The organism is Agrobacterium sp. GW821-FHT02D03 (assembly GCF_059421725.1).
Map to the genome: position 1 here is coordinate 1,819,477 of NZ_JBWKVN010000001.1, position 226,246 is coordinate 2,045,722.

General features: G+C 57.9%; 229 protein-coding genes, 9 tRNA genes, 1 pseudogene and 1 riboswitch (2 of these 240 running past the window's edge). Of the genes and pseudogenes, 92 read left to right on the top strand and 147 right to left on the bottom strand.

All coding sequences use genetic code 11. From position 1 onward, the window contains the following. The 3 genes from AC07U5_RS08520 to sthA form a co-directional block, all read left to right on the top strand. Positions 1-320: the end of an LTA synthase family protein gene (locus AC07U5_RS08520; RefSeq protein WP_494723274.1), read on the top strand. Its footprint begins 1,576 nt before the window's first position; the window shows 320 of its 1,896 coding nt (coding positions 1,577-1,896); its start codon lies beyond the left edge, outside the window; the stop codon is at positions 318-320. An 82-nt stretch (positions 321-402) separates the two neighbouring features. Continuing rightward, a complete protein-coding gene (locus AC07U5_RS08525; protein ID WP_112952464.1) occupies positions 403-948 on the top strand; it encodes a DUF1003 domain-containing protein in 546 nt (181 codons plus the stop codon). 237 nt (positions 949-1,185) lie between these two features. After that, a complete protein-coding gene (sthA, locus tag AC07U5_RS08530) occupies positions 1,186-2,604 on the top strand; it encodes a Si-specific NAD(P)(+) transhydrogenase (RefSeq protein WP_062598105.1) in 1,419 nt (472 codons plus the stop codon). A gap of 6 nt (positions 2,605-2,610) precedes the next feature. On the opposite strand, the gene AC07U5_RS08535 is transcribed toward sthA, so the two are convergent. The 4 genes from AC07U5_RS08535 to AC07U5_RS08550 form a co-directional block, all read right to left on the bottom strand. Further along, complete coding sequence (locus AC07U5_RS08535; protein WP_112519048.1) at positions 2,611-3,264, bottom strand: hypothetical protein; 654 nt, start codon at positions 3,262-3,264, stop codon at positions 2,611-2,613. A gap of 398 nt (positions 3,265-3,662) precedes the next feature. Then, positions 3,663-4,187, bottom strand: coding sequence for a nucleoside/nucleotide kinase family protein (locus AC07U5_RS08540; RefSeq protein ID WP_494722768.1), 525 nt, complete (start codon positions 4,185-4,187; stop codon positions 3,663-3,665). Between the two features lie 162 nt (positions 4,188-4,349). Further along, entirely contained in the window at positions 4,350-5,825 is a 1,476-nt protein-coding gene (gene tig / locus AC07U5_RS08545) for a trigger factor (protein ID WP_062425445.1), read from the bottom strand. A gap of 188 nt (positions 5,826-6,013) precedes the next feature. Beyond that, positions 6,014-6,098, bottom strand: a tRNA-Leu gene (locus AC07U5_RS08550). Positions 6,099-6,649: 551 nt separating this feature from the next. On the opposite strand from AC07U5_RS08550, the gene AC07U5_RS08555 reads away from it, so the two are divergent. From AC07U5_RS08555 to trmFO, 3 genes are all read left to right on the top strand, one after another. Next, the gene (locus AC07U5_RS08555) at positions 6,650-6,796 is read left to right on the top strand and encodes a DUF1127 domain-containing protein (protein ID WP_082447210.1); all 147 of its coding nucleotides are present in this window, start codon (positions 6,650-6,652) and stop codon (positions 6,794-6,796) included. 428 nt (positions 6,797-7,224) lie between these two features. Further along, on the top strand, positions 7,225-7,368 hold the full coding sequence (locus tag AC07U5_RS08560; protein ID WP_082447266.1) for a DUF1127 domain-containing protein: 144 nt from the start codon (positions 7,225-7,227) through the stop codon (positions 7,366-7,368). A 295-nt stretch (positions 7,369-7,663) separates the two neighbouring features. Then, on the top strand, positions 7,664-9,133 hold the full coding sequence (gene trmFO, locus AC07U5_RS08565; RefSeq protein ID WP_494722769.1) for a methylenetetrahydrofolate--tRNA-(uracil(54)-C(5))-methyltransferase (FADH(2)-oxidizing) TrmFO: 1,470 nt from the start codon (positions 7,664-7,666) through the stop codon (positions 9,131-9,133). On the opposite strand, the gene AC07U5_RS08570 is transcribed toward trmFO, so the two are convergent. The 5 genes from AC07U5_RS08570 to yajC all read right to left on the bottom strand — a co-directional run bounded on the left by AC07U5_RS08570 (position 9,085) and on the right by yajC (position 14,057). Continuing rightward, entirely contained in the window at positions 9,085-9,567 is a 483-nt protein-coding gene (locus tag AC07U5_RS08570; RefSeq protein WP_494722770.1) for a hypothetical protein, read from the bottom strand. The two genes, trmFO and AC07U5_RS08570, sit on opposite strands and share 49 nt — an antisense overlap. A gap of 254 nt (positions 9,568-9,821) precedes the next feature. Continuing rightward, positions 9,822-10,670 carry a phytoene/squalene synthase family protein gene (locus AC07U5_RS08575; protein ID WP_494722771.1) on the bottom strand — a complete coding sequence of 283 codons (849 nt, stop codon included), beginning with the start codon at positions 10,668-10,670 and terminating at the stop codon, positions 9,822-9,824. Positions 10,671-10,683: 13 nt separating this feature from the next. Next, on the bottom strand, positions 10,684-11,076 hold the full coding sequence (locus tag AC07U5_RS08580) for an Mth938-like domain-containing protein (protein WP_494722772.1): 393 nt from the start codon (positions 11,074-11,076) through the stop codon (positions 10,684-10,686). Further along, positions 11,076-13,637, bottom strand: a complete 2,562-nt coding sequence (gene secDF, locus AC07U5_RS08585) for a protein translocase subunit SecDF (RefSeq protein ID WP_494722773.1) — start codon at positions 13,635-13,637, stop codon at positions 11,076-11,078. Before secDF ends, AC07U5_RS08580 begins: the two co-directional genes overlap by 1 nt. Before the next feature lie 63 nt (positions 13,638-13,700). Next, positions 13,701-14,057 (bottom strand): preprotein translocase subunit YajC, encoded by a 357-nt coding sequence (yajC, locus tag AC07U5_RS08590; protein WP_113260685.1) that lies wholly within the window; start codon positions 14,055-14,057, stop codon positions 13,701-13,703. Between the two features lie 234 nt (positions 14,058-14,291). Between yajC and AC07U5_RS08595 the strand changes: the two genes are divergently transcribed. Continuing rightward, positions 14,292-15,167 (top strand): ATP-binding protein, encoded by an 876-nt coding sequence (locus AC07U5_RS08595; RefSeq protein WP_494722774.1) that lies wholly within the window; start codon positions 14,292-14,294, stop codon positions 15,165-15,167. 152 nt (positions 15,168-15,319) lie between these two features. Then, positions 15,320-16,219 carry a hypothetical protein gene (locus tag AC07U5_RS08600; RefSeq protein WP_062437668.1) on the top strand — a complete coding sequence of 300 codons (900 nt, stop codon included), beginning with the start codon at positions 15,320-15,322 and terminating at the stop codon, positions 16,217-16,219. Positions 16,220-16,337: 118 nt separating this feature from the next. Here the strand turns inward: AC07U5_RS08600 and dksA are convergent, their stop codons facing one another. Then, entirely contained in the window at positions 16,338-16,757 is a 420-nt protein-coding gene (gene dksA / locus AC07U5_RS08605) for an RNA polymerase-binding protein DksA (protein ID WP_062425454.1), read from the bottom strand. A 268-nt stretch (positions 16,758-17,025) separates the two neighbouring features. Between dksA and AC07U5_RS08610 the strand changes: the two genes are divergently transcribed. The 4 genes from AC07U5_RS08610 to AC07U5_RS08625 all read left to right on the top strand — a co-directional run bounded on the left by AC07U5_RS08610 (position 17,026) and on the right by AC07U5_RS08625 (position 20,871). Next, positions 17,026-17,535 (top strand): SixA phosphatase family protein, encoded by a 510-nt coding sequence (locus AC07U5_RS08610; RefSeq protein WP_494722775.1) that lies wholly within the window; start codon positions 17,026-17,028, stop codon positions 17,533-17,535. 101 nt (positions 17,536-17,636) lie between these two features. Continuing rightward, positions 17,637-19,112: a YcjX family GTP-binding protein gene (locus AC07U5_RS08615; protein ID WP_494722776.1), complete on the top strand. Its 1,476-nt coding sequence runs from the start codon at positions 17,637-17,639 to the stop codon at positions 19,110-19,112. After that, entirely contained in the window at positions 19,109-20,185 is a 1,077-nt protein-coding gene (locus AC07U5_RS08620; RefSeq protein WP_494722777.1) for a TIGR01620 family protein, read from the top strand. Before AC07U5_RS08615 ends, AC07U5_RS08620 begins: the two co-directional genes overlap by 4 nt. A 128-nt stretch (positions 20,186-20,313) precedes the next feature. Continuing rightward, positions 20,314-20,871, top strand: coding sequence for a hypothetical protein (locus AC07U5_RS08625; protein ID WP_494722778.1), 558 nt, complete (start codon positions 20,314-20,316; stop codon positions 20,869-20,871). Between the two features lie 126 nt (positions 20,872-20,997). On the opposite strand, the gene folK is transcribed toward AC07U5_RS08625, so the two are convergent. From folK to folP, 3 genes are read right to left on the bottom strand one after another with little or no spacing between them, the layout of a single operon-like run. Next, the gene (gene folK / locus AC07U5_RS08630) at positions 20,998-21,516 is read right to left on the bottom strand and encodes a 2-amino-4-hydroxy-6-hydroxymethyldihydropteridine diphosphokinase (protein ID WP_494722779.1); all 519 of its coding nucleotides are present in this window, start codon (positions 21,514-21,516) and stop codon (positions 20,998-21,000) included. After that, on the bottom strand, positions 21,509-21,874 hold the full coding sequence (gene folB / locus AC07U5_RS08635; protein WP_062425460.1) for a dihydroneopterin aldolase: 366 nt from the start codon (positions 21,872-21,874) through the stop codon (positions 21,509-21,511). The genes folK and folB overlap by 8 nt, the downstream gene beginning before the upstream one ends. Then, the gene (gene folP / locus AC07U5_RS08640; RefSeq protein WP_494722780.1) at positions 21,871-22,734 is read right to left on the bottom strand and encodes a dihydropteroate synthase; all 864 of its coding nucleotides are present in this window, start codon (positions 22,732-22,734) and stop codon (positions 21,871-21,873) included. The genes folB and folP overlap by 4 nt, the downstream gene beginning before the upstream one ends. A 208-nt stretch (positions 22,735-22,942) precedes the next feature. Between folP and AC07U5_RS08645 the strand changes: the two genes are divergently transcribed. Further along, positions 22,943-23,572 carry a DUF922 domain-containing Zn-dependent protease gene (locus tag AC07U5_RS08645; RefSeq protein ID WP_494722781.1) on the top strand — a complete coding sequence of 210 codons (630 nt, stop codon included), beginning with the start codon at positions 22,943-22,945 and terminating at the stop codon, positions 23,570-23,572. A 299-nt stretch (positions 23,573-23,871) separates the two neighbouring features. Here AC07U5_RS08645 and AC07U5_RS08650 read toward each other — a convergent pair whose 3' ends face one another. Continuing rightward, the gene (locus tag AC07U5_RS08650; RefSeq protein WP_062437684.1) at positions 23,872-24,192 is read right to left on the bottom strand and encodes a 2Fe-2S iron-sulfur cluster-binding protein; all 321 of its coding nucleotides are present in this window, start codon (positions 24,190-24,192) and stop codon (positions 23,872-23,874) included. Positions 24,193-24,352: 160 nt separating this feature from the next. Beyond that, the gene (locus AC07U5_RS08655; protein WP_494722782.1) at positions 24,353-24,721 is read right to left on the bottom strand and encodes an Hpt domain-containing protein; all 369 of its coding nucleotides are present in this window, start codon (positions 24,719-24,721) and stop codon (positions 24,353-24,355) included. A gap of 616 nt (positions 24,722-25,337) precedes the next feature. On the opposite strand from AC07U5_RS08655, the gene AC07U5_RS08660 reads away from it, so the two are divergent. After that, positions 25,338-32,051 carry an apolipoprotein A-IV repeat region-like domain-containing protein gene (locus AC07U5_RS08660; protein WP_494722783.1) on the top strand — a complete coding sequence of 2,238 codons (6,714 nt, stop codon included), beginning with the start codon at positions 25,338-25,340 and terminating at the stop codon, positions 32,049-32,051. 645 nt (positions 32,052-32,696) lie between these two features. On the opposite strand, the gene AC07U5_RS08665 is transcribed toward AC07U5_RS08660, so the two are convergent. Both AC07U5_RS08665 and AC07U5_RS08670 read right to left on the bottom strand, forming a co-directional pair. Continuing rightward, the gene (locus AC07U5_RS08665; protein WP_494722784.1) at positions 32,697-33,632 is read right to left on the bottom strand and encodes a PopZ family protein; all 936 of its coding nucleotides are present in this window, start codon (positions 33,630-33,632) and stop codon (positions 32,697-32,699) included. Between the two features lie 197 nt (positions 33,633-33,829). Next, a complete protein-coding gene (locus AC07U5_RS08670; protein ID WP_082447213.1) occupies positions 33,830-34,501 on the bottom strand; it encodes a protein-L-isoaspartate O-methyltransferase family protein in 672 nt (223 codons plus the stop codon). Positions 34,502-34,744: 243 nt separating this feature from the next. On the opposite strand from AC07U5_RS08670, the gene AC07U5_RS08675 reads away from it, so the two are divergent. The 5 genes from AC07U5_RS08675 (at position 34,745) to AC07U5_RS08695 (ending at position 36,555) form a co-directional block, all read left to right on the top strand. Then, complete coding sequence (locus AC07U5_RS08675) at positions 34,745-34,897, top strand: DUF3309 family protein (RefSeq protein WP_082447214.1); 153 nt, start codon at positions 34,745-34,747, stop codon at positions 34,895-34,897. A 168-nt stretch (positions 34,898-35,065) separates the two neighbouring features. Continuing rightward, positions 35,066-35,139, top strand: a tRNA-Cys gene (locus AC07U5_RS08680). A 184-nt stretch (positions 35,140-35,323) separates the two neighbouring features. Then, positions 35,324-35,881 carry an RNA ligase family protein gene (locus tag AC07U5_RS08685; protein WP_494722785.1) on the top strand — a complete coding sequence of 186 codons (558 nt, stop codon included), beginning with the start codon at positions 35,324-35,326 and terminating at the stop codon, positions 35,879-35,881. Between the two features lie 65 nt (positions 35,882-35,946). Next, positions 35,947-36,237: a hypothetical protein gene (locus AC07U5_RS08690; RefSeq protein ID WP_062426121.1), complete on the top strand. Its 291-nt coding sequence runs from the start codon at positions 35,947-35,949 to the stop codon at positions 36,235-36,237. Positions 36,238-36,309: 72 nt separating this feature from the next. Further along, positions 36,310-36,555 (top strand): DUF982 domain-containing protein, encoded by a 246-nt coding sequence (locus tag AC07U5_RS08695; RefSeq protein WP_494722786.1) that lies wholly within the window; start codon positions 36,310-36,312, stop codon positions 36,553-36,555. A gap of 474 nt (positions 36,556-37,029) precedes the next feature. On the opposite strand, the gene wrbA is transcribed toward AC07U5_RS08695, so the two are convergent. Continuing rightward, complete coding sequence (wrbA, locus tag AC07U5_RS08700; protein ID WP_112519040.1) at positions 37,030-37,629, bottom strand: NAD(P)H:quinone oxidoreductase type IV; 600 nt, start codon at positions 37,627-37,629, stop codon at positions 37,030-37,032. Between the two features lie 244 nt (positions 37,630-37,873). Here wrbA and AC07U5_RS08705 point away from each other — a divergent pair, with 244 nt between their 5' ends. Next, positions 37,874-38,647, top strand: a complete 774-nt coding sequence (locus tag AC07U5_RS08705; protein WP_113274217.1) for a competence/damage-inducible protein A — start codon at positions 37,874-37,876, stop codon at positions 38,645-38,647. A gap of 119 nt (positions 38,648-38,766) precedes the next feature. Continuing rightward, a complete protein-coding gene (locus tag AC07U5_RS08710; protein ID WP_113274216.1) occupies positions 38,767-39,612 on the top strand; it encodes a universal stress protein in 846 nt (281 codons plus the stop codon). Between the two features lie 72 nt (positions 39,613-39,684). Here AC07U5_RS08710 and AC07U5_RS08715 read toward each other — a convergent pair whose 3' ends face one another. From AC07U5_RS08715 to AC07U5_RS08730, 4 genes are all read right to left on the bottom strand, one after another. Further along, positions 39,685-40,458 carry an amino acid ABC transporter ATP-binding protein gene (locus AC07U5_RS08715; protein ID WP_062425471.1) on the bottom strand — a complete coding sequence of 258 codons (774 nt, stop codon included), beginning with the start codon at positions 40,456-40,458 and terminating at the stop codon, positions 39,685-39,687. A gap of 11 nt (positions 40,459-40,469) precedes the next feature. Beyond that, a complete protein-coding gene (locus tag AC07U5_RS08720; protein ID WP_494722787.1) occupies positions 40,470-41,627 on the bottom strand; it encodes an amino acid ABC transporter permease in 1,158 nt (385 codons plus the stop codon). Positions 41,628-41,632: 5 nt separating this feature from the next. Continuing rightward, positions 41,633-42,829: an amino acid ABC transporter permease gene (locus AC07U5_RS08725; protein ID WP_113265900.1), complete on the bottom strand. Its 1,197-nt coding sequence runs from the start codon at positions 42,827-42,829 to the stop codon at positions 41,633-41,635. A 106-nt stretch (positions 42,830-42,935) separates the two neighbouring features. Then, positions 42,936-43,958 carry an amino acid ABC transporter substrate-binding protein gene (locus AC07U5_RS08730; RefSeq protein WP_062425474.1) on the bottom strand — a complete coding sequence of 341 codons (1,023 nt, stop codon included), beginning with the start codon at positions 43,956-43,958 and terminating at the stop codon, positions 42,936-42,938. A 341-nt stretch (positions 43,959-44,299) separates the two neighbouring features. Here AC07U5_RS08730 and AC07U5_RS08735 point away from each other — a divergent pair, with 341 nt between their 5' ends. Continuing rightward, the gene (locus tag AC07U5_RS08735; protein WP_494722788.1) at positions 44,300-45,487 is read left to right on the top strand and encodes a cystathionine beta-lyase; all 1,188 of its coding nucleotides are present in this window, start codon (positions 44,300-44,302) and stop codon (positions 45,485-45,487) included. Here the strand turns inward: AC07U5_RS08735 and AC07U5_RS08740 are convergent. Continuing rightward, positions 45,484-46,653 carry an FAD-dependent monooxygenase gene (locus tag AC07U5_RS08740; protein WP_494722789.1) on the bottom strand — a complete coding sequence of 390 codons (1,170 nt, stop codon included), beginning with the start codon at positions 46,651-46,653 and terminating at the stop codon, positions 45,484-45,486. The two genes, AC07U5_RS08735 and AC07U5_RS08740, sit on opposite strands and share 4 nt — an antisense overlap. A gap of 23 nt (positions 46,654-46,676) precedes the next feature. Continuing rightward, positions 46,677-46,922, bottom strand: a complete 246-nt coding sequence (locus AC07U5_RS08745) for a zinc-finger domain-containing protein (RefSeq protein WP_062425477.1) — start codon at positions 46,920-46,922, stop codon at positions 46,677-46,679. Positions 46,923-47,074: 152 nt separating this feature from the next. Between AC07U5_RS08745 and AC07U5_RS08750 the strand changes: the two genes are divergently transcribed. The 4 genes from AC07U5_RS08750 (at position 47,075) to AC07U5_RS08765 (ending at position 49,668) form a co-directional block, all read left to right on the top strand. Further along, complete coding sequence (locus AC07U5_RS08750) at positions 47,075-47,854, top strand: alpha/beta fold hydrolase (protein WP_494722790.1); 780 nt, start codon at positions 47,075-47,077, stop codon at positions 47,852-47,854. A gap of 142 nt (positions 47,855-47,996) precedes the next feature. Next, positions 47,997-48,821, top strand: coding sequence for a serine O-acetyltransferase (cysE, locus tag AC07U5_RS08755; RefSeq protein ID WP_062598132.1), 825 nt, complete (start codon positions 47,997-47,999; stop codon positions 48,819-48,821). 184 nt (positions 48,822-49,005) lie between these two features. Next, positions 49,006-49,209, top strand: a complete 204-nt coding sequence (locus AC07U5_RS08760; RefSeq protein ID WP_062425480.1) for a DUF3126 family protein — start codon at positions 49,006-49,008, stop codon at positions 49,207-49,209. Between the two features lie 384 nt (positions 49,210-49,593). Then, positions 49,594-49,668: transfer RNA gene (locus AC07U5_RS08765), tRNA-Glu, on the top strand. Positions 49,669-49,803: 135 nt separating this feature from the next. On the opposite strand, the gene recJ is transcribed toward AC07U5_RS08765, so the two are convergent. The 3 genes from recJ to AC07U5_RS08780 form a co-directional block, all read right to left on the bottom strand. Next, a complete protein-coding gene (recJ, locus tag AC07U5_RS08770; RefSeq protein ID WP_494723275.1) occupies positions 49,804-51,606 on the bottom strand; it encodes a single-stranded-DNA-specific exonuclease RecJ in 1,803 nt (600 codons plus the stop codon). Positions 51,607-52,014: 408 nt separating this feature from the next. Next, positions 52,015-52,455: a YqaA family protein gene (locus AC07U5_RS08775; protein ID WP_494722791.1), complete on the bottom strand. Its 441-nt coding sequence runs from the start codon at positions 52,453-52,455 to the stop codon at positions 52,015-52,017. Positions 52,456-52,494: 39 nt separating this feature from the next. Then, positions 52,495-53,754: a glycerate kinase type-2 family protein gene (locus tag AC07U5_RS08780; protein ID WP_494722792.1), complete on the bottom strand. Its 1,260-nt coding sequence runs from the start codon at positions 53,752-53,754 to the stop codon at positions 52,495-52,497. Positions 53,755-53,938: 184 nt separating this feature from the next. Between AC07U5_RS08780 and AC07U5_RS08785 the strand changes: the two genes are divergently transcribed. Together AC07U5_RS08785 and AC07U5_RS08790 are read left to right on the top strand one after the other, a co-directional pair. Further along, positions 53,939-54,172, top strand: coding sequence for a hypothetical protein (locus tag AC07U5_RS08785; RefSeq protein WP_062425485.1), 234 nt, complete (start codon positions 53,939-53,941; stop codon positions 54,170-54,172). A gap of 40 nt (positions 54,173-54,212) precedes the next feature. Then, entirely contained in the window at positions 54,213-55,787 is a 1,575-nt protein-coding gene (locus tag AC07U5_RS08790; protein ID WP_494722793.1) for a phospholipase D family protein, read from the top strand. 58 nt (positions 55,788-55,845) lie between these two features. Here AC07U5_RS08790 and AC07U5_RS08795 read toward each other — a convergent pair whose 3' ends face one another. The 5 genes from AC07U5_RS08795 to AC07U5_RS08815 all read right to left on the bottom strand — a co-directional run bounded on the left by AC07U5_RS08795 (position 55,846) and on the right by AC07U5_RS08815 (position 61,282). Beyond that, on the bottom strand, positions 55,846-56,685 hold the full coding sequence (locus AC07U5_RS08795; protein ID WP_062425487.1) for a response regulator: 840 nt from the start codon (positions 56,683-56,685) through the stop codon (positions 55,846-55,848). A 152-nt stretch (positions 56,686-56,837) separates the two neighbouring features. Beyond that, positions 56,838-57,215: a response regulator gene (locus AC07U5_RS08800; RefSeq protein WP_062425488.1), complete on the bottom strand. Its 378-nt coding sequence runs from the start codon at positions 57,213-57,215 to the stop codon at positions 56,838-56,840. Between the two features lie 3 nt (positions 57,216-57,218). After that, a complete protein-coding gene (locus AC07U5_RS08805; protein WP_494722794.1) occupies positions 57,219-59,237 on the bottom strand; it encodes a GAF domain-containing protein in 2,019 nt (672 codons plus the stop codon). Between the two features lie 147 nt (positions 59,238-59,384). Next, positions 59,385-60,089, bottom strand: coding sequence for an SDR family oxidoreductase (locus AC07U5_RS08810; RefSeq protein ID WP_494722795.1), 705 nt, complete (start codon positions 60,087-60,089; stop codon positions 59,385-59,387). Positions 60,090-60,112: 23 nt separating this feature from the next. Continuing rightward, a complete protein-coding gene (locus AC07U5_RS08815) occupies positions 60,113-61,282 on the bottom strand; it encodes a pyridoxal phosphate-dependent aminotransferase (RefSeq protein WP_494722796.1) in 1,170 nt (389 codons plus the stop codon). Between the two features lie 157 nt (positions 61,283-61,439). Here AC07U5_RS08815 and AC07U5_RS08820 point away from each other — a divergent pair, with 157 nt between their 5' ends. From AC07U5_RS08820 to aat, 5 genes are all read left to right on the top strand, one after another. Next, a complete protein-coding gene (locus AC07U5_RS08820) occupies positions 61,440-62,207 on the top strand; it encodes a DsbA family protein (protein WP_494722797.1) in 768 nt (255 codons plus the stop codon). A 146-nt stretch (positions 62,208-62,353) separates the two neighbouring features. Further along, on the top strand, positions 62,354-62,791 hold the full coding sequence (gene aroQ, locus AC07U5_RS08825) for a type II 3-dehydroquinate dehydratase (RefSeq protein WP_113260710.1): 438 nt from the start codon (positions 62,354-62,356) through the stop codon (positions 62,789-62,791). A 27-nt stretch (positions 62,792-62,818) separates the two neighbouring features. Next, positions 62,819-63,301, top strand: coding sequence for an acetyl-CoA carboxylase biotin carboxyl carrier protein (gene accB / locus AC07U5_RS08830; RefSeq protein WP_448745192.1), 483 nt, complete (start codon positions 62,819-62,821; stop codon positions 63,299-63,301). Between the two features lie 11 nt (positions 63,302-63,312). Beyond that, positions 63,313-64,656, top strand: a complete 1,344-nt coding sequence (gene accC, locus AC07U5_RS08835; RefSeq protein ID WP_062425493.1) for an acetyl-CoA carboxylase biotin carboxylase subunit — start codon at positions 63,313-63,315, stop codon at positions 64,654-64,656. Between the two features lie 3 nt (positions 64,657-64,659). Beyond that, positions 64,660-65,271 carry a leucyl/phenylalanyl-tRNA--protein transferase gene (gene aat, locus AC07U5_RS08840; protein ID WP_448745193.1) on the top strand — a complete coding sequence of 204 codons (612 nt, stop codon included), beginning with the start codon at positions 64,660-64,662 and terminating at the stop codon, positions 65,269-65,271. A 143-nt stretch (positions 65,272-65,414) separates the two neighbouring features. Here aat and AC07U5_RS08845 read toward each other — a convergent pair whose 3' ends face one another. The 5 genes from AC07U5_RS08845 to gatB all read right to left on the bottom strand — a co-directional run bounded on the left by AC07U5_RS08845 (position 65,415) and on the right by gatB (position 69,104). Continuing rightward, positions 65,415-65,852, bottom strand: a complete 438-nt coding sequence (locus tag AC07U5_RS08845; RefSeq protein ID WP_062425495.1) for a DUF2155 domain-containing protein — start codon at positions 65,850-65,852, stop codon at positions 65,415-65,417. 143 nt (positions 65,853-65,995) lie between these two features. Then, positions 65,996-66,394, bottom strand: coding sequence for an NADH:ubiquinone oxidoreductase subunit NDUFA12 (locus tag AC07U5_RS08850; RefSeq protein WP_062425496.1), 399 nt, complete (start codon positions 66,392-66,394; stop codon positions 65,996-65,998). Positions 66,395-66,499: 105 nt separating this feature from the next. Next, on the bottom strand, positions 66,500-66,961 hold the full coding sequence (locus AC07U5_RS08855; RefSeq protein ID WP_111847896.1) for a GNAT family N-acetyltransferase: 462 nt from the start codon (positions 66,959-66,961) through the stop codon (positions 66,500-66,502). 4 nt (positions 66,962-66,965) lie between these two features. Then, complete coding sequence (locus AC07U5_RS08860; protein ID WP_111848056.1) at positions 66,966-67,463, bottom strand: GNAT family N-acetyltransferase; 498 nt, start codon at positions 67,461-67,463, stop codon at positions 66,966-66,968. A 138-nt stretch (positions 67,464-67,601) separates the two neighbouring features. Continuing rightward, positions 67,602-69,104, bottom strand: a complete 1,503-nt coding sequence (gene gatB / locus AC07U5_RS08865; protein ID WP_062437727.1) for an Asp-tRNA(Asn)/Glu-tRNA(Gln) amidotransferase subunit GatB — start codon at positions 69,102-69,104, stop codon at positions 67,602-67,604. Between the two features lie 151 nt (positions 69,105-69,255). On the opposite strand from gatB, the gene AC07U5_RS08870 reads away from it, so the two are divergent. Further along, positions 69,256-69,540, top strand: coding sequence for a DUF1294 domain-containing protein (locus AC07U5_RS08870; protein ID WP_313593811.1), 285 nt, complete (start codon positions 69,256-69,258; stop codon positions 69,538-69,540). 575 nt (positions 69,541-70,115) lie between these two features. On the opposite strand, the gene AC07U5_RS08875 is transcribed toward AC07U5_RS08870, so the two are convergent. Next, positions 70,116-70,625 (bottom strand): GNAT family N-acetyltransferase, encoded by a 510-nt coding sequence (locus AC07U5_RS08875; protein ID WP_112519023.1) that lies wholly within the window; start codon positions 70,623-70,625, stop codon positions 70,116-70,118. A gap of 283 nt (positions 70,626-70,908) precedes the next feature. Here AC07U5_RS08875 and AC07U5_RS08880 point away from each other — a divergent pair, with 283 nt between their 5' ends. After that, complete coding sequence (locus AC07U5_RS08880) at positions 70,909-71,166, top strand: YjhX family toxin (RefSeq protein WP_494722798.1); 258 nt, start codon at positions 70,909-70,911, stop codon at positions 71,164-71,166. A 102-nt stretch (positions 71,167-71,268) separates the two neighbouring features. Here AC07U5_RS08880 and AC07U5_RS08885 read toward each other — a convergent pair whose 3' ends face one another. The 5 genes from AC07U5_RS08885 to AC07U5_RS08905 all read right to left on the bottom strand — a co-directional run bounded on the left by AC07U5_RS08885 (position 71,269) and on the right by AC07U5_RS08905 (position 74,942). Beyond that, the gene (locus AC07U5_RS08885) at positions 71,269-71,739 is read right to left on the bottom strand and encodes an SRPBCC family protein (RefSeq protein ID WP_494722799.1); all 471 of its coding nucleotides are present in this window, start codon (positions 71,737-71,739) and stop codon (positions 71,269-71,271) included. 64 nt (positions 71,740-71,803) lie between these two features. Continuing rightward, a complete protein-coding gene (locus AC07U5_RS08890) occupies positions 71,804-72,295 on the bottom strand; it encodes a GNAT family N-acetyltransferase (protein WP_494722800.1) in 492 nt (163 codons plus the stop codon). Next, complete coding sequence (gene gatA / locus AC07U5_RS08895) at positions 72,286-73,767, bottom strand: Asp-tRNA(Asn)/Glu-tRNA(Gln) amidotransferase subunit GatA (RefSeq protein WP_494722801.1); 1,482 nt, start codon at positions 73,765-73,767, stop codon at positions 72,286-72,288. The genes AC07U5_RS08890 and gatA overlap by 10 nt, the downstream gene beginning before the upstream one ends. Before the next feature lie 57 nt (positions 73,768-73,824). Next, positions 73,825-74,112 (bottom strand): Asp-tRNA(Asn)/Glu-tRNA(Gln) amidotransferase subunit GatC, encoded by a 288-nt coding sequence (gatC, locus tag AC07U5_RS08900; protein ID WP_062425503.1) that lies wholly within the window; start codon positions 74,110-74,112, stop codon positions 73,825-73,827. A 125-nt stretch (positions 74,113-74,237) separates the two neighbouring features. After that, complete coding sequence (locus tag AC07U5_RS08905) at positions 74,238-74,942, bottom strand: metal-dependent hydrolase (RefSeq protein WP_113179499.1); 705 nt, start codon at positions 74,940-74,942, stop codon at positions 74,238-74,240. A gap of 80 nt (positions 74,943-75,022) precedes the next feature. Between AC07U5_RS08905 and AC07U5_RS08910 the strand changes: the two genes are divergently transcribed. Together AC07U5_RS08910 and ruvX are read left to right on the top strand one after the other, a co-directional pair. After that, the gene (locus tag AC07U5_RS08910) at positions 75,023-75,325 is read left to right on the top strand and encodes a zinc ribbon domain-containing protein YjdM (protein ID WP_274103685.1); all 303 of its coding nucleotides are present in this window, start codon (positions 75,023-75,025) and stop codon (positions 75,323-75,325) included. 13 nt (positions 75,326-75,338) lie between these two features. After that, positions 75,339-75,827: a Holliday junction resolvase RuvX gene (gene ruvX, locus AC07U5_RS08915; protein ID WP_494722802.1), complete on the top strand. Its 489-nt coding sequence runs from the start codon at positions 75,339-75,341 to the stop codon at positions 75,825-75,827. Here ruvX and AC07U5_RS08920 read toward each other — a convergent pair. The 5 genes from AC07U5_RS08920 to AC07U5_RS08940 all read right to left on the bottom strand — a co-directional run bounded on the left by AC07U5_RS08920 (position 75,770) and on the right by AC07U5_RS08940 (position 79,522). Beyond that, a complete protein-coding gene (locus AC07U5_RS08920; protein WP_062425507.1) occupies positions 75,770-76,096 on the bottom strand; it encodes a DUF6105 family protein in 327 nt (108 codons plus the stop codon). The two genes, ruvX and AC07U5_RS08920, sit on opposite strands and share 58 nt — an antisense overlap. Continuing rightward, positions 76,093-76,239, bottom strand: coding sequence for a hypothetical protein (locus AC07U5_RS08925; protein WP_494722803.1), 147 nt, complete (start codon positions 76,237-76,239; stop codon positions 76,093-76,095). The genes AC07U5_RS08920 and AC07U5_RS08925 overlap by 4 nt, the downstream gene beginning before the upstream one ends. Positions 76,240-76,473: 234 nt before the next feature. Next, positions 76,474-77,124 carry a TetR/AcrR family transcriptional regulator gene (locus tag AC07U5_RS08930; RefSeq protein WP_165807487.1) on the bottom strand — a complete coding sequence of 217 codons (651 nt, stop codon included), beginning with the start codon at positions 77,122-77,124 and terminating at the stop codon, positions 76,474-76,476. Between the two features lie 131 nt (positions 77,125-77,255). Beyond that, a complete protein-coding gene (locus tag AC07U5_RS08935; protein ID WP_494722804.1) occupies positions 77,256-77,870 on the bottom strand; it encodes a GNAT family N-acetyltransferase in 615 nt (204 codons plus the stop codon). Further along, positions 77,870-79,522 (bottom strand): acyl-CoA dehydrogenase family protein, encoded by a 1,653-nt coding sequence (locus AC07U5_RS08940; protein ID WP_062425510.1) that lies wholly within the window; start codon positions 79,520-79,522, stop codon positions 77,870-77,872. The genes AC07U5_RS08935 and AC07U5_RS08940 overlap by 1 nt, the downstream gene beginning before the upstream one ends. Positions 79,523-79,651: 129 nt before the next feature. Between AC07U5_RS08940 and AC07U5_RS08945 the strand changes: the two genes are divergently transcribed. The 10 genes from AC07U5_RS08945 (at position 79,652) to rpmG (ending at position 91,645) form a co-directional block, all read left to right on the top strand. Beyond that, positions 79,652-80,593 (top strand): aspartate carbamoyltransferase catalytic subunit, encoded by a 942-nt coding sequence (locus AC07U5_RS08945; RefSeq protein ID WP_111847886.1) that lies wholly within the window; start codon positions 79,652-79,654, stop codon positions 80,591-80,593. Then, positions 80,590-81,882 (top strand): dihydroorotase, encoded by a 1,293-nt coding sequence (locus AC07U5_RS08950; protein ID WP_111847885.1) that lies wholly within the window; start codon positions 80,590-80,592, stop codon positions 81,880-81,882. The genes AC07U5_RS08945 and AC07U5_RS08950 overlap by 4 nt, the downstream gene beginning before the upstream one ends. A 43-nt stretch (positions 81,883-81,925) precedes the next feature. Further along, the gene (gene plsY, locus AC07U5_RS08955; protein ID WP_162746187.1) at positions 81,926-82,543 is read left to right on the top strand and encodes a glycerol-3-phosphate 1-O-acyltransferase PlsY; all 618 of its coding nucleotides are present in this window, start codon (positions 81,926-81,928) and stop codon (positions 82,541-82,543) included. A 31-nt stretch (positions 82,544-82,574) separates the two neighbouring features. Further along, positions 82,575-83,729: a DNA-processing protein DprA gene (dprA, locus tag AC07U5_RS08960; RefSeq protein ID WP_494722805.1), complete on the top strand. Its 1,155-nt coding sequence runs from the start codon at positions 82,575-82,577 to the stop codon at positions 83,727-83,729. A gap of 243 nt (positions 83,730-83,972) precedes the next feature. Further along, positions 83,973-86,663, top strand: coding sequence for a type I DNA topoisomerase (topA, locus tag AC07U5_RS08965; protein WP_494722806.1), 2,691 nt, complete (start codon positions 83,973-83,975; stop codon positions 86,661-86,663). Continuing rightward, positions 86,660-89,014 (top strand): ribonuclease R, encoded by a 2,355-nt coding sequence (gene rnr / locus AC07U5_RS08970; protein ID WP_494722807.1) that lies wholly within the window; start codon positions 86,660-86,662, stop codon positions 89,012-89,014. The genes topA and rnr overlap by 4 nt, the downstream gene beginning before the upstream one ends. Positions 89,015-89,087: 73 nt before the next feature. Continuing rightward, the gene (locus AC07U5_RS08975) at positions 89,088-89,522 is read left to right on the top strand and encodes a DUF983 domain-containing protein (RefSeq protein WP_062425516.1); all 435 of its coding nucleotides are present in this window, start codon (positions 89,088-89,090) and stop codon (positions 89,520-89,522) included. Between the two features lie 15 nt (positions 89,523-89,537). Next, entirely contained in the window at positions 89,538-90,206 is a 669-nt protein-coding gene (locus tag AC07U5_RS08980) for an NUDIX hydrolase (RefSeq protein WP_494722808.1), read from the top strand. Between the two features lie 9 nt (positions 90,207-90,215). Then, on the top strand, positions 90,216-91,388 hold the full coding sequence (locus AC07U5_RS08985; RefSeq protein ID WP_062425518.1) for an MFS transporter: 1,173 nt from the start codon (positions 90,216-90,218) through the stop codon (positions 91,386-91,388). A gap of 89 nt (positions 91,389-91,477) precedes the next feature. Further along, positions 91,478-91,645: a 50S ribosomal protein L33 gene (rpmG, locus tag AC07U5_RS08990; protein WP_003496403.1), complete on the top strand. Its 168-nt coding sequence runs from the start codon at positions 91,478-91,480 to the stop codon at positions 91,643-91,645. A 694-nt stretch (positions 91,646-92,339) separates the two neighbouring features. On the opposite strand, the gene AC07U5_RS08995 is transcribed toward rpmG, so the two are convergent. After that, on the bottom strand, positions 92,340-93,707 hold the full coding sequence (locus AC07U5_RS08995; RefSeq protein WP_062598161.1) for a PleD family two-component system response regulator: 1,368 nt from the start codon (positions 93,705-93,707) through the stop codon (positions 92,340-92,342). An 18-nt stretch (positions 93,708-93,725) separates the two neighbouring features. Beyond that, positions 93,726-94,097 carry a response regulator gene (locus AC07U5_RS09000; protein WP_062425520.1) on the bottom strand — a complete coding sequence of 124 codons (372 nt, stop codon included), beginning with the start codon at positions 94,095-94,097 and terminating at the stop codon, positions 93,726-93,728. Positions 94,098-94,226: 129 nt separating this feature from the next. Here AC07U5_RS09000 and AC07U5_RS09005 point away from each other — a divergent pair, with 129 nt between their 5' ends. From AC07U5_RS09005 to AC07U5_RS09020, 4 genes are all read left to right on the top strand, one after another. After that, positions 94,227-94,535, top strand: coding sequence for a DUF3572 domain-containing protein (locus tag AC07U5_RS09005; RefSeq protein ID WP_144620903.1), 309 nt, complete (start codon positions 94,227-94,229; stop codon positions 94,533-94,535). A gap of 91 nt (positions 94,536-94,626) precedes the next feature. Beyond that, positions 94,627-95,901, top strand: a complete 1,275-nt coding sequence (locus AC07U5_RS09010; RefSeq protein ID WP_494722809.1) for a DNA polymerase IV — start codon at positions 94,627-94,629, stop codon at positions 95,899-95,901. Between the two features lie 151 nt (positions 95,902-96,052). Next, entirely contained in the window at positions 96,053-97,273 is a 1,221-nt protein-coding gene (locus AC07U5_RS09015; RefSeq protein ID WP_494722810.1) for a L,D-transpeptidase family protein, read from the top strand. A 155-nt stretch (positions 97,274-97,428) separates the two neighbouring features. Further along, positions 97,429-97,719, top strand: coding sequence for a hypothetical protein (locus AC07U5_RS09020; protein WP_062437760.1), 291 nt, complete (start codon positions 97,429-97,431; stop codon positions 97,717-97,719). Between the two features lie 140 nt (positions 97,720-97,859). Here the strand turns inward: AC07U5_RS09020 and dnaE are convergent, their stop codons facing one another. The 26 genes and pseudogenes from dnaE to AC07U5_RS09150 form a co-directional block, all read right to left on the bottom strand. Then, positions 97,860-101,357, bottom strand: coding sequence for a DNA polymerase III subunit alpha (gene dnaE / locus AC07U5_RS09025; protein WP_062437761.1), 3,498 nt, complete (start codon positions 101,355-101,357; stop codon positions 97,860-97,862). A gap of 464 nt (positions 101,358-101,821) precedes the next feature. Further along, complete coding sequence (locus AC07U5_RS09030) at positions 101,822-102,505, bottom strand: ABC transporter ATP-binding protein (protein WP_343109123.1); 684 nt, start codon at positions 102,503-102,505, stop codon at positions 101,822-101,824. Positions 102,506-102,520: 15 nt separating this feature from the next. After that, the gene (locus AC07U5_RS09035) at positions 102,521-103,828 is read right to left on the bottom strand and encodes a lipoprotein-releasing ABC transporter permease subunit (protein WP_062437764.1); all 1,308 of its coding nucleotides are present in this window, start codon (positions 103,826-103,828) and stop codon (positions 102,521-102,523) included. Between the two features lie 20 nt (positions 103,829-103,848). After that, positions 103,849-105,171, bottom strand: a complete 1,323-nt coding sequence (gene proS / locus AC07U5_RS09040; protein WP_494722811.1) for a proline--tRNA ligase — start codon at positions 105,169-105,171, stop codon at positions 103,849-103,851. Positions 105,172-105,769: 598 nt separating this feature from the next. Further along, the gene (locus tag AC07U5_RS09045; protein ID WP_111848044.1) at positions 105,770-106,039 is read right to left on the bottom strand and encodes a DUF1467 family protein; all 270 of its coding nucleotides are present in this window, start codon (positions 106,037-106,039) and stop codon (positions 105,770-105,772) included. A gap of 225 nt (positions 106,040-106,264) precedes the next feature. Then, positions 106,265-106,669, bottom strand: coding sequence for a methylmalonyl-CoA epimerase (gene mce / locus AC07U5_RS09050; RefSeq protein ID WP_113179799.1), 405 nt, complete (start codon positions 106,667-106,669; stop codon positions 106,265-106,267). 103 nt (positions 106,670-106,772) lie between these two features. Continuing rightward, positions 106,773-108,440 (bottom strand): ribonuclease J, encoded by a 1,668-nt coding sequence (locus AC07U5_RS09055; protein ID WP_062425529.1) that lies wholly within the window; start codon positions 108,438-108,440, stop codon positions 106,773-106,775. 195 nt (positions 108,441-108,635) lie between these two features. Beyond that, on the bottom strand, positions 108,636-109,376 hold the full coding sequence (locus tag AC07U5_RS09060; protein WP_494723276.1) for a biotin--[acetyl-CoA-carboxylase] ligase: 741 nt from the start codon (positions 109,374-109,376) through the stop codon (positions 108,636-108,638). Positions 109,377-109,402: 26 nt separating this feature from the next. Next, positions 109,403-110,845 (bottom strand): NADH-quinone oxidoreductase subunit NuoN, encoded by a 1,443-nt coding sequence (nuoN, locus tag AC07U5_RS09065; RefSeq protein WP_062426130.1) that lies wholly within the window; start codon positions 110,843-110,845, stop codon positions 109,403-109,405. Between the two features lie 18 nt (positions 110,846-110,863). Then, on the bottom strand, positions 110,864-112,375 hold the full coding sequence (locus AC07U5_RS09070; protein ID WP_062425530.1) for an NADH-quinone oxidoreductase subunit M: 1,512 nt from the start codon (positions 112,373-112,375) through the stop codon (positions 110,864-110,866). After that, on the bottom strand, positions 112,375-114,372 hold the full coding sequence (nuoL, locus tag AC07U5_RS09075) for an NADH-quinone oxidoreductase subunit L (RefSeq protein ID WP_494722812.1): 1,998 nt from the start codon (positions 114,370-114,372) through the stop codon (positions 112,375-112,377). The genes AC07U5_RS09070 and nuoL overlap by 1 nt, the downstream gene beginning before the upstream one ends. 7 nt (positions 114,373-114,379) lie before the next feature. Next, complete coding sequence (gene nuoK, locus AC07U5_RS09080) at positions 114,380-114,688, bottom strand: NADH-quinone oxidoreductase subunit NuoK (RefSeq protein WP_062425532.1); 309 nt, start codon at positions 114,686-114,688, stop codon at positions 114,380-114,382. 29 nt (positions 114,689-114,717) lie between these two features. After that, positions 114,718-115,332: an NADH-quinone oxidoreductase subunit J gene (locus AC07U5_RS09085; protein WP_062425533.1), complete on the bottom strand. Its 615-nt coding sequence runs from the start codon at positions 115,330-115,332 to the stop codon at positions 114,718-114,720. A 137-nt stretch (positions 115,333-115,469) separates the two neighbouring features. Next, positions 115,470-115,961, bottom strand: a complete 492-nt coding sequence (gene nuoI / locus AC07U5_RS09090; protein WP_003502385.1) for an NADH-quinone oxidoreductase subunit NuoI — start codon at positions 115,959-115,961, stop codon at positions 115,470-115,472. A gap of 39 nt (positions 115,962-116,000) precedes the next feature. Next, entirely contained in the window at positions 116,001-117,044 is a 1,044-nt protein-coding gene (nuoH, locus tag AC07U5_RS09095) for an NADH-quinone oxidoreductase subunit NuoH (RefSeq protein WP_062425534.1), read from the bottom strand. Positions 117,045-117,056: 12 nt separating this feature from the next. Continuing rightward, on the bottom strand, positions 117,057-119,138 hold the full coding sequence (gene nuoG, locus AC07U5_RS09100) for an NADH-quinone oxidoreductase subunit NuoG (RefSeq protein ID WP_062437772.1): 2,082 nt from the start codon (positions 119,136-119,138) through the stop codon (positions 117,057-117,059). A 159-nt stretch (positions 119,139-119,297) separates the two neighbouring features. After that, complete coding sequence (nuoF, locus tag AC07U5_RS09105) at positions 119,298-120,602, bottom strand: NADH-quinone oxidoreductase subunit NuoF (protein ID WP_062425536.1); 1,305 nt, start codon at positions 120,600-120,602, stop codon at positions 119,298-119,300. A gap of 17 nt (positions 120,603-120,619) precedes the next feature. Further along, positions 120,620-121,426 (bottom strand): annotated as a pseudogene (gene nuoE / locus AC07U5_RS09110) (NADH-quinone oxidoreductase subunit NuoE); the annotation flags it as partial. A 16-nt stretch (positions 121,427-121,442) separates the two neighbouring features. Continuing rightward, entirely contained in the window at positions 121,443-121,697 is a 255-nt protein-coding gene (locus AC07U5_RS09115; protein ID WP_494723277.1) for a hypothetical protein, read from the bottom strand. Between the two features lie 2 nt (positions 121,698-121,699). Further along, a complete protein-coding gene (locus AC07U5_RS09120) occupies positions 121,700-122,890 on the bottom strand; it encodes an NADH-quinone oxidoreductase subunit D (RefSeq protein WP_062425538.1) in 1,191 nt (396 codons plus the stop codon). Then, a complete protein-coding gene (locus AC07U5_RS09125; protein ID WP_062437776.1) occupies positions 122,890-123,321 on the bottom strand; it encodes a GFA family protein in 432 nt (143 codons plus the stop codon). The genes AC07U5_RS09120 and AC07U5_RS09125 overlap by 1 nt, the downstream gene beginning before the upstream one ends. After that, positions 123,318-123,920 (bottom strand): NADH-quinone oxidoreductase subunit C, encoded by a 603-nt coding sequence (locus AC07U5_RS09130; protein WP_062437778.1) that lies wholly within the window; start codon positions 123,918-123,920, stop codon positions 123,318-123,320. Before AC07U5_RS09130 ends, AC07U5_RS09125 begins: the two co-directional genes overlap by 4 nt. A gap of 17 nt (positions 123,921-123,937) precedes the next feature. Then, on the bottom strand, positions 123,938-124,522 hold the full coding sequence (locus AC07U5_RS09135) for a NuoB/complex I 20 kDa subunit family protein (protein ID WP_062437779.1): 585 nt from the start codon (positions 124,520-124,522) through the stop codon (positions 123,938-123,940). Continuing rightward, positions 124,513-124,878, bottom strand: a complete 366-nt coding sequence (locus tag AC07U5_RS09140; RefSeq protein WP_062425542.1) for an NADH-quinone oxidoreductase subunit A — start codon at positions 124,876-124,878, stop codon at positions 124,513-124,515. The genes AC07U5_RS09135 and AC07U5_RS09140 overlap by 10 nt, the downstream gene beginning before the upstream one ends. A gap of 421 nt (positions 124,879-125,299) precedes the next feature. Further along, positions 125,300-125,376, bottom strand: a tRNA-Asp gene (locus tag AC07U5_RS09145). 43 nt (positions 125,377-125,419) lie between these two features. Continuing rightward, positions 125,420-125,496: transfer RNA gene (locus AC07U5_RS09150), tRNA-Asp, on the bottom strand. Between the two features lie 652 nt (positions 125,497-126,148). Between AC07U5_RS09150 and AC07U5_RS09155 the strand changes: the two genes are divergently transcribed. After that, positions 126,149-126,224: transfer RNA gene (locus tag AC07U5_RS09155), tRNA-Val, on the top strand. 729 nt (positions 126,225-126,953) lie between these two features. Here AC07U5_RS09155 and AC07U5_RS09160 read toward each other — a convergent pair. The 5 genes from AC07U5_RS09160 to clpP all read right to left on the bottom strand — a co-directional run bounded on the left by AC07U5_RS09160 (position 126,954) and on the right by clpP (position 133,849). Next, on the bottom strand, positions 126,954-127,856 hold the full coding sequence (locus AC07U5_RS09160) for a DMT family transporter (RefSeq protein WP_494722813.1): 903 nt from the start codon (positions 127,854-127,856) through the stop codon (positions 126,954-126,956). Positions 127,857-127,984: 128 nt separating this feature from the next. Next, positions 127,985-128,133, bottom strand: a riboswitch (FMN riboswitch). A gap of 138 nt (positions 128,134-128,271) precedes the next feature. Beyond that, positions 128,272-128,547 (bottom strand): DNA-binding protein HupB, encoded by a 276-nt coding sequence (gene hupB / locus AC07U5_RS09165; RefSeq protein WP_062425544.1) that lies wholly within the window; start codon positions 128,545-128,547, stop codon positions 128,272-128,274. 201 nt (positions 128,548-128,748) lie between these two features. Next, positions 128,749-131,166 (bottom strand): endopeptidase La, encoded by a 2,418-nt coding sequence (lon, locus tag AC07U5_RS09170; RefSeq protein WP_494722814.1) that lies wholly within the window; start codon positions 131,164-131,166, stop codon positions 128,749-128,751. 413 nt (positions 131,167-131,579) lie between these two features. Further along, positions 131,580-132,857 (bottom strand): ATP-dependent Clp protease ATP-binding subunit ClpX, encoded by a 1,278-nt coding sequence (gene clpX / locus AC07U5_RS09175; RefSeq protein WP_062425546.1) that lies wholly within the window; start codon positions 132,855-132,857, stop codon positions 131,580-131,582. A 359-nt stretch (positions 132,858-133,216) separates the two neighbouring features. Continuing rightward, entirely contained in the window at positions 133,217-133,849 is a 633-nt protein-coding gene (clpP, locus tag AC07U5_RS09180) for an ATP-dependent Clp endopeptidase proteolytic subunit ClpP (RefSeq protein ID WP_062425547.1), read from the bottom strand. A gap of 417 nt (positions 133,850-134,266) precedes the next feature. Here clpP and AC07U5_RS09185 point away from each other — a divergent pair, with 417 nt between their 5' ends. Beyond that, positions 134,267-135,514 carry a GGDEF domain-containing protein gene (locus tag AC07U5_RS09185; RefSeq protein WP_494722815.1) on the top strand — a complete coding sequence of 416 codons (1,248 nt, stop codon included), beginning with the start codon at positions 134,267-134,269 and terminating at the stop codon, positions 135,512-135,514. Positions 135,515-135,677: 163 nt separating this feature from the next. Beyond that, the gene (locus AC07U5_RS09190) at positions 135,678-136,925 is read left to right on the top strand and encodes a cytochrome P450 (protein ID WP_494722816.1); all 1,248 of its coding nucleotides are present in this window, start codon (positions 135,678-135,680) and stop codon (positions 136,923-136,925) included. Here AC07U5_RS09190 and AC07U5_RS09195 read toward each other — a convergent pair. After that, positions 136,915-137,901 (bottom strand): helix-turn-helix transcriptional regulator, encoded by a 987-nt coding sequence (locus AC07U5_RS09195; protein WP_494722817.1) that lies wholly within the window; start codon positions 137,899-137,901, stop codon positions 136,915-136,917. The genes AC07U5_RS09190 and AC07U5_RS09195 overlap by 11 nt on opposite strands. A 118-nt stretch (positions 137,902-138,019) precedes the next feature. Here AC07U5_RS09195 and AC07U5_RS09200 point away from each other — a divergent pair, with 118 nt between their 5' ends. Further along, on the top strand, positions 138,020-138,682 hold the full coding sequence (locus AC07U5_RS09200) for a glutathione S-transferase family protein (RefSeq protein WP_494722818.1): 663 nt from the start codon (positions 138,020-138,022) through the stop codon (positions 138,680-138,682). Positions 138,683-138,718: 36 nt separating this feature from the next. On the opposite strand, the gene AC07U5_RS09205 is transcribed toward AC07U5_RS09200, so the two are convergent. The 4 genes from AC07U5_RS09205 to AC07U5_RS09220 all read right to left on the bottom strand — a co-directional run bounded on the left by AC07U5_RS09205 (position 138,719) and on the right by AC07U5_RS09220 (position 142,303). Then, positions 138,719-139,075: a cupin domain-containing protein gene (locus AC07U5_RS09205; protein ID WP_313059832.1), complete on the bottom strand. Its 357-nt coding sequence runs from the start codon at positions 139,073-139,075 to the stop codon at positions 138,719-138,721. Between the two features lie 47 nt (positions 139,076-139,122). Further along, positions 139,123-140,406 (bottom strand): O-acetylhomoserine aminocarboxypropyltransferase, encoded by a 1,284-nt coding sequence (locus AC07U5_RS09210; protein ID WP_494722819.1) that lies wholly within the window; start codon positions 140,404-140,406, stop codon positions 139,123-139,125. A gap of 84 nt (positions 140,407-140,490) precedes the next feature. Continuing rightward, positions 140,491-140,925, bottom strand: a complete 435-nt coding sequence (locus AC07U5_RS09215) for a CoA-binding protein (protein WP_062598339.1) — start codon at positions 140,923-140,925, stop codon at positions 140,491-140,493. A gap of 484 nt (positions 140,926-141,409) precedes the next feature. After that, positions 141,410-142,303, bottom strand: a complete 894-nt coding sequence (locus tag AC07U5_RS09220; protein WP_494722820.1) for a LysR family transcriptional regulator — start codon at positions 142,301-142,303, stop codon at positions 141,410-141,412. Between the two features lie 99 nt (positions 142,304-142,402). Here AC07U5_RS09220 and AC07U5_RS09225 point away from each other — a divergent pair, with 99 nt between their 5' ends. The 4 genes from AC07U5_RS09225 (at position 142,403) to rpsI (ending at position 145,434) form a co-directional block, all read left to right on the top strand. Continuing rightward, entirely contained in the window at positions 142,403-143,044 is a 642-nt protein-coding gene (locus AC07U5_RS09225; RefSeq protein WP_494722821.1) for an NADPH-dependent F420 reductase, read from the top strand. 368 nt (positions 143,045-143,412) lie between these two features. Then, entirely contained in the window at positions 143,413-144,249 is an 837-nt protein-coding gene (locus tag AC07U5_RS09230) for an EamA family transporter (protein ID WP_494722822.1), read from the top strand. A gap of 250 nt (positions 144,250-144,499) precedes the next feature. Beyond that, positions 144,500-144,964: a 50S ribosomal protein L13 gene (gene rplM, locus AC07U5_RS09235; RefSeq protein WP_062425555.1), complete on the top strand. Its 465-nt coding sequence runs from the start codon at positions 144,500-144,502 to the stop codon at positions 144,962-144,964. A 2-nt stretch (positions 144,965-144,966) separates the two neighbouring features. Continuing rightward, positions 144,967-145,434 (top strand): 30S ribosomal protein S9, encoded by a 468-nt coding sequence (rpsI, locus tag AC07U5_RS09240; RefSeq protein ID WP_045018729.1) that lies wholly within the window; start codon positions 144,967-144,969, stop codon positions 145,432-145,434. Between the two features lie 93 nt (positions 145,435-145,527). On the opposite strand, the gene AC07U5_RS09245 is transcribed toward rpsI, so the two are convergent. Then, positions 145,528-147,483, bottom strand: coding sequence for an acyltransferase family protein (locus AC07U5_RS09245; protein WP_494722823.1), 1,956 nt, complete (start codon positions 147,481-147,483; stop codon positions 145,528-145,530). Positions 147,484-147,755: 272 nt separating this feature from the next. Here AC07U5_RS09245 and speB point away from each other — a divergent pair, with 272 nt between their 5' ends. The 3 genes from speB to AC07U5_RS09260 all read left to right on the top strand — a co-directional run bounded on the left by speB (position 147,756) and on the right by AC07U5_RS09260 (position 150,582). Continuing rightward, positions 147,756-148,709, top strand: a complete 954-nt coding sequence (gene speB, locus AC07U5_RS09250; RefSeq protein ID WP_494722824.1) for an agmatinase — start codon at positions 147,756-147,758, stop codon at positions 148,707-148,709. A gap of 71 nt (positions 148,710-148,780) precedes the next feature. Then, positions 148,781-149,707 (top strand): N-acetyl-gamma-glutamyl-phosphate reductase, encoded by a 927-nt coding sequence (gene argC / locus AC07U5_RS09255; RefSeq protein ID WP_494722825.1) that lies wholly within the window; start codon positions 148,781-148,783, stop codon positions 149,705-149,707. Then, complete coding sequence (locus AC07U5_RS09260) at positions 149,704-150,582, top strand: aminoglycoside phosphotransferase family protein (RefSeq protein WP_313591468.1); 879 nt, start codon at positions 149,704-149,706, stop codon at positions 150,580-150,582. The genes argC and AC07U5_RS09260 overlap by 4 nt, the downstream gene beginning before the upstream one ends. Here AC07U5_RS09260 and AC07U5_RS09265 read toward each other — a convergent pair. Then, a complete protein-coding gene (locus AC07U5_RS09265; RefSeq protein ID WP_113272255.1) occupies positions 150,572-151,690 on the bottom strand; it encodes a COX15/CtaA family protein in 1,119 nt (372 codons plus the stop codon). The genes AC07U5_RS09260 and AC07U5_RS09265 overlap by 11 nt on opposite strands. Before the next feature lie 173 nt (positions 151,691-151,863). Here AC07U5_RS09265 and AC07U5_RS09270 point away from each other — a divergent pair, with 173 nt between their 5' ends. After that, positions 151,864-152,076, top strand: coding sequence for a DUF2842 domain-containing protein (locus AC07U5_RS09270; RefSeq protein WP_062426135.1), 213 nt, complete (start codon positions 151,864-151,866; stop codon positions 152,074-152,076). A gap of 59 nt (positions 152,077-152,135) precedes the next feature. On the opposite strand, the gene AC07U5_RS09275 is transcribed toward AC07U5_RS09270, so the two are convergent. After that, the gene (locus AC07U5_RS09275) at positions 152,136-152,762 is read right to left on the bottom strand and encodes a hypothetical protein (RefSeq protein ID WP_494722826.1); all 627 of its coding nucleotides are present in this window, start codon (positions 152,760-152,762) and stop codon (positions 152,136-152,138) included. Between the two features lie 219 nt (positions 152,763-152,981). Between AC07U5_RS09275 and AC07U5_RS09280 the strand changes: the two genes are divergently transcribed. The 3 genes from AC07U5_RS09280 to AC07U5_RS09290 all read left to right on the top strand — a co-directional run bounded on the left by AC07U5_RS09280 (position 152,982) and on the right by AC07U5_RS09290 (position 155,626). Beyond that, positions 152,982-153,554 carry a polysaccharide biosynthesis/export family protein gene (locus AC07U5_RS09280; protein WP_494722827.1) on the top strand — a complete coding sequence of 191 codons (573 nt, stop codon included), beginning with the start codon at positions 152,982-152,984 and terminating at the stop codon, positions 153,552-153,554. A gap of 287 nt (positions 153,555-153,841) precedes the next feature. Further along, positions 153,842-155,383, top strand: a complete 1,542-nt coding sequence (locus AC07U5_RS09285) for an undecaprenyl-phosphate glucose phosphotransferase (RefSeq protein ID WP_494722828.1) — start codon at positions 153,842-153,844, stop codon at positions 155,381-155,383. Positions 155,384-155,476: 93 nt separating this feature from the next. Further along, positions 155,477-155,626 (top strand): hypothetical protein, encoded by a 150-nt coding sequence (locus tag AC07U5_RS09290; protein ID WP_111847855.1) that lies wholly within the window; start codon positions 155,477-155,479, stop codon positions 155,624-155,626. Positions 155,627-156,090: 464 nt separating this feature from the next. Here the strand turns inward: AC07U5_RS09290 and AC07U5_RS09295 are convergent, their stop codons facing one another. From AC07U5_RS09295 to AC07U5_RS09305, 3 genes are all read right to left on the bottom strand, one after another. Further along, positions 156,091-157,224 carry a tyrosine-type recombinase/integrase gene (locus AC07U5_RS09295; protein ID WP_494722829.1) on the bottom strand — a complete coding sequence of 378 codons (1,134 nt, stop codon included), beginning with the start codon at positions 157,222-157,224 and terminating at the stop codon, positions 156,091-156,093. Further along, complete coding sequence (locus AC07U5_RS09300) at positions 157,113-157,436, bottom strand: helix-turn-helix domain-containing protein (RefSeq protein ID WP_494722830.1); 324 nt, start codon at positions 157,434-157,436, stop codon at positions 157,113-157,115. The genes AC07U5_RS09295 and AC07U5_RS09300 overlap by 112 nt, the downstream gene beginning before the upstream one ends. Before the next feature lie 232 nt (positions 157,437-157,668). Beyond that, on the bottom strand, positions 157,669-157,824 hold the full coding sequence (locus AC07U5_RS09305; protein WP_494722831.1) for an Arc family DNA-binding protein: 156 nt from the start codon (positions 157,822-157,824) through the stop codon (positions 157,669-157,671). An 89-nt stretch (positions 157,825-157,913) separates the two neighbouring features. On the opposite strand from AC07U5_RS09305, the gene AC07U5_RS09310 reads away from it, so the two are divergent. The 3 genes from AC07U5_RS09310 to AC07U5_RS09320 all read left to right on the top strand — a co-directional run bounded on the left by AC07U5_RS09310 (position 157,914) and on the right by AC07U5_RS09320 (position 159,845). Further along, positions 157,914-158,201, top strand: coding sequence for an Arc family DNA-binding protein (locus AC07U5_RS09310; protein WP_494722832.1), 288 nt, complete (start codon positions 157,914-157,916; stop codon positions 158,199-158,201). 42 nt (positions 158,202-158,243) lie between these two features. Beyond that, complete coding sequence (locus AC07U5_RS09315) at positions 158,244-159,032, top strand: DUF4145 domain-containing protein (RefSeq protein WP_494722833.1); 789 nt, start codon at positions 158,244-158,246, stop codon at positions 159,030-159,032. Positions 159,033-159,185: 153 nt separating this feature from the next. Continuing rightward, positions 159,186-159,845: a hypothetical protein gene (locus tag AC07U5_RS09320; RefSeq protein ID WP_494722834.1), complete on the top strand. Its 660-nt coding sequence runs from the start codon at positions 159,186-159,188 to the stop codon at positions 159,843-159,845. A 25-nt stretch (positions 159,846-159,870) separates the two neighbouring features. Here the strand turns inward: AC07U5_RS09320 and AC07U5_RS09325 are convergent, their stop codons facing one another. The 6 genes from AC07U5_RS09325 to AC07U5_RS09350 are packed head-to-tail and all read right to left on the bottom strand — an operon-like array spanning position 159,871 to position 165,678. After that, positions 159,871-162,585, bottom strand: a complete 2,715-nt coding sequence (locus tag AC07U5_RS09325; protein WP_494722835.1) for a D-alanyl-D-alanine carboxypeptidase family protein — start codon at positions 162,583-162,585, stop codon at positions 159,871-159,873. A gap of 10 nt (positions 162,586-162,595) precedes the next feature. Next, positions 162,596-164,221, bottom strand: a complete 1,626-nt coding sequence (locus AC07U5_RS09330) for a terminase large subunit (RefSeq protein ID WP_494722836.1) — start codon at positions 164,219-164,221, stop codon at positions 162,596-162,598. Positions 164,222-164,250: 29 nt separating this feature from the next. Beyond that, entirely contained in the window at positions 164,251-164,571 is a 321-nt protein-coding gene (locus tag AC07U5_RS09335) for a phage head closure protein (RefSeq protein WP_494722837.1), read from the bottom strand. Continuing rightward, positions 164,568-164,975 carry a DUF3168 domain-containing protein gene (locus AC07U5_RS09340; RefSeq protein WP_494722838.1) on the bottom strand — a complete coding sequence of 136 codons (408 nt, stop codon included), beginning with the start codon at positions 164,973-164,975 and terminating at the stop codon, positions 164,568-164,570. Before AC07U5_RS09340 ends, AC07U5_RS09335 begins: the two co-directional genes overlap by 4 nt. Further along, complete coding sequence (locus AC07U5_RS09345) at positions 164,975-165,379, bottom strand: HK97-gp10 family putative phage morphogenesis protein (protein ID WP_494722839.1); 405 nt, start codon at positions 165,377-165,379, stop codon at positions 164,975-164,977. The genes AC07U5_RS09340 and AC07U5_RS09345 overlap by 1 nt, the downstream gene beginning before the upstream one ends. Further along, positions 165,376-165,678 carry a head-tail connector protein gene (locus AC07U5_RS09350; RefSeq protein WP_494722840.1) on the bottom strand — a complete coding sequence of 101 codons (303 nt, stop codon included), beginning with the start codon at positions 165,676-165,678 and terminating at the stop codon, positions 165,376-165,378. Before AC07U5_RS09350 ends, AC07U5_RS09345 begins: the two co-directional genes overlap by 4 nt. 128 nt (positions 165,679-165,806) lie before the next feature. Here AC07U5_RS09350 and AC07U5_RS09355 point away from each other — a divergent pair, with 128 nt between their 5' ends. After that, complete coding sequence (locus AC07U5_RS09355) at positions 165,807-166,313, top strand: hypothetical protein (protein ID WP_494722841.1); 507 nt, start codon at positions 165,807-165,809, stop codon at positions 166,311-166,313. A 2-nt stretch (positions 166,314-166,315) separates the two neighbouring features. Here AC07U5_RS09355 and AC07U5_RS09360 read toward each other — a convergent pair whose 3' ends face one another. The 16 genes from AC07U5_RS09360 to AC07U5_RS09435 form a co-directional block, all read right to left on the bottom strand. Beyond that, positions 166,316-166,852, bottom strand: a complete 537-nt coding sequence (locus AC07U5_RS09360) for a hypothetical protein (protein ID WP_494722842.1) — start codon at positions 166,850-166,852, stop codon at positions 166,316-166,318. Between the two features lie 14 nt (positions 166,853-166,866). Next, the gene (locus tag AC07U5_RS09365) at positions 166,867-167,127 is read right to left on the bottom strand and encodes a hypothetical protein (protein ID WP_494722843.1); all 261 of its coding nucleotides are present in this window, start codon (positions 167,125-167,127) and stop codon (positions 166,867-166,869) included. Beyond that, positions 167,127-167,465 carry an HNH endonuclease gene (locus AC07U5_RS09370; protein ID WP_494722844.1) on the bottom strand — a complete coding sequence of 113 codons (339 nt, stop codon included), beginning with the start codon at positions 167,463-167,465 and terminating at the stop codon, positions 167,127-167,129. The genes AC07U5_RS09365 and AC07U5_RS09370 overlap by 1 nt, the downstream gene beginning before the upstream one ends. Beyond that, positions 167,465-167,770, bottom strand: a complete 306-nt coding sequence (locus AC07U5_RS09375; RefSeq protein WP_494722845.1) for a helix-turn-helix domain-containing protein — start codon at positions 167,768-167,770, stop codon at positions 167,465-167,467. Before AC07U5_RS09375 ends, AC07U5_RS09370 begins: the two co-directional genes overlap by 1 nt. Then, positions 167,767-168,321: a hypothetical protein gene (locus AC07U5_RS09380; RefSeq protein ID WP_494722846.1), complete on the bottom strand. Its 555-nt coding sequence runs from the start codon at positions 168,319-168,321 to the stop codon at positions 167,767-167,769. The genes AC07U5_RS09375 and AC07U5_RS09380 overlap by 4 nt, the downstream gene beginning before the upstream one ends. A gap of 14 nt (positions 168,322-168,335) precedes the next feature. Beyond that, complete coding sequence (locus tag AC07U5_RS09385; protein WP_062437833.1) at positions 168,336-168,812, bottom strand: hypothetical protein; 477 nt, start codon at positions 168,810-168,812, stop codon at positions 168,336-168,338. Between the two features lie 71 nt (positions 168,813-168,883). Further along, positions 168,884-169,264, bottom strand: coding sequence for a hypothetical protein (locus AC07U5_RS09390; protein WP_494722847.1), 381 nt, complete (start codon positions 169,262-169,264; stop codon positions 168,884-168,886). A 32-nt stretch (positions 169,265-169,296) separates the two neighbouring features. Beyond that, positions 169,297-170,448: a phage major capsid protein gene (locus AC07U5_RS09395; protein WP_494722848.1), complete on the bottom strand. Its 1,152-nt coding sequence runs from the start codon at positions 170,446-170,448 to the stop codon at positions 169,297-169,299. 3 nt (positions 170,449-170,451) lie between these two features. After that, positions 170,452-171,015, bottom strand: coding sequence for an HK97 family phage prohead protease (locus AC07U5_RS09400; RefSeq protein WP_494722849.1), 564 nt, complete (start codon positions 171,013-171,015; stop codon positions 170,452-170,454). A 1-nt stretch (position 171,016) separates the two neighbouring features. After that, complete coding sequence (locus AC07U5_RS09405) at positions 171,017-171,343, bottom strand: gene transfer agent family protein (RefSeq protein WP_494722850.1); 327 nt, start codon at positions 171,341-171,343, stop codon at positions 171,017-171,019. After that, on the bottom strand, positions 171,336-172,586 hold the full coding sequence (locus AC07U5_RS09410) for a phage portal protein (protein WP_494722851.1): 1,251 nt from the start codon (positions 172,584-172,586) through the stop codon (positions 171,336-171,338). The genes AC07U5_RS09405 and AC07U5_RS09410 overlap by 8 nt, the downstream gene beginning before the upstream one ends. A gap of 332 nt (positions 172,587-172,918) precedes the next feature. Continuing rightward, positions 172,919-173,677, bottom strand: coding sequence for a hypothetical protein (locus AC07U5_RS09415; RefSeq protein ID WP_494722852.1), 759 nt, complete (start codon positions 173,675-173,677; stop codon positions 172,919-172,921). Between the two features lie 311 nt (positions 173,678-173,988). Continuing rightward, a tRNA-Pro gene (locus tag AC07U5_RS09420) sits at positions 173,989-174,065 on the bottom strand. Positions 174,066-174,169: 104 nt separating this feature from the next. Next, entirely contained in the window at positions 174,170-175,555 is a 1,386-nt protein-coding gene (locus AC07U5_RS09425; protein WP_494722853.1) for a glycoside hydrolase family 28 protein, read from the bottom strand. 321 nt (positions 175,556-175,876) lie between these two features. Beyond that, positions 175,877-176,404 (bottom strand): dual specificity protein phosphatase family protein, encoded by a 528-nt coding sequence (locus tag AC07U5_RS09430; protein ID WP_494723278.1) that lies wholly within the window; start codon positions 176,402-176,404, stop codon positions 175,877-175,879. Positions 176,405-176,536: 132 nt separating this feature from the next. Beyond that, a complete protein-coding gene (locus AC07U5_RS09435) occupies positions 176,537-177,124 on the bottom strand; it encodes a YqaA family protein (protein WP_062425564.1) in 588 nt (195 codons plus the stop codon). Between the two features lie 538 nt (positions 177,125-177,662). Between AC07U5_RS09435 and AC07U5_RS09440 the strand changes: the two genes are divergently transcribed. Beyond that, complete coding sequence (locus AC07U5_RS09440; protein WP_062598189.1) at positions 177,663-178,310, top strand: exopolysaccharide biosynthesis protein; 648 nt, start codon at positions 177,663-177,665, stop codon at positions 178,308-178,310. Here the strand turns inward: AC07U5_RS09440 and AC07U5_RS09445 are convergent. Beyond that, entirely contained in the window at positions 178,297-178,590 is a 294-nt protein-coding gene (locus AC07U5_RS09445; RefSeq protein WP_494722854.1) for a PGPGW domain-containing protein, read from the bottom strand. The two genes, AC07U5_RS09440 and AC07U5_RS09445, sit on opposite strands and share 14 nt — an antisense overlap. Positions 178,591-178,766: 176 nt before the next feature. On the opposite strand from AC07U5_RS09445, the gene AC07U5_RS09450 reads away from it, so the two are divergent. From AC07U5_RS09450 to AC07U5_RS09460, 3 genes are all read left to right on the top strand, one after another. Continuing rightward, positions 178,767-178,841: transfer RNA gene (locus AC07U5_RS09450), tRNA-Asn, on the top strand. A 174-nt stretch (positions 178,842-179,015) separates the two neighbouring features. Beyond that, on the top strand, positions 179,016-179,345 hold the full coding sequence (locus AC07U5_RS09455; protein ID WP_494722855.1) for a helix-turn-helix domain-containing protein: 330 nt from the start codon (positions 179,016-179,018) through the stop codon (positions 179,343-179,345). 1 nt (position 179,346) lies between these two features. After that, positions 179,347-179,607 (top strand): hypothetical protein, encoded by a 261-nt coding sequence (locus AC07U5_RS09460; protein ID WP_062425568.1) that lies wholly within the window; start codon positions 179,347-179,349, stop codon positions 179,605-179,607. Positions 179,608-179,818: 211 nt separating this feature from the next. On the opposite strand, the gene AC07U5_RS09465 is transcribed toward AC07U5_RS09460, so the two are convergent. Further along, positions 179,819-180,142 carry a DUF2934 domain-containing protein gene (locus tag AC07U5_RS09465; RefSeq protein ID WP_113225430.1) on the bottom strand — a complete coding sequence of 108 codons (324 nt, stop codon included), beginning with the start codon at positions 180,140-180,142 and terminating at the stop codon, positions 179,819-179,821. A 171-nt stretch (positions 180,143-180,313) separates the two neighbouring features. On the opposite strand from AC07U5_RS09465, the gene AC07U5_RS09470 reads away from it, so the two are divergent. Next, complete coding sequence (locus AC07U5_RS09470) at positions 180,314-180,559, top strand: hypothetical protein (protein WP_062425570.1); 246 nt, start codon at positions 180,314-180,316, stop codon at positions 180,557-180,559. Between the two features lie 122 nt (positions 180,560-180,681). Here the strand turns inward: AC07U5_RS09470 and AC07U5_RS09475 are convergent, their stop codons facing one another. The 3 genes from AC07U5_RS09475 to AC07U5_RS09485 form a co-directional block, all read right to left on the bottom strand. Continuing rightward, entirely contained in the window at positions 180,682-181,125 is a 444-nt protein-coding gene (locus AC07U5_RS09475) for a TIGR02594 family protein (RefSeq protein ID WP_111847849.1), read from the bottom strand. 207 nt (positions 181,126-181,332) lie between these two features. Then, the gene (locus tag AC07U5_RS09480; protein WP_494722856.1) at positions 181,333-181,890 is read right to left on the bottom strand and encodes a methylated-DNA--[protein]-cysteine S-methyltransferase; all 558 of its coding nucleotides are present in this window, start codon (positions 181,888-181,890) and stop codon (positions 181,333-181,335) included. Positions 181,891-182,123: 233 nt separating this feature from the next. Continuing rightward, positions 182,124-182,390, bottom strand: coding sequence for a DUF982 domain-containing protein (locus AC07U5_RS09485; RefSeq protein ID WP_062425573.1), 267 nt, complete (start codon positions 182,388-182,390; stop codon positions 182,124-182,126). Positions 182,391-182,579: 189 nt separating this feature from the next. Between AC07U5_RS09485 and AC07U5_RS09490 the strand changes: the two genes are divergently transcribed. From AC07U5_RS09490 to sseA, 4 genes are all read left to right on the top strand, one after another. Then, positions 182,580-184,028: a cryptochrome/photolyase family protein gene (locus AC07U5_RS09490; protein WP_494722857.1), complete on the top strand. Its 1,449-nt coding sequence runs from the start codon at positions 182,580-182,582 to the stop codon at positions 184,026-184,028. 120 nt (positions 184,029-184,148) lie between these two features. Next, positions 184,149-185,186 carry a cysteine synthase A gene (locus AC07U5_RS09495; protein ID WP_494722858.1) on the top strand — a complete coding sequence of 346 codons (1,038 nt, stop codon included), beginning with the start codon at positions 184,149-184,151 and terminating at the stop codon, positions 185,184-185,186. Between the two features lie 12 nt (positions 185,187-185,198). Beyond that, positions 185,199-185,936 (top strand): alanyl-tRNA editing protein, encoded by a 738-nt coding sequence (locus AC07U5_RS09500; RefSeq protein WP_111847846.1) that lies wholly within the window; start codon positions 185,199-185,201, stop codon positions 185,934-185,936. Between the two features lie 17 nt (positions 185,937-185,953). Then, positions 185,954-187,375 (top strand): 3-mercaptopyruvate sulfurtransferase, encoded by a 1,422-nt coding sequence (gene sseA / locus AC07U5_RS09505; RefSeq protein WP_494722859.1) that lies wholly within the window; start codon positions 185,954-185,956, stop codon positions 187,373-187,375. Positions 187,376-187,473: 98 nt separating this feature from the next. Here sseA and AC07U5_RS09510 read toward each other — a convergent pair whose 3' ends face one another. After that, on the bottom strand, positions 187,474-188,316 hold the full coding sequence (locus AC07U5_RS09510) for a DUF4344 domain-containing metallopeptidase (protein WP_494722860.1): 843 nt from the start codon (positions 188,314-188,316) through the stop codon (positions 187,474-187,476). Positions 188,317-188,518: 202 nt separating this feature from the next. Here AC07U5_RS09510 and AC07U5_RS09515 point away from each other — a divergent pair, with 202 nt between their 5' ends. Then, the gene (locus AC07U5_RS09515; RefSeq protein ID WP_440598618.1) at positions 188,519-188,986 is read left to right on the top strand and encodes a DUF1203 domain-containing protein; all 468 of its coding nucleotides are present in this window, start codon (positions 188,519-188,521) and stop codon (positions 188,984-188,986) included. A 160-nt stretch (positions 188,987-189,146) separates the two neighbouring features. Next, a complete protein-coding gene (locus AC07U5_RS09520; protein ID WP_153311249.1) occupies positions 189,147-191,138 on the top strand; it encodes a bifunctional 2',3'-cyclic-nucleotide 2'-phosphodiesterase/3'-nucleotidase in 1,992 nt (663 codons plus the stop codon). A gap of 81 nt (positions 191,139-191,219) precedes the next feature. On the opposite strand, the gene AC07U5_RS09525 is transcribed toward AC07U5_RS09520, so the two are convergent. Further along, entirely contained in the window at positions 191,220-192,176 is a 957-nt protein-coding gene (locus tag AC07U5_RS09525) for a LysR family transcriptional regulator (RefSeq protein ID WP_494722861.1), read from the bottom strand. Between the two features lie 135 nt (positions 192,177-192,311). On the opposite strand from AC07U5_RS09525, the gene AC07U5_RS09530 reads away from it, so the two are divergent. Then, positions 192,312-192,926: an FMN-dependent NADH-azoreductase gene (locus tag AC07U5_RS09530; protein WP_062598199.1), complete on the top strand. Its 615-nt coding sequence runs from the start codon at positions 192,312-192,314 to the stop codon at positions 192,924-192,926. Between the two features lie 63 nt (positions 192,927-192,989). Here AC07U5_RS09530 and AC07U5_RS09535 read toward each other — a convergent pair whose 3' ends face one another. Next, the gene (locus tag AC07U5_RS09535) at positions 192,990-193,298 is read right to left on the bottom strand and encodes an HlyU family transcriptional regulator (protein ID WP_335322676.1); all 309 of its coding nucleotides are present in this window, start codon (positions 193,296-193,298) and stop codon (positions 192,990-192,992) included. Positions 193,299-193,365: 67 nt separating this feature from the next. Continuing rightward, positions 193,366-194,616 carry a threonine ammonia-lyase gene (gene ilvA / locus AC07U5_RS09540; protein WP_062425583.1) on the bottom strand — a complete coding sequence of 417 codons (1,251 nt, stop codon included), beginning with the start codon at positions 194,614-194,616 and terminating at the stop codon, positions 193,366-193,368. Positions 194,617-194,730: 114 nt separating this feature from the next. Between ilvA and AC07U5_RS09545 the strand changes: the two genes are divergently transcribed. Continuing rightward, positions 194,731-196,191, top strand: coding sequence for a TrkH family potassium uptake protein (locus AC07U5_RS09545; RefSeq protein ID WP_162686476.1), 1,461 nt, complete (start codon positions 194,731-194,733; stop codon positions 196,189-196,191). Between the two features lie 5 nt (positions 196,192-196,196). On the opposite strand, the gene AC07U5_RS09550 is transcribed toward AC07U5_RS09545, so the two are convergent. The 8 genes from AC07U5_RS09550 to AC07U5_RS09585 form a co-directional block, all read right to left on the bottom strand. Then, a tRNA-Leu gene (locus tag AC07U5_RS09550) sits at positions 196,197-196,278 on the bottom strand. A gap of 62 nt (positions 196,279-196,340) precedes the next feature. Beyond that, entirely contained in the window at positions 196,341-197,051 is a 711-nt protein-coding gene (locus AC07U5_RS09555; RefSeq protein ID WP_494722862.1) for a nuclease, read from the bottom strand. A gap of 186 nt (positions 197,052-197,237) precedes the next feature. Then, a complete protein-coding gene (locus AC07U5_RS09560) occupies positions 197,238-197,777 on the bottom strand; it encodes a MerR family transcriptional regulator (RefSeq protein WP_062425585.1) in 540 nt (179 codons plus the stop codon). Between the two features lie 165 nt (positions 197,778-197,942). Continuing rightward, complete coding sequence (locus AC07U5_RS09565) at positions 197,943-198,281, bottom strand: integration host factor subunit alpha (protein ID WP_062425586.1); 339 nt, start codon at positions 198,279-198,281, stop codon at positions 197,943-197,945. A 248-nt stretch (positions 198,282-198,529) separates the two neighbouring features. Next, complete coding sequence (locus AC07U5_RS09570; RefSeq protein WP_438370656.1) at positions 198,530-199,501, bottom strand: beta-ketoacyl-ACP synthase III; 972 nt, start codon at positions 199,499-199,501, stop codon at positions 198,530-198,532. Between the two features lie 3 nt (positions 199,502-199,504). After that, entirely contained in the window at positions 199,505-200,566 is a 1,062-nt protein-coding gene (gene plsX, locus AC07U5_RS09575) for a phosphate acyltransferase PlsX (protein ID WP_062425588.1), read from the bottom strand. Positions 200,567-200,665: 99 nt separating this feature from the next. Continuing rightward, positions 200,666-201,229, bottom strand: a complete 564-nt coding sequence (locus tag AC07U5_RS09580) for a YceD family protein (RefSeq protein ID WP_062437873.1) — start codon at positions 201,227-201,229, stop codon at positions 200,666-200,668. Between the two features lie 8 nt (positions 201,230-201,237). Then, a complete protein-coding gene (locus tag AC07U5_RS09585; RefSeq protein WP_062598203.1) occupies positions 201,238-201,777 on the bottom strand; it encodes a ubiquinol-cytochrome C chaperone family protein in 540 nt (179 codons plus the stop codon). Positions 201,778-202,051: 274 nt separating this feature from the next. Here AC07U5_RS09585 and AC07U5_RS09590 point away from each other — a divergent pair, with 274 nt between their 5' ends. Beyond that, the gene (locus AC07U5_RS09590) at positions 202,052-202,582 is read left to right on the top strand and encodes an outer membrane protein assembly factor BamE (RefSeq protein ID WP_443265486.1); all 531 of its coding nucleotides are present in this window, start codon (positions 202,052-202,054) and stop codon (positions 202,580-202,582) included. Positions 202,583-202,660: 78 nt separating this feature from the next. Here AC07U5_RS09590 and AC07U5_RS09595 read toward each other — a convergent pair whose 3' ends face one another. Then, positions 202,661-203,557: a branched-chain amino acid ABC transporter permease gene (locus tag AC07U5_RS09595; protein WP_494722863.1), complete on the bottom strand. Its 897-nt coding sequence runs from the start codon at positions 203,555-203,557 to the stop codon at positions 202,661-202,663. 61 nt (positions 203,558-203,618) lie between these two features. Here AC07U5_RS09595 and AC07U5_RS09600 point away from each other — a divergent pair, with 61 nt between their 5' ends. Together AC07U5_RS09600 and AC07U5_RS09605 are read left to right on the top strand one after the other, a co-directional pair. Next, positions 203,619-204,170 carry a CGNR zinc finger domain-containing protein gene (locus AC07U5_RS09600; RefSeq protein WP_494722864.1) on the top strand — a complete coding sequence of 184 codons (552 nt, stop codon included), beginning with the start codon at positions 203,619-203,621 and terminating at the stop codon, positions 204,168-204,170. Next, positions 204,167-204,667, top strand: coding sequence for a hypothetical protein (locus tag AC07U5_RS09605; protein ID WP_494722865.1), 501 nt, complete (start codon positions 204,167-204,169; stop codon positions 204,665-204,667). The genes AC07U5_RS09600 and AC07U5_RS09605 overlap by 4 nt, the downstream gene beginning before the upstream one ends. 99 nt (positions 204,668-204,766) lie before the next feature. Here the strand turns inward: AC07U5_RS09605 and ndk are convergent, their stop codons facing one another. The 3 genes from ndk to AC07U5_RS09620 form a co-directional block, all read right to left on the bottom strand. After that, complete coding sequence (gene ndk, locus AC07U5_RS09610) at positions 204,767-205,189, bottom strand: nucleoside-diphosphate kinase (RefSeq protein ID WP_062425595.1); 423 nt, start codon at positions 205,187-205,189, stop codon at positions 204,767-204,769. Positions 205,190-205,291: 102 nt separating this feature from the next. After that, positions 205,292-205,981, bottom strand: a complete 690-nt coding sequence (locus AC07U5_RS09615; protein ID WP_062425596.1) for a glutathione S-transferase family protein — start codon at positions 205,979-205,981, stop codon at positions 205,292-205,294. Positions 205,982-206,097: 116 nt separating this feature from the next. Further along, positions 206,098-206,856, bottom strand: coding sequence for a class I SAM-dependent methyltransferase (locus tag AC07U5_RS09620; protein ID WP_494722866.1), 759 nt, complete (start codon positions 206,854-206,856; stop codon positions 206,098-206,100). Positions 206,857-206,970: 114 nt separating this feature from the next. Between AC07U5_RS09620 and AC07U5_RS09625 the strand changes: the two genes are divergently transcribed. From AC07U5_RS09625 to AC07U5_RS09635, 3 genes are all read left to right on the top strand, one after another. Further along, positions 206,971-208,854, top strand: coding sequence for an ABC-F family ATP-binding cassette domain-containing protein (locus AC07U5_RS09625; protein WP_494722867.1), 1,884 nt, complete (start codon positions 206,971-206,973; stop codon positions 208,852-208,854). Between the two features lie 96 nt (positions 208,855-208,950). Then, positions 208,951-209,793 carry a polysaccharide deacetylase family protein gene (locus AC07U5_RS09630; RefSeq protein WP_343108561.1) on the top strand — a complete coding sequence of 281 codons (843 nt, stop codon included), beginning with the start codon at positions 208,951-208,953 and terminating at the stop codon, positions 209,791-209,793. 99 nt (positions 209,794-209,892) lie between these two features. Then, a complete protein-coding gene (locus tag AC07U5_RS09635; protein ID WP_494722868.1) occupies positions 209,893-210,819 on the top strand; it encodes a Gfo/Idh/MocA family protein in 927 nt (308 codons plus the stop codon). Between the two features lie 146 nt (positions 210,820-210,965). On the opposite strand, the gene AC07U5_RS09640 is transcribed toward AC07U5_RS09635, so the two are convergent. The 10 genes from AC07U5_RS09640 to AC07U5_RS09685 form a co-directional block, all read right to left on the bottom strand. Then, the gene (locus AC07U5_RS09640; RefSeq protein ID WP_343108562.1) at positions 210,966-211,676 is read right to left on the bottom strand and encodes a ribonuclease activity regulator RraA; all 711 of its coding nucleotides are present in this window, start codon (positions 211,674-211,676) and stop codon (positions 210,966-210,968) included. 33 nt (positions 211,677-211,709) lie between these two features. Beyond that, a complete protein-coding gene (locus AC07U5_RS09645; protein WP_494722869.1) occupies positions 211,710-212,510 on the bottom strand; it encodes an NAD-dependent epimerase/dehydratase family protein in 801 nt (266 codons plus the stop codon). A gap of 12 nt (positions 212,511-212,522) precedes the next feature. Continuing rightward, positions 212,523-214,247: an L-arabinonate dehydratase gene (gene araD, locus AC07U5_RS09650; RefSeq protein WP_494722870.1), complete on the bottom strand. Its 1,725-nt coding sequence runs from the start codon at positions 214,245-214,247 to the stop codon at positions 212,523-212,525. Position 214,248: 1 nt separating this feature from the next. Beyond that, positions 214,249-215,331 carry an ABC transporter ATP-binding protein gene (locus AC07U5_RS09655; protein ID WP_113272239.1) on the bottom strand — a complete coding sequence of 361 codons (1,083 nt, stop codon included), beginning with the start codon at positions 215,329-215,331 and terminating at the stop codon, positions 214,249-214,251. Between the two features lie 22 nt (positions 215,332-215,353). Then, positions 215,354-216,397, bottom strand: a complete 1,044-nt coding sequence (locus AC07U5_RS09660; protein ID WP_111847826.1) for a carbohydrate ABC transporter permease — start codon at positions 216,395-216,397, stop codon at positions 215,354-215,356. Then, entirely contained in the window at positions 216,390-217,358 is a 969-nt protein-coding gene (locus AC07U5_RS09665; RefSeq protein WP_112952366.1) for a carbohydrate ABC transporter permease, read from the bottom strand. Before AC07U5_RS09665 ends, AC07U5_RS09660 begins: the two co-directional genes overlap by 8 nt. A gap of 57 nt (positions 217,359-217,415) precedes the next feature. Next, positions 217,416-218,690 (bottom strand): ABC transporter substrate-binding protein, encoded by a 1,275-nt coding sequence (locus tag AC07U5_RS09670; RefSeq protein ID WP_494722871.1) that lies wholly within the window; start codon positions 218,688-218,690, stop codon positions 217,416-217,418. A gap of 117 nt (positions 218,691-218,807) precedes the next feature. Further along, positions 218,808-219,887 carry a Gfo/Idh/MocA family protein gene (locus tag AC07U5_RS09675; protein WP_494722872.1) on the bottom strand — a complete coding sequence of 360 codons (1,080 nt, stop codon included), beginning with the start codon at positions 219,885-219,887 and terminating at the stop codon, positions 218,808-218,810. Then, entirely contained in the window at positions 219,884-220,900 is a 1,017-nt protein-coding gene (locus AC07U5_RS09680) for a Gfo/Idh/MocA family protein (protein WP_494722873.1), read from the bottom strand. Before AC07U5_RS09680 ends, AC07U5_RS09675 begins: the two co-directional genes overlap by 4 nt. Beyond that, positions 220,897-221,946, bottom strand: coding sequence for a Gfo/Idh/MocA family protein (locus AC07U5_RS09685; protein ID WP_494722874.1), 1,050 nt, complete (start codon positions 221,944-221,946; stop codon positions 220,897-220,899). Before AC07U5_RS09685 ends, AC07U5_RS09680 begins: the two co-directional genes overlap by 4 nt. Positions 221,947-222,051: 105 nt before the next feature. Between AC07U5_RS09685 and AC07U5_RS09690 the strand changes: the two genes are divergently transcribed. Both AC07U5_RS09690 and AC07U5_RS09695 read left to right on the top strand, forming a co-directional pair. Next, the gene (locus tag AC07U5_RS09690) at positions 222,052-222,765 is read left to right on the top strand and encodes a GntR family transcriptional regulator (RefSeq protein ID WP_494722875.1); all 714 of its coding nucleotides are present in this window, start codon (positions 222,052-222,054) and stop codon (positions 222,763-222,765) included. Between the two features lie 33 nt (positions 222,766-222,798). Then, a complete protein-coding gene (locus tag AC07U5_RS09695) occupies positions 222,799-223,725 on the top strand; it encodes an SMP-30/gluconolactonase/LRE family protein (RefSeq protein ID WP_111847821.1) in 927 nt (308 codons plus the stop codon). A gap of 12 nt (positions 223,726-223,737) precedes the next feature. Here the strand turns inward: AC07U5_RS09695 and AC07U5_RS09700 are convergent, their stop codons facing one another. Together AC07U5_RS09700 and AC07U5_RS09705 are read right to left on the bottom strand one after the other, a co-directional pair. Beyond that, on the bottom strand, positions 223,738-224,187 hold the full coding sequence (locus tag AC07U5_RS09700; RefSeq protein WP_062425612.1) for a DNA polymerase III subunit chi: 450 nt from the start codon (positions 224,185-224,187) through the stop codon (positions 223,738-223,740). Between the two features lie 29 nt (positions 224,188-224,216). After that, complete coding sequence (locus AC07U5_RS09705) at positions 224,217-225,707, bottom strand: leucyl aminopeptidase (RefSeq protein WP_494723279.1); 1,491 nt, start codon at positions 225,705-225,707, stop codon at positions 224,217-224,219. Positions 225,708-226,001: 294 nt separating this feature from the next. On the opposite strand from AC07U5_RS09705, the gene lptF reads away from it, so the two are divergent. Then, a protein-coding gene (gene lptF, locus AC07U5_RS09710) for an LPS export ABC transporter permease LptF (protein ID WP_062437915.1) crosses the window boundary here: on the top strand, positions 226,002-226,246 show its start. It continues 925 nt past the right edge of the window; only the first 245 of its 1,170 coding nucleotides appear in the window; the start codon lies at positions 226,002-226,004; its stop codon lies off the right edge, out of view.

Below are 226,246 nucleotides of genomic sequence, written 5' to 3' on the forward strand. Positions count from 1 at the left end.
CAGGATTGCAGAACCGGATCGGCACGATCAGCCCCTCGTTGCTGCCCTATCACATCTTGAAAACCGCGGGCTTTGACGATCCCTTCTACACCGGCGTGCTGGGCAAGGTGCATGCGTCCTACTCCGTCATCGATCGCCATATGCTGATGCAGCGAAACGGTTCGGGAGTGCCGGACTGGTCGATTGCGCCTGCGACTCTACCATCTTCACTCAGCGAATATCGGCAACTGCAGTTCGACATGATGTTTGGCGACCAATTCGGAAAAGAGCGATTCTTCCCCGGCTTCAACTGGATCCACGAGACCACGCCATCCGGTTAAGACGCCTTCGAACCCGCGATTTTGTTTGAACTTGCCGGCACCTTGGGCTTATCTCCAGCCAACGCATTGCCGGAGATGAATCATGTCTGCCATTCCAGATTACGTCCTGTCCCACTTCAAGCGATCCTCCCGACAGATCGGTGAGGTCGAAAAGCGGATTCTGGAGGTGGCGCATCAGAAGCAACTGATTTCCACCGACACCAATGCTGAGTTTTCGAAGGGATCCACAGTCGGCGAGAGGCTAGCGGACAGCATCGCCCGCGTCGGTGGCTCATGGGGCTTCATCATCAGCTTCCTGGTGTTTCTGGCCGTATGGGCCGTCATCAATACAATTGTTCTGACGACAAAGGCTTTCGACCCCTATCCCTTCGTGTTCCTCAATCTCATTCTGTCCATGCTGGCCGCCATCCAGGCACCCATCATCATGATGTCCCAGAACCGGCAGGCCGAACGCGATCGGTTTGAGGCAGCCAAGGACTACGAGGTCAACCTCAAGGCCGAGCTTGAAGTTCTGTCTCTTCACGAGAAGATCGATCTCAAGGTTCTGGCCGAACTCGCCGCATTGCGGGAAGACATCGCAAAGCTGCATCAGCATCAGACCCAGCAAAGCGACCGCCCCACATCTTGATCGATCAATAGCCGATTTGCGGCTTTTTCTATGCCGGTTACGAATCCGTCAGATTTCTGCGCTACAGATTGACGCAGGCATTTGTTGCATTGCACTCTGCGGTCTCACGACATCCGGATGTGCGAATGCGGAGATCATTTCCGCAGGCTGAGAGCATCACGCTTTTCGCGGCAAATCCTCACATCGGATATTCACACATCCCGGCAATCTACCGGGTTTACGTCCAGAGGCTTTTTCATGAACCAGTACGATCTCATTGTTGTTGGCAGCGGTCCCGCCGGCAGACGTGCTGCCATCCAGGCGGCAAAGCTCGACAAGAAGGTCCTGGTCATCGAGAAGGGCAGCCGCGTCGGCGGTGTCTCGGTTCATACCGGCACCATCCCGTCCAAGACGATGCGCGAGACGGCGCTCAATCTTTCCGGATGGCGCGAGCGTGGCTTTTATGGTCAGTCCTATCGCGTCAAGCAGGAAATCAGCGCCGAGGATCTGCGCCAGCGCCTGCTGATCACCCTCAACCACGAAGTCGAAGTGCTCGAGCACCAGTTTGCCCGTAACCGCGTGCAGCACGTGCGCGGCAAGGCGAGCTTCCTCGCGCCCGATACGCTTCAGATCACCAAAGACGATGGCGAAGTGATGCATGTGTTGGGCAAGAGCATTCTGCTTGCCGTCGGTACCCGCCCATTCAGGCCAGACTACATGCCGTTTGATGGCAAGACCGTGATCGACAGCGATGAATTGCTGCAGATGGAGAGGCTACCGCGCTCCCTGGTGGTTATTGGTGCCGGCGTCATTGGCATTGAATATGCGACGATTTTCAGCGCTCTCGATACCGCAGTCACGCTGATCGATCCCAAATCAACGATGCTCGATTTCATCGACAAGGAAATCGTCGAAGATTTCACCTATCAGCTCCGCGACCGGAACATGAAGCTGCTTCTCGGCCAGAAGGCCGAGAAAGTGGAACATACGCCGGAGGGCAAGGTGTCGATCACACTGGACAATGGCCGCACGATCGTGACCGAAATGGTGCTTTTTGCCGCAGGCAGAATGGGCGCGACCGACACGCTGAACCTCGCGGCAGCCGGACTTGAGGCCGACAGCCGTGGCCGTCTTTCCGTCAATCCGGAAACCTTCGAAACCTCTGTACCGGGGATCTTCGCCGCGGGGGACGTCATCGGCTTCCCGAGCCTTGCCTCCACCTCCATGGAACAGGGCCGTATTGCCGCTCGCGTCGCGGTCGGCGCAATTGGCATGGAGCCGCAGAAATATTTCCCTTACGGCATCTATGCCGTCCCGGAAATCTCCACCTGCGGCCTGACGGAAGAAGAAATGAAGGAACGTGGCATTCCTTACGAATGCGGGATTGCCCGCTTCCGGGAAACCTCGCGCGGCCACATCATGGGTCTTGATACCGGACTTCTGAAGCTGATCTTCTCATTGAAGACGCGCCGGCTTCTCGGCGTTCACATCGTCGGCGAAGGCGCGACCGAACTGGTTCACATCGGTCAGGCTGTGTTGAACCTCAAGGGCACGGTCGAGTATTTCGTTGAAAACACTTTCAACTACCCGACGCTTGCCGAGGCCTACAAGATTGCCGGACTGGATGCGTGGAACCGCATGGGTGATATCAAGAACAGGAATGAAGCGGTCAAGTGAGCCGCTTCACCACCTGATCTTGTAGTTTGCGTGCACCGCCGGGCGAAAACGATCTTCAAAGCCACGGTCGAAACTGCCTGTTAGGGTCAGATTGTCGGAGAGCTTCTGTTCGAGCGCGACGCTGGAACTGAACTCGTCGAATGTTTCGCGGCTCGCGCCCGTCAAGACGAAGGCGGTGCCGGTCGCGGAACGCGTCAGACGCAGGGACTGCGACACATCGAGCCCGCTCCACTGCTGGCTATGGCCATCATAGCGCAGCGTGACGTTTCGGTTCGATTCCACATCGAAATCGGCTGTGGCGACACGTTTTTGCGTCATCGTCATCGTCACGGCGGCCGAGCCCGTCAGCGCGTTCATCAGAATGCCCACGTCTCTGGCGATCTTGACGCCCGGAAGATTGGTGGACATCAGCGTCATGTCACCCCAGAACTTTACAGGCGTATCAACCACCGCACCACCCTCAGACGCGCTCATGCCCATCTCAAGGCCGGCGCGTAGCGGCGTTTCCGTCGGTAGCTTCGCGCCCAGCCGCGCCGAATAGGAGCGGTCGGAATTCTTGGCGGGCGCCCAGATCAATCCCCGCTCCTGTGCCTTCACTTCTACCGGGGACAAAAGGATGAGCGAGGCAGCGGCGAGCGTGCCCAATATCTTGACCAACATGTCATTTCCTCAAGCTTTAAAAAGACCAGCCGCTCTTGGGAGGAAACAGCAGGTCTCGTTTCGGCTTGGGCGATCCAGAAAACGGAGATCACCCGGACTCAATTCTGCCGGCGCAGCGCGCCAGACTTAACCGCGCTCGCTTCCAGGCGACGCGAATCGACAAGCGCGACATCACACCCGCGCTCGAAAGAGAGATGAAACTGAAGGCTTAAAGCCAAGCCGCGTTTGGCGGCAGATCGCTCTCGACGCACAAGCGCGTCCAGCAAATCACTCCCAAAGGGTGCCAGATGAACGGGAGATGAACAAGAGCAACTGCAGCAAAAAGTCATTGTGCACTGCATTGTGACCGTCGGAACACAGTTGGTGGACGTGCTGCCCCGTCGGAAATGCCGAAATTGCTACGCGTTGGTGTGGGATAACAACTCCGCAACAACCGCTTCGACGGGCTGGGTAGAATCGATCGCGATGCCTTCCTTCGGAACGTCATCCCCACTCTCGTGGAGCGCCAGGATGAACGCCCGCTCCTCAGCTTTGCCACCGAACTCGTCTTCTGGCCTCGCTGACAGGCGCTTCTCCAAGGTGGCTCGATTGAGCTTGAGAATGAAGACGGCGTCAAAGAGGTTGATGAAAGCGGAAATGTTGCGGGCGCCGCCGCAAAAGAAGGTGGCAGCATGGCTCTGATCGGCTGCCAGATCTTTTACTCTCTCGACACACCAGAGGTGATGACGGTGAGCAAAAGCGACGTCCGTGGCCCACGCGCCACCCTGCCGCTCTTGCAAAGGTAAGCCGGTCTTAGGGTCACCTTTGTAGGCGAGTTCCCTGTCGCCATGAATGACATGATAACCCTGTCGCTGGAGCTCCGTTGCCACAGACGTTTTGCCCGAACAGGACACACCTTCAACGAGGTAGTTTTTGACGCCCATGAACCTCAACTTTCAGCGAGATGCAGCAAAGGTCGCCCATATACTCTTCGGATGACGACAGGATGTCTTTTCGGCGTAAACGCAAACGCCTCTCGACATTCCTAAATGAAAAGGCCGCGGCTTTCGCCGCGGCCTTTTCGAAACAAATATGAGAAGAGCAGATTACTCTGCGTCGCCTTCTGCTGCCTTCTTCTTGGCAGGCGCCTTCTTCTTTGGAGCGGCTTCTTCGCCTTCAGCAGCGTCAGCCTTGGCTGCAGCCTTCTTCTTGGCAGGAGCCTTCTTCTTGGTTTCTTCGCCTTCTTCGGCGTCGTCAGCCAGAAGCTCTTCCTTGGAAACCGTCTTGTCGGTAACGGAGACTTCGGTCAGCAGCTTGTCGATAACCTTTTCTTCGAAAATCGGTGCACGAAGCGAAGCGGAAGCGCCAGGCGTGTTGCGGAAGTAATCGAGGATTTCCTTCTGCTGGCCCGGGAACTGCTGCAGCTGCTGGAACAGAGCGCGCTGCATTTCTTCTTCGGTGACTTCAACGCCAGCCTTCTCGCCGATTTCGGAGAGAACGAGGCCGAGACGAACGCGGCGCTCAGCGAGCTTGCGGTATTCTTCGCGCGCTTCTTCTTCGGTCGTGTCTTCATCAGCGAAAGTCTTGCCGGACTGTGCAAGATCGGTGTTGATCTGGCGCCAGATGTTGTCGAACTCAGCGTCGACGAGACCGGCAGGTGTGTCGAACTTGTAGAGTTCGTCCAGCTGGTCGAGGATCTGACGCTTGACCTTCTGACGGGTCACGTTGCCGTACTGGCTTTCGATCTGGCCGCGAACGATTTCCTTCAGCTTCTCAGCCGATTCGAGACCGAGCTTGGTTGCCAGTTCGTCGTTGATTTCAACGTCGGCGGCGGCAGCAACTTCCTTGACGGTGATGTCGAAGGTGGCTTCCTTGCCAGCCAGCTCAGCAGCCGGATATTCGCTCGGGAAGGTAACGGTGATGGTCTTCTCGTCGCCAGCCTTGACGCCAACGAGCTGGTCTTCGAAGCCAGGGATAAAGCGGCCGGAGCCGATAACCAGCTCGGCATCTTCAGCAGCGCCGCCATCGAAGGCTACGCCATCGACCTTGCCGAGGTAGTTCATGGTAACGCGGTCGCCTTCAGCGGCCTTGCCCTTCTTCGTCTCGTAGCTACGAGCGCTTTCGGCGATCTTGAGGATCTGCTCGTTGATTTCGTCTTCGGTCACTTCAACGACTTCGCGCGTGACCTTGATGCCGTCATTCGACTTCAGTTCGATCGGCGGGATGACTTCGTAAGCAATGTTGAATTCGAAATCGGTTTCGGCGGCGAGGATCTTGTCGGCTTCCTTCTCGTCTTCCGTCATGGAGATGGAAGGCTGAGTCGCAGACTTTTCGCCACGGCTGGAGATGATCTCGGAAGGCTTTTCGCGAACCAGTTCGTTGACGAGGTCAGCCATGATCGACTTGCCATACATCTTCTTCAGATGAGCGGCAGGGACCTTGCCCGGACGGAAGCCGTTGATACGAACCTTATCCTTGGCTTCGGCGAGGCGCTCGTCCAGGCGAGCCTTCATGTCAGCGGCCGGAATAACGACCTTGATTTCGCGCTTCAGCCCTTCAGCGAGCGTTTCGATAACCTGCATTTTCATACCTTCACATCATGGCGGCAGTGCTCAGACAGCCGTCGGTTTACTTTCGAGCACAGCGCCGGAATCTGAATTCACCGGCCGTGACTATAAAACTTGCATGCACAGGCGCGTTGCGGAGCAATTATGCCTGAGCCAGGGAAAGGGCAAAACGAAACGCTTTACCTGGCTTTCCCGGCGATTTGTGGTGCGGGTAGAGGGACTCGAACCCCCACAACTCTCGTCGCCAGAACCTAAATCTGGTGCGTCTACCAATTCCGCCATACCCGCGCTCTTTAAATCCTGCATAAACAACATCTGGCACATGAGGCCTTCCGGAGCGCGGCGTCTCTATATCATCCGTTTTCAGGAGCGCAAAGGAAAAATGACGCCGTACAAGCCCTATTTCCATGGGTTTTAAGGACTCTATGACAATGGCGAGCAGGCCATCTGCGGAATCACGAGGCTCGCGGTCCACGCAGTTCGATTTCAGTGGAGCGCCCATGAAAGCCCCTCCCCGATGGAATGCCATACCAACGTGCCCACCTCTCGCCGCGACCATTGACGAGAGTTTGTGAGGCCGGTTGAGATTTGGAGGGCCCGGGGACGGGCTTGAGCGCGTGACTGCTGCTGTTTGCGCCTGAAAATCCGCTTCGACTGCTGTCAAATTATGCATTTGTTAAGGAAGTGGGCGCCGATTCGGAGCTTGCCCTGCGTTACGCGCATAGGTGTCATCCTTCTTTGTCTGTTTTTGAAGCGCGGCGAAAGGCATATATTCAGTTTCAGAAAACGAAGCCGAGTTGATCCCAAGCGACCGGCGAACCGAAACGAGGAATAAGACCATGAACATTGCACGCTCGCTGAACAACTGGCGCAAGTATCGTCAGACCGTAACTGAACTGGACCGCATGAGCGATCGCGAACTGAGCGATCTCGGCATTGGCCGCACCGACATCCGTCGCGTTGCTCGCACTGCAGTCGGTATGTAATAGATCGATAACACTGGCTGGCGATCCCTCGTCTGCCCGATGTGTTACCCTCAAAAGGCCCTGAGCACCCGCTCCGGGCCTTTTCTTTTTGCGCTCAACGCCCCTGCCCGCCCTGAAATATCGGCCGAAGACCAGCACCGATTTGCGGAAAGCAGGATGCCTTGATGCAGCGTCGTCCGAGTCCTCAAAAAGCCGGACGGGATCGTAGCAGCGCCTCACGGACTTCCGCTCAAATAATGCGCAGATCGATCCACAAGCTGCAAAAATAGACGACACATTGCACAAATGCATGGCAGTCGCTCAAAATCTGCACTCCAAATCATCGCTATGAATATGTATATACCACTCAACAGCCGAGAGCGCAGATGACCAGCGGCCCGGTGGACCAAATTCAAAGATCAAACACATCAAAGATTGAGGAAACAACCATGAACCCGCTTCGCATCGCAAAGAACTGGATCAGCTATCGCCGTACGCTCAACGAACTGGGCAGCCTCTCCAACCAGGCTCTCAGCGATATCGGCCTGACCCGTTACGACATCCGTAACGTCGCATCCCGTTCGTTCCGCTAATCAGCGTACAGGGTCATCCGCAAGAGCCGACCTCCCACGGCACCGGATGGCTGAGCGACAGGCAAAAAAACGGCGCCACGAGCGCCGTTTTTTGATTCTTGCAGGTCGCTCACGATCGTCGCATGAAGCTCCTTCTCCTGAGGTCGGAGGCTCGCAGGCTTTCGAAAAAGTTTGGCGGTCCGCATCGCTCGTGATACTGCATCGGTCAAATGCCTCCTCAGAGTGAGGCTAAGCCAATCAAGAAAGATGGTCGACCCGCAGCACCCTTTGTGCCGGTTGGCAACGTGAGCGCGCGATGCAAGACAATATGAACTCTCCCATCCACGTCATTGGCGGCGGGCTTGCCGGCTCGGAAGCGGCCTGGCAGATCGCCCAGGCTGGCATCCCCGTCATCCTGCACGAAATGCGCGGCGTTCGCGGCACGGATGCTCACAAGGGTGACAGCCTTGCGGAGCTCGTCTGCTCCAACTCCTTCCGTTCCGACGATGCGACGGCCAATGCCGTCGGTGTCATTCATGCGGAAATGCGTCTGGCGGGCTCGCTCATTATGGCCTGCGCCGACAAGCACAAGGTTCCGGCCGGCGGCGCTCTCGCCGTCGATCGCGATGGCTTTTCCGAAGCGGTTACGGCGCAACTTGAGGCGCATCCACTCATTACCATTGTTCGCGAAGTTGTTCCGGGCCTCCCACCGAAGGAATGGGGCAACACGATCATTGCCACAGGCCCGCTTACCGCGCCCGAGCTTGCCGCCGCCATCCAGGCGGAGACAGGCGAAGATGCGCTGGCGTTCTTTGACGCGATCGCACCGATCGTCCATCGCGACAGCATCAACATGGATACTTGCTGGTATCAGTCCCGCTATGACAAGGTGGGCCCTGGTGGCAACGGTAAGGACTACATCAACTGCCCCATGGATGAGGCGCAGTATCATGCCTTCATCGATGCGCTGATCGCCGGCGATACGGTGGGCTTCAAGGAATGGGAAGGCACGCCCTATTTCGATGGCTGCCTGCCGATCGAGATCATGGCGGAACGCGGACGCGAAACGCTTCGTCACGGCCCGATGAAGCCGATGGGTCTGACCAATGCCCACAACCCCACAGTCAAGCCCTATGCGGTGGTACAGCTGCGTCAGGACAATGCGCTAGGCACACTCTACAATATGGTCGGCTTCCAGACGAAGCTCAAATATGGCGCGCAGGCGGACGTCTTCCGCATGATTCCAGGCCTGGAAAACGCCGAGTTCGCGCGTCTCGGTGGCCTGCACCGCAACACCTATATCGATTCGCCGCGGCTGCTCGATCCGTCGCTGAAGCTGAAATCCCGTCCTGACATCCGTTTTGCCGGCCAGATTACCGGCTGCGAGGGCTATGTGGAGAGTGCGTCCATCGGGCTGCTCTGCGGTCGGTTCGCCAGTGCCGAGCATAAGGGCGAGCCGGTCCGCCTGCCGCCTGCGACGACTGCGCTTGGCGCTCTGCTCAACCACATTACCGGTGGGCATCTTTCCACCGATGAGGAACCGGGCAAGCGTTCATTCCAGCCGATGAACGTCAATTTCGGCCTGTTTCCTGAGCTTGCGCCGGGCTCGATCGTCAAGCCAGAAGGCGTGAAGCGCTTCCGCGGCAAGGACAAGACCATCATGAAGCGTCAGTTGATGTGCGCCCGCGCGCTGCAAGATTGCGCGACATGGCTTGGCGTCGAAGCGCCGGTTCTTAATCAGGTTGCGGAGGAAGGTGAGGAGCTGGCGTCAGCTTCCTTAGGCTGATCGGGCTCTGCATCCGCTGCTTCCAGATAACTGCCAAGCAACCAGAGAGACACTTCTGCGGCCTCCCCAATCGTCTTAAAACGATAGGCACCGCTATATTTCGGCGTGTCCATGAAGGTGACGACGAAACCGTCGCCGCTTTCCAGATGTTCCACCGTGATGCGCTCCGGGTTCAGCATCATGCAGGCATTGTGCTTGCCCATGTTGCGCATGAAGCCAGCCTTGTTGTCATGCAGCCGAACGAAAACGGCGTTGCCGTCGGCGGTCATATGCAGGCTGCGGATCGCCTCATTGGGAAAGGCCCGGGCGAAATCCAAAATGGCCTGCCCCGTATCGTAGCTGCTTTCGCCTTCCGAGAAACGCTTCAGGCGCCAGAGATAGATCGCGACCGCGATCAAAAGCGCGAGGATGATGATCCAAATGGTAAGGCTCATCTCTGTCACTCCTTGGAGCGTCGTCAGCCCTTCAGGACCTACAAGACACGCTCTGACTTCTCGAAATCACGTATTGGACAATGCTGTCGTCCATACCAGCTCATCAAGCGGCTTAGCAACCAAGACTTGCGCGGAGGTGAAGCGCGCTTGCAGCATCGTGCTCAGAATTAAAGAAGGTAGAGCGCCCTAAAGACCCACTGCGCTTTAAAGGCACGTCGTCATCGCAAAGCCGCTGCAGCTTTGCGTGCCACGCTCTAGAACCGCTTCAGATAGGCGGCCTTAGCGAGCAGCCACTGGCGACGGAGCAATGAGAGCTGGATGCCGTTTTCAACAACGTCCGCGCCAGCGAGACGTGCCGCCTTCAACACAGCCTCGACCTGTGCCACGGGCAAGAAAGCGGGAACGACCGCTTTAGGCAGGGACGTCTGGCGCGCCTTGTTCAGATGATCCTGTGCATGCGCGCAGAATATCTCGATCGCCGCACCGACCTTCTCACGGTCCTTGCCTTCCAGAAAACTCTCGCGGTTCAATCCGGCTGCCGACAGAACGTCCTGCGGGACATATACCTGACCTCGACGGCGATGCAGCGGCATCAACAGCAGCATGCCAGCCATGGCCTGGGCAACGCCTGCGTGGCCCGCGGTCTCGGCGTTTCTCGCTGCATCATCCGGCGAAAGCACGATGCTGGAGAGCTGTATCAATGCAGACGCCGTCTCGCCCGCATAGCCCTCGAGAGCGTTGCGGTTTTCGAAGACGTCATCGTAGAGATCGAAGATGCGCGCTTCGATCATGTCGATCAAAGTCTGCCGCGGCAGATTATGGGTGGTGATCGCGTTGAGGAGTTCTGCGGCAACGGGATGGCCGACGCTGTCCCCATGCGGATTTCCCTCCAGGAGATCGCGCCACCACTGCATGCGCACTTCACCTGGGAGCGGCTCACGAACGACGTCGCGGATGCGGGCAATCTCGGCGTTGAAAGCGTAAAGGGCCGCGAGATCACTGCGCTTGTCTTCCGGCGCAAGAAGGCATGCAAGATATCTGTCGCGATCCATGTCACGCAGCATCGTCAGGCACGCGCTCTTATCCGCCGGCAGGTCTGTCATCGATAACCGTTCTTCAGCCTTCGACAGCAATCAGGGCGGCAGCCACTGCCCGCGATTCGGAAAGCATGATGTTGTATGTTCTGACCGCAGCACCCGTGCTCATCGGATCGACAGAGATGCCAGCCTCTTTCAAGGCGGCCTTCAACTCCCTCGGGACGACCCGCATGGAGTCGCCCATGCCGATCAATAGAAACTCGATGTCGGCCGCTTGTTCCAGAACCTTGGTGAAGTTATCGACCGAAAGCTGCAAGGGATCGGTCACGTCCCATCCGTGAATGCCGGAAGGAAGGCAGAGAAGCGAGCCGCGATGCGACATCTCGGCAAAGCGAAAACCGCCATTTCCATAAGCATCGATAGGCGCCCGGCCAGGAAAATGGGCCGGGCGTATTTCTATTCCGCCAGCCATCAGACTGCCGGTTTGCCGCTGATCGAATTCGCCTTCTGGTCATCCTTGTCATCGGCATCCATGCTGGTCGGACGCAGATTGAAGGCGATCAGAACGGGAGCCGCGATGTAGATGGACGAGAACACGCCGATACCGACACCGAAGAGCATGGCGAAGGTAAAGGAGCGAATGACCTCCCCACCGAAGAGATAGAGCGACAGCAGTGCAAGCATGACGGTCAGGCCGGTCAAGATCGTACGCGACAGCGTCTGGTTCAGAGAGACGTCGATGATCATGGACAGCGGCATCTTCTTGTAGCGCCGCAGGTTCTCTCGAATTCGGTCGTAAATGACCACCGTATCGTTCAGCGAGTAACCGATAATGGTCAATATCGCCGCGATACTGGTGAGGTTGAATTCGATCCCCAGGAAGACGAAGAGGCCTATGGTGAAGACCACGTCGTGCACCATGGAGATAATCGCACCGAGCGCAAACTGCCACTCGAAGCGGAACCAGATGTAGATCATGATCGCGATCATGGCGAGCGCGATACCGATAGTCGAGGTGACGGTGAGATCGCCCGACACGGCCGGTCCCACGACTTCCACGCGGCGGAAGTCGTACTTATCCTGCAACTCGCCACGGATCATCGTGATTGCCGACTGCTCGGCATTCTCGCCGCCTTCCTGCGCCTGGATGCGGATCAGAACGTCGTCGGGAGAACCGAAGCTCTGAGCCTGAATTTCTCCAAGGTTCAACTGGCTGAGGCGCTCACGAATATCTGCGATATCGGCAGGACCGCTTTTCGACTGAACCTCGATGATCGAGCCGCCCTGGAAGTCGATGCCAAGGTTCAGACCCTTGGTCATGAAGCCGCCAAGGCAGGTCAGCATGATGACGCCGGTAATACCGAAGACGATGCGACGGTACTTCATGAAAGGAATATCCTTGCCGTCAAACATGCCGGTGCGGATGCCTTTCGGCAGATGCTTGGGACGGCTGCGACGAACCCAGACACCAAACAGCCAAGCCGTCAGCGTATAGGCGGTAAAGACAGTCGTCACGATACCGACGGCGAGCGTGACCGCAAAGCCCTTCACCGGTCCGGTACCCATGTAGAAGAGCACGCAGGCCACGATAAATGTGGTCAGGTTGGCGTCGATGATGGTGGCGAAAGCGCGGGTAAAGCCGTTCTCAAGCGACGAGATCAACGGTTTGCCCGCTTTGACTTCCTCGCGGATACGCTCATAGATCAGAACGTTCGAGTCCACCGCCATACCGATCGTCAAGACGATACCGGCAATACCCGGCAATGTCAGCGTCGACCCGATGATACTGAGAATCGCCAGCAGCATAACGATGTTGACGACGAGAGCGATATTCGCCAGCAGGCCGAAGAAGCCATAGAAGATGAACATGAAAAGGACGACGCCGATGGCACCGATGGCGCTTGCTGTCAGGCCGGCATGGATGGAGTCACTGCCAAGGCTTGGGCCAACGGTCCGCTCTTCGACCACCGTCAACGTCGCAGGCAGGGCACCGGCACGCAGGAGAACCGCGAGATCATTTGCACCCTGAACGGTGAAGTTACCGGAAATCTGGCCCGAACCGCCAACGATGGGCTCACGGATCACGGGGGCGGAAATAACCTGGTTATCGAGAACGATGGCGAAAGGTTTGCCGACATTCTGCTGGGTGGCCTGCGCGAAACGCTGCGCACCGCGGCTATCGAACCGGAATGTAACAACAGGCTCATTGGTCTGCTGATTGAAGCTTGCCTGCGCATCGACAAGATTGTCACCAGACACAAGCGCACGGCGCTCGACAAGGTAAGGAACCGGCGGGTCGTCCTGCGAATAGAGGATTTCATCCGTCGCAGGCGGGCGTCCGTTCAACGCTTCCTGAACCGGCATGGATGTATCCACCATGCGGAAGGAGAGCTTGGCGGTCTGGTTCAGCAGAGACTTCAAGCGCTGCGGATCCTGGAGGCCCGGGACCTGAACGATGATACGGTCATTGCCCTGGCGCACGATCAGCGGTTCCGTCGTGCCGAGTTCGTCGACGCGGCGGCGGACGACTTCGATCGACTGGGCAACGGCAGAAGACAGGCGATAATCGATGCCTGCATCCGTGAGGTTCAGGCGCAGGAGATTGTCGCCGCCGTCACTCATCGTCACTTCCTGCACCGAGCCACCGGTCAGCGTGCCGACCGAGACTGGCAGCGTCAGATCTTTCAACGCATTCTTGGCCGCCTCATACTGAGCCGGATCGGTGATACGAACCTGAATCTGCTGGCCGTTGCCGGCCAGACCGGAATAGCGGATATTGGCGTCGCGCAACTGGGCGCGGACGTCACCGACGATGGTTTCGAGACGTTCCTTGACGATATCGGAACGCTCGACTTTGAGCATGATGTAGGAACCGCCCTGAAGGTCGAGACCAAGCGTCACCTTGTTGTGCTTGTACCAGTTTGGCATTCCCTCCAGCTGCTTGTCCGTGAACAGGTTGGGGGAAGCGATGACGGCGCTTATCAGCACGATCAACCAGATGAAGACTGTTTTCCAGCGGGAAAAATGAAGCATTTCGGTCTCGGTCAGGGTTGGGTTAGAAAACCCAGGCCGCGTCGATGCGCAGCCTGCTTATTGTTACTTCGCGTTAGCAGGAGCTTCGGTCTTGACCGGCTCACCCTTGACACGAACCTCGGCGATATAGGTGCGCGATGCGCGGACCTTGACGCCTTCGGCAATTTCGACTTCAAGTTCGTTATCGTCGATAACCTTGGTCACCTTGCCGACAATGCCGCCGCCCAACACAACCTGATCGCCACGACGAATGTTGGTGAGCGTCTCCTGACGCTTCTTCATTTGCGCGCGCTGCGGACGGATCAGGAAAAAGTACCACACGACCATGAGCGGGGCGAAAAGGAAAAGCATTTCCAGGCCGGACCCGAAAGCCGATGGTGTGCCCGCTGCATCCTGAGCAAAGGCTTGGCTAATGAACATAAAAAACTCCTCAGATTTCAGGCACAGTCTTAAGCCACTGGCCAGCTTTCAAGCCGCCGGAATATAGTTGCGATCCCCTAGAATGCAACAGAAAGACTTCGACCCCCGTACCGTTTCCACGGCTCATACTCTTTCGGGGCATGAAACACCATGCTAGGCCGCGCAAATTCCACGTCTGTTCCGGCATTTGACTGGGTTCAACGAGCCGTGGAAAGTTGACAAGGAGCATCGATCATGACGTCAGAAGAAACCAGCGCACTCCTGCTTCTCGAACTTCGCCGTCTTGCCGACGCCGTGGAGCGGCTCGCAGGCCCCGCACCTGCGTCAAATGACTGGAATAGCGCCGATTGTTTTGTCTGGACGCCTGGCAATGCCTGGCTGCAGCCCGTGCCTCGTCCGAACCGAATTGCGCTGACGCTGATCCGCGGTGTGGACCACGTCCGGGACATACTGCACGAGAACACGTTGCGCTTCGCAGAAGGCTTTGCTGCCAACAATGTGCTGCTTTGGGGCGCGCGCGGCATGGGCAAATCATCGCTGGTGAAGGCGGTTCACGAAGACGTGCGCACCGCAAGCGGCACGTCGTTGAAGCTTGTCGAGGTGCATCGCGAAGACATTCACACCTTGCCCGTCCTCCTCGATATCCTGAAAGCCGCTCCGCACAGAATCATCCTGTTCTGCGACGATCTTTCCTTCGACCATGACGATACGGCCTATAAGTCTCTGAAGGCGGCACTGGACGGCGGTATCGAAGGCCGACCGGAGAACGTGCTGTTCTACGCGACTTCCAACCGCCGTCATCTCCTGCCTCGACACATGATGGAAAATGAGCAGTCGACTGCCATCAATCCATCTGAAGCGGTCGAGGAAAAAGTCTCGCTGTCCGATCGCTTCGGGTTATGGCTTGGCTTCCATAAATGCAGCCAGGATGACTACCTGGCGATGATCGATGGCTATGCGGAACACTTCGACCTCGGTCTCGCTCGCGATGTCCTGCACCGCGAAGCGCTGGAATGGGCGACGACACGTGGCGGCAGATCCGGTCGCGTGGCCTGGCAATATATCCAGGATGCAGCCGGGCGTCTGCGCAAGCCTCTGGACCAGCGATAGACAGCTAAGTGACTGATCACAACCATAGCGATAGACATTAAATCAGAGACACTTCGGTATCCGCGATAACTTAGTACGCAATGGAACCAACGGATGGGAAGGCCGTTGCTCGGCATGCGCAACCATCGCGCGATACATTAGGAGAGTCTCAAATGGCCGATCAGGTCCGCTATGCAACATCGACGGTGGCCGCGCGCAGCGCAGTCTTGCCGGAAGCCGTGACACGTATTTCCTGGGGTGGCGTTTTTGCCGGTGTCGCCGTGGCACTGACGCTTCAGTTGGTTCTCAACATTCTCGGCGCCGCCATAGGTGCTGGCGTGATCGACCCCGCGCGTAACGATACGCCATCGGCGATGTCGCTTTCTACCGGCTCGGTCATCTGGATCATCGCCAGCGGCATCATCTCGTCCTTTGTCGGTGGCTATGTCGCAAGCCGCCTGTCTGGCCGCGCCGTCCGCTCCACTGGCGCCCTTCATGGCCTGACCACCTGGGCCGTAACCACGCTGATCGTCTTCTATATGCTGACGACCTCGGTTGGCGCGCTGATCGGCGGCGCATTCACCGGCGTGACGAGCGTCTTCTCCGGCGCAGGCTCGACAATCGCAACCGCTGCGACGACTGCAGCCCCGGCGCTTGCCAACACCTCCGATCCCTTGGCGGGTATCGAGCAGCGCATTCGCGATGCGAGCGGCGGAAACGATCCGCAGGCGCTGCGCGATACAGCCGTCAGCGCCGTCCGCGCCGTGCTGACTGGCGACCAGGCTCAGGCTGAAGATGCACGCAACCGTGCTGCCGACGCCCTTGCCCGCGCACAGAATATCCCGGTTGATCAGGCTCGTCAGCAGGTGACGGACTACGAAAACCAGTACCGTCAGGCTGTAGAGCAGGCCAAGGTTCGTGCGACCGAAGCTGCCCAGGCAACTGCGACCGCCGTGTCGACAGCGTCTTACGTTGCCTTTGGTGCGCTTCTGGTCGGTGCGGTTGCAGCTCTCTTCGGCGGCAGCGTTGGCACAAGCCGCGCTTACCGCGAGGGCGACGTCGTCGTCGAATAATATCGATCGAAAGATCGTCTGGAATGCCCGCGCAAGTCGCGGGCATTTTTATGAGGACATGAAAAAGGCCGCCTCTTTTCTGAGGCGGCCTTCCGATCATCATATCTGATAGGACTGACTACTCGTCGCGGTACACTTTTTCGCGACGCTCGTGACGCTCCTGCGCCTCGATCGACAGAGTTGCGATCGGGCGAGCATCCAGACGCTTGATACCGATCGGCTCGCCTGTTTCCTCGCAGTAGCCATAGGTTCCGTCCTCGATGCGCTGAAGGGCGGCGTCGATCTTGGAAATCAGCTTGCGCTGACGATCGCGGGCTCGAAGTTCGATGGCTCTGTCGGTTTCGGATGAAGCGCGGTCCGCCAGATCAGGGTGATTGGCACTTTCCTCTGCGAGATGACCGAGTGTCTCGCGCGCTTCTCGCAAAATGTCGTTTTTCCAACCGATCAGCTTGGCCCTGAAATAGGCGCGCTGGTTGGCATTCATGAACTCATCGTTTTCCGAGAGCACATAGTTACTAAGATCGATCTTCTCACTCAACGCGATTCTCCTCGAAGAACATCTCATATGGCGGGGGTATACTCCAATGCCGTGTAGCCATTCAAGTCTGGAGATTCGTTTTTAGGCATTTTTAAATCTGTCATAAAAATCATCTAAACGACTATTTTTTATACATTATTGCGACGTCACGGATTATTTCTTCAATCACTTTATCTAGACTTGCTTCGCGATCGACGCCTCTTGCGAGTTTGCCCCCTCCTCCTGTAAACATCGTTCTCCCTCTTTGATTGCATTAGGATGCTCCGGAATGGCGCCGTCTCAACAGCAAACTTTCCGGCTTTACCTGTTGCGTCACGCCCAGGCAGGATGGGCGGAACCCGGCGAACGCGATTTCAATAGAAGACTAACCGAGGAAGGCAAGGCCGAGGCCGCTCTCATCGGCAAATCCGCCGCGGAAAAAAACTATCGCCCGGATCTCGTGATCAGCTCCGCCGCCATCCGATGTCGCGAAACCACGCGGATTTTCCTGCATTCATTCCGTGGAGCTATTGAAGCGTCCTATCTGGACGAAATGTATAACGCGCAGGCTGAAACCTATCTCAATCTCGCGCTGGCGCGGGACGAGGTTTCCTCCCTCATGCTTGTGGGACATAATCCGACAATGGAGGCCGTTGCTGAAGCCCTGCTCGGCCGCGACATCCTCGAAGCGTCGCTGCCGCATGGGTTTCCCACGGCGGGGCTTGCGGTGCTGGACTGCGCGTCTAGGGACAAAGCCAAGCGCGACTCCTGGCGCCTCATCGACCTTCTGACGCCATAGCCAAGATCGAAGGCCGCGCAAAACTTTCTTCAGCGCTTCTTTTTTGAGCATGCGACAACCCTATATATTTTCGGGAAACCGATTATTTTTAGGAAGAGTCATTGCCACCATCCCTGACATCCTTCACCGACAGTGCATTGATCGCCCTCGACAACCTTGCCGACCGGGCAAGTGCGCTGGCAAATCCAACATTGCGGCTTGGTGTGACGGGACTTTCGCGCGCGGGCAAGACGGTCTTCATCTCGTCGCTCGTCCATAATCTTCTGAATGGTGGACGCCTGCCACTCTTCGAGGCAACCCGGTCCGGCCGGGTCTCGAGTGTGCGCCTGGAGCCGCAACCCGATGACGCCATTCCGCGCTTCCAATACGAAGATCACATCCAGGCACTGGTGCGAGACCGCGTCTGGCCAGACTCCACGCGCGCGATTTCGGAGCTGCGCATCACGCTGGATTACCAGAGCGCGAGCGGCTGGGGACGGTGGTTTTCACCGGGCAGGCTGTCCATCGATATCGTCGATTATCCGGGGGAATGGCTGCTCGATCTGCCGCTGTTGGCGCAGGATTACAAGACCTTCAGCGACAACACGGTCTCGCTGGCGCAGACAGGTGTGCGCGCCGAGCTTGCCAGCGATTGGCTCGAGATTGCATCCTCCCTCGATATCGATGCACCTGCCGATGAGATGACCGCCAAGCGCCTGGCAGAAAGCTTCGCGGCCTATCTCAAGGCCTGCAAATCGGATGAACGTTCGCTTTCGACACTGCCGCCCGGTCGCTTCCTGATGCCGGGCGATCTCGAAGGCTCGCCTGCCCTCACTTTTTCACCTCTTCCCGGTATCGGCACCGAGAAGGCTGCCAAGGGATCGCTCCGCGCCATGATGGAGCGGCGCTTCGAGGCGTATAAGTCGATCGTGGTGAAGCCGTTCTTCCGCGAGCATTTCGCCCGTCTCGACAGGCAGATTGTCCTCATCGACGCACTGCAGGCAGTCAATCGCGGACCGGAGGCGGTGCAGGATCTGGAGCGCGCGCTTGGCGATGTGCTTGCCTGTTTCCGCCCTGGCAAGAACAGCCTGCTCTCGTCACTCGTCGGACGGCGAATCGACAAGGTGCTGGTGGCCGCGACCAAGGCGGATCATCTGCACCACGAAAGTCATGATCGGCTGGAAAATCTCACAGCGCGTCTGGTCGATCGCGCCGTCACGGCGATCGGCATGAGTGGGGCGGGTATCGAAGTCATGGCGCTTGCCTCAGTGCGCGCGACGAAGGAAGCAAGCGCGCGCCAGGATGGCGCATCATTGCCGGTCATCGTCGGGACGCCGATTGCGGGCGAGACGATCAATGGTGAGGTCTTCGATGGCAATCGCAGCACGGCAATCTTTCCCGGCGATCTGCCGGAAGACCCCGAGCCGCTGTTTCGCCAGATCGACGCGCAAGGCGCTTCGGCAGACTTGCCGGACGTCAACGTCATCCGCTTTCGTCCGCCGAAACTCGAAGAGATGGCTGGCGGCATCAAACTCTCGGTTCCGCATATCCGGCTCGACCGCGCCATGCAGTTCCTGTTTGGAGACAAGCTCGCATGAAAGACGACACTAACGGCTCTTCCCGCACACCTGCCGCTTTCACGCTGGAAACGGAAGCGAGACAAGACACGCCGACGGCTTTGCAACGGCGTCAGCCACGCAGCTTCGACAGCGATGTCTCCATGGTGCCCGATGAAGAGGATCCATTCCTGGCACCGGAAGAAATCGATGCAGCACCGCTTCCCGTGGCTGAACCGCGTCATCACCGCTTCTCCTTCGGCAAGCTTGCTCTCGGCGCAGTTGGCGTTCTGCTGTCACTTGCCTTCGGGCTGTGGGCGGACCAGCTGATCCGCGACCTGTTTTCGCGCTCTGACTGGTTGGGGTACACGGCAAGCATCGCTCTCATCGTTGCCGTCTTCGCCGTCCTCGTGCTTGTCGGGCGAGAAGTCTTCGGAATCATGCGGTTGAACGCGGTGCAGTCACTGAAAGCCGATGCGCAAGACGCTGCCAGCCAAAAGAAGGCGTCTGCCGCGCGCTCGGTTATCACAAGGCTAACGGCTGTCCTTTCTCACCGGGCGGAGACAGCAAAAGGTCGTGGTGCCCTGAAGGACACCGAAAACGATGTGATCGACGGCCCGCATCTGATGGAGTTTGCCGAACGGGAGCTTCTGACCCCACTTGACCGGCAGGCGCGTGCGCTGATTCTCAACTCGTCCAAGCGCGTCTCCGTCGTGACTGCCGTCAGCCCGCGGGCGATCGTCGATCTTGCCTATGTTCTGTTTGAAGTGACCCGGCTTGTTCGCGCCATGGCAGAACTTTATGGCGGACGTCCCGGCACGCTCGGCATGATCCGGCTGCTGCGTGATGTGATTGCCCATCTGGCAGTGACCGGCTCGATTGCAGTGGGTGATGGGCTTGCTCAGCAGGTGCTTGGACATGGTCTCGCCTCGCGCCTTTCGGCCCGTCTCGGCGAAGGTGTCATCAATGGACTGATGACCGCACGGATCGGTATTGCCGCAATGGACCTCTGCCGCCCGCTTCCTTTCCGGGCTCTCAAACGGCCCGGCATCAGCGACTTCATGTCCGATCTCACACCGGATCTGAAAGGTGGTTTAAAGACGGAAAAGCCCTGATTTCAGGGCTCTTCAGGACGAAATGGTTACAATTCGTTATCCTTATTTCAGCGAAATATACCAAGCGTTAACCATTCGCGACATAGATTGCTCCCACACAAAGCGACCTACTCGCCAGGGAAAGTATCATGTTTTCGCGCTTCTTTTCGCTTCTGGGCGGGCTTGCCGCCGTTATGTCCGTGAGCAGCGGGCTCGCAGTTTCCGAAGTTCAAGCCGCATCGCGTGACGATGTCTTCTTCGGATCGGTCGCCGGCACGTGGTCCGGCCCGGGCGAGATCGTCGCGGGCAAGTACAAGGGCACCAAGTTCAATTGCGATCTCACCGGCGAACCGCTGGGTGAAAAAGAGACCGGCATCAAGCTTGGCGGCACCTGCCGCGTTGGCGTCTTCAAGCAGCCCATGTCCGCCATCATCGCCAAGAAGGGCAGCGGCTATGAGGGCAAGTTCCTCGATGGCTCCGAGGGCAAGGGACTGGACGTCACCTCCGGACAGGTCAGCGGCGACAAGGTGGTGCTCGGCATCAACCGCGCGAAACTCAACGGCGCCATGGTTGCCCGTGTGATGGAAGACAACAAGTCGATGAACATCACGATCTCGGTAAAGGTCGCAGACCAGATGATTCCCGTGATCGGCCTGACGTTGGCGCGCAATGTCGATTCGATGGCAGTCGGCTCGATCAAGCCGTAAAGCGCCTTAATCCAATTCTGATTGCTACAGCATCGGCCCGAAATCGGAATCGATTTTCGGAAAGCACGATGCGTAGATCAAAGAAGGTAGAGCGTCCTTTGTGCGTCCAATAGGACGCACGGCGCTCTAAGCGGGAGTGGCCCACCATTCCCGCTTTTCGTTTGCGCGCACGATGCCGGACTTATCCGCATCGGCCAGCCATTCGATCACCCGCCTGCCCTTCACCACGAGATCCGGCGCAATATCGGCAAGCGGCATCAAGACGAAGGCTCGCTCCGTCATTCTGGGATGGGGAATCTCGACGCGCTCGGTCAGGATCTCAGCGTCGCCATAGGTCAGCACATCGATGTCGATGGTGCGCGGTCCCCAGCGCTCAAGGCGCACACGCTTCATCCCGCGTTCGATATCAAGGCCGAGATCGAGCAAGGCCTCGGCAGGCAGCGCCGTTTCGATCAAAGCGCAGCAGTTGAAGAAATCGGCCTGATCGGTCTTGCCCCAGGGCGGTGTGCGGTAGAGCTCGGACACAGACACAAGGCGGCAATCGCTACGGTCGCTTAAAGCAGCGAGCGCTTTTGCCATGGCCGCGCTCGGGTCACCGATATTGCCGCCGAGACCGAGTGTTGCTGAGGTCCACATCTCAGGCATGCTGCTCGACGCAGACCTGAGCGTAATCGAGAATGCCTGGAACAGGCGCCGAGGGCTTGCGCACGGTGATCTTGACCCGCACGATTTGCGGGTAACGCTGCCGAAGCGCCGTGGCGATATCATTGGCCAAAGCTTCGATCAGATAGCGCCGTTGGCCGACGACGATCTTTTCGATGACGGCGAAGGCCACACCGTAATCCACGGTGTTGCCGATCTCGTCCGTCTCGAGTGCATCTCCGGCCTCGACATCCATTTCGGCGTCGACGAAGAAGCGTTGGCCCAGAACCTCTTCCTGCTCCAGCAGGCCATGGCGAGCGAAGAACGAACAGTTTTTCAATAGGATCGTGTAACGGCTCAAGCGCGTGTCTCCTGTCGCTTCTTCTGGTCGAGGACAGCATCGGCGACAGCCAAGGCATCCCTTGTCATGGACACGTTATGAACGCGGAAAATGACCGCGCCTGCAAGACGTAAGATCGTGGTTGTTGCCGCCGTTCCCACATCGCGCTCATCCGCTGCTTCCCGCCCGGTCAGCGCGCCGATGAACCGCTTGCGGGACGTGCCAGCCAGCATAGGCAGGCGGAATGCTGCAAGCTCATCGAAACGCGACATTAGTGCGACATTTTCGTCCACATCCTTGGCAAAGCCGAAGCCGGGATCAAGCACGATATGATCGCGCGCGATGCCGGCAGCATCGGCGATCGCAAGAGAGTGGTTCAAAAAAACGAACTGGTCGGAGACCACGTCGTCCAGCTTCTGACGCTCTCGGCCGGTGTGCATGATGCAGACGCCTGCCCCGGAGCCCGCCACGACCTTGGCCATATCAGGATCTTTTTGCAGGCCGAAGACGTCGTTGACGATGTGAGCCCCCGCCTCGATCGCCAGGCGCGCCGTCGATGCCCGGTAGGTATCGACGGAGATCAGCGCATCCGTTTCCCGAGAAAGCCGTTCGATCACCGGAAGAACGCGATCCTGTTCCTCCGCATCCGTGACACTTGCAGCCCCTGGACGGGTCGATTCACCGCCGATATCAACGATATGAGCGCCGTCTTTGACGCAGGCCAAGGCGTGCTGGACGGCTTGGTCTACGGTCGCAAAGCGTCCCCCATCAGAGAAAGAATCCGGCGTGGCGTTGACGATCGCCATGATAAGGCCATGTCCATCAAGTTTCAGGAAGCGGCCATGGGCCGCTTGCCACAGATTACTGCTGGCTGTTATCAAGTAACATACGCCTTTCCGAATTCGTGGAGTGCCTTGCCATCTATACCGATCCCGCTCCGTTTTCCGCATCGGTCGTCGTCAGACCGGTATCGACTTTCTCCAGGCGCGGTACGTTTTACGAAGGATTGAAGGGTCGTGTTAACACTTCTTCGGCCACCTTGGGCTCTATGCCGCAATCCTCCGGCAAGTTCAACATGAAGGCCGGAAAATGAAGCAGCTTTCACCTGTCTGCCGCGCGCTCCTCGCGGGCGCCCTGTTGCTCTCATGTCTGAACCGTCCGGCTCTCGCCGAGGCCATCAGCACCAAGACCTATTCCTATTTCACCATTGGCGGGAAGACGGCTGAAAATCTGGATCGCGAGCTTTCGCAGCGCGGCCCGGTCACTAAGTCCACGGGCTTCCGCCATCCGGGTGCGACAGAAATCAAGTTCGGTGGTGAACTCACCTATGTGGAGAAGAATGGACGGTGCGGCGTGGGCACTGTGAAGGTCACGCTGGACACGAAGATTCTTCTGCCGCGCTGGTCGAACCGGCGTCGCACCAATGCAGATCTGGCACTGATCTGGGATACGCTTGCCGCCGACATAAAGCGCCATGAGGAACGGCATGCCGAGATTGCGCGCGGCTACGCCCGCGATCTCGATCAGAAGCTGCGCGCGCTTCGTCCGCAAGCCGATTGCGAGACCATGCAGAAGATGGTCGCGGAAGTCAGCCAAGAGGTCATGGATGCGCATGACAAGGATCAGGTGCGTTTCGACAAGATCGAGTCCAAGAACTTCGACGCCAGAATGACGCGGCTTCTCAAGAACCGCATTCAACAACGTGCAGGCTCACGTTGATGACGGCATGAAGCACATGGCGCTTGCGTCAACCATGTCATCGACCAAAAGGTTTTGCCGGATAATCACCGTTGATTTCTTGCCATGGCCGCCTGAGGCAGACTCACGTATTGGTGAAAGCACCAGATAACAGACATATTCGAAGACTTGAAATTCACGATCGCACGGGCTCTCCCGGTGCGTATGAAGCCGCAGGTGTCTTCCTCTCCGCCTGCAGGTAACGCGCCCAACTGGAGCGGCAGGTGGAGTGACTATGGCCACCGCCGCTCAATCTTTTCAAAGACTTCCGGTAGTTTTGATCAGCCCTGTCGCTCAGGCACGTGAACGACCAGACCGTCGAGGTCGTCGGTCATCTTGATCTGACAGGAAAGGCGCGAGGTCGGACGGACGTCGAAAGCGAAATCGAGCATGTCCTCCTCCATCGGTTCGGGCGGCCCTACCCGCTCCGTCCATTGATCATCCACATAGACATGACAGGTGGCACAGGCACAGGCGCCGCCACATTCAGCATCAATGCCGGGAACGGAATTGCGAACAGCGTTCTCCATCACGGTGGAGCCGTTGCTGACGTCAAGTTCATGGGACGTGCCGTCGAAAGCAACGATAGTCAGTTTGGTCATTTCAAAAGATCCAGGCAGAGTGTTTGAGAATTCTTCTAAACACATAGAAAGGCCGGCTGCGATTGGCAACCCGTCAATGTGGTTGCAAACCGAACCGGCCCTCGTCAGCTGTCGTGTTCCGGGCGCAGATTTGCCTGGATGACATCCGTTTCGCTCAAGATTATCGGCAGAGCTTCAAAATGAAGTTTTCGGCTTCCAGAACGGAGGCTGCTAGCTTTGCAAGCGACGCACCGTCATGCTGGCCGTTTTCGAGGACTTCGGCGGCAGCGGAGACGTTGAAGGCGCCAACGGCATCGGCCGAGCCCTTAAGGCGACCGGCAATCGCGCGCGCCGAGGACTTATCGGCAAACGCAAGCTCCTGCAGGATGGACCGTGCGTGCCGCGAGAAGAGCTGAAGAACAGCGATTTCAAGGTCCTTGTCCCCCTTCGTCTGAGCGGCAAGGAGAGCGAAGTCGATCGGTTTCTTTCCAGTAGCGGTGTTGCCGCCATGATTGTCCGGCGCTTCGAACGCGATACTCAGCGCAGCCATTTCCGTTATCCTTCATTATCTATGGGTAGAAGTTGCTTGAATGTGTTTCACATCAAAGCAAGCTATTGTCGCTTTCCGCTAAAAATGCGGCGCCTATAACGGGAAAATCTTTCGCTATGGTTAATTTATGTTAAACTTCTCATAATTCAGGGTTTCCAGGCCTTTTACGGGTTTAAAAACTGTTAACAAGCAGGCACTTGGACCGCCTTCCCCGCCCGTGTTAATTGTTTAAAAGCTGCAAATGTGTCACTACCGTTATTCGGTGCCGCATCACCTCTTCCCCGGTTTTGCGGATTCGGCAAGCTGATGTATTTTTTTGCCTTAAAGCTGGGTGACCACTTTCAGGTGTTAGTAAGGAACAGGCCACCGGGCGACCATGATGGTTCAAGGTGTCTTGCAGGCATGATGGCGGATATTCGTTTGCAGGCGGCGGGCGAATGAACGGCATGAGCCGGGCGTATATGTAACGAGGCGTAACCGCATGGCGAACAACAAGTTTAGCGACTCGATCGACGAGACTGCGTATCAGGCACTTGAAGATGCTTTGCAGCTCGGCGCATACGAAAACCAGCCGGAGCCTCGTAGAAGGTCCACTCCCAAGCCCGCGGAGGCAAGAGTGCCAGAACAGAATAGACCGCGTAAGAACGACCAGCAGGCACAGTCTTCGGCTCAGGCAGCGGCAGCGCGCGCGGCGAGCGAGCAGCAGTCAAGAGCCGGAGGGCTTGAGGCTGCCAATGACGGCACCAAGCGTAGCCCGGCGATGATCCTGCGATCGCTGGAGGCCGGCTCGATGACGGGCGCCATCCGCAATGCATCAATCGTATCGGTCTTCTGGGCGATTGCCGGCGTCGGTCTTGCGCATGCCATTTATGGCGGCCAGATCTGGAATGTAGGCTCGATTGCACAGCTTTTCGCGATTCCCGGCCTGATGGCGATCATGGTCGGCATTGTCGTTCCAATCATGCTGTTCTTCGCCTTCGCCATCATGATGGCGCGCGCCAAGGATCTGCGCAACGCCGCACGCTCCATGGCAGAAGTCGCGCTGCGTCTCGCAGAGCCGGAAACGATCGCATCCGAGCGGATCATGTCGGTTGGCCAGGCGGTTCGCCGCGAAGTGTCCGCCATGAATGATGGCATCGAGCGCACCATTGCCCGCGCGACCGAGCTTGAGACGCTGGTTCATTCGGAAGTCAATGCGCTCGAGCGCAGCTATGCCGACAACGAACTGCGCGTGCGGGGCCTCGTTCACGAGCTGACCGCAGAACGCGACGCCATTATCAGCCACGCGGAGCGTATCCGCTCCTCGATCTTCGGCGCCCAGGAGCAGCTCAAGGAAGAGCTGTCACTGGTTGGTGAAGAGCTCTCCATGCGTCTTGCCACCAGTGGTGAGGCGTTCGCGTCGATGATCGACACGCGCTCCGCAGCGCTTCTCGAGAAATCCCGCGTTTCGACGGAAGCGATGGGCACGCTGATTGCAGCGAAGACCGAGAACCTGCTGAATGCTCTGAACAGTTCTGGAGCGGCGCTCAACAACGAATTCGACCTGCGTCTCCACGATCTCTCCAATACGTTCGACGAGCGTGGAAATGCTCTGATCGAGAAATTCGCAACGCATGCCACCGCTCTTTCGAGCGGCACGGAAATGCTCAACCAGTCCATGGACGAGCATACCCGCCTGCTCAACGACACACTCACCAAGCGCACGCAGGAACTGTCGCAGAATATCAGCCGCGGCCAACAGGTCATCGACGGGTCTCTCGACACGGTGCTCGGCAAGCTCTCCGCGACGTTGGAAGAGAAGGGCATGTCCTTCCGTCAGAGTCTGCAGAGCACGGCAGACGATGCGATCATGGATATCGATCTGCGTTCGGGCCTCTTCGAAGAGAAGCTTCAGACGACCGTCGGCCTGGTGAACACGGCGTTCGACGCGCATGTTGCAGAGTTTGCCAGCGCCTTCGATCAGCGCGCCGGTACGCTCGACAGCAAGCTGATGGAGAGCCTGGCACGCATCAACGAGACGGTTGCAGGCGGCACGGATTCGCTCAGCGGTATTCTCAGTTCCAATATCGATCGCCTGAACAGCACCCTCACCGACCAGTCCCTGGCTCTCGCGACATCGCTGGGCGCTGGCCAGGAAATGCTGGAAAGCTCGCTCGAAACGCGCACCCGCGAACTGACGGACGCCTTGAGCGCCCGCACCAACGAGATTTCCAGCGCGATTGTCGGCACGCATGAGAAGATCGATGCGGTTCTTGCCGAGCGTAGCGCCCAGCTTTTCGGCGCGCTCACCGAAAGCCAGAATCGTTTCGACAGCGCGCTTGCCAGCCGCTCGGAAGCCATCACCGGATCGGTTGCCGGTACCGCCGAACACCTCGCCGCACTGCTGGATGAGCGAGCCGCCGCCATCAACAACGTCGTCGCCGATGTCGAGCGTCGCCTGGCCGAAACGCTGGATAGCCGCGCTGCTGCCATTACCGGTGCCGTCTCCGGCGTTGAAGACCGCATCGCCGACACGTTGGACAGCCGCACCGCAGCGCTCAGCAACGTCGTTGCCGGCGTTGAAGAACGGATCGCCGATACGCTCGATAGCCGCACCATGGCCCTCGACATGGCGTTCTCAACCGCTGAAGAGCGCATTGCCGAGACACTCGATACGCGGACCTCTGCTCTGACGACCATGGTCAACGATGTCGACAGCCGTCTGGCGGAAACACTGGACAGCCGCACGTCCGCACTCGGCACCGTCGTTGCCGGTGTGGAAGAGCGCATCACCGATGCACTCGATAGCCGCGCAATGGCGCTCGACATGGCATTCTCCACCGCTGAAGAGCGGATTGCCGAAACGCTGGATACCCGCACGTCCAATCTCACCAACCTTGTCAGCGGTGTCGAAGGCCGTTTGGCCGACACATTGGACAGCCGCACGTCTGCCTTGGGCAATGTCGTTGCGGGCGTTGAAGAACGCATTGCCGATGCGCTCGACAGCCGCACCATGGCCCTCGACATGACATTCTCCAGCGCAGAAGAGCGCATTGCCGAAACGCTGGATACCCGCACGTCCAACCTGACCAACCTCGTCAGCGGTGCCGAAGGCCGTTTGGCCGATACGCTGGACAGCCGTACATCAGCTTTGGGCAATGTCGTTGCCGGTGTGGAAGACCGTATAGCCGATGCCCTCGACAGCCGCACCACGGCGCTCGACATGGCATTCTCTACAGCCGAAGAGCGGATTGCGGAAACGCTCGATACCCGCGCGTCAAACCTCACCAATATCGTCAGCGATGTCGAAGGCCGTTTGGCCGACACGCTGGACAGCCGCACCTTGGCGCTCAATAGCGTTGTTGCAGGTGTGGAAGAGCGCATCGCCGATACACTCGACAGCCGCACTATGGCCATCGACATGGCATTCTCGTCCGCTGAAGAGCGGATTGCAGAAACGCTCGACAGCCGCGCAGCCTCATTGACGTCGGCCGTTTCCGGTATCGAGACCCGTATTGCCGATACGTTGGAGAGCCGTACTCAAGCACTGAACGATGCCGTCAATGGCGTCGAAGGCCGCATCGCCGACACGTTGGATAGCCGGACGATGGCGATCAATATCGCCTTCTCCAGTGCTGAAGAGCGTTTGGCCGAAACTCTGGATGGTCGCACCAACGCCCTCACTTCCGTGGTGTCCGGCGTGGAGGAACGTCTCACCGATACGCTTGATAGCCGTACCATGGCTATCGACATGGCCTTCTCTTCTGCCGAAGAGCGTCTGGCCGAAACCCTGGATGGCCGCACCAGCGCCCTGACTTCCGTCGTGTCCGGCGTCGAAGAACGTCTTACCGATACGCTCGACAGCCGCACCATGGCTATCGACATGGCATTCTCCTCTGCCGAAGAACGTCTTGCCGAAACCCTTGATGGCCGCACCAGCGCCCTGACTTCCGTCGTGTCCGGCGTGGAAGAGCGTCTGGCTGATACGCTCGACAGCCGCACCATGGCCATCGACATGGCATTCTCGTCGGCCGAAGAACGTCTGGCCGGAACTTTGGATGGCCGGACGGGTGCCCTGACCTCGGTGGTGTCCGGCGTCGAAGAACGTCTTGCCGATACGCTCGACAGCCGCACCATCGCCATCGACATGGCGATCTCGTCGGCCGAAGAGCGCCTTGCTTCTGCTCTCGATGGACGCGCTGCGAGCCTTGCCCGCACGGTCTCGGATGCCGAAGAACGACTGACATCGACGACATCCGCCATGGAAGAAGCACTATCGGTCGGCCATCTGCGTCTCGACACGATGCTTGGCACGCAGGCCTACACCATCAGCCGGACCGTCGAGCGCAACAGCGAGTTGATCGAGCAGACGGTTGCTTCCGCAGCGACGCGCATCGAAACCGCAGTCGAATCCGGTGCTGGCAACTTCGCCAACACGATGGAAACCGGCGTACAGCGCCTGGAAGACAATCTTCAGACATCGCACGACGCCATCCGCACCACGTTGGATCAGCATCATTCCGCTCTTTCGGAAACACTGGGCTCTGCCAAGGAGCAGCTTGGCGATCTTCTGTCTGACCAGACCATGTCGCTTGCAACCACCGTTGCCTCCAGCACCAGCATGCTGGAGATGTCTTTCGAAACGCAGCAGGAAGTTTTGCAGCGGACGATCGACACGGCGTCGGAATCGCTGACCTCACGCATCGAAAACTCCGTCAACACGGTCTCCAACCGTCTCGGTGAAACCGGCACGCGGTTGGAAAACAATATTGGAGCTTTGCATGGCAAGCTCCAGTCCGATCTGACCAACGTCAATGCAACGCTTGATGACGCCACGCAGAAGCTTGAGAGCGTGTTCTTGACCGGTACGGCTCGGATCGACGAGCGTCTCGGCACGATGGATCGCGCGCTTAATGTCGGGCTTGAAAACGTCAACCGCACGATTGAAGGCAAGGCTTCCGGCCTTGCTCGCACGCTTCGCGATGCGGTGGCTGACGCCGCCCAGAGCATCGATCACGAGGCGGTGCGCTCGACCGAGTTCATCAGCAAGACCGGCCTTGAGTTTGCAGACCAGATCAAGTCCCGCAACGACGAGTTCACCCGCACCATCGAACAGCGCTCAGATGAGATCGTTGGCCGGATTTCCGATGCGCAGAGCAGGCTTTCGGGCCAGGCCGCTGCGGTTGCACAGACCTTCTCCGATGCTGGCAACGCCATCGTCAACAAGGTTGCCGAAGCAGAAGCTGTCGTCCGCACCCAGGTCGGCGCCATCTCCGAGACGTTGACCAATGTCGAAAGCGCGCTCGATGCCCGTGGTGAGTCTATCCGCCATACGCTCGACAGCCGCACCCGCGAACTCAACTCCATGCTGGCAAGCCGTTCTGCCGAACTGTCTCGCCTCATTGAGGAGAAGGCAAAGCCGATCGTCAACGAATATGCTGTCGTCGGCCAGGATGCGGCTGAGAAGATTGTTACTGCGGCTCAGCAAAGCGCAAACCTTCTGTCGGAAACCAATAGCGGCATGGTCGGCATGGTCGAGCAGGCCATCGACGATTACGCTCGCGCCAGCAGTGATGCCGCCAACAAGCTGGTTTCGGCGACGCGTCAGAGCACCGACATGCTGTCGCAGAGCCATTCGAGCATGACGGACGTGGTCAATGGCGCTACCGACAGTTTGAACGTGGCGGTGGCACGCGCGACGCAGGAATTCAAGCAGGCCGATCTGGCTCTCAACAGCGCCACCACAAGCTTCTCGGAATCCGCATCGCGCGCATCCGACCTCATCACCACCTCCAGCCGCCTCCTCGAGAGCAAGGTCGATCGTCTGGCCAATGTATCCGGAACCACGCTGTCTCAGGTCGCCGGCATTGTGGCACGCTTCGATGAGCACACCTCGGTTCTGTCGCAGGCAGGCGAGCTTCTGACCTCCGCGCAGGCCAACCTCGTCGGCACGCTGGAAGAACGCCAGGAAGCGCTTCGCTCGCTCTCCGTGGGTCTGTTGCAGCGCTCCGAGGAAATCGAAAACTCCATGCGCGGCGTTATGTCCGTCGTGGAGCAGACGTTGGGCGAAGCCGAGCAGCGCTCCACCAAAGTGGCTGGCAACTTGCGCGAAAACCTCAACTCCTCCTTCGACGATATTGGTCGCTCGCTGGACGAGACCGAACAGCGGGCGCGCAGTGCGGCGCAGAACATGCGTGGCGCGCTTCTGGCAGCCAGCCAGGAAGCGGCACGTGCGATCGAAGGCACCATGTCCGAGACACAGAAGTATTCGGACGAGCTTGCAGGTCGTCTGCGCAACGGTGTCGCCTCGTCGCTGTCCGACGTCGACAAGCTGATCAATACCGCAACCGACAAGTCGAATGCGGCGGCCACGGTCATGCGCGAAACATTGCGTGAAGCGGTGCAGGAAGCGGTCAATCGCTTCTCCGGCGCGACGGAAGAGATCCGCCGCTCCAGCCAGGATATCCGCCAGGAGCTCGATGCCACCCGCGCCGAATTGAAACGCGGTGCATTCGACCTGCCGGAAGAAGCCAAGGAAAGTGCAGCCGCCATGCGTCGCGCCGTTTCCGAGCAGATCAAGGCGCTGCAGGATATTTCGCAGCTGGTGGGTCGCTCCACGCAGCAGTTTGAAATCTCCGAGCCGGCAGCTCGGGCGATTGCGGCCACCAAGCCCGCCGCCCCTCAGCCTCAACAGGCGCGCGTAGAGCCACGCCCGCAACAGCAGCCGCTGCCTACACCGGCAGCAACAGCAGCTCCCGTGCAGCAGCAGCCAGCGGCACCGGTCATCCGCAACGTCGCTCCCGTCGAGCAACGTCCAGCGCCTTCGCAGCCTGGTCTTTCGGCACCGCTTCAGCGCCGTGAAGAAGGCGGTGGGTGGATTAGCGATCTGTTGCGCGGCGCCTCTCGCGACGCTCAGGACGGCGCAGCACCGATGGCACCTGTCCCATCTGCAGCCCGGCCCGCAGCGGAACAGCAGACACGTGCCGCCGACAGCCGCAACCCGCGCCATGTCGTCGAGTCACTGAATTCGCTTTCCGTGGATATCGCACGGGCCATCGATCACGATGCGTCTGTCGAGTTGTGGGGTCGATATCAGCGCGGCGAGCGCGACGTCTTCACGCGTCGCCTCTACACTTTGAAGGGACAGCAGACCTTCGACGAGATCAAGCGCAAATATGAGCGTGAGTCGGAGTTCCGGACCGCCGTCGATCGATACATCTCCGACTTCGAAAAGCTTCTGGCGGATGTTGCCCGCACGGATCGTGACCGTACGGTGACACAGTCCTACCTGACGTCCGATACCGGCAAGGTTTACACCATGCTGGCCCACGCAGCCGGGCGCTTCAGCTAAGCAAGCTTTTCGATAGACTGTTGGAAGACGCCCTCGCCACTGCGGGGGCGTTTTCGTTTGATGGACGCGCCTTGGATCTCGGCTGACATGTCTTGACAAAACGCTGAGCGGAACACCGCACAAGCAAAGCATTTGCAACAATTCAGGCAGAGTGAATGAATGGCTGAAGCACTGTGCGTCCTACCGGTCGCAAGTTGCTTTACTTTTGGGATCCACGCATCGTGCTTTTCGAAAATCGAGTCCGATTGTTAGGCCGATGCTGTGGTCAACACGCCATCTTCTTGCGACTCGGAACTCGATCCAACTCGGAGGCAAATCCATATCGCGTCGTGGTTTTCCTCTTCGCCTTTCTGCAGAGTCGAGTACCTAGATCACTTATTGTCGGAATCGAAATAGACAGTCTCTGGAATTTTGCGGAAGGTGCGTTTGAATAAGCTTCGCTTACAGTCGTGATCCCACGTTCTGACAAACAATGCTGCGAAAGAAGGCGTCAAGCGCCGGCGCAAACGAAGCACACAAAAGCAAAAGCCGCTGAGGAGATCATCTCCACAGCGGCTTTCTGTATCAACTAAAGGTCATCATGACCTCAAGGTGACCTCGTCTCGGCACGGTCAGGAGAAAGGTGCAGCCTTCCTCCAATGTGCATCAACGACGAGGACCACGCGCAACGCGCTCGATTTCTTCACGAACCATACGCTCGACGATCGTCGGCAGGTTGTCTTCCAGCCATTCCTGCAGCATTGGCCGCAGCATGTCCTGAGCGACAGTCTCGATGGTCGGGTTACGCACGCCGTCAAATACTTCAGCAAGAGCGCCGAAGGACCGGGCGATCTGGGCGCCGGCTTCGGCGGATACCAGGTTCACTGGTAGATCGAGCTTGGGCTCGCTCTTCTGAACGACAGGTTCGGCAGTAGGCTCCTGGCGAACGTCGACAGCGCGAGATACAGGCTTCTCTTCTTCCACCGCGCCGCGCAACTGCATCGTTTCCCAAACGGGGACAGGCTGTGGTGCTGGTGCAGGTGCCGCGGCTTGCGGCGGAGGATTGAACGTCGGCATTTCCCGGAGCGGCTGCGGTGCTGTGGCAGCCAACAACGGACGCACATCCGTAGGGCGGGCAGGCTGTGCTACCTGTGGGCGCTCAGCCTCCAAAGAGGACTGCGTTGGCGCTGGTGAAGCGGTAGGCGCCGGCGTCACGCCATGTCCCTGAGCCAGGCTGCCCTGGGGCCCAAGCGTTGCATTACGATCTGCGGCTGCGCGAACCCGTGCCGCCACGTCGGCGAGCGACATCGACTTCTCGGCGACAGGCTCTTCTCTTTCGACGACAGGCGCGAAATCGTTGAACTGGCGCGCGCCATAGCCCTGATTGGCAGCCGGAGGAACATGGGCCGGCGGGCTCGGGATCTCTGCTGAGATATCCTCGGCAAAATCCATATCCAGCTCCACCTCGCCAAGTTCGAACTCGGTAGCCGGCTGACCTGGAAATCCATTCGACGGCGCAGGTTCGTTGCTTTCGATGATCCTGCGGATCGATGCCAGAATCTCTTCCATAGATGGTTCACGCGCTACACTCGGCTGAGCCATTTTTATCCCCGATTTTCACATTCAAGACGGGCCGGAGCAGAATACGCATGCTCCGAATCATCTTGAGTGTAGGGCACGAGCGCTCAGAAGAGAATCCATGCGGGTGGATGATTTGCGCGATACACAGCTTTATTTACAAACAAAAATGGCCCGGCGTGCACCGGGCCATCTGTTAACCATCTGCTTTTGCAACCGATTTAGAAAACGAATTCCTTAGCCTTGGCAAAGCCCGGGAGCGGCTTCAGCGACGCGTTGAAGAAGGTCGCCGCCGACACACCCTTGCCGTCCCGGCGATAAACGCTGGCTTTGGCTGCATTGCCATAACCCACGACGGCAATCAGACGACCACCATCGGCGAGCTGGTCGAGAAGCGCCTGCGGCACCTCCTCAACAGCGCCATTGATGAAGATCACATCGTAGGGTGCCTGGGCGGCATGTCCCTGCTCCAGCGGGCCAGCAACCGTAACCACATTGACGTAACCCAGTGCGGCAAGCGTTTCGGTCGCCTTCGCAGACAGTTCAGGATCGCTTTCCAGCGAAACAACGGAGCCTGCGAGTTCCGAGAGGATTGCGGAGACGTAACCCGTCGCACCACCAACTTCCAAAACCAGGTCATCTTTGGTGACAGCCACGAGCTGCAACATCTTGGCAATGGGCGAAGCCTTCAAGAGGTAACGCGCCGCAAGCCCATCCTTGGCAGGACAGATTTGCAGATCTTCGTCCATGTAAGCGACCTGCTTGACGTTGTCTGGAACGAAGGCCTCACGCGGTACGGAAAGAAACGCCTTGAGCACCGAATGGGACGTTACATCGGTCGTACGCACCTGGCCGTCCACCATTTTCGCGCGTGCGGTTTCAAAATCCATCATGTCGTGCTTGCCTCGAGTAAAAGCCTGGCAGACACAGCTGTGTCCACATTTTGCTAATCGTCTTAATGGGCTCCGCCCGTGCTTTCAAGCACAAGCATGCATCAGTGGGCTAAAAAGAAACGACCATACGCCGCGGAACATCTGCTACCCGAAACAACGTCGGCTGATACCGCTCCCGGGAACTTTTTTATCCGCCTAATCATTATTGCGTTACTGACGTATCATCAACGGGTGGAGGCAAACATGCTCGGTACAATCCTAGTCATCCTTCTGATTCTATTCCTGGTCGGCGCACTTCCGAACTGGGGATACCACAATTATGGATGGGGCCCGTCGGGCGGTCTTGGCCTGGTGCTGGTCATCGTCCTGATTTTGGTTCTGCTTGGCAGAATTTGATTTAGGAGACGACAAAGAGCCCCGATGCGATCGAGAGGTCTGAAGGGGCTCTTTCCTGATCCTAAAGCTGCATAAAAAAACTTATCGGGAGTTTTTCCAACTCCCCTATTGCACCGAAAATGGATTCGTTCTAAATCCCCGCCATCGCTCAAACAGACGAGCGTGTGAGGCCTCGTGGCGGAGTGGTGACGCAGAGGACTGCAAATCCTTGTACCCCGGTTCAATTCCGGGCGAGGCCTCCAAAAATCTACACATAGTCACCTCTGGATATCTCTTGCGATTGCCGCGTTGGTGCGTAGCCAGCATGACCTGCTGGACGCTCTGGTGACTTATCTATGACGGGCATGTTATCTCTTCCATATGAGAAAATACGGCCGCACATTTCACCTGCCACACTCGCCGGGAGCAACGAGCGACGACAAGATCATGCCATCCCTCGATGGCTTGAAGGTCGGTGATCTGGTTGTCACCGAAAAGATGGATGGTGAGAACACCACCATTCGCGCTGGCGGGTGCCACGCGCGAAGCACCGATGGCCGCTATCATTCTTCTCGTGACTGGGTAAAGGCGTTTGCCGCTGGTATTTCTCCGCACCTTGCGGACGATGAACGTATTATTGGCGAAAACCTATACGCCCGTCACTCCATCACTTATCATTCTTTACCCTCGTATTTCCTGGGTTTTGCGTGGATCGTTGGTGACGAAATCCAGTCTTGGGACATAACGCGTGCTCGTTTCGCAGAGCTGAACATTCAACATGTTCCGATAATGTATCGTGGCCCATACAAACAGGGTTTATTTGATGATCTCGCGAAGGCTCTCAATACGTGCCAACAAGAAGGCTTCGTGGTCAGGCGTGCCTCCGCCTTTGCAGAGAGCGCTATGCCCGACTTCTTAGGCAAGTATATAAGAGAAGGACATGTACAAACGGATGTCCACTGGATGAAGATGGACATCGTACCCAACGGCTTGGCCGGAGAATAGGAACCTTGGTCGAGGCTTTCAGTTACTCCTCAGCCGAAGTCATTTGGCGTCGCAAGGAGCGTATCATGAAAGCGAAGTCCCTTATCGCAGTTTCCATCCTCGCACTCGCGCTTGCAAGCTGCACGACCGGAATCTCGTCTGCAAATCTCGAGCCTATTCCTGGCAGTATCACCTATAATGGTCAGCCGCGCACCAAGCTGACGAAGTCGCCTATCGGTAGCACCTTCACCCACAACTTCAGGCGCTGGAATGGTGACCGCGTGATTGAGACCTATCAGATCCAGCCGGATCGTTCGATCAAGATCATCGATCGCCGCATCATCCGCGATTGGCTGACCTTTGGGCGTGATGACTAATCCGAACCGTTGAACACAGCGCTCGAACGGGCTACAGGCATCCTCTGATCGAGTGAAGCGGTAGAGGATAAGATGCATACGAAATGGAGCAAGCCGGTTATGGTCGCGCTGGAAGAACCTGGCAATTACATCAGCATCGAAACGACCCAAGCCGCCTCCTGGACGATGATCGAGGACTGGCCCGTGGAAGACGGTGACGCACTCGATCAAGCTCTCCTCGTCTGCGCTGCTGTCGGATCTGGCAAAAAGAAACCCGAGGATGCACGGCGCGCTTTTGTGGCCGCTGCACTTGAGGCTGGCCTCGATATCAAGGCATAATGTCGCAACATAGAGACTGTGGCTTAACGCCCGCGTTTGCGGCGCGTAGAAGATGGCGACTGAGTCAGCCTGGAAGAGTGTAGAAAACGATGAAGAAGCCCCTGCTCCTGCTTTTGATGACCTGCCTTGTGGTGAGTATCGTCGGCCACCTGATCATCGCTTTCATCATTACCGGCTGACCGAAACACGGGATAAGAGATTTTCTTTACCGTCCATTAAGATTCGTATCGTTGTCGCGGAACTACGTTATGTTTTCCACGTTTTCCTGGTACGGAAATCTGGAGGGTAATGAGATGCGTGACGGCCTAAACAGTTTGCTCGAAATATCGCTTCTGGGATTTGTGGTTGTGACCTGCCTGATCATGGTCAACCCGCTGGTCTAAAGCTCGTAAACAATTCGATATCTCAGCTGCCTCTCACGGCAGTTATGAAAATGCGGCCTCACGGGCCGCATTTTCGTTTTGTCTATGAGGCTTAGGCCGACAGCTTGGCTGCAAGCTTGGCGACGTGCGCGCCTTGGAACTTTGCGCCTTCCAGCTCTACTGCCGAAGGCTGGCGCGAGCCATCACCATCCGTGATAGTCGATGCGCCGTAAGGCGAGCCGCCCTTGATTTCGTCGACGCCCATTTGACCCTGGAAGGCATAAGGCAGACCTGCCACGACCATGCCGTGGTGAAGGAAGGTCGGGATGAAGCCGAGGATCGTGGATTCCTGGCCGCCGTGCTGCGTCGCCGTGGAGGTGAAGGCCGAGCCCACCTTGCCAACCAGCTTGCCACTGAACCACAGGCTACCCGTCTGATCCCAGAAGTTACGCATCTGCGAAGCAACGGTGCCGAAGCGTGTGCCGGCGCCAACGATGATCGCGTCGTAATCTGCAAGCTCTTCGACGGTCGCGATCGGTGCCTGCTGATCCAGCTTGAAGTGAGAGGACTTTGCGACCTCTTCCGGGACGAGTTCGGGAACGCGCTTCACGACGACGTCGGCGCCTGCAGACTTTGCACCTTCTGCAACGGCGTAAGCCATTGTTTCCACATGACCGTAGGACGAGTAATAGAGCACCAGAACTTTTGCCATCGTTGGTCTTTCCTCATTGTTGTTGTTCAGCATCAGGATCGCGGACGATTTCTACGCCGCTGCTGTAACAGGACGCTAACAGAGGAATGGGGCGAGAGCGAGAGGTGCGGAAAGGACGCACCGTTCTCGATTTGCGAACGACGGCAGTACGTCGGTATACAGTCCTATTTTATGACCTTGCATATTGCATTCGCCGCTGGCGGGTTTAACGTCTGCGCACATCGTGTCGCGTGAGTATCCTTCCATGTCTTCTGCCTCTCCCTCCTCCCCGGTTACGGCCGCCATGCTCGCCATCGGCGATGAGCTCTTGTCGGGTCGCACCAAAGACAAGAATATCGGACACCTCGCCGATGTCCTCACCATGTCTGGCATCGACCTGAAGGAAGTGCGGATCGTCGCCGATGATGAGCCAGCCATTGTTGAAGCTTTGAACGCTCTTCGCGCTCGCTACGATTACGTGTTCACCTCGGGAGGAATCGGCCCAACGCATGACGACATTACGGCCGATGCCGTGTCCGTCGCATTCAACCTGCCCTGCGAGCATGATGCGGATGCCTTGCAAATTCTCGCAGACATGTATCGCGCCCGGGAAATGGAGTTTACCGAGGCGCGCAAACGCATGGCCCGCATGCCGCGCGGCGCACAGCACATCGCCAACCCTGTCTCGGTCGCGCCAGGCTTCATCGTCGAGAATGTCTATGTCATGGCGGGCGTGCCGCAGGTTTTCCAGGCCATGCTCGACAATGTCGTGCCGACCCTCAAAACGGGCGCGAAGATGATGTCCCAGTCGGTGACATCGCAATTTGGGGAGGGTGACATCGGAACGCCTCTGAGCGAAATCCAGAGGGCTCACCCTCAGACCAGCATCGGTTCCTATCCGAAATATGACGGGCAGCGCTTCTCCACCGAAATCGTGGTCCGCGCGCGAGATGCGCACCTGCTGGAGGCAGCAGCAAGAGACGTGGCGGCGATGATTGAAAACATTGCGAAAGTGAAGGCTTCCTCCACGTTTGCGTGAACTCCTTTGGGCGCAATACGTTTAATCTGTGCAGGTTCCGTCTTGATAAGGATCAAGGCGACGAGCGAATGACGGGATCATCTTGGACCTGTCATTGATGCGTCACAAGGAGAATGGCCATGGGCTACAGAACGATCCTCGCTGTTGTCGACACCGCTGAAAACACGCGTCATCTGGACGCTTTCGTGGCTCAGCTGGCGCAACAATTCTCTTCACATGTGATAGGGCTTCATATGGAGACGCTGGCGGCCGTACCGCTTGTCGCACCTATGGAAATCCCCGATCCCGCCACCGTGCAGGCGGTACAGGATGTGGCCCATAAGGAAACCGAAGAGTCCCAGAAAGTCTTTGCCGAAGGCATGACAGCGAACGGTATTTCCAGCGAATGGCGCAGCTTCGCTTCTTCGGTCGGTTACTCCGCCAAGTCCTCGCTTCAAAGCGCGCGCTGCGCCGATCTGATTGTTGCAAGACAGCATGCTTCGTTTGCCTTGTCGGATAGCCGCGCCGATATCGACAATTTTCTCTATGAGAGCGGTCGTCCTGTTCTTCTTATCCCTAACATTTTAACCGAGCCGAAACCGATCCGCCGGGTGCTGATTGCGTGGAATGGATCGCGGGAAGCAACACGCGCTACCTTTGACGCCTTGCCCTTCCTTAAGGCAGCAGAGAGCGTCGAAGTGTTCTCCGTCGACATGGAAGACAATGATTCGCAGACCGCGGCCCTGGCGGGTTCTGAGATCGCCGCAACGCTTGCACGCCACGGCATCAATGTGACGGTGACCTCGCAGGAAAAAATTCAAGGTGTCGCGCCGCATACGGCGATTGAAAATCGACTGGCGGATACCAGTATCGATCTGCTGGTGATGGGTGCCTATGGTCATTCCCGCTGGTGGGAAATGCTGTTTGGCGGCGTGACCCGCACGCTCCTCGACTCGATGACGGCGATGACCTTGATGTCCCGCTGACGCGAAAACATCCTCCAAAAAGAAACCCGCCGGGCGACCGGCGGGTTTCTTTTTTCTTTAGTCGCAAGAGGACTAGTGCAGGATCTGACTCAGGAAGAGCTTGGTGCGCTCATGCTGCGGATTGTCGAAGAACTCCTGCGGGGCGTTCTGTTCGACGATCTGGCCCTGGTCCATGAAGATCACGCGGTTGGCCACCTGGCGGGCAAAGCCCATTTCGTGGGTGACGCAGAGCATGGTCATGCCGTCTTCGGCAAGGCTCACCATGGTGTCGAGCACTTCCTTGACCATTTCCGGGTCAAGTGCCGATGTCGGCTCGTCGAAGAGCATGATCTTGGGCTTCATGCAGAGCGAGCGAGCAATCGCCACACGCTGCTGCTGGCCACCGGAAAGCTGGCCGGGATATTTATGCGCCTGCTCGGGGATCTTGACGCGCTTCAGATAGTGCATCGCGATCTCTTCGGCCTCCTTCTTGGGCATTTTGCGAACCCAGATCGGCGCCAGCGTGCAGTTTTCCAGAATGGTCAGATGCGGGAAGAGGTTGAAGTGCTGGAAGACCATGCCGACTTCACGGCGCACTTCATCGATCTTCTTCAGATCGTTGGTCAGTTCGATGCCATCGACGACGATGCTGCCCGACTGGTGCTCTTCCAGGCGATTGATACACCGGATCATCGTCGATTTGCCGGAACCGGATGGCCCAGCGATAACGATGCGCTCGCCCTTCATGACCTTGAGGTTGATATCGCGCAGCACGTGAAAATCGCCGTACCACTTGTTCATGCCAGTGATTTCGATCGCGACATCCGTCGCCGAAACTTCGAGCTTCTTTGCTTGGGTTTCTGCCATGAGATTTTCCCTTACTTTCTATGTCCGGTGTCGAGATGGCGCTCCATGAACAGGGAATAGCGCGACATGCCGAAGCAGAATATCCAGAATACGAACCCGGCAAACACATAACCCGTGACAGGTGTCACCGGTGTTGCCCAGTTCGCATCCGACTGGTTGAGGTTGACGATACCGAGGAGGTCGAACATGCCAATGATCGACACGAGCGACGTATCCTTGAAGAGACCGATAAAGGTGTTGACGATGCCGGGAATGACGAGCTTCAGCGCCTGCGGCAAAACGATCAGACGCTTCTTCTGCCAATAATTCAGGCCAAGCGAATCCGCACCTTCGTACTGCCCCTTCGGAATGGCCTGAAGGCCACCGCGAATAACTTCCGCCATATAAGCGGATGCAAACAGCGACACCCCGACCAGGGCACGCATGAACTTGTCGAAGGTCACGCCTTCGGGCAGAAACAGCGGCAGCATGATGCTGGCGAAGAACAGGACAGTGATCAGAGGAATGCCGCGAATGACCTCGATGAAGGTCACGCATAGTGTCTTGATCACGGGCATCGTTGAACGACGACCAAGCGCCAGGAGAATGCCAAGCGGCAGCGATACGGTGATCCCGAAGAAGGACAGGATGAGCGTGACCATCAGCCCGCCCCAGAGCTGCGTCTCCACCCGCGGCAGGCCGAAGTAACCGCCAACCAGCAGGAAGAAGGAGACGAAAGGCAGCACGAGGAAAAGCAACACGGCATTGGCCGTCTTGAAGGGTGCCTTCGGGATCAGCATCGGGATGAGCAGAATGACAAACATTGCTGCGACCAGAAGCGGACGCCAGCGTTCATCAAACGGATAACGTCCAAACATGAACTGCTGGAACTTGGCGCCAACGAAAGCCCAGCAGGCTCCGGCTTGGCCATCCGGCAGAGTGCCGCCCTGCGCGACGGTAAGGCAAGCCAAGCGATCGGTACCGGTCCAGACGGCATCGACGAACAAAAACTGCACCAGAGGCGGAAGGATGTAGGCGAGCAGTGCGATGGACAGCACTGTCATCACGACGTCCTTCGGCGTGGCGAAGAGTTTCGTTTTGAGCCAATGCGCGACACCGACCTGGCTGGATGGCGCCGGCTGAGCCGGCACCAATTCGCGGCGGATATAGGAAACGGAAGTAGTTGTCATATCGCTTATCTCTCCACCAATGCCATCTTCGCGTTGAACCAGTTCATGAACAACGCCGTCGTGATGGACAGCGACAGATAGACGATCATCCAGATCGCCACGACTTCGACAGCCTGACCCGTCTGGTTGAGGATGGTACCACCAATCGCGACGAGATCCGAAAAGCCAACGGCAACAGCGAGCGACGAATTTTTCGTCAGATTGAGATATTGGCTGGTGAGGGGTGGGATGATGATGCGCATCGCCTGTGGAACGACGATCAGGCGTGTCGTGGTGCTGGAACGAAGGCCGAGTGCCTCGGCCGCTTCCGTCTGCCCCTTCGCGACGGCCTTGATGCCGCCACGGACGATTTCAGCGATGAAGGAGGCGGTGTAGAAGGAAAGCGCCAGATAGAGCGACATGAATTCCGGTGCAATAACCGAGCCGCCGGCCAGATTGAAGCGACCAAGAACGGGCACGTCAAAAGTCAACGGTGCGCCAAGCGCCAGAAAGGTCAAGATTGGCAAGCCAATGATGACCACAGTGCCGACCAGACCGGTACGGAACGGCTGCCCGGTGCGCATCTGCCGGGCCTTTGCCCAGCGATAGACGAAGAAGGTAATGATGATACCGACGAGGAATGCTACAGGAACCATCCAGGCACCCTCACCCCAGACGAACTTGGGGTAAAAGAAACCGCGATTGTTCAAATAGGTATCGAGTGGCAGAGCAAGCGATTCACGGGCCTGCGGAAGAATCGTAATGACGCCCTTGTACCAGAAGAAGATGACGAGAAGCGGCGGCAGATTGCGGAAGATTTCCACATAGGCCTGTGCAAGTTTCGAGACCAGCCAGTTTTTGGACAGGCGTGCAATACCGACGAGGAAACCGATGATCGAGGCCGTAATGATGCCCAGCACTGCCACCTGCAAGGTGTTCAATATACCGACGATCAGTGCGCGACCAAACGTGTTGTCATTGTTGTAGTCGATCAGCGTCTGACCGATATCGAAACCGGCTCTTCCGTTCAGGAAGCCAAAGCCAGAGGCGATGTTGGCTCTCTGAAGATTCTGGATGGTGTTGTTGGTGATGAACCAGACGGCCAGCACCAGGATGATGAGCGTCACGGTCTGATAGAAGATGGACCGCATGCGCGGATCGTTGATCATGGACGTCGCGCCGGATGCGCCGGACGGTCCAGAACGGATCGTCTTGCCTGCCATAGGCACCTTTCCCTCTATATGCTCTTTTCGAGCTTATTTTATGAAGAAGAAGGAGGCAGAGATGATTATCCCCGCCTCCTGCACAAGCTTTTAGGCTTTAAAGCAATCAGCGAACCGGAGGCGCGTACTGCAGGCCGCCCTTGTTCCACAGAGAGTTCAGGCCGCGCTCGATCTTGAGCGGAGAGCCAGGACCGACGTTGCGGTCGAAGACTTCGCCGTAGTTGCCGACAGTCTTGATGATGTTGTAGGCCCACTCGTTGGTGACGCCGAGATCGGTACCGATCTTGGTGCCTTCTTCAGTGCCGAGAAGACGCTTTACGTCCGGGTTGGCAGAAGCCTTCTGCTCGTCGACGTTCTTGGAGGTGATGCCAAGCTCTTCAGCATTGATCATGGCGTAGTGAACCCAGCTGACAAGGTCGAACCACTGGTCGTCACCTTGACGAACCGCAGGTCCGAGAGGCTCCTTGGAGATGATTTCAGGGAGAACCATGTTTTCATCAGGGTTCTTCATCTTCAGACGGATTGCGTAAAGGCCGGACTGGTCCGTGGTGTAGACGTCGCAACGACCGGAGTCGTAAGCGGAGGTCGCGTCGGATTCCTTTTCAAACACCACCGGGTTGTACTGAAGGTTGTTGGTCTTGAAGTAGTCGGCGAGGTTGAGCTCGGTCGTCGTGCCCTGCTGAACGCAGACGGCAGCGCCGGAGAGCTCGAGAGCAGACTTCACGTTCAGGCTCTTCTTAACAATGAAGCCCTGGCCGTCGTAATAGTTGACGGTGCGGAAGTTGAAGCCGAGAGACGTATCGCGGCTGATCGTCCAGGTGGTATTACGTGTGAGAACGTCGACTTCGCCGGACTGGAGAGCCGGGAAACGATCCTTCGAGGTCAGCGGAACGTACTTGGCCTTGGTCGGATCACCGAAGACGGCAGCAGCGATACCGCGGCAATAGTCAACGTCGATACCGGACCATTCGCCCTTGTCGTCGGGGTTCGAGAAACCCGGAATGCCAGAGCTGACGCCGCAGGTGACGAAGCCCTTTGCCTTAACATCCTGAAGAGTAGCGGCAGATGCAGCCGTTGCAGCTCCAAATACTGCTGCGCCAATAGCGGCTGACAGAAGTGCCTTTTTCATTTTTCCCAACCTTTGTCTCTTTTTTCTCGATTGGAGATGACCGACGCATGCCGTGCGCTCGCGACAGCCTCTCCGCTTCACCTCCCGGTGTGCGCCCCTATCACAATCGCAATTGCCGCCATGGTCAAGACTTTCGCTAAGCAATTGTGTCTAAAAAACGGAATTTTCAAATTTTCGGCTTTTAAGTAAGCATATGACTATTTTTTGCGCGAAAAGAGCTCAAAATCTGTTCATCCTGTCTGACAGATAGACTGGTTTTTCCCCCTGCTCAGACAAGCGGCTTGACCGCAAGAGTAATTCTTCGGCATCTTCCCGCATCACATTAATGAGAGACTTCCAGCATGAAAAACAAGAACGAAATCCTCGGCGCCTCGGGAGTGAATACACGCCTTGCCCATCTCGGTAACGAGCCGTTCGACTTTTTCGGCTTCGTCAATCCTCCGATTGCCCGTGGTTCGACCGTTCTTTTCCCGGATGCCGCAACGCTGATGTCGGGTGACCAGCCATACACTTATGGCACTCATGGCACGCCGACGACAGACGCGCTATGCAAAATGATCGACGAGCTGGAAGGCTCGGCTGGAACGATCCTCCTGTCGTCCGGCCTTGCTGCCGTGACCGTTCCGTTTCTCGCTTATCTATCCGCCGGCGACCACGCGCTGATCGTCGATTCGGTGTATTTTCCGACCCGCCGCTTCTGCAATACGATGCTCAAACAATATGGTGTCGAGGTCGAATATTATGATCCCGCGATCGGGGCTGGCATCGAGGCGTTGATCCGCCCGAATACGCGGCTCGTCCATCTGGAAGCGCCCGGCTCGAACACTTTCGAAATGCAGGACGTGAAGCTGATTTCGTCCATCGCACACCGCTACGACTGCGTCGTTACCATGGATAATACCTGGGCGACGCCGCTCTATTTCCGCCCGCTGGATCATGGCGTGGACGTCTCCATCCATGCTGCGACGAAATACCCGGCAGGCCATTCCGACGTGCTGATGGGCTTCGTATCCGCCAATGAAAAGCACTGGAAGAAACTTTGGGACGCCAATACCAATCTCGGCATGTGCGTAACGTCCGACGATGCCTATCAGGTGCTGCGCGGGATGCGCACAATGGGAATCAGACTGGAACACCACCAGAAAAGCGCGCTTGAGATCGCTCAATGGCTTGAAACGCGCGACGACGTCGCCAGCGTCCTGCACCCCGCCCTGCCCAGCTTCCCGACACACCATATCTGGAAACGCGATTTCAAGGGATCCAGCGGCGTATTCTCGTTTGTCCTGAAGGCAGATCCGGAAAAGTTCAAAGACAAGGCCCATGCCTTCCTTGATGCCCTGTCCATTTTCGGGCTTGGTTTTTCATGGGGCGGCTATGAATCTCTGGCCGTCCTCGTCAATCTCGCCGATCGGACGGTAGTGGCTGGCCCGAGCGGAGGACCGGTTATCCGGCTTCAGATCGGGCTTGAGGATGTTGCGGATATCAAGCGCGATCTGGAAGCAGGGTTTGCCGCGGCGGCGAAAGCCTAAAGCCCTTTTGCGCGGTAGCCATAGAGCCAGTCGAAGTCCGCAAGGAATTTTTTCGGCGGGCGCAAAGACAGCAGAACATCGCGCCCGATCCGTAGAGGGCCTCGGGCGTGATAGGCAAAGCTGTTCAGCTTTGCGCGTCTGCGCGCCTGCTCGACGCGTGGCATGCGATGCGCCTCAAAGCGCTGAAGCGATGAGCCCAGCGAATTCCCTTGCGCAACGAAATTGGCCAGTTCAAAGGCATCCTCGATTGCCATTGCCGCTCCTTGAGCGGCAAAGGGCATCATCGCATGGGCTGCATCGCCGATGAGAACCGTGTCCCGCCCGTTTTGCCAGCGGCCGGGGCCAGCCTGGAAGAGCGGCCAGAATGTCGGTGTGGAGGGCCGCTCCAATGCGCTCGAAAAAGCTGGATGCCAGTGGCGAAATTGCTCGATGAGAAATGCCTTCTGCTGACCTTGCGCTTCCGCCTTCCACGTGTCTCCGGGATTTGCGCCAACAGCAATGGCGACGACGTTGAAGCCGCCTGTTTCTGCCAGCGGATAGGCCACGACATGCGCGGATGGGCCGAGGAAGGCCGTCACAGCGTTACGATTGAGAAACTCAGGCGCGTCATCGCCAGTCAGCGTGAAGCGCCAGGCGATGTTGCCCGAGAAGGTCGCGACGGGGCTGTTCGGTACGGCATAGCGTGTGCTCGACCAAACGCCGTCGGCGCCGATGATCAGATCCGGCTCAGTGAAGATTGTCTTGACAATCTCGGAGTTGCTGGCGCTCTCCAGCCTTTTTCCAAGATGCAATCGGCACAGAGGATTGTTTTTGACGACCGCAAGAAGTGCTTGCTGCAGGCTCGCCCGATGCAGCACGCCGTAGGGTGCGTGCCAACGGCTCCTTGCCACACTCTTCATCGGCAGAGACACGAGCGTTTTGAGGGAAAGGCCGGACGCCAGATCGACCGTCTCGGGCTCAAGCCATGTCTCTTCAATCAGTGGCAGGACATCGAGGGCGGACAGGATATTGGCGGCATTGGGCGAGATTTGCAGCCCCGCGCCGACCTCTACGAGTTCGGACGCCTGCTCGACGATGTCACTTGCAATGCCATGACGGGCAAAAGAAAGGGCGGCGGTGAGACCGGCTATACCGGCACCGACAATCGCCACGGATTTAATGGGCATGGAGAGCCCCGATATTTATGGGGTTACGCTGCCTTCACGTGGAAGACGCAGCCGGGAGGATTGGTCTGCGTGGCCTTCAGCGACGGATCGTAGCGATAGAGCGTGGAACAGTAGGAGCAGACCTTCTCGTTTTCGTCGCCCATATCGATGAAGATATGCGGGTGATCGAAAGGAACGGATGCCCCCGTGCACATAAATTCCTTGACGCCGATCTCGATCATGCGGTGTCCGCCGTCGTTCTGGAAGTGAGGAATTGTGTGGCCGGCCATGTTCGTCTCCAAATGCAAGTTCGTCTCTGAGCCAACGCTCGTATTGTTCGAGTATGTAGCGTTAAATCACTCCAACCTCCATAGAAAAGAGCGTTGAATATTCCCAACACCACTATTTCCTGACATATGGTCGGCAAAAAAGGAGGTCCTTGATGAATCTCAACCTGCCGCAATTTTTGTCCTTCCAGCGCGAGGGACTTCAACTCGCCTATTTCGACGAGGGCGACCCGTCCGGCGCACCGGTTCTTCTCATTCACGGATTTGCGTCGAGTGCGGCAGTGAACTGGGTTCATCCCGGCTGGGTGAAGACGCTCGGCGACGCCAGCTATCGTGTGATTGCACTCGATAATCGCGGCCACGGGGCCAGCGACAAGCCGCATGACCCGAATGCCTACTATCCGGCCGTGATGGCTGAAGACGCGGTTGGTCTGCTCAACCACCTTGGCATCCCCGAAGCGCATGTGATGGGTTACTCCATGGGGGCGCGTATCGCTGCCTTCGTGGCGATGGCACATCCCGATCGCGTCCGGTCGCTGGTGTTTGGCGGCCTTGGCATCGGCATGGTGGATGGCGTTGGGGACTGGGATCCGATTGCGGATGCGCTTCGCGCGCCATCGCTTGATGTCGTCACCCATGAACGCGGGCGCATGTTCCGCGCTTTTGCCGAGCAGACGAAAAGCGATCGCGTCGCACTCGCCGCCTGTATCGAGACATCGCGCGTTCTGGTCACCCGCGAAGAAGCGGCGAAGATCGAGGCACCGACGCTGATTGCTGTCGGAACGAAGGACGATATTGCAGGGTCGGGCCAGGAGCTCGCCGATCTGATGCCGCATGCAAAGGCCATCGACATTCCCAACCGCGATCACATGTTGGCAGTGGGAGATCGCGTCTTCAAGGCGGCGGTATTGGAATTCTACGGCGAACTCGACTGATCGGCGTGATCAAGACATGCCGTTCCACAAAGCTGTCAGAAAAACTGATGCTTTACCACCTTTAACGCTGCTCGCGCATACCCATTTCTGTGCAACGCATTTTTCTGTATACTGAAGCAAACCGGTTTTAAGGACAGCTGACATGGTCGCACGCATAGAGACCCGCCAGAATGATCAGATCACCGTCGTCGATCCGATCTGGGGCAGCCTGTTGAACGAAGCGCGCACAGCCGCCGCGCAGGATCCCCTGCTTTCGGCGTTCTTCTATTCCACAATCCTCAATCACCATTCGCTGGAAGAAAGCGTCATCTATCGCATCTGCGAGTTGCTCGACCATCCGGATATGCAGGCCGTTCTGTTGCGCCAGACATTTTCAGAGATGCTTCACGACTGGCCGGAATGGGGCGCAATTCTGCGCGTCGATATCCAGGCCGTCTATGACCGCGACCCAGCCTGCACGCGCTTCATCGAGCCTATTCTTTACTTCAAGGGTTTTCACGCCATCCAGACCCACCGTCTGGCCCATTGGCTGTGGTCGAAAGGACGGAAGGATTTTGCGCTCTATCTGCAGAGCCGGTCCTCAAGCGTTTTCCAGACCGACATCAACCCGCAGGCCAAGGTTGGCAAAGGCCTGTTCCTTGATCATGCCACCGGGCTTGTCGTCGGCTCGACTGCGGTCATCGGCGACAACGTCTCCATTCTCCAGGGCGTCACGCTTGGGGGCACCGGCAAGGAAACCGGAGACCGTCACCCGAAAATTCGCAGCGGCGTGCTGATCGGAGCAGGCGCCAAAATTCTTGGCAATATCGAGGTTGGAAGCTGCTCTCGCGTTGCGGCTGGCTCGGTCGTCTTGAAGCCCGTTCCTCCCAATACCACTGTTGCCGGCGTGCCCGCCCGGATCGTTGGCGAAGGCGGCTGCAACGAGCCTTCCCGCATCATGGATCAGATCATCGGCGCGGATATCTGATCAACCTCAATGCGATAAAATTGCCTATGTGGATCACGTAGTGGACCGCATAGGCGATTTGCCTCTTTGACTTTACTTTGGCCTTTAAGCCGTGCCACAAGCGGCGCAGATTGAAAATCACGATGTCCGAACAATGCGCCTTCAAGGACGATGGACGACGTGAGAACCGCACAGGAGAAGACTGGTGAAAGCCGACGAAATCAAAAAGCTCGACGCCTATTTCAAGCGTACTTTCAACGACAAGATGGCCGTCAAGGCACGTCCGCGTAAGGATGATTCCGCTGAAGTCTACATGGGTGAAGAGTTCCTCGGCGTCGTCTATATCGACGACGAAGATGGCGATCGTTCCTACAACTTCTCCATGGCGATCCTCGACGTCGATCTTTGATCGCGTCACACAAATCGCACGATATCAGCCGCCCGAGACAATGGTCTTCGGGCGGTTTTTTGTTGCTGCAAGAGGCGGCACGATAACCGGCGAAGCGATTTTTTGTCGTCCACCTCACAAGGCTGGAACCAAATTGTTAACCGCTCGTTTTTTCGCTGTCCCCCCGATGAAGCGTGAGGCGGCGATCAAAACGGGAAGCCCCTGATCCCGAGCCACCTCACGCTTCCCCTTCCTTCGCAATTCGTTCATAGCCGTCGGTGTGGACCGGCTTGTCCACAGGGCGCCCGCTCTCTCGACAAAAAACATCGTCTAAAATCAAAAAAATCGAAATTGCCGCTTGCGGAGAATCCGCGGCCTGACTATAAGGCCCCCACCACAGCGCACGCGCCCTTCGTCTATCGGTTAGGACGTCAGATTTTCATTCTGAAAAGAGGGGTTCGACTCCCCTAGGGCGTGCCACTTCTCCTATATATTCATGACCTTACGCGCAGAGCTTGATCAAGCGCTTTAACCTGTTCGCAGCCTACGTCGGATGGTCACGCAGACGATTTCGCGTGTTTAAGCTTCAAAACATGCATCGCCTGTCATCACGCGCTACGGCGCAAAGGCTGCGTCCAGAACGCGCAACTGCACCCGCTTCTGTCCCTGCCAATGCTCGGCCCCCAAGGTGCCTGCCACATGGATCTGGCGGCCGCGGGCTGCCATCAACATCTGGCCGAGAGGCGCATCAGCAGCACGGAAGGCAATACCGTCGAGGCGCGAGCCATCCAGAGCTTCCAACGTAATCTTGATGTGCGAGGTACCAACAATGCGCACGTCGCGCAGCCGGTGCGCCGGCACGGCGAAGATCGGCTGGGAATGGCCCGATCCATAGGGGCCCGCCTGCTCCAACTGGTCAATCAGCGCCAGCGTGGCACCGGATGCACCGATAGCACCGTCGATTTTCAGCACGCTGTTTTCGACGAGCTGCGACACCGTCTTTTGTGCGGCCTCTTCGAAGAAGGTACGCAAGCGCCCGAGATTGGCGCGCTCCACGGTGAGACCGGCTGCCATGGCGTGGCCGCCGCCCTTGATCAGCAGACCGGCGTCGACGGCATTGCGCACCATCCGCCCCATGTCGAAGCCATTGATGGAGCGCCCCGAGCCCGTGCCTCGTCCCTGCGAATCGAAGGCGATAGCGAAGGCAGGACGGCGAAAGCGATCCTTCAGCCGTGAGGCGAGAAGTCCGACGATGCCCGGATGCCAATTCTCCCTGGCGGTGACAATAACGCCAGCACCAGAGCCATCACCATATTCGAAGAGCGCTTCCGCTTCTGCTTCGGCGAGCATGGCCGCCTCCATTGCCTGGCGCTCGCGGTTCAACTCGTCCAGCTTCTCCGCAATGACGTCAGCCTGCGTGCTGTCATCCAGTGTCAGGAGCCGACTTCCAAGGGCTGCATCCCCGATACGTCCGCCGGCATTGATGCGGGGGCCGATCAGAAAGCCGAAATGATAGGGCGTGACAGGCCCCCCAAGTCCCGCCTTCTTGAAGAGGGCCGCCAGCCCGACGTTGTTCATATGGCGTGCGGCAACCAGTCCCTTGACCACATAAGCGCGGTTCAGGCCCTTCAGCGGCACGACATCACAGACCGTCGCCAGCGCCACGATGTCGAGATAGGTCAGAAGGTCGAGCAGGAAAGCCTGGCGGTTGTGCCGCTCTTTCAGCACCCGAAGCGTTGCCACCAGCACGAGGAACACCACGCCTGCGGCGCAGAGATGCCCCTGCCCCGACAGATCGTCCTCGCGGTTTGGATTGACCAGTGCAACTGCGGGAGGAAGCTCGGTTCCGACCTGGTGGTGGTCGATGACGAGCACATCGGTTCCCGCATCGCGCGCGACGCTGAGCGACTCATGGCTGGTCGAGCCGCAATCGACGGTGATGATCAGCGTCGCACCGTTGGCGGCGAGTTGCTGCATGGCGGCGGGGTTCGGACCGTAGCCTTCGAAGATGCGATCTGGAATATAGATTTCAGGCTCGAGACCGAAATGGTGGAGGAAGCGGTACATCAGCGCCGAGGATGCGGCACCGTCCACATCGTAATCGCCGAAGATGGCGATCTTCTCGCGCTTTTCGATCGCGTCGGCAATACGCTTTGCGGCGTTCTCGCAATCCGTCAGCGTGTGGGGATCGGGCATCAGTGAACGGATTGTTGGATCGAGAAATGCAAGCGCGTCATCCACGCCGACATTGCGGCCCGCCAGCACGCGGGCGATCAGTTCCGGGATACCGTGGACCTGCGACATGGCGAGCGCACGGTTTTGCCCGGCCTGATCAAGCCGCGACATCCATCGCTGGTCCGTTGCCGATCGCTCCACCCCGAGGAAGGCCCTCGGAACGGCATCGACCGTTTCAATCATTACCATAGTCAGCCCGTACCGCCGTTCATGCTCTGCTTAACGGGCTAACGACCGATCCGGTCTTTTTCAAGCTAAAACCGGCGCTTATGTCCCCAGTTACCAAAGTGGCAGGAAGATGAAGGCAGAAAGCCCACATATGATTGCACCGACAAGACAGAAGAGACGCCAGTCTCGCTCTTGACCCGTGGTCTCGAATTCCAAGCTCGGGACATTGTCATTTGCGCCGACGCGAGGAATTTTACGGCGGGATACCAGACCCCGCGGATGATCATCTCTGAAGAGCATTTTCGATTTCACGGCAGCGCCTCCCTTCGCTTAGGTGAATTCTAACAGGATCATATCACCAGAGCCGAAGCTTTTGCAAAGCCTACCCAAGGGCGAGAATGATCTTAAAGCGTGACGCGAGGGTTAGAGAAGGCCTTGGGTGACCAAAGCCAGAAGCACATAGCGTCCTGCCTTGGCGAGGGTCACGATGGCGACGAAGGATGGCAGAGGTTCACGCATCACGCCTGCGACCACTGTCAAGGGATCACCCACGATAGGAAGCCAGCTTGCCAGCAGAGACCACCGCCCATAGCGGGCGTACCAGCCTTGCGCCTTTTCGAGCTTGTCGCGGGAAACCGGAAACCAGCGCCGATCACGATAGTGCTCGATGCCTCGTCCCAGATACCAGTTGAGGATGGATCCGAAGACGTTGCCAAGGCTTGCGACAGCGACAAGCAACAGAATGGAATAGTGCCCAGTCGTGATCAAATAGACCAGGACCGATTCCGACTGAGCAGGAATCAGCGTTGCCGCAAGAAAAGCAGACGCGAAAAGGCTGAGATAGGCTCCGATGTCACCGCTCATCGCGTGGCCGTTGGCGTGACGTCAGAACCAACGCCCCGCCTACTGCAGCAGAAAAGCACGGAAATCGTTGACATTGGTGCCCGTCGGACCAGGCGTAAAGAGATCGCCAGCCAGGGAAAAAGCCGACCACGCATCGTGGCCCGAGAGAAAGGAGCGCGCATCGCCCCCAGCGGCACGGATGCGCGCCACGGTTTGTCCGTCACAAAAGGCGCCGGCATTATCTTCCGATCCATCAATTCCGTCCGTGTCCGCTGCGAGCGCCGTTATATCCTCGCTACCCTGCAAGTCGAGAGCGGCCGAAAGCAGCAGCTCGGAATTTCGACCGCCCTTTCCATATGTACCGCCGCCGATCGTCACCGTTGTTTCGCCGCCGGAGAGAAGCACCATGGATTTGCCTGCTGACGCGCGGCTTGCAAACTCCCGCGCCAAGGCAGCATGCATTCTGCCGATGTCCTTCGCCTCCCCTTCGATGCAGTCTGAAAGGATGATCGGTTCCACGTCCCGTTCCACAGCAAGCTTGGCAGCCGCTTCCAGAGAAACACGGGCTGAAGCAATGACATGCACCTCGTGTCCGGCAAAGGTTGCGTCCGAAGGCTTCGGTGTCACCTCTTGGTGAATAAAATCGACGATCTTCTGGGGCAGCGTGATTTTGTAGTCGCGGATCACTCGCAACGCTTCGGAGGCGTCGCCTTCATCCGGCACTGTCGGACCGGAGGCGACGAAGGCCGGATTGTCTCCCGGCACGTCCGAAACGATCAGGCTGACGACGCGCGCCGGATGGGCAAGAGCAGCTAACCTTCCTCCCTTTATGCGGGAGAAATGCTTTCGCACCAGGTTCATGGCGGAGATCGGCGCCCCGGAAGCAAGCAGCGCCTCGTTAAGCGCAATTTCGTCTGCAAGCGAGAACCCTTCGGGTGGTGCAGGCAGCAGCGCCGACCCACCACCGGAAATAAGAGCGATGACGAGATCATCCTTCGTCAGGCCTTGGACCGAGTCGATCAGCGCTTGAGACGCGGTAAGGCCGGCTTCGTCCGGGACGGGATGGGCCGACTGCAATATCTTGAAGGTCTGGCAGGCAGCCACAGGTCCATGACGCGCGACCACGACGCCTTCGAATGGGTGGGGCCACAGCCGTTCGAAGGCTTCTGCCATCTGGCTTGCCGCCTTCCCGGCACCGATCACGACGGTCCGGCCTGTTGGTCTTTGCGGAAGATGTGCCCGGATTGCCTCATAGGGGTCTGCTGCGCGAACTGCTGCAAAAAACAAATCTTCCAGAAATGCGCGTGGGTCGGCAATCACGACTCTCTCCCAAGAGCAATAGAAACACTCTCACCCAGCATGTCGTGTGCGACGACCCGCGACAAGGTCACTTTACGGCAAAAACACCAGGAGAGCTTCATTCGTATCTTGATGAAACCAGCGATGCGGTTGAAGCGTTCGATGGGTGACAGCCATAAATTTCAACAGGCGCGGGAGAGCCACCATGACAAACACGGAAAATCTCGGTCCGGAATATCAACACCACCACAATAAGAACCGGTTGCTTCACCGCCGCTTCGTCTGGTCTCGCCGCAAGTCCAAGCCATGGGGCCTGACGATTGCGGTGATCGGCACTCTGATCGTCGCTGCCGGAATCGTCGCCGTCACCTATCTGGTGACATCGCATCCCGGCATGCCTGAGCCTAATCCGGGTATCGAAACGCAGGCGATGCGATAGGCTTGATGATTGACACTGGCCGGCGGCCAAAGAACGAGGGATGGGAGCCATTGTGACGGGGATCATCATTACGACGCTGATCGTGGTCGTCTCCGTCATCGCTGCGCTCGTCGCTCTGTCGCGCCGGCAGGAGCGGGCGATCACGAAGATTGCCTCCACGGCGCTCCCCAAATCCGACGACGCCACGCCGCTAGACCGGCACTGGGCGGGTATTCGCAAGGGTGACGATGACGCGAGACTGACGGCATTGGCGCTGGTGCAGTCCAACATGGGTGCTTTTGCCGTCCGCGTCGCAACCGCTCGCGCTGCCGGCCGCAGTCTCGATCTTATGTACTATATGTGGAATGCCGATCTCACCGGTCGGCTGATGATGCGGGAGGTTCTTGCCGCGGCGGACCGAGGTGTTCGCGTTCGACTTCTGTTGGATGATCTCGGTGTCACCATGTCGGACAGGATTTTTCACGCAATTGATAGCCATCCCAATATCGAGCTGCGCCTGTTCAATCCGACGAAGGCGCGGGAGAACATGTTCCGGCGTGGTATCGAGCTTGTTCTGCGTTTCCGCAGCGTCAACCGAAGAATGCACAACAAGGCCTGGATTGCAGATGGTCGCGCGCTGATCATCGGTGGGCGCAATATTGGCGACGCCTATTTCGGTGCGGCTGAGGCTGCGAATTTTCGGGACTTCGACGTGCTTGCTCATGGCAAAGCGGTCTGCGATGCCGAAGAGATCTTCGACGACTACTGGAACAGTGCCGTTGCCATACCGGTGCGGTCACTGCTTGCCAAAAGGCCGAGTAGACTTGCCAGGCTACGGCGCAAGCTCGATCGTCTCGCAACAAGCGACGCTGCACGGCCCTATCTTCAAAAGGTCGAAAGCCTTCATCACGACGGCCAGTTCCTGATGGCCGACCGACTTCACACCGTATCGTCGGCAACGGTTCTGGCGGACCCACCAGAGAAAGCCGCCGGCAAGCGCCGCAGCGGGCATAACTATCTGATGGAGAACCTGCTGCCGGTTCTGGAAGGCGCCAAACATAAGCTCAAGATTACCTCGCCCTATTTCATTCCTGGGCAGAAAGGTGTCGAGACGCTGTCACGCCTCTCGGCCAGCGGAGTCTGCGTTTCTGTGTTGACCAATTCGCTCGCCGCCACCGATGTCGCCGCAGTGCATGCCGGCTACGCACGCTACCGCCGCCCTCTCCTGTTGAATGGCGTCAAAATCCACGAGCTGAGGTCGCTTGCCGACCAGCATAATTCGTTGTCTCTTCGAGGTTCTGGACAGGCGAGCCTGCACACCAAAGCCTTCACCCGTGATGGAGAGACCGGCTTCATCGGATCGCTCAATTTCGACCCGCGCTCTATGTCGCTGAATACCGAAATGGGTGTGCTGTTCAATTCGCCGGAACTGGCGAGCGCAATGGACGACATATTCAAACAGGAAACCAGCCGCGAGATGAGCTTCGAGTTGGCACTCAACCCTAAGAGACGGCTGATCTGGACCGGGCTTGTCAAAGGCAGGCCCCGTCTTTACGGCAACGAGCCCTATGCCAGCCTGTCGAGGCGCGGGATCGCGCTCATCATGGGCATTCTTCCGCTTGAGTCCCAGCTTTAAAATGAAAAGCCGCCCTTGATGCAAGGACGGCTGAGAATGATTGTGATGCGCGCGCGCCTCAGGCCGCTGCGGCTTTCTGGCCGTTGCCCCGGGCCGTCTTGATCTGCACCAGGGTATCGAGGTTCTGGTTCACGCGGCAATAGAACTCCTCCTCGATGAAGGGGCGCAGCATGAAGTCGTTGCCGCCGGCCTTCAGGAAGCGAGCAGAGAGCAGACGATTGGTCGAAGAGGACACACCGATGATGCGCAGCTCGTGCGACCCACGCATGGTGCGAATGCGACGGGTCAGTTCGAAGCCATCAATGTCCGGCATGTTGTAGTCGGTGACGACGAGACCGATGTCCGGATTGTTGCGAAGAATCTCGAGCGCCTTAGCGCCGCTATCGGCGAGGCTGACGCGAAAGTTATAGCGCTTCAAACGACTGGACAGCAGTGCACGCGCAGTTGGGCTATCGTCGACGATCAGAACGTGGTGACGATGGTTGGTCAGGAAGCGGCAGACAGATTCCGTCAGCATGTCGACGGCAAAGACATTGTCCTTGAGGATATAGTCGACAACTTCCTTGGTGATCAGCTTCTCGCGCGTATCTTCGTGGAAGGTGCTGGTGAAGACGATCGTGGGGATCGACAGATCCACCAGATATTCCAGCGCCTCGCCGTTTTCCGCACCTGGCAGATTGATGTTGGAGATGGCGAGCGTTACCTCTTCGCTGGAGTGTTCATAGCACTCTTGCAGCTCTTCGAAATTGCGGCAGACTTCGACGGTCAGCCCAAGCAACTCCTTCAGACGCGCTCCGATCATCTGAGTAAAGACGTTTGAATCTTCCGCGAGCAATATTCGCGTATCGTGGAATGGAACGCCGGAATATTGCATACCTGTAATGCCGAGAAAATTCATGTAGTCCCCCAGAGCCAAATCTTGGAGAGACAATAGAAAATTTTATTTTCTGAAAAATTAATGCGAATTTTCGACGATTATCTTGGTTTATAACCCGTGAATTTCGATGCATTGCGTGCACATGTTCTAAAGTTTCGGCGGGGACAGCTCCCTCAAGCCGCAAACTTCCGCAATACCTCAGTCACGATGTTGAGGTCGTATGGCTTGGGAAAGAAAACGCTGCGCGGTGGCAGGGTTTCCTGGTCGAGGCGATGGTGCCCGGAGGTCAACAGAATGCTGATCGGCCTGTCGGTTTGGCAGGCGAGATGCGCAAGTTGCACGCCATCCATGCTGCCTGGCATGTCGATATCGGTAAAGAGCACGCCAACGTCGGTCCGCGCCTGCAGGATTTCCAGTGCTTCGTCGGCCCCACCGGCCTCGATTGCACTAAAACCCGCATCTTCGACCATATCGACTGCCATCATTCGCAGGAGTGGATCATCCTCCACGACCAGTACGACATGTTTGGCGAATGGTTGCTTCTGTCCCATCGTTTACGCTACCTGTTGCAGTTGAACCAGAGACGCTGTCATTTCGACCTCTAGTCCTTGATCTAAGTAACGCGTCGATACACCGCCGGTTCCTAATAGCCCCATCGAAATGAGGCGCGAGCCAAAGCCCTTTGATTGCGGCTGGACGACCGGCGGCCCGCCTGTCTCCCTCCAGAGCAAACGGAGGACGGCATCCTCCCTCTCGCCCTGAACATCCCAGGATACCAAGACCCTGCCATGAACTGACGAGAGACTTCCGTATTTTACCGCATTCGTCGTCAGCTCGTGCAAAAGCAGCGACAGGGACAGCGCCCCCTTGGGATTGACCGAAATATCCTTGCCCCGGATCTCCACCTGCTCTGTCATTCCAAGCGTATCGACAACACGCAGAAGCGCCGTGCGCACATCGGCATTTGCCCAGTTGTTGCCGAGCAGAATGTCGTGGGCGGAACTCAGCGCCTGGAGCCGCTGCTCGAAGTTCAACACCGGTCCCCGGTCCTGAACGGGTCGCAAGGTCTGCTTCGCAAGCGCCTGCACCATGGCGAAGGCGTTCTTCAGCCGGTGGCCGATTTCTCGGTTGAGCATGTTCTGCTCCGCTTCCGCCCGCAAGCGGCCGATCGCGCTCTGGATGCGGTCACCAAAACTCCTGACAAAGGCCAGATCGTCTTCCATCCATTCGAAGAGGTCGCAATGGTGGACGAAAACGACGAGGGCAAATTTCCCCTGGTCGAAGATTGGAACGTTGACGAGTTGACGAATGCCGAGCGACAGCAGTGCGTCGGCTTTGTCCCTGGTTCTCGCATCGGTGGTCACATCTGAAATGACGACACTCATGCCGCCCTTCAAGTCATCGATATAAGAGCCGTAGTCGCGAAAATAGTGCTTGCCCGACAGTGACGAGACGCCTGGCGCACGCCATTCCGGCTGCATCATTACCGTCTCGCGAACGGGATCGACGACGCCGAAGCCGGCGCGCGTCGCATCCAACGCGTGCGCCATCAGTTCTGCGGCAGTCAAGGCGATCTCCTCGACGTCATTCAAATCGCGAAGCCTGTCGCCCAACTCCAAGAGAGTCCTGATGCGTTGGGTCGCACGCCTTTGCTGTGTGATATCCTGGACAGTGCCCAGCAGCTTGAGCGGCTTACCACTTTCATCCCGCTCGAAGGTCGCCTGTCGGGATACCCAACGAACGCCACGCGAGGCAGTGACGATGCGATAGTCAACCGTGGTGACCGCCGTACCGTTCTTGCGCGTCTCTTCCGATGATTCGCGCCCGCGATCGTCGGGATGGAGCATCTTTTCGAAATCGCGCGCATGATAGCGGCCAACGGGCGGCACGTCGAAAATCCGGCAAAATTCTGCAGAGACCTTGATATTTCCCGTTTCGATATCGAGTTCGAAGGTGCCGATGCGCCCGGCTTCCTGCGCTGTCAGCGCTGTGCGGACGCTATCGCGCATCATTGCGTTGATTTGTTTTTGACGCTCAAGGAGCTCGCGCTGGCGGTTCGCTGCTCGGCGAAGTTCCAGATGAGCGGAAATCTGTCCGGCGAGAGCCTTCAACACGGAGCGCTGCTCCTGCGTCAGTCCCTCCGGGCGCGGCACGTGGTCGATAACGCAGAGCGCGCCTACTGCGACGCCATCCGATAGAATGAGCCGTGCGCCTGCATAAAATCTGATGAAAGGGGCTTGAGTGACCAAGGTATTGCTAGAGGTGCGAGGATCTTTCGTCAGATCAGGGATGACCAGCAGATCCTCGGAGTTCAAAGAATAGCGGCAGACCGATTGATCGATCGGCGTCTCCGTCGGCGGGAAGCCGATACGCGCCTTGAACCATTGACGCTCTTCCTGAACGAAGCTGATGAGGGCAACTGGCGCTTTGCAAACGGTGCTCGCGATTTGCACGACATCATCGAAAACCGGCTCTGGTCCGCTATCGATGATCTGGAGCTCTTCCAGAGCCTCCAAGCGCTCTATATCCGACGCCGAGAATACGGACACTTCCGGCTCAGAATCGCGAATCATGTGAACCAAGTCCATTCCCCAATTCATTAAAGGGCGTGGCGTCCATCAACTCGCGACGTCCATTCGGAATCGAGAACAGAAAAAGGACACTCCCCCGCGTCGCTACAACGCTGGGGAAGAAGATCGGTTCCCTAGCCGAGAAAAAAGTTACACGGAGCGCGTCAGGCCACCATCGACCTTCAGGTTTTGCCCCGTGATGTAGCCGGCGCCCGCCGACGCCAAAAAGGCGACGGTAGCCGCAATTTCCTCGCTTGTGCCATAGCGCTGCATCGGCACCATTTCACGGCGCTGCTCGGTCGCTGGAAGACTATCGATCCAGCCCGGCAGAACATTGTTCATGCGGACATTGTCGGCGGCGTATGTGTCGGCAAAGATCTTGGTATAGGCGGCAAGACCAGCACGGAAGACCGCGGAGGTTGGGAACATGTCACTTGGCTCGAAGGCCCATGCCGTCGAGATATTGATGATGGATCCGCCCTTTTGTGCGACCATCAATGGGGCGATGATCCGGGTCGGACGAATAACATTCATCAGGTAGACGTCGAGACCCGTGTGCCACTGGTCGTCGGTGATATCGAGGATCGGCGCGCGAGGGCCGTGTCCGGCGCTGTTGACCAGCACATCGATGCGACCGAACTTTTCAAGGGTGAGATCCGTCAGCTTCTGAATATCGTCGTTGGACTGGTTGGAGCCGGTCACGCCCACGCCGCCGAGTTCAGCTGCCAGTGCCTCGCCCTTACCCGACGACGACAGGATCGCCAACTTGTAACCGTCTTGCGCGAAACGCCTTGCAACGGCGGCACCCATACCGCTTCCTCCCGCCGTCACGACCGCCACTTCATCCATCGTCATCTCCTCTCTCACGCGCTTGCGCTTCAATCCTGTTTCAGCCAGGCCGCAATGCGGCCCACGGCCTCGGCGATGTCCGAGACCGAACCCGCATAGGAAAACCGCGTGGCACGATGCCCTTCCAGCGGATCGAAATCCAGTCCCGGCGTCGCGGCCACATCGATTTCCGCCAGCATGCGCTTGGCGAACTCCATACTGTCATTGGAATAGCGGCTGGTATCGACATAGGCGTAGAAGGCGCCGTCCATGGGCGAGGCAAGTGGCAGGCCGAGTTCCGGCAGGCGGCTCATCAGAAAGTCGCGGTTGGTGCGATAGCTTTCCTTGTAGATATCGAGCTCCGCTTGTGCGGAAAAAGCCGCAGCCGCAGCAAGCTGGGAAAGTTCGGGTGCCGAAATATACATGCTTTGCGCCAGACATTCGACAGGCCGGATCAGCTCTTCCGGCAGCACCATCCAGCCGACTCGCCAACCTGTCATGCAGTAATATTTGGAGAAGGAATTGATGATGATAGCCTTGTCGGTGACTTCGACAGCGCTGGTCTCATCGCCGACGAAGGTGAGGCCATGATAAATCTCATCCGAAATAAAAGCGATATCGCGGCTGTCGCAATAGGTCGCAAGCCGCTTCAGCGCGTCTCGGCCGGTGACTGTACCGGTCGGGTTGGCGGGGCTTGCAAGCAGCACGCCCTTCAGCTTGCAGCCCGCCTTGGTCTCGGCCCGCTCCAGGCTGGCAGGCGTCAGCGTGTAGCCCGTTTCAGCCGTGACCGGCACTTCCACCACATTCAGCCCAAGCGCCTTCAAGATGTTGCGGTAGGCGGGATAGCCGGGCCTTGCGATCGCGACTGCATCACCGGCATCAAACAGCGCCAGAAAGGCAAGGTTGAATGCTGCTGACGAGCCGGTCGTCACCGCAATCCGGGCCGGATCGATGATTACCTGATGCCGCAGCCGGTACTGGGCGGAAATCGCCTCTCGCAACTCTCGAAGACCAAGCGCATCCGTGTAGCCGATACGGCCATGTTTCAACGCAGTCTCAGCCGCTTCCAGCGCGGCCTTTGGGGCGGGATGGGAAGGCTGCCCCACTGCCATGGAAATCACAGGCCGCCCCGCCTGTCTTCGCCGGTTGGCCTCTGCCAGGATATCCATGGCATGGAAAGGCTCGACGGCGCTTCGCTTGGACAGTGTGATCAAAGGCATGGTCTTTCTATATGCTGTGACGGAGATTTGCCGCATTGTTGCGCTCTTCACAATGACGAGAGAGCAACGAACGCAATTTATTTGCGATATGGCAATTCCTTTAAATTACGGTAATTGGCTGCAACATGAACCACGACCGAACCCAGTGAGGACCGCAATGGCACTTTCCATCCGATCAGCAACACTTGCCTGTGTCACGGCCCTTTCCACCCTTGGCGCGAGCCTCCCTGCTCATGCGCTGGATGCCGACCAGAAGAAGGAGATCGGCGCTTTCATCAAGGAATATCTGGTCGAGAATCCTGAAATCATGCTTGAGGTCCAGGATGCTCTGGAAAAGAAGCAATATGCGGCCCGCAACACCAAAGCAGCCGAAGCCGTTGCCGACAACACCAAAGCGATCTTCAGCTCCAAATACGATCTCGCAATCGGCAATCCTGACGGCGATGTGACGCTGGTCGAGTTCTTCGACTACAATTGCGGCTACTGCAAGCGCGCCATGGCTGACATGGACAAGATCCTGAAAGAGGACAAGAACGTCCGGGTGGTGTTGAAGGAGTTCCCGATCCTCGGACCGGAATCGGTCGAGGCGCACAAGGTTTCCAACGCGGTGAAGCTGCTTGCACCGAAGAAATATCCTGAGTTCCAGCGCACGCTGCTCGGCAGTCGTGGCCGCGCCAATGAGGCCAAGGCAATGGAGGTGGCGACATCGCTCGGGCTCAAGGAAGCCGACATCCGCAAATCCATGGCGGACAACCCGAATGATGCGCAGGTTCAGGAAGCCTACACGCTTGCCAGCACTCTCGGCATCTCCGGTACGCCTTCCTACGTGATCGGCAACGAGGCGGTCTTTGGAGCCGTCGGCGCCGAGCCGTTGAAGGAAAAGATCGCCAATATGCGCAATTGCGGCAAGGCAAGCTGCTCATAAGACACGCGCCTCGGCCGGGTTGAAAGCCCAAAAGCCACTGAATAACTTCGACTTACGCTGCCTCCGGTCCTCTTTCGAGGCTCCGGGGGCTTTTCCTTGACGGTCGCGCAGTCTATAGGTGGCGCTGATTTTTGACGGAACCGCGAATGAGCAACACGATCTTCGTCCTGAACGGCCCCAATCTCAATATGCTGGGAAAACGGGAGCCGGGCATTTACGGCGGCAAGACGCTGAAGGATATCGAGAACGACTGCGTGGTGGCTGGTGAAGGACTTGGCTTTTCTGTCGAGTGCCATCAGTCCAATCATGAAGGCGTTCTTGTAGATCTGTTGCATGAGGCGGGCGAACGCGCCGCCGGTATCGTCATCAATCCCGGCGCCTATGGCCATACATCGATTGCTCTGCATGATGCCATCCGCGCCATTTCCGTTCCCGTCGTGGAAGTTCACATCTCCAACATCCACGCCCGCGAAGAATTCCGCCACAAATCGATGATAGCGCCCGCTGCAAAAGGCATGGTCTGCGGCTTCGGGCCTTACGGCTACATCATGGCGCTCAACGCCTTGAAGAACATCACGGCATAAAAAGAAACAATCAGAATAGGGTTTGTCATGTCTGAAAAGAAAAACGGTATCGACAAGGAACTGATCCGCGACCTCGCGAACATCCTCAACGACACCGATCTTTCCGAGATCGAAGTCGAGCAGGACGATCTGCGCATCCGCGTGTCGCGCTCCGCACCGCCTGCAACCGTCTATGCCGCGGCTCCCCAGTATGCCCCTGCACCTGCCGCAGCGCCTGCGGCCCCCGCAGCAGCACCTGCCGGCGCCGCTGCACCGGCAGCTCCGGCGCGCAACCCTGCAAACACCGTCACCTCCCCGATGGTCGGCACGGTTTACCTGTCGCCGGCACCAGGCGCCCGCGCCTTTGTTGAAGTCGGCGCCACCGTCAAGGAAGGCCAGACCATTCTCATCGTTGAAGCCATGAAGACCATGAACCAGATTCCGGCTCCGAAGTCCGGCAAGGTCACGGAAATCATTGTCAATGACGCGCAGCCCGTGGAGTATGGTGAAGCCCTCGTGGTCATCGAATAAGGGCAGCTCACATGGTATCCAAGATCCTCATTGCCAACCGCGGCGAAATCGCCCTTCGCGTGCTTCGTGCCGCCAAGGAACTCGGTATCCCAACGGTTGCCGTTCATTCCACGGCTGACGCGGATGCCATGCATGTGCGCCTCGCCGACGAGAGCGTGTGCATCGGCCCGCCGCCATCGCGTGACAGCTACCTCAACATTCATCAGATCGTTGCGGCCTGCGAAATCACCGGCGCGGACGCGGTTCACCCCGGCTACGGCTTCCTTTCGGAAAACGCCAAATTTGCCGACATCCTCGACGCGCACGGCATCACCTTCATTGGGCCGACCGCCGAGCACATCCGCATCATGGGCGACAAGATCACCGCCAAGCAGACCGCTCAGGAACTCGGCATCCCGGTCGTTCCCGGCTCCGATGGCGAAGTGAAGCCTGAAAACGCGATGGAAATCGCGCGTTCGATCGGCTTCCCGGTTCTCATCAAAGCGACGGCAGGTGGTGGCGGTCGCGGCATGAAGGTCGCCAAGACCGAAGCCGATCTCGACGAGGCCGTCTCGACTGCCCGTTCCGAAGCGCTTGCCGCCTTCGGCAACGATGCTGTTTACATGGAAAAGTATCTCGGCAAGCCGCGCCATATCGAGGTGCAGGTGTTCGGCGATGGCGAAGGAAAGGCGATCCACCTTGGCGAACGCGACTGCTCCCTGCAGCGTCGTCACCAGAAGGTACTGGAAGAGGCCAACTCCCCTGCTCTCACCGTCGAACAGCGCATGGAAATCGGCGAGATTTGTGCCAGCGCCATGCGCAAGCTCAAATATCGCGGTGCCGGCACCATCGAGTTCCTCTACGAAAACGGCGAGTTCTATTTCATTGAAATGAACACCCGTCTGCAGGTGGAGCATCCGGTCACGGAAGCGATCACGGGCATGGACCTCGTGCAGGAGCAGATTCGCGTTGCTTCCGGCCAGGGCCTTTCCGTCACGCAGGCCGACATCGAATTCCATGGCCACGCCATCGAATGCCGTATCAATGCCGAAGACCCGCGGACATTCGTCCCCTCTCCTGGGACGCTGACCTATTTCCACACGCCCGGCGGCCTCGGCGTTCGTGTGGATTCGGGTGCCTACCAGGGCTACAAGATCCCGCCTTACTATGACAGCATGATCGGCAAGCTCATCGTTCACGGTCGCGACCGTGACGAGTGCATTCGCCGCCTGCGCCGCGCACTCGACGAGTTCGTCGTCGATGGCATCAAGACCACGCTTCCGCTGTTCCAGGATCTGCTTCAGAACGAAGACATTCTGAACGGCAATTACGATATTCACTGGCTGGAAAAATATCTGGCCGGCGACGCGCACTAAGGAATGGGGCGGCGCAGCAGGGATAGCGATATTACTGTCGATATGCTGCTGCGCGCCTATTCCATCGGCCTCTTCCCGATGGCCGAGGCGGCTGATGACCCCGAGCTATTCTGGGTCGAGCCGGACCTGCGGGGCATCATCCCGCTGAACGATTTTCACGTCTCAAAAAGTCTCGCAAAAGCCATTCGAAAAAAGCCTTTCGATATTCGTTTCGACACTGCTTTCACCGCCGTCATGGCCGGATGTGCCGCAGAAGTGCCGGACCGCCCAAACACCTGGATCAACGAGACGATCCGCAAACTCTATACCGAGTTGCATGAGATCGGCCACGCGCACAGCGTGGAGGCCTGGGAGGGTGATGAACTGGTCGGCGGTCTCTACGGCGTGTCGCTGGGTGCCGCCTTCTTCGGCGAGAGCATGTTCTCCCGCCGCACCAATGCCTCGAAAATCTGCCTCGTTCATCTGGTGGAGCGACTGCGCGACAACGGATTTGTGCTGCTCGATACGCAGTTCACCACCGAACACCTGAAGACCTTTGGTGCGATCGACGTTCCCAAGGACGCGTATGCAAAGATGCTGGACCTGGCTGTGAACCAGGCGGATCTGCAATTCTGACTTCGCGATAGAAAGATTTGCTTGCGTGCGGGATCACTGCGATTGAACTCGCCGCAAACCGGCAATCCAGGTCAGACCACGCACGCATCGAGCCGAACGTTGGCAACGCATGGAAAGGCTCGTCTGCGCCGAATCAGGCTCTTTTACTTACTGGCTGTGGATGGCGGCGGCACGTCGGAGTCCTGCTTGCAGCCGGTGAGCCAGACGTCGTAGATCGGGTGCTCGACGGCGTTGAGGCCTGGGCTGTCTGCGAACATCCAGCCGGTGAAGATCCGGCGGATCTTGCGGTCGAGGGTGATTTCATCCACTTCGACGAAGGAATCGATCTTCTGCGCTTCGGTGTCGTCACGCGAATAGCAAACCTTTGGCGTGACCTGCAGCGCACCGAACTGCACTGTTTCGTTGATGTAGACGTCGAAAGAGGTAATGCGGCCGGTGATCTTGTCGATTCCGGAGAAGACGGCGACCTTATTTTCGAGGCGGGCGGCGGAAGCCGGAGACACGAGACCCACTGCCGGAAGAAGCGCCAGAAGCGAAACCGCCAGTGCACGCAAAGATACATCTCGCGTGAATGTTCTCATATCAAACCATCTCCAGAAAACTGCCCCGCTTTTCGAAGCGCCCATCACGCCTAATGATCGAATGTGGCAAAAGCGGGTGGCGGCCATGATGAAACGGCCGCGCTTTTTCGCCCCGATGCACACGGAGCCTCGGGTGAAGTTGATCAGCCGCCGGGCGTCCAGGCGTCGTAGTCACCAGTCACGCGCGGACGCTCGCCTGGAACAGCGATCGAACCCTGAGGACGGTAAGCCTGGGCGGAACCGGTCAGGTTTGGCTGGTGCTGCTTCTGCCAGTCGCGTGCGACATAGCTTTCCTTGCTCGGCGGTGTATCGGTGCGGTAATGCATCCAGCCGTGCCAGCCGGGCGGAATTGCCGACGCCTCGGCATAGCCCTTGTAGATCACCCAACGGCGCGGCATGCCCCAGGAGGTGGTGCCACCTTCGTAATAGGTATTGCCGAACTCATCCTGCCCCACCTTCTTGCCGAAGCGCCAGGTATGGAAGCGCGTTCCGATTGTCTGGCCGTTCCACCATGTGAAGATTTGCAGCAGAAGAGTCTTCATTATCCGTTCCTCGGGCTTTTCACATGCGTCGCTTTCGCATTCGCACAGCCAGAAGCTTATGACGTTGTCACCAACGATTGTCCAGCTTTTCCAACGTTGCAACGATTATTTCAGCTTCAGCCGGAAGCCGAAATGACGCTTCTCGAAGCCTAGCTTCTCATAAAAGCGATGGGCATCAATCCGCGCCATATTGGAGGTGAGTTGCACACCCGAGAGACCACGCTTCTCAGCCTCAGCGATGCAGTATCGGATCATCGTTGCGCCGATGCCGCGACCGCGCATATCCTCTCTGGTCTGCACCCCTTCCACCACCATCCAAACAGCGCCGCGCCCGGCAAGCTTGGTGAGAATCACCGTCTGGAAGGTGCCGATCACTTCGCCTTCAAACTCAGCGACGTAAAGCGTTTCGAGGGTCGACATGGCAATCGCCCTGAAGGCCGCAAGATAATCTGGCATCGCTGCTTCATCGGTGGTGTCGCCATGCCCGCCCACATCATCGGCAGCGAACATTGCAGCGATTGCCGCGATATCTTCTTCGCGTGCTTCGCGAATGATCAGGCCATCCATTCTCTTACCGCCTCAAGCTCTTTTCCATCACGATTCCAGGCATACCATCGACGCCTGCCATGCGCTCGATTCGATCCACCTCGGAGAAGCCGACGCCTTCATAGAAGGCAATTGCGACAGTATTTTTAGGCTCGACCTCAAGGCGCATGATTTCCGCGTCGGGAAAGCAGGTTTCCAGTTCGGCAAAGAGATCACGCCCCACCCCCTGACGCTGGAACTGCGGATCGACATAGAGTTGATAAAGAAGTGCTGTTTTCGCCATGCTGGTCGACATGAGAGCATAGGCCATGCCGCCGATACGCTTGCCATCATCGGCGACCAGAAACTCGCCGCCCTTTTTCTCGACGCGCTCCTTCAAGGCCTTTGGCGTATGCCACAGAGCGATCATCTCGCTGACCTTGTCTGCGCCATAGATTGGATCATAGGTCGCGTGCCAGGTCTTCGTCAGCAAAGACCGGACAGGCTCGATATCGCGCTCGCTTGCGGTGCGAATGAAGAACACCATCATTACTCCCATCAAAACAGAAACGCCGGGAGTGATCCCGGCATTGCTTGTAGTCTCTCGACGTCACCTCGAATTCACAAGAGGGTGGCGAGGCAAAGGGTCGCGGGCCTCTTCTGCAAAAAGCTCGGAGGCGACTTATTCCTCGATACCGAGCTTGGCTTTCACCAACTCCTGCACGGCCTGCGGGTTGGCCTTGCCGCCCGTCGCCTTCATCACCTGGCCGACGAACCAGCCGGCAAGTGTGGGCTTTGCCTTGACCTTTTCAACCTGATCCGGGTTCGCCGCGATGATTTCGTCTACGGCCTTTTCGATGGCGCCGGTGTCCGTCACCTGCTTCATGCCGCGGCTTTCGACGATCTCTGCCGGGTTGCCGCCCTCATTCCAGACGATCTCGAACAGATCCTTGGCAATCTTGCCGGAGATCGTGCCCGCCTTGATGAGATCAATGATGCCGCCAAGCTGGTCGGGCGACACAGGCGTTTCCTCAATCGACTTGCTGGACTTGTTCAGTGCGCCGAGCAGATCGTTGATAACCCAGTTGGCAGCCGCCTTCGGATCGCGTCCGGCAGCCACGGCTTCGTAATAATCGGCGATCGCCTTTTCCGATACGAGGATCGAGGCATCGTAGACAGACAGGCCAAGCTCCGAAACAAAACGGGCCTTCTTGTCGTCGGGCAGTTCCGGCAGACCGACCTTCAGGCTTTCCACGAAGGCATCGTCGAATTCCAGCGGCAGCAGGTCGGGATCAGGGAAGTAACGATAATCATGCGCATCTTCCTTGGAGCGCATGGAGCGCGTCTCGCCCTTGCCCGGATCGAAGAGACGGGTTTCCTGGTCGATGACGCCGCCATCTTCCAGAATGGCGATCTGGCGGCGTGCTTCATACTCGATGGCCTGGCCGACGAAACGGATGGAGTTGACGTTCTTGATCTCGCAACGCGTGCCAAAACCCTCGCCCGGACGACGTACCGAAACGTTGACGTCGGCGCGCATGGAGCCTTCATCCATGTTGCCGTCGCAGGTGCCGAGATAGCGAACGATGGAGCGCAGCTTGGTCAGATAGGCTTTCGCCTCATCGGACGAGCGCATGTCCGGCTTGGAAACGATTTCCATCAACGCGACGCCGGAACGGTTCAGGTCGACGAAGGACATGGTCGGATGCTGGTCGTGCATGGACTTGCCGGCGTCCTGCTCGAGATGCAGACGCTCGATGCCGATCTCTATATCCTCGAAATTGCCCTGACGGTCCGGACCGAGCGAAATCGTGATGGTGCCCTCACCCACGATCGGATCCTTGAACTGCGAGATCTGATAGCCCTGCGGCAGGTCGGGATAGAAATAGTTCTTGCGGTCGAAGATGGAACGGTTGTTGATCTTGGCCTTGAGACCAAGCCCGGTACGAACCGCCTGCGCCACGCACTCCTCGTTGATGACCGGCAGCATGCCAGGCATGGCCGCATCGACGAGTGACACGTTGGAATTCGGCGCATTGCCGAAGGTCGTGGAAGCGCCGGAGAAGAGCTTCGAATTGGACAGAACCTGCGCGTGGACCTCCATGCCGATGACGATTTCCCAGTCGCCAGTGGCGCCGGGGATAAAACGCTTCGGGTCGGGTGTGCGAACGTCTACAAGGGTCATATCAAGCTCATAAGATACGGAATTTCTATCCGTGGTGAGGTAGAGCAAATGGTCCGGAGGTGCAAGACTTCTAAGGCGCTTACGGACAACGGCCTACCTTTTTCGCGATCCGGAATGCCAAGCGAGCGGGATTTGGATTATAGAGCCCATCATGACATTCATCCCCGCAGCTCTAGGCCTCTACACCTTTCTCAATGTGATAACCTTCTTCATCTTCTGGTGGGACAAGCGGGCCGCAAAACAAGGTGACAGACGCATTCGCGAAAGGACATTGCTCCTCTTCGCGCTCATGGGCGGAAGTCTCGGCGCGGTGACAGCACAACACATGCTGCGCCACAAGACACGCAAGCAGCCGTTTTGCGGACTGCTCTTCGCCATCATCGCTCTTCATATTGCGGCGGTGGTCGTGTGGGCGTTCTTTGCCGGAACAGTGTAACCATCGCCATCAGCGAAACTCCAGGCGGAAATTGTTGGCGAGTTTGCAGCCGCTGCTCGTCGCGATATGCTGGGTCCATGATAACCACACCGTGCCCCATTTATGTGTTTAGAAGTGACAGGTTCGCCTCCTCAGGCGACACAGTCGTCAGCGTGGCGCCGCAAGAGTATGTTGCCTCCGTGTATGGTGCCGGCGGAGCCCTCGGTGAGGATGGTCTTTCGTCGGCCTTTGGAGGATCGGTGATTTTCAAGAACGACCAGACAGGGGAACGCTTTGTCGGTGTCTGGGGAGCCCGTAATGCCTCACGCTTTCGCAGCGATATTAGAGCGCAGATGCTAGTCGTCATTCACAAGCGAGAACCAAATGCTCGGCTTTATGTATGGAACACAAAGAAGAAGCGTTCTCGACGGAATATATGCGGTGAGGTCAAGTAGGTGCTGACCCTCATGTTGCCTGCAGCCGGCAGAAACAAGCCCTATAGAGAGCTTAAGGGCTAAAGCGCGGTCCGGGCAGAAGTGCGGTTTTGCCACCACGACATAGAGCGTATGAGCGAATCTCAAAGATCGCGACACGCTTTAGAAAGATGGTCCATAGGTCGTCGTGTCGAACTCTTTCAGCTCCTTGCGCAGGCCGATGGTCTGGACTTCGCGGTCGAGCTTTCGCGCGTATTTCATCGACAGCCAACTGACATTATAGCCATGCTTGCGAAAGAAGGAGAGCGCCCGCTCGTTGCTGGCGTGGCTTTCAAGCCTGATCGAGTAGAAGCCAGCCGCAAGCACCTGCTCTTCGACCGCACTGAGGAGCTTGCCGCCCAGGCCTTGCCGATGAAGGCGCGGATCGATCCAGAAGTCCGAGATCATATCGTCGGAGTTTTCGCGCGCCGCCCATCCTGCGGGCATGCCGTGTCTTTCGACAACGAGGATGCGATGCCAGAAGGATTGCGTGAAGCCTGCAAAGGCTTCTGCCGCGTTCGTTTCCAGGACAGCCGTCAGCCCCAGCGCAGAGCTTGCGACCCGCCATGCCTGCAGGCCAATGGCCGCAAGATGGGGCGCATCCTGTTCATTTGCGTTGCGAATGACGATCACGTTCTGGTCCCTATGACCCGACGAGATAAAGCATCGGCCCAGCGATTCTTCCAGTCGTATCGGAAATGACCGGGTGGATTTGGCCGATTCTTGACTGAAAGGCAGCAAGCTCTTAATCAGAAACGACCAACTTTGGAGTTTTGATGTTCTCTCAATCGGAGTCCCGGTAAAGGCCCTGCCCGCAAGTCTCTTGCGTGCCGGGCCATGTTGAAACCGAGCCGGATGCCAGTGGCACCCGGGTTTGTTTTCACGCGTCCATATGGACGCAAGCCGGATTCCAACCATGGACATTTCACGCGCAGAACAGCGCATCCTCCACCTGCTCGCGCAGGGTGGCAGAATTGAACTGACACGAGACGAGAACCGCAAGATCGAGAAAGTCGTGCTTTACACGCGCGACGGCTGGGTTTTCAGCGGGCTAGACCTCATCACCTTCCGCAAACTGAAGAGCAAAAGAGCAATCTCGTCCTACAGAAGCCAGCCTTATCGCATTACCACGCGTGGGCTGGAACTGGTGAGAGGCGAACTCGACAATCGCTGAGAACAAGGGGCGGCGGTTAGACACCCGCCGCTCCTATCAAAGCCTCGTGTCGTCATGCGCTGGACGACAGGCAGCTTGGCTCCGGATGCCTCAGCAAACCTGCTAGATGGTGGCAACGAGTGCTGCGAGTTGATCTGTGGCAGCGCCCCAGCCTTCATGAAAGCCCATGGCCTCATGCATCTTCTTGTCTTCTTCCGTCCAGTGGCGTGCGATGGCTGTGTACTTGGTCTTGCCATCGCCCAGCGGTTCGAGAAGGACAATGCCGGTCATGAAGGGCTTTTCGGATGGTACCCAGGCGGTCTTGAAAGCGTCGGTGAAAACGATCTTCTCATTTGGCACGACTTCCAGATAAACGCCGCGGTTGTCGACCACCTCGCCGTTTGGCCCGTTCATGACGATGACGCTTGAGCCGCCTGAACGAACGTCAAGTTCAGCGTGAGACACGCCCCAGGGCTTTGGACAGAACCATTGCTTCAAAAGCTCCGGATCGGTCCAAGCGCGAAAAATCTTCTCCCGCGGCGCGTCGATCTCGCGCATCAGGACGAGTTCATGCCTTGCTGTTTCAGATGACATCATTGCCTCCCGTGATGGACTGCCGCACAGCATAGCAGAGGATCAGTGGAGAAAAAGGCGGCTCTTACAGAGGTTTCTCCAGCCGCACTTTCTTAAGCTCCACCTTCATGCTCTCCGACCATTGAAGGCCCTGCCAGACGATGGCGAAACCACAACGTTCGTAGGCGCGGATGGCGTTGACGTTCCTGGCATGCGTGGCGATTTTTGCCGTCGAAATATCTGCGCTGCGCATCTCCTCCAGAAAATGCTCAACCAAGGAACGACCAATGCCTCTGCCTTGGTGCTCAGGGTCAATCCAGATATCGGATATGTAGTCCGGCTCTCCAGCGCGCGCGCCCCAGCCGACGATCGCGCCGTCGATCTCTGCAACCACGAGATCGCAGTTGGTCTCTTTGGCAAAGACCTTAAACTCGCCGTGCACCCGTTCGATTACAACGGGATCGAGATAGGTATCTTCAAATGCACTGCTTGATTGCCAGGCGCGAAAACCGATGAGGCCGATCGCATCGCGATCGGCCTCTGTCATGGCTCGAATGATGAGGCCGCTTACCACCACTTGGCGGGCGCGAACTTGCCCGCTGCCTGCTCGATGGCATGCGCCGTCTTGAACAGCGTTTCTTCCTCGAAAGGCTTGCCGATCAACTGAAGGCCGAGTGGCAGACCCTTGCCGTCAAGGCCGGCCGGAACGGAAAGACCAGGCAGTCCCGCCATGTTGACGGTGATGGTGAAGACGTCCTGCAGGTACATCTTTACGGGATCGGAAGCGAGTTCCTTGTCGCCGATCTCGAAGGCCGAGGATGGCGTGATTGGTGCGAGAACAGCGTCGACACCTTCGTGGAAGACGTTTTCGAAGTCGCGCTTGATCAGCGTGCGGACCTTCTGCGCCTTGAGGTAATAGGCGTCATAATAGCCGGCGGACAGAACATAGGTGCCGACCATGATACGGCGCTTCACTTCCGAGCCAAAGCCAGCGGCGCGGCTCTTCTCATACATGTCGGCTATATCCTTGCCATCGACGCGAAGGCCGTAGCGGACGCCGTCATAGCGAGCAAGGTTGGACGATGCTTCGGCGGGTGCCACGATGTAATAGGCCGGCAGCGCGTATTTGGTATGCGGCAGCGAGATATCGACGACCTCGGCACCGGCGTCCTTCAGCCAGGCAACGCCCTGTGCCCAAAGCTTTTCGATTTCTTCCGGCATGCCATCGACGCGGTACTCCCTCGGAATGCCGATCTTGAGACCCTTCAGCGACTGGCCAATGGCCTTCTCATAATCCGGCACCGGCAGATCGACCGACGTCGTATCCTTCGCATCGACGCTTGCCATGGATTTCAGCAGGATCGCAGCATCGCGAACATCGCGAGCAATCGGGCCGGCCTGATCGAGCGAGGATGCATAAGCCACGATGCCCCAGCGCGAGCAGCGGCCGTAGGTCGGCTTGATGCCGACGGTGCCTGTGAAGGCCGCGGGCTGGCGGATGGAGCCGCCGGTATCGGTTGCCGTTGCACCGGCGCAGAGATGCGCCGCGACGGCTGCGGCCGAACCGCCGGAAGAACCGCCGGGAACGAGGTTCTTGTCAGAACCCTGCGCGCGCCAGGGGTTTACGACGGGGCCGTAATAGGAGCTCTCATTCGACGAGCCCATTGCGAATTCGTCCATGTTGAGCTTGCCGAGAAGCACGGCACCGGCATCCCACAGGTTCTGGGTCACGGTGGATTCGTATCTGGGCTTGAAGCCATCCAGCACATGCGAGCAGGCCTGGGTGTGGATGTCACGGGTGGCGAACAGATCCTTCACGCCAAGCGGAATACCCTCCAGCGCGCCACCGTTTCCAGCGCCAAGCCTCTCATCCGATGCCTTTGCCATCTCGCGCGCCTTGTCATGCGTCGTCACGACATAGGTATTGAGCTTATCGTTGGCGGCATCGATGGCGTTCAGATAGGCATCCGTCAGTTCGACGGCGGAAAATTCCTTGGCCTTCAGTCTGTCACGCGCTTCGGCAATGGTGAGGCTGGTCAGTTCGGTCATATCGGCAACAGCTTTCGAAACTTTTGAATTTTCAACGTGGGAGTAAGCGGGCAGCGCCTACTCGACCACTTTCGGCACCATGAAGAAATTGCGGTCGGTGGCCGGCGCATTTGCAACGATGTCATCGGCTTTGTCGCCATCCGTCACCACGTCGGCGCGCTTCTTCATCGCAACCGGCGTCACAGAGGTCATGGGCTCGACGCCATCTACATTCACTTCCGACAGTTGCTCCACGAAGCCGAGAATGCCGTTCAACTGGCCAAGCATGGTGTTGGCTTCGTCTTCGCTAACGGCAATGCGGGATAGGCGCGCGACGCGCTTCACGGTGGCAAGATCGACGGACATGGTTCTACTCCGGTCAAGAATTTTCTACCCGCTATAATGACCATGCCCGTCCTTCGCAACGGTAGAAAGCGTGTCGCGGCCCTCTGCGGCGCAGTTTTGGGCCGAGACACGCCGATGCCGGGTCATCAGAATGTCAGGACTTGACCAACCTTCGGTACGTCCACCCGTGTCTGCGAACCATCCATACCCGAGACGAACTTGTCCGCCGTCTGGTCGACGATCGGGAATGAGCCGTAGTGGCAGGGAATGGCGTGGCGGAACTTGAAGAAGCGCTGGCAGGCAAGAGCTGCCACGGCCCCACCCATGGTGAAGCGATCGCCGATGGGAACGAGACCGACATCGGGCTCGTGCAATTCGTTGATCAGCCCCATGTCGGAAAAGATATCCGTGTCGCCCATGTGATAGACCGACGGGCCGTCTTCGAAATGCAGCATCAGGCCATTGGCATTGCCGAGTGCATGCGACACACCGTCCTCGGTGATCTGCGCGGAAGAGTGCAGCGCATTGGTGAAGGTGACGGAAAAGCCGTCGAAGCCCACCGTGCCACCGGTGTTGCCCATCTCGAGTTTCTGGACACCCTTGGAGCCGAGCCAGGCGGCAAGATCGGCATTGGCCAGCACCGTTGCTCCCGTTTCTGCCGCCAGCTTCACCGTATCACCCACATGGTCACCATGACCGTGGGTCAGGAGAATATGGGTGATGCCGCTAGCCGCATCCTTGGCGTCCTGTCCGGCGAAGCCTGGATTTCCGGTGAAAAATGGATCGATCAGGATCTTTGCGTGGCCTGTTTCAAGACGGAAAGCGGAATGGCCTAGCCAGGTGATTTTCATCGAAGTTCTCCTTTGTGTTCCTGCCATCTTATGAGATAGGACGACCCATAAAACCCAAAACCTTACTTTGGAGTGATAAGATGGCCGCAGATAATGACGACTATGTGTATGACGAAGCGACCGGCGAATGGCGCCCTGCCTCGGAAGTCGCAGCCGCGGCGGCCAAGGCCAGTGAGGTTCGCGATGCCGCAGGCAACCTGCTTGCAGATGGTGATTCCGTCACGCTGATCAAGGACTTGAAGGTCAAGGGTACGAGCACCACGCTGAAGCAGGGAACCGTGATCAAGTCGATCCGCCTCACAGACAATCCAGAAGAGATCGATTGCAAGAGCGATGCGGTCAAGGGTTTGGTGCTGCGTACGGAATTTGTCCGCAAGAGATAAAAAGGGTCACCGCATGGCGACGCTGAAGATAGAGGAACTGGCTGAGACCCTGGGGCCAGGACAGGCGATAGCCGGGCTTGATCTCGGCACCAAGACGATCGGTCTTGCGATGTCGGACCTGTCACGGCGGTTCGCCACCCCTCGCCCGGTGCTGAAGCGGATCAAGTTCACCCAGGATGCAGCGCTGCTCCTGGATTTTGCCGCAAAGGAAAAGGTCGCGGCCTTCGTCATCGGTCTGCCGATGAATATGGATGGCTCTGCCGGTCCGCGCGTTCAGGCGACTCGCGCCTTCGTCCGCTCCATGAGCGAGAAGACCGATATCCCCTTCGTCTTCTGGGATGAGAGGCTTTCCACCGTCGCAGCCGAAAGAGCACTTCTCGAAATGGATGTCTCGCGGGCAAAGCGCGCCGAACGCATCGATTCCGCCGCCGCAAGTTTCATTCTTCAAGGTGCCTTGGATCGGCTTTCCATGCTGGCAAGAGATGCGTCCATAGAAGGCTGACGCGCACGCCACCATGCGGCAATTGCCTTGCGCTTACGAAATCCGATGATCGCGAAAACGAGCAGGCTGTCCACCGCGATCGCGCGTGCCACGAGCGGCGGAATCGTCTCGGGAGGAATGCCGAGCACATTGCCATAGATCTGGAAGACCAGATCATGCGCCTGCCGGGTCAGCATGAAAAAGCCGAAGCTCATGTCGTAGTAGGACAGGAAGTACCAGCTGCCGAGCAGCAGCACGGGACACGCCCACAAAATCAGAAACCACTTCATGCCATCCGCTCCCCTGCCAGGGCCGCTCCAGCCGTCTGCTCTTCAGGCAGCGCTGCGATGACAGCCCAGCGCAGTAACCCCATGATGCACAGGTTCAGCGTCGGCGCATTCAGATCGAGTGGTAGCAGGGCGAAAAACGTCATCATGACGCTCAAAGGTATCCAGCGGCTCACAGCGCTTCCTTCTCATCCAGCTCTTAATTCGTAGTTAACAAATCGTTAACACCATGAACTCACGGTTAACGCGGAGCAAACGAAACCTGCATTTATGGTTAACGCGAGACGCAGGCTGTGGACAAAGTGCAGCGGTCTAATCGCCATCGGCACGGCCAACGGCGTCTGTTCGATCGACAGCGGAGCGATTAAGTGCGGGCCTAATCAGCCGTAAAGAGCGCGAACGATGCGCTTGACCGCAACGACGATCTTGTCCCAATCCTTGTCACTCTTCAGCGACACGCCTGAGAACTGGCCATTGGTTGCGCCGGCAATCACCAGATGCTGGATGGAGGCGAAGAGGAGAGCATTGAGCACCACAGGGTCGGCGCCCTTTGGCGGCTGCAAAGATCCACGCATGCGATCTATCCATTTGACCAGCGCCTTTGAGCGCGCGTCAGCCAGTTGCTTAACCTGTTCCGTCTGCTCGGAGAGTTCCCAGGCAATGATCTTGCAGACCAATGGATCGGCGCGAAGCGCATCGAGATAGGAGAGCATCAGCCGCTCCATCAGGTCGCCATAGGTCAGAAGGAACATGCCGCCCGTATCTTCCGGAATACGGTCCTGCACCCAGGAGCCAAGATCCTCGCCGATGGCTGAAACCAGGCCTTCGAGACCGCCGAAATAACGATAGATCAGCTGCTTGTCGCAACCGGCGCGACGCGCCACGGCATTGATGCCGAAACCCTGGAAGCCCTCCTCCGCCAAGAGCGACTTTGCGGCAGCAAAGATCGCCTTCTCCGTCGCGGCGCGATCCTTGATGCGCTTTTCCGGCGCGGGCGACATGAGGGCGGCAGTGCCATCGATGGCGAGCATGGCTTTTCCGAATCTCCGATTGGTGACGTATCATGCGCGGTTAGCAAAGAGTTAACAACGCGACAATCGAGACGAAGTCTAGCAACCCTGGCTTTCCTGTGGATGGTGGAAAAGACGGCTGTTTATTGGGTTCAGGCACCCAAAGACATGCCGAACCATGCGGTGCCCGCCGGCATGCCGGCAAGCGGCGAGAAGCCACGCGATTGCCAGAAGGCGATGCCATTATGGTTTTCAGGATTGGCGCCGAGATGGATGCCGGGAATATTCTTGCTGCGCGCCATCTCCACCCACATCGACAAAAGCCGGCAACCGCCACCGGTACCGCGAGCCCGCTCCAACAGGTTCATGTGGATATGGGCGGGGTAGTTCTGAAGCACTGCAGCGGGCATGGGCGACGGCTGGTGAATAAAGGCAACGCGCTTGCGATGTTCCTCGGGCAGAGCGTTGGCCTCGTCCTCCGCGAGCGGATAAAGCTCGCGCAGCTTCGGCCACCAAGCCTGCTCCAGCCGTTCTTGGTAAGCTGCGGTATCGGTTGCGCCGACGATGTAGCCGCAGACGCCCTTCCCGTCTTCCGCGACGAAAGCGTTGTCTGGACAAAGATGGAGATAGGGAACGGCATAGATGTTACCGACGATCTTGTCGTCGGCGTAAAGATGCGAGGCGTCCTTGCCTGCGTCGCCCGTTGCAAGGCAGATGGCGTAAAGCGCCTCCTCGTCCTGTGGAACGGCTCTGCGAAAAGTCAGCATCACGACACCGGCGGGTAAAGCAGATCGATGATGTAGGTGGGATCGAAGCGGCTATCGAGCATGCCATAGGTGTGGCGCCAGCCGCCCGCCAAGCGGGTTTCAAGGAAGGCATCGGCGATGCGCCCTGCCCCGATGCGGCAGAGTTCGGCAGCGGCGGCGGCAAGAGCAAACTGCTCCACCAGCAGACGGGCAGCGCCCTCGTCACGCTCACATAGCGCAATCGCGGCGCGCAGCACATCGGTGGTCTTCTTGCCGGATGGGCCGAGGTCGCGTTCCAGCGTTTCAAAGACGAGATCGAACAGATCCTTCCCGCGCTGCAGCACGCGCAGCACATCGAGCGCCATGACGTTGCCCGAGCCTTCCCAGATGGCGTTGACCGGGGCTTCGCGATAGTGACGCGCAATCGGGCGCTCTTCGACGTAGCCGTTGCCGCCAAGGCTTTCCATCGCCTCGTAGATCAGGGCTGGCGCGATCTTGCAGCACCAGTATTTGACGATCGGCGTCATCACGCGCGCATAAGCCGCTTCCGCCGGGTTACTGCGGGCGCTGTCGAAGGCAGTGGCCAGGCGGAAGGACAAGGCGGTTGCAGCAGCCACATCCAGCGCCATGTCCGCCAGCACGCGCGTCATCACCGGCTGGTTGACGAGCGGCTTGCCGAAGACCGAACGACCGCGGGCGAAATGAACCGCTTCCGCGAGCGAGGCGCGCATCATGCCAGAGGATGCCAGGGCGCAGTCGAGCCGCGTCAATGTCACCATGTCGAGAATCGTGCGAATGCCGGCACCGGGCTCGCCCAGCAGATAACCAAAGGCATCGCTGAATTCGACTTCGGCCGACGCATTGGAACGGTTGCCGAGCTTGTCTTTCAAGCGCTGGAAATGGAGGCCGTTGGCCGAGCCGTCTTCTAGAAAACGCGGTACGAGGAAACAGCCCATGCCATCGCCCATCTGCGCCAGCATGACGAAGCCGTCGCTCATGGGCGCCGAAAGGAACCACTTGTGTCCGGAGAGCCGATAGATGCCCTCACCCACACGCTCGGCGGTGGTGCGGTTGGCGCGCACATCCGTGCCGCCCTGCTTCTCGGTCATGCCCATGCCAATGGTGACGGCGGTCTTCTGCATGGCGGGCTTTTGCGAGGAATCATATTTGCGCGAGAGAATTTTCGGCGCCCATTCGTTCTGAACGCGCGGCGATGCCATCAACGCTGCAACCGAGGCATGGGTCATGGTCAGCGGGCACAAATGGCCTGCCTCGAGCTGCGCCGTCAGATAGAATTTCGTGGCGCGAGCTTTATGTTCGCTGCCGCGCGTATCGGCGGAATTTTCCCAGGCCGCACTGTGCAGGCCGGAGGACATGGAGCGGCGCATCAGAGCATGCCAGGCGGGGTGGAACTCCACCTGATCCAGACGCTCGCCGCGCGGGCCATGGGTGTGAAGCTGCGGCGTGCTGCGGTTTGCCATGCGCGCCAGTTCCTGGGCTTCGGCAGATGTCACGTAGCGACCGATCTGGTCCAGCTCGTCACGAAGCGGACGCGAGAGGTTGGAGGTCAGATCGACGATGAGCGGATCGGACCGGTAGGCATTGATCCCGGACCAGAGGCTAGGCTGGTTCAGTTCGGCAAGCTGTTCTTCAGTCCGGTTCATATCTGTCATCGTGTACTTTTATCGGGATTCGCAATTAAATGCCTATATAGGCTCGTTCCCGGCTTATCCCATGCTTGCCGACAAAGCCACCTGTCTTTATAGACCGCGACTGACTATTCCGGCCCGGAGGACAGTTCCATGGTCTATTTTCCCCACCGCCATCTTCTTGGTATCAAGGGGCTTTCCCATCAGGATATCACGCTTCTTCTCGACAAGGCCGACGAGGCCGTGAAGATCAGCCGCCAGCGTGAAAAGAAGACGTCGACGCTTCGCGGTCTGACACAGATCAACCTGTTCTTCGAAGCCTCGACCCGTACGCAATCCTCCTTCGAACTGGCCGGCAAACGGCTGGGCGCGGACGTGATGAACATGTCGGTCGGTAACTCTTCGGTGAAGAAGGGCGAAACGCTGATCGACACCGCAATGACGCTGAACGCGATGCGCCCTGACGTTTTGATCGTGCGCCATTCATCTGCCGGTGCGGCAGCGCTTCTGGCGCAGAAGGTTGCCTGCTCGGTTGTCAATGCCGGCGACGGCCAGCATGAGCATCCGACGCAAGCGCTCCTCGATGCGCTGACGATCCGCCGCGCCAAGGGCAGCATCTCTGGTATCACGGTCGCCATTTGCGGTGACGTGCTGCATTCGCGCGTCGCCCGCTCCAACATCATCCTCCTGAACCAGATGGGCGCGCGGGTGCGTGTCGTCGCGCCGCCGACGCTGCTGCCCTCCGGCATCGCCGACATGAGCGTCGAAGTCTATCACGACATGAAGGAAGGCCTGAAGGGCGCCGATGTAGTGATGATGCTGCGTCTGCAGCGCGAGCGCATGGCGGGCTCCTTCGTGCCATCGGTGCGCGAATACTTCCACTATTATGGCCTCGATGCGGAAAAGCTCAAAGCCGCCAAGGAAGATGCACTTGTGATGCATCCCGGTCCGATGAACCGGGGCGTGGAAATCGCCTCCGAAGTGGCCGATGGACCGCAAAGCGTGATCGAAGCCCAAGTGGAGATGGGTGTCGCCGTGCGCATGGCGGTGATGGAAACCCTTCTTCTTTCTCAGAACATGGGAGAGCGCGTATGAGTGCCGCGACCGTCCTCAACAATGTCCGCATCATCGACCCGTCGCGCGATCTCGACGAGACCGGAACGATCATCATCGGCGGTGACGGAACGATCCTCGCGGCTGGCAAGGATGCGCAAAACCAAGGCACGCCGGACGGCGCGACGGTGCGTGATGCGAAGGGGCTGGTTGCCGTTCCAGGGCTCGTGGATGCGCGCGTCTTCGTCGGAGAGCCCGGCGCCGAGCACCGCGAAACAATCGAATCCGCCTCGCGTGCGGCCGCCGCAGGCGGCGTGACCAGCTTCATCATGATGCCGGATACGGATCCGGTCATCGATGACATTGCGCTGGTGGAGTATGTGAAGAAGACTGCGCGCGACAAGGCCGTCGTCAACGTGCATCCGGCAGCGGCGCTGACGAAGGGTCTGCTAGGCGAGGAAATGACCGAGTTTGGCATGCTGAAGGAAGCCGGTGCGGTTGCCTTTACCAATGGCCGCAAGGCGCTTTCCGATACGCTGGTGCTCCGCCGTGCCATGACCTATGCCCGCGAGCTTGGGGCCGTCATTTCGCTGGAGACCCGCGACAAATATATCGGCAACGGCGATATGAATGAGGGGCTGCTGGCAAGCTGGCTCGGTCTTCCCGGCATTCCAAAGGAAGCCGAAATCATTCCGCTCGAACGCGACCTGCGCATCGCGGCACTGACGCGCGCCAACTATCATGCCGCCAAGATTTCAGTGCCGGAATCGGCAGAGGCCATCAAGCTTGCGAGAGCCCGCGGCGTGAAGGCCACCTGCGGCATTTCGATCAATCATTTGACGCTCAACGAAAACGACATCGGCGAATACCGCACCTTCTTCAAACTCTCGCCACCACTGCGGTCGGAAGATGATCGCGTCGCTATGGTCGAGGCATTGAAGCAAGGAACGATCGATATCATCGTCTCGTCGCATGATCCGCAGGATGTCGACACCAAGCGCCTGCCCTTCTCGGATGCGGCAAGTGGTGCGATCGGGCTGGAAACCATGTTGGCCGCAGCGCTTCGGCTGTATCACAGTGATCAGGTGCCGCTGATGCGCCTGATCGACGCGCTGTCGACGCGACCGGCGCAGATTTTCGGACTGGATGCTGGAACGCTGAAGCCCGGCGCCAAGGCCGATATCACCCTGATCGATCTCGATGAGCCATGGCTGGTTTCGGAAAAAAAGCTGGTATCGCGTTCTAAGAACACACCATTCGAAGATGCACGTTTCAGCGGTCGCGCCGTCAGCACATATGTTGCGGGCAAGCTTGTTCATTCACTGCAGTAAAAATGGTGGTGCGCGAAGACGCACCTGAAGAGGGGACATAAACATGACTGCATTGACCGTTTGGGAGACAGCGCCGGCATTTCTCTTGGCTGCGGCTGTTATCGGCTACCTGCTCGGCTCCATTCCCTTCGGCCTGCTTCTGACGCGGGCGGCGGGTCTTGGCGACGTACGCCAGATCGGCTCGGGAAACATTGGCGCGACCAACGTGCTGCGAACCGGCAACAAGAAGCTCGCCGCGGCAACCCTTCTTTGCGATGCTTTCAAGGGTACGGCAGCAGTGCTGATCGCCAATGCGCTCTGGGGATATGAGGCGTCGCTGGTGGCGGGCTTCTTCGCCTTTCTCGGCCACCTCTTCCCGGTCTGGCTCGGCTTCAAGGGCGGCAAGGGTGTCGCGACCTATATCGGCGTGCTGCTCGGCGCCGCTCCGCTGATGATGCTGCTTTTCGCCGCCATCTGGCTCATCACCGCCTTCGTTACCAAATATTCCTCTCTCTCGGCGCTGATCGCGATGCTGGTCATCCCGATCGTTCTGTGGATTTTGGGACCGGAAAAGACCGCGCTTCTGGTCACGGCCCTCAGCATCATTTCCTGGTACATGCACCGCGAAAACATCAAGCGGCTCCTGGCCGGTACGGAAAGCAAGATCGGCAAGAAGGGCTGAGACGGATTACTCTCCATGACCGGGGGCAGCTATGCCGTATGAAGGCGAAAATAAACGCGGTATTGCCCTGACGGAGAAGCAGAAGCTTTCCTGGTTGCGGTTGATCCGCAGCGACAATATCGGTCCCGTTACCTTCCGCGATCTGATCAATCACTTCGGCAGTGCTGAAGCGGCGCTGGATGCCCTGCCCGATCTTTCCCGTCGCGGCGGCGCGGCGCGCAGCCCACGCATCGCGACACTTGCTCAGGCCGAGCGCGAGATGGAAACCGCAACACGGTTTGGCGCCCGATTTGTCGGCATCGGCGAGCCGGACTATCCGCCTGCTTTGCGAGAGATAGACGGCGCACCGCCCTTGATCGCGATGAAGGGTTCGAACGCCACCGTCATCCGACCGTCGCTTGGAATCGTCGGCTCCCGCAACGCCTCGATCAACGGCGCGAAGTTTGCGGCAATGCTGGCACGGCAATGCGGTCAGGCGGGCTACACCATTGCTTCCGGTCTTGCGCGCGGTATCGATGCCGCCGCTCACGCCGCCAGCCTGTCAACCGGCACTGTCGCCATGCTGGCTGGTGGACTCGACAAGCCCTACCCGCCTGAGAATTTCCGCCTGCTGGATGATATCTACGCCAATGGCGGTGCGACCATCAGCGAAATGCCGTTTGGTTGGGAGCCGCGTGCGCGCGATTTTCCACGGCGCAACAGGTTGATTGCAGGCGTGTCCCTCGGCGTGCTGATCGTGGAGGCGGCTGAACGCTCCGGCTCTCTCATCACCGCGCGGCTGGCTGGCGATTTTGGCCGGCTCGTTTTTGCGGTGCCCGGCTCGCCGCTCGATTCTCGCTGCCATGGCACCAACCGGTTGATCAAGGACGGCGCCACACTGGTGACGGAAGCGGCCGATATTCTCGATGCACTCTCGCCGATGATGGAGCCGCGACTCGATCTGCAGCACGTCGTCCGAGAAGACACCGGGGATCAACCCATCTCTCAAACCGGAGACAGCGCAGGAGACAAGGAGCGCGCTATCCTCGCAGAGGCGCTCTGCTCCTCGCCGGTTGAAACCGACGACATCATCCGCCACACGGGTTTGCCTGCGGCAACCGTCTATCTTCTGCTTCTCGAACTCGATATTGCCGGAAAATTGAACCGGCATTCCGGTGGACGAATTTCGATGATCATGGCCGATTGAGACACCAAGGGGTCACTCAAGGGAAGCTTCCGCCCAATGGCGGACGGAAGCATTCCGCCAATCAAAAATTGTCTTCCCATCAGAAAAATTCCAGAAGTTGCATATGGGCATGAAGACAGAAAAACAGGCGTTCCCCCTTGACCGCAGCGCATTACCTGTCCATGTCGAAATAAAAGGAAGGCGTTGTTGCGTGCGGAATCAGCGACGATGCCGGTTAACGGACATGTTTCCAGAGAAAAAAATATGAATGTCGTCGTCGTAGAGTCTCCGGCAAAAGCCAAGACGATCAACAAGTATCTTGGCCCCGGCTATAAGGTTCTTGCATCGTTCGGCCACGTTCGGGATCTTCCCGCCAAGGATGGTTCTGTTCTTCCCGACCAGGATTTCGAAATGTCGTGGGAGGTCGATCCCGCCTCACAGAAACGCATGAAAGATATCGCCGATGCCGTAAAGGCGTCCGATGGCCTGTTTCTCGCGACCGACCCTGATCGCGAAGGAGAGGCGATTTCCTGGCACGTTCTCGATCTTCTGAAAAAGAAGAAGGTTCTGGGCGACAAGCCGGTCAAGCGCGTTGTGTTCAATGCCATCACCAAGAAGGCCGTTCTGGATGCGATGGCGGAACCGCGCGACATCGACATTCCGCTCGTCGATGCCTATCTCGCCCGCCGCGCACTTGATTATCTGGTCGGCTTCAATCTTTCTCCGGTTCTCTGGCGCAAGCTGCCGGGTGCCCGCTCCGCTGGACGTGTGCAGTCCGTGGCGCTTCGCCTGGTCTGCGACCGTGAATCGGAGATCGAGCGCTTCGTATCGGAAGAATACTGGAACATCTCAGCCCTTCTGAAGACACCGCGCGGTGACGAGTTCGAAGCAAAGCTCGTATCCGCAGACGGCAAGCGCCTGCAGGGCAAGTCCATCAAGACGGGTGACGATGCGACCCGACTAAAGACCTTGCTCGAAGGCGCGAGCTATGTTGTCGACACGGTCGAGGCAAAGCCCGTCAAGCGCAATCCCGGCCCGCCCTTCACCACCTCCACGCTGCAACAGGCCGCGTCTTCGCGCCTCGGCTTCTCCGCTTCGCGGACCATGCAGGTGGCGCAAAGACTTTACGAGGGTATCGATATCGGTGGCGAGACCGTCGGTCTCATCACCTATATGCGTACTGACGGTGTGCAGATGGCGCCGGAAGCGATCGACGCTGCACGCAGCGCCATCGGCGACCAGTTCGGCGAGCGCTACGTGCCGGAGAAGGCGCGCTTCTATTCGACCAAGGCCAAGAATGCCCAGGAAGCCCACGAGGCTATCCGCCCGACGGACTTCAATCGCTCGCCGGACAAGGTGAAGCGTTACCTCGATTCCGATCAGCTTCGTCTCTACGACCTTGTCTGGAAGCGCGGCATTGCGAGCCAGATGGCTTCGGCCGAGATCGAGCGCACAACGGTTGAAATCCTAGCCGATAACAAGGGCGAGAAGGCTGGTCTTCGCGCCGTCGGCTCCGTCATCCGTTTCGATGGCTTCATCGCTGCCTACACGGACCAGAAGGAAGACGGCGAACAGAGCGACGATAGCGAAGACGGTGGACGTCTGCCGCAGATCAATGCCCGCGAGAACCTCGCCAAGCAGAAGATCAATGCGAGCCAGCACTTCACTGAGCCGCCGCCACGCTATTCCGAAGCATCGCTCATCAAGAAGATGGAAGAGCTCGGCATCGGCCGCCCTTCCACCTATGCCGCGACGTTGAAGACGCTCAGCGACCGCGAATATATCGTCGTCGACAAGCGCAAGCTGATCCCGCATTCGCGCGGCCGGCTGGTCACGGCTTTCCTCGAAAGCTTCTTCACCCGCTATGTGGAGTATGATTTCACGGCTGACTTGGAAGAGAAGCTCGACCGGATTTCGGCCGGCGAACTCGATTGGAAGCAGGTTCTCCGCGACTTCTGGAAGGACTTCTTCGCCCAGATCGAAGACACCAAGGAACTGCGCGTCACCAACGTACTCGACGCGTTGAACGAAGTGCTTGCACCGCTGGTGTTTCCCAAGCGCGAAGACGGCTCCGATCCGCGCATCTGCCAGGTATGCGGTACCGGCAATCTGTCGCTGAAGCTCGGCAAGTACGGTGCCTTCGTCGGTTGCTCGAACTATCCTGACTGCAACTATACCCGCCAGTTGACCTCGGATGGCGCGGAATCCGAAGCCGCAGCGCTGAACGAGCCGAAGGCGCTTGGCGCCGATCCTATGACGGGCGAAGAGTTGACGCTGCGCTCCGGTCGCTTCGGGCCCTATATCCAGCGCGGCGACGGCAAGGAAGCCAAGCGCGCATCGCTGCCCAAGGGCTGGAAGCCGGAAGAGATCGATCACGAGAAGGCGCTGGCGCTGATCAACCTGCCGCGCGACATCGGCAAGCATCCGGAAACCGGCAAGATGATTTCCGCCGGCATCGGCCGCTATGGTCCTTTCCTAATGCATGACGGCGGTTATGCCAATCTAGAGAGCGTGGAAGACGTCTTCTCCATCGGCCTCAACCGCGCCGTGACGGTGATTGCCGAGAAGAAGGCGGCGCCCGGCCGTGGACGCTCCTCCACGCCTGCTGCGCTCAAGTCGCTTGGTGACCATCCCGATGGCGGCGCCATTACCGTTCGCGATGGCCGTTTCGGTCCCTATGTGAACTGGGGCAAGGTCAATGCGACGATCCCCAAGGCGCAATCTCCCGATACGGTGACGCTGGACGAAGCGCTGGTGCTGATTGCCGAGCGCATTGCCAAGACCGGCGGTAAGCCAGTCAAGGCGAAGAAGGCTCCGGCAAAGAAGAAGACCGAAGGCGATGCAGACGCCAAGCCCACAAAGGCGAAAGCGGCAAGCAAGACCAAGGCTGCAGCCAAGCCTAAGGCAGCGGTAAAGCCCAAGACAGCAGCAAAAACCAAGAAGGCAGCATCGTGAGCAAGACACCGCGTCAGAAACAGAATTCCGCCAATGACGGTTTCGGACGCACCGCTCGCTCAAAGCGCGTGAACCAAGGCGAAGGCATCATCCATGGAGAAGTACCTTCGCGCGAAGTGCTGCTGAAGTTCATTGCCGAACATCCGCAACAGGCCTCCAAACGCGAGATCGCCAAGGCCTTTGGCCTGAAGGGCGACACCCGCGTGGTGCTGAAGGCGCTGTTGAAGGAACTTGAAGTTGACGGCATGGTGCAGAAGAACCGCAAGTCGCTGATGCGACCGGGCGGCCTGCCGCCTGTCACGGTTCTCGATATCACCACGCGTGACAAGGATGGCGAATTGATCGGCCGCCCTGCAGAGTGGCCGGAAGATCAGGGTGCGGCACCCGCCGTCCTTATTCGCCAGTCATCGCAGGACCGCGGCAAAAAAGGACCCGCGGCCGGTTTGAATGACCGCGTGCTTGCCAAGATTTTCCCCTCCAAGGATCGTACCGGACCGGCCTATACCGCCCGCGTCATCAAGCTTATCGATCGCCGCCAGAACGCGCTGATCGGTGTCTTCAAGGAAAACCCGGGCGGCGGTGGTCGTTTGATGCCGGTGGACCGGCGCGGCGAAGAGCTTGTAATCGATCCCGATGGCGTCAACGATGCCAAGGATGGCGATCTGATCGAAGTCGAAGTCTCGCGCAACAGTGGGCGCTACGGGCTGAAGCGTGCCCAGGTGCTTTCCGTCATCGGCTCGGTCGCGTCAGAAAAAGCGATTTCGATGATCGCCATCTATGGGCACGGCATCCCGCATATCTTCCCGCAGGATGTTCTTGCAGAAGCCGATAAGGCGAAGCCCGCCAGCATGGCGCATCGGGAAGACTGGCGCGATCTGCCGCTCATCACCATCGACCCGGCGGACGCCAAGGACCATGACGATGCCGTCTATGCGGAGCCCGATCCGTCGCCGGACAACCCCGATGGCGTGATCGTCACCGTTGCGATTGCCGATGTGTCTTACTATGTGCGCTCGGGTGCGCCGCTCGATCGCGAAGCGCTGAAGCGCGGCAACTCCGTCTACTTCCCCGACCGCGTCGTACCGATGCTGCCAGAGCGGATTTCCAACGATCTCTGCTCACTGAAGGAAGGTGTCGATCGGCCAGCGCTCGCGGTGCGCATGGTGTTTTCGAAGGAAGGCCGCAAGGCGTCTCACACGTTCCATCGCATCATGATGAAGAGTGCGGCTAAGCTTTCCTATCAGCAGGCGCAGGCTGCCATCGATGGCAAGCCTGATGACAAGACCGGCCCGATGCTCGAGCCTATCCTGAAGCCTCTCTGGCATGCCTATGAGGTGATGAAGCGCGGTCGCGACCGTCGCCAGCCGCTTGAACTCGACATGCCGGAGCGCAAGATTCTGCTGCGTGCCGACGGCACCGTGGACAAGGTCATCATTCCCGAACGTCTCGACGCCCATAAGCTGATCGAAGAAATGATGATCCAGGCCAACGTCGCAGCCGCAGAAACGTTGGAAAAGAAGAAACAGCCGCTCGTCTACCGCATTCATGATGCCCCCACGCTTGCCAAACAGGAGACGTTGCGTGAATTCCTCGCGACGCTCGGTATCTCAATGGCGAAGGGCGGAGAAATTCGCGCCAATTCCTTCAACGGAATTCTGGCCCGCGCGCAAGACACTGAACATCAGATCATGGTCAACGAGATGGTGTTGCGCTCCCAGAGCCAGGCGATCTACAGCCCCGAGAACATCGGGCACTTCGGTCTGAACCTGATGAAGTACGCCCACTTCACCTCTCCCATTCGCCGTTATGCCGATCTGATCGTCCATCGTGCGCTCGTCGGGTCTCTGGGACTTGGCGAAGGCGGCATCACGCCACAGGAAGAGGCAACGCTTGACGATATCGCCGCCGAGATTTCCACCTTCGAGCGCCGCGCCATGGCGGCCGAACGCGACACGATCAACCGTCTGATCGCCCACCATCTTTCCGAGCGTGTGGGAGAAGAGTTCGAAGGGCGCATCGGGGGTGTCACCAAGGCGGGACTATTTGTCGCGCTTCCGCAGTTTGGCGCAGACGGCTTCGTTCCTATATCTACGATCGGGACCGATTATTTCATCTATGACGAAGCGCATCAGGCACTGACGGGTGAGAAGACCGGTCTCGGCTTCCAGCTTGGCGACACGGTTCAGGTTCGTCTGGCAGAAGCCGTACCGCTGGCAGGCGCGCTCCGCTTCGAGATGTTGAGCGAGGGGCGCAAGATGCCCACAGCAACACGATCCTTCCACAAGACGGCGCGCCGGGGTGGAGGGCGCACGGCGACACCGGGAACGAGGCCGCCGCGCAGGAAACGCTGAATGAGCACCGCAGCTAGATCGAGCAGGATCTTGCAGCGATGCTTCAGCGCCGCAATCATTTGGAGGAACGGTCATGAGCGAGACGCAGACAGTGCAATATGGCGGCGAGAAGCAGGAACGTCCGCTGGGACGCTCGATCATGCGCGGCATCTCGTGCCGATGCCCCGCCTGCGGCAGCGGTCGGTTGTTCAAGGCCTGGCTGAAGCCGGTGGATCAATGCGCCGCCTGCGGCGAAGACCTCCATCACCAGCGATCTGACGATCTGCCGCCCTATATCTCGATCATGATTCTCGGGCACGTGGCGGTGGGCGGTTTCTTGATGACTGACCTGATCCTCATGGTTCCAATGTGGGTGCATTTTGCCATCTGGGTGCCGATCACGATTCTCGTGGCCTTGCTGACGATCCAGCCGATCAAGGGTGGCGTGATTGGCCTGCAATGGGCGTTGAGGATGCACGGCTTCAGCAATGAGCCTGAGAAGACGCAGATCGACGGGTCATCACACTGACAGGCGACCGCTCCCTTGCCTGCTGAATCCGAAGCTGAAAAGTCACCCTACCTGCGTCCGAGGGATGCGGCCTGCCTGATCCTGGTCGATCGTTCGAACGGCTCTCCACGTGTACTCGTCGGCAAGCGCAGCAGCGGCCACGTCTTCATGCCCGACGTGTATGTGTTTCCCGGTGGCAGGCGCGACCCACGCGATCACGCCCTGCCCTTTGGTGTCGACCTTGATCCTCTCGTCATCGACAAGCTCAGGCGCTCTGCCTCGCGTGCCATGACGGTTGCAGGGGCGCGGGCCTTGGCGCTGGCGGCAGTGCGCGAATTGGAAGAAGAGACGGGGCTTTGCTTTCGAACCGAACGGGCGCAACAGGGACCGGACCTCTCGGCACTGCGTTATGTCGCACGTGCGATCACGCCGCCGGGGCGCATCAGGCGATTCGACACGCGATTCTTTTTCTGCTTCACCGACGACGTCGGCATTGAGCCGGCAAATATAAAGGACTCTGCCGAGTTGCAAGACCTTCAATGGCTTGACATGCGCGACAGTTCCGGTGTGAACATGGCGGCGATTACACGGATGGTTCTCGAAGATGTCACAAACTTCATGATAGGTGATCAGCCACTACAATCTGAAAGCCGGGTGCGACTTTACTTCGAGCGTCGCGGCACATTCATTCGCGGCTTTCTGTAAAAGGTCTCCATGTCACATCCCAACTGCGACGCCGACAATATCCACTGGCCATCGCTTATCGCCGCCATATCCGCCATCAGCGCCGTGGGCATCGCCATCGGCCTCGGATTGCCGCTCTTGAGCCTCATCCTCGAGCGTCGGGGCATTTCGTCCAGCATGATCGGATTGAACTCCGCCATGGCCGGTGTTGCTGCCATGATTGCAGCGCCCATCACCAGCAAGCTTGCGCATGATTTCGGCGTTGCCCGGACCATGTTGACGGCGGTGGTCATCTCCTCCGTCAGCGCCATGGGCTTTTATTACGCCGCAGACTTCTGGATGTGGTTTCCGCTCAGAATCGTCTTTCATGGCGCGACGACCACGCTTTTTATCCTGTCGGAATTCTGGATCAATGCCGCAGCGCCGCCGCGCAAACGCGGGCTCGTCCTTGGCGTGTATGCGACAGGGCTCGCAGTCGGCTTTGCAGTCGGACCCCTTCTCTTTTCCACCGTGGGAAGTGAGGGCATCACACCGTTTCTCGTCGGCTGTGCCATCATCCTCCTGGCTGCAATTCCAATTTTTCTGGCGCGCAAGGAAAGCCCAGCGCTGGACGAAAAACCTGCCCACCATTTCGTACGCTATATCTGGCTGGTGCCCATGGCCTCTGCTGCCGCCTTCGTTTTCGGCGCGGTACAGGCTGGCGGTCTCTCGCTGTTCCCGATCTACGCCACGCGTGAAGGCTTTAATGAATCGCAAGCAGCGCTTCTCCTGACCGTCATGGCAATCGGCAACATGACCTTCCAGATCCCGATCGGCCTGCTCTCCGACCGCATCACCAATCGCCGTCTGCTGCTCGGCGTGATGGCCTTTATCGGCCTTTGCGGCACGCTTGCGCTACCGCTCCTCGTCAACAACTGGATTATGGTCGCGGTACTGCTGCTACTGTGGGGCGGCCTCGTCTCGGGCATGTATACGGTCGGCCTGACGCACCTCGGTTCACGACTCACTGGGTCCGACCTTGTCGCCGCCAATGCGGCCTTCATATTCTGCTATGCGACGGGCACGATTGCCGGCCCACAGACGGTTGGTATTGCGATGGATATCTCCGGAAGCCACGGTTTTGCCTGGGCATTGGCGCTGTTTTTCGGCTTCTATGTCGTTCTTTCCATAGGGCGTTCGGTTTTCGGCTCAAAACAGACTTGACTTTTCGGGCGCGATCCGTAGTTTCGCGCCAGATTTAGCCGGGATCGAACAGGTCCGCGGCTCACTTACTTGTTAAAGGCAGGACGACCATGGCGAAAGCTACAACAATCAAGATCAAGCTGCTGTCGACGGCCGACACAGGTACTTTCTACGTCACCACGAAGAACAGCCGTACATTCACGGACAAGATGACGAAGACGAAGTACGACCCGGTCGTTCGCAAGCACGTCGAATTCAAGGAAACCAAGATCAAGTGATCAACTTGATTTTCTCCTTAAAGAACGCGCTCTTGAGGCGCGTTTTTTCGTTTTTGGGCGGTCGTTTAAAGGATCGGCTTAAAGCGTGTCGCGATCTCTCAGATTGGCTCCTTACGCTTCAGATCGTGTTTTGTCGCATGTCGTTATCGCAAAACCGCTGCACAGTTTTGCGTTGACCGTTCTTTAAGTCCGAACGTATTTTCAGGCCGATCCTCGAAAGCGAGACCTGGCCACGGCTGCCGGATGCGCGTCAAAATACGAGGCGAAACGGTGCCCTTGGAATTCAATGGCGTGTAACTTGAGAGATGGTGATGGCGTGGGGTCGGCCGGGATAACCACGATAGCACGAGGAACCATCAATTGGCATCGCCGGCCGACCGACCCCAAGACCCAGGAGATGCGGCGGACCTGAGCATCAAGGGGTATTTCGTGCACGGCTCCCTGAAAAATGGAACCGAGCGGTCTGTTAAAGTGCTAGTGCCTTCTATCAACTGATATGTCGGCATAAAGTTATTTGTATGAACAAAGTTTCGCTCAAGACGCCTAAAAGTTCAACACTTTATTAAGGCGCAGCCATTCTTGCTTTGAAATATGGTTAAGTGTGCCATGCCGGGACAGAGGCTCAAAGCCAGCTTAGCGGCAGCAACGCGCTACTGACGAAGCCTCAAGGGTCGGTGAGTGTATGGAACTTTACTCAGGCTGCGGCAGCAACGACGCGGTTTCGGCCGCTTCTCTTCGCCTCATAGAGTGCCCGATCTGCCTGTCGCATCAACTGCTCTGGACTTTCGACGCCCGTTGCATTCGAAGCGATGCCAAGCGACGCGGTAATCTTCAAGGATTGCCCGGAGCGCAGCACAAAAGCGGTGTCCTCAATGATCGAGCGCAGGGACTCGGCCACCACCGAGGCAGCCTCCACCGAGGTGTCCGGCATCACCACCACGAACTCTTCACCGCCGTAACGGCAGGCGAGATCCGCACCGCGCACTGTGGAGCGCAACCGGGCGGCAAATTCCTGCAGCACCTCGTCGCCTGCCTCGTGGCCGTAGAGATCATTGACCTGCTTGAAGCGATCGATATCCGTCATGCAGACGGACAGATGGCGGCCTCGAAGGGCCGCACGGTTGAACAAGGTCTTTAGATGAAGATCGAGATAGCGGCGGTTGTTGAGGCCGGTGAGCCCATCGATAACCGCAAGCTCCATGGTCTGAGCCAGATTCTCTCGCAGCCTGTCATTGAAGCGCTTGCGCTTGATCTGGGAGAGCGTGCGCGCCACCAGCTCATTGGGATCGATCGGGCGAATGATGTAATCATTGACGCCGAGATCCAGCGCCCGAACCACCATGGCATCATCGTTCTGCTCGGTGATGATCAGAAGCGGCAGGAAACGCGTTCTCTCGAGCGAGCGCAATTGCGAACAAAGCCTTAGAGGATCGCAGTCATCGAAGTTGGAATTGATGATGACGAGGTCATAGGCGTTTTCCGCAGCCTCGAAAATGACGTTGGCCGGATCGCTCCAGGCGATCACCTCACCAACCGGCTTCAATGCCTTGACGATACGCTCCTGCGAGCTGGCCCTGCCATCGACAAGAAGAACGCGACCAGGCTTCTCGATATGGCCGTCGACTCCGATCGATTCCTGGATGCCCATGGTTTCTGCGGTCATCATACGACCGCGTAGCTCGTCGCTCATGGTCTTGAGACGCGCAAGGCTCTTGACCCTCGAAATGAGCTGCAGGTCGTTTACGGGCTTTGTCAGAAAATCATCCGCGCCGGCCTTCAATCCGCGGACGCGATCGGCCGGCTGATCGAGCGCCGTGACCATGACGACGGGAATGTGGGCTGTCGCCGGGTTTGCCTTCAGCCGCTCGCAGACCTCGAAGCCATCCATTTCCGGCATCATGATATCGAGAAGAATGACATCGACCTGACCATCCGCGCAGATTGCCAGCGCATCACGGCCATTGTCCGCGCAAACGACGTCGAAGTATTCGGCGAGCAAACGGGCTTCTAGAAACTTCACATTGGCTACAATGTCATCGACGACCAGGATTCTAGCAGTCATTCGGTCGCCCCTATTACCTTAAGCATCGCCCAAATATGTCTTGATCGTCTCGATAAACTTCGGAACAGATATTGGCTTGGAAACATAAGCTTCGCAACCACCTTGGCGGATGCGCTCCTCGTCTCCCTTCATAGCAAAGGCTGTGACGGCAATCACTGGAATCACATGAAGTTCGTCATCTTCCTTGAGCCATCGGGTGACTTCAAGTCCAGATACTTCCGGTAGTTGAATATCCATAAGAATAAGGTCGGGTCTATGCTTACGAGCAAGCTCAAGGGCTTCCATACCATTGCGTGTCTGTATGGTCGTGTAACCGGATGCCTCAATCAGATCACGAAAGAGCTTCATGTTCAGCTCATTATCTTCAACTATCATGACCTGTTTGGGCATGGCGGCAGTCCTTGTTACGCTTTGAAACCGTCCGCCTGACATATAAGTTGCCGAAGAACCGATTCCATTATCCCCTGTTGAGGGAGGTTAAAGCGATTTGGTTGAAAAATAGGTAACTTCCGGCAAGAAATGCGGTGTGAGATGAAATACGGCAAACCAGTCGTCAAAGACCCCGAAGAAACCGTTGCCGCCATTCTCGGATGGTTGGCAAACGAACCGGATATTCTCGCCCGCTTTCTGGCGCTCTCCGGACTACAGCCGAACATGCTACGCGCGGCCATACAGGACACCGGCTTTCTGGCAGGGCTTACGGATTTCATCATGAACCACGAGCCAGACCTCATGGCGTTTTGTGAAGCCTCCGGGTCCAAGCCGGAAGACGTGCAGGCTGCGTGGCATAAATATTCCGGCCCCGGTCTCGATTCCGGGGTCTACTGAGATGTATAGCATCAAGTCGTGCTCTTGAGCGACTTCTGATTTACCACTATGGTCACGGTCGTTCTCTTTTTGTTTCTTGGCCATGGCTGTAATGTCGAACGACCATCTCGGTTTCTGTCGTGACTGTCTGGCTGGCCAGCCGGAGGGAACAAAACGATGCCGTCAATGCGGCAGCCCTCGCCTCCTCTACCATGATGAACTCTACGATCTCAGCATCGCCCATATCGATTGCGACGCCTTCTACGCCTCGGTGGAGAAACGGGACAATCCGGATCTCATCGACAAGCCGCTGATTATTGGTGGTGGCAAGCGTGGCGTCGTGTCCACGGCCTGCTACATCGCCCGCATCCATGGCGTTCGCTCCGCCATGCCGATGTTCAAGGCGCTCGAAGCATGCCCGGACGCCGTCGTCATCAAGCCGAACATGGAGAAGTACAGCCAGGTCGGGCGCCAGGTTCGAACGATGATGCAGGATCTGACGCCACTGGTGCAGCCTATTTCGATCGATGAGGCTTTCCTTGATCTGTCCGGTACCGAACGGCTGCACCACGATCCGCCGGCACGGGTGCTGGCGCAATTCGCTCGCCGGGTGGAGAAGGAAATCGGCATCACAGTTTCCGTCGGCCTCTCCTATTGCAAGTTTCTGGCAAAGGTCGCGTCCGACCTGCAAAAGCCGCGCGGCTTCTCTGTAATCGGCGAAAAGGAGGCCACCCGTTTTCTTGCGACGCGTCCTGTCACCACCATATGGGGCGTCGGCAAGGCCTTTGCAGCCACGCTGGAGGCCGACGGCATCCGCATGATTTCCCAGTTGCAGGAGATGGAGGAAACGGACCTGATGCGCCGTTACGGTACGATGGGGCAGCGTCTTTATCGGCTTTCGCGCGGCATTGACGACCGTGAGGTTCACACCAACGACCCGGCAAAAAGCGTTTCCGCCGAGACCACCTTCTTCAACGACATCTCACGTTATGACGATCTCGTGCCGGTCTTGCGCTCCCTGTCCGAGAAGGTCGCGTGGAGGCTGAAGAAGAACGCCACAGCCGGGCAGACGGTGGTGCTGAAGATGAAGACGGCGGACTTCAAATCCCGCACGCGCAATAAGAGGCTGGAAGATCCGACCCAACTGGCAGACCGAATTTTTCGGACAGGCCTTTCGCTTCTGGAAAGAGAAACGGATGGGACGAAATTTCGCCTGATCGGAATTGGCGTGACCGATCTGTGCGATCCGGCCCAAGCGGATCCTCCCGATCTTGTGGACAAAACGGCTGGAAGAAGGGCCGCAGCGGAAGCGGCGATGGACAAGCTGAGAGAAAAGTTCGGCAAGGGCACGGTGGAAACCGGCTATACATTCGGCGCGAAAAAATGAGTGATCACACGGCTTCGTGACCGCATTTAAAAGCTTCCTTAAATAGCCAAGCCTATGCTTGGCCTTCTGACTGGCGCGGTTTCAAGCGCGCCGTAAGTCTCCCTTGCCGCTGCCTCCTTGGCGGCATGTTGTGTATCGCGTTGGAGCAAACATGATGTTGCGTAGCTTTGTGGGAGCCTGTCTCCTTTCCACCTCCGTTCTCGTGCAAGCGGCAATCGCCGGTGATGCGCGCAGTCTGCAGGTCGTCGTCTCGAAGAACGACCAGTCGCTGTCCCTTTATGAAGACGGAGAGGTCGTCGCCACATCGCGCGTATCCACAGGCAAGTCCGGCCACGAGACGCCGAGCGGCATCTTCTCGATTCTGGATAAGCGCAAATATCACGAGTCGAATATCTATTCTGCGGCCCCCATGCCGTTCATGCAGCGGCTGACCTGGTCCGGCATCGCCCTGCATGAGGGAAATGTCCCGAATTATCCGGCCTCCCATGGCTGCATTCGCCTGCCGGCAAAATTCGCAAAGTCGCTTTACGGCACGACGAGCCGCGGCGTTCACGTGATCATTTCGAGCGCGGATGTCTCTCTGCAGCGCATCGACCACCCCACCCTTCTTCAACCCAAGGCAGCTGACGAAGGCCGCCTGCTTTCCGACATCGAGATGCGGCCTGCCACCTTCGATGCATCGCTGAAGCTTGTGGAAGTCGCAGTCAATGAGAAGACCAGCTCCGTTCCCGCCAAGGCCACATCCAAGGTGACAGGTGCACCATTGCGGATCCTGATCACCCGGCGTGGCGAACGGGAGAAGATCATGGATGTTCAGCGTCTGTTGACCAGCATCGGCTTTGACGCAGGTGTGGCCGATGGTTATTCGGGTCAGATGACGATCAACGCCGTCAACGGCTACAAGCGCTGGAAGGGCATCAAGACCACCGGCCCGCTCGTCACCGACGAGTTCCTCGACGCGCTTTACGCATCCACAGGCGCCGATGCACCGCCCAATGGGCAACTCATGGTGCGACAGAATTTCAAACCGCTCTTCGAAGCACCGATCCATATCAAAGACCCGCAGGTGGCGCTCGGTACGCATTTCTTCGAAGTTATCGACATCGAAGGCGACAGGGCAGAGTGGAACGGGCTGACACTTGAGAACCACATCCCAATTGCCGCACGAAAGCGTCTTGGGATCGACGTCGCGGATGCCCCAGGCGGTCATGATCAGTTGCGCGAAGTGCTTGATCGAATCGACATTCCGGCAGACATTCGTGGACGACTTGAGGAGCAGCTTGCTGTCGGAAGTTCGATCACCGTTTCCGATCTCAGCCACGGCTTGGAAACCGGTCAAGGCACTGACTTCGTCACCATCACGCGCGATTGAGCCTTCGATATCGAAAGCAGTGTTGGTATCTGGGCATCGCGCCTCTCGAGGATCGGTGCCGAGTTCGGGCCGATGATGCCGGCGCGGCCGCGCAAGGAACCACTGCGTCGCGTTAACGTTTAAAGGCTCATCAAGCCTGTTTGGGGAGCCTGCCTATGAACGTGAAATATCTTGGCGCCGCTGTCGTTGCGCTTGCCTGTGTGTCTGCTGCTGAAGCACCGAAAAATTACAGTGTCTATGGTGGCCCGGCCGTCGATAGCGACCCCGTCATTTTGAACGTATTCGATCACGCGCTTGCACGATGCAACGTCGAGGCGAGCGTGCCGCCACGCGGCACGACATTCACCAATTCCTATTATCATAATGCGGCGCTGCGCGCCTGCCTCTCGCGTCACGGCTTCATCGATAACGGTGCTTACGCCTACCCGGCAAACAGCCTGTTCTAAAGCTTCGCGATCTTTCAGATACGCGTCTTACGCTTGAGCTCTTCGCTTTATCGTACGTCGTTCTCGCAAAGCCGCTGCCTAGGGCGTACGCAACATAAAATAATCGCGGTGCGGGTGAACCATGTTCGCCCGCCCATCAATCATACTAGCTCGACGTCCACCACGCCGGGCGCGGAGCGAAGCGCGGCTGCGATCTCCGGTGAGATGCGGTATTTCTCCGTCAGTTCAACTTCGATCTCGCGCTGCCCATCATCTTTGATAACGACGAAATACACCGAGCCGTCACCCTTGGCATTCAGGTGTCGCGCAACAGTTTTCAAAGGACCGGAATCGCGAACATAGACGCGAAGCGCCTTCTGCATCTGAACGGATTTTTCCTCAAGCGACTGGGCTGTCTGGATGCGCAGACCGATCCCCTCAGGCCGCTCTTCCGCCTGGACCGTAATGACCAACGACTTGCCGACTTCGAGCAGGTCGCGATATTGTCCCAGCCCTTCTGAAAACAGAACGGCCTCATACTGACCCGACGCATCCGAAAAGGTCACGATACCCATCTTGTTACCGGTGCGGGTCTTGCGCTCCTGCTTGCCGGTGACCGTGCCGGCCAGGCGTCCAACAGTTGCCCCCTGCTTCACCGCCGCGGAGAAATCGGCAAAGCTTTGCACGCGGAGCTTGTCGAGCACGGCGCGATACGTGTCGAGCGGATGAGCCGTGAGATAGAAGCCAAGCACTTGATACTCGCGCAGTAGCTTTTCCGAGGCGAGCCAGGGCTGATAGGCAGGCAGCACCAGCTTTTCCGGCCCAGTCGCGGCCCCTGATCCAAACATGTCGTGCTGGCCGGTGACGCGGCTTTCCTGCGCACGCTGGGAATATCCGATAATACGATCGAGGCCGCCGATCAGTTCGGAACGGTCCCTGCCGAAGCTATCGAAGGCACCGGCGTTGATCAGGCTTTCCAGAACGCGGCGGTTGACCTGCTTCGGATCGATCCGCTGGCAGAAATCCTCGAGGCTGGCGAAAGGTTTGTCGCCGCGCACCTCAACGATGTGATCGACCGCACCTTCACCGACGCCCTTCAATGCAGCCAGCGAATAATAGATGCGGTTCTCACCGGTTTCGAAACGCCGGAAGGATGTCTGTACCGAAGGCGCGACAATCTCGATTCCCATGCGCGCCGCATCCTGGCGGAAGTCGTTGACCTTTTCGGTGTTCGCCATATCGAGCGTCATCGACGCAGCGAGGAATTCCACCGGGTAATGCGCCTTCATATAGGCGGTCTGGTAGGAGACGATGGCATAGGCCGCGGCGTGAGACTTGTTGAAGCCGTAATTGGCGAACTTGGCCAGAAGATCGAAGATCGTGTCGGACTGGGCCTTGGACACATTGTTACGGATCGCGCCTTCAACGAAGCGCTCGCGCTGCTTGTCCATTTCCTCCTTGATCTTCTTGCCCATGGCGCGGCGCAGAAGATCGGCTTCGCCGAGCGAATAGCCGGACAGAACCTGGGCGATCTGCATCACCTGTTCCTGGTAGACGATAACGCCCTGCGTTTCCTTCAGGAGGTGGTCGATCGTCGGATGGATCGACTCGATTTCTTCTTCGCCATGTTTGCGGGCGTTGTAGACCGGAATGTTCTCCATTGGGCCCGGACGGTAGAGCGCCACCAGCGCAATAATGTCCTCGATGCAGTCTGGACGCATGCCGATCAGCGCCTTGCGCATGCCGGCACTTTCCACCTGGAAGACGCCGATGGTCTCGCCACGCGATAGCATCTCGTATGTCTTTTGATCGTCCAGCGGAATGGCGGCAAGATCGACATGGATGCCGCGCTTGGCAACGAAATCGACCGCCACCTTCAGCACCGTTAGGGTTTTGAGGCCGAGAAAGTCGAACTTGACCAGACCAGCGCTTTCAACCCATTTCATGTTGAATTGGGTGACCGGCATATCGGAGCGCGGATCGCGATACATCGGGACAAGCTTCGACAGCGGACGGTCGCCGATGACGATACCGGCGGCGTGGGTCGAGGCGTGGCGGTAAAGACCTTCGATCTTCTGGGCAATATCCAGGAGCCGAGCGACGACCGGCTCCTTGTCCGCCTCTTCCTGAAGACGTGGCTCTTCTTCGATGGCCTTGGAAAGCGGGGTGGGGTTGGCCGGATTGTTCGGCACAAGCTTACAGATGCGGTCGACCTGGCCGTAAGGCATTTCCAGCACGCGGCCCACGTCACGCAAGGCAGCGCGCGCCTGCAGCGAACCAAATGTGATGATCTGAGCCACCTGTTCGCGGCCATACTTGCGCTGGACATAGCGGATCACCTCTTCGCGGCGATCCTGGCAGAAGTCGATATCGAAGTCGGGCATCGACACGCGTTCCGGGTTGAGGAAGCGTTCGAAGAGCAGCGAGAAGCGTAGCGGATCGACATCGGTAATCGTCAGCGCATAGGCGACCAGCGATCCAGCACCCGAACCACGACCAGGGCCGACCGGAATATCATGCTGCTTTGCCCATTTGATGAAGTCGGCAACGATCAGAAAGTAGCCGGGAAACTTCATGCGCTCGATGACGCTGAGTTCGAAATCCAGACGATCCCGATACTCCTGCTCGGTGTAGCCAGGGGCCATACCGAGAGCGGCAAGGCGCATATCCAGCCCCTCGACAGCCTGGCGTCGCAACTCCAGCGACTCGGCGCGTTCTGCCTCTTCCGGGTCGTCACTCGCACCGGTAAAGCGCGGCAGAATGGGGCCACGCTTTTTCAAGACGTAGGAGCAGCGCTGGGCGATCTCGACGGTATTTTCGATTGCCTCGGGAATGTCCTTGAAGAGCGCCACCATCTCGTCGCGGCTTTTCAGATAATGGTCAGGCGTCAGACGGAAGCGGCTGTCATCCGAAACCATGGCGTTGTGCGCCACCGCCATCAGAGCGTCGTGCGCCTCATAATCTGACCTGGATGGAAAGAAGGCCTCGTTGGTCGCGACGAGTGGAATGTCGTGCTCGTAAGCGAGCGCGATCATGCGACGTTCATGGGCACGGTCAAAATTGCCCTGGCGCTGCAACTCGATATAGAGCCGATCCCCGAATATGTCCTTCAGCGCAAGAAGCCGGCTCTTTGCCTGAGCGGCATGTCCTTCTTTCAGTGCCATATCGACAGGGCCGCCAGACGCGCCGGTCAATGCGATCAATCCAGCATTGCTGGCCTCCTCCAGCCAGGACTTGGCAATGTTGACGGCGTGACCACTGCCCTCGCCATCGAGATAGGCACGGCTGATCAGATCCACCAGGCGCTCATAGCCCTCTGCATCTGCGGCAAGCAGCACGATGGACGGAAGCTTGGAGAGATTGTTGCCGCCTCGCCTGTCCTCGACGGCATCTTGCATGTCGATCGAAAGCTGGCACCCAATGATCGGCTGCAGCCCCTCTTCTCGCGCCTTCTCCGAGAATTCCAGCGCAACGAAAAGATTGTTGGTGTCAGTGATGGCGATGGCAGGCTGGGAATCGCCGACAGCCTTCGCCATGATCTTCTTAAGCGGAAGCGCCCCCTCGAGAAGGGAATAGGCGGAATGTACACGCAGGTGCACAAAGCCGGGAGATTTCAAGAGCACGCCCGAGTGGTTTTGCTCCGTAAGATGATCGCCCATTGTGCTGCATTCCCGTCATTCTGAATCGGGCTGATTTTGGTCCCTTCGAGCAGCAAAGTCCACCGGCAAAGGATGCCTGTGCACCGCTATCACCGGGAAGACCGAAGGGTCTCAAGTCACATGGATGTGAGGATTACAGAGAAGCTCGCAACAAAGAGAGCGATGGAGGCAAAGGCGGCAAGGTCACGGATAAAATCGGTCATTTGTCTCTCCTTACTTGTTATGTTCCAACTTTGTTCTCATTTTGTTTCCGTGTCAACAGCTTTTTTGGGCTGGCATATCGCCAACGTGATGCGGCTCAATCCGGTTCCTTAGTTTCGCCTCAAGCGAATCAACGCATAAACAAAACCCCGCCTGGCGGGCCAGACGGGGTTGATGGGGATAAGTGTACTTGAAGCGCCGTGCGTTCTATTGGACGCACAAGGGACCCTTTACATTTTTGGATCAACGCATTGTGCGATCGATCAGAACTCGACGATCTTGCCTTCGGACAGCGTCACGCGACGGTCCATGCGTGCTGCCAGATCGTGATTATGGGTCGCGATGAGGGCAGCAAGGCCCGACTGGCGTACCAGCGCTTCCAAGGCATCGAAAACATAGGATGCGGTCTCGGGGTCGAGATTTCCGGTCGGTTCGTCTGCCAGAAGCAGAAGCGGTGCATTGGCAACGGCTCTTGCAATCGCCACACGCTGCTGTTCACCGCCGGAAAGTTCCGCCGGACGATGATCGCCTCTGTGGCCGATGCGCATATAATCCAGCAACGCCTTGGCACGCACCTGTGCTTCCTTCGGCGCGAGACCAGCGATCATCTGCGGCATCATGATATTCTCAAGCGCCGAGAACTCCGGAAGCAGATGGTGAAACTGGTAGACGAAGCCGATATCGCTGCGACGAATGGAGGTGCGCTCCTCATCGGAAAGCGTACCGCAAGGCCTGCCACTGATGAAGACCTCGCCCGCGTCCGGATGCTCCAGCAGCCCCGCCAGATGCAGCAGCGTCGACTTGCCAGTGCCGGATGGCGCGACAAGTGCGACGATCTCGCCGCTTCTCAATTCGAAATTCGCGTCTTTCAGAATGGAAAGGCTCGTTTCGCCCTGACCATAGGTCCGTTCCACGCCGGTAAGCTGTAGAGCCATTTTCTTTGCCATGGTGTGAAGCGGGTCCTATTCGTATCTCAGGGCCTGGACAGGGTCGAGCTTCGACGCACGCCAGGCGGGGAAGATCGTTGCCAGGAAGGACAGGGTCAGCGCCATGACGATGACAGTGATCGTTTCGCTCAAATCCATCTCCGCCGGCAGTTGGCTCAGGAAATAGAGCTGCGGATCGAAGAGAACGGTTCCTGTAATCCAGGAGAAGAACTGGCGGATCGATTCCACGTTCAGACAGACGAGAACGCCAAGCGCTACGCCCGCAAATGTGCCGACGATGCCGATCGCAGCCCCGGTCATGAAGAAGATACGCATGACAGCGCCGGAGGTCGCCCCCATGGTGCGCAGAATGGCGATGTCGCTACCCTTGTCCTTTACCAGCATGATGAGGCCGGAAATGATGTTGAGCGCGGCGACCAGAACGATCAGCGTCAGGATCATGAACATGACGTTGCGCTCCACCTGAAGCGCGGAGAAGAAGGTCTGGTTGCGCTGTCGCCAGTCGGTGATATAGACCTGCCGCCCTGCCGCGGTTTCCACCAGCGGACGAATGCTATCGACATCGTCGGGATGGCTGACGAAGAGCTCGATGGATTGGACGATGCCCTCGGAATTGAAATAGAGCTGCGCTTCGGTAAGCGGCATATAGATCATCGACGCGTCATATTCAGACATGCCGATCTCGAAGACACCGGAGATCGGGTAGGACTTCACCCGCGGATTGACGCCCATGGGCGTCACGTCACCTTCCGGTGAAATGAGGGTGATCTGATCTCCCACCGTCACGCCGAGCTGTGCTGCGAGCCTCGAGCCGACCAGAACACCCTGCCCCGACATGAAGCCGACAAGATCGCCGGCTTTGACGTTGCTGGATATCTCCTTGATCTTTTCGAGATCTTCAGGACGCACGCCACGCACCAAAGCACCACTGCCTGCGCCGTTGCGTCCAGAGGCGAGCGTCTGACCTTCCACGAGCGGCAAGGCCATCGTCACGCCGGGAATAGCGCCAAACTTCTTCGCCAGCTCATCGTAATTGTTGAAGGGCTGATCGATCGGCTGAACGATCATATGACCGTTGATGCCGAGAATTCGGGAAATCAGTTCGGTGCGGAAACCGTTCATCACCGCCATGACGATGATGAGCGTCGCCACACCCAGCATGATGCCGACGAACGAGAAGCCTGCGATGACCGATATGAAGGCTTCCTTGCGGCGCGAACGCAGGTAGCGCCAGGCCACCATGCGTTCGAAAGCCGAAAACGGCCGTGCCGCCCCATCCTTCACGGATGCAACTGCACCGTTGTCAGCCTCGGCTTTTGCCATGTCCACTCCTTGTCGGCCTTTCAGCCGAGAACCCTGTTCATTGCCGCTTCGACCGTGACGTTCTCACGTGCGCCCGTCTTGCGGTCCTTCACCTCGACTTCACCGGCAGCAATGCTGCGCGGTCCGACGATGATCTGCATAGGCACGCCGATGAGATCGGCCGTTGCGAACTTCTGACCTGCCCGGTCATCGGTATCGTCGTAGAGAACATCCTTGCCAGCGTTGGACAGCGAGTAATAGAGCTTCTCGCATGCCGCGTCGCAGGCCGCATCGCCAGCCTTCATGTTGATGATGACGACATCGAAAGGAGCAACCGACGCCGGCCAGATGATTCCGTTCTCGTCATGCGAGGCTTCAATGATGGCGGGAACAAGGCGTGTCGGACCAATGCCATAGGATCCCATGTGGACGGGATGTTCCTTGCCATCGGGACCCTGAACCTTGGCACCCATCGGCTCGGAATACTTCGTGCCGAAATAGAAGATGTGACCGACTTCGATACCGCGCGCGGAAAGACGATCACCCTCGGGAATCGCGTTGAAGGCAGACTCGTCGTGCATTTCAGACGTCGCGGCGTAGTCCGCGGTCCATGTATCGAAAATGCCCTGCAGACCGGCAACGTCGTCGAAATTGGTGTCGTCGCCGGGAATGCTCTGCTCCAGGAAGCTCTTGTGGCAGAAGACTTCCGATTCACCCGTATCGGCCAGAATGATGAATTCGTGGCTGTGGTTGCCACCGATCGGGCCGGTATCGGCGCGCATCGGAATGGCGCGCAGGCCGAGGCGGGAGAAGGTGCGCAGATAGGCGGCGAACATCTTGTTGTAGGAATGGATCGCAGCTTCCTTCGTCAGGTCGAAGGAATAGGCATCCTTCATCAGGAACTCCCGCGAGCGCATCGTGCCAAAACGCGGACGCACTTCGTCACGGAACTTCAGCTGGATATGATAGAGGTTCAGCGGCAGGTTCTTGTAGGACTTCACGTAGGAGCGGAAGATGTCTGTGATCATCTCCTCATTCGTCGGGCCGTAGAGCATCTGACGGTCCTGGCGGTCCTTGATGCGCAGCATCTCCTTGCCGTAGTCGTCATAACGACCGCTTTCCTGCCAAAGCTCCGCCGATTGCAGCGTCGGCATCAGAAGCTCGATCGCGCCGGAACGGTCCTGCTCTTCCCGGATGATGCGGTTCACCTTGTCCATCACGCGCTTGCCGAGCGGTAGCCAAGAGTAGATGCCCTGGCTCTGCTGACGGATCATGCCCGCACGCAGCATGAGGCGGTGAGAGACGATTTCAGCTTCCTTGGGATTTTCCTTCAGGATGGGCAAAAAATAACGGCTGAGACGCATGACTATGTCCTGGGTGCGACGATTCTCCATCTACCGGGAATCGCCAGAATTAAAGGATATTTGCGCCGTACATAACCGTTTCTCCTGCAGAAGGAAACCCGCACGATGGGCGTCCCAAAAACACCATTCACATCCGCGTGAGAACAGGACGTTCGCACCTGAACGGTTTCAGGAGAAATAATTTTGCGGGGCACCTGCGACATAATGTTCATGAGGAAATTTTTTGCTGACTGTAACAAAAATGCAAAAAACGTGGTGACAAGGTGGAATCTTTGGGCTAGTTTTAGCTCACAAAAGAGGCAGAGAGTTTAAATTTCTGCCGTCTTCGCGGTCAGTCTTGGGAGGATGAGATCTTAGGCGCGCTAGTTCGCAGCCCCGGAAACGGAAACAGATCACGCGAAACTGAAAAACAAGGCTTAATCGCCTTGTTTTTTTTTGCCTTGAAATCGATTTTCTTTCAGTGGGTTGGCGGGAAACAGCTTATCCATCCGCGTCCCCCCTATGGCCTCTGCGCGAATCACCGTCTATCCAAATGCAACATTCTTATGACAGACGGTGACGCCATGGCGCGTGGGCGCGGCCCGTTCACCTGCTGAACTCAGTCATAAACCGGGATAATACGGGGCAGATCATCGAGGCTGACACCGAAGTACCAGGTGGCGCCGTACCAGATCGCGCAGAGCAATATCGAGATCAGCGTGGTGGCGATCAGGATTTTCGCACCCTGGAAACGCGTCGGCGCGCTTGCGACGGTTCCAAGCGCCACGTCGCCGTCGTCCATTTGCGTTCTGAGCCCAATCGGCAGCACGACAAACAGAACCGTCCACCAGACGATGAAAAAAACGGCAACAACCGACAGCCACTGCATGTAGAACCTCCCCGAGCAGAACCCGCATCTCCTGTCTCATTAGGGCTGGAGAAGCGCCAAAGAAACAAAGCAGCAGGCAAACGATTCCTACAGCATCGGTTCGAAAATCGGAATCGATTTTCGGCAGGCACGATGCCTAGATCAAAGAAGATGGCCCCTCTGTGCGTCCAAGTAGACGCATGGCGCTCTAAGCAAAGACGCGCGCCTTAGAAACACGACCCGCGATCAAATCTCTTCCAACTCCACGAGCGTACCGCAGAAATCTTTCGGATGGAGGAAAAGCACCGGCTTTCCATGGGCGCCGATCTTAGGCTCTCCATCGCCAAGTATGCGTGCGCCGGCGGCTTTCAAACTGTCGCGGGCGGAGATGATGTCCTCTACCTCGTAACAGATATGATGCATGCCGCCGGACGGATTCTTTTCGAGAAAGGCCGCGATCGGGGAATTACCGTCCAACGGCTCAAGCAGTTCGACCTTGCTGTTTGGCAGGTTGACGAACACCACCCTCACCCCGTGGTCCGGCAGGGTCTGCACTTGCGAGACCGCAGCACCGAGTACATCGCGATAGGTGGCAGTCGCTGCCGCAAGGTCGGGCACAGCAATGGCGATATGATTGATCCGTCCAAGCATGGTCATCCTCCCGATTTCTCAGCCGAACATAGCGACGTATCGCGCAGGACGAAGCGTCTTCGGTACTGCACCTATGCTGATACGCGCAGTACCGAACCTATCGTCAAATCTTCGTCACGAATACCGTGACGATCGGCTTTTTGCCCCAGGTCTGGTTGGCGGCAGCACGAACGGCGCGGCGGACCGCTTCGCGCAGCAGGTCCAGATCCTTGCGGCGCGCGCGCGGGATGCTTTCAATGGCGCCGAGAACGGCGTCATAGAGCGTGTCTTCCATTGCCTCGCCCTCGTCGTCGAATTCAGGCAGACCGAAGGGCACAACATCCGGATCGCCGTGGAAGTCGTAACGGCTGTCCAGCACGACATTGACCGAGACGTGACCGGCAAAGGAAAGCTTGCGGCGGTCACCGATGCCCATTTCTTCGAAATCGCCAACCAGACGGCCATCCTTGAAGACGCGGCCATGCGGGGCATCGTCGATGACTTCGGCAGGGCCAGGCGCCAGACGCAGGACATTGCCGTTGCGGACCTTGGGGACCTGCTTAATGCCGGCCTGCTCGGCCAGTTCCTTCTGCGCCACGAGATGCGCTGCTTCGCCATGCACGGGCACGAGGATTTGCGGCTTGGTCCACTCATACATGCGCAGCAGCTCGTTGCGGCGTGGGTGCCCGGAAACGTGCACCAGAGCTTCATTGTCGGTGATGATATGGATACCCTGCTCGATCAGGCCGTTCTTGATATCGAGAATGGCCTTTTCGTTGCCAGGGATGGCGCGCGAGGAAAAGACCACCGTGTCGCCCTTGGCGAGCGCTACATTGCGCATCTCATCGCGCGACAGTTTCGCAAGTGCGGCACGCGGCTCACCCTGCGAGCCAGTGAGAATGACAACCACCTTGTCGCGGGGAATATAGCCATACTCATCTTCGGCCAGGAACGGCTTGATGCCTTCCATGATGCCGAGATCTTGCGAGACGTTAACGACACGCTTCAGCGACGAGCCGAGCAGCAGCACTTCGCGACCCGCGCGCTCCGCAGCCTGGGCGATGGAGCGGATACGGCCGACATTGGACGAGAAGGTGGTGATCGCCACACGCCCTTCGGCATTTTCGATGATCTGGCGCAGGCCTTCGGAAACCTGCTCCTCCGACGGAGATACACCATCGCGCACAGCGTTGGTGCTGTCGCACAGAAGTGCCAGAACGCCTTCCTCGCCAACGGCGCGGAAGCGTGCCTCATCCGTCAATGGCCCCAGGGACGGCGCGTCATCGATTTTCCAGTCGCCTGTGTGGACAACATTGCCAAGCGGCGTGCGGATGACGAGCGACATGGGTTCGGGGATCGAGTGGTTGACGCCGATGGCCTCGATCTCGAACGGGCCGAGATTGATGCGATCGCCCGCCTTGAATGGCGAGATCGGGATCTCGGCGCGCGTGCCCTCATAGTTGCGCTTGGCTTCCAGCATGCCAGCAGTGAAGCCGGACGCATAGACCGGCACATTGAGGCCAGGCCAAAGATCGTTCAGCGCACCGTAATGGTCCTCATGAGCATGGGTGATGATAATACCCTTGAGGTTCTGTCGCTGGGCTTCGATGAAACGAATATCGGGCAAAACGAGATCGACGCCGGGCAGATCGAGGCCTGCGAAGGTGACGCCGCAATCCACCATGATCCATTGCCGCTTGGCGGCAGGACCATACCCATAGAGCGCCAGATTCATGCCGATTTCGCCGACGCCACCAAGCGGCAGGAAGACCAGTTCGTCTTGTTGAGACATGTCATTATCCAATCTGCAACAGGCAATGGCCGCGCGCTTGCGCCACGCTCCACCATTGCCTTCAACCGCGCCGGACTTGATGAAACGCCGAGATGCCGGGCCGACGCGGACCGGATGGACGCCCTGATTCTACGAGCAGCAGGGATGCTCCAAACTCAAAAGCCGAGGCCGCGCAGATCGATCGCGCGAGAGGCTTCAGCCGAAGAAAACGTCGCCGGCGGCGATCGCCCGCCTCGGGCCATCATCCTCGTCCAGCAACAGAAAACCGTGATCGTCTATCCCGGCAAAGCGTCCGCCGATGGAGCGATCTGGAAAGTTCACGGTGATATGCTCACCAATACCGCAGGCGGCTGCACGCCAGTCCCTCATGACGTCACTCACGCCCCTGCCCTCGTTCCAGACCGAGAGAACCTCGGCGGTCTCGCGATAAAGATGAGCAAAGAGCTCGTCCGGTCCGCAGGACGCGCCATGCTCCGACAGCATGGTGACGGGATAGAGCGGATTGTCGGGCTTGTGGGCGATGTTGATGCCGATGCCGATGACGATCGCGCGGCGCCCATCTGTAAGTTGCTCCGCTTCCATCAGAATGCCGCAGGTCTTCATTCTACCGATGAGAATATCATTAGGCCACTTGATTTCCAGTGGTGCGCCACCGAAGGGCAGCACGGCGCGGATCGCGCGGTAGACGGCAAGCGCAAAGGCAAGAGGCAAGGAACCAAGACGGTCCGCCGGTGCGGGTTCAATCAGAAGAAGAGAGGCGTAGAGATTGCCCGGCTCAGAGACCCATGGCCTGCCTCGGCGGCCCTTGCCACCGGTCTGACGGACTGCGGTCATCCAGAGATTGCCGCTATCGCCGGAACGCGCCCGGGCGAGGCATTCGACATTGGTGGAGGATGTCTCCACCAATGCCTCGTGCCGGAAGTCATCCAGAGACATCCGGCGCTGTTTCATGGCGTTTTCGCTCAAAAGAACGTCTTTGCCGCAGCTGTCACGGCGTTGCCGAGCATGCCACCGAAGAAGATGAAGGCGATGACGAAGAGGCCGGAGAGTGCGTAAACGATCCGCAACTCGCCAGCGGCCTTTTCAAAGCCACCCTTGGCATCATCGAACCACATGAGCTTGACGATGCGTAGGTAGTAGTAGGCACCGACGACCGATGCGACCACACCGATAACTGCCAGCGCATAGAGCTTGGCTTCGATGGCCGCGAGGAAGACATAATACTTGGCGAAGAAGCCTGCGAGCGGCGGAATACCAGCCAGCGAGAACATCAGAGCCGTCAAAACCAGCGCCATGAAGGGGTTGGTCGAGGAAAGCCCGGCCAGATCGTCGACATTCTCGACATTGCCGACTTCCTTGCGACGCATTGCAAGAATGCAGGCAAAGGTACCGAGCGTCATGCCCATGTAAACGGCCATGTAAATCAGCACGCCGGCCACACCAGATTCATTTCCGGCCGCGAGACCGACAAGGGCGTAACCCATGTGACCGATCGATGAATAGGCCATCAGGCGCTTGATGTTCTTCTGACCGATTGCAGCAAAGGAGCCGAGCAGCATGGATGCGATCGACACGAAAACGACGATCTGCTGCCAATCGGCGAAGACAGGCTGGAAGGCGTCGACAACGACGCGAACGAAAATCGCCATGGCACCGATCTTCGGTGCTGCTGCAAGGAAGGCCGTGACCGGGGTCGGCGCGCCTTCATAGACGTCCGGCGTCCACATGTGGAAAGGAACGGCGGAAATCTTGAATGCCAGACCGGCCAACACGAAGACCAGACCGAAGACGACGCCAAGCGAACGGGTTTCGGCGGACAGTACAGCCGCGATTTCCTGGAAGCCAGTATTGCCGGTGAAGCCGTAGATCAGCGACATGCCGTAGAGCAGCATGCCCGAAGACAGCGCACCAAGAACGAAATATTTCAGACCGGCTTCGGTCGAGCGCAGGCTCTCACGGTTGATCGCGCAGATGACGTAGAGCGCCAGCGACTGCAGCTCGAGCGCCATGTAAAGCGAGATCAGGTTGTTGGCGGAGATCATCAGCAGAATGCCGAGTGTCGCCAGAACCAGAAGCACCGGATACTCGAAACGACCGATCGGCTCGACACGGCTGTGGCCAACCGCGAGGATCATGGCGACGATGGAACCGATCAGCGCCAGGATCTTCATGAAGTTGCCGAAGGCGTCGGCGACGTAGACGCCACCGAAGGCTTCTCCGCTTGCAGGAGCGAAGATGATCCACAGGCCGACGACGACCAAGAGCGCGACGGCAAGACCCGTCACAGTGTTGGTCGACTTGTCGCCGGAGAAGACGCCGATCATGAGCAGCGCCAGCGCACCGACCGCAAGGATCAGCTCGGGCGTCGCGATGCGCAGACTGGCAAAAAGAAGTTCAGCGGTCATATCCAACGGGTCCTGTCGTCAGTTCAGCGAGAGCGCAACATTCTGCGCTGCCTGCAATGCGGCGGTATAATTATTGATCACGAGATCCACCGATGCCGCCGTCGCATCGAAGACCGGTGCCGGGTAGACGCCGAAGAAGATCGTCAGCACCACCAGCGGATAAAGGATGACCTTTTCACGGGTGTTGAGATCGAGCATCGCCTTCAGGCTTTCCTTCTCAAGTGCACCGAAAATCACGCGGCGATAGAGCCACAGCGCGTAGGATGCCGAGAGAATGACGCCCGTTGCGGCAAAGAGGGCCACCCAGGTGTTGGCGCGGAATACGCCGATGATGGTCAGAAATTCGCCGACGAAGCCCGAGGTGCCAGGCAGGCCGACATTGGCCATGGTGAAGACCATGAAAGCCACGGCATATTTCGGCATGTTGTTGACCAGACCACCATAGGCCGCAATCTCGCGGGTGTGGAGGCGATCATAGACGACGCCGACGCAGAGGAAGAGTGCACTCGACACGATGCCGTGAGACAGCATCTGGAAGATCGCGCCCTGCAGACCCTGCACGTTGGCCGCGAAGATACCCATCGTCACGTAACCCATATGGGCAACCGAGGAATAGGCAATCAGCTTCTTGATGTCTTCCTGCATCATCGCCACCAGCGAGGTGTAGATGATGGCAAGCACCGACAGCGTGAAGACGAAGGGCGCGAAATGCTCGGATGCCAGCGGGAACATCGACAGCGAGAAACGGATGAAACCATAACCACCGAGCTTCAGCATGACGCCCGCCAGGATGACCGAACCTGCGGTCGGCGCCTGAACGTGCGCATCCGGAAGCCAAGTATGAACCGGCCACATCGGCATCTTGACGGCAAAGGCCGCGAAGCAGGCAAGCCAGAGCCAGGTCTGCATGCCAGCCGGGAAGCCGTGCTTGAGAAGCTCGGTCATATCCGTCGTTCCAGCCTGCCAGTACATCGCCATGATGGCGAGCATGGTCAGAACCGAGCCGAGAAGCGTGTAGAGGAAGAACTTGTAGGATGCGTAGACGCGATCCTTGCCGCCCCAAACGCCGATGATGATGAACATCGGAATCAGCGTCGCTTCGAAGAAGACGTAGAAGAGAACGGTATCGAGCGCGACAAACACGCCGACCATGACGACTTCCAGAAGAAGGAAGGCAATCATGTATTCCTTCAGACGCTTCTGGACGGAATCCCAGCTTGCGAGAACGCAAAACGGCATGAGGAACGTCGTCAGGATGACGAAGAGCATGGAGATGCCGTCGACGCCCAGGTGATAGGCGGCGATGTTACCGAACCAGTTGTGCTTCTCGATCATCTGGAAGCCGGGGTTCGAATTGTCGAAGCCGATCCAGATGAAGAGCGAGACGATGAAGGTGAACACCGTCGTCAGAAGCGAGACATTGAGAATGTTGCGGCGCCCGAAGGGACCGTTCTCATTGGTCAGAAGCAGGAGCACCACGCCGACGAGCGGCAGGAAGGTGACCGTGGAAAGAATGGGCCAATCGGTCATCAGAGGGCACTCCCGAGCATCATCCAGGTGACTAGTGCTGCGATGCCGATCAGCATCGCGAAGGCATAGTGATAAAGGTAACCGGACTGCAGACGGACGACACGGTTGGTCACATCAACCACGCGCGCTGCAATACCGTTGGGGCCATAGGCGTCGATGACGGCCACGTCGCCCTTCTTCCACAGGAAGCGACCGAGCGCCTTTGCGGAACGAACGAAGAGGAAGTCGTAGAGTTCGTCGAAGTACCACTTGTTCAAGAGGAACTGGTAGAGGCCGCGATGGGTCTCTGCCAGGCGCTTCGGCGTTTCCGGCGACTTGATGTAGAAATACCAGGCGGTGACGAAACCGAGAACCATCGCAACGAAGGGGCTCCACTTCACCCAAAGCGGCACGTGGTGGAACTCTTCGAGGATTTCATTGGACGGAAGCGTAAAGAGCGCACCCTTCCAGAATTCCGCATATTCATTGCCGAAGAAGTAGCCTTCGAACACGACACCGGCAAAGATCGCACCGATCGTCAGGACGAAGAGCGGGATCAGCATTACCATCGGCGATTCATGGACGTGGTGCATGACATCGGCGGAAGCACGTGGCTTGCCGAAGAAGGTCATGAACGCCAGGCGCCAGGAATAGAAGCTGGTGAACAGCGCCGCGACGACCAGCATTGTGAACGCAAAACCTGCGAGCGGGCTATGCGACGCAAACGACGACTCGATGATCACGTCCTTGGAGAAGAAGCCGGCAAAGCCGATCATCGTTCCGGGGATACCGACGCCTGTCAGTGCCAGATTGCCAACGGTCATCGTCCAGAAGGTGATCGGGATATGCTTGCGCAGACCACCCATATGACGCATGTCCTGCTCGCCATCCACCGCGTGGATAACGGAACCGGCGCAAAGGAACAGCAATGCCTTGAAAAAGGCGTGCGTGAAGAGGTGGAAAATAGCCGCGCCATAAGCGCCGACGCCAAGTGCCACGAACATGTAACCGAGCTGCGAGCAGGTCGAATAGGCAATGACGCGCTTGATGTCGTTCTGCACCAGACCAACGGTCGCTGCAAAGAAGGCCGTGATGGCACCGATCAGCGTGACGAACATCAAAGCGTTCGGCGACAGTTCGAAGACCGGCGACATGCGCGCGACCAGGAACACGCCGGCCGTCACCATGGTTGCGGCATGGATCAGCGCCGACACAGGCGTCGGGCCTTCCATGGCGTCCGGCAGCCAGGTGTGCAGCAGGAACTGAGCCGACTTACCCATCGAGCCCATGAACAGCAGCAGGCAGACCGCCGTCAGTGCATGGGCCTTATCGAGCTGCATGCCGAAGAGGTTGATGACCGCTTCGGTAGAGGCTGCGCCGTCGGCAGGCAGGTAGGAACCAGCAGCCGCGAAGATCGTTTCGAAGTTGATCGAGCCGAACAGGACGAAGAGACCGGAAATACCGAGAATGAAGCCGAAGTCGCCGACGCGGTTGACGATGAAGGCCTTCATGGCGGCAGCCGATGCGGACGGCTTCTTGAACCAGAAGCCGATCAGCAGATAGGACGCCAGACCCACGCCTTCCCAGCCGAAGAACATCTGCAGCAGGTTGTCGGAGGTCACCAGCATCAGCATGGCGAAGGTGAAAAGCGAGAGATAGGCGAAGAAGCGCGGACGATGCGGATCGTGATGCATGTACCCGATGGAGTACAGATGCACCAGACAGGACACCGTGTTGACCACGACGAACATGACGGCGGTCAACGTGTCGATGCGGAACGCCCACTCGACGTCGATGCCGCCGGACTGGATCCAGCGCAGCACCGGGACCTTGATGACCTCACCGGCCTCATGGGTCAGAAGCGCGACGTCGAAGAACACGATCCAGGAGAGGATCGCCACCACGACCATGAGGCCGGTGGTGACATATTCCGAGGCCTTGGCGCCGATGGACCGGCCAAAGAGACCAGCGATCAGGAAGCCGATCAGCGGAAGAAAGACGATAGCCTTGTAGATCATAGCCTTATCAGCCCTTCATCATATTGACGTCTTCCACGGCGATCGATCCGCGGTTGCGGTAGAAGACTACGAGTATTGCAAGACCGATGGCCGCTTCTGCAGCAGCAACAGTCAGAATGAACAGGGCGAAGACCTGACCAACCATGTCGTTGAGCACCCATGAGAAGGCGACGAGGTTGAGGTTCACCGCCAGAAGGATGAGTTCGATCGACATGAGGATGACGATGACGTTCTTCCGGTTGAGGAAGATACCGAAGATGCCGATCGTGAAGAGGATCGCGCTGACCGTCAGGTAATGGGAAAGACCGATTTCCATATTCTATGTTCCTTGGATCCGTTCGCGCCTCAGAGGCCCTGACCCGGCTTGACCTTGACCGTCGTAACGGCGGTCTTCGGATCGCGGGCGACCTGCGTTGAAATGTCCTGACGCTTGATGTCCGTGCGGTGACGCAGCGTCAGCACGATGGCGCCGATCATTGCCACAAGCAGCACGAGACCTGCCAGCTGGAAGAAGTAGACGTAGTTCGTATAGAGGACGTCACCCAGAGCGGCAGTGTTTGCGCGTTCGACCGGGTTCGGGATCGGCATAGTAATCGACTTCGCCGCCTCTGGGTTCAGCACGCTACCGCCAATGACGACGATCAGCTCCGCCGCCAGGATAACCCCGATCAAGGCACCGATCGGCGCATATTGCAGCACACCGGAACGCAACTCGGCAAAATCCACATCCAGCATCATGACGACGAAGAGGAACAACACCGCCACAGCGCCGACATAAACGACCAGCAGGATCATGCCGAGGAACTCGGCGCCCGTCAGCAGAAAGAGCGCCGCCGCGTTGAAGAAGGTCAGGATCAGGAACAGAACCGAGTGAACCGGGTTCTTGGATGCAATGACCAGAAACGCAGACGCCACGGCGACGAAAGCGAAGATGTAGAAGAATACAGCGTGCAGACCCATGTTGGTGCCTTTTTGTCCTCACCGGACAAAAGCGGCCTTCAGACCGCCCTGCCCGTTTCGTTCCCGCCAGCGATCGCCGACAGGCATTTCATCTTTTTTGATCCCCGGAGAGAAGCTCCGAAGACATGGAGTGAGCCTTAACGATAAGGGGCATCCAGAGCGAGGTTACGCGCGATTTCACGCTCCCAGCGATCGCCATTGTCGAGAAGCTTCTGCTTGTCGAAATAGAGTTCTTCGCGGGTTTCCGTCGCAAACTCGAAATTCGGGCCTTCGACGATCGCGTCCACCGGGCAGGCTTCCTGGCAGAAGCCGCAATAGATGCACTTCACCATATCGATGTCGTAACGAACCGTGCGGCGGGTGCCATCGTTGCGGCGCGGGCCGGCTTCGATGGTGATCGCCTGAGCGGGACAGATCGCTTCGCACAGCTTGCAGGCGATGCAGCGCTCTTCGCCGTTCGGATAGCGACGCAGAGCGTGCTCACCACGGAAGCGCGGGCTGACCGGGCCCTTTTCGAAAGGATAGTTTACCGTTGCCTTCTGTTTGAAGAAGTGGCGCATGGTCAAAAAGATCGCGCCAACGAATTCCTTGAGGAACAGCGAATTGACGGCTTGGGAAAGACTGGCCATCTCAACCTCCAAATCTGCAAGCGCGGAGTTCGGACATCATCATGCCCCTGCCGTCAGCTTGAGTACGAATGCAACAATCACGACCATGGCAAGCGACAGCGGAAGGAAGACCTTCCAGCCTAGACGCATCAGCTGGTCGTAGCGGTAACGCGGGACGAATGCCTTCACCAGACCGAACATGAAGAACACCATGACGCCCTTCAGCACGAACCAGACAATGCCCGGAACCCAGTTCAGGAACCACACATCGACGATCGGCAGCCAGCCGCCAAGGAACAGAATGGTCGTCAGGCAGCACATCAGAACGATGGCGGCATATTCGCCCAGCATGAACATCATGTACGGGGTGGAGCCATACTCCACCATGTGACCGGCCACAAGTTCCGATTCCGCTTCCGGCAGATCGAAGGGCGGACGGTTGGTCTCAGCCAGCGACGAAATGAAGAAGACGATGAACATCGGGAAGAGCGGCAGCCAATGCCAGTCGAGGAACGATGCCGGCAGACCGAGCGATGTACCGATACCCGAATGCTGGGCATTGACGATATCCGTCAGGTTCAACGAGCCAACGCACAGCAGAACGGTCACGATGACGAGACCGATCGAGACTTCGTAGGACACCATCTGCGCGGCGGAACGCAGCGCGCCGAGGAACGGGTACTTCGAGTTGGACGCCCAGCCACCCATGATGATGCCGTACACTTCGAGCGACGAAATCGCGAAGATGTAGAGAATGCCGACATTGATGTTGGCAATCACCCAACCCTGGTTGAACGGGATGACGGCGTAAGTGGCTAGAGCGAGCGTCACTGCGACGAGTGGCGCAAGCAGGAAGACTGCCTTGTTGGCACCGGACGGAATGACCGGCTCCTTGAGGATGAACTTCAACAAGTCAGCAAAGGACTGGAAGAGACCGAAGGGACCAACGACGTTCGGGCCACGGCGCAGCTGAACGGCAGCCCAGATCTTGCGGTCCGCCAGAAGCAGAAACGCAATCGCGACCAGAAGTATAACGAGAAGCAGCAGAGACTGGCCGACAATAATCAGCGCTGGCCAGACATAGCTCCAGAAAAACGAGTCCATAATCCCCTACCCTTACTCTGCCGCAGCCTTGAAATTGTTGCGGGCCAATGCGGAGCATTCAGCCATCACGGCGGACGCTCTCGCAATCGGGTTCGTCAAATAGAAATCCTTAACCGGCGTTGCAAAACCCGCCTTGTTAAGAGCGCCGGTCTTGCCGGAGAGTGCCGTCAGGTCGTGGACGTTGCCCGCAGCAATCTCATCGGTATCGGCAAAATGCGGATGTGCGATGTAAAGCTGTGCGCGCAGGCCAGACAGGCTGTCGAATGGCAGCTTCTTGCCGAGAACATCGGACAGCGCGCGCAGGATCGCCCAGTCTTCACGCGCTTCGCCGGGAGCAAAGCCCGCGCGGTTACCGAGCTGGACGCGGCCCTCGGTGTTGACCCAGATACCGGACTTTTCGGTGTAGGCAGCACCCGGCAGGATCACGTCGGCATTCATCGCGCCATTGTCGCCGTGCGAACCGATATAGACGGTGAGCTTTGCAGCCTTGGCCGAAAGATCGATCTCATCAGCGCCGAGCAGGAAGAGCACGTCGGAAGAAGCAACGATCGAAGCAGCGTTCGCGGACTTGTCCGCCGGAACGAAGCCAAGATCGAGACCGCCGACGCGCGATGCTGCCGTGTGCAGAACGGAGAAGCCGTTCCAGGCTTCGGAGACCGCGCCGATGTTTCCAGCAAGCTTTGCCGCATCAGCCAGAATTGCTGCACCATCTTCGCGCGTCAAAGCGCCTTGGCCGACGATGATCATCGGGTTCTTGGCCAGCTTCAGCTTCTCAAGGAAGCTTCCCGAGCCATTGACCAGATCGGTCAGCGTATCAGTACCAGCACCAAGATATTCGTAGTCGTAACGCAGTTCGCCCGCTTCGCCGATCACGCCGATCGGGAAGCCGCCACGGCGCCAGCGCTTGCGAATGCGAGCGTTGAGGACGGCCGCTTCGAAGCGCGGGTTGGAACCAATGATCAGCAGCGCATCGGCTTTTTCGATACCCTGGATCGTCGTGTTGAAGATGTAGCTTGCACGACCAAGCGACGGATCGAGTGCTGCACCGTCCTGACGGCAATCGACATTGGTCGAGCCGAGCGACGCGAGAAGCGACTTCAGCGCAAACATTTCCTCGACGGAGGCAAGATCGCCGGCAATGGCGCCGATCTTTTCGCCAGACGTCGCCGAAACGGCAGCCTTGATGGCACCAAAGGCTTCGCCCCAAGTGGCAGGCTGCAAGCGTCCATCCTTGCGGACATAAGGACGATCGAGACGCTGCGTCTTCAAGCCGTCCCAGATGAACCGGCTCTTGTCGGAAATCCACTCTTCATTGATCGATTCGTTGACGCGCGGCATGATACGCATGACTTCACGACCGCGGGTATCCACACGGATTGCAGAGCCGAGCGCATCCATCACGTCGATGGTTTCGGTCTTGCCAAGCTCCCATGGGCGCGCCGTGAAGGCGAAAGGCTTGGAGGTCAAGGCGCCGACCGGGCAGAGATCAACGACGTTGCCCTGCAGTTCGGAGGTCATTGCCTGCTCGAGATAGGTGGTGATCTCGGCATCCTCGCCGCGGCCGATCAGACCGAGTTCGGAAATGCCGGCAACTTCCGTGGTGAAACGAACGCAGCGCGTGCAGTGAATGCAGCGGTTCATCACCGTCTTGACGAGCGGGCCGATATACTTGTCTTCAACCGCACGCTTGTTTTCAGAGTAGCGCGAACCGGCGATACCGAAGGCCATGGCCTGGTCCTGCAGGTCGCATTCGCCGCCCTGGTCGCAGATCGGGCAATCCAGCGGGTGGTTGATGAGCAGGAATTCCATCACGCCTTCACGGGCCTTCTTGACCATCGGCGTGTTGGTGAACACTTCCGGCAGTTCGCCATTCGGGCCGCCGCGAATATCGCGCACACCCATGGCACAGGAGGCTGCGGGCTTGGGCGGTCCGCCCTTCACCTCGATCAGACACATGCGGCAGTTACCGGCTACCGACAAACGCTCATGAAAACAAAAGCGCGGAACTTCGGCACCAGCCTCCTCACACGCCTGAAGCAGCGTGAAATGATCCGGAACCTCGATCTCTTTACCGTCAACCTTGAGCTTTGTCATGGTTCTACTTACGTCCTGTTGCCTGTCCGTCCCGCCAAAACCGCGGTCCACGACAAATCCCGATCGCATCTTGCCGCATCATTGAGATTCGACCGGATGCTTAAATGATTTTCGGGATCGGTGAAACCCGGTCCCTGGCCTTGTCAGCCGCCGTACACGTTACTCGGCAGCTTCCATTACAGCGCCATCATCCATGGCTCTGTAGGTATATTGGTCGATGCGCTTTTCGATTTCCGGACGGAAATTACGGATCAGCGCCTGAACCGGCCACGCGGCCGCATCGCCGAGCGCGCAGATGGTGTGGCCTTCGATCTGCTTCGTCACTTCGAAGAGCATGTCGATTTCGCGCTTCTGTGCGTTGCCCTTGACCATGCGCTCGAGAACACGCCACATCCAGCCCGTGCCTTCACGGCAAGGGGTGCACTGGCCGCAGCTCTCATGCTTGAAGAAGGCCGCGATGCGGGCAATCGCCTTGATGACGTCGGTCGACTTGTCCATGACGATCATGCCGCCGGTACCGAAGGACGACTTCACTTCGCGCATGCCGTCGAAGTCCATGATGGCGTCCTTCATGTCCTCACCGCGAACGATGGGGCAGGATGCGCCGCCTGGAATGACGCCGAGAAGATTGTCCCAGCCACCACGAATACCGCCACAGTGACGCTCGATCAGTTCCTTGAACGACACACCCAGCGCATCCTCGAAGGTGCATGGGCGCTCGACATGGCCGGAGACCATGAACAGCTTGGTGCCGACATTATTCGGACGACCGATCGATGAGAACCAGGAGGCACCGCGACGCAGGATCGTTGGCGCAACGGCAATCGACTCGACGTTGTTGACCGTGGTCGGGCAGCCATAAAGACCCATATTCGCCGGGAATGGCGGCTTCAGGCGTGGCTGGCCCTTCTTGCCTTCCAGGCTTTCGAGCAGTGCGGTTTCCTCGCCGCAGATATAGGCACCTGCGCCGTGGTGAACGTAGATATCGAAATCCCAGCCGTTCTTGTTGTTTACACCCAACAGGCCAGCATCGTAGCACTCGTCGATGGCTGCCTGAAGCGCTTCGCGCTCACGCATATATTCGCCGCGCACATAGATATAAGCCGTGTGAGCGCCCATGGCGAAACCGGCGATCACGCAACCTTCGATCAGCGTATGCGGATCGTGGCGCAGGATTTCGCGGTCCTTACAGGTGCCGGGCTCGGACTCGTCAGCGTTGACGACAAGGTAATGCGGGCGACCATCGCTTTCCTTCGGCATGAAGGACCACTTCAAGCCGGTCGGGAAGCCTGCACCACCACGACCACGAAGGCCCGAAGCCTTCATCTCGTTGATGATCCAGTCACGGCCCTTTTCGATGATCTGCTTTGTGCCATCCCAATGGCCGCGCGCCATGTTGCCCTTAAGCGACTTGTCCTTAAGGCCGTAGAGATTGGTGAAGATACGATCTTGATCTTTCAGCATGGTTCAACCTCTCACTGCGACTTCTTGGCATCGCTGTTGGTGTCGGCAGCCTTGGCATTTTCCGCTGCAGCCTTAGGCTCCGTCGCAGGTGTCTTCAGCTTCGGATCTGTTTCCGGCGTATCCGTCTTCGGCTTTGCGGCGTTGGAAGCCGGCGTTTGCGCAGCGTCTGGCGCAGGCTCGTCCTTCTTGTCGAGATTGGAGCGATCCGGCTTGGTCTCTTCCGTCAGCGTCGTCAGCGGACCAACGGGTGCCGACAGATGACGGTCGATCTGCGGACCGGGCTTGACGGTATCGCCCTTGCCTGCTTCGAAGGCATCGATGATCTCTTCGAGGCGATGAGGCGTCAGATCCTCGTAAGCGTCCTTGAAGATCATGACCATCGGCGCGTTGACGCAGGCGCCCTGACATTCCACTTCTTCCCAAGACAGCGTGCCGCTCTCATTGGTGTGCAGCGGATCGTGGTGGATCTTGTGACGGCAGACATCCATCAGCGCTTCAGAGCCACGCAGCATGCAAGGCGTCGTGCCGCAGACCTGGATATGAGCCTTGGTGCCCACCGGCTTGATCTGGAACTGCGTATAGAATGTCGCCACTTCGAGAACGCGGATATAGGCCATATCCAGCATCTCGGCGACCTTCTCGATGGCGGCGCGGGTCACCCAGCCGTCCTGCTCCTGGGCGCGCATCAGCAGCGGGATGACCGCAGACTGCTGGCGTCCTTCCGGATATTTCTTGATCGTCTTTTCCGCCCACGTCGTGTTCTCCGCATTGAATGCGAAGCTTGCGGGCTGGACCTGATCTTCGGCTAGTCGACGAACGGACATACTTCCTCACGCCTCATCAATTTAACGACTCACACCGCGATCTCGCCACCGTGACGAACTCGCAAGCATAAGCCGCTTTGTCTTTTTGCATAAACACAATGAATTTGCTGCCGTTGGGAAGCGAGGACTTGATCTCGTATCCCAGATCCAGCAGCTGCTTGATGGTGGAACTGCCGCCGCTTGCGCCTGACGAAACCTCGCTCGTCGCCGTTTGGGCGAAGAGCGGTCCCGTGGCTGCAAGCAAAGCCGATATGGCGAGCGGCAGACGCATCATCAGCGATCGACCTCCCCGAACACGATGTCGAGAGAGCCGAGAACGGCGGTCACGTCAGCGAGCTGGTGGCCCTTGCAGAGGAAGTCCATCGCCTGCAGGTGGGCATAGCCCGGAGCACGGATCTTACAACGATACGGCTTGTTGGTGCCATCGGCCACAACATAGACGCCAAATTCGCCCTTCGGCGCTTCGACGGCCGCATACACTTCGCCAGCCGGAACGTGATAGCCTTCGGTATAGAGCTTGAAGTGATGGATCAGCGCTTCCATAGAGCGCTTCATCTCACCACGCTTCGGCGGCACGACCTTGCCGTCGAGCGACGAGACCGCACCGATGCGATGCTTGCCCGAGAGAAGCTCGACGCACTGCTTCATGATCTTCACCGATTCGCGCATTTCCTGCATGCGGATCAGGTAACGGTCGTAGCAGTCGCCATTCTTGCCGACCGGAATATCGAAGTCGAGATCGGAGTAGCACTCGTAGGGCTGCGCACGGCGCAGGTCCCAGGCTGCACCCGAACCACGAACCATGACGCCGGTAAAGCCCCAGGCAAACGCATCTTCGAGCGACACGACGCCGATATCGACGTTGCGCTGCTTGTAGATACGGTTGTCGGTGAGCAGGCCCTCGATGTTGTCGAGAACCGTGATGAACGGATCGCACCACTTGCCGATATCGTCGACCAGTTCCTGCGGAATGTCCTGGTGGACGCCGCCTGGACGGAAATAGGCAGCGTGCATGCGCGCACCCGATGCACGCTCATAGAACACCATCAGCTTTTCGCGCTCTTCGAAGCCCCAGACCGGCGGCGTCATGGCACCAACGTCCATGGCCTGAGTCGTGACGTTCATGATGTGCGAGAGGATGCGGCCGATTTCGGAATAGAGAACGCGGATCAACTGACCGCGCATCGGGATTTCAAGCCCGAGGAGCCGTTCGACAGCAAGCGCAAAGGCGTGCTCCTGGTTCATCGGCGCGACGTAGTCGAGGCGATCGAAGTAAGGAACAGCCTGAAGATAGGTCTTTGCTTCGATCAGCTTTTCGGTGCCGCGATGCAGCAGGCCGATATGCGGATCGACTCGCTCAACGATTTCGCCGTCCAGTTCCAGAACGAGACGCAGCACGCCGTGCGCGGACGGATGTTCCGGACCGAAGTTGATCGTAAAATTGCGAACATTATGTTCAGTCATCAGTGTTGCTCCGCCGACGTGATCATGGCGATGAATTCGGGGCCGGTCATTTTCTTGGTGGCCTCGGCGAACGAATAGCTTGTCGGCTTTTCGTCAATGAAGATCTCGGATGCCAGCGTGAAGCTGGACGGATCGTTGAAGAGCTGGGCGGAAACGGCAAAATGCGCGCCATCCTTGGAGCGCCACATCACCGTGCTGCCGCATGTCTTGCAGAAGCAGCGCTCGCCCCATTCGGACGACGAATAGACGCCGAGCGCCTCGGCATTCTCTACAGAGACGGACTTGCATTCAACAGCGAGGAAAACACCGCCGGACCAGCGACGGCACATGGAGCAATGGCATGCACCCATTTCCCGGGCGCCGATCGTTGCTTGCATGCGAACGGCGCCGCAAAGACATTGTCCCTGCTCTGTGGAAACTGCTTCGCTCATTGCTTGGCCTTTTCGTCACCCGGAAGAACGTAATCCGTTCCTTCCCAAGGCGAGAGGAAATCGAAGCTGCGGAATTCCTGCTTCAACTCCACGGGCTCGTAAAGAACGCGCTTTTGGACGTCATCGTAGCGCACTTCGACGAAACCAGTGAGCGGAAAATCCTTGCGAAGCGGATGACCTTCGAAGCCATAATCGGTCAGGATACGGCGAAGATCCGAGTGGCCTTCAAACGGAATACCATACATGTCCCAGGCTTCGCGCTCGAACCACTCAGCGCCGTAGAAAACGGACGTCGCAGACGGTACGCCCTCGTCTTCGGCCACTTGAAGCTTGATGCGAACGCGCAGGTTCTGACGCGGAGACAGCAGATGATAGACGACATCGAAGCGCTTTTCGCGCTGCGGCCAGTCAACGCCGCAGATATCGATGATGTTGACGAACCCACACTGCACATCGTCACGCAGGAAAGTCAGAAGCGCGATGATGTTTTCCGGCGTCGTGTTCAGCGTCAACTCGCCATAAGCGATGGCATGCGACTCGATAAGAGAGCCGCGCGCTTCCTGCACATAGGCCGCGAAATCGTTAAGAGCTTCGCTCATTCTTCAGTCCTCTGCCCTTAACGCTCGATCGTGCCTGTGCGGCGGATTTTCTTCTGCAGCAGAAGCACGCCGTAAAGCAGTGCTTCCGCCGTGGGGGGACAGCCCGGCACGTAAATATCGACTGGCACGACACGGTCGCAACCGCGAACGACGGCGTAGGAATAGTGATAGTAGCCGCCGCCATTGGCACAGGAGCCCATGGAGATGACGTAGCGCGGCTCCGGCATCTGGTCATAGACCTTGCGCAGTGCGGGCGCCATCTTGTTGGTGAGCGTGCCGGCAACGATCATGACGTCCGACTGGCGCGGTGAGGCGCGTGGGGCAACGCCGAAGCGCTCCATGTCGTAACGCGGGCCAGAAGCCTGCATCAGACCTTCGACGGCGCAGCAGGCCAGACCGAACTGCATCCACATCAGCGAGCCGGTGCGCGCCCAGGTGATGAGCTCGTCGGTCGAGGTGACGAGAAAGCCCTTGTCGGCCAATTCGTCATTGATTTCGCTGAAGTAAGCATCATCGCTACCGACCGGCTTGCCGGTCGATGGATCGATAATGCCCTTGGGCTTTTGCGCGACAAGCGTCGAGTCGTTTTGAACTACGCCCATTCCAGCGCTCCCTTCTTCCATTCATAGATGAAGCCGATGGTCAGAACGGCCAGAAACACCATCATGGACCAGAAGCCAAACCAGCCGATTTCACCGAAGGATACTGCCCACGGGAACAGGAAGGCGACTTCCAGGTCGAAGATGATGAAAAGGATCGAAACGAGATAGAATCGAATGTCGAACTTCATGCGAGCGTCGTCAAACGCGTTGAAGCCGCATTCGAATGCGGAAAGCTTCTCAGGATCGGGATTCTTGTAAGCAACCGCGAAAGGCGCGATCAACAGCGCCAGGCCGATGACGAGTGCGATACCGATGAAGATTGCGATCGGAATATAGGAACTGAGGAGTTCAGTCATTGTCTCTTCCTTGCCCGACCGAGCGTCGGGCACCCATTTGGAACTGACGTTCCGCAGGGCCGAATTGTGTTGCAACGCCGCAGTGGTTAGCGCAGCCGCGCCATCTCTGCAAGGGTTTAAGCACCTTTTCGCGCCAATCCCGCCACGGATTAGACACGGTAATGTCAAACAGCCGATGCTCTGGCCATTCGACATATAGCTAAATACTTAAGAAACATCGACAAAAATCGTTTAAAGCGCTCTTTTAAATCGTCACATATTTTTGTGCCGTGCGGTAACGTTTTATGACACCGAGGAAGAGCGAAAACTGGACTTTCCGGCGGAACAATTTGACCGGTTGAGTAAGGCGAAATTGACTAAATCTTGCGGTGCAAACCGCGCCCTGCTGATCGCAGATATAGCAATGGAGGTAGAAAAAAAGTGGCGCGAGTGACGGGGCTCGAACCCGCGACCTCCGGCGTGACAGGCCGGCACTCTAACCGACTGAGCTACACCCGCGCATGACGAACGCTTGGCGTTCGTAGAGTTCCGAGGGACAGGATGGCGCGAGTGACGGGGCTCGAACCCGCGACCTCCGGCGTGACAGGCCGGCACTCTAACCGACTGAGCTACACCCGCATCTCCTGACAGGAGGCTTCCACCTCGCTGCACGAACCGCCTCGGCTGTTCGTTGAGCGGCTAACTAAGGCGTTCGTGTGGGGGTGTCAAGCAGCTTTCACGACAAAAGGATAAGCTTGTGCATTTTGCCATGGGACCAGCTTCCAAAAGCCCAGCTTTCCGGGCCATCGACGAAGCAACCGCAATTGTGCAACTCAAACATCTTATCCACAGACCGCGCTATTACTCTTGGAGACCATTCTCGAGTCGCCTCCTTTGACGCGAATCCATGACGAGGGCTCCTCCCCTTTTCTCCTCCAAACATTGTGCCGTTTCGGACCTTAGCGCGTCCCGATTGTCTTGGGCCTGACTCGTCATCGCGCGGAAAAGAAAGATAGGTCCATCCGAGGATAGAGTGGTGGCTCCGCTATCGCAGGCTTCGTAGGTCACTGGCGTCGGGCGGTTGGGTTTATCAGAAACACCTGGTTGGTCCCTGGACGGTAAACAGCTGATATAGCGTAGGAAATTTGCGTGGCCGCCAAATCACTCGCCTTTCGCACCGCGACAAAAAAACGGAAAAAACAAAAAAACTTCACAAAGGCTCTTGCGGTTTCCATCCGATCCGAATAGATCACGGCCACCGACGCGGCAGACACGATCTGCAAGACGCGAAGGGCGATTAGCTCAGTTGGTAGAGCGCCTCGTTTACACCGAGGATGTCGGGAGTTCGAGTCTCTCATCGCCCACCATTTTCTTCCCAGATGTCACGACTTAAACTTAAATGGCTGTCTCTTCGACAGCCCTGATCTCGCACTACCTTTGTCGAGCTCTGCTGGTGCTGGTGTGTGTCGCTCGCTGATGATCCGAGCAACCGGCGATGCTTGAGCCAGCTCAGTTTGACTCCGCGTTTGTTGCTCCACGCCCTGTCCCAGAATCGGACAGTCCGCTCATCGAGCGATTCAAGAATTATAAAGAGGTTTCGCACCATAAGTATCTCGTCGTCCTCATGATGAAGACGCGAGTAATGGGATGAACCATGTCAGTACACACGCTCGCCACCCTGGCGCTTATTGCCTTGCCGATTTATTTCTTTTTCCGATGGGTTCAGTACGATTCGGAGAATCAGGACAAGCAGCGATGAGCTTATGAAACTCACCTCACTTTAAAAAACGACGCCCTTTCCTACAGACGTTTTCGCACTGATCGAAGGTCATTCGCATGTGCCTTGTGGACGGCTTGCTGCCGCTCATGTCCTATGCGTGCTCTCCCCTCGGCGAATCCCATCGGAGAAGAGCACCTTCGACGCCTGACGAGCGGTTGGCGCGACATGCGTCCTATGGGGCGCACAGAGGACGCGTCTCAGTCTTTGACTTTATGCATCGTGCTTTTCCGAACATCGATTTCGATGTTCGGGTCGATGCCTTAGGCGTTTGGCCATGGCACCGGGCGTAGCGCGCCCGGTGTGGTTGCATTTTCCGTCACGAGATGGGCACCGCTTCCTTGCCGGCTTCACGCAGCATGAGGAAGAGTGACGCGAAGAGGATAAGAGTAGCACCCAGCCAGAGATAGCCGCTCGGTGCGTAGCCAAACACCAGCCAGCCTGCAAGAACGTTCAACGGTAGCTTCAGATCATCAAAGGGCTGCACATAGGCCGCATCAGCCGCGTTGTAAGCGAGCGTCAGGAGATATTGCCCAAGCGCCGTCAGCAGCCCTGCCGTAAGCAGCAGCCAGAGCGCAAGACCCTCCGGAACAGCAAAGCCAGAGGCTGCGGCAAGGCCCGCATTGATGGGCGTCAGCAGGACGAGGAGCCAGACGGTCACCGTCTCGGGCGGCTCGTGATGCGTGAGGTTCTTCATGATCAATGACGATCCACCCCACAGCAATGCCGAAAGCACAGGCAGCAGCGCGGCCTTGGTAAAGCTGTCCGACCATGGCTGCAGGATGATCATCGCGCCAATGAAACCCGTGAGTGTTGCAAGCCATCTGTCGCGGCCGACGGTTTCACCCAGGAAGAGCCGAGCGCCGATGATGATGAAGAAGGGCGAGGTCATGACAAGCGCGATCGCCTGCCAGATCGGCACTGTCACCAGTCCCGTCACCCAGGCCTGAACACCGAAAGCAGCAAGCAGGACACGGAAGATGTGCCGGAAGGGATAATCGGTCTTCATTGCGCGCAGGCCTAGCCGAACCAGCAAGGGCAGCGAGAGGATGAGCGCGAAACCATATTGCCAGAAAGCTGTGGACGCCGGCGGAAAGCCGAGCGTCATGGCAAGTTCCTGGGTGACGACGTTGAGTGCGGCGAAAGCGATACCCGCCAGAACCATAAAACCGGCGCCGAGAACGGCCCGGGAGCGGAAGAGCGAAACGGAGCTCTGATTCATGTCATGTTTCCTTTTCCAAAGGACCAACACAAATCAGGACAGATGAGGACGACGGAAACCGCATCGGCAAGGACACGATGAAACGCGCACTGCCTCCCCCTGCTTTCGCAGATGAGGGCGCAGCCTGACCTCATTCTCTTTCATCCGGACTATACCGTCGGCTCCGGAGTTACACCGGATCTGCTGACCCTGCCCTCTTTCGAAGAACAGGCGCTCGCGGGCTTGAGGTTTCCCTTTTACCGCCGGTGGGGAATTACACCCCGCCCTGAGAACGAATGCCGGAAGGACCGGCGGAATAGAAATATGGTACGCCAAGCCACAACGCAAGATGGTCAAAAAGAAAGCCCGGCGCGGAGGCCGGGCTTGCAGGATATCGAATTGTCATTGACCTCATGCGAGATGAGGTCGGGACGGATCAGCTGTTGACCGCGTCCTTCAGGCCCTTGCCTGCAGAGAACTTCGGGACGTTGCGAGCAGGAATATCGACCTCTTCGCGGGTCGCCGGGTTGCGGCCCTTGGTTGCCTTGCGGTGGCTGACGCTGAAGCTACCGAAGCCAGCGAGACGGATGTCGCCACCAGCCTTCAGTTCGTTCTGTACAGTTTCAAATACGGCGTCAACGGCAGAAGCGGCATCAGCCTTGGAGAGGCCAGCCTTCTCGGCAACTGCGGAAACGAGCTCGTTCTTGTTCATGTTTCCATCCCTTTCAGTGGTATGAAACGACTCAAAATCAGGTCCGCGCAGAATAGAGTTCTATTCGCGCACCGCCACCCAAAAGCGACGGAATCGCCTGAAAAACAAGAGGTCTCGTGGTTTTTTCACAAAAAAGGCCGGCATTTCCGCCGGCCTTCCAGAAGTTCTGTGCTAATTTAGCACCATAGATCGCTCAAAATCTTAATGGGCGATCGTCTGGCCGCCGTCATCAACACCCTCAACAGTCGCAATCACCGGCGTTTCGATGCTGCCATCCCACTCGATCGGCTCGGGTTTACGGGTCAGAGCATGCTCAAGAACCTCACCCATGCGGGACACTGGAATGATCTCCATGCCGTTCTTCACATTGTCCGGAATGTCCGCTAGATCCTTGGCGTTTTCTTCCGGGATCAGCACCTTCTTGATGCCGCCGCGAAGTGCTGCAAGCAGCTTTTCCTTCAATCCACCGATCGGCAGGACACGACCGCGAAGCGTAATCTCGCCAGTCATTGCCACGTCCTTCGAGACAGGAATACCTGTCATGATGGAGACGATGGCCGTTGCCATGGCGACACCTGCAGACGGACCGTCCTTCGGCGTTGCGCCTTCCGGCACGTGCACGTGGATGTCGCTCTTGTCGAAGCGTGGAGGCTCGATGCCGAAATCGACCGCGCGCGAACGGACATAGGATGCCGCCGCCGAGATAGACTCCTTCATCACTTCCTTCAGGTTACCGGTCACGGTCATACGACCCTTGCCCGGCATCATCACGCCTTCGATGGTGAGCAATTCGCCCCCCACTTCGGTCCAGGCCAGACCGGTGACGACACCGACCTGATCCTCACGCTCGGCCTCGCCGTGACGGAAGCGCGGCACACCCAGATAGTCGTTGATGTTTTCAGCCGTGACTTCGACCGACTTGGTCTTGCCCTTGATGATCTCGGTGACGGCCTTGCGGGCGAGCTTCATCAGCTCACGTTCGAAGTTACGAACACCGGCTTCGCGGGTGTACTGCTGAATGATGGCCATCAAGGCGCCATCCGTCACGGAGAACTCCTCCGGACGCAGGGCATGCTCCTTGATTGCCTTAGGCAGCAGGTGCCGCTTGGCGATCTCGCGCTTTTCGTCTTCGGTGTAACCGGCAATACGGATCACTTCCATACGGTCCATCAGCGGACCAGGAATGTTAAGCGTGTTGGCGGTCGTCACGAACATGACGTCGGACAGATCGTATTCCACTTCAAGGTAGTGATCCATGAAGGTGGAGTTCTGTTCCGGATCCAGCACCTCGAGCAGAGCCGACGATGGGTCGCCACGGAAATCCATGCCCATTTTGTCGATTTCATCGAGCAGGAAGAGCGGGTTCGCCTTCTTGGCCTTCTTCATCGACTGGACGATCTTGCCCGGCATGGAGCCGATATAGGTCCGGCGGTGACCGCGGATTTCCGCTTCGTCGCGAACGCCACCTAGCGCCATGCGAACATATTCGCGACCAGTTGCCTTGGCGATGGACTTCGCAAGCGAGGTCTTACCGACGCCTGGAGGGCCGACGAGGCACAGGATCGGGCCGCGAATCTTCGTGGCACGGGCCTGTACGGCCAGATATTCGACGATACGCTCCTTGACCTTGTCGAGGCCAAAGTGATCCAGATCCAGAACCTGCTCGGCAGCGTTCAGATCAACCTTGAACTTGGACTTCTTGCCCCATGGCAGACCGAGCAGCCAGTCCAGATAGTTGCGCACGACCGTGGCTTCCGCCGACATCGGGCTCATCTGGCGAAGCTTCTTCATCTCCGCTTCGGCCTTTTCCTTGGCCTCCTTGGAGAGCTTGGTCTTGGCGACGCGCTCTTCCAGTTCGGCCATCTCGTCACGGCCGTCTTCGCCGTCGCCGAGTTCCTTCTGGATCGCCTTCATCTGCTCGTTGAGGTAATATTCGCGCTGGGTCTTCTCCATCTGGCGCTTGACGCGCGAGCGGATGCGCTTCTCAACCTGCAGAACGGAAATTTCGCCTTCCATGAAGCCAAGAGCCTTTTCCAGGCGCTGCTTCACGCTCACCGTTTCGAGCATTTCCTGCTTTTCGGTGATCTTGATGGAGAGGTGCGAGGCAACCGTATCGGCGAGCTTAGAATAGTCGTCGATTTGTCCAGCAGCGCCAACCACTTCCGGCGAAATCTTCTTGTTGAGCTTTACGTAGCTTTCGAACTCGGACACGACGGAACGAGACAAAGCCTCGATCTCAACGGCGTCTTCCTCCGGCTCGTGCAGAATCGTTGCGGTCGCTTCGTAGAAGTCTTCGCGGCCGGTGTATTCTTCGATCTGCGCACGACCCTTGCCTTCGACAAGAACCTTGACAGTGCCGTCGGGCAGTTTCAGGAGCTGAAGAACGTTGGCAACCGTGCCCACTTTGTGAATCGCAGACGGATCCGGATCGTCATCGCTCGCGTTGATCTGCGTGACAAGCATGATCTGTCTGTCGGAGCCCATGACCTCTTCCAGTGCGCGAATGGACTTTTCGCGTCCGACAAACAATGGAACGATCATATGTGGGAAAACGACAATGTCGCGCAGAGGAAGTACGGGATAGGTACCGCCAGATGCAGCAGACGTGATGTTCGTCATATCATTTCCTTTCCATGGTCCCTATTCGGGACGCTTGCCGGACGTCTTGGGAAGTTTCCGGCATATTCTTATTCGTGACTGAAAGTGGAGTTTCGCACTGTCATTTTCAAGTCACGGAAACCAGCAACCCGCCGTCTATCGTGGGGCCGCATACCTTTGAAAAAACGATGGGCGTGAATACGCTTTTTACTCTCCACCCCTGCCGGGCCCCGCGAAGGTGGATTCGATGAGCGACCTTCACCAAAACGTCACGCCATCACACAAATCACTGGTAAGACTCTATCAGCAAAGCATAATCCGCTCCAACTCAAAATCGGATACGGGCACGGTTATTCGCTATTTCGAGGTCTAAAACAGAAAAAAGGCTCGCCAATGGCGAGCCTTTTCCATTTGATTGCGATCAGCCCTGGTAATCAGGCCGACACATTCGCCTTTTCGTCCTGACGATCAGCGTAGATGTAGAGCGGGCGAGCAAGGCCGCTGACGACCTCGTCTGAAATCACCACTTCGCGCACGCCTTCCAGCGTCGGCAGGTCGAACATCGTGTCGAGCAGGATCTTTTCCATGATCGAGCGCAGACCGCGAGCACCTGTCTTGCGGGTGATGGCCCTGCGGGCGATTTCACGCAGCGCATCCTCGTGGAATGTCAGTTCAACATCTTCCATTTCGAACAGGCGCTGGTACTGCTTGACCAGAGCGTTCTTTGGCTCGGACAGGATCTGGATCAGCGCATCCTCGTCGAGATCCTCGAGCGTTGCCAGAACCGGCAGACGACCGATGAATTCGGGGATGAGACCGAACTTGACCAGGTCTTCAGGCTCCAGTTCACGCAGCACTTCGCCAACGCGGCGATCGTCTTCTGCCTTGACCGTCGCACCGAAGCCGATGGATGTCTTCTCGCCACGGGCAGAGATGATCTTGTCGAGGCCAGCAAATGCGCCGCCGCAGATGAAGAGAATGTTGGTCGTATCCACCTGCAGGAATTCCTGCTGCGGATGCTTGCGACCACCCTGCGGAGGAACGGATGCGACCGTGCCTTCCATGATCTTCAGAAGTGCCTGCTGAACGCCTTCGCCCGATACGTCGCGCGTGATGGACGGATTGTCCGACTTGCGGGAAATCTTGTCCACTTCGTCGATATAGACGATACCGCGCTGGGCGCGCTCGACATTGTAGTCGGCAGCCTGGAGCAGCTTCAGAATGATGTTTTCGACGTCTTCACCGACATAACCGGCTTCGGTCAGCGTCGTGGCGTCCGCCATGGTGAAGGGAACATCGATGATGCGCGCGAGCGTCTGGGCAAGATAGGTTTTGCCGCAACCGGTCGGGCCAACCAGCATGATGTTCGATTTCGCCAGTTCCACATCGCCGTTCTTGGAGGCGTGCGCGAGGCGCTTGTAATGGTTGTGAACGGCTACGGACAGGATCTTCTTCGCCTGTTTCTGGCCGATGACGTATTCATCGAGGATCTTGATGATGTCCTGCGGGGTGGGAACACCCTCACGCGACTTCACCATCGAACTCTTGTTCTCCTCGCGGATGATGTCCATGCACAATTCGACGCATTCATCGCAGATGAACACTGTCGGCCCGGCAATCAGCTTCCGGACTTCGTGCTGGCTCTTGCCGCAGAATGAACAATAGAGTGTATTTTTCGAGTCGCCGCCGTTGCTGCCGCTGACTTTGCTCATATCTCTTTCCTTCCAGCACGCCGCAGGTCCGCAAAGCGGATCGCGGTCAACTTACCGCCTGCAAATGCGACCGCCATTTCGGGCCTTCGCATCCGCTTCGTTCCCGGGGTACTAGCCGTATCAGATATATGAACTGACGCACGGCGGCAACGAATTCCCCTTAAAACCCCGGAACACGCGTGCTCCGGTATGTCTTCCGATGCTCTCCCTTAAAGCTTTACGTCGTTCGGGAGAGCTTGGTTCAGACTACGTCATAAAAATTCAACATAGCCTTAATATGTACTATTATCGCTTTATTCGCCGGTTTAAAGCCCAGAATTACGATCAGGCCAATAAACCGGCATCGTCAAGCAGTCGCCTTAATTCGCGGAAATGCCTTCGATTTCCTGGCGGGAGGTGAGGATCTTGTCGATCACGCCCCAGTCCTTCGCTTCTCCGGCATCCATAAAATGGTCGCGATCGAGCGTCTTTTCAACGTCTTCCAACGTACGGCCGGTGTGTTTCACATAGACTTCGTTCAGGCGACGCTTCATCTTGATGATGTCCCGGGCATGACGCTCGATGTCGGATGCCTGGCCCTGGAAGCCGCCGGACGGCTGGTGAACCATGATGCGGGCGTTAGGCGTTGCAAAGCGCATGCCCTTTTCGCCGGCTGCCAGAAGCAGCGAGCCCATCGAGGCCGCCTGGCCAACGCAAAGCGTGGAGACGGCAGGACGGATGAACTGCATCGTGTCATAGATCGCCATGCCGGCGGTTACGACACCACCCGGGGAATTAATGTAGAGCGCGATTTCCTTCTTCGGGTTTTCGGCCTCGAGGAACAGAAGCTGGGCGCAAACGAGCGAAGCCATGTGATCTTCGACAGGACCTGTCAGGAAGATGATGCGCTCTTTGAGAAGACGGGAGTAGATGTCATAGGAGCGCTCACCGCGGTTGGTTTGCTCCACGACCATCGGCACCAGAGCCATGGCGGTATCAACTGGATTTGTCATGTCCGTCCTTTATCCAATTCTAGCCCGGAAGCTCCGAGCGCCCGGAATCATTATTCGTCAACTCACTACATAGAGTGTCCTTGGTCGGCACTTCAAGACTGAGGCAGCGGATATCCTTAATAGCGAGGACAATTCTTACACCGCTTTAAAGATGAAATCCCTTGCAGACCAGCCTCTCGTGGCTTGCGTCGCTTCCCTCATCAACGATGAACAGCCGGACTGGTCAACAAGCGGTTAAGCGGAACGAGGGGTGACGAATTCTTTACGTAACGTAAGGAAGATACTTTGCGTGAGAGTTTTTCGTTGAAAGTTGCCTTTCGCAGGACTACACGTCGAAGTGGCGTTCTCGACCTTACTCCTCGATCACACTCGACGGTCAGACGAAGCGACTCATTGAAATTTAACTAGGATTGCGCTGTGTTCCAGGCCCAAACAGGCATGCTTCTCTGGTCGTTGGAAACATCGACTCTCGCTGCATTGCTGGCCGTGCTCTGGCTTCATTCGTCCTCCAAGAAACATCACCTGTTTTTCGCCTGCGGCTTTGCAGCGGTGGGCGCCGGTTCTGCGCTCGTAGCGCAACGGGGTTATCTCGCTGATTTCTGGACGATCACCGTTGGCAACACGCTTGCGCTTTCGGCCTTCGGCTTCTGGCTCGCCGGCCTGCTTCGCCTTGAGCAGCGGAAAATCGAGGGGTGGATTTTCATTCCACCGCTTTTGTGGCTGGCCTTCATGTTTCTGCCGGCGGTGTACGACAGCATGCTGGCACGTGTCCTCGTTTATCATGCCTGCGCGGCAGTCGGTTACTTCACCATCGCCGGCGTCGTGCTGACCTCCAAAGAGCCGGTCTCAACGACGCGCAAGATCTTTGCCGTAGCCCTCGTCGTGCACGCGCTGATCGGTCCTCTGACCGCAGCCCTGATCATCCCCTACGACTCGCTCGCCGGCCAGACGCTGCCGCTGACCGCACCGGTCGCCTACTCGGCCGCTTTCAGCTTCGTCGTGCTGATGATGATTGCCTTGAAGATGTTCATGGAGGACAACGAGCGGCGACTACACCGTCTTTCAATCACCGATCATCTGACAGGCGTTCTTAACAGGCGCGGACTGATGGAAGCCTATTCTGAGATCTGGAAGGCGCCGGAACATCGCTCATCGCAACTTCTGCTTGCTTTGTTCGACATAGATCATTTCAAGAAGATCAACGACCGCCATGGTCACCAGTGCGGTGACGAGGTGCTGGTTCAGTTCTGCGATCTCGTCAATCGCATCGTCGGCAGCAAGGGAATTTTCGTGCGCATGGGCGGCGAAGAGTTTGCCTATCTGCTGCCCCATGACGACCTGAACGCTGCGCTGAGGGTCGTCGATGGCGTGCGTGTCTATTTCGCTCGTCTGTCCACCGAGGGAAGAGAGGAAAGCTTTACCTCGACGGTGAGTATCGGCATCTACTCCGCCCCGATCGCGGAGGCTGAACTGGATCTGATGCTGAAGATGGCGGACCGGGCACTCTATGCAGCGAAATCCGCAGGCCGCAATCGCACGGTCGTCAATGACGGCATTGCCAATGTCGTGCTCCCGGCTGATGACCGGGGTGAAGACCCGCACGACAATAATGCCGACCGGCAGGTCGCGGCACTCAACCGCATTGCGGCTATGGGTAGCAACTGACTGTCTATTCTCAGCCTCGCCTCTCTTTCCCGTCGGCTATGTTTTCGCTAGAGCGCCGTGCGTCCTTTAGGACGCACAAAGGACGCTCTAACTTTTTGAATCTACGCATCGTGCTTTCCGAAAATCGATTCCGATTTTCGGGCCGATGCTGTAGAGGTTGGGCATGAACACCATGCCCGACTTTCTCCACATCGACGCGCAACAGCGCTCCGTTTCGCTCGACGCCCGTAACCCGGCGTTTTATGGCAACCCAAACGCCACATACGCTCTTTTCCACGCACACTGTCCAACCTTCTACTGGACGGAACAGAAGCAATGGTTCTTCACCGGTTATGATCACGTCAACGCGCTGTTGCGTGACCGTCGCTTCGGGCGCCAGATCCTTCACATCGCCACACGCCAAGAACTCGGCCTGCCCGAGCCGCTCGAACACACTCAGAATTTCGATGCAGCAGAGCGTCATTCCCTTTTGGAAATCGAGCCACCCGAACACACCCGGCTGCGCACGCTGGTGAACCGTGCCTTCGTCTCCCGTCACGTAGAGAAGATGAAGCCTGAGATCGAGACGCTGGCCCACGGGCTTATCGACCGCTTCGAAAAGGACGGTCAGACAGAGCTGCTGTCCTCTTTCGCCGATATCATTCCGGTAACGATGATTGCCCGGATGATCGGGATCCCTGAAGAAATGGGGCCGCAACTGCTCAGATGGTCGCATGCCTATGTCGGCATGTACATGTTCAAGCGCAGCCGCGAAGATGAGCTTGCCGCCGACCGCGCGGCCAAGGAATTCGCCGATTATGTGCGCAGCGTGATTGCCAAACGCCGGGCCGAGCCGAAGGACGATCTGCTCAGCCATATGATCCATACGGAGCATAAGGGCCAGTTTCTCACCGATGATGAACTGATCTCCACAACGATCGTCCTTCTCAACGCCGGGCATGAAGCAACCGTCCACCAGATCGGCAACTCGCTGCGCGTCATTCTGGAAAGCGGGCTCAACCCTCAATCGCTCTTCGGCGACGAGAAGACGACCGAACGGACCGTGGAAGAGACGCTTCGCATCGGTGCACCCGTCCACATCTTTCAGCGCTGGGCTCTGGAGCCGGTGGAAATCGATGGCGTGAAATTCGAGCGGGGCGACAAGGTCAGCCTCATCCTCGCCGCCGCCAATCTCGATCCGCTAAAATTCAGCGATCCCCTCACCTTCAAGCCGGATCGTGCCGAGGCCCCGAATCTCTCCTTTGGTGCGGGCATCCATTTCTGCATCGGCGCGCCGCTGGCGCGGTTGGAACTGAATATCGTCCTGCCTCTGCTCTTCCGGCGCTTGCCGCATCTCACGCTGGCTCGCCAGCCGAAGGTCAAGGACGTCTATCATTTTCACGGTCTGGAACGGCTCGACCTCACTTGGTGAGGTCGTCTGCTCCCTGCGCATAACGGTGCATCAGCGTTTCGATCGCTTGACGCATGGCGTCGCGCAATTCCGGCGGGTCGATCACCTCGACCTCCGGCCCCAATTTCAACATTTCCTGCACGGCCATACGCCTATGCGCCACCGGCAACCGCACCGTCTGCCACCCAGCCTCGTCGGCTTCTGCAACAAAACCGATATTGGCGCGGACGTAAGGTGGAGCGGTATGCTCGATCTCTTTCAAGCCGTGGGGTGAAATTCGTATCGTCGCCCAGTTCGGATAAAGATCGAGCTCGAGCCTTCTCGTGTTCTCGTTCCAATAGGCCGCCAGGTCAAAACCCTTCGGCCAGTCGAAGCCTTCATCGGTCACGATGAGGTCGAGGACGCGGGATATGCGGTAGGTGCGGGGTGTGTTGTCAACGCGTGCGACGACGTACCAGGCACCACCCTTCATGACGATGCCAAGCGGATTTGCGACCCGGTTTTTTTCAGCCGTCCATGACCGATAGCGAATGCGGATGCGCTTGGAACTCCAGACGGCACCGGCGATGGCTTGCAGATAATGCGGCTGCTCTCCTTCGGCTAGCCAAGTTGGTGCATCAAGATAGAATTTCGTCTGCAGGCGTCGCGCGCTTTCGCGCAAATCCTCGGGCAAGGCGGCCGTCAGTTTCTTCTGTGCGCCCGCCATCAGCGCCCCCAAGCCGAGATCTGCGGCAGCGCCGGGAATACCCGACAGAAACATGGCCTCCGCCTCGGACGGTGTCAGCCCATTGAGGCGCACACGATAACCATCAAGAAGACGATACCCGCCATCAGAGCCTCGTTCGCTGTAGACTGGGACACCTGAGAGCGAAAGCGCATCGATGTCGCGATAGATCGTTCGCACAGAGACATCGTTCTCCGCAGCCAGCACCTTAGCCGTCACCAGCCCTTTCGCTTGAAGGGTGGTGAGGATGTTGATCAACCGGCTCGCACGCATCGAAAAAATCCTGTTTCTCGATCTACATCTCATCCAACCTGACATGATCTGACAGGTATGGAAGCGCAATCTCTCGTCACCGCGAAATCGCGAGATTAATCAGCACGGGAGACGACCGATGACGACGAACCAAGAAATCACACTCTTCTATTCCCCGCAGACACGTGCCACCGGCGCCCGCATCTTGCTGGAGGAGTTGAACGTGCCTTATGAGCTGCACGTCCTGAACATGAAGGCAGGCGAACAAAGACGGCCGGAGTATTTGACCATCAACCCGCTCGGCAAGGTGCCAGCGGTGCGCGCCGGTGGTACGGTGATCACCGAACAGGGCGCGATCTATCTCTATCTGGCCGACCTCTTCCCACAAGCCGGGCTTGCCCCTTCCCTCATCGACCCGGATCGTGGCGCCTATGTCCGTTGGCTGTTCATCTATGGCAGTTGCTTTGAACCGGCCATCTATGACTGCTACATGAAACGCGAGCCGGGCTCTCTCAATGAAACACCCTATGCGAGTTACGACTCGCTGATTGATGTGCTGGAAGTGCAGCTGGAGAAGGGACCCTACCTGCTTGGCGAGCGATTCACGGCCGCCGATCTTCTGTGGGGGATCGCGCTTACCTGGACGACGATGTTCGGCCTTGTGGAGGCCCGACCCGCCTTTCAGCGCTACATGGATCGCATCGGGGCTCGTCAGAGCGTGCAGACAGTGACCGCCGATGACGGCACCATGGCCGCAGAGCATGAAGCTGCCGCCGCTGCGCTGAGCAAGCCAATGTTGTGATGAGCAAGGGAGACGATGCGTGTGGCCGCGGCTGGTCTATAGCCGGACCACATAATCCTTTCGCGTCGTCTGCACCACTTCCCAGGTGCCTTTAAAGCCAGGACGGATGATCTGGCGATCGCCCGCTTTCAGGTGAATGGGCTCTCCACCATCTACTGTCAGAATCGAGTGACCCTCCAGAATGTTGAAGTACTCCCATTCATCATATTCGACCCGCCACTTGCCGGGTGTCGATTGCCAGATGCCGGCATAGAGACCGCCTGCGGCCTCCTCTAGATTCCAGCTGGTGAATTTCGGATCGCCAGCCATCAGCCTGTCGGGCGCCGGAGCGCCCTCCTCCGGCTGAATAGTGGAAAGATCGCCGTCAGGCTTGAAATTCAGTGTCAGGGCCATGGGCGATCTTGTCCTTTCAGATTGATACTTCTCAAGTTTTTCGGTCGTCAGATCTTTGCCAGCGACTGCTCCAGGTCAGCGATGATGTCCTTCACATCCTCGATGCCGATAGAGAGACGCACCACGTCTGGACCCGCACCTGCCGCAACCTGCTGCTCGGGCGTCAGCTGAGCATGGGTCGTCGATGCAGGGTGGATGACGAGAGAGCGGGTATCGCCGATATTGGCAAGGTGTGAAAAGAGCTGCAATCCTTCCACCAGCGATTTACCAGCCTGGTAGCCGCCTTTCACACCGAAGGTGAAGACAGACCCCGCGCCCTTTGGCGAGTAGCGTTGCTGCAGAGTGTGGTTGTCGCTGTCTTCCAGCCCCGCATATGGCACCCAGCCGATCTTCGGATGTGCCTTCAGCCATTTGGCAACCGCAAGCGCATTGTCGGAGTGGCGCTGGACGCGCAGCGGCAGCGTTTCGATGCCGGTGAGAATCAGGAAGGCGTTGAAAGGGGAAATTGAAGGGCCGAGATCGCGAAGGCCGAGGACGCGGGTGGCAATGGCGAAGGCGAAATTGCCGAACGTCTGGTGCAGGACGACACCCGAATATTCCGGACGCGGCTGCGAGAGAGCCGGAAACTTGTCCGATGCGGACCAGTCGAACGTGCCGCCATCGACGATGATGCCGCCCATGGAGTTGCCATGGCCTCCGAGAAACTTCGTCAGCGAGTGGACGACGATGTCGGCACCGTGTTCGATCGGCCGAATGAGATAGGGGCTCGCCATTGTGTTGTCGACGATCAGCGGCAGCCCATGCCTGTGCGCCACCTCTGCAATGGCAGAGATATCGACAAATGTGCCGCCGGGATTGGCGAGGCTCTCGATGAAGATCGCCTTCGTCTTCTCATCGATTTGGGCTTCGAAGTTCGCAGGATCAGCGGCATCCGCCCAGCGCACCTGCCAGCCGAAGTTTTGGAAGGAGTGGCCGAACTGGTTGATCGAGCCGCCATAAAGCTGGCGGGCGGCCACGAAGTTGTCTCCGGATTGCAGCAGCGTGTGAAAGACCAGCAACTGTGCTGCGTGACCCGACGCCACGGCGAGCGCCGCGGTTCCGCCCTCCAGGGCTGCAACGCGCTCTTCAAGAACCGCCTGCGTCGGGTTCATGATGCGCGTATAGATATTGCCGAACTCCTTCAGGCCGAAAAGCGCTGCCGCATGGTCGGAATCACGGAACGCGTAAGCCGTGGTCTGGTAGATCGGTGTGGCGCGCGCGCCAGTGGTCGGGTCTGGCTGCGCACCGGCGTGGATAGCAAGGGTAGAAAAGCCCGGCGTATGGTCTGACATGGTGTCCCTCCGACTGTCTTTTTAAACGAGCACAGCAAGGATCATATCGCTTCGACGCCGAATGATAAGTGCGAACTATCCTAACTATCGTCCGATATTGAGACGAGGATGCTCAATGGCCGGGCAGCGATCCATGATCACTTCCACGCCGTAATGCTCCCCCTTCGCCGCGGCATCATAATCCTTCACGCCCAATTGTGCCCAGACGACCTTGGGGCGGGGTGACATGTGGATCACCTCTTCCATGACGCTGGAGAGATGCTCCGACGCGCGGAACACATCGACCATGTCGACGGGCTCAGGAATATCAGCGAGCTTGGCATAGACCTTCTGCCCAAGGATTTCCTTTCCCTCATGGCCTGGATTGACCGGGAAAACCTTGTAGCCCTTTGAAAGAAGAAACGACATGACGCCATGGCTTGGGCGCGCGGAATTTGGAGAAGCGCCAACCAGCGCGATCGTTGTCGTGTCGGTCAAAATGCGACGAATGTCCTCGTCGGTATAGTTGTCGTGATCCATGATCGTCATCCTCCCTTTGGTGGCTGATCCAACTCTAGATCGAGATGGTAATGGATAAAGCATGAATTCCCTGGCACAGAAAAGGATGCGTAAATTTGCATCTCGCGCTGCCCTTTTATATGGCACAAAGGCAAATGCCCGATCGTACCGCCTTTGTTCGAACTTCGTTCACGATCACTTTAGCAACTACTTATAGTTACATTAGCAATTTACGTCGCGCCTATAACAAATCTCAATCTGAAACGTTTGAGCTTCAATAAAAGCAAAGTTTTAGTGGCGATCTTACTTTTTTGGATGTTTGATGAAGTACTTCATGCATTCTTGGGTTGTATAATCTGCGCGTGTCGATGATGCCCGCGACCTTTCAAAACACGACGTTTTCCCCAGATTACCGGCTGTCTTGGCTCATAATTCCAGCAATTCCCTTCAGCAGATATGCGGCTTCATTTATCGGATGGCGAAGGGATCCTCGCGATCGACGACCTCATTTCAAACCGAATTCGTCAACAATGGCGTCAACGAAGCTCTTCACTTTTACTGTGGGACGACGCCCTGCGGGATAGAGAACATGCATGGGGCGGGAGGGGCCCTCGTAATCGGGCAGGACTCTCACAAGTCGGCCAGCCGCGATTTCGCCGCTGAGGACGCCCTCCGGCCCGAGCGTGATGCCATAGCCCTCCACTGCAGCATGCAGAAGCGTTTTCCAGTCGTTGCTACGGATCCTCCCTGTCGCCTGAATTTCCTTGACCTGTCCTGCGCGCGTAAACTGCCATCGGCAAGGGATGGAGGGCGACCAGTAGGCATAGGCCAGACAATCGTGGTGCTGAAATTCAGATGGTGTTCGCGGCGTCCCGCGTTTGGCTAGATAGTCCGGCGACGCGCAGGCAATCAACCGATAGGGCGCCAGTGCATATGCAACAAGAGAGGTGTCCTCGACCTCCCCGATCCGCACCATTACCTCGAAGCCTTCTTCCAAAGGATCGACGAACCGGTCGTTGAGTGTCAGATCGATTTGCATCTGCGGATATCGCCTGAGATAGCGCGTCACGAAGGGTGCCAGGCTAAAAGCACCAAAGGTCATCGGCGCATTGACCCGCAAGACGCCGCTTGGCAGAGACCGCATGTCCTGGGCCAGCGTTTCCGCCGCCTCGGCCTCTGCCAGAACCAGCTTGCAGCGGTCGTAATAGGCGCGACCGACGTCCGTCAGGCTCTGCCGTCGCGTCGTGCGGTGGAGAAGCGTTGTGCCGAGCCTGTCTTCGAGAAAGACGACATGCTTGGCAACCATTTGCGGTGACATGCCCATCGCATCTGCTGCGGCGGCGAAGGACCCGACTTCCGACGCCTTGACGAACACCGCCATGCTGGTGAGCCTATCCATGATTGCCTCTTATTGGTTGGGAATGTCCTCTCATCATGGTGATTTATCGCATATCCGACGTGAATTAAACCTCGCTCACCATCAACACGGAGACGAGATATGAAAATCGGAACCATCGGTGCGGGCTTTGTCGGCAGAGCCATCGGCAAGCTAGCCGTTCGCGCGGGCCATCAGGTGATGTTGAGCAACTCACGCGGACCGCACACCTTGTTCAGTATGCGTCACGCCGTGGGTTGCGAGGTCGGAACGGTCGATGAGGCAGCGGCATTCGGCGACATCGTCGTCATCGCCATCCCCCTTGCCGCCTACCGCTCGGTTCCCGTCGCAGTTCTCAACGGCAAGGTGGTCATAGACACAGACAATTATTATCCCGATCGTGATGGGCGGATCGTCGAACTCGATGACGGCAAGATCACAACGAGCGAATTGCTTGCACGGCATCTGCCGCAATCCAGGATCATCAAGGCCTTCAACGCCATCACCATGAACGATCTGGAAAAGGACGGCCTGCCCGCGGCGGCTGGCGAGCGTCGGGCTCTGCCTCTCGCCGGTGACGATGAAGAGGGAAAGACGATCGCCAAAACGCTCTATAACCAGTTCGGATTCGATGCGGTGGATGCCGGTGGCTTGGCCGAAGGCTGGCGTTTTGAACGTGGCACACCAGCCTATTGCGTGCGAATGACCGCAGCCGAGCTAGAAGCCGCTCTTGCGAAGGTCGAGCGTCACATGGTGGACGCGTGACGCCGTCTATTGCAACGGCATAAGCCGTTAACATCGGAATCGATCGCCGGAAAGCACGATGCATCGTTTCAATAGTTAAGAACGTCCTTGTGCGTCCCGGTGCGAAAACCTCTCGATGGTCATCAACTCTGTTGAGGACCATCGAGAGGTTCAACCTTGTCGCAACGTTGTGCAGAAGCGGACCTCCCTCACCCCGTTTTGACAGAGTAGACGGCCAAGGAATCATAGGCGTCGCTCGCTGTTTTCCGCTTCACTTTGTAAGCTTTAGCGCCTGGCTTTATCGCATCTCATCATCGCAAAACCGCGTAACACTTTCGCGCCACATGCTCTAAGGTCGGATTTCCATCCAGACGCTTCATGAGTCGCCCGTGTCCCTTGATGTACTGCTTCTTGTCCTCTTCGGCGCCCTTCTGCATGCCTCGTGGAACGCCCTTGTCAAATCCGGATCGGACAAGGCGCTGGATGCGTCGTTGATCGCTGCGGGTGCCGCCATCTGTTGTGTTCCCTTCCTGCCGTTCCTGCCCCTTCCCGGGCTCGTCGCGCTGCCCTTTCTGGTGGCGTCCGCCTTCCTGCAGTTCGCTTACTTCCGGCTGGTCGCCGCAGCCTATACGGTCGGTGATATCGGCCTCGTCTATCCCGTCATGCGCGGCGTTGCGCCTCTGATCGTGGCAGCAAGCAGCAGCCTGTTTCTCGATGAAAGGCTGAGCACCGCTGCCTTCGCCGGCATTGCTGTCATTTCGGCGGGCATCCTTACCCTTGCCTTCGAGGCACGCCGTGGCGGTCGAAAGGCCATTTTGCTGGCGCTCGCCAATGCAGTGGTCATTGCAGGCTACACATTCGTCGATGGCGTTGGTGCGCGGACGTCGGGCAATGCCATTTCCTATACGTTGTGGATGTCCCTGCTCCCGCCTGTCCTGCTCTTCTCCTATGCCTTCTATCAACGTGGTTATCTGCCGGTCGTGCAACATGTCAGGCGCAACTGGTGGCGCGGTCTTGCCGGTGGCGGCGGATCGATTTTGTCCTACGGCCTTGCATTATGGGCAATGACGCAGGCGCCGGTGGCGGTGGTCGCAGCCCTGCGCGAAACCTCCATTCTATTTGCGATCCTGATCTCGGTTTTCCTGCTCAAGGAGAAGGCCAGCCTCTGGCGCTATGTCGCCGGCGGCATCATCGCGATGGGCGTTCTCATCATGCGCTTAGGCTAAGAACGCCATGATTTTGTGTGGTATTATAAAACCACATCATTAACCTTCTGATTTTTATACGTTATTTTTGAAGCCCGCGTTTTTGCGCCTGTTGACGGTTTGCGGCGCACCGCTTATAAGCGCGCCAGACTGAATTCTCATGGAATACATGTCTTCCGGCACGCGCAAATGCGTCCAAATCAAGCAACAAGAAACGCCCGCATCCAATCTGGCAACAGCCGGATGACGGGTCCTAAAGAAAGTGAAAAGAATGTCTACTTTCGTTCAGAAGCCCGCTGAGGTGGAGAAGAAGTGGGTCATCATCGACGCCGAAGGCCTCGTTGTTGGTCGTCTCGCCACCCTCGTTGCTACCCGCCTGCGCGGCAAGCACAAGGCAACCTACACCCCCCACGTCGATGATGGCGACAACGTCATCATCATCAATGCGGAAAAGGTTGTCTTCACCGGCAAGAAGTATTCCGACAAGAAGTACTACTGGCACACCGGTTACCCGGGTGGCATCAAGGAGCGTACGGCTCGCCAGATCATCGAAGGTCGCTTCCCGGAGCGCGTCGTTGAAAAGGCTGTCGAGCGCATGATCCCGCGTGGTCCGCTTGGTCGTCGTCAGATGAAGAACCTTCGCGTTTACGCTGGTTCGAACCACCCGCACGAAGCACAGCAGCCTGTAGCTCTCGACGTTGCATCGCTGAACAAGAAGAACGTAAGGAGCGCCTGATAATGGCCGATCTTTCCTCCCTGAAAGACCTCGCCCCGGCATCGGAAGCTTCGGCTCCCGTACACGTCCGCAAGGTTGACACTCTCGGTCGCTCCTACGCGACCGGCAAGCGCAAGAACGCCGTAGCCCGCGTATGGGTCAAGGCTGGTTCCGGCAAGATCATCATCAACGGCCGTGACTTCACTGCCTATTTCGCACGTCCGGTTCTGCAGATGATCCTGCAGCAGCCGCTCGTTGCAGCAGCACGTGCAGGTCAGTTTGACATCATCGCGACTGTTGCCGGTGGTGGTCTCTCCGGTCAGGCCGGTGCCGTTCGTCACGGTGTTTCCAAGGCTCTCACCTACTTCGAACCGGGCCTGCGCCCCGTTCTGAAGAAGGGTGGCTTCCTGACCCGCGACAGCCGCGTCGTTGAACGTAAGAAGTACGGTAAGGCCAAGGCTCGCCGTAGCTTCCAGTTCTCCAAGCGCTAATCGCTTCTGGAATACACGAGAATCGAAAAGGCGGGGCCTCGGCTCCGCCTTTTTCTATTGATGCTTATCTCTCAGTGGTGATGACACAGGCTGTTAGTTCAGCGGCAGCGGTATGGATCCGGTTATGCCATCGGCTCCAAACAATTCGTCCGCGACCGCGGCGGCAATCCGTTCGGCCCCTGCTCTGGTGTAATGGCCTCTGTCGGCGATATAGGCCACACCGTCCAGGCCAAAGTAACAGCCACCCTTTGAAGTAGGATCACAGAAGAGCTGCTCCGGCAGCACCTTGCTGACGTTCTGAGGCAGACCCAAGTTCAGGAGCTGGTAGGCGCGACCGGTGTTCGCCTCGAAATCGGCTTTCGAAAACTCGAAGCTTGGCGCAGGGTCGCCCCGCAACATACGCGAGGCCATAAGGTCCACCACCGGCTTATCGAAACGCGGAGCCGGATACACGATCACCACCTGTTTTCCGGTCGCCTCCAGCCGCTGGACAGTCTCACGAAGATTGTCGGCAATCGACTGAAGCGGGATCGCTCCATTGGCGTATACCTCGCTGTCGATCTGCATATAGGGCGCGGTGAGGAAGCTGACCCACGAGGCTGACAGGATGACGGTTTCGACATTGCTGGCCGCCAGATAATCCAACGCGCGCCTGTTGAACTCTTCACAATTGGCAGCGCCTTCGTCTCTTGCAACAGAGACGCCAAGGATAGGGGCACAGAAGCCATGGGTTAGCTGCACCATACCGATGTTGCGGCGCTTGAACTCCTCCTGCAAGGCCGGAGAAATCGACGCGCCGATAGAATCGCCCCAGACGGCAATCGTCCGGCCGCTGCCGATATTGAACATGCATTCCATGCTGGGAAGAGCTGGAATGCCGTCTTCTCTTTGGAAGAGACAGTTGTCGTTCCAGGTGGTGCGATCGACGAATTCCCTGACATTGTTGGGCAGCCTGGAGGGCAGACCCTCTTTCACATCGCCCCAGGCGCCGAAACCAACCAGCCCGACAGCCAGTGCGCAGGCCGCCCATGCGAGTTTGGCAAAGCGTACCCGTTGGCCGCGAAATGGCTGTTCGACGAAATACCAACTCAGGGCCGAGAGCAGCAGAACAAGAGCGATCAATGCGCACATGACAATCGTCGATGGCGGCTCGGGGCTGCGGATGCGCCAGAACGCAAAGACGGGTTGATGCCAGAGATAGGCACCGAAGCTGATCCGACCGAGCCACACCAAAGGAGACAGGGCGAGGATACGTCCGACGACGCTGGTTTGCGAGGCAAACAGCAAAATCAGAGCTGTGCCTCCCGTGGGGAGCAGAGCCACCAGCGAGGGAATGTTGAGCGAAGGATCGAACAGAAAGATCGATAAAATCACGAGGAACAGGCCCGCTGCCGCCAGAACATCGTTCGTGCGCCGGTCTTTGCCAAAGACCTGGAATGCACAGATCGAGCCGAGAAGAATCTCCCAGACGCGGGTCGGCAACAGGTAGTAATTGGCGACGGGAAAAAAGCGCGAGCCGGCTTCGCTTAAAAGCAGGCTGCCCAAGGCAAGGGCGAGCACAATTGAGAAGATCGTCCTGATCTTCAGCCGGAACAGGAAGAGCAGCGGAAAAAGCAGATAGAACTGCTCCTCAAGACCAAGGCTCCATGTGTGGATCAGCGGGACTTCTGCCGTCTCGGGGGAGAAGTATCCGGTATTTCTCAGGAAGTAGATGTTGGAAAGTGAAAGCGTCGCCGCCATCAGGCTCTTGGAAAACTGCTCATAGGCGTCCGGCAGCAGCCACATCCAGGCAAAGGGTACGGTACAGAGGAGGACGAAGAATAGTGCAGGAAGAATGCGGCGCACGCGTCGCGCATAAAAACGGCCGATCGAAAAACGGCCCTCCGCATATTCGCGCAGAATCACCTTGGTAATCAGATAACCGCTGATGACAAAGAAGATATCGACACCGATGTAGCCGCCGTCAAAGGCTGCGAAACCCGCATGGGCAAAAATGACGGCCAGCAATCCCAAGGCGCGCAAACCGTCAATTTCGGGTCGATAGTTCATAAAAACCACATGTCACGTTGCGTATAGCTAGCCTTCGAGAAGCGGCGGTCACAGAGTCAGGCGCAGTTCCGAACCCCTGAAGCACCAGGGTGATCGGCAACGACGCATGGCTTTCTGAAAATGCCAGGGACAAAAGACCCGAACACGACGGTGAAGCTGTCGGATATACTATCAGATTAGATGTTTACGAGGTGTTTACCACGAGGCAATCTTATCCCGAACTGCTTAATGCGATATTGAATATTCTAGATATTTCCACTGAAGGATGAGCAATGGCTAAAAAGACGATCGATCACGCCTTCATGGCCCCTTCTCTCACCTCGGCGGCCAGCGATCCGACCCATGCGGGCGTGCTCTCCTTCATGCGTCGTCGCTACAGCAAGAACCTGGAGGGCGCTTCCACCGTGGTCTGGGGCATTCCTTTCGATGCTGCGACATCCAACCGCCCCGGCGCTCGTTTTGGACCTCAGGCGATCCGTCGCGCTTCAGCCATTTTCGACAACGATCCGCAATATCCCTTCGCACGTGATCTCTTCGAGTCCATGCCGACCATCGACTATGGAGACTGCCTGCTGGATTACGGCAATCATTGGCAGACACCGGAGACCATCGAACAGGAAGCACGCAAGATCATCGCAAACAGCGACTATCTGCTGACGCTGGGTGGCGACCACTTCATCACATGGCCGCTTTTAAAAGCGCATGTGGCCAAACACGGTCCTTTGGCGCTGGTGCAGTTCGACGCCCATCAGGATACGTGGTTCGATGATGGCAAGCGCATCGATCATGGCTCCTTCGTTGTTCGCGCCGTGCGTGATGGGTTGATTGACCCGGATCGTTCGATCCAGATCGGTATTCGCACGCATGCGCCCGAAGATTGCGGCATCAAGATCCTCTATGGCTACGAACTTGAGGATATGCGCGCCGCCGACATCGCCTCACTGATCGTCAGGCATACGGGTGGCCTGCCGACCTATCTGACCTTCGATATAGACTGCCTCGACCCGGCCTTTGCACCCGGTACCGGCACGCCCGTGGCTGGTGGGCCATCGAGCGCGAAAATCCTCTCGGTCCTACGCGGCCTAGGGCAACTCGATATTCGCGGTTCCGATGTGGTGGAGGTGGCGCCGCCCTATGATCATGCGGATATCACCGCCATTGCCGGGGCAACGGTTGCAATGTATATGCTTGGTCTGCGTGCCGAGCGGCTTGCAAGATCAACCTGAACCGCATCCCACGCGCTAACAAATCGAGTCTGAAAACTCCCACAACACATTGAAAATGTAAGGTTAAGGACATGGCAGCGAAAATCTTCATCGATGGCGAACACGGCACTACAGGCTTGCAGATCCGCACGCGCCTGGCCGACCGCCGCGATATCGAGCTGCTGTCGATTCCTGAAGCCGAGCGCCGCAATGCATCCATGCGCGAGGATATGCTGAACAGCGCCGATATCTCGATCCTCTGCCTGCCGGATGAAGCGTCCAAGGAAGCTGTTTCCATGGTATCCGGCAACAACAAGGTTCGGATCATCGACACCTCTACCGCTTTCCGTATCCACCCGGACTGGGCCTACGGCTTTGCCGAAATGGACAAGGATCAGGCGGAAAAGGTTCGCTCCGCCCGCTTCGTTGCCAATCCCGGCTGCTACCCCACCGGTGCCATCGCTCTCATCCGTCCCTTGCGTGCCGCAGGCATTCTGCAGGATGGCTATCCCGTCAGCGTCAACGCTGTCTCGGGTTATACCGGCGGCGGCAAGCAGATGATTGCGCAGATGGAAGACCAAAGCCGCGAGGATGCGATCAGTGCCAACAACTTCCTCTACGGCCTGACCCTGAAGCACAAGCACGTGCCGGAAATGAAGAGCCATGGGCTCCTGGATCGCGCACCGCTCTTTTCGCCATCGGTCGGTCGCTTCCCGCAGGGCATGATCGTTCAGGTTCCGCTGTTTGCCGCCAACCTCAAGGACGGCACGACTGTGGAAACGGTTCACGCCGCCCTTACGCAGCATTATGCCGGACAGAACATCGTCAAGGTCGTGCCTCTGGAGGAGAGCAAGTCGATCGCGCGTATCGATGCGGAAGAGCTTGCGAACCAGGATATCATGAAGCTCCACGTCTTTGGCAATGCAGAGCACATCAACCTCGTCGCGGTTCTCGATAATCTCGGCAAGGGCGCATCAGGTGCGGCCGTTCAAAACATGGAGCTGATGCTGTCTGCATGAGCGAGAGCGTGGTCACGTCCGACATTCCGGATGAGATCAAAAGGCGGTGGAGCATTTCCTCCGCCTTTTTTCTTGCCGATACGGCGAGCAGCATTGTCCACCGAGTTGGTTTGACAGATGGCTCCTCAGCGATCTTGAAGCGATTGAAGCCGCGGGGACTGGGCGAGCTTCCCGGTATGACCTTCCTGGAGTGGCGGCAGGGCCAAGGTGCCGTGCATCTCCTGCAGAAAGAGGGTACAGAATGCCTGCTGGAAGATGCGGGTGATCTGACGCTTCGCGCCTACCGTCTTCAACATGAGGAAGACGCCGCGAATGCAATCATCTGCGAGGTTCTCCAGAGACTTCACGCGCCAGGCGGAGCACCTCCCGGCGGGCTCACGACGTTGGACCAGCATTTCCGCTCTCTCTTTGCCCGGGCCGAGACGGAAAGCGATGAGCGCCTGCGTGAGCCTTTGCAGTACTGCGCCGAGATCGTTCGCGAATTGCTCGCTCATCAGCAGATGGTAAAGCCGCTGCATGGAGACCTGCACCACGACAACATCATCACGGGTGGCCCACGCGGCTGGCTGGCAATCGATCCTCAGGGGCTTGTCGGTGATCCCGCCTATGATGTCGCAAACATCTTCGGCAATCCGCTGAATGCCTTGCCGGATATCGTCGATCCGCAACGGATCAGACGGCTTTGTGCCATTTTTTCAAAAACGCTGGACTGCTCGCAAGAAAGAATTCTCCGCTATGCCATTGCGCATGCGGGGGCATCGATCTGCTGGTCCCTCGAGGATGATGGCAGCGTCCTCGATGAAAGCGAGAACGCTTTGGAGCGTCTCGCCTTCCTCACGGTTGCGCGCGGCCTATTAAACGATCTCAGTCCCTGACTTCGACGGATACGGGCGCAGGATATTCCCCGATGAAACCGCGCCAGTGGGCGATGGCGAAACCAAGGACGATCAGCGCCATGCCCTGATGGGCAAGCGCCACATGGATATCCACATGGGTGAGAAGCGTGGTGATGCCGAGGCACGCCTGCACACAGACCAGAACGAAGAACAGCACGGAACGTCTCGCATGTGGCGTGTTCGGCAATCTGCGGCAGAGGCTCACCATGTGCCAGAGTGTGGCGGCAAACAGCGTATAGGCACCCAGTCGGTGGACAAATTGGACCGTCTTCGGGTTCTCGAAGAGATTGATCCACCAGGGGTGCTGGATGAAGAGATCGCCCGGGATGAGTGAACCATCCATCAGCGGCCATGTGTTATAGGAGAGACCGGCATTGAGGCCAGCAACGAGCGCGCCGAGATAGATCTGGACGAGACAGAGCACCGCCAAAAGGGCCGCAAAGCGCCTGCCCTCGCGCTCATGCGATGCTTCTGGAGAATGGTAGGAAAGACCGCGCAATATCCACATGCAGCCGGCAAAAATCAGGCAGGCGATCGTCAGATGGGTCGCGAGCCGATACTGGGACACGTCCGTGCGGTTAACAAGGCCGGACGAGACCATCCACCAGCCGACGAAGCCCTGAAAACCTCCAAGCGCCAGAAGACCGACCAGTGGCAGGCGCAGGCGTTTCTCGATGCGCCCCGTCAGCCAGAAATAGGCAAGCGGCAGGGCAAAGATCAACCCGATGGCCCGCGCCAGCAGACGATGCGCCCATTCCCACCAGAAGATGGTCTTGAACTCGTCCAGCGACATGCCGCGATTGATTTCCTGATATTGCGGAATGCGCTTGTAGAGCTGGAATTCTTCTTCCCATTCGGCGACCGTCAAGGGCGGGATGGCGCCGTGGATCGGTTTCCATTCGGTGATCGACAGACCCGATTCGGTCAGGCGTGTTGCGCCGCCGACGAGGACGAGACAGAACAGCGTGAACAGCACGACGCGCAGCCAGATGCGCAGAAGCTTGCGGTTGCTCTCCTGCTTCTGCAAAGCCGTTTTCACCCGTTTTTCGACAGAGGCATCCGCCGTCGCCAGCGTATCGGATCGCATTCTTGACACTCCACAATTCCTAACATTGGTTTGCCTCAAGCGGCTGGGCAAAACAAGGGGTTAGCCTTTGCGGCATCGGGTCGCGGCAGATCCGCTTGCGAAAAGCGATACCGTTTTTGATGGGCGCTGCTATAGAGGAATCCCAGAAACACGTGACGGACGAGACATCAGCCATGCATCCCCGCCTTAGATCATTCATCGGCACTATCATCATCATTCTGCTGGTCGTGACCTATGCGGTTGTTGCCACGGCCTTCGCCTCGGCAACGCTCGCAAACTCGCCGTGGTGGGTTCACCTCGGCTATTTCGTGCTGTCCGGTCTTCTGTGGATCTTGCCTGCCATGCTGATCATCAAATGGATGGCCGGTCCGAAACGGCAGAAATAATTCGTTTCGCTGGAAGCGTGAAAAACGACGCGTTTCAGGCTGTCAGTGGCATGGCCTGGTCAGGCCCTCGCTGCCGATACCATCGTAATGATCTGGCTGTGTCCGCTCGCGCGGAACGCCGTCTCTGCCTCACGAAGCACCTCAGCATCACCATCTGGAACGGAAAGGACGATATCCGCATCGACATATTTCAGGATGCGCGAGATTTCAGCGGGATTGGCTGCGCCGAACTCAAGCAGCACAGTATCGTAACTTCCCGACAATGCACCGAGCACCATCACGAGCCGCTCGAGTACGCCGCTGACGCGGTGTCCCGAGCCCACGCCTTGCGGAACGATATGCGCCGTGGAGAGCCGGTCACGATGGATGGTTTCGCCGAAGGCTGCATCCCCCGTCAGGAGATCCATGATGCCCGGGAGCGATTCGTCCGACACCATCAGCCGCGAAGGAGCCCCCGTCGCGGTCATGTCCACAAGCACAACGGATCGCGCCAGCTCGGCAATCGCTCTTGCCAGCATGACGGTCGCTGTCGATCCATCCGCCCCACTGGGTGACGCAACAACCGCAACGGGCTTGGCGCCTGGCATGACGAGAAGATCCGCAACATAGGCTATCGGAAGCCCAGCTTCCGCAGAGGCGGGATCAAGATCATCCTGTGGTTCGGTCGCATTGTCGTTCGCGGTCATGGCGCCTTCATTTTCTCATCGCCGGCAGCTTTTGCTCGCACGGCCACCGTTCTTCCCTTCTAACCGCGTCGCAGTAACCCAAGCGTTAAACAGTCGATGCCACGCGGAACTTCCGACGGTCTTAAGGGAAATTCTTCCAAAAAAAGTTTTCTTTACCCGGAATTAACCATGACGAACGGATAACTGGGGTCAAGAAATGTTCCCGGAGCATGATTGCGAATGAATTTCGCCGTCCCACGTTTGATATCAGCTTTTGCCCTCGCCGCGACGATGACGCTTGGTGGCTGCGCTGCCTATCAACCCGCGCCCTCCGCCATCAATGCCGCTGCCCTACAGCCCTATCGTCTGGATAGCGGCGACAGGTTGCGCGTTACCGTTTTCGATCAAGCCGGCCTCACCAACACCTATACTGTCGACCAGGCGGGCTACATCGCCTTCCCGCTCGTTGGGCAAATTCCGGCACGCGGCCGAACGGCCAAGCAGGTTGAAGCAGCGCTCGCTGCCCAGCTCCGCAAAGGCTATCTGCGCAACCCCGATGTCAGCATCGAGGTCGATCGCTATCGTCCGATCTTCGTCATGGGTGAAGTGGGCAGACCGGGGCAGTATTCCTACGTCCCCGGGATGACGATCCAGAACGCCATTGCCATTGCGGGAGGCTTCACCTCACGCGCAAACCAGCGCGACGTCGATGTGACGCGTAAGCTCAACGCCGACGTCAACACCGGACGCGTGCTGATCTCAGCACCTGTGCTGGGGGGCGACACCATCTATGTGCGGGAACGTTTCTTTTGAGGAAACTGTGTCGTAGCGCTCCCTGGCTTCACCAAAGCTAAAGCCAGAAATTCAAGTTCAGCGGCAGAAGCGGCAGGCGCCGATCCGGCAGCCTAAGCCTCTGTCCATAGTTGCGGGTAAACTGGTATTGCGTATCCCGCCCCCATTACTGCTGTAGCCGCCTGATACTTCTTGGCAGCGCTTCAGTGACATCAAAAGTGTAAAGCGATTCCTTGCATGGCAGTCGTCAACGCTTCTTTTAGTATCTATGGCTTATCTGTATCTGAAAATGATGGCGGGATAAGTCTATGGGCGATCAAGAAAGAGACGGACGAAGCTCCGATCTCGATGCCGTGCGGTTGCAGCTCTCTCAGAAAGCGGCAGGCGACGGCAATAAGCCGACCCTCAATCCCCTCGCCCGGCAGGTCGCCAATCAACTTCGCGATACCAGCCACTCACCGAATATGGTGATCGGTCAGCTGCGCCTCTTCGAGTTCATCGGCCTTTCGATCATTGCGCTCGTCCTCAACGGCATGGAAATCTCCGGCAGCTGGCGCGTTCATCTGGCGCTTGTCGTCACCTGCCTCTTCAACGCAGGTTTCACCGCTCTTCTGCTTCAGCTGACCGATACCTACCAGCTCCCCTCACTGCGCCGCCCTCTAGCCATGGCCGCGCGCATCGTCGGTTCATACGTCACCGCATGCGCCGTGACAGCCGGCGCAATGTACATGTTGTTGAGGGAGGATGGCTACTCCTGGGCAGGCTTTGCCTGGTGGGTCGCCGCGGGATCAGTCTTTCTTCTTCTGGAACGATCGATCGTCGGGCTCGCTATCCGGCACTGGGGCCGCAACGGGGTCATGGAACGCCGCGCCGTCATCGTCGGCGGGGGTCAGGCAGCCAAAGATCTGATCCGCTCTCTGGAACGCCACGATAACGATATCCGTATCTGCGGTATTTTCGACGACCGCACCGGTAACCGCTCGCCCGATATCGTCGCAGGTTACCCGAAGCTCGGCACGTTCGGGGAACTGGTCGAGTTCGCGCGACTGACGAAACTCGATATGCTGATCATCGCGCTGCCCATTAGCGCCGAAGCGCGCATCATGGAGCTTCTTCGAACGCTTTGGGTGCTGCCCGTCGATATCCGCATTGCAGCCCATGCCAACAAGCTGCGTTTCAGACCCCGCTCCTATTCCCGCGATGGCGGCGTGCCGATGCTCGACGTCGTCGACAAGCCCATTCGGGACTGGGACGGCGTGGCGAAACGGATGTTCGACATTCTCTTCAGCGTCATCGCTCTGCTCCTGCTTTGGCCTGTGATGATCGGAGCCGCGATCGCGGTCAAATCAACGTCGAAAGGTCCAGTGTTCTTCAGGCAGAAGCGCCACGGCTTCAATAACGAGACCATCAACGTCTGGAAGTTCCGGTCGATGTATACCGAAATGAGCGATCCAAGCGCTGTCAAGGCAGTGACCAAAAATGACCCGCGCGTCACGCCCGTGGGACGTTTCCTACGCAAGTCCTCGCTGGACGAACTGCCTCAGTTTTTCAACGTGTTGGCGGGAGATCTGTCCCTCGTCGGTCCCCGGCCACACGCCGTCCATGCCCAGACAGGCGACCTGAAATATACCGAGGTCGTGGAACACTATTTCGCCCGTCACAAGGTCAAGCCAGGCGTTACCGGTTGGGCGCAGATCAACGGCTGGCGCGGGGAAATCGACAACAGCGACAAGATCAAGCAGCGCACCGCTTTCGATCTCTACTATATTGAAAACTGGTCTCTTTGGCTCGACCTCAAGATTCTTTTCCTGACACCGATCCGCCTGTTGAAGTCAGAAAACGCATACTGACGGACCCGTAGCCGATTACCACCTACCCGGTGGAACCGGGCAGGATTTTCCGCGTTGTTCAGCCGTACATCTTCATTTTCAGGGGAAATCCGAATGACGCGGTCTAACAATCTCTACTTCATCATCGGCGCGCTGGTCGTACTCGTCGCCGCTCTTGGCATCTATGTGTGGCACGAAGAGTCGAAGCCTAAGGGTATCGAAATGAACATCGGACCAAACGGCGTGTCCGTTCAGGAAAACTGATCGTCTTCGGGAGGGGCGCAGCACACTATTTTGCTGCGCTACCTCGCGCACATCGGCGCCTCATACACACTAGAGACGCCTGTCCTGTCAGGCCAAGCCCACGAAAGACAGGATCATGCCAACGACTACAACCAGACCGACAATATAGATAATGCTGTTCATTTCTCTCTCCATCTCTTTCGAAGCATCCCCAGCGACACCTCGTCTTGTTACGATGGACTAACACGTCGCCCCGCGTGAGCGTTCCATTAGAAAATTCAAAAATGAACGGTTCACTGGATTGATGGGTGAAGATAAAGAGCCGCGCCATCTCCATGCGACGATGGTCAAAGGGCTGATCCCAAGGTATTTCTCAGAAAAATCGAGGCTTGGGGAAAACCTCAAAAATGGTCGGAGCGACAGGACTTGAACCTGCGACCCCTTGACCCCCAGCGCGGAAGGCATGAAGCCGATTTACCCAACGATTACGCATAGTTCTCAGCCTCATCGGTTTGACGTGGGGGCAGAACTGGGGGCGTCTGTATCTTCACCATCGCCGCTGTCAACTCGTCGTCGTAGACATGAGCATATTTGACGGTGGTTTTGATGTCCGAGTGGTTGAGCGCTCGCTGCACGATCTTGAGGTTCCCGGTCTCGCGAAGCAACCGCGTTGCCATGTCGTGACGAAGATCATGGAAGCGAAAGTTCTGAACGCCTGAGCGAGCGCGGAGACGCCGCCATTGTGTTTTGGCACCCTCTGGCGTGATGGGATACCGCTGCCCCTTCACCTGCCCCTCAAGAGGACGTTTGCAAACGAAGGTGAAGACGAACTCTTGGTGATGGCCCCTGCACTGCTTTAAGATCGCCTCCACAGCCGGAGTGATCGGCGTGGACACCTCTTTTCCACCCTTCCCCACCGTGGTGATGCGCTTGGCGAAAATGTTGACGTTGCTCCACCGGATCAAGGTCTCGTTCCGCCTCAAGCCAGTGATGCGGGCGAACTCAAACCATGAAGCATAGTCGTCCCGAACCGCCCCATTCAACGCGACAGCTTCGTTGCTATCGAGAGAGCGCGTGTTCTCCTTCGGCTCCTTGAGCATCTGCTTCTTCCAGCGTGGCATCTTTGGGATTGCTGCTCCCCAGATGTCACGGGCTGCCAGCATGATAGACTTTAGCAAGATCACCGTCGAACGGTTCACCGTGGCGTTTGCAATCAATTGCACAGGCTTCCCGTCCTTGCGGACCTTCTTCCCATGCTTGGTGTCACTGCGACGGCGGGAGACCAGAGACGCCACTACATCATCCGTGATGGCATCCATGCGGATGGTCGGTGTGAGGTAGTCAAGAAGACGCTGGATGTCGGTGAACGTCGTTGCGGAGTTTTTATGATGCTGGCCTATCTCGGTCCAGTATCGTCCCGCTGCGATGTCCAAGGTCATTGGAGCGGTGCCGGTCTTGCGGGCATGCTTCACGTCCTCGGCAATCTGTTCTCGCCACTGCCGTTCGATTAGCTCTGCTTCTTTTTTGGTGGTGGCTTTTGTAGACTTGTGAACGCGATGACCGTGGAGTTCGAACTGGCAACGGTAATAGCGGGAGCCTTCGGGCTTGTAGACGGACATGGCTTCTTCTCACGGCGCTTGTTGTTGGTGATGAACTGTTCCAGCATGTAGTCGGTGAACCGGTACTGCTTGCGCTTCTCGGTCCCGACATTCACGTATCGGATGCGGCCATCTTCAACGTGCCGCATGAGCGTCTTGACGCTGATACCCAGCTTGGCCGCTGCCTCTACGGCGGTGAACATGGGTTCTTTTGGCAGTGGACGGTTCATCATCTTAGGAACTCCGCAAGCTCGCTCTCGGGGACACCCGTTAGGTCTAGTACGAAGTTGGGGTCTCGCCCCATCGTGAGTTGAAGCTCACGCGCGGCCAGCAAGGCATCAATCTTGTTGGCGAACGGGCCATCGTGCATGTCGGGTGTAGTGCCTGCGGCGATTGAATACAGGTGTACGTGCCGAAACACGGCGACGAATCTTCTGTCTGTCACTGGAAATCTCCTTCCGTTGCTCAAGCTACTTGGGTTTGTCGCTGTTCGTTCTGGATGGCCTTGAGGATTTGGACGATCTCGCTATTCATAGACCGGCCATTCCTCTCGGCACGCTCGTCGAGCCACTCCTTTAACGTGGAAGGTAGCCGAACACTCAGGGCAGATTTTTCTGTCATCGCTATACCTCATTGGTTCATATTTGGACCACTTTGGTTTAAATCCACAGCAGAACGCTGTCAACACCATTTTGGTTTAAAAGTGGACCATGTCAGAAGACACACAGATGAAGATCAGGCTCCCTGCGGCCTTGAAAGAACAAATCGAAGAGGCCGCGCGAGCGGGGAAACGATCTCTCAACGGAGAGATTGTCGCGCGCTTGGAGTTTTCGTTCGCAGCAGGAAGTGTTGTTCAAGAAACTGGATGGGACGTATCGCTCGGCCATGATACGCCAGAGTTCCGTTTGACCTATCAGCGTAGTCAAAGCTTGGAGAAGCGCGTTGCAGACCTTGAAGACCAGGTTGCATCCCTATCAAACATACTCTCTAAAAAGTAGCAGCAGAGCTGCTCATGTGAAGTGATTCACAAAGGGGGGAAGATGAAGTTTGTTACGCCTTCGACCGGATTAACCGCGTTTAACTGTCCGCATTGTGGGGTACTCACAACCCAATATTGGTACGGTGCGTTTGCAGAGAAATTGCCGAAAGATCAACTTCCGTATGTTGTCCGCCCTGATGATGACCGAGATTTTTCATTCAAAGACATTGAGAATGAAGGTACCCGAAAGCGGTTTCTAAAGCTGGTGGAAGACCTCAAACGACAGCGACCTTTTTTCTACAAAGGTGATCGAAGCCTCTATGACACGACCCACGTATACAATCTAAACTTCTCAATTTGCTATGAATGTTCGCAAATAACCGTCTGGATTTTTGATAGTATTGTCTATCCTCAAAAAGGAGACGCTCCCCCACCTAACCCCGACCTGCCGCCGGAAATTGAACAGGATTATCGAGAGGCAAGCTCGATACTACATTTGTCCCCGAGAGGGGCAGCAGCGTTAATTAGGTTGGCGATTCAAAAGCTCTGTGAACATCTGGGGCAACCCGGTCAGAACATAAATTCTGATATTAAGGCGTTGGTAGCTGCTGGTTTGGACGTCAGGATACAAAAGGCACTCGATGCCGTCAGAGTTATTGGAAACAGTGCTGTTCATCCCGGCAGCATGGATTTACGGGATGATAGAGCTACGGCGGAGAGCCTGTTTCGCCTTCTCAATCTAATAGCTGAAAAAATGATCTCTGAGCCCAAGCATGTCGATGAAGTCTACGCGGCTTTACCCCCCGGCGCTTTGGCTGCAATTGAAAAGCGAGATAAGCCGGAGAAGTAAAAATGGCGGCTACTGTTTTCAGGTCTCTCGTTGACTTCCCAAGTTCTCAGTAGGATGACAGCACCCCGTCTAAGCTGTTGCTTGACTGCCTCAAATCGAAGTGAAATTGATTGCAATTTTAAACGCAACCCAATTGCGTGTTGTGGAGGCTAGATGCCATCTTTCTTTGAGAAGCTGACGGGCAAAGAGGAGCCCGGTCCCGCGACGACTGACGAAACAGAGGAAGCGATCAGCAGCTTTAAGGCGCTTCTCGCGCTTGCGGATAGGTACTGTGGACCTATCGGAGTTGGGCAGGATTTATTCATAACTCTTTTCCAAGAGCAGTCTGACTGGGCATTCATTATTCAGATTGACGCGCTGAATGAAACAGCTTGTCGAGATATCATCTCCCGTAAACTTTCACTGGATGGCTTGAAAAAAGTCGGTGAAGATGAAATTTCGAACTTCGTATCGGCGTTGACTTACCAAGGGCGCACATCGGTCATAAAGCTGATGACAATGGCGGGAACGCCAGCACATCATCTGGATTTTGTGGAGACTGTTAGAACCGTTAGGAATGCTTTCGCGCACGACATAAGGTCCGTCAACCGCAGTCTACTGGACATCATTACTGAGAAAAAAGACAAGACGCGCATTCTGAAAATCCTGTCGTACGTTGAGGATTTCGATGAGGCTGTTTTGACCGAGAAATTCAAAGATGACCCCTCTCTGCTGCGCTTCGTGATCCTCCAACAGTGCATGACGTTTTTATATCTGATCCACATAAATCTCAGAGATCGAGAGGAAGGGGCCAAGTTGGCTGGGGAAGAGTAGCGGTCCAACGCCCCTTGCTTGTGCCTCAGCGCTTCCCCATTCCCGCAAACATACCGCCCGGGCGCGTTTGATTGATCGCCCATTCCGACATCTGTTGATCGATAGCCTTCGTGATCTCCCTCGCCATGGATTTGGAATGAGCTTCATCCTTCGCAGCGTCCCCGCTCGAGCCTGTCGTCTGGATGCTGATCTGCGGAGCGAATACCGCATGCATGCCGCCATTGGAACGGGATGAGGAGCTACTGACCACCCCGCCATCCGACAAGGCTGGAGCCTTACCGGAATTGATCGCCTCCAGTATTGGCCGGTGCTTGTCTGTGGCGCGGGCATTAACGACAAATTCCCCATCGCTGAGCATAGTTGGAATGCTGTCGGAACGGCTTGTGCCGGGACCACGGACATGACCGCCATCCGCCATATGCAGGAGCTGGGAACGCTTGACGATGCCGCCGTCAGCACGGAAGAGGAAGCTCAACAGCCCACCGAATAGACCGCCGCCCGAACCGCCATTCCCAAGCGGACCTTGCCCCAGCAGCGCTGCCTGCAACGCTACCTTGATGAGCTGAGCACCGAGTTGGGCAAGCGCCTGTTCTGCTGTTGTGGTGCCGGTCAGGATGCCCGTGAGAGCGTCCACGGCAGTGTTACCCAGCATCTGGGAAAACTCTGCCGCCTGTTCCTGCGTCTGTGCGAAACGGGTGGTGGCATGTTCGGCTTGGGCCATGCCCTGCGCAAGCTGCTGGATTTCCGCACGCTGCTGACTGTTGACGGTGATCCCCGTTCGCTGGGCCTGCGCAAGCATCTCTTGCTCGTAGCGGTAAGCGGCTGCGGCTTGGCCCGTCATCGTCAATGCCTGCTTCTCGGTCTGCTGGCCTTGCGTGAACTGCTGAGCGTCTTGGATGATGGATTTGTAGGCCTGCGACTGCTGCATGAGCGCATTGGTCTGTGTCTGGATTTCTTGCGAACGAGCCTGCCCCCGCGCTTCGGTGTCCTCGATATGCCAATTCTCATGCTTCATGGGGAATGACAGGCCATAGTTGCCCGCGTTCTGATGCACCCACTGACGCGCCGCATCGGACGCATAACCGAGATCGGCGGCATTCCCTTTGTTGTGCTGGCTATTACCGGGAGGTGCCACCCACTTACGAGCGGCTTCTGCGGAGCCGTACTTCTTGAGCGCTTCAAGCCATAGCTCTTGCTGTCGCTCCACGGAACGGAAGCCGCTGTTGATGGTCACGCTGCCCTTGAGGTTTTCGGGCATGGACGCCAGCATGGTGGCGAGTTTCTGCTGGAAGCTGGTTTGCATCCCCATGATGTGCTGAGGGTTCTTGCCCGATGCGAGAACGTTGGACAGGTATTTGGTCGGATCGTCGGTAGCGGATTTGACACCCACGGCTTTCAGCGCTGCCCCGCGAAGCTCATTGGCCTGATAGACCTCACCCATGGTGCGGGCCTTGAACAGAGCGGCGTTGTAAGCGGTATTGATGCGGGCCTGCGCATCGAGCTGGGCGAGGTTGTTGGCGAGGTCAGGGATTTCATTCTTGAGCGCTCGCACGGCTTCGGCAAAGCTGTTCAAGCCCTTTGCACCTGTCCCGGCTGCGGTACCCGTATTGTTCAGCGCGCCATACAGATTTGAGAGTTCCGGGGTGGTCTGCTTCGCATCCTGCCCAGCCTTATAGATGATATCCTTGTCGTACCCCTGCCGGTTGTCGAGAATGTCGCGGAGCTTCATGGCCTCGTTTGTGAGGCGCTCGATTTCCTGCTGGGACTGGTGAATATTCATGACATCGAACGGGGTGCCGCCACTGGTCTGCATTAAATCGGCAAGGTTCTGCTTTTCCGCCTGTAGCTTGGAATAGATGCCGGTCAGCGCCGATTGCACGTTGCGGGTCGATTGCTCATCGATCTTGTTGAACCTGTCCAGCAGATCGTCCATAGCACCCACGAGGCCAAGCACGGCCTGTTTCGTCCAGGTGGAAATTGTGGTTCCCAGCGCATTCCATTTCCGGTCCAGCTCATCGGCACGGGCAATGACCTCGTCGTCCATCACGGCACCGAAGTCATGGGCTTCCTTGATGAGCTTGCGGATACCGTCCGCTCCTCGATCGATAAGCTCCACGAAGCGCTCACCACCCGTGCCGCCAAACAGCTCATCGGCAATTCTGATCTGTGCAGCCTTGTCCAACTGCTGGAGTTTGCCGATGATCTCCACCAGCAGCGTGGAAGGGTCTTGAAGCTTTCGCTTGAGATCAGCAGCGCCATAACCCAGACGGGCAAACGCTTCCGCCGCGCTGCCCTGTCCCGTGATGATGAATTCGTCCGCTCGAAGGGACAGCTCTTTCATGCCGTCTGTCAGGGCGTCTATGGGAATGCGGTTCTGTTGGGCAACATATCCCAGCTCTTGAAACGCACGGGTGCTGAGACCTGCCCGCTTCGCCTCACTGCCGATGTTGGCGATGCCCTTGGTGATGTCACCGATACGGGATACGACACCTTGTAGCGCTCCAATGGACAGGCCCGTCACGATACCGGCCACGCCACCCTTCAAGCCTGCCAGCGCCACGTTGACGCCGTTCGATGCCTTGGACATAGTTTGCTCAAGGGTATCGGCGGAACGCTTCGCCTGCCGTTCGATGGCTTGAAAGTTCTGGCTGGAAGTGCGGTTCGCTCGCTGAAAATTCCGTTCGAAGTCGCGGATGCGAGCTTCCAAGGAAACGACGAGCTGTTCGGTATCTGTCGGCATGGGTTTCTCCTCAGAAGATCAGCAAGCCGTCGCTGCGTTCTTCGCTGTCATAGATTGAACGGGTGTCTTCGCCGGTGGAGGCACGGGCAACGGCCATCGCGGCGGCAACAGCACCATCAATGCGGTCGCGGGACTTGCCTTTGTGGAAACTCTTGTTGCCTGCCTTGTCGGTTTCAACGGCGATGTTATCGAAATTCCAGCGGAGGACCGGATGCCCGCCGTGACGCAAGCGCCCCGCGATGATGGCGCGCTCCAGCTCTTTGATGGCCGGTGCCATGGTAACCCAGCCCTGCCGCATCTCTATTGCCGGATAGCCGTCCTCCAGCAGGTTGTTGAGCATGTTGCGGGCAAGGTGCGGGTCGAATGCGATCTCACGGACTTGGAAGCGTTCGCATAGCTCCCGAATGGTGTCTTCCACGGCGCGGAAGTCCACGACATTGCCGGGGGTCGGTTCGATGTAACCGTCATCTGCCCATGTCGGATAAGGCACGTTGTCACGTTCGGCACGGCGATAGAGGTTATCGGCTGGGCAGAAATACCATGGATGCACGAAATAGCCGTCTTCACCGTCCCGCCACGCGGCCACGATCACGGTCAGGTCCGAATTGCTGGAGAGGTCCACCGCAAGCCAGCATGGTTCATGCTCCAGCTCATCAATATCGAAGGCGGCAGCCCCCTTGTCATAGACGGACATTTCTACAAATGGGTCGGAGGAATGTCCCAGCCAGACATTGAGGTGAAGCTGACGAAACGCTTCCCGGTCGGCAGGGCGTTGCGCTGCTTCGCGGGCAAGCTGGCGAAGTCCACCGATGTCAGGATAGCCATGGACAAGGCCGGGGTTCGCTGCCTTCCACACTTCCTCATCCTGCCAATCAGCTTCTGGCGAGGTCTCAAACAGGATCGGCAGCGTTGCAGGATCATGGATTTTCCCAGACGCCACGTCGCGGGCGTACTGCACCACCTCATGGCCGATATTTTCCTGTCCCCGGCCTGCCGTCGTGATGACGATGCAAAGGGAGTTCGGCACCTTCACAAGGCCTGTTCTGATCACGTCCCAGAGATCGCGCTTTTTATGCGCGTGGATTTCATCGACCAGCGCAAAGACCGGGGTGCGGCCATGCTGGGTTCCCGCATCATTCGAAAGGCTTTCGAGGAAAGAGCCATTTGGAAACGTCAGGCGGTTCTTGTATTCTTGCACCTTGATGGTGTTGCCAGCGTCAAAACGGCGGGTGCCTTGGCCCTTCCGCCATAGCTCCTCACTGCCTGCACGGATGATGCTTTCCGCCTCGGTGAAGGCAAGCTTTGCCTGTTTTCGGTCGGCAGCAGCGGTCAGGACTTCGCCACCGGGAACGGCTTCCGGTCCCATGGTGTGGAGAAGAGCAAGGGCAGCACCCAGCGATGTCTTGCGGTTGCCACGGGGCAGCAGAATGATGGCCTGTTTGATGATCCGTTGGCCGTTCTCGTCACAAGGTCCATAGATTTGGCGGACGATGCGTTCCTGCCAAGGATCAAGCTGAAATGCGCGATCCGGCAGACGAGACTTAGGGTGCTTGAGGCTGCGGAGGAAATCGACTGCACGCTGCCCGTATCCGAACGGGTCGGGAATGTCCGCGAACGGATTTGCAATCAATTTCATTTTCTTCTTTTTCAGGATGAGGGCCATGGTCAGACACCCACCGCCACGCAACGAAGCTCCAGCCCTTCGCGGCGTCTAAGCTCCTTGATCTCCTTCACGTCATAAGCTTGTCCCTGCTCGGTAATGCGATCTGCAACCTTGAGGCCAGCGCGGTGCCGGATGCGGAAGACCATGGCGGTCTCTCCGGTTGATCCAAACGAACGCATGAACTCTTCCGTGCTCTGCTGGACGATCTGAGCGCGAACGGTAGCGATCTCACTCCAGCCTTCGGTCTGGGTGCCGTAGTCATCCACTGTGATCGCGTGGCGTTCGATGGTGATGGTCCTGTCGAGCTTCCCGGCGCGCATCATGCCACCTCCGAAACGAGGGCGGTCAGGGAGATGATGCCATGCGAGTGGATGCCGTTCGGGTCGCGCATGAACCTGCTGGAGGTCACGCGAAGGTCAGCAACATGCAGGCCAGTGGCTGTCCATCTCGTGTCGGCAAGAGCTTCGCGGATTGCACCCGCTACCTGCTTCGAGAAGACGAGGCCGGTTTCCTTCTGCCAGATGTGAAGGTCCACAAATACCTCATGACGCATACGGGCGATGTCACCACCCGGAACGGTCTGGCCTTCACCCAGCAAGATGGAAGGGAATGCGGCGGGAATGCCGTTGCGGTCCACAATGTTCGCGGCAGGCACAAGGGCGGTCAGTGCCGAAGATTCGATGAGACGGACGCGGATGGCCTTCTGGAGTTCAAGCGACGGCTCCATTATCTCGCCTCCTTCACAGCCTTACGGATGGCGCGTTTGATGCGGTTTGCCATCTTCTTTTTCAGCAGTCGGTATGCAGGCCAGAAGTAAGGCTGAGCGGCGGCGGCGGCGGTTCCGTATTCCACCAGATGCGGATAGCGAACCTCGCTGTTCCCGACCGTCACCAGCACCTCGGTTTCCTTGGCTGTGCGCGAGCCTCCGGGCTGGCTGTATGGCGGGGTGGTTTCCCCCGGCAGGGTGACAGCAATGCTGTCCTGCAAAGCGCCACTGTCACGCGGTGCGAGAACGCGCTGCATCGTGGCAAGGTCTTGCCCAGACTTCGCCAGTGCCGGGGCCACGGCTGCTTTCACAGCGCGGGGAATGGCATCAAGACGGCGCTTCAATCGGTCGCTTTGCTGGCTCAAAACACATACTCCCGATACGGGGCGATGAGCTGCCAGACACCGAACGGAATTTCCTCAGCACTGATGCCCACGAGCGAGGCTTCCCGGTTCTCATAGAATTGGCCGACGAGCTGGAGAATGGCTTCCTTCACATCATCGGGGACGCCAGCAGAACCGGTAAAGCCCGATGCCAGGGTAAACCCCAGCAGCTTCTCCACATGCGCTTCAGCTGCATTGATCTTGGTCTGAATAAGCGCGTCGTCGGCATCATCCGTGATGTTCAGGTGCGCTTTTGCGGCAGTCAGTTGAACGATGCTCATGTGCGGTTCTCCGAATTTCGATGCAAATGGTGCGCGTGCCTGTCCTCGCCGGTCCCCTTGGCATTGTCGAAAGTCTGGCTATACCCCGGGGGGTTCGCTAATATGCGGATGGGTAAAAGGAGACGGGCATGGAATGGGGTCCTGAAGCGTGGGTTGCCACCTACGCAGCTATAGTTGCGACGTTTGCATTGGCGCTTGAGGTACGACGTTGGGTCGAGAGCGGGCCGAAAGTAGTCATGCGTGCCAATCCGGGTATGACGCTCGTAGGTCATGGCAGGGACGCGGAGACTGGTCTTCTTTTGGTAAATGCAGTCAATCGGGGTGATGCGCCGACGACGGTCACTCATTTCTGCCTGCTCGAATACCCCACACGCTGGGCGGCGTGGCGGCGCAAGCATCGGAAGTCCTTCGTTGTTCTTCGTCCACAGCTGAAAGGCTATCCCGAAGTAATTCCGAAGATGCTCGGGAGAGGAGAAGAGTGGACTGGTATCGCGAGGCCCGAAGGCGAAGTTGCCGATCTTATCGAAAAAGGAACTATGTGGGCGGCGATTTACACCACCGACCGAAACAAGCCATATTTGGCTCACATTCCGGCGAAGAAGAACTCTCCTCCGAAAGATGCTACGGAAATCTGATCTCATCTCGTCGCCTCCATAGTGTCAGCATGGGACGCTGGGGAGATGCGGGAGATGATCTGACGATTGCGTACTCTACGGAATGCCCTCACCATTCGTGACAGGACCGAAGCATTAAAGCGATGCTCCGCCTCTGCTCGGGCTATCACAGCTTCAAGGCTCCCCAGCCGATGCACCTTCAAGGCAAGTGTGCCCTTGGTCATGCCAAGCCGTTCCGCCCACTCCGCACGGGTCAACGTAACGCCATCAACCGTGTAGAGCTTGGCTTTAACGCCCGGCTTCCGTCTACTGAGGGGCGCAACGCTGGCACGTCTTGACTTCGGCTTTTGCTCAATCAGTGCTGGGGGTCTGCGCCTCGGCGGGGTAATGGGCTTGGGTGGCGTTACATACCAGAGCGGACGGCCAAGGTAAGCATTGATGGCTTCCCGCATCCTTGCCCTGCTATCTTCTACAAGAGCATGGGCGCGTTGCCGAATGGCCAAGCATTCCGCCGCGAACTCTTGCTGATCGATGAGGCGGGCATGTTCTGAGGGTGTCATGGTCATCTCCCTCGCTAAAACGACACGATGACGGCAGGCTCATCACCATCCGGCATCATGTAGACGTTTGTCCCAGCATCGAAGCCGCGTGGTGTCCCCGGAAGCCGGAAGGGCGCAAGCTCGTAATCAGGCACCGTGAAATAGGCCTCAGTCTCTACGGGAGGCTCCTCGTCGGCATAGTGGATGCGCAGACCACTAGGGTTCGATCTTGCCTGAATAGCCGTGGTGGCTGCCACGAGGGTCCACACTCCCGGTTCAAGGGTGATCAATTCCATTACCGCTTCTCCTGAGACTGCTTTGCGCTGTTGTGGTGGTGTGTGCAGAGGGACTGCCAATTGCTCTTGTCCCAGAAAAGCTTCATGTCCCCACGATGAGGAACGATGTGATCAACTATGTTGGCGGGTTGGCCGCACATGACGCATGTTGGGTGCTTGGCGAGGTAGCCTTTGCGAGCGGCTTCCCATTTGCTGTCATATCCACGCTCGCGGGAGCTGGGGCGCTTCTCATCAAACGCAGCCTTGCGCGCACGATCACGGGCAGCAATGTGCTGACAACGCGCCCCCGAAGTCAGGACGCATCCACAGGCGCGGATTGATGGGGCGCGGTATGGCATCAGAAACGGGTCTCCATGCCCACTGCCTTGATCAGCTTGGGCAGGATCGGATCACGATTTGGGAGGTGCGATGCGACCTTCCTTGGCCGCCACAAAAGCCGGGACGGCGTGCCGTTGACCACGGGCGCAAGCTGATAGCCAAGGGTCTGCATCAAGATTTCTATAGTCCCAATTTCCACTTGCGTCCGCCCGCTAAGAAACCGACGAATAGTTGACCGACTAATGCCAGATGCCGTGGCAAGGGAGCGCTGAGAGACACGTAATTTTCTGAGTTCCTCGCGAACGAAAGTGGGTAAATCGATCATGCTGCATCCTCCTTGATCGTCCCCACACCTGAAAAAATGGAGCGGAATTTCTCGTTGAGCGGTCGGGTGTCGGTCTTCTCAGGTTGACCGCTGCCAAAGATGGCTTTGAGCATTTCCAGCCTGCCCGCGTAGGCCAGCTGGATTTCTGCGGGGGTGGCATCGAGCGTGGTTTCCGGGGTCCATCCCAGCCAGCCTGTGCCGATGCGATAGAGGCCGGTCATGTAGTCCGCGAAGGGCTTGGCTTTGCCCGTGGACTTGCCAGTGCTTGCCGGTTCGTCAGGATCGATGCCCGTGCATTGCAGGACATAGGCCGTAAGGGCGGGCTGCAATCGTGCCAGCTCATCGAAGACGCGGTTTTCCAGAAACAGCATCTTCTCGGCGTGCGGTTCGATGATGGCAAGAACAGCGGTCAGACTGCCCTCTGAGATATCGCTGAGAAGCTGGCGAAACGATCCGGGACGGCGTTCCAATTGCATTGCATGACGAAGCGATGGCCGAAGCTCGATTTCCGTTTCCGCAATTGTCACGATGATGGGTTCCGCCAGCTTCATCTTGCGATCTCCTCTTACGTGGCCGAAGCCAAGACTTCGATGATCGCACCTGAAATGGCGAGGCTGAACGTCGTCTTCACGATGTTGTCCGCATCACCAAAGTTGTTCTTGCGGCTGGCGACGATGGCAGAGAAATAGAAGATAGAGTTCTTCGGGCTGGCACCGGCTGCGGGTTTGTCGTTCAGCTCAACCTTGAAGTTGTAGGAAAACGCGGTGCCTTCGGCGGCGATCAGTGCAGCGTAACCGGCATCAGCGCTGTCGCGGGCAACGACGAGTTCCATCGTGCCGTTGTCGCGGGAGCCTTTCAGCTTCTTGACGTAAGGCTGATCAACCATTTTGGCGGTGACGATCTCCGCCTCGCTGCCTGCTTCGCCAACGTCAAGTAGGTTAGTTACAAGTGTCCATGTGTCCCCCGCGTAGGCGGTGGCCGTGGTGAAGGAAGCCGTAGTACCGATGGATACCTTGGCCAATGCGGTTGTCGTGATACCCATCTGGGTTTCCTCTCAAATTTGGTGAATGGAAGGTGCGGGCAAGCGAGAAGTCTCATCTGCCCGCTGTTGGGTCAGGCCACAGGCCGTTTCAGGTTGTCGCCACGGATCACGACGGCAGAAGCTGCAATCGAAGTGCCGGAAGACAGGGTGAGTACGGGGCGGATGTAACGCTTGAAGCCCTTGTATCCGACCTTCACGGTCGATGCCGCCGGAAGGGCTGCCGGGAACGTGCCTTGAAGATCGGCAGCCGCCACATCGGTGAACGTGTTGCCGTCGTCGCTCTCTTGCAGCTTCGGCACCATGACGGCAGAGCCGGCTATTGCACCCGTGCTGATGACGATAGCAGCAGAGTTGCAGGGCAGCAGGTCAACGCTTGCCCCGTTGGTGGTGGCGGTAAGCACTGCCGGTGCGATGGCAGTGACAGCGCCGATGTTATTGACGAGATCGCGCATGGAAATAGTCTCCTTTGACGTTCGGCGCTGGGTTACGAGGTGGCGACCTTGAGTTTGCGGAAGCGGGCTGCCTGAATGACGCCACCGCCGACACGGCGAGACGCGTGGATGCGGGTCAGGCCGTTCGTTGCCAGCAGGTACGGGTTGACGAGGATGGACATAGCGAGGCGATCCACGATCCGGTATCCCGCGAAGTCACCGAAGATCACGGGGAACGCGTTAGCTGCCACGTCAGGCATATCCGGTAGTTCAAGCACGGGACGGCCAAGAATCGTTTCGGGCTGGCCAGCCTGATAGGATGGCTGCCACAGGTAGTTCCCCTGTCCGTCCTTGAGCGTGCGGACGACGCCAAGCGTCTTGGAATTCATGCCCCACGTACCTGCACCGCGATAAGTGGTCGGAACCGCGTAAGCCAGAGCAATGAGGCTGTCGGCGGTGATCTGGGATGCACTGCCGGTCGGCGTGTAACCGATATCCGGGTTGACCATGAAGCCTTCCGGGGCAAGATTGCCGTCGCCGTTGACGAAAGCGGTGCCTTCCTTCTGACCGAAATCATCAGCCAGCGCCAAGCGGACTTCCTGTTCAGCGAGACCGGCACTGTCAGCCAGCAGCTGGTTGCTGATATCGACGTAGGTGTTCAGCTCCTTCACTACGATCTCGGCTTGGCCGAATGTCGGTTCCGATGCTTCCTGAGCCTGCGTCTCGCCCTTCCACTTGGCGGCAGTGATGCCGATACGGCGGGGATAGATGACGGACGGCGAACCGGTTTGACGAACGGAAGCAACGCCACGGATTGGCGACACCAGCACAAGATCGCGGATGAACTCTGTGGAGGTTTCGGCGGGTGCCAGGTAACCGCCCTGTGTGTCCGTGGAGACCGTCAGGGTACGGAGTTCATCGGCTGGGGCGGCGTTGCCGTGACGCAAGTACGTGGCAAACGCACGCTGTTCCACGGTCGGCTCGTTGCGTTGTTCCTGCTGGTTCACGGGACGCGACAGGCGCGTTTCAAGCTGGCTGATGCGGTCGGTCAGGCCACGTACTTCCGTCTGGTGCGCCGTGTGCCGTTCCTCGGCAGCATTGCGCAGTTCTTCCACAGCAGCCGTGGCAACTGCCAACGGATCGTCTTCGCGGGTTTCGATTGGCAGCGGCAACGCTGACCGGACTTCAATTCGTTCGTGCTTCACTGGTCAATCCTTTCGAAGCGTTGCAATTGCGCTGTTGACGGCGCGGGTGAAGGCCGAAAGCTCTCCAGCTGACCGCACCTGTTTGATGCGGGCATTGCCTGCGCTTGGCAGGGCTACCAGAGAGATTTCGACCAATTCGATGTCGGTGAGGATGCGGAGGCCGTTCGCCCCACGTTCGGCGTTCCGCGCGCGGAAGCCGATGGACAAGCCGTTGAGCGCTCCCGCCTTGAGAAGAGCATGGGCTTCCTTGCCGCGTGTTGTCTCGGTGATAAGCCTGCCCGTTACGGCAAGGCCGGTGGCGTCCTCGCGGATGTCGGTCCACACGCCGATGATTTCGTCAGTGCGATGAGACCAGAGCATCGGGGGACGAATGTTGCGGGTCTGATGTTCGGACAGCGTGCGAGTGAATGCACCGCGCTTCACGATCTCATTGAAGCTGTTGCGCTCATCGAAGACAGCAGCATGGCCAGTGAATACACCACCATCGTCAGCAGCAGAAAACCGGATATCGAAGTCCAGCGCCTCACGGCTCTGGGTTTCGCGGATATCGTGTGAAATTAATTTCAAATCATTCCGCATCGGCGTTGACCTTTCCGAACATGAGGAGGTCGATAATGGGGAGCGCTTTGCCGTACAGGTCCGTCACGGACATGCGAGGTGCGTAGGCCTTCACGAGAGTGTCACCCTCTTCCGGGTCCATGCCGCCGCCGATGAGGCCAAGGCGTATGACCTCAGTCAGTTCGATGAAACGGAAATCACTGGCGTAGAAACGGCGAGACAGTCCACCGATGCCAGCACCTACCTTCCGCTCCAGCTCCAGCACGAGGTCTGGGGCAAGGCGGAAATCATATTCCGCGTCTCCGAAGAACTGGCGATGTGCGGGCAGCTCATTCATCGGCTTTGCCCTCGGTCTTCGGTGTCTTGTCGGTGGTTGTGTAGGGGTTCTGGAGAACGTTGCCGTCTGGGAGTGGCGGCAGGTTCAATCCGGCGCGGACCTCATTGGCTGTGAGCACTCCAGCGGCACGATATGCGGAGTAAGCTGTGGCGCGGCTGGCGAAATCCGATTTCAGAAGTGCGTCGGTCAGGTGCTCGACATAAGTCTCGGCGCGATCTTCCGGGGCAATGAGCTTGAGCGTCACTTCGCTTTCCCAGCGAGACAGCCAAGGTGACAGACTGTAGGTGAGGAACTGCTGTCCACCCGTCTCGGCGTTGGCCCATGTCTGACGGCTATAGTCCATCAACAGCACGGGAGGGACACGGAGGATGCGGGCAACCTCAACAATTGCGAGCGCCCAAATTTCCATGAACTGAGCATCCACAGACGTGAAAGCCAGAGGCGTGAATGATCCACCCTCCTCAAGCACCGCTGTCCCACCTGAGTTGCTGCCGCCTGTCGCGGCCTGCCATGACGCTTTGATGCGTTTGGCGACTTCTGCCCCCAGACGCTGGGGAAACGACAGGATACCGGATGGGCGTGCGCCGTTGGCGAATAAGCGGCACGCGTGCTGCTGGAGCGTGATCAAGAGACCGATGGCGTCATTGGCCTGCATCAACGGGCTTTTGCCGGACACGCTGTTCAGGCATAGCGGCGACGGTGCGCGAAGGTGGAGCATGTTGCCGAAGTCGATGAACCGTGAACCGCTAACCATGTTCACACGGTATCGAGGTTCGCCGGTCAGGCTGTCGATTTCGATGGTGACTGTGCTGGGATGGATGCGGTGGAGTTCGCGAGGCTTGCCGTCGCCATCCCGCACGATCTCGGCAAACCCGCCCGCATCATAGCAGATGGCATCAGCGGTCAGCAGTTCGCGGAGCTGGGGACCACGGGTCCAAGGATTGGCGTCACCGTTCAGAAGCTGGGAGGCAATGTGATCCGCATTGCGTTGGCGAGAACCATCGGCAGCGCGGGTGTAAGCATGCAGCGGGAGGATAGAAACCGCTTCCGAGATCGCACGGACACCAGCGGCGACGGCGGGAACCTTGAGTGCGCTTTCGGGCGTGACAACGATCCCTGCGGCTGACGGGATAGCCCCGAACATTTCCAGCAGAAAGCTATCAGGCGCGGCAAGGCTCGCCCGTGTCTCATCGGCCTGCACAGCCGCAATCTGGTTTTTGGATTTCCGCCCTAGTCCGAACACCGATGGTCACCGTAGCAAGGTTGCTGTTGGTGCCTGCCGATGTCTACGGCTCTAATTGCGCTAAGCGCGTCCTGCCGAAGCAGTTATCAAGGCATGGCGTTTTATACGCTGTGGTGGCTTCGGGGTCAATGAGAAACCCCTGAAATTGAGGGGGGCTTTTGGGGGTGTGGCTTCATATCCAAGCCGGAGGCCGATCTTCCCGAGAACTGTTCAACTTCTGGATTTCAAATGGGCTAGGCGTGAGGGATTTCCCGAACACCTATCCCCTTTTCTATTATATGACCGAATTATCTTGACCCCTGTAAGAGATAATAGAAATGGGCTTTTTGATTTTAAATTAGGGGTAAAGATTGCATTCGGTCATTTTCGATAAGGCGGCTTAGCTCTCGAAGCTCTGGCGTTATTTCCTCTGCCCCCTCCTGCCGTTCCATGACATAAAGCTCCAAGCCCACCTGCGGGAAAGCCCGTATGACTTTCATCGAGGGGAAGTCAAAATACTTCTCCTGCCCCTCACCTCGTCTCCAGATCGCAACCTTTTCTCCCGCCATAAAGGCAGGCCAGTCCGCGAGGATTGAACGAAGGATGTTGACCTGATGTCCCTGCGGCCAAATATCAGCGAGGCCGCACATACAGCCGAACTCATCCGGGGTCGTGAGCGCTGGCAAGACCTCCAATAGGTGGTCGATTTTCTCAACACGCACTTCTCTCAAAGCATCCTTTTCAGGAACATCCGTCGCGGTTGCCGTGAGGCTTTCGCGCTCCGCCAGTAGAGCTTTGCGGCTGCTGGCACGGTATCGGCGGAGAAGGTTTGACATATGTTTCGCAGTGTCGGCACTCGTGACAGGGTCCGGGTCTCCCAATCGCAGGAGGGTCTTTTTAGCGCCTTCGATTTTTGCGGTGATGCGCACGAATGGCGCTACCGAAGTGTGGCGATAAAATTTTGAGACTGACCATCCGGGGCCAAGTGCAGCACAGAACTCTTCCTGAGTAGCTGCCGCCCAGAGCCGCCCCCGATACTCGAAAGGGCTGGAGGCAATCAACTGCTCAAGAAGGCGTTGCAGCCCCTCACGCGATCTATCAGAATTTCTCACAGAAACATCCTAACGGTTAAGTTCTACTTGCATATGCCGTGGGATGCGATAGTCTGCGGTTGTCCTCCTACAGACTATGATCACGGCAATAAGGGCCCCGGCACGTAACAGCGTCGGGGCTTTTCTTTGTCGGATTTAGATGCGGCGAATCATTTCAGCCGGAACAACGAGGGAACGCCCCCAGAAAATTGGGGGCAAAGTTGGGGGATTTTGGGGGCTGATGTGGGATTTCGTGTCCCTTTCGTTCTCTTCTAGGTCTTTTGGACCCTTGGGGGAGAGAACTAAAAAGCCTTGTTTTTCAAAGGTTTCGATGGTCGGAGCGGCGGGATTCGAACCCACGACCCCTTGACCCCCAGTCAAGTGCGCTACCGGGCTGCGCTACGCTCCGACACAAGAGACGCGTTTATATAGAAGGCGTGTCGCACGCAACCCTAAAAATAAAGTCCGCAGGACAAAAACAAAAAATCGAGTTTGCCGAGTTGAGTCTGGCGGTCAGTTCGTCTCCGGGAAATCCAGCCAGCGTGCGGCGCAATCCGGTGGCGATGCTTTGTCAGACGTTGCGGAAGATTGAGAGGCAGACGATACCTTCACAGGCGGTGGAGGCGTGAGGCCACCCGGGCCGACAGATAGGGTAGCGTTGTCGATCTGCCAGCTTGCTTTGGGATCGAAGCGCACACCGTCGAACGTCACTTCGAGCGGGTGGGCAGCATCATAGCCTCGGAGAACCAGCGTTCCTGTCTCGCCAGTTACACTGCGAAGCAGGATGTCTCGATAAACCGGTATCTCCGAGCCGTGAGCCTGTTTGTCGTAACGCGTGTCAAAGTCGATCGGGCGCAGATTGCCGCGCAGGCACACATTCTCATATTGGATGCCAGTGACGAGCCCACCCCGACTGATATCGCTCTTGATACGCAGTCCCGACGTCGCCCCGTCGACGGTGACGTTTTGGACGAGGACGTTGCTCACACCCGATTCGGTCTCGCTGCCAATCGACAGGCCATGGCCCCAGTAGAGGTGACTGTCTATAATCGAGACGTATCGGGTCGGAGCGCTTCCAGCCTTGATGGCGATGTTGTCGTCCCCGGCACGGATGAAGCTGTGAGCGATGGTCACATCCTGAGAACCGGCAGGATCGATGCCATCCGTGTTGCGCGCGTCGGCGGGTGTATCGATGCGCACGCCCCAAAGCGTGGCGCCTTTCACACGGTTCAGTATAATGTGGAAGTTCGGCGCATTGCGTAGCGTCACGCGGTAGAAAACGATGTCTGCGCCGTCATCGACCTGGATAAGCCGGGGATTGTTCTGCTTGCCGCCCTGGCTCTGGGCTCTGCGCGCAAGTTGCCACCAGGTCTCCTTGCCGCCAGCCATGACCTCCCCACCCTGACCATCGATGAGGCCGTCACCGACCAGGGCCGCGCCTTGCGTCTTCTGAAACAGAAGGAAGGGGCGGCAGCCATACCCTTTCGTATTGATCGTTCCGCACGTGCCGCTGCCGCGGTCATAGGCTTGAGGATCAGCGACTGCGGCCAATATTACGCCCCGGTCGAGCCAGAGGGTGACACCGGAGCGAATTGTCAGCGGGCCGCTGACGAATCGGCCGCCAGCATTGCCGGCGACCAGCTTGATGGCCTGACCTGCGGGGCATGCATCGATTGCCACCTGAAGCCGCTGTGTATCCTGCGCCTGTCGCGCCGGCGCACTTTGCGCCGCTGGCTGCGGTGAAAGCGTGGCGCAGAGCTGGGTGGGCAAGGTCGGTTCCGATACCACGCGGCGATCGCCGGTCACGGCCGCACCAGCCGCCGAGCTCATCACAAGGGTCAGCCCAACAGCAAGGCAAGCGGCAGTGGAGCGTAAGGCGGGTATCTGAGACTTGGTCATGGGCGCATCCTGTTGAGCAAGACCTCTATTCGAGGATCGTTGCGTCACGTCGTGTCGCACATTTTTATAATTGAATGCCAAACCTGCAAGACTAACCCGGCTTTCCGCGACAGAATGTTCGCGCAATCAACCACGCTTGGCTTAGGAAGGTGCTTCAGCGAAAGACGGGTAAAGGACGAATCGACCCGCCGCTTGCAGGCTCTGTCTTGGCGAAAGCCTTCCCAGACACGGGACGAGTCCCGCTCTTGGAAAGGCGCAAATGCGAGATGTGAAATTTATGGAGGTGAGCCAATCGCAGCGATAGCACTATGGTCGTTGCGGTCACATTTGCGCCAAACCATTTTCGATCCGCTCCCAGCTCTCATCCATAGGATAAGCCGCGGAAATGACCGGCACACTCAGGTGGCCATAGCGAATGGACAATTGCTTTTCCGCGGTTTCAGGATCGGCGCCGGCGATCTTGCCCAGATAAATCGCGGAGGCGAGGCCTGTACGATCAGACCCGGAGCGACAATGAATCAGGATCGGTTTTGGCGATGTGCGCATGATTTCGACAAGCGCTTCGGCCTTGTCCATCGATAGCGTCTCACGCGCCGACATGGCGAAATCGACATGATTTACGCCGAGTGCTTTAGACTCGGAAACCTCGTCCTTGTACCAGGTCGAGCCATCATTCTTACCGCGCAGGTTGATGACGGTCTTGATGTTGTGCTGCTTTACATAAAGCGCCAGTTGCTCGGCGCTGGGCTGGTTCGAACGATAGAGTTCGCCGGCCAACACCTCATGAAAATTCCCAGAAAGCTGCAGGAAGCCGAGATAGGCGAAGAAGCTCAACAGCAGGACCGCCAAGGCGCTCCCAAGCGTGATCATTTTTTTGCGCATTCTATCCATCTTCCAACTGCTATTGACGGAAGGGATAGATGCTGAGGCTGACATCAAGATGAACGTTTCTGACCTGCAAGCGCGCAGGCGCAGACGATGTCACCGCACGAAGATATAAACGGCGTAGACGGCAATCAGGGCGCTGGCAACGAGTGCTGCGATCATGCCCAGACGCTTCTCGATGAAGTGCCGGATGCTTTCGCCATAACGCTGCAGAAGACCCGCCAGAATGAAGAAGCGCGCACCGCGCGTCACGATGGCCGTCACGATAAAAAGCCCAAGGCTGATATTTGCCGCACCGGACAGGATTGTCACCACCTTGATCGGCGGGAGGTGCGCAAGTCCTGAAGTTATCAATAGGAGGACGATCGTTTCATAATCCACCGAAGCCTTCAGATGCTCGAACGCATCCAGCTTGCCGTAGAACTCCAGGAGCGGACGAGCAACGCTTTCGAAAGCGTAATGGCCGAGATACCACCCGGCGATTCCGCCAAGAACCGATGCGACCGTTGCGACCGTCGCATAGAACATTGCCTTGCGGGGCTTTGCCAGAACCATGGGCAGGAACAGGACATCTGCTGGCAGGAAGAAGATGGAGCTCTCGACAAAGGCAATGATGGCCAGCCACCAGACGGCGGTTTTGCGTGCCGCAAGGTTCATCGCCCAGGCATAAAGACCCTTCAGCATTTTCTTCTCCGTTCAATCCAGCAATTTTTGCATCGGGTCGGCCCAACCACGGCCTGCGCTTTTCGCCGCTGCGACTTCGTAGCGGCTTTCGTGCCTGCCTTACCGATCAAATGCGCAAATGGCAAATGATGCAGCGCAGCATCATTACGCTCGATATACAAAATTGCTGCGGCGCGAAAGGTCAAAATACTTTGGTTTATCGAATATCTGCGGCGTGCCGTGCTGCAGCGCAGTCTGAATTCCTTTTATTCTGGCGTTTCCGCTGATTCGGCGTAGAATGGAAGGGCGAGGACATACTGAGGAGGAGACAGTTATGGACTACGTTAATTTCTTTACTTCGCTGAACCCGTTTATTCTCGGCATCTTGATGGTTGTTCTTCTATTGGGTGCTTACAACAAGTGGGTCTCTCACTGACGAATTAAGTCGTCCATTGCCGTAAGTGTGACGCTGACCGCTTATGCCTTGAGGATTTGCGGATAGTCACTTGCGGGCGCGAATGATATCAATCCCGGAGTTCAATTGATTTCGGGAGAAGGCATGACGCAGGACTTCGCGTTCAAAGACACGTCTGAAAATCTCAGTTCCGTTTTGCAAAAGCTGATCAATCAGCTTGGCGGAAAGACGATCACTTTGCGGGAATTGATGGAGGCCATCGGGGAACAAGGCCTCCTTCTCATGTGCGCCATCGCCTCCCTGCCCTTCCTGATCCCGGTTTCCATTCCAGGCGTCAGCACGGTGTTTGGGGCAGCCATCATCATGATTAGCCTCGCCATCATTCTGAACCGGCTGCCGTGGTTGCCCAAACGCATTCTCGATCGGCAGATGGAGACGGCGCGCCTTGTGCCAGCGCTGCAAAAGGGCATCAATATCGTGTCCTGGCTGGATAAGTATATCCGCCCACGCCTGCTTTCCCTGACGACCGGTGCGATCATGAACCGGGTGAACGGTATCGCCATCATGGTGGCAGGCCTGTTGCTGATGATGCCGCTCGGCTTCATCCCCTTCTCCAACACCCTGCCGGGGATCGCCATCCTGCTGTTCTCCGCGGGCATGATCCAACGTGACGGAGCGACCGTGCTTGGTGGCTACCTGTTTCTTGCGCTGACGACGATTTACTTCGCAGCATTGGCCTATGCGGCGGTGTGGGCCGGCCAGGGCCTCAGCAACTCGCTTACGGGCGCTTGATGCCTTCAGCGTCTTCGCGGCGCGCCTGGCGTGCGCGCTTTCGATATTCCCACCAGATGGCCAACTGACGGCGCTTGCGGCGAACGAAGCGCAGATCCTGAGACAGCACCAGGAGGCCGAGTGGAACCATCCAGAAGCCGAGAACTGGCAAGAAGCCAAGAAGGCCGCAAATCACGAGCACCGTGCCGACAACGATGCGTCCGATACGCGAGCGCGGCATCGCCACGCTCCATTTGCCCATGTGAAGCCGCCCCGTTTTGGGGTGAATACCGAAATTCACGCCAGATCACCTCGGCTCGACAGGGTTGGGAAAATTTTTTTCAACATCATCATGCCCGGAAACGTGGGACCTTCGGTGGATAAAACAAGAGGAATTCATTTTTTTTGAAAAAAGCGCTTGGCAAATCGTCAAAGCGTTTGTATTACCCCGCTCACGCCACGCCAAGCGGCGCACGTTCCCTGGTAGCTCAGCGGTAGAGCATTCGACTGTTAATCGACAGGTCGCCGGTTCGAATCCGGCCCGGGGAGCCATTTTTACAATCGACCGCGTTGTAAGCAAGATATCTCTCCAAAAATACCGCTGAAAAATCTCCGACCATCAACGTCTGGAGCGTACACATCGTTGCGACGAGATCGCATATTCGTTACGACGAATAAGGATCAAGGCAGCCGCTTCGGTCATCTGTCGCAATGGAGACTGCGGATATGTCGATCACCGCTTCGCAATGCAGAGCCGCGCGCGCAATGCTCGATTGGTCCCCGGAAGAGCTTGCTGAAGCTGCGGGTGTCGATCTTGCGGAGACGACGTCGTTTGAGAGCGGCCAAAGCGGATCTGATCCTCAGTTGAGCGACAAGCTTCGTGCTGCTTTGGAGAAGGCTGGAATTTCCTTCATCGATAACAATCAGACATCTGCAGCCGGCGGTCCGGGTCTACGTCTTCTGAAGTCGCCCGGCGAATTCGACACCGACCAGTCTGAGACCGTCCAATATAAAGAACATCTGGCGCCCGATGCGCCGACCGGAGCGGGAGGCTGATATGTCCAAGAAACAAAAGTTGGAACACTCTGAATTTTCGGGAGAGTTCGAGGATGACGGCATCACCGTGCTCGTGGATATCTTCCGGCCTGCTGGAACGCAGCAGGACTGGCAGCTGGAGGTCATCTCCGAAGAGGACGACGTGACGACCTGGGACGAGCCCTTCGCCACCGACAAGGACGCCTGGGAAGAGTTTCTCGCAACATGCGAACGGGATGGCATCAGGAGCTTTCTTGGGGACGAGGAGCCGGCCGTCCATTAAGGCGTGTCGCGGTCTTTCAGACTCATGCCTGGCGCCTTAGGTCCTAGTTACCGTATGTCGCTGTCGCGAAACCGCGGCACGCTTTTGCGCGGACCATGGTTTAGGACACCTTAGTCACCGGGAGGTGACTGATCGCATACGAAAAAGGCGACCGCGGTGGCGATCGCCTTAATACTTCGGACATCCAGCTTGGGTTGAAACCAGCTGGATTTCAACGCTTGCCGGCACGGCCGGAAACCGCTGTGGATGTGGCGGAGACCGGGTCGCTCGCTGGGAAGGTATCTTCCAGACCTTCTTCAAGCTCGTCATCGGACTTGCTATTGTCTTGCGACTGCTCACGGTTCAGAGAGACGACGGCAGGCGATTGACCCGATGCGTCTTCATCTTCCACGCCCAACACAGATGTGTTGCGTGTCGCATCGATTTCCAATTCTGCCTCTTGCCAGTGGCGCTCGTGGTCGCCATCGCGTCGACCTTCGCTTTCCCACTTCTCATAGGCCTTGTTGCGTATTTCGGATTCACGATCGACTTGCATGGTGCTTCTCCCGTTTTCGATATCGGGAAAACAATCGGCACTCTTATTTGGTTCCTGGGCCCATGCTTTGACCATGTTGTCATATGGGATGGAGTGGTCGCACAAAGGAACGAAGCAGCGCCCTGCCCGTTTCCCTCTCAGATAATCATCCAATATCGATGGGAGCGTACCATGACCGACGATAAATCGACGATCGACAAGAAGAACCACCTCGACATCAAAGACGAAGATGTCGCGCGTTTCGAAACGGAAGGCGACCTGACGCAACATCAGCAGGAGCTGGACCCCGACGAGCTGACCAGCCTCAGAGCACGTCGACAGGCGGCACGTCAGCACGAAGACGCCTTCATCGTTGCGACGGACCTGGAAGATGACGACCAGCGCGATGCCGCTCCAGGCACACGCGAACAGCCATAGGCTGCAGCGTCGGAGGAGAATCTAAGGTGACGTCAAACCCACATAGAGATTCTCTTCTGACCGCCATGCTGCAACCCACGCTTTCGTGGGTGTACATGCGTGTATTTTAGCTTGAAGCTTGATCAGCGACGAACAGAGACGATGGACTTGCGGCTGAAATTGGAGACCTGTACGCGGCCGGACTGGTTGCCGCCGAGGATTTGAGCAGTGGCACCACTCATGCTCTTCAGGATGCCTGCGTGATATCGCTTGCCGCTCCTGACGACCACAACGTCACCGGGTTTGGCGGCACCGACCGGAACGGCGTAACCGAAGGATTTCCAGGATTTGGCGAAGCCGGAGGATTTCGGTGGGGTACGTCCTGATTTCTCGGCCACAACGCTGAGGAAGTGGCCGCACCACGGAGTTTTCCGAGGGTTGACGCCCAAAATTGCTTTCAGCGTCTTGTTGTTCTTGCCTTCATGAAGACCGGCATATTGCTCGGCTTGGTTCAACATGCCCGCCGAGGCGGGCGTTATGACCGCGGCACACAGCCCCACAGCCAGAAGAAACGCAGATACTCTCACTCTCTTGCCCTTTAAAAGCACAGAACAACTTGGCTCCAGCCCGCGCCGAAGTGTCCTTGCGCACATTCAAAGTAGGGCAGTCTTAGCAGCGAAACTTCTCGCTCACGACGACTGCTGTTGAGCCGTCTATGCTCCGAATCTAGCCAGAATTTGACGAGACATGGGCGATTATGGGTATGTTATGCCCCAAAATCGCCCTTGGAGTTATCAAAATAGTGAAGCCTGTTCGGGTTTTGGCTGAATTTTGAAAAGACCTTCCAAAGCCAGCATTTGCAGCTTTGTCTTCACGCCGCCTTCAGCCGAAAAGCCACCCGGCTTACCGCCAGCGGCAAGAACCCGATGGCATGGGATCAGAAGCGGCAGCGGATTTTTTGCCATCGCCTGCCCAACGATCTGAGCAGCTTGCGGGGGAGCATTTAATTCCTTGGCGATTTCACCATAGGTTTTCGATGTTCCCCACGGCATAGCTCGAACGATTTCATAAACCGTTGAAAAGAAATCACTTTGAGGACCGACATCAAGTTGGATATCCAGAAATTCGACCGGTTGACCTGTGAAATAGGCTCTCACCTTTTCCAGCAGATCCCTTGCTTGCGCACTCGGGTCGGAATGTTCGGCATTAGGCAGACGGCGTGTTAGATGAGCCCTCGCATCATCTTCCAAATCAACGGGCAACTGGAAACGGCAGATGCCCTCTTCATGCCATGCGAAGGCGCAAAACCCCATGGCAGTAGAGAAGGTTGAGTAGCGGATTTTGCGCGTCATCGGCCTGCCCCATTTCAGTCCCATTCGGCCAAACGAGCGTCGGCGTTAACGTTTGAGCAACCATTTTTTTGAGGTTAAGTCGAGGCTTGATCAAAGATTTTTAGGCGAAGATGTGTCCACAGGCGGCTGCCTCACCCCGGCATCGAAGTGATAGAGCGCAGCAAAAAGCCACCCGGCGGGAACGCGGCGGGTGGCTGAAAAGGTCTTCTTAATCTGAAGATAGAACGGGTCGCTTACGATGCGAGCTTAGGCATCTCCACGAGGCGGTTTGCATCCCGGCTCGCCTCAACGAAAGCGGTCCGCGCGATCTCGCCGGAAACGCTTCCCAGAAGCGACGCCCTGCAAAGGCGCAACGCCTGCTCATACGCCTTGCCATGGCGGCTGGGCCACTCGTGTTGGAGAAAATCAAAGGCTTCATAAACGCCGTTGAAGGTGCGAGGCGCGCCGTTCTCAAGAGAGATCACAACAGGCGCATCCCATTTTACTTCATTCAGCATCATTGGTGGGTCTTCCATACTCAATTCACGTGCCTCCAACGTCACTTCCGGCATATGGTTCCACCTGTTTTGATTTAAACCCAACAAAATTTACCCTTCAAAAACCATAGGTATCGCACCACCGTATTACCCTCGTTGCAGGGGAGCAAAACACCCTTACGCGCGTTACAAATGAAAGCAGAAGGAAAGCCGATGACGAAGCAGGACAGCCCCATAATCCTTTGGTTTCGCAAGGACTTGCGCCTTTCTGACAATCGCGCCCTTGCAGCCGCGCGGGAGCATGGCGGAGCGATCATTCCTCTCTATATACGCGAGGATCGACAGGGCTCAAACGGCCCTTTGGGTGGTGCGCAGGAGTGGTGGCTTCATCACTCGCTGAAAGCCCTTTCCGACCAGTTGGAAAAGCTTGAAAGTCGCCTCATCCTGCGCAGTGGAGACCCCAGCAAGATCCTAAAGTCACTTATCGGTGACGTGGGTGCTAGCGCCGTGTTCTGGAACCGTCGCTACGACGCCGATGGTATGGAGATCGACAGCCACCTCAAGAAGCAGCTTCGCGATGATGGATATGAGGTCGAGAGTTTCTCGGGCCATCTCCTGCACGAACCATCCAAGGTGAAGACCAAGAGTGGCGGACCCTACCGCGTCTACACGCCTTTCTGGCGCGCCATCGAAGGCGGAGACGAGCCGCCAGAGCCGACGGGCAAGCCGCGCCAGATACCAACGCCTTCCAGCTGGCCGACGTCGGAAAAGCTGGACAGTTGGAAGCTCCTGCCGACAAAACCGGATTGGGCAAAAGATTTCTCGGACGTCTGGACGCCGGGCGAAGCGGGAGCCAAAGAGCGGCTGGACGATTTCATCGATAGCGCGCTGAAGGGCTATGAAAAGGGTCGTGACTTCCCGGCACAGCCTGCAACCTCGATGCTCTCTCCGCATCTAGCCCACGGGGAGATCACGCCTGCCCAGCTCTGGCACGTCACTAGAGGCCTTTCCTCCCACATCGCCTCGAACGACATCAGCCGGTTTCGCAAGGAGATCGTCTGGCGCGAGTTCTGCTACCATCTTCTCTTCCACTTCCCCAAACTCGACGAGAAAAACTGGAACGACAGTTTCGATGCGTTTGAATGGAAAACGGACACGGCAAAGTTCAACGCCTGGAAGAAGGGCATGACCGGCTATCCGATCGTCGATGCTGGCATGCGGCAGTTGTGGAAGCACGGCGTCATGCACAATCGCGTGCGGATGATCACAGCATCCTTCATGATCAAGCATCTGCTGATCGACTGGCGCAAGGGGGAGAAGTGGTTTCGTGATACGCTGGTGGATGCCGACCCGGCCTCGAATGCTGGCAACTGGCAGTGGGTGGCCGGATCGGGTGCCGATGCCTCACCGTTTTTCCGCATCTTCAATCCTATCATTCAGGGCGAGAAGTTCGATCCCGACGGAGACTATGTCAAAACTTTCGTGCCGGAGCTTTCGAAGCTCGATGCCAAGTACATTCACAAGCCGTTCGATGCGCCAAAGCAGGTGCTGGACAAGGCCGGGATCGAATTGGGCAAGACCTATCCAAAGCCCGTCGTCGATCATAATGAGGCACGCCAGCGTGCGCTTGAGGCCTACTCTCATATCAAGAAGAGTGAATAACCGGGGCATCAGCAAGATTTTGCGCTGGAACCCTCTTCGCCAGAAGATAATTTCTTGTCACAAGGCCGTTAGATAACGACATAACGGCTTTGAATCGCTGACTGGACAGAAGGCCTGATCATGACCATCCATTCTTCCGTGCTGACCGCAATTGGGAACACCCCGCTCATCCGCCTCAAGGCAGCATCCGAGGCCACGGGCTGCGAAATTCTAGGCAAGGCCGAGTTCATGAATCCGGGCCAGTCGGTCAAGGATCGTGCCGCGCTCTTCATCATCCGAGATGCGGAACGACGCGGGCTCTTGCGTCCCGGCGGCACGATTGTGGAAGGTACGGCCGGCAACACCGGCATCGGGCTTGCGCTGGTTGCCAACGCGCTCGGCTACAAGACGGTTATCGTCATTCCCGAGACCCAGAGCCAGGAGAAGAAGGACGCGCTGAAGCTTCTTGGCGCACAGCTTGTCGAAGTGCCTGCCGCCCCCTACTCCAACCCTAACAACTATGTGAAGGTCTCCGGTCGCCTGGCAAAGCAGCTTGCCGCAACCGATCAGAACGGAGCAATCTGGGCAAACCAGTTCGACAATATCGCCAACCGTCAGGCGCATATCGAAACCACGGCGCCGGAAATCTGGGACCAGACGGATGGCAAGGTGGACGGTTTCATCTGCGCCGTCGGCTCCGGCGGAACGCTGGCCGGCGTCGCAGACGGCCTTCGCGATTTCAACCCCGATATCAAGATCGGCCTTGCAGATCCGGAAGGGGCAGCGCTTTACGAATTCTACAAAAATGGCGTCCTGAAGTCGGAAGGATCCTCCATTACCGAAGGCATCGGCCAAGGTCGCATCACGGCCAACCTGGAAGGCTTCACACCGGATTTTTCCTATCGAATCCCGGATTCGGAAGCTCTTCCGATCATTTTCGAACTGATCACCAAGGACGGCCTGTGCCTTGGCGGCTCATCGGGCATCAACATCGCCGGCGCAATTCGGCTTGCCCGCGACCTCGGACCCGGGCATACAATCGTCACGATACTTTGTGACTACGGTAACCGTTACCAATCCAAGCTCTTCAACCCCGACTTCCTGCGCTCCAAGGGGCTTCCCCTTCCGGCCTGGTTGACGGAGAAGAAAGAGATTTCGGTTCCGTACGAAACCGTCTGAGGTCAATGCAATATGCCTGTGAATGCCCTGTTTCGTGATGATTTTTATCTTTCAACTTGCGAAGCGGTGGTCACGGCAGTGCATGAAGATGGTGGCATAGAGCTGGATCAGACCTGCTTCTATGCCACGTCTGGCGGCCAGCCCGGCGATACGGGCTTTCTCGAACGGGCCGATGGCTCGAAGATCGAACTCGGCATAACGCGCCATGGCGCGGACAAGAGCGTCATCATCCACGTACCCCTGGAGGGTCAGCCCTCTGTGGACGTCGGCGAAAAGCTGACACTTCATATCGACTGGCAGCGACGCTACAAGCTGATGCGGATGCACACCGCCTGTCATCTCCTATCGGTAGTCTGCTCCTGGCCGATCACCGGCGCTGCCGTTGGTGAGGATGAATCGCGGGTGGATTTCGATATGTCGGAGACGATAGACAAGGATGCGATCACCGCCAAGCTGATGGAACTGGTGGAGCAGAATCACCCCATCTACCTGCAATGGATCACCGACGAGGAGCTGGCGGCCAATCCTGGCATCGTCAAGTCCAAGCATGTCCGGCCACCCGTCGGGCTTGGCCGTGTCAGCCTCGTCTGCATCGGCGAGAATTCTTCGGTTGACAGTCAGCCCTGCGGCGGCACTCATGTGTCGGAAACGCAGGAAGTCGGCGAGATTTACATCGCCAAGATCGAAAAGAAAGGCAAGGAAAACCGCCGTTTCCGCATTCGCTTCGGCAAACCCGCCGACGCCGCCTGATTTCTGGGAGAAACATCGTGAGCACCGATAAAAGCCGTTTCGTCGTTTCGGCGGATTGGGTAGAGCAGCAGCTTGGAACACCGCACTTCCGCATCGTCGATGCGTCCTGGTATCTGCCGGCACATAAACGCGACGGAAAGCAGGAATATGCCAGCGGCCACATTCCAGGCGCCGTGTTCTTCGATCAGGACGCAATTGCCGATCATGATACTGGCCTTCCGCACTCCCTGCCCTCCCCGGATTTTTTTGCCGGGGAAGTCGGCAAGCTTGGGATTACCGACACCGATACGATCGTGGTCTATGATGGCCCCGGCTTCTTCTCCGCGCCGCGCGTCTGGTGGATGCTGCGCGTCATGGGTGCCGAAACGGTTTATGTGCTGGATGGCGGCCTCGATGGCTGGAAGGCTGCCGGCAAACCGCTTGAGACGGAAGCTCCGCAGATCGAGCCGGCAGAGTTTCACGCCGAGTTCAAAGCGAGCCGTGTGACCTCGTTCTCCGATATGCGCGCTGTCGTCGAGACGGGCGAAAAGCAGGTGGCGGATGCCAGAGGTGCCGGCCGCTTCACCGGAGACGAGGCCGAACCCCGCGCCGGCATGCGGTCCGGCCATATGCCTGGTGCCCGCAGTCTGCCTGCCACCGCCTTTTCGGAGAACGGCCACTTCAAGGATCTGCCAACCATCCGCAAGATGATTGCAGAGGCCGGCATCGATCTGTCGAAGCCAGTCGTCACCAGCTGCGGCTCAGGCGTGACTGCCGCCGTCGTGACGCTGGCGCTCGAGTCGCTCGGCCATTCGGACAATTCGCTTTATGACGGCTCATGGTCGGAGTGGGGATCGAAAGAGGACACGCCGATCGTGACTGGCCCGGCGGAGCCTCTGCAGACGGAGCCACACGGTCCGCTCAAAGCCCATGTCACCCAGCTTGAAATGACATCGGCGCCAAAGGTCAGCCTGGCGGTGCCGGTCAATATCCAGACAGCGATCATGCGAACGCATGACATCCCACTGCATTTCTATCGCTATCTCTACTGGCGCGTCGGCAAGAGGTGGCACTGGCAAAAGCGCATGCGCATGAGCGATGCCGAGCTTACCGCCGTGCTGCGCGACCCAAAGAACTGCGTAACAGTGCTCTATCTCAACGGTTCGCCGGCTGGCTTCTTCGAGTTCAACAGAGGCAGTGACGACGTTACCGAACTATCCTACTTCGGTCTGATGGAAGAGGCGATTGGCGCTGGTGTCGGGAAATGGTTCCTGCTTCAGGCGCTTTACTCGATCTGGCAGGATAACCCCAAGAAGGTCACCGTCTCCACCAATACGCTGGACCACCCGCGCGCCTTGCAGCTCTACCAGATGATGGGCTTCTCCCCAGTCAGCACCTATGAAGCTTGGGTGGAGCCGCTGACCGACAGCGAGTATCTCGAAATTTCGCGCCGCGGCTAAGCTGCCAAGTTGGCGTCCGCCTCTCCTGGATCGGATGAGGCGGGCTCATTCAGCGTGGCATTATTTCGCCTTCGCTGTACGAGATCGAGCCTCAGCTCTTAAAGCTCTTGGCCGAGATTGACGGCGGTCGGGATTTCTTTCGCAGGCGCGTCTCCGCGGTCGCCATTGGTTGCGAGAAGATGGGCCGCGATCAGCTCGCCGTGAAATCTTGCAAGCTCATAGCAATAGGTGATCTCGCGGCGTTCCTCGGACCAGTAGGCATCCGGTCGGCCGCAGCTTCTGGCCGTCAGCTTTACCGTGCCCTTGAGCTCATAAGCACTAAATTCGCGGGCGATGAGATCGAGAACCTTCGATTCCTTCACCATCGTCGCATAGATATCCAGAAACGGATCGCGCGCAGGCTCATATCGTATGTCGAATTTCGTCGTGCCCGGCGTCTTCACATGGGGTTTGAGTAAGTCGCTCCAGCGCGCCACGGTCTGCGGATAGGCCACTTCACAGGCCTTCCACTCATCCTTTGGCAGCCCCATCAGCTCTGCAAGGTCGCCGTAGCCCTCGTTGTCCTTGCCGACCATGAGGCAGGCCATCTGACGGTCGCGGGCGACATTCGGGACAAGAACGCTATAGAGCGGCGCATTATGCTCGGGAAGCTCTCCGGAGCTCCGCGCGAGATACCAGCTATCGGTTGCATTGACGATAGCTGTATCCAGCCACTCCTGGTTGGCTTCCAGCATGATGGTGCCGGCAAGCTGGTCTGCGGTATTGCGACCATCGCCCGCATCGGGAAGGCTGAAATCGGAGATCAGCATCTTGGCGGCTTCGTGATAGACGCCGAATACGGCATTGCCGATGACGAAATTGACCGTCTGCTGCAACTGCTCGTCGGAAAGATCGTCAAGTGCAGGCGCAACCTGCGCATGCGCAGACGGCAAGGCGGACACTAAAAAAGCGACCGAAAGAACGGCTCGAAACCTTCGCAGCATTGACGTCAACTTTCCAGAACGAGGACGCAGCATAGATCGCTAAACAGAACGGTCCACGCAATGGGTTGGTTTCGCTTACCGGCAAGAAACGGGTGGATAGAGATTTGTTTGGCAGCCATAGCGACAAAGAAGCAACTGAACGAGGTCGCAAGGAGCCACCATGACCGCCATCCTATTCACCGCAATACCCAAAGACCACGTCGATGCCATCAGGCTTGGAGAACGAGATTCGAACGGCCAAGTGCCTGAACGAATGATCGCCTCAGCAGATCTGCCCTGCCGCGCCTGCCTCGGTCTGATCAAGGGTGGAGACTCGGCCCTGCTAATCTCCTACCGGCCCTTTCGTCATCTGCAGCCTTACGCCGAGACCGGGCCGATTTTCATTCATGCGGAAGACTGCGGGTCTTATGATTCCGCACAGGTACCACCTCCAATGCTGAACAGTTCGGACTACATTGTCCGGGGCTACGATGCGGGTGACCGCATCGTCTACGGAACGGGTGCGGTCACACCCACGGCTAAGATCGTGGCGCGCGCGCAGGAGCTGCTTGAAAGGCCGGACGTCGCCTATGTGCATGTACGCTCGGCACGCAACAATTGCTTCCAGTGCCGCATCGACAGAGCATGAGCCAGGACGAGGCCGGTGTGGGATACATTAAATTTCGCTCATGCGACTGTCGGGATGGGTTGCGTCATACACGCGTCATTTTGCTGGTAGACTCCTCAGCAATTCGTTTTACCTTGTCGCGGTTGAGACAGGTCATCGTATTTTGAGATCAGGAGTTTCCATGTCTTCCCTTATCGGCCTTCACCCTATCACGCGCCGTTCGCTTCTCAGCGGCATTGCGGCTTCGTCCGCCTTCGTCATGCTGCATCCTTTTGCGGCGCGTGCTGCGGGCAACCAGGCGCATCTGCGCATCATGGAAACCACCGATATCCACGTCCACGTCTTCCCTTACGACTACTATGCCGACAAGCCGAACGACACGCTGGGTCTGGCAAGGACGGCATCGCTGATCGATGCCGTGCGTGCCGAAGCCGGCAACTCCATGCTGGTCGATAATGGCGACTTTCTTCAGGGCAACCCGCTTGGCGATTACATCGCCTATGAGCGCGGCATGAAAGCGGGCGACAAGCACCCGGTCATCAATGCCATGAACGTGCTCGGTTATGATTGCGGCACGCTCGGCAATCACGAGTTCAACTACGGCCTAGACTTCATGTTCAACACGCTGGGCGGGGCGAAATTCCCCTATGTCTGCGCCAATCTGACCAAGGGTCAACTGGCGTCCGATCCAAAGCAGGACGAACTCTACTTCAAGCCTTATGTGATCCTGGAAAAGCAGATCCGTGACGGGTCAGGCGCGACAAGCCCGATCAAGGTCGGCATCATCGGCTTTGTACCGCCGCAGATCATGATGTGGGATGCGAAGAACCTTGAAGGCAAGGCGCAGACGCGCGACATCGTCGATGCTGCAAAGGCCTGGGTGCCGGTGATGAAGGAACAGGGCGCCGATATCGTCATTGCCCTCTCCCACTCCGGTATCGAGGGCAAAGGCCAGAGCGAGCGCATGGAAAATGCGTCGCTTTATCTCGCGGGCGTTCAAGGCATCGACGCGGTCTTTACGGGTCACCAGCATCTGGTCTTCCCCGGCCCGAAGACATGGGACGGCATCGAGGGCGCCGATCCCGTAAAGGGCACGCTGATGGGCAAGCCCGCAGTCATGGCGGGCTTCTGGGGCTCGCATATGGGCCTCATCGATCTCCTGCTCGAAAAGGACGGCAAGAGCTGGAAGATCGTCGACTTCACCTCCGAGGCCCGCCCCATCTACCACCGCGATGACAACCGCAAGATCGTGGCCGATGTGAAGGACAAGCCCGAGGTGATCGAGGCGGTCAAGACCGATCACGAGGGAGCACTCGCCTATGTGCGCCGTCCCGTCGGCAAGAGCTCTGCGCCGCTCTATTCCTATTTCGCGCTGGTGGCGGACGATCCGTCCGTGCAGATCGTCTCCAATGCACAGACCTGGTACATCAAGGATATGCTGAAGGAAGGCCAGTACAAGGACCTTCCGGTACTTTCCGCAGCCGCGCCCTTCAAGTCGGGTGGTCGTGGCGGAGCGGACTACTATACGGATGTCCCTGCCGGTGACATTGCGATCAAGAATGTCGCCGACCTCTATCTCTATCCAAACACGGTGCAGGCTGTCCTCATCAACGGCGCGCAGGTCAAGGACTGGCTGGAAATGTCGGCTGGCATGTTCAATACCGTTAAGGCCGGCTCCAAGGACGCTCCCCTGCTGAGCAGCGACTTCCCGTCCTACAATTTCGACGTGATTGATGGTGTCACCTATCAGATCGACGTGTCGAAGCCCGCGAAGTTCGACAAGGATGGCAAGGCGGTCAATCCGGACAGCAGCCGCATCGTCAATCTGCAGTTCCAGGGCAAGCCGATTGACCCGGAACAGAAATTCGTTGTTGCCACGAATAATTACCGCGCCAGCGGTGGCGGCAAGTTCCCGGCGATCGGCAGCGACAAGATCATCTTCGTCGCCCCCGATACCAACCGCGATGTGATCGTGCGCTACATCATGAACCAGGGCACGATCAATCCATCGGCTGACGACAACTGGTCTTTCGCTAAGGTGGCGGATACGACAGCCATTTTCGAGACAGGCCCGAAGGGTCGTCAATATGCCAAGGATGTGAAGGGTGCCAAGATCGAGGACGCCGGCGATGGCGCCGAAGGCTTTGCCAAGTTCCGTCTGATGCTGGGCTAATCGTCGTGGCGGCGGCAGTTTTGTCGCCGCCACTTCTCGACGCTGTGGAGCTTCGATTTTCTGCTGAGCAAGGAGAAGCCTCTACTCGGCGGCGTCTTTCAAGGGCACGGGGCGGACGATGTTCAGGAAGCTCTTATTGTCCGGGCATTTCGACAGCCGCTTTTCAAAGCCATTGATCAGCCATTGGCTTGCCGGACCGGCAGGCATATCGGCCTTTCGCAGGGAATACAGCGGATATTCGCCGAGTTCGTAGGCGTCGAGGTCGAGCACCTTGAGACTGCCATTCATGATGTCTGTCCTGACCAGCGATGCGGGCAGCCCACCCCAACCAAGACCACCCTTTATCAGCTGGTATTTCGTCGCGATGTCGCTGACCCGCCACGTCTTGTAGGACAGGACATTGAAGTCGCGGCCGTTGGTCAGCCCCGACATGTCCATCACCACCATCTGCACCTCTTCACGGACATCGGCGAGTGTCACCGGGTGGTGCAATTTTGCCAGAGCGTGGTCACCGGCCGCGACGGGTACCATGAAGGAGTGGCCGATCTTTTCGAGGACCAGACTATCATCCTGCTGTGAGACCGCCCCGCCAATGCCGATCAGCGCTTTACGGCTTCTGACCATCTCCATGACCATGCCCAATTCACCGACATTGAGAGTGAGCGACACGGTCGGGAACTCCTCCCGAAATTCACGAAGAACCTCAACCACGGCCTCGGCTGGAACCATGGTGCTGAGAACGAGGGAGACCTCCGCCTCCAGGCCCTGCTTCAGCCCTTTGGCGCGTGATCGCATTTCCTGCAATCCGGCAACGATTCTGCGCGCATCCTCCAGCATGGCGCGGCCCTCGTCGGTCAGTTTCGACTGGCGGCCGCTGCGCTCGAAAAGGCTGACCTCAAGCTGCGCCTCGAGATTGGCAATGGTGTAGCTGACCACCGATTGCGCGCGGTTAAGCACCCGCGAAGCGGCTGAAAAGCTTCCGGTTTCGGCAACGGTCAAGAAGACCTGCAACTGGTCGAGCGTCGGGTTGGCGTCCATGTCCCATCCATTTTATCGATAGATAGATTTCAGATTATCACAGTTTTCTAGATGGCAAAACTGGCCGATAACCCAGTCAACCAAGCGGGGCTGCGCCTCGCACCATCCTCCTAAGACTGACCAAGAGGCACCAAAATGTCGAAGATTCTGCTCGTCACTTCCAGCCCGCGTGGCAATGAATCGCTCTCCAACAAGTTCGCATCCGACCTTGCCAACAAGATCAACGCACAGTCGAACGGCCAGATCACCCATCTCGATCTCGGCCAGAACCCGATCCCGCATCTCGATTCCGTCACCACCTCTGCCATTCGCAAGCCTGCCGAACAGCGCACGCCGGAAGAGGCCTCCGCTGCCGATTACTCCGACAAGCGCGTGGCTGAATTGATGGAAGCCGACACCGTCATCATCGGCACCGGCCTCATCAACTTCTCGATCTATTCGGGTCTGAAGTCCTGGATCGACAATATCGCGCGCGCCGGTATGACCTTCAAATACACCGAATCCGGCCCGATCGGCCTTGCGACCGGCAAGAAGGTCTACATCGTTCTATCCGCTGCCGGCGTGTATTCCGAAGGCCCTGCCGCTTCGCTTGAGCACGCCGTGCCCTACCTGAAGACGGTTCTCGGCTTCATGGGCATGACGGATGTCGAAGTCATCCGTATCGAAGGTCTGGCATTCGGTCCGGAAGCTGCCGAAAAGGCCATTGCTGCCGCCAATGCCAAGGTCGAAGAACTGGCGAAGGCCGCATAAAAAAAGCGGCCGGTTTAGCCGCTTCTTTTCGAAAGATACCAACGGTCGCGCTTGTCGCGGCCGTTATTTTTTGTCGGCAAACAGGTTCGGACCGTTCTGGTCAATGATCAGCCTGCCCTTACGCACCGTGCATTCCACCGCATCATCCATGCTGGTGAACACGTCGGCGCGAACGAATTCATGCACAAGCACCTCGTCTCCGACGGTCTTTTCGATGCGGCCTGCCAAGCGGTACTGCGCACCTTCCTTCATCGGCGTGGCGTAGATGGTGTATTCGCCATGCTGATGCGGTTCGGACGTCTCCGCCTTGTTTGGCGCATCCGACTGGCCGGAGCTGAAGCCGGAAAAGAGTTTCGAGAAGAACGAGGCCATGCTTTACCCTTCCTGTTGTCTTTGCGCCGGAGCGCTTGTAGCGCGCCCGGCGTACTGATGCATTCGATCAGATAATGAGGTTCGCGAGGATTTCGTTCTCGGTTATATCCTCATAGCCAAGCCCTGCCGCCTCGAAACGCTCGAACAGAGTGGTAAAATTGTCGCGAGATGTGGTTTCGATGCCGATGAGGATCGAGCCGAAGTTGCGGGCCGATTTCTTCAGATACTCGAAGCGGGCAACGTCATCATCCGGACCGAGCATATTAAGGAAGTCGCGAAGCGCGCCTGGACGCTGCGGAAGACGCAAGATGAAGTACTTCTTCACCCCGGTGAAGCGCATGGCGCGTTCTTTGACATCCGGGAGACGCTCGAAGTCGAAATTGCCGCCGGAGACGACACAGATCACCCGCTTGCCCTCCAGCCGCTCGCGACCGAGCTTTTCCAATGCAGCGATCGACAGTGCGCCCGCCGGCTCAAGCACCACGCCTTCGAGATTGAGCATGTCGATGATGGTGACGCAGATGGCGTTTTCCGGGATCAGTTCGACCTGTTCGGATGGGAAATCTTTGAGCGCCTGGAAGTTGAGGTCGCCAATGCGGGCAACAGCTGCCCCATCGACGAAGTTGTCGACCTTGTTCAGCGTGACGGCTTCGCCTGCTTCGATGCTCTTCTTCAGGCTTGGCGCCCCTTCCGGTTCGCAGAAGACGAAGTTGTTTCGCGCGACCGTACCGGCAAAATATCCGGTGAGACCGGCAGCTAGTCCGCCACCGCCGACCGGCATGACCACCAGATCGGGTTTTGCGCCATCGGGAAGCTGGTCCATCACTTCAGCGGCAACGGTCGCCTGACCTTCAATGATATCCTGATGGTCGAAGGGCGGCACCATGTAGCCGTCATTCTCTTCGACATAGGCACGTGCTGCTGCATAGCATTGGTCGAAAATATCGCCGATCAGCTTGATGGTGATGAATTCGGCACCGAAAATGCGGGTCTTGTCGATCTTCTGCTGCGGTGTGGTGACCGGCATGAAGACCACACCCTTCACGCCGAAATGACGGCAGGCAAAAGCAAAACCCTGGGCATGATTGCCGGCTGACGCACAGACAAAGATCTTCTCCTTGCCGGCACCGGCAACGGCCTTGCGCAGGAAATTGAACGCGCCTCTAATCTTGTAGGAACGAACGGGCGTGAGGTCTTCACGCTTCAGCCAAATCTCGGCTCCGTACCGACGGCTGAGATGTTCATTCAACTGCAACGGCGTCTCGGGAAAGATTTCCCGAACTTCTCGCCGTGCGGCTTCTACAAGCAGTTTGTCCACGATTTTCAATCCATTGAAATTCCAGATGGCACCCGCTATGCCATAGGAACAAGCCCGACACAAAGACTCTTTGCGCCACTTCGGTACGCGTTACTCGATCAAGGTTTGATTTTTTTGAACGCCAATCTCCTGCGCGCCGTCGTCTATATTACGTCGATCTTCGGCCTCTACATGGCAACCTCCATGGTCGTGCCGGCCATGACGGACCTTTACTACGGAAATAACGACTGGATCGTTTTTGCCGCTTCCGGCTTCATGTGCGGCGGGCTTGCTCTTGCCTGTGCGCTTGCCACACGTGGACCGATGCCAACCTTCAACAAGCGCTTCGGCTTCCTGCTTGTGAATGTCTTATGGCTGGTCTTCTCGCTCGTCGGTGCCGTGCCGCTCTATCTTTCCGAACTCAACCTTTCCTTTGCGCAAGCCCTGTTCGAATCCATCTCCGCGATCACCACCACAGGCTCAACGGTCATCTCCGGTCTCGACAAGGCACCACAGGGAATTTTGATCTGGCGCTCGCTTCTCTGCTGGCTCGGCGGCATCGGTATCGTGGCGCTCGGTCTCTTCATCCTGCCACTGCTGCGCGTGGGCGGCATGACCTTCTTTCGGATGGAATCCTCAGACACGGCCAGCGACAGGCCTTTCGCACGACTGGCGAGCTTCACACGCGCCTTTGTCGCCATTTATGTGGTGATGACGATTGCCTGTACCATCGCCTTCGATTTTGCCGGCATGACCCATTTCGATGCAGTCAATCACGCCATGTCGGCGGTGGCGACGGGCGGCTTCTCCACCCATGACGCGTCCTTCGGCTATTTCGGGGATAATGTCGCGCTGCTGTGGATCGCGACGTTCTTCCTGATCCTCGGCAGCCTGCCCTTTTCGGTCATGATCCTGCTCGCCGTGCGCGGCAGGATGGATATTCTCTATGACCCGCAAATCCGCGTGTTCATCGGCTATCTCTGCGCGATTTCGCTGGCAGTCGGCATCTATCATCATATCCATAGTGGCGTGTCGCTTCACATTGCGCTCAGCCATTCCTTCTTCAACATGACGTCAATCCTGTCGACCGGCGGTTTTGCCAGCGACGACTATACGCTCTGGGGTCCGTTTGTCGTGGTCGTCGCCTTCTTCGCCACCTTCATGGGCGGCTGCTCCGGCTCGACGGCTGGCGGCATCAAAGCCTATCGCTTCGTCATCGTCTATAATGTGGTGAAGACCGGTCTGCGGAAGCTGATTTATCCGGATGCCGTCTATCCGGTGCGTTATGGCGTGCAGGTCGTCGACGCCGAAACCATTCGTAACGTCTTCCTGTTTCTCAGCTGTTTCATCGCACTGTGGATCGCCGGCAGCCTGGCGATGAGCGCGATGGGTTACGACTTCCTGACCGCGACATCGGGTGTGGCCACATCGCTTGCCAATGTCGGCCCAGGGGTCGGTCCGATCATCGGCCCGGCCGGCAACTTCTCCACCATCAGCGATCCCGCACTGTACCTGCTGTCGCTGATGATGCTGCTCGGCCGCCTGGAAATCCTGACCGTGCTCGTGTTGCTGATGCCGCTGTTCTGGAGAAGCTGAAGATTTGGTACGGGCGGCGGGACTCGAACCCGCACGCTTTCGCTCCGGATTTTAAGTCCGGTATGTCTACCATTCCATCACGCCCGCTTGCATTTCCATCTACACAGCGTCACCGCATCCGGTCAACTGCATGTCTATGGGGAATTGAATTAACCGCACCATGATGGGCTTGGGGAACCAGCGCGACGTGCAAGCCCTTCGCGAATCAGCTGGTCGGCAAAGGACATGCCTAACCTGGACACTGCTTTTACTTCGGCACCCGGCCCGCCAGCCGCCACCTGGAAGCTGCCGGAATTGAGCATATCGCGCAGGCGCACCTTGGCGGTAAAGCCGCGGGCACGCTCTTCCATGCAGCGGGCCTGATCTGTCTGCGGCACCTCGATGCCGGCAAGCTTCATCTTCACGCCCTTCATCCAGAAGGTGCTGCCATCCATGACGCAGTTGTTGAGGCCGGAACGGCCGCAAAAAGCGAATGTACCGGGCTTTGCGCCAAGCGAAACATTCTCCACCTGCGGCTTTGGCGATGGCAATGTTGCGGGCGGCAATTGACCGGCACCTGCCGACGAACCCACCATCGCGATCGAGCGTGGTGGAACGGGTGCGCCAGATGATGGCAGGGCGACGGTTTGCGTCGGCTTCTGCACGGACTGAGGCTTGGTAGAAGCAGTTTCGCGGGTTGCGGGTGCGCTGCCCTTGGACGTCGAGGCAACGACGTTCTTCATCTTCGGCAACAGGGTGTCGCGATGCTCATAGGCCTGAATCCCGCCGACGGCCACGCCAAACAGGATCAACCAGGACCAGACGCTTCCACCCTTGGACTTGGATGAGGCGCGGCGGCTTGAAGGTTTTCTCTTGCTCACAGAACAACTCCTTTTCAGGCGGGCATTATCCGCTGAAGGAGTTTCCGAAAGGTTGGCATTTGAGATAAATTCGATCTGCGTTGGAGAGCCGCGGCGTTATCCACAACTCTCTCACAAGCCAAAACTGAGACGTCTGTGGCAGCGGTTGTCAAGGAGAACGTCGCTCGCCATGCGTCCCCTCGCCGTTCAACGCACCTGATCGAGCAGGCGCTTGCACTCCAGAAGGTCGAAGAGCGCCTCCTGCAGCAGGGCGCGATCATCCTTGCTGATGCTGGATTTGCCGATGGAAATTTCCGGCGTGTCGTCGGATGACCCACCGCCGAAGCCGAAGAAGCGGCCGCTGGGCCTCGCCTTGGGACGCCCGACGACTTCGTCTTCGTCCGGCTGCACGACGCGCGGCTCCGCGGTCTGCTTCTCTCCGCTGGCAGCCATGATGGCTTCCATGGTCGCCATGTCGCCAGACGCGATGGCCGCAACGAAGCGGTTGCCATTGGTCTTGAGAAGTTTCTGCACGCCCTTGATCGTGTATCCATGATCGTAAAGCAGATGCCGGATGCCTTTCAGAAGATCGACATCGTCAGGGCGATAGTAGCGTCGTCCGCCGCCGCGCTTCATCGGCTTGATCTGGGGAAAGCGGGTTTCCCAGAAACGCAGCACGTGCTGCGGCAGATCGAGATCGTCCGCAACTTCACTGATCGTTCTAAAGGCGTCTGGACTCTTATCCACGCTTAACTCCCACCCGACGAAATGACAGGTTTGCAAAACACACGACAAGGTATGATGCGAATCGTCTTTATTTCAACGGCTTGACGGTTGAAATTCAAGTATGTTCACAGGAAGAAAAGCAGTGAGGTATCAGAATGGACTTGGATAGCGTCGAAAGAAGCCTCTTTATGAGCCGGGCTTCTGGGTCTTCTGCTTCGCCTTGCGCGATGCGTGGGCCTTGAGGATACGCTGTTTCAGAACGTTGGAGGCCTTGAAGGTCATGACGCGACGCGGCGAAATCGGCACTTCTTCGCCGGTCTTGGGATTGCGACCGATACGCTCGTTCTTTTCACGGATCTGGAAGGTTGCGAAGGAGGAGAGCTTCACCACCTCGCCCCGGGTGATGGCATTACAGATCTCGTCAATGACGGTTTCGACCAGCTCGGCGGATTCAGTCCGGGACAACCCCACCTTGCGAAACACAGACTCGGCCAAATCCGCACGTGTCACAGTTTTACCGGCCATTTTTCCCCGCGCTTATCTCTGTTGTGTTCTGGAAACCGCCTGAGACTATTGCCGTTGACGGCAGCGGTCAAGGAATGTTTCCAGAATCGTTTAGGGATTTACGGCAATGATGGCAAGGGTTTACGTTAAAGCGCCGTGCGTCCTACTGGACGCACAAAGGACGCTTTACCTTTTTGAATCCACACATCGTGCTTTTCCGAAAATCGATTTCGACTTTCGGGCCGATGCGGTCGATCGTCACCGAAACGTTACCAGCGCAGAAGCACCGAGCCCCAGGTAAAGCCGCCGCCCATCGCTTCCAGCATAACGAGGTCGCCCTGCTTGATGCGCCCGTCGGCAGCAGCGGTTGCGAGCGCCAGCGGAATGGAGGCCGCAGAGGTGTTCCCGTGCAGATCGACGGTGACGACCACCTTCTCCAGCGGGATGCCAAGCTTCTTCGCCGAGCCATCGATGATGCGGCGATTGGCCTGGTGTGGAACGAGCCAATCCAGATCCTCTGCCGTGGTGCCGGTCGCCTCAAAGGCTGCCTCGATCACGTCCGTGATCATGCCGACGGCATGCTTAAAGACTTCGCGGCCTTCCATGCGCAGATGACCGACAGTGCCAGTCGTCGATGGTCCGCCATCGACATAGAGCTTTTCCTTGTGTGCGCCATCCGAACGCAGATGAGAGGTCAGCACGCCCCGGTCGGAGGTCTTGCCTTCGCCCTCACCTGCTTCCAGGATGACGGCACCGGCGCCATCGCCGAAAAGAACGCAGGTGGTGCGATCCTTCCAGTCGAGAATGCGCGAGAAGGTTTCGGCACCGATGACCAGCACGCGCTTTGCCATGCCGCCACGAATATAGAGATCGGCCGTCGCCATCGCATAGACGAAGCCGGAGCAAACGGCCTGAACGTCAAACGCAAAGCCGCCAGTGATGCCAAGGCGGTTCTGGATGTTCACCGCGGTTGCCGGAAACGTGTTGTCGGGTGTGGATGTGGCAACAATGATGAGATCGATGTCTTCGGGCTTCAGCCCGCCATTTTCCAATGCCGCACGGGCTGCAGCCTCGCCGAGCGACGCCGATGTCTCACCCTCGCCTGCAATGTAGCGCTGCTTGATGCCGGTGCGCTGAACGATCCATTCGTCCGAGGTCTCGACGATACCTTCGATTTCCTGGTTCGTCACAACCCGCTTCGGCAGCGCCGCTCCGAAGCCACGTACAATAGAGCGGATCATTGGTTATTCCTCATCAACCACGAGAGCTTCAGGCGCCGGAGGCGGAAGTCTTCTTGCGTGGTATGCTTTCAAATCATTTTCGATCTTGGCGGTCAGGCCATTATGCACCATGTCGTAGCCGACATCGATGGCGGAGGCGAAACCGAGCGCATCCGTGCCGCCGTGGCTCTTGATGACGATGCCATTCAGCCCCAGGAACACGCCGCCATTGACCTTGCGCGGGTCCATCTTCTCACGCAGCACATCGAATGCGCTCTTGGCCAGAAGATAGCCGATCTTCGCGATGAAGCTGCGGGAAATCGCTTCGCGCAGCAAAGTCGTGATCTGGCGTGCGGTGCCTTCTGCGGCCTTCAGTGCAATATTGCCTGTGAACCCTTCAGTGACGACGACATCGACCGTACCCTTGCCGATATCGTCGCCTTCGACGAAACCGCGGTAGTCGATGGTGGCGAGATCGGCTTCACGAATGAGGCGACCGGCTTCGCGGACCTCTTCCTGCCCCTTGACCTCTTCGACACCGACATTGAGAAGGCCGACCGTCGGGCGATCGACATCGAACAGCGCACGCGCCATGGCACCGCCCATCAGGGCAAAATCCAGAAGCTGCTGGGAGTCCGCACCAATGGTCGCGCCGATATCGAGAACGATGCTCTCGCCGCGTAGCGTGGGCCAGATTCCGGCTATTGCGGGACGTTCGATCCGCGCCATGGTGCGCAAACAGAATTTCGCCATGGCCATCAGCGCACCGGTGTTGCCGGCAGAAACGGCGACATCCGCCTCGCCCACCTTGACCGCTTCAATGGCGCGCCACATGCTGGAGACGTAACGACCGCGACGCAGCGCCTGGCTCGGCTTTTCATCCATGGCAACCGAGACTTCGCAGTCGAAGAACTCGGACTTCTCCATCAGACGAGGATATTGCGCCAGAATAGGATCGCACTTGCTCTTCTGCCCGTAGAGCAGGAATGTCACGTCGTTGTGCCGCTCGAGTGCCTTTGCAGCACCGGGTATGACAACATCAGGGCCGTGGTCCCCACCCATGACGTCAATTGCTATTCTGATCACTCGTCCCTGATCCTTCTGACCGCCGCGCGGTAATTTTCGGGCGAAAATACCGTTTCCGCCCAGCCTTACAACTGAATTGTTCGCTTCTTACGAAGGCATTCAGTCTTTTTTCCAATCTTTCAACACCGCGAAGGGCGAAGGTTTTTTGTCTTCCATCGGCGTCTTCTCGCCGTATCCGTCGAAATCAATACCGTCTTTTCGCGGATAGGGATCAATCGCCAGAGCGGCAAATTCTGCAACCACCACGCCGACATCGATCGTGTCACCGACAAACTGATCGGGAATATCCGGACCGTCCGGATCGAGCACGATCTCACCGTCTTCATTCGTCGTCATGCGCGCGAGCTTCGAACCTTCCGGCACGAAAATCTGCTCGACCTTTTCGTCGATCACGCTCGGAACGGGCTCAAGCGTTACCACACAAGCCTGCGTGATACCGGCCTGCACCTGACCCTTGATCCTGATCCCGTCCCTTTTCCAACGGGTGACCTGCAATTCGCTTTTGAGATAGTCCACCGACAGGACATCCCAGAATTTTGCCAGCGCCTTCAGCTCTTCCGGGCTTGCCTCGAGACCAATCCTGACCGGATTGGCAGAAATATGACCTACCTTGACGGGATAGGAAAACGGCGCGTCATCATTGGCCGCATGGGGCGATTTCATTGAAAACCTCACAAATCCGGTGAAGGCAGCGTGACAGTTCCCGTCGCCACAGCGTCTTCCGGCTGCGCAGACAGCATCTCCGACGCCGACATCATCCATTTCGAAAGCGCGCGCATATCCGGCGCGGCCTCATCTGCCTGGGGATATATATTGCGACGGAGCGCTGCCGCAAGTGCATCGGCATCTGCACCATCGATTGCAGCGGCATAGGATTCCAGCCTGCCATAAAACATGCCAGCAAATTTCTTCATCCGCTTCGGCACGCCCTGGTCGCCGATCCCCAGTTCCCGCATAGAATGATCGAGATCCTGGAAGAAGGCATCAACGATCTCCTGGGCGATTTCCTGGCCGCTGACCGATGCGCCTTTGGTGCGGCGAAAATACAGAATCATGACGACTGCCAGCATTTCGAAGCGGCCCATGACCGTGTCCGGAACGCCCATGTGCAGATAGAAGCCCGGCTGGCGAGCGGCCTGCGTCAATATCGAATATTGGCGGTCAACGATGGCGCGATTGTTGTTTTTCTTTCTGAAAAGCCCAAAAACCATCGAAAAATCCGAATATCGACCGACGAAATCGTGTCTCGCCCATCGCACTTGTTGCATGATTGTCAAAGCTGGTTTACCGAAGCATCCGAGAATTGCAATGCCGTGTCAGTCACGTTCATCATCGTGCTGAAACAGTCAAGGATAGGCGCCAGGAGGCGGTGCCGGTTTCTGAAACATGTTGCATTCCATGGTGAAACGGGGAATTCCTGTCCCCGGATTGACATAATCGTGTGTACAGAAGCGGTACGACACGCAATGCCGGAAGGTGCCATTCATGATCGCAGTCGGGGAAACGCAGGTGAACAAGCAGAAGTCGGCCGGAAAGTCCAAGTTTCTGAGCAAAGCCGCCATCGCCGTTGTTGTTGCCTCGAGCCTGCTGACAGCCTGCTCCAGCACCACGGACGTTTTCCATAACGGCTATGTGCTGGACGAACAGTCGCTGCAACTGATCCCCGTCGGCTCCAGCCGCGAACAGGTGCTGCTGACCATGGGTACGCCGTCCACGACGGCAACCTTTGGCAATGAGGTGTTCTACTACATCTCGCAAAAGCGTGTTCGCAGGGCAGCTTTCATGAAACCGCAGCTCGTCGAGCAGAACATTCTTGCGATCTATTTCGACAAGAACGGCGTCGTTGCCCAGAAGGCGAACTACACGCTTCAGGACGGCAAGGTCTTCGACAGCATCTCGCGCACCACGCCGACGGGCGGCAAGGACCTCACCTTCCTGCAGCAGCTGCTTTCCGGTGGCCCTGCGGGTGCCGGCATCGCCAAGAGCATCCTCGGTGGCAACAACAGCGCCTTCTGACGCGAGACATACCGATGGTTTCGAAAAGGCCGGCGCCAAATGGACGCCGGCCTTTTTTATGTTCGGCAATAATCACTGTTACAATACAGGACGTTCGCTGCGCGCCGCGATCAGCCACAGGATCAGCATGAGGAGGACACCGGCATCGCGCCACGTGACGGCTCCGTAGGCTGACCAGAACGTCTCCCCGACACCAACAGCGGCAGCGCCTGCTGCGGTTTTCATTGGACTCGAATATCCGCCGGCAGCCGAGATCAAGACGACTTTCAAGCCGAAGGTGAGACCCGCGCCGAAATCCATATTGCCGTAATAAAAGGTGGCGAGCACCCCGCAAACCGAGGCAATGAGCGCTGCGGCACAGTATGAAAGCAGGAACACCCTGCCCGCGTTCACCCCCATCAGTTTTGCTGCGAAGGCATCTTCGGAAACGGCCCTCCACTGCCTGCCGAACTGAGACGAGCGAAGGAACAGCCAGCCAGCCGCGATCAGAGCGCAAAAGCAGGCGGAGTTCAAAATCTGCATCGGCGTCGTCGTGACGAAGAAATCGCCCTGTTGCCAGAGCCGGACTGGATCGTTGAAGAGCGGAGGTAACCAGAGCGAACGGGTGTCGGCTGCAAGTCTTGCACTCTCCATCAGCGCAATCAGCGACCCGATCGACGCCACCGTGACCGCGTTGGGCGTGGCTCGGGCAAGAGGTCGCATCACCGCGCGGCCAATCAGAAAGCCTGCCCATAGTCCGCCGAAGAGACCAGCGACCGCCCCGAAGGCCAATGTGGCAGCAAGGGTCAACCAAAGCCGGTTCCAGCCAAAATCGGCAAAGAGCAGACAGGTCAGTCCGGCAAAAGCAAAAATTCCCCCGAAGGTGACATCGGCACGCTTGGTGATGGCAAAGGCAATGGCATAGCCAAAGGCCAGCGCGGCATAGAGAGCTGCAATCGGAACGGCGTTCAGGATCTGCTGCAGAAAATAGGCCATCTTAGCCCTCCCTACCGCCAATCTAACTGGTAAAATTTGTTTTACCAGTTATAATTATTTTATGACCTTCACCTGGACACCGCATCGATTTTCCGGCGGAGCGCTCGCTCTGGATGTCGCCAACACCGTTATTCTCCGCGGTGATGCCGACCGCTCTATCGACCGTTTCGCCAGCAGCGAGCAAATCGAAAGCTTTTGCGAGGCGGCCGGTGCGATGTGTGCCGAAAGAGAAGGCATGCCCACTGCCTTACGACCGCCGCCTGTGGAATCGGAAGATGTGCTGATTGATCTGAGGGAGGCGACAGATCGCTACTTTCGCACTGCGATTGCGACCGGGGCGGAAGACAATGCGCTGCTTGCCGATCTTCTGAGCGCCTGCGCCACGGCGCTGAGGACGGCCAAAGCAGACGAACTGGCCGCGGCAACGGCACATTCCGTACTGCACTTGATTCACGGTCCTGATCGCAGTCGCATGCGCATTTGCACCAATTGCGGCTGGTTGTTCCTCGACCGCAGCAAGAACCGCAGCCGGATCTGGTGCGACATGGCGGTCTGCGGCAACCGGCGCAAGGCGAGCCGCCATTACAAGCGCAAGAAGGAGACCGCAGAATGAGATGGTTGGCCCTACCCTTCATTCTGCTTCCGCTTGCAGGATGCCAGCGTCAAGAACAAAGGGATGTCGCAAAAATTTCCGGGCGTATGTTCGTCTTCAACTACCGCGTCGCGGTGGCAACCTATCTCGTCACGCTTCAAGCACAGGTGCCGATAGAAGAAGGAAGCGTGATAGAGGCGGAGTTCGAGAACCCGCGTGGCGGCGATGCACTGACGGTCTCCGAACGACTTTTTCCCAAAAATTCGAAGATTGTTCTTCAGAGCCCACCGGTGGAATGCGTCAGGCAGGACAGGCCCTACACGGTAACGATCCGATTGAGAGCGCCCGATGGGCATGTGATGCAGACACTCGAAACCAAGGTGACCTCCGACACGGATCAATCGCTTCTTCCGGCAAAGCCGCTTGTGGTCGGCCCCCTCTACACGCCGAACCCAGAGGTGTTTCGCAGTGACGGCACGACGGACATGAAGCCGGTTCAAAACTGCCCGGCGTCCTAGAATTGGCCCGATCAGCATCTGCGGCAGAGAACGAAAACAAAAAAACGGGGCCGTTGCGGGCCCCGTTTTCAGAAACACTCAGCCTTGCAGCCGATAGGATCAGCCGACGATTTCGGTTTCAGCGAACCAGTAAGCGATTTCCTGGGCAGCGGTTTCCGGAGCATCCGAACCGTGGACCGAGTTTTCGCCGATGGAGAGAGCGAAGGTCTTGCGGATGGTGCCTTCGGCAGCCTGCGCAGGGTTGGTTGCGCCCATGATTTCGCGGTTCTTGAGGATGGCGTTTTCGCCTTCCAGAACCTGAACGATGGTCGGGCCGGAGGTCATGCCTTCAACCAGTTCACCGAAGAAAGGACGTTCCTTGTGAACAGCGTAGAAGCCTTCTGCTTCGCGCTTGCTCATCCAGACGCGCTTGGATGCGATAACGCGCAGGCCGTTTTCTTCAAAAACCTTGGTGATGGCGCCAGTGAGGTTACGCTTGGTTGCGTCCGGCTTGATCATCGAGAATGTGCGTTCAATCGCCATTATTGCGGTTCCTTGTCATAGAAAGAAAGTGGGCGGTGTTTACCCGCCCAAACGCCCGAAAACAAGGGGGCTTTCCGTAATTGGCATACGCCGAGCGACATTTCACGCCGCTGTCACACTGCGCCCCTTCGCGCCGTGCAGATCGAGGCAGCGCTCGAACCAGTCGCGAACGGGGTCCTTGGCGGCGAAGAGGTCAACGCCGCTCGCGACCCTCGACCACTGAAGCGCGCCGAAGACGATGTAGTCGGCAAAGAGCGGGCTCTCACCACCAAGGAACGGCTGGCGGCCGAGCATCTTGCGAATGGGTTCAAGGCGAGCAGGAAAAGCGGCAATCTCCGCATCGCGTTCGGCAATCACCTCTTCCAGCGCGGCACCCAGCGCTTTGGTCCGGCTCTCGCGGAAATAGGCCTGGTCCTGGTCGTCTAACATGTCGTGAATATCGAGAAGTGCGATCCTGACGATCGCCGGATGGAGCTGCGTCTGCGACCAGCTTTCGACGAACCGAGACAACGCCTTGCCGCCCTCCCCGTTGAACAGCGATGGCTGGTCGGGATAGGCCTCATCGAGATAGACCGCGATTTCGAAGCTGTCCTTTACCAGCCTGTCTCCGTCACGCAGGACAGGCACGGTTTTCGAAAAACCGTTTTCGATGCCGGGTATGGCGGTGAAGGCGAGCGGACGCTCTTCGAAATCCAGCCCCTTATGCGCCAGCGACAAAACGGTTTTCCAGCAATGGGGCGAAAACGGACGGCTGATGTCACGGCCGCAGAGCGTGTAAAGCGTAATCGACATGGTCACTCCTGTTTTGATTGCCCCATTGAACAGGCTGATGCGGCGAAAATCAAACCACGAGTCTTCATACCAGCCATCACGGTGTTTGAAGAGACGTTGTTCTCGTGAAGCGAAGGTCAGAACCTGTAGAGGAAAAGCCTCGTGCGACGGGCATCATCGACCTCCAGGATCGTAACCGGCGCCACACCGGGGACCTCGAAACTGTTGGAGACCAGGAGTGTTCCCGGACGCATCTCCGCCTTTGCCTTTTCGTAAAGGCCGGGCATCGGTACGGGCGACAGGAAGCAGTAGACCACATCATATTGGGAAAGATCCGTATCCCACAGGCTCTTGTAGCGGATCGCCGCATTGGGCCGACGGATGAGCGCTACCCAGAGCTTGGAGACCAATGTCAGAAGCGGTGCCGTCTCATAACCGTCCACCTGAACGGTGGGATGATGCTTCGCCAAGAAGGTAACGATGCCGCCGGCACCACTGCCCAGATCGGCGACGCTGCGGGCATTTTCCCGCGCCACAAGATCACCGATCGCCTTCCAGGTCTGGCGATTGGTCATGTAGAACGGCACCTGCTCCTTCGCACCATTCCAGAAGACCAGCACGCAGGCGATGAAAGCGAGACCATAGGCCCAGGCCGGGACGACGTCATTGTAGACGACGGCGAAGGGCAGAAGGATTTGCACCGGCATCCAGAACCACCAGAGACCAAGGAGCCGCCCGATCAGCGCCGACAGAACGCCCTGTATCAGCAGGATTTCGAAAAGCCCGAGCGGCAGCCGCCAGCCCGTGCGCTGCACAAGAACGAAACCACCGAGCACGATCGCCTGAGAGAGAACGAGCCTGACAAGGTTCAAGATGGGCTGGAGAATTCGGCTCATGAATGGGTTCTTCGTGACGGCATGGCAACCTCCCCTGTCTAGAAGGCCATGATGGCGCGGGGCTTGCCTCTCTCCCATCTTGCAAGCGCCAGGAAACTCGGCCAAAAGGCTGGCATGATCACGATTACCGACCTTTCCGCCCGTATCGCAGGCCGCCTGCTTCTCGACAATGCCAGCGTCTCGCTGCCGGACGGCGTGAAGGCCGGTCTGGTGGGGCGCAATGGCGCTGGGAAATCGACGCTGTTTCGCGTCATCACCGGCGATCTCGGCTCTGAAAGTGGCAGCGTCACCATACCAAAGCATGCGCGCATTGGACAGGTAGCGCAGGAAGCACCGGGGACGGAAGATTCGCTGATCTCCATCGTACTTGCGGCCGACAAGGAGCGGGCAGCGCTGCTGCAGGAATCCGAAACGGCGACGGATCCGAACAGGATTGCGGAAATCCAGATGCGACTTGTCGATATCGACGCGCATTCGGCAGAGGCGCGCGCGTCGGCCATTCTCGCCGGTCTCGGTTTTGATCAGGAGGCGCAGTTGCGCCCCGCCTCTTCTTTCTCCGGCGGCTGGCGCATGCGCGTGGCGCTCGCCTCGGTTCTCTTCGCCGAGCCCGATCTTCTGCTGCTCGACGAACCGACCAACTATCTCGACCTTGAAGGCACGCTGTGGCTGGAAGACTATATCCGCCGCTATCCTCACACCGTCATCATCATCAGCCACGACCGCGATCTTTTGAACAATGCCGTCAATTCGATCATCCATCTGGATCAGAAGAAGCTGACCTTCTATCGCGGCGGCTATGATTCCTTCGAGCGGCAGAAGGCGGAAGCCGACGAGCTGCAGATGAAGGCAAAGGCAAAGAGCGATGCCGCGCGCAAGCATCTGCAAAGCTATATTGACCGTTTCCGCTACAAGGCCTCCAAGGCCAAGCAGGCGCAAAGCCGCATCAAGGCGCTGGAACGGATGGGTACCGTTGCCGCCGTCATCGAGGATCACGTTCAGCCCATCACCTTTCCAGAGCCGGAAAAGCAGCCCGCCTCGCCGATTGTCGCGATCCAAAGCGGTGTCGTGGGTTACGAAACGGGCAAGCCGATCCTCAAGGGTCTGAACTTGCGTATCGACAATGACGACCGCATCGCCCTGCTCGGCTCAAACGGTAACGGCAAGTCCACCTTCGCCAAATTCATTTCCGGCCGCCTGCCCGCGCAGGCCGGCGATCTGCGCATCGCGCCCGGCCTGAAGATCGGCTTCTTTGCCCAGCACCAGTTGGACGATCTGGTGCCCAACGAAACGCCGGTTGAGCATGTGCGCAAGCTGATGCCGCAGGCAGCGGAAGCGCAGGTGCGCTCACGCGTTGCGCAGATGGGCCTTGCGACGGAAAAGATGTCGACCGCTGCCAAGGATTTGTCGGGTGGTGAGAAGGCCCGTCTTCTGATGGGGCTTGCGGCCTTCCACGCGCCGAACCTGCTGATCCTCGACGAACCGACCAACCATCTCGATATCGACAGCCGTCGCGCGCTCATCGAGGCCCTGAATGATTACGATGGTGCCGTGATCCTGATTTCGCACGACCGGCATCTCATCGAAGCCACCGTGGACCGTCTCTGGCTGGTCAACAATGGCACCGTGACGAGCTTCGAAGGCGATATGGAAGAATATCGCGATATCGTCATCGCCTCCGGCAAGAAGAAGGATGAGAAAGTCGAAACCGCAAGCGATCAGGCGTCCAAAGCGGATCAGCGCAAAGCCAATGCCGAAAAGCGCGCGCAACTTGCGCCGCTGAAGAAAAAGATCAACGAAATCGAATCCTTGACGGCAAAGCTTGAGAAACAGATTCAAGCGCTCGATACGGAGCTTGCCGATCCGACGCTGTATGAAAAGGCGCCGGCCAAAGCAGCAGAAAAGGTCAAGCAGCGCGGTGAAGCGGCTGCCAAACTTTCCGCGGCGGAAGAACAGTGGTTGTTGTTGTCCAGCGAATATGAAGAAGCCATGGCTGGATAAATCAAACGTTACTTTCCAGCAAGGGAAGTAACGCGCCGTTAACCATAATCAGAGAAAGCTCGGCAACAACGTCACCCCTGATTTGCCGAGCTTTTCATGCGCCTCTCCCCACTCTTCGTGTCCGCAGCCATTGCGCTGTGCCTTTCCAGTTGCGCAGGCAAGCCGCAGGCGGAAGGGTCGTTGAAAAGCTCCTTCGCCGCCACCATGCCCGACAAGCCCGCGGCAGGCGCACATGATCCGATCGCGCTATCGCCAGCGGCGTGGATGCGTCCTCGCAATCCGATGGGACTGGCCGGCCGCGACATCGAGGTGTCATCGCTGAAAGACATCGCGCTTGCGAATAAGGAAGTCGTGCTGAGTTTCGACGATGGCCCGGTGCCGGGTAAAACAGAGCGGATTCTTGCGACACTGAACGAGTTCGGCGTGAAGGCCACCTTCCTAATGGTTGGCGAAATGGCGCAACACTATCCCGACGTCGCCAAGAAAGTCGTGGCCGAAGGCCACACGATCGGCAGCCACACCTTTAGCCATCCCGACCTGCGCAACCTGACCTTCGACCGGGCGCTGGCGGAAGTGGCAAAGGGTGAAAAGGCCGTGGCGAAGGCGACGGATACGGATGCGATGTTCTTCCGCTTCCCCTACCTATCGGATAACCGCAACCTGCGACACATGGTGTCCGAGCGCGGTCTCGTCATCATGGACGTCCAGGTGGATTCCAAGGACTATTTCTCCGATACACCTGCGCTCGTCGCGTCGCGCACGATTGCTGCCCTTCGCCATCGCGGCAGCGGCATTATCCTGATGCATGACATTCACAAGCGGACAGCCACCATGCTGCCAGCACTGCTGACCCAGTTGAAAGCCGAGGGCTACAAGGTGGTGCATCTGGTCTACAAGAAGCCGGCCAACAAGCCGCTGCTCGTTGCATCCGCAAGCTGATTTTGCGCTGGCAGCACCGTGCGACGGCTTGCCCGGCCGCCTGTTTCTGATACAAGGCATAAAGTATTATTTTTAGAGCATCATACGGGTCTTAAAAGCATGTCAGCCATCAAGCTTGCCATCGTCGGCGTCGGTAAAATCGTTCGCGACCAGCATCTTCCAGCCATCGCCGCCAATGCGGATTTCGACCTTGTCGCAACGGCCAGCCGTCATGGTACTGTGGAAGGCGTGCCGTCCCACCACACGATCGAAGAGTTGATCGCTGCCGTGCCGGAAGTGACCGCGGTTTCGCTCTGCATGCCGCCGCAATATCGCTACGAGGCAGCCTATACCGCGCTCAACGCCGGCAAGCATGTCTTCCTTGAAAAGCCGCCCGGCGCAACCCTTTCGGAAGTGCAGGATCTTGTTCGCCTGGCGGATTCGAAAGGCCTGTCGCTGTTTGCAAGCTGGCATTCGCGCTATGCGCCCGCCGTCGAAGCAGCAAAGAGCTTCCTGGCCTCCACCAAGATCAACAGCGTTCACGTCATCTGGAAGGAAGATGTGCGCCACTGGCACCCGAACCAGGAATGGATCTGGCAGGCCGGCGGTCTCGGTGTCTTCGACCCCGGCATCAATGCGCTGTCGATCATTACCCATATCCTGCCACGCGCGCTGTTCATCACCAAGGCGACGCTGGAATTCCCGGAAAATCGCGACGCACCGATTGCCGCCGACATCCACTTCTCCGACGTGACGAAGATGCCGGTGCATGCCGAGTTCGACTGGCGCCAGACGGGCAAGCAGAGCTGGGATATCGTTGCTGAAACGGAAGCCGGTCAGATGGTTCTCTCCGAAGGCGGCACAAAGCTTTCGATCAATGGCGAACTGAAATTTGCAGAGCCGGAGCGCGAATACCCTGCCCTTTACGAGCGCTTCGCCGAGATCATCAAGGCCAAGACATCCGACGTCGATCTCGCACCGCTGACCCACGTCGCCGACGCGTTCTTGCTCGGTCGCCACAAGTTCGTGGATTCCTTCTACGACTGATAGCGGTCGTCGACGAGTTTAGCCGATGGACAAATGGCCGGGACGAACCCGGCCATTTTCTTTATGAATGATCTTGCTTAGAGCGCCGTGCTTTCCGAAAATCGGCTTCGATTCTTGAGCCGACGCTGTAAGGCGTTGCCCGACGGTCAGCGACCGTTTTCCCTGCGCCATGCTGCAAAAGCGGTCTGGTGCTCGTCCTTGGTGCAGGGGTAGAGGCCGATAATCGTTTCGCCTGCCTTGACCCGTTCCACGACAAAGTCCTCGTAAGCGGTCATTTCTACGGCTTCGGTCGCAATTTCATCCGCAATACCGGCGGGGATGACGATGACGCAATCCGCGTCACCAACGATGATGTCGCCCGGGAAGACCGGCGCATCGCCGCAGCCGATGGGACCGTTGATCTCGATTGCCTCATGCCTGGTGAGGTTCGTCGGGCTGGAGGGGCGGGTGTGGTAGGCCGGGATATCCAGCTCGGCAATGGTGGCCGCGTCGCGGAAACCGCCGTCGGAGACGATACCGGCACCGCCACGCACCATCAAACGGGTGACGAGAATATCGCCGGCAGACGCAGCACTCGCGTCCTTGCGGCTATCCATGACCAGCACATGGCCCGGAGGGCAGGTCTCGATCGCCACGCGCTGCGGATGGGCGGGGTTGCGGAATTCGACGAGCTGGTTGCGGTCTTCACGGGCCGGCATGTAGCGCAGTGTGAAGGCCGGGCCCACCATGTTCTTGCCCTTGTAGCCAAGCGGGCGAACACCCTGGATGACCTGGTTGCGCAGGCCGCGCTTGTAAAGCGCCGTTGCCAGTGTCGCGACGGAAATCGTCGATAGTTTTTCGCGGGTTTCGCTGTTCATAGTGTTCTCCTCGTCGTGACGGATGAAGGCTTTTCACGCCTTGTGAATGGGTTCGTCGATGAAGACGCCACCCTGATATTTCGCGATGGCCGCCTCCGGATCGGGGCGCGGCACGGTCCGTTCGATCTCCTCGCGGAACCGCGCGGCATTGTCACGCCGCTGCCAGCCGAGAAAATCGACATAAGAGTTGTCCCACCAGGCATCATCGTTGGCAGACACACCCCAGATTACCGGGCAGCCAAGCTTCGGCACGCGGAAAACGGACTCGATCAGCGAGACGAAATCGTCATGGCTGAGCCAGGTGGAGAGCATGCGCCAATCCATCGGCTTTTCGGTGCAGGAACCGATCCGGACGATCGCCGTCTCCTGGCTGAACTTGGAATGATAGAGGCTCGCCATCGCCTCGCCGAAAATCTTCGAAACGCCGTAAAGCCCATCCGGCAGGAAGGGCATGTCTGCAGTGAGCTGAGTGCCTTGGGGATAGTAGCCGATCGTGTGATTGGTCGAGGCGAAGAGAATGCGTGGCTTCCCGTTCGCCCGCGCCGCTTCATAGAGATTGTAGACTCCGCGCAGATTGGCGTCCTCGATCGGATCGTATGCCTTCTCAACCGAAATGCCGCCCAGATGAACGATGCCATCGCAATCCTTCACCAGATCGTGGACGGCCTCAGCATCCTCCAGCGCGCAGCGCACCACTTCCTCATGCGGTCCGGCGGGCGGGGCAATCTCCGCCACATCCGAAAGGCGGACGATTTCGGCAACCTGGCCGAGACGCCCGCGCAGCATTCTGCCAAGCTGGCCGCTGGCACCTGTGATCAGCAAACGCTTCATCATCGACCCAATCCTTTAGTAGATGTCCGGCTCGCCGGCGCTGCGGCCGAAATCCGTCTGGAGGAAGTCGAAGTCGCAGCCCTCATCCGCCTGTGTCACGTGCTTGGAAAAGAGATAGCCGTAGCCACGCTCATAACGCGGCGCTGGCGGCTGCCAGGCGGCACGGCGGCTTTCGATCTCCTCTTCGCTGACCAGCATATCGAGGCGACGTGCGGGCAGATCGAGGCGGACGATGTCGCCGGTCTTCAATAGCGCGAGCGGGCCGCCAACAAAGCTTTCCGGCGCGACGTGCAGCACGCAGGCGCCATAGGACGTGCCGGACATGCGGGCGTCGGAAATGCGCACCATATCGCGGTGGCCCTTCTTGATCAGAGCTTTGGGGATGGGCAACATGCCCCATTCCGGAAAGCCGGGGCCACCCAGTGGTCCTGCATTGCGCAGCACCAGAACATGATCAGGGGTAACGTCAAGATTTTCATCGTCGATCGCCGCCTTCATTTCCGGATAGCTATCGAAGACGAGCGCTGGACCTTCATGGACATGGAACTTGGGATCGCTGGCCGCAGGCTTGATCACGGCACCATCCGGGCAGAGATTGCCACGAAGGACAGCAAGCGAACCCTCTGCATAGACGGGATTGTCGAGCGAGCGAATGACATCGTCATTATAGACCTTGGCGCCTTCCAGGTTTTCACCCATGCTGCGACCGGTCACCGTCATTGCTGAACAATCAAGGCGGCTTTCGATCTGCTTCATCAGTGCGCGCAGACCACCGGCAAAGTAGAAGTCCTCCATCAGATAGTCCTTGCCCGAGGGGCGGACATTGGCAATCAGCGGGGTGACGCGGCCGAGCGCATCCAGTTCGTCCAAAGTCATCGGCACGCCGGCGCGCCTGGCCATGGCGATCAGATGCACGACCGCATTGGTGGAGCAGCCGGTTGCCATGGCAACGATCGCCGCATTGCGGAAGGCTGCCGCACTCAAAATCTTGTTCGGCGTCAGATCCTCGGCCACCATTTCCACGATGCGACGGCCGCAGGCAGCCGACATGCGCAGATGAGCTGAGTCCACGGCAGGGATCGAGGATGCACCCGGCAGCGTCAGACCGAGCGCATCGGTGATCGCGGTCATGGTGGAGGCCGTGCCCATGGTCATGCAGACGCCGGCGGAGCGCGCGATGCCGCCCTGGACGCCGCTCCACTCTTCATCGCTCACATTGCCTGCGCGGCGTTCGTCCCAGTATTTCCAGGCGTCAGAGCCGGAACCGAGTGTCTTGCCGGCATAGTTGCCGCTCAGCATCGGGCCAGCGGGCAAATAGATCATCGGCACGCCAGCGGAGATCGCACCCATGACGAGACCGGGCGTGGTCTTGTCACAGCCGCCCATTAGCACGACGCCATCGAGCGGATGAGAGCGGATCATCTCTTCCGTCTCCATCGCCAGCATGTTGCGGTAAAGCATGGAGGTTGGCTTGGTAAAGCTCTCATCGACGGAGAGCGATGGCATCTCGACGGGGAAGCCGCCAGCCTGAAGAACGCCACGCTTCACGTCCTTCACTCGTTCGGGAAAATGCGAGTGACAGGTGTTGAGCTCCGACCACGTATTGAGGATGCCGATCACCGGCTTGCCGGCAAAATCCTCTTCGGAATAGCCAAGCTGCATCATGCGCGAGCGGTGGCCGAAACTGCGCAGGTCGTCGGGTGCAAACCAGCGGGCGGAGCGAAGCTTCTTCTCAGTCATGTCAAACGTCCTGCTTGAGCGTCAAGCCGCTCGTCGTATCGAAAAGATGAACGTGCTCGAGCGGCGCGGCCATGCGGATCACCTCACCTGCGGCAGTGGAGGTCTGTCCGGACAGATGCAGCGTCACAGGCGTACCATCGCCCAGATTGCCGTAGAGATAGGATTCTCCACCGAGCTGTTCGGCTGTGCGCACCGACATGGTGAGCGGTCCCTCGCTGCCGTGCTTCACATGGTTGGGGCGAATGCCGAGCGTGACCTTCTGGCCGGGCGCATAGGAAAAACCGGTCTGCGGCAGCGGGATCAGTTCGCCCGTCGCGATCTTCAGCAGTGGTGTCGGTCCGGAGATCACCTCGCCGGCGAAGAAATTCATCTTCGGCGATCCGATGAAGCCTGCGACGAAGAGATTGGCAGGGCGATTGTAAAGATCGAGCGGGACGCCGAACTGCTCCAGCTTGCCAGCGCGCAGCACGGCGATCTTGTCGGCCATGGTCATGGCTTCTACCTGGTCGTGGGTGACGTAGATCATGGTGTTGCCAAGACGCTTGTGCAGAGCGGAGATTTCGCCGCGCATATCGACGCGCAACTCCGCGTCGAGGTTGGAAAGCGGCTCATCGAAAAGGAAGACGCGCGGTTCACGCACGACGGCACGGCCGATCGCAACGCGCTGGCGCTGTCCGCCCGACAGATCCTTGGGGCGGCGCTCCAGAAGCTGATCGATCTGCAGCATCTTGGAAACCTGAGCGATCTTTTCGGCGATCGCCTTCTTCGGCGTGCCGATGTTTTCAAGGCCGAAGGAGAGGTTCTCGCGCACCGTCATATGCGGATAGAGCGCGTAGGACTGGAACACCATGGCAAGACCGCGGTCCGCAGCCGGCACCGTGTTGACCACATCGCCACCGATGACGATATCGCCATCGGTCAGGGCTTCCAGGCCTGAAATCATGCGCAGAAGCGTTGACTTTCCGCAGCCGGACGGTCCGACGAATACGCAGAATTCGCCGTGCTTGATATCGAGATCGATACCCTTGATCACATCAAGGGCGCCATATGTCTTTTTGACCTGACGAAGCTCAATACTTGCCATTGTCGTGTCTCCTCCCGAAGGATTATTTGCCGCCCGTCGATGCAATGCCGGTGGCGATGTATTTTTGTAGGAACATGAAGACCAGCGCGATGGGCGCGAGCGTCAGCACGGTCATGGCGAGCAGGTTGCTCCACTCCGTCGACATCTCTCCCTGGAAGGAATTCAGTGCCAGTTGCAGGGTGAAATTGTCGTTACGGGTCAGCACGATCAGCGGCCAGAGGAAGTCGTTCCAGCGCCACATGACCGCCAGGATCGCAAGCACGGCCAGTGCCGGTGCGGAGAGCGGCAGAATGATGCGCCAGTAGATCTTCCACTCGCTGGCCTTATCCATGCGTGCCGCGTCGAGGATCTCATCGGGGATCGTCAGCATATATTGACGCAGCAGGAACACGCCGGTCGGCGTGGCGGCACCGGGAATGATCACGCCCCAGAGACTGTTGATCATGCCAAGCTGGCTGGTGATGAGAAAGAGCGGCACAAGCACGACCGTCTGCGGGATCATCAAAGTGCCGACGACCATGGCTAGAACGGCACCCCTGCCCTTGAACTGATATTTCGACAGGGCAAAGGCCGCCATGGAATTGACGATCAGCATGATAACGGTGGACGTTACCGTGATGAAGACCGAGTTCCAGAAGTAGAGCGGGAAGTTGAAGCGCTGGAAAAGCTCGGTGTAGTTCTCCGTCGCTAGCGACACGCGCTCTGCCGACTTCAACTCATTGAACGGAACCTTCTGTATTTCGGTGGGCTTGGCCGGATCGATGACCTGCGCCACAAGACCGATACGCCGCACCATGCCCACCGTCTGGCCGTCCTTGGTGGTATAGGCAGGAAGCGGCGCCTGCTGTCCATCCACAACGACTGTCTCCTGCGAATAGGGCAGAAAACGCGGAGGAAAGCGCTGAAGGTCCGCTTCCGTCTTGAAGGACGACAGAACAAGCCAGACGACCGGGCCGAACATGATCAAAACGGCCATGCCAAGATAGGCGTAGGACAGCCAGTCGGTCCAGTGCAGCTTGCCATTGCGGCCGCGCGTGCGGGTCAGAAATGCACCAATCCTAGCCATCGACCTTGCTCCTGTTTGCCCGGAATTGTAGCGCGGTCAGCACCACGAGAACGACAGCGAGAAGCAGCGAGGCTGCGGCTGCAAGGCCGAAGTTGCGGGGCGTGCCGGCAAAACCGGTCTGATAGATGTATTGAATGATGAAGGTCGTCGCTGAGCCTGGACCACCGCCGGTGAAGGCGAAGATTTCGTCGAAGGTCTGTACGCCCTTGATCAGCGACAGAACCAGCACGACGAGCATGGTCGGCGCCAGAAGCGGCATGGTGATGCGGCGGAAGATGCGCCAAGGGTTGGCCTTGTCGAGTTCTGCGGCCTCGTAGACGTCGCGCGGGATCGCCTGCAGACCGGCAAGCAGGATGAGCGTGTAAAAGCCCATATGCGCCCAGACCGAGAGAAAGACCGACCAGCCGAAGGCCAGGTTTGCTTCCAGCATCCAGTCGACAGAGCTCAAGCCCATCCCTTCCATCGCGGCGTTCAGCACGCCGAAGCGCTGCAAGATCCACTTCCAGATCAGCGCAACGACGACTGGCGACAGAAGCACGGGGAAGAAGAACACGGCGCGGAAGAAACCACGGGCGCGGATATCGCGATTGAGGATGATGGCGGTGATCAGCGAGAAGCCGACCATGAAGCCCACCTGCAGCACGACGAAGAGCAGCGTGTTCCACACCGAGCGCCAGAAGAGATCCTGCTGACAGGAATTCGGGTCGAGATAATTGGCGCAGGACATCAGCGCCGAGAAATTACCGCCGCCGACGAAGGGGCGATCTGCAAGCATGATCTGCTCGGTGCCGGTGACCGAATAGGCGACGTTCAGCAGGATCGGCAGAAACGCGAAAACAGCAAAGAGTAACAGGTTGGGGGTGAGAAACACCCAGGCAATCCGTCGATGGCCGAGAACCTTCTGCAGGAAGGCGAATGGCAGTTCGACGATGCCCATCACTGGCGCAATAAATTTATACATGGGGCTCCTCCTTCGATCCGGCGCGGCGCGGGATGCGCCGCGCCGGAAGGCGATGGATCACTTCGCCTGTTTCAACATTTCCTCGACGTCCGTCTTGGCGCGTGCCATCGCTTCATCGACCGTGAGTTCGCCGACGATGGCCTGCGTGATACGCTGGACAGAGATGTTGAACATGGCGCGATTGTTCTTGTAACCCTGGTAGGCGTAAGCAATCGGGCTGATGCCGGGGATCTGGTCGAGCCAGGCATTCATGGCCTTCTGCGTCGCAGGGGTCGCACCGGTATAGGTCACGCCCTTTTCCGCGATGGACTTCTTGGCCGGAACGTTGCGGGTGCGAACCGTAAAATCGAGATAGTTCTCGTCTTCAGCAAGGAAGTTCAGGATATCGGCAACGATCTTCGGGTTCTTGGTCTGCTTGAAACCGACAATGCCGGTACCACCTGGCATGCCGGTGCAGGCAGCACCACCGCAAGGCTGCGGTACGACTTCCCAGTCGAAGGCATCGCCTACCTGGCTGTCGAAGCGCGCGGTCTGCCAGCTGCCAGAATAGTAGTAGGCGAGCTGGCCGTTGATGAATTCCTGCGCGGCGTCGCGATAGGTGTTGCCGCCCTGCCCGGCCCAGACGTCACGCGCCATGGTGCCGTTCTTGTTCCACTCGACGAACTTCTTCACGAAAGTCGTAAAGCCTTCATCGACCAGGATCGGTTTGCCTTCCGCGTCGAAAATCTTGGCGCCGTAGGAAATGGCCGGGCCGGCAATACGGTGGCCGGAACGGTCGATCGCCATCGGGTAAGGCGTGCTGGTGGCCTTGGCAACGGCAGTCGCAGCCTTTGCCCAATCGTCCATCGTCGCGTCCTTGCCGGGTACGACAACATTGGCCTGATCGAAGAGCGTGCGATTGATGAAGGCGCCTGTGATGGTCAACTGCGTATGCATGCCGTAGATGCCCTTGTCTTCAGGGCCGCTGCGGTACCATTTCAGCACGTTGGAGAAATTGTCTTCCCAGTTCTTCGCGTCCACATAGGGCGTGAGATCGAGGTAATAACGGTTCAGGCCGCCAAGGTCGGTGACGGTGGCGAAGTCAGGGCCGCTGCCACCAGCGAGCTGAACGGGCAGACCTTCCAGCAGTGCCTTGTAAGGAACCACGTCGGTCACGATCTTCACGTCGGGATGCTGCTTTTCATAGCGTGCGAGAATGTCCTTCAGGATTTCGCAGCCATTGCCGTCATAGGCGCAGGTGAAGCGAACTTCCTGGGCAGCCTGAGCGCCACCCGCGAAAGACGCTGTGCCCAAGGCCAACGCCGCGAATGCGATTTTGTATTGACTGATCATCTGGTTTCCTCCCGTTCGATGATTATGCTTTAGAGCGCCGAGCGTCCTTTGGGACGCACAAAGGACGCTCTACGCTTCAGATTTACGCATCGTGCATTCCGAAAATCGCTCCGATTCTCAGGCCGATGCTGCAGCTGGTGCTGGCTGTGGAGCCCAACCCTTGATCCACTGACCTTCCGCCGCTTCTGCCAGACGCACCGGCTTGCCTTCCCGCGCCGAGCGATAGATGGCCGTGACGAGTTCGATCGATTGCAGACCGTCCGTTACGGTGACTTCCTTGCCGCCGCGTCCCTCCATGGCGTCGGCGATCGCCTCGACAAAACCGGTGAAACCGTTTTCGCCGTCGCCAACCGTCGCAAGAACCGCGTCGATCTGAGCTTGAGTCGTTGGCGCACGGGCGATAAAGCGCCATTTGTCTTCCGCAGGACGATAGGGCAGCGAACCGCTTTCGGCAGTGAACCCTTCAAAGCAGAAGCGTAGACGCGACGTATCTTCGGCAGCACCGAGCGTGACAGAACTTGTTGCCAACGCGCCGTTCTTCATGCGGAAGCTGAGGGCCGCGCAGTCTTCGGTTTCGATTGTATTGACCCGGGTGTCGGCCATGGTGAAGACTTCATCCACCGGGCCAAGCACGTAGCAGATCAGATCATGCGCATGGATCGCATGGCCGAGGATCGCGCCACCGCATTCGCCCTTCCAGGTGCCGCGCCAGGGAATGTCGTAATAACCCTTGCCACGGTTCCAGTGGACCTCCGAGCTTGCAACATAGGCCTTACCAGCAAGCCCGGCATCGATCAGCGCACGAAGCTGGCGCATGGCCGGACCAAAGCGATACTGGAAAACGGGGAAGATGCTGCGGCCGGTTGTCTTGACGGATTCGAGAAGCGCATTTGCCTCTTCCAGCGAACGCACGAACGGTTTCTCGCAGACCACGTCCTTGCCGGCGGCATGCGCCTTCAGCGTGATCGGAAAATGCAAGTGCGGCGGCAGGCAGACGTCGATGAGCTGGATGCTCGGATCCGCCAGGACCTCATCCAGATCGGCGGTGACGTGGATGGACGTGCCATTGGCAACGCCACGCGCACGTTCCACGTCGAGATCGCAGATCGCCTTGACGGAGAAACGCTCCGGCAAAGCGAGATACCCCTTCAGATGCTCGGCACCAATACCGGCACCGACAATGGCGACGCCAATCATGCCTTTGCTCCTTCAGCCTTGGCCTGTGCCTGAAGCGACAGATCGCAAACCTTGAAGACATGTTCCTGCGTCATCGCCGTTTCGGTGCGGTTGCGGATGTCGTCGCATACGCGTCCGAAATATGGGAGGCCAGCGTCGGAGGCATCGATATATTCGCAGCGATCGCCATTGACGAGGATCAGGCGGTCGGTGCCTTCGCTGTTGCCGACATCGACATATTTGCGCAGTTCGATATAGCCCTCGGTGCCGAGGATCGTCAGGCGGCCATCACCCCAGGTGGGCAGCGCATCCGGCGTATACCAATCGACGCGGATGTAGCCGTGGCCCTTGTCGCCGCGCAGCAGCACTTCGCCAAAATCCTGCAGGCCCGGGTCGCCCGGGTTGGCGTAATTGGCAACCGAAGCAGACACGATTTCCACCTCGGTGGAGCCGGTGAAGAACATGAACTGGTCAATCTGGTGGCTGGCGATGTCGGTGATGATGCCGCCGTATGCTTCACGCTCGAAGAACCACTTTGGACGGATCTGGCGGTTCAGACGATGCGGGCCCATGCCGATCGTCTGGACGACGCGGCCGATGGCGCCTGCGGCGACCAGCTCGGCAGCCTTGGTGACGCTCGGCACTTCGAAGCGCTCGGAGAAATCGACTGTCCAGATGCGTTTGGTCTTCTTGACCGTCTGGCGAATGCGCTCGAGCTGTTCGAATGTGGTGCAGCCTGGCTTGTCGGTCATGACATCCTTGCCGGCTTCCATCGAGGCGACCGCAAGGTCTGCGCGCTTGGATGGGATATCGGCAATGACGACCATATCAACGCTGTCATCCGCCAGAAGCGCTTCCTTGGTGACCGAACGCGGCACGTCGGGAAAACGCTTGACGAAGCCTTCGACCACGTCGGGCTCGCCTTCCGTCCACCAGCCGACGAACTCCGCGCCGGCGTCCATCAGGTTCTGTGCCATGCCAAAAATGTGGCGGTGCTCTATGCCCAGAGCGATGAACTTAATTGCTTTAGTCATTGTTGCAGTTCCACTTCCTTGCCGGTTTCGGCCGAGTTAATGATCGCGTCGATCAATCTGTGAGACAAAAGAGCCGCTTCGCCCGTGACAACCGGTGGACGTTCTGCGGTTATGCTATCTGCGAAATCCTCGAAGACGCTTTGGTGCCATTCATGGGTAAAGGCCATCGGATCGGCGCCGCCGCCAGTGCCGGAAGCCGCCCCACCAAAGACCTCCTGGCGTCCGTCGCGCCAATCGACATGCAGGAGACCGGAAGCGATCCGGAGGCTGGCATTGTCGAAGTGCAGGACGATCGATTCAGCCGAGCCTGGAAAACTGGCCGTGCTCGCGACAAGCGAGCCGACCGCGCCATTTGCAAAGCGAAGGCCAGCGGCAACGTAATCTTCGGTTTCCATGCGATGGAAACGAGTCGTTGCCGCCATCGCTTGAACGCGCGACACAGGACCTGTGAGGCTGAGGGCAAGATCGATGGTGTGAATGGCCTGGGAAATCAGAACGCCGCCACCGTCACGTGCCAAAGTACCGCGACCGGGCTCGTCATAATAGGACTGGGCGCGCCACCACGGCACGGAAATCTCGCAGAGACCTAGCTCTCCAAGCGTTCCGCCATCAACAAGTGCACGCGCCTTCTGTGATGCAGCCCGCATGCGGTGCTGAAAGATGATACCGAGCGTGACGCCAGCGTCCCAACAGAGAGCAACCAGATGCTCCGCCTCATCGGTGTTGCGAGCAACCGGCTTTTCCATCAGAATATCTTTGCCGGCGCGGGCAAAAGCTTCGACGATATCGAGGCGGGCGTTCGGCGGCGTGGCGATGATGGCGAAATCGACATCCATGTCATGCGCCGCCTCCTCCACCGAGGAATAGACCGTAACGTCATATCCTGCATGCTTCGACGCTTCCTCGGCCAGTGCCTTGGCGCGACCGGAACCGCTGTCGACGATACCCTTCAATCTAATTTTCTCGGGGCTTGCTGCACAAGCGAGCACGTGGGTCTTCGCCACCATTCCAGCGCCGATGATGACGCAGGTCTTGATATTCTGCATTTTCGGGGAGCCTCCCTTCCCAGTGCGACGTAAATTGCATACCGGTATGCCGGTTGTCAACTGACTTGTGTTCCGGTATACCGGTTGAAAATCGCTGGAGTGCAAATGCCAAAAATCCCGATGACAGGCAGCTCTGTTCCGACCATGGAGAGACTGGATTTGAACCGGCCCGTGGTGGATCAAATCTACTTGGCGCTGAAGTCCGCCATTTTGTCGCGCGAGCTTTTTCCCGGTCAGGCGGTATCCGAAAACGAGATCGGCCAGTCCTTCAATTCCAGTCGCACGCCGGTGCGTGAAGCCCTGAGCCGCCTTCGCGACGATGGCCTGATCGTCACACTTCCCAGCCGTGGGACCTATGTCTCCAAACTTTCTGAGAGAAATATCCGCAGTTCGCAGTTCATCCGCGAAGCTCTGGAAGTCGCGGCCGTCGAGAAACTGTGCCAGATCGGCTTGTCCTCGGAAGCCGAGCAAGAAATCGAGCATACGCTGAACGGGCAGCGCAAGGCGATGCAGCGCGCGGACCGCAAGGCCTTTCGTATGCATGACGACCAGTTTCACAGCGCCCTTGCTGCGGCCACCGGCATGGAAAGGCTAGAAACGCTGCTCATCCGCGAAAAGGCAGGCCTGGATCGTCTGCGGGCTCTTGCCATTACCGATGAGGCGCATATGGCTGGGCTGCTTGCCGAACACGAGGCAGTCTATGCAGCGATTCAGGATGGCAATGAAACTATTGCGGCGGATGAACTGCGCAAACATCTTCGCCGCGTTCTTGGCATTCTGGCGCAGGTCTTCGCCAACCATCAGGATTATTTCGAGTAAATCCGCGGCACCACCGACACTGGATACCCCATCATGACGACTGCACACTCCGGATCGCTGCCTGCCGAAACGCTTGGCATGTCAGAGGCAGAGCTTCTCTGCGACACAATCAGCACTCTCGCCGAATCGCCCGTTTGGGACGAAAAGCGCCAAGTGCTGTTCTGGTGCGATATTCTCGGCAAGACGGTGCGCTCTGCCGCGCTAACGCCCGGCCAGTACCGTGAATGGTCTTTCCCAAGCACGGTGTCCAGCCTTGGGCTTTGCGACAATGGTGACCTCATCATTGCCTGCGGCATGGATATTGTTTTCCTCGATCCGGAAAGTGGCGCCACCCAAACGCTTTGCAGCATTCCGGCGCCGGAAGGCGCAGCTTTCCGCCTGAATGACGGACGGATCGGGCCAGACGGTGCATTCTGGGTCGGCACGATGCATAACGTGCCACTGGCGCAGATGGAGCCGCGCGGCGAACTTTGGCGCGTCACGGCGAGTGGCGCCGAACGGATGCAGACCGGCCTCACCTGCCCCAATGGGCTTGCCTTCTCGCAAGATGGTTCGGTCATGTGGCAGAGCGATTCCGTCCAAAGATGGATCCGTCGCCGCGCCTTCGACAAGAGCCGCGGCACTTTCGATGAAGGCATTCTGGTTGCGCAGATGACAGAGGAAACGGGCAGGCCCGATGGCGGCTGCGTCGATCGTTCTGGCGTTTATTGGAGCGCTGGCGTTTCTGCCGGACTGATCAATGCGTTTTCGCCCAACGGTACGCATCTTGGTGCGACTGAGGCGCCCGTCCCGCACCCCACCATGGGCTGCTTCGGTGGGCCGGACTTCAGTACGCTTTTTCTGACGTCCCACCGTCACAACATGTCCGACGAGCGGTTGCAGAAGGCGCCATCATCGGGCGGTGTGTGGATGATCCCGACCAAGACGACCGGCTTTGCCGGTTTTCGTTTTCGTCGTTGATGCGCTGGAGGCTCACGCCTTTTTCTGCCAGCGGCCTTCAGGCGATTGCTGCCAATAGGTGAGTGCATGGCCCTCGCCTTTCAGCTTCTTCCACTGCGCGCGTGCCGCTTCCAGCTGCTCTGCGTCATAGCCATCGAACATGAAGACGATGCGCTCATAGGCGTCCAGTGCCGGCGGCTCCGCACCATCGACAAGAAAGCGTACTGTCGCCTGATTGGCATTGCCATCACTTGAGGTGAGCAACACCGGCTGTTGCGCAGATGTTGCGGCGGCATCAGTTGCGTGCGGCAGAAAGCTATCGTCGCGGAACGTCCAGAGAAGCACGTCGAGCGCATCGCGCTTCTCATCACTTCCCGTTTGGACCGCGACCTTCCAGCCGCGCTCCAGCGATTTTTCCAGCAGCGGCGGCAAGGCATCCTCCAGCTTGGATTCCGTCAGATGATAAAACAGAACTTCCGTCATCGGGGGATTGCCACCTTCATGCTTCTATCTCAATCCTCGTAGTGCGCGCGGACCAACTCGTCCAGAAGGCGCACGCCATAGCCGGAGCCCCAGGACTGGTTGATCTCAGTCAGCGGCGAGCCCATGGCCGTACCGGCAATATCCAAATGCGCCCATGGCGTCTCACCGACGAAGCGCTTGAGGAACTGGGCCGCTGTGACCGAGCCCGCCAAGCGGCCAGCGCTGTTCTTCATGTCGGCAAACTTCGAATCGATGATCTTGTCGTAGTCCTTGCCAAGCGGCATGCGCCACAGCTTCTCCTGTGTCGTGTCGCCCGCCTCGACCAATTGACCGGCCAGTTCATCGTCATTGGAGAAGAGGCCTGCCTGAAGATTGCCAAGCGCAACTGTGATTGCACCGGTGAGCGTGGCAAGATTGATCATGAATTTTGGCTTGAAGCGATCGTTCGTGTACCACAGCGCATCCGCCAGAACGAGGCGACCTTCGGCGTCGGTGTTGATGATTTCGATGGTCTGGCCGGACATGGAGGTGACGATATCGCCAGGCCGCTGGGCATTGCCGTCCGGCATGTTTTCGACCAACCCGATAACGCCAATCACATTGGCCTTTGCCTTGCGGGCCGCAAGCGTGTGCATGAGACCGGTCACGGCAGCAGCGCCGCCCATGTCGCCCTTCATGTCTTCCATGCCGGCACCTGGCTTCAGAGAAATACCGCCGGTGTCGAACACCACGCCCTTGCCGATGAAGGCGATCGGCTCGTCTTTCTTGGAGCCGCCATTCCATTGCATGATGGCAAGCCGTGGCGGGCGAACAGAGCCTTGTGCCACGCCGAGAAGTGCGCCCATGCCGAGCTTCTTCATTTCCTTTTCGCCAAGGATTTCAACTTCTACGCCGAGTTTCTTCAAGCCTTCCGCCTTCTCGGCAAATTCGACCGGATCAAGCACATTCGGCGGCAGATTGACGAGATCGCGCGCCAGAATGACGCCATCGGCGACGGCCTGAGCAGCCTCGAACGCCTTTTCTGCCTCCTTGTGGACAACCGTTACGATCGTCACATCGACGCGCTTCGGCTTCTTCTCTTCGTCGGACGGCTTCTTGGTCTTGTAGGCATCGAAACTATAGGCGCGCAGCAGAAGCCCAAGGGCGAAGTCGGCAGCGGTCTTGCCATTTACATCAAGGCCCGGAACATCGACATAGACGACGACCTTTTCCGCCTTTTTGAAATTGGCGGCAGCGGTGCCGCCTGCCCTCAGCCAATCATGCGCTGTGAGCTTCGTGGCCTTGCCAAGGCCGATGACCGTGATGCGATCTGCCTCAGAACCCTGGGGCGTCAGAACATCGAGAACGCTCATCGACTTTGCCGAAAAGCCTGCGACCTTGGCAGCCTTTTCCAGCACGCCAGCCGGATCCACATGCGCCTGACCCGCCGCCCCTTCGTCGCCGGAAGCGCGCAGAAGAATGGCCGTGGCATTTTCACATGAGGCGGAAGCGGCGAAGGAAATATCGAAACTTGCGGACATCTTGATGCTCATCTTGCTGTTTTTTAAGGGTGTGCGGATCATGGGCCTTTCCGCCCGTGACGCAACCCCGGCATGGCGACTCGCAGTGTCAAATTTGTGGATGGTCGCGGTAACGACTGAGGTTCGACGAAAAGTTTTTTCGCCAGCTCTCCACAAAAAGCCACAGCCGCAGGAAAAATGACTGCGCGAAAGAAATTTGTGGTCCATCGAGAGTCGCCAAGCGGGATCGATGCGATTACATAGGGCCGGTTCCCTGCACGGGAAAAAAGAATGAAAAACGTTACCAGGGACTAAATGGCGCTTCTCGAACGGTACATATTGCGACGCACGACGCAGATGGTTCTCGTCGCGCTGATGCCCGTGCTGGCAATCATCTGGACGATCCAGGTTCTGCAAAGAATCAACCTCGTCACGGATAGCGGCCAGTCCATGGGCTCGTTCATGACGCTCGCAACCATGCTGTTGCCGACGCTCATTCCCGTCGTTCTACCCTTCGCGCTTGTCATTGGCGTGACGCAGACGCTCACCGCGATGAACAC

Bases quoted from the DNA above. Each gene is read 5' to 3' on its own strand.
- AC07U5_RS09005 (WP_144620903.1), top strand. From the start codon at position 94,227: ATGCGGTGTGAGATGAAATACGGCAAACCAGTCGTCAAAGACCCCGAA.
- AC07U5_RS09480 (WP_494722856.1), bottom strand. From the start codon at position 181,890: ATGACGCGCAAAATCCGCTACTCAACCTTCTCTACTGCCATGGGGTTT.
- AC07U5_RS08610 (WP_494722775.1), top strand. From the start codon at position 17,026: ATGGCGCCGTCTCAACAGCAAACTTTCCGGCTTTACCTGTTGCGTCAC.
- AC07U5_RS08685 (WP_494722785.1), top strand. From the start codon at position 35,324: ATGCCATCCCTCGATGGCTTGAAGGTCGGTGATCTGGTTGTCACCGAA.
- AC07U5_RS09370 (WP_494722844.1), bottom strand. From the start codon at position 167,465: ATGCCATACCGCGCCCCATCAATCCGCGCCTGTGGATGCGTCCTGACT.
- araD (WP_494722870.1), bottom strand. From the start codon at position 214,247: ATGACTGAGAAGAAGCTTCGCTCCGCCCGCTGGTTTGCACCCGACGAC.
- AC07U5_RS09640 (WP_343108562.1), bottom strand. From the start codon at position 211,676: ATGAACAGCGAAACCCGCGAAAAACTATCGACGATTTCCGTCGCGACA.
- AC07U5_RS09135 (WP_062437779.1), bottom strand. From the start codon at position 124,522: ATGGGCGTAGTTCAAAACGACTCGACGCTTGTCGCGCAAAAGCCCAAG.
- AC07U5_RS09300 (WP_494722830.1), bottom strand. From the start codon at position 157,436: ATGATGAACCGTCCACTGCCAAAAGAACCCATGTTCACCGCCGTAGAG.
- yajC (WP_113260685.1), bottom strand. From the start codon at position 14,057: ATGTTCATTAGCCAAGCCTTTGCTCAGGATGCAGCGGGCACACCATCG.
- AC07U5_RS09020 (WP_062437760.1), top strand. From the start codon at position 97,429: ATGAACGTGAAATATCTTGGCGCCGCTGTCGTTGCGCTTGCCTGTGTG.
- AC07U5_RS08710 (WP_113274216.1), top strand. From the start codon at position 38,767: ATGGGCTACAGAACGATCCTCGCTGTTGTCGACACCGCTGAAAACACG.
- AC07U5_RS08540 (WP_494722768.1), bottom strand. From the start codon at position 4,187: ATGGGCGTCAAAAACTACCTCGTTGAAGGTGTGTCCTGTTCGGGCAAA.
- AC07U5_RS09490 (WP_494722857.1), top strand. From the start codon at position 182,580: ATGACGAAGCAGGACAGCCCCATAATCCTTTGGTTTCGCAAGGACTTG.
- AC07U5_RS08880 (WP_494722798.1), top strand. From the start codon at position 70,909: ATGGACATTTCACGCGCAGAACAGCGCATCCTCCACCTGCTCGCGCAG.
- AC07U5_RS09665 (WP_112952366.1), bottom strand. From the start codon at position 217,358: ATGTATAAATTTATTGCGCCAGTGATGGGCATCGTCGAACTGCCATTC.
- wrbA (WP_112519040.1), bottom strand. From the start codon at position 37,629: ATGGCAAAAGTTCTGGTGCTCTATTACTCGTCCTACGGTCATGTGGAA.
- AC07U5_RS08845 (WP_062425495.1), bottom strand. From the start codon at position 65,852: ATGAGAACATTCACGCGAGATGTATCTTTGCGTGCACTGGCGGTTTCG.
- rplM (WP_062425555.1), top strand. From the start codon at position 144,500: ATGTCTACTTTCGTTCAGAAGCCCGCTGAGGTGGAGAAGAAGTGGGTC.
- AC07U5_RS08620 (WP_494722777.1), top strand. From the start codon at position 19,109: ATGAAAGACGACACTAACGGCTCTTCCCGCACACCTGCCGCTTTCACG.
- AC07U5_RS09620 (WP_494722866.1), bottom strand. From the start codon at position 206,856: ATGAGCCGAATTCTCCAGCCCATCTTGAACCTTGTCAGGCTCGTTCTC.
- gatA (WP_494722801.1), bottom strand. From the start codon at position 73,767: ATGACCGAACTGACCAGCCTCACCATTGCCGAAGCGCGTGACAGACTG.
- AC07U5_RS09350 (WP_494722840.1), bottom strand. From the start codon at position 165,678: ATGAGCATCGTTCAACTGACTGCCGCAAAAGCGCACCTGAACATCACG.
- AC07U5_RS09605 (WP_494722865.1), top strand. From the start codon at position 204,167: ATGAGATGGTTGGCCCTACCCTTCATTCTGCTTCCGCTTGCAGGATGC.
- AC07U5_RS08650 (WP_062437684.1), bottom strand. From the start codon at position 24,192: ATGACCAAACTGACTATCGTTGCTTTCGACGGCACGTCCCATGAACTT.
- AC07U5_RS09660 (WP_111847826.1), bottom strand. From the start codon at position 216,397: ATGGCTAGGATTGGTGCATTTCTGACCCGCACGCGCGGCCGCAATGGC.
- AC07U5_RS08690 (WP_062426121.1), top strand. From the start codon at position 35,947: ATGAAAGCGAAGTCCCTTATCGCAGTTTCCATCCTCGCACTCGCGCTT.
- AC07U5_RS09245 (WP_494722823.1), bottom strand. From the start codon at position 147,483: ATGAACTATCGACCCGAAATTGACGGTTTGCGCGCCTTGGGATTGCTG.
- nuoL (WP_494722812.1), bottom strand. From the start codon at position 114,372: ATGATCTACAAGGCTATCGTCTTTCTTCCGCTGATCGGCTTCCTGATC.
- speB (WP_494722824.1), top strand. From the start codon at position 147,756: ATGGCTAAAAAGACGATCGATCACGCCTTCATGGCCCCTTCTCTCACC.
- recJ (WP_494723275.1), bottom strand. From the start codon at position 51,606: ATGATTGAAACGGTCGATGCCGTTCCGAGGGCCTTCCTCGGGGTGGAG.
- AC07U5_RS08525 (WP_112952464.1), top strand. From the start codon at position 403: ATGTCTGCCATTCCAGATTACGTCCTGTCCCACTTCAAGCGATCCTCC.
- topA (WP_494722806.1), top strand. From the start codon at position 83,973: ATGAATGTCGTCGTCGTAGAGTCTCCGGCAAAAGCCAAGACGATCAAC.
- AC07U5_RS08595 (WP_494722774.1), top strand. From the start codon at position 14,292: ATGACGTCAGAAGAAACCAGCGCACTCCTGCTTCTCGAACTTCGCCGT.
- AC07U5_RS08580 (WP_494722772.1), bottom strand. From the start codon at position 11,076: ATGGCTGGCGGAATAGAAATACGCCCGGCCCATTTTCCTGGCCGGGCG.
- AC07U5_RS09675 (WP_494722872.1), bottom strand. From the start codon at position 219,887: ATGATTGGCGTCGCCATTGTCGGTGCCGGTATTGGTGCCGAGCATCTG.
- AC07U5_RS09035 (WP_062437764.1), bottom strand. From the start codon at position 103,828: ATGGCAAAAGCCGAGGCTGACAACGGTGCAGTTGCATCCGTGAAGGAT.
- AC07U5_RS09290 (WP_111847855.1), top strand. From the start codon at position 155,477: ATGACGCGGTCTAACAATCTCTACTTCATCATCGGCGCGCTGGTCGTA.
- AC07U5_RS08855 (WP_111847896.1), bottom strand. From the start codon at position 66,961: ATGGATGGCCTGATCATTCGCGAAGCACGCGAAGAAGATATCGCGGCA.
- AC07U5_RS09215 (WP_062598339.1), bottom strand. From the start codon at position 140,925: ATGGATCACGACAACTATACCGACGAGGACATTCGTCGCATTTTGACC.
- AC07U5_RS08795 (WP_062425487.1), bottom strand. From the start codon at position 56,685: ATGAATTTTCTCGGCATTACAGGTATGCAATATTCCGGCGTTCCATTC.
- AC07U5_RS09460 (WP_062425568.1), top strand. From the start codon at position 179,347: ATGTCCAAGAAACAAAAGTTGGAACACTCTGAATTTTCGGGAGAGTTC.
- clpX (WP_062425546.1), bottom strand. From the start codon at position 132,857: ATGAGCAAAGTCAGCGGCAGCAACGGCGGCGACTCGAAAAATACACTC.
- AC07U5_RS08645 (WP_494722781.1), top strand. From the start codon at position 22,943: ATGAAGCAGCTTTCACCTGTCTGCCGCGCGCTCCTCGCGGGCGCCCTG.
- argC (WP_494722825.1), top strand. From the start codon at position 148,781: ATGGCAGCGAAAATCTTCATCGATGGCGAACACGGCACTACAGGCTTG.
- AC07U5_RS09030 (WP_343109123.1), bottom strand. From the start codon at position 102,505: ATGGCAAAGAAAATGGCTCTACAGCTTACCGGCGTGGAACGGACCTAT.
- AC07U5_RS09435 (WP_062425564.1), bottom strand. From the start codon at position 177,124: ATGCTGAAGGGTCTTTATGCCTGGGCGATGAACCTTGCGGCACGCAAA.
- AC07U5_RS08805 (WP_494722794.1), bottom strand. From the start codon at position 59,237: ATGATTCGCGATTCTGAGCCGGAAGTGTCCGTATTCTCGGCGTCGGAT.
- AC07U5_RS08870 (WP_313593811.1), top strand. From the start codon at position 69,256: ATGACATTCATCCCCGCAGCTCTAGGCCTCTACACCTTTCTCAATGTG.
- AC07U5_RS08975 (WP_062425516.1), top strand. From the start codon at position 89,088: ATGAGCGAGACGCAGACAGTGCAATATGGCGGCGAGAAGCAGGAACGT.
- nuoK (WP_062425532.1), bottom strand. From the start codon at position 114,688: ATGGAAATCGGTCTTTCCCATTACCTGACGGTCAGCGCGATCCTCTTC.
- AC07U5_RS09195 (WP_494722817.1), bottom strand. From the start codon at position 137,901: ATGCGTGCGAGCCGGTTGATCAACATCCTCACCACCCTTCAAGCGAAA.
- AC07U5_RS09440 (WP_062598189.1), top strand. From the start codon at position 177,663: ATGACGCAGGACTTCGCGTTCAAAGACACGTCTGAAAATCTCAGTTCC.
- AC07U5_RS09210 (WP_494722819.1), bottom strand. From the start codon at position 140,406: ATGTCAGACCATACGCCGGGCTTTTCTACCCTTGCTATCCACGCCGGT.
- aroQ (WP_113260710.1), top strand. From the start codon at position 62,354: ATGAGCAACACGATCTTCGTCCTGAACGGCCCCAATCTCAATATGCTG.
- AC07U5_RS08655 (WP_494722782.1), bottom strand. From the start codon at position 24,721: ATGGCTGCGCTGAGTATCGCGTTCGAAGCGCCGGACAATCATGGCGGC.
- AC07U5_RS08725 (WP_113265900.1), bottom strand. From the start codon at position 42,829: ATGGCAGGCAAGACGATCCGTTCTGGACCGTCCGGCGCATCCGGCGCG.
- AC07U5_RS09335 (WP_494722837.1), bottom strand. From the start codon at position 164,571: ATGATGCGCGCCGGGAAGCTCGACAGGACCATCACCATCGAACGCCAC.
- AC07U5_RS09485 (WP_062425573.1), bottom strand. From the start codon at position 182,390: ATGATGCTGAATGAAGTAAAATGGGATGCGCCTGTTGTGATCTCTCTT.
- AC07U5_RS08930 (WP_165807487.1), bottom strand. From the start codon at position 77,124: ATGCTCGCCATCGATGGCACTGCCGCCCTCATGTCGCCCGCGCCGGAA.
- AC07U5_RS08940 (WP_062425510.1), bottom strand. From the start codon at position 79,522: ATGACAGATATGAACCGGACTGAAGAACAGCTTGCCGAACTGAACCAG.
- AC07U5_RS09265 (WP_113272255.1), bottom strand. From the start codon at position 151,690: ATGCGATCCGATACGCTGGCGACGGCGGATGCCTCTGTCGAAAAACGG.
- AC07U5_RS08995 (WP_062598161.1), bottom strand. From the start codon at position 93,707: ATGACTGCTAGAATCCTGGTCGTCGATGACATTGTAGCCAATGTGAAG.
- AC07U5_RS09385 (WP_062437833.1), bottom strand. From the start codon at position 168,812: ATGGGTATCACGACAACCGCATTGGCCAAGGTATCCATCGGTACTACG.
- proS (WP_494722811.1), bottom strand. From the start codon at position 105,171: ATGCGTCTCAGCCGTTATTTTTTGCCCATCCTGAAGGAAAATCCCAAG.
- AC07U5_RS09140 (WP_062425542.1), bottom strand. From the start codon at position 124,878: ATGACTGAACTCCTCAGTTCCTATATTCCGATCGCAATCTTCATCGGT.
- AC07U5_RS09125 (WP_062437776.1), bottom strand. From the start codon at position 123,321: ATGAGCGAAGCAGTTTCCACAGAGCAGGGACAATGTCTTTGCGGCGCC.
- AC07U5_RS09305 (WP_494722831.1), bottom strand. From the start codon at position 157,824: ATGACAGAAAAATCTGCCCTGAGTGTTCGGCTACCTTCCACGTTAAAG.
- AC07U5_RS09585 (WP_062598203.1), bottom strand. From the start codon at position 201,777: ATGGTTTTTGGGCTTTTCAGAAAGAAAAACAACAATCGCGCCATCGTT.
- clpP (WP_062425547.1), bottom strand. From the start codon at position 133,849: ATGACAAATCCAGTTGATACCGCCATGGCTCTGGTGCCGATGGTCGTG.
- lon (WP_494722814.1), bottom strand. From the start codon at position 131,166: ATGACGAACATCACGTCTGCTGCATCTGGCGGTACCTATCCCGTACTT.
- AC07U5_RS08625 (WP_494722778.1), top strand. From the start codon at position 20,314: ATGTTTTCGCGCTTCTTTTCGCTTCTGGGCGGGCTTGCCGCCGTTATG.
- AC07U5_RS09465 (WP_113225430.1), bottom strand. From the start codon at position 180,142: ATGCAAGTCGATCGTGAATCCGAAATACGCAACAAGGCCTATGAGAAG.
- AC07U5_RS09000 (WP_062425520.1), bottom strand. From the start codon at position 94,097: ATGCCCAAACAGGTCATGATAGTTGAAGATAATGAGCTGAACATGAAG.
- AC07U5_RS09500 (WP_111847846.1), top strand. From the start codon at position 185,199: ATGCCTGTGAATGCCCTGTTTCGTGATGATTTTTATCTTTCAACTTGC.
- rpmG (WP_003496403.1), top strand. From the start codon at position 91,478: ATGGCGAAAGCTACAACAATCAAGATCAAGCTGCTGTCGACGGCCGAC.
- AC07U5_RS09405 (WP_494722850.1), bottom strand. From the start codon at position 171,343: ATGAATGAGCTGCCCGCACATCGCCAGTTCTTCGGAGACGCGGAATAT.
- AC07U5_RS08775 (WP_494722791.1), bottom strand. From the start codon at position 52,455: ATGAGCGGTGACATCGGAGCCTATCTCAGCCTTTTCGCGTCTGCTTTT.
- AC07U5_RS09365 (WP_494722843.1), bottom strand. From the start codon at position 167,127: ATGGAATTGATCACCCTTGAACCGGGAGTGTGGACCCTCGTGGCAGCC.
- AC07U5_RS09010 (WP_494722809.1), top strand. From the start codon at position 94,627: ATGTCGAACGACCATCTCGGTTTCTGTCGTGACTGTCTGGCTGGCCAG.
- AC07U5_RS08730 (WP_062425474.1), bottom strand. From the start codon at position 43,958: ATGAAAAAGGCACTTCTGTCAGCCGCTATTGGCGCAGCAGTATTTGGA.
- AC07U5_RS08695 (WP_494722786.1), top strand. From the start codon at position 36,310: ATGCATACGAAATGGAGCAAGCCGGTTATGGTCGCGCTGGAAGAACCT.
- AC07U5_RS08740 (WP_494722789.1), bottom strand. From the start codon at position 46,653: ATGCCCATTAAATCCGTGGCGATTGTCGGTGCCGGTATAGCCGGTCTC.
- AC07U5_RS09120 (WP_062425538.1), bottom strand. From the start codon at position 122,890: ATGACTGAACATAATGTTCGCAATTTTACGATCAACTTCGGTCCGGAA.
- accB (WP_448745192.1), top strand. From the start codon at position 62,819: ATGTCTGAAAAGAAAAACGGTATCGACAAGGAACTGATCCGCGACCTC.
- AC07U5_RS09190 (WP_494722816.1), top strand. From the start codon at position 135,678: ATGAACACCATGCCCGACTTTCTCCACATCGACGCGCAACAGCGCTCC.
- AC07U5_RS09160 (WP_494722813.1), bottom strand. From the start codon at position 127,856: ATGAATCAGAGCTCCGTTTCGCTCTTCCGCTCCCGGGCCGTTCTCGGC.
- AC07U5_RS09700 (WP_062425612.1), bottom strand. From the start codon at position 224,187: ATGACGGAAGTTCTGTTTTATCATCTGACGGAATCCAAGCTGGAGGAT.
- plsY (WP_162746187.1), top strand. From the start codon at position 81,926: ATGACTGCATTGACCGTTTGGGAGACAGCGCCGGCATTTCTCTTGGCT.
- AC07U5_RS09695 (WP_111847821.1), top strand. From the start codon at position 222,799: ATGACGACTGCACACTCCGGATCGCTGCCTGCCGAAACGCTTGGCATG.
- AC07U5_RS09455 (WP_494722855.1), top strand. From the start codon at position 179,016: ATGTCGATCACCGCTTCGCAATGCAGAGCCGCGCGCGCAATGCTCGAT.
- AC07U5_RS08850 (WP_062425496.1), bottom strand. From the start codon at position 66,394: ATGAAGACTCTTCTGCTGCAAATCTTCACATGGTGGAACGGCCAGACA.
- AC07U5_RS09520 (WP_153311249.1), top strand. From the start codon at position 189,147: ATGTCTTCCCTTATCGGCCTTCACCCTATCACGCGCCGTTCGCTTCTC.
- gatC (WP_062425503.1), bottom strand. From the start codon at position 74,112: ATGTCCGTCGATCTTGCCACCGTGAAGCGCGTCGCGCGCCTATCCCGC.
- AC07U5_RS09060 (WP_494723276.1), bottom strand. From the start codon at position 109,376: ATGTCTCTGGATGACTTCCGGCACGAGGCATTGGTGGAGACATCCTCC.
- AC07U5_RS08675 (WP_082447214.1), top strand. From the start codon at position 34,745: ATGCTCGGTACAATCCTAGTCATCCTTCTGATTCTATTCCTGGTCGGC.
- AC07U5_RS09530 (WP_062598199.1), top strand. From the start codon at position 192,312: ATGTCGAAGATTCTGCTCGTCACTTCCAGCCCGCGTGGCAATGAATCG.
- AC07U5_RS09330 (WP_494722836.1), bottom strand. From the start codon at position 164,221: ATGAAATTGATTGCAAATCCGTTCGCGGACATTCCCGACCCGTTCGGA.
- AC07U5_RS09645 (WP_494722869.1), bottom strand. From the start codon at position 212,510: ATGATGAAGCGTTTGCTGATCACAGGTGCCAGCGGCCAGCTTGGCAGA.
- AC07U5_RS09070 (WP_062425530.1), bottom strand. From the start codon at position 112,375: ATGACCGATTGGCCCATTCTTTCCACGGTCACCTTCCTGCCGCTCGTC.
- AC07U5_RS09015 (WP_494722810.1), top strand. From the start codon at position 96,053: ATGATGTTGCGTAGCTTTGTGGGAGCCTGTCTCCTTTCCACCTCCGTT.
- nuoH (WP_062425534.1), bottom strand. From the start codon at position 117,044: ATGGACTCGTTTTTCTGGAGCTATGTCTGGCCAGCGCTGATTATTGTC.
- AC07U5_RS09670 (WP_494722871.1), bottom strand. From the start codon at position 218,690: ATGATCAGTCAATACAAAATCGCATTCGCGGCGTTGGCCTTGGGCACA.
- AC07U5_RS09275 (WP_494722826.1), bottom strand. From the start codon at position 152,762: ATGACCGCGAACGACAATGCGACCGAACCACAGGATGATCTTGATCCC.
- AC07U5_RS09515 (WP_440598618.1), top strand. From the start codon at position 188,519: ATGACCGCCATCCTATTCACCGCAATACCCAAAGACCACGTCGATGCC.
- nuoF (WP_062425536.1), bottom strand. From the start codon at position 120,602: ATGCTGAAAGATCAAGATCGTATCTTCACCAATCTCTACGGCCTTAAG.
- AC07U5_RS09470 (WP_062425570.1), top strand. From the start codon at position 180,314: ATGACCGACGATAAATCGACGATCGACAAGAAGAACCACCTCGACATC.
- AC07U5_RS09115 (WP_494723277.1), bottom strand. From the start codon at position 121,697: ATGCGTCTGCCGCTCGCCATATCGGCTTTGCTTGCAGCCACGGGACCG.
- AC07U5_RS09205 (WP_313059832.1), bottom strand. From the start codon at position 139,075: ATGGCCCTGACACTGAATTTCAAGCCTGACGGCGATCTTTCCACTATT.
- AC07U5_RS08670 (WP_082447213.1), bottom strand. From the start codon at position 34,501: ATGATGGATTTTGAAACCGCACGCGCGAAAATGGTGGACGGCCAGGTG.
- gatB (WP_062437727.1), bottom strand. From the start codon at position 69,104: ATGACCCTTGTAGACGTTCGCACACCCGACCCGAAGCGTTTTATCCCC.
- AC07U5_RS09565 (WP_062425586.1), bottom strand. From the start codon at position 198,281: ATGGCCGGTAAAACTGTGACACGTGCGGATTTGGCCGAGTCTGTGTTT.
- AC07U5_RS09390 (WP_494722847.1), bottom strand. From the start codon at position 169,264: ATGCGCGATCTCGTCAATAACATCGGCGCTGTCACTGCCATCGCACCG.
- AC07U5_RS09045 (WP_111848044.1), bottom strand. From the start codon at position 106,039: ATGCAGTGGCTGTCGGTTGTTGCCGTTTTTTTCATCGTCTGGTGGACG.
- AC07U5_RS09320 (WP_494722834.1), top strand. From the start codon at position 159,186: ATGCCATCTTTCTTTGAGAAGCTGACGGGCAAAGAGGAGCCCGGTCCC.
- AC07U5_RS08785 (WP_062425485.1), top strand. From the start codon at position 53,939: ATGACAAACACGGAAAATCTCGGTCCGGAATATCAACACCACCACAAT.
- AC07U5_RS08705 (WP_113274217.1), top strand. From the start codon at position 37,874: ATGTCTTCTGCCTCTCCCTCCTCCCCGGTTACGGCCGCCATGCTCGCC.
- AC07U5_RS09270 (WP_062426135.1), top strand. From the start codon at position 151,864: ATGCATCCCCGCCTTAGATCATTCATCGGCACTATCATCATCATTCTG.
- AC07U5_RS09225 (WP_494722821.1), top strand. From the start codon at position 142,403: ATGAAAATCGGAACCATCGGTGCGGGCTTTGTCGGCAGAGCCATCGGC.
- AC07U5_RS09325 (WP_494722835.1), bottom strand. From the start codon at position 162,585: ATGCCGACAGATACCGAACAGCTCGTCGTTTCCTTGGAAGCTCGCATC.
- cysE (WP_062598132.1), top strand. From the start codon at position 47,997: ATGGTCGCACGCATAGAGACCCGCCAGAATGATCAGATCACCGTCGTC.
- AC07U5_RS09315 (WP_494722833.1), top strand. From the start codon at position 158,244: ATGAAGTTTGTTACGCCTTCGACCGGATTAACCGCGTTTAACTGTCCG.
- aat (WP_448745193.1), top strand. From the start codon at position 64,660: ATGGGGCGGCGCAGCAGGGATAGCGATATTACTGTCGATATGCTGCTG.
- AC07U5_RS09495 (WP_494722858.1), top strand. From the start codon at position 184,149: ATGACCATCCATTCTTCCGTGCTGACCGCAATTGGGAACACCCCGCTC.
- AC07U5_RS09355 (WP_494722841.1), top strand. From the start codon at position 165,807: ATGGAATGGGGTCCTGAAGCGTGGGTTGCCACCTACGCAGCTATAGTT.
- AC07U5_RS08935 (WP_494722804.1), bottom strand. From the start codon at position 77,870: ATGCTGACTTTTCGCAGAGCCGTTCCACAGGACGAGGAGGCGCTTTAC.
- ruvX (WP_494722802.1), top strand. From the start codon at position 75,339: ATGGCGACGCTGAAGATAGAGGAACTGGCTGAGACCCTGGGGCCAGGA.
- AC07U5_RS09680 (WP_494722873.1), bottom strand. From the start codon at position 220,900: ATGACTAAAGCAATTAAGTTCATCGCTCTGGGCATAGAGCACCGCCAC.
- AC07U5_RS09200 (WP_494722818.1), top strand. From the start codon at position 138,020: ATGACGACGAACCAAGAAATCACACTCTTCTATTCCCCGCAGACACGT.
- AC07U5_RS09310 (WP_494722832.1), top strand. From the start codon at position 157,914: ATGTCAGAAGACACACAGATGAAGATCAGGCTCCCTGCGGCCTTGAAA.
- AC07U5_RS09260 (WP_313591468.1), top strand. From the start codon at position 149,704: ATGAGCGAGAGCGTGGTCACGTCCGACATTCCGGATGAGATCAAAAGG.
- AC07U5_RS08575 (WP_494722771.1), bottom strand. From the start codon at position 10,670: ATGACAGACCTGCCGGCGGATAAGAGCGCGTGCCTGACGATGCTGCGT.
- AC07U5_RS09280 (WP_494722827.1), top strand. From the start codon at position 152,982: ATGAATTTCGCCGTCCCACGTTTGATATCAGCTTTTGCCCTCGCCGCG.
- AC07U5_RS09220 (WP_494722820.1), bottom strand. From the start codon at position 142,303: ATGGATAGGCTCACCAGCATGGCGGTGTTCGTCAAGGCGTCGGAAGTC.
- AC07U5_RS09595 (WP_494722863.1), bottom strand. From the start codon at position 203,557: ATGGCCTATTTTCTGCAGCAGATCCTGAACGCCGTTCCGATTGCAGCT.
- AC07U5_RS08950 (WP_111847885.1), top strand. From the start codon at position 80,590: ATGAGTGCCGCGACCGTCCTCAACAATGTCCGCATCATCGACCCGTCG.
- ndk (WP_062425595.1), bottom strand. From the start codon at position 205,189: ATGGCGATTGAACGCACATTCTCGATGATCAAGCCGGACGCAACCAAG.
- AC07U5_RS08560 (WP_082447266.1), top strand. From the start codon at position 7,225: ATGAACCCGCTTCGCATCGCAAAGAACTGGATCAGCTATCGCCGTACG.
- sthA (WP_062598105.1), top strand. From the start codon at position 1,186: ATGAACCAGTACGATCTCATTGTTGTTGGCAGCGGTCCCGCCGGCAGA.
- rpsI (WP_045018729.1), top strand. From the start codon at position 144,967: ATGGCCGATCTTTCCTCCCTGAAAGACCTCGCCCCGGCATCGGAAGCT.
- AC07U5_RS08735 (WP_494722788.1), top strand. From the start codon at position 44,300: ATGAAAAACAAGAACGAAATCCTCGGCGCCTCGGGAGTGAATACACGC.
- AC07U5_RS09360 (WP_494722842.1), bottom strand. From the start codon at position 166,852: ATGACACCCTCAGAACATGCCCGCCTCATCGATCAGCAAGAGTTCGCG.
- AC07U5_RS09340 (WP_494722838.1), bottom strand. From the start codon at position 164,975: ATGGAGCCGTCGCTTGAACTCCAGAAGGCCATCCGCGTCCGTCTCATC.
- dnaE (WP_062437761.1), bottom strand. From the start codon at position 101,357: ATGGGCGATCATCTTACGGAGCAAAACCACTCGGGCGTGCTCTTGAAA.
- AC07U5_RS08920 (WP_062425507.1), bottom strand. From the start codon at position 76,096: ATGAAGTGGTTTCTGATTTTGTGGGCGTGTCCCGTGCTGCTGCTCGGC.
- AC07U5_RS09570 (WP_438370656.1), bottom strand. From the start codon at position 199,501: ATGATCCGCTCTATTGTACGTGGCTTCGGAGCGGCGCTGCCGAAGCGG.
- AC07U5_RS09285 (WP_494722828.1), top strand. From the start codon at position 153,842: ATGGGCGATCAAGAAAGAGACGGACGAAGCTCCGATCTCGATGCCGTG.
- AC07U5_RS09380 (WP_494722846.1), bottom strand. From the start codon at position 168,321: ATGAAGCTGGCGGAACCCATCATCGTGACAATTGCGGAAACGGAAATC.
- AC07U5_RS09625 (WP_494722867.1), top strand. From the start codon at position 206,971: ATGATCACGATTACCGACCTTTCCGCCCGTATCGCAGGCCGCCTGCTT.
- trmFO (WP_494722769.1), top strand. From the start codon at position 7,664: ATGCAAGACAATATGAACTCTCCCATCCACGTCATTGGCGGCGGGCTT.
- AC07U5_RS08815 (WP_494722796.1), bottom strand. From the start codon at position 61,282: ATGCCTTTGATCACACTGTCCAAGCGAAGCGCCGTCGAGCCTTTCCAT.
- AC07U5_RS09535 (WP_335322676.1), bottom strand. From the start codon at position 193,298: ATGGCCTCGTTCTTCTCGAAACTCTTTTCCGGCTTCAGCTCCGGCCAG.
- AC07U5_RS09590 (WP_443265486.1), top strand. From the start codon at position 202,052: ATGATCGCAGTCGGGGAAACGCAGGTGAACAAGCAGAAGTCGGCCGGA.
- AC07U5_RS09295 (WP_494722829.1), bottom strand. From the start codon at position 157,224: ATGTCCGTCTACAAGCCCGAAGGCTCCCGCTATTACCGTTGCCAGTTC.
- AC07U5_RS08925 (WP_494722803.1), bottom strand. From the start codon at position 76,239: ATGACGTTTTTCGCCCTGCTACCACTCGATCTGAATGCGCCGACGCTG.
- AC07U5_RS09580 (WP_062437873.1), bottom strand. From the start codon at position 201,229: ATGAAATCGCCCCATGCGGCCAATGATGACGCGCCGTTTTCCTATCCC.
- AC07U5_RS08750 (WP_494722790.1), top strand. From the start codon at position 47,075: ATGAATCTCAACCTGCCGCAATTTTTGTCCTTCCAGCGCGAGGGACTT.
- AC07U5_RS09525 (WP_494722861.1), bottom strand. From the start codon at position 192,176: ATGGACGCCAACCCGACGCTCGACCAGTTGCAGGTCTTCTTGACCGTT.
- AC07U5_RS09690 (WP_494722875.1), top strand. From the start codon at position 222,052: ATGCCAAAAATCCCGATGACAGGCAGCTCTGTTCCGACCATGGAGAGA.
- AC07U5_RS09655 (WP_113272239.1), bottom strand. From the start codon at position 215,331: ATGGCAAGTATTGAGCTTCGTCAGGTCAAAAAGACATATGGCGCCCTT.
- AC07U5_RS09055 (WP_062425529.1), bottom strand. From the start codon at position 108,440: ATGTCTCAACAAGACGAACTGGTCTTCCTGCCGCTTGGTGGCGTCGGC.
- AC07U5_RS09085 (WP_062425533.1), bottom strand. From the start codon at position 115,332: ATGGGTCTGCACGCTGTATTCTTCTACATCTTCGCTTTCGTCGCCGTG.
- AC07U5_RS09600 (WP_494722864.1), top strand. From the start codon at position 203,619: ATGACCTTCACCTGGACACCGCATCGATTTTCCGGCGGAGCGCTCGCT.
- accC (WP_062425493.1), top strand. From the start codon at position 63,313: ATGGTATCCAAGATCCTCATTGCCAACCGCGGCGAAATCGCCCTTCGC.
- AC07U5_RS09705 (WP_494723279.1), bottom strand. From the start codon at position 225,707: ATGTCCGCAAGTTTCGATATTTCCTTCGCCGCTTCCGCCTCATGTGAA.
- nuoN (WP_062426130.1), bottom strand. From the start codon at position 110,845: ATGACCGCTGAACTTCTTTTTGCCAGTCTGCGCATCGCGACGCCCGAG.
- AC07U5_RS08810 (WP_494722795.1), bottom strand. From the start codon at position 60,089: ATGACGATGGATGAAGTGGCGGTCGTGACGGCGGGAGGAAGCGGTATG.
- folK (WP_494722779.1), bottom strand. From the start codon at position 21,516: ATGCCTGAGATGTGGACCTCAGCAACACTCGGTCTCGGCGGCAATATC.
- AC07U5_RS08800 (WP_062425488.1), bottom strand. From the start codon at position 57,215: ATGGGACAGAAGCAACCATTCGCCAAACATGTCGTACTGGTCGTGGAG.
- AC07U5_RS08985 (WP_062425518.1), top strand. From the start codon at position 90,216: ATGTCACATCCCAACTGCGACGCCGACAATATCCACTGGCCATCGCTT.
- AC07U5_RS08905 (WP_113179499.1), bottom strand. From the start codon at position 74,942: ATGAAAATCACCTGGCTAGGCCATTCCGCTTTCCGTCTTGAAACAGGC.
- AC07U5_RS08745 (WP_062425477.1), bottom strand. From the start codon at position 46,922: ATGGCCGGCCACACAATTCCTCACTTCCAGAACGACGGCGGACACCGC.
- AC07U5_RS09130 (WP_062437778.1), bottom strand. From the start codon at position 123,920: ATGAGCGAAGCTCTTAACGATTTCGCGGCCTATGTGCAGGAAGCGCGC.
- AC07U5_RS09630 (WP_343108561.1), top strand. From the start codon at position 208,951: ATGCGCCTCTCCCCACTCTTCGTGTCCGCAGCCATTGCGCTGTGCCTT.
- dprA (WP_494722805.1), top strand. From the start codon at position 82,575: ATGCCGTATGAAGGCGAAAATAAACGCGGTATTGCCCTGACGGAGAAG.
- secDF (WP_494722773.1), bottom strand. From the start codon at position 13,637: ATGCTTCATTTTTCCCGCTGGAAAACAGTCTTCATCTGGTTGATCGTG.
- AC07U5_RS08820 (WP_494722797.1), top strand. From the start codon at position 61,440: ATGGCACTTTCCATCCGATCAGCAACACTTGCCTGTGTCACGGCCCTT.
- nuoI (WP_003502385.1), bottom strand. From the start codon at position 115,961: ATGGCCAGTCTTTCCCAAGCCGTCAATTCGCTGTTCCTCAAGGAATTC.
- AC07U5_RS09375 (WP_494722845.1), bottom strand. From the start codon at position 167,770: ATGATCGATTTACCCACTTTCGTTCGCGAGGAACTCAGAAAATTACGT.
- tig (WP_062425445.1), bottom strand. From the start codon at position 5,825: ATGCAGGTTATCGAAACGCTCGCTGAAGGGCTGAAGCGCGAAATCAAG.
- hupB (WP_062425544.1), bottom strand. From the start codon at position 128,547: ATGAACAAGAACGAGCTCGTTTCCGCAGTTGCCGAGAAGGCTGGCCTC.
- AC07U5_RS08715 (WP_062425471.1), bottom strand. From the start codon at position 40,458: ATGGCAGAAACCCAAGCAAAGAAGCTCGAAGTTTCGGCGACGGATGTC.
- AC07U5_RS08555 (WP_082447210.1), top strand. From the start codon at position 6,650: ATGAACATTGCACGCTCGCTGAACAACTGGCGCAAGTATCGTCAGACC.
- nuoG (WP_062437772.1), bottom strand. From the start codon at position 119,138: ATGACAAAGCTCAAGGTTGACGGTAAAGAGATCGAGGTTCCGGATCAT.
- AC07U5_RS09635 (WP_494722868.1), top strand. From the start codon at position 209,893: ATGTCAGCCATCAAGCTTGCCATCGTCGGCGTCGGTAAAATCGTTCGC.
- AC07U5_RS08885 (WP_494722799.1), bottom strand. From the start codon at position 71,739: ATGTCATCTGAAACAGCAAGGCATGAACTCGTCCTGATGCGCGAGATC.
- AC07U5_RS08790 (WP_494722793.1), top strand. From the start codon at position 54,213: ATGGGAGCCATTGTGACGGGGATCATCATTACGACGCTGATCGTGGTC.
- mce (WP_113179799.1), bottom strand. From the start codon at position 106,669: ATGCTTGGACGGATCAATCATATCGCCATTGCTGTGCCCGACCTTGCG.
- AC07U5_RS09685 (WP_494722874.1), bottom strand. From the start codon at position 221,946: ATGCAGAATATCAAGACCTGCGTCATCATCGGCGCTGGAATGGTGGCG.
- AC07U5_RS09615 (WP_062425596.1), bottom strand. From the start codon at position 205,981: ATGTCGATTACGCTTTACACGCTCTGCGGCCGTGACATCAGCCGTCCG.
- AC07U5_RS08910 (WP_274103685.1), top strand. From the start codon at position 75,023: ATGGCCGCAGATAATGACGACTATGTGTATGACGAAGCGACCGGCGAA.
- AC07U5_RS08945 (WP_111847886.1), top strand. From the start codon at position 79,652: ATGGTCTATTTTCCCCACCGCCATCTTCTTGGTATCAAGGGGCTTTCC.
- AC07U5_RS08570 (WP_494722770.1), bottom strand. From the start codon at position 9,567: ATGAGCCTTACCATTTGGATCATCATCCTCGCGCTTTTGATCGCGGTC.
- AC07U5_RS08600 (WP_062437668.1), top strand. From the start codon at position 15,320: ATGGCCGATCAGGTCCGCTATGCAACATCGACGGTGGCCGCGCGCAGC.
- AC07U5_RS08665 (WP_494722784.1), bottom strand. From the start codon at position 33,632: ATGGCTCAGCCGAGTGTAGCGCGTGAACCATCTATGGAAGAGATTCTG.
- AC07U5_RS09425 (WP_494722853.1), bottom strand. From the start codon at position 175,555: ATGACCAAGTCTCAGATACCCGCCTTACGCTCCACTGCCGCTTGCCTT.
- AC07U5_RS08720 (WP_494722787.1), bottom strand. From the start codon at position 41,627: ATGACAACTACTTCCGTTTCCTATATCCGCCGCGAATTGGTGCCGGCT.
- AC07U5_RS08535 (WP_112519048.1), bottom strand. From the start codon at position 3,264: ATGTTGGTCAAGATATTGGGCACGCTCGCCGCTGCCTCGCTCATCCTT.